Source organism: Actinokineospora terrae, assembly GCF_900111175.1.
Lineage (GTDB): Bacteria > Actinomycetota > Actinomycetes > Mycobacteriales > Pseudonocardiaceae > Actinokineospora > Actinokineospora terrae.
The window spans coordinates 57672-288357 of the sequence record NZ_FOGI01000012.1; the positions used below are offsets into that span (position 1 = coordinate 57672).

Below are 230686 nucleotides of genomic sequence, written 5' to 3' on the forward strand. Positions count from 1 at the left end.
GACGCTGGCGCTCGCGGTGGACCGCAACGTGCACCGGATGGCGACGCTGGTGGAGAAGCTGCTGTTCCTGGCCGGGCTGGAGTCGCACTCGCGGCACCTGGACCTGGCGCCCACGCCGGTGGGTCCGCTGGTGGCCGAGCAGATCGCCACGCTGTCGCGGCCCGCGGCGGACCGGTCGGTGACGGTGGTCAGCGGGCTCGGCGCCGACGCCACGGTGCTCACCGGCGACCGGGACCTGCTGGCCCGCATGGTGCACCACGTGGTGGCCGCCGCGATCGGCAGCTCACCGCCCTCGGCGTCGGTGCACGTGCGCTCCTCGGTCGGCGGTGACGACTGGGTGCTGGAGGTCATCGACGAGAACCCGCTGCCCGGCGACTCGGGGCGGCTGTTCACCACGATGACCCTCGGCGAGAACGACGGCGACCTGATCGTCGGCTCCGGCCTCGGCCTGGTGCTGGCCCGCGCCATCGCCGAGCGCCACGGCGGCGCCATGGTGCTCACCCCGTCGCACGGCGGCAACGGCGGGACGGTGATCCGCCTGGAGCTGCCGCTGGCCGGTCCGGCTTCATAACCGGCGGTCAGCCAACGCACAGCCGACGCACAGCTTCCGCGCCGACAGTGGGTGTCGGCGGAGGAGGACCCCATGGACTGGCACCTGGCAGGATCCCAAGGCAGGCGGCACGTCAACGCGGACGCCGCGGCGTCCGGCACCCCCGGCGGCACCGCGGTGCTGGCCCTGGCCGACGGCATCGGCGACACCCCGGCCGCCGCCCTGGCCGCCCGCGTGGCCACCGCCGCCGCGGTGACCACCGGCATCAACCCCCGCGAGGGCCTGCTGGCCGCCCAACGCGCCGTCTGCGCCCTGGCCGAGGGCGACTGCGTCCTGGTCGTCGCCCACGCCACCCCCACCGGCTACCGCGTCGCCTGGGCGGGCGACACCCGCGCGTACACCTGGGACGGTTCCGTGGTCCGGCAGCTGACCACCGACCACACCATCGCCCAGTACTTCGCGGACCGCGGCGTCGCCGTGGCCCCACACCTGAACAACATCGTCACCACGAGCGTCCGGACCGCGTCGCCGGAGTCCATCGGGGAGGTGGACACCTACCAGCCCACCGCACTCCTGCTGACCACCGACGGCGTCCACAAGGGACTGTCGGCATCCCGGATCGCGGCCCTGCTGGCCCACTCCCCCACCCCCGCCACCGCTGTGGTGAACGCCGCCAAGGGCGACGACAACGCCACCGCCATCCTGGTGGACCGATCCGAGACCCGCACCGCGACTCTGCACCGCCTGGCCGCCGCCTGAGCGGCGGGCGGTCCCCCGACCGCGTGGCACGTCCCGAGATCGGGACGCTCCCGAGCGCGCGCCCGGTGCCACGCCTACCCGTCCGCCCCGCCCGCCGAGTCGCGGACCCCGCACCGACCCGGCGCGCGGGTACCTACTGGCGGTCCTGCGGCCACGGCCCCGGCGGGTCACCGGGGCGTTGGTGGAGGCCGTGGTTGACGTCGCCGACGTGGGTGGCGTGCTTGTCCCGGTCGACGTAGTCACCGCCGTGCACGACCACGGTCTGCTGGTGCTCGGGAGCGGCCTGGTGGGTCTTGTCGAGCACGGCGTCACCGGACCCGGTCGTGACCTGCTTGCCGATGTTCCCGCTGCCGTACTGCTGGATGATGTCCCCGCCGACGGAGTTGCCGAGGTTGTGGATCACGTACCGGTCCTCGCCGCTCATCCCGGTCACCGCCCCGCGCCGACGTTGACCTGCTTGCCGGTGTTGTCGCTCCCGTACTGCTGGATGACGTCACCCGCGACGACGTTGTGGACGTTGAGAATCCGCGGCGCGGTGTCGGGGTTGCCGATCGCCTCGGTGGTGGCCGCGATGAGCTTCATGATCTCGTCCTCCTCGTAGCTCCAGATGGCGTCCTGCTGCACGCCCGCGGTGTTGAGGACCAGGCCGTAGATCGGCCGCAGGCCCAGCGCCACCGACAGCCGCCAGATCAGCAGCGCCAGGCCCCCGAGCGCGACGAGCACCGCGGCGGGCGTGGAGGCGGTGGCGACGACGCCCGCGACGACCAGGCAGATCAGGGTCCGCACGACGAAGTCCTTCACCGCCTTGCGCTTGATCGGCTGCGGGTCGATCCAGCGCGAGCCGACGTGGGAGATGTTGCGCAGCGGGTAGGCCTCGCTGCCGATCCACAGGATCCCGTTCGCGATCCTGATCTCACCAGTTGCCATGAGCACTCCTCGTGGTTTCAGCGGTCCACCGGTATTCGCACGGTCAGCGCGATCCGGGGTCGGTGTAGTGGTTCACATTCCCGATGTGCATTGTGTGTTTCGACTCGTTGACGTAATCGCCGCCGTGAACCTGGATCGACGGGGACGCCTGCTGTTCGGCGCGGCCGAGGGGAATCGCCTTCCTGGCCGCACGCTCGCCGGTCCGGTCCTCCCACACCCGCTTGGCCTCGTGGTAGCGGATCTCCCACTCGGCCGCACCCCACCGCTGGGTCGGCGCACCCTCCTTGAGCGAGCGCAGGCACAGCCGGACGACCTCGAGGAAACCGGTGGTGTTCTTGGGGAAGCGCCCCTCGTCCTTCCAGCCGCGGATGGTCTCCGCGCCGACGCCCGACGCGGTGGCCAGGCCCCGCAGGCTCCTGGTCTGCGCGTCGAACAGCGACCCGAAATCGCTCAGCAACTCCTCCGGCGTCACGCCCGTGCCCGCCACCGGCCACTCCCCTCCCTCGCCGCGCCCGGTGTCCGACCGGCCCGGTGTCCGACCACTCGGACGGTGATCCGCGGCTGCTCACCAGCGTTTACCCGAAAAGCGTCCGCCGGGACAGCCGCGCACTTCCCGGCGGAACAAACCTCTGCGTTGCCCGATTCGTTCGACGTCAGAGACATAAGAGGTGGCACAATGGAATTCAAGACCTCCATCCCTTTCATGGTTCCCGCAGGCGGTGGCGGCATGGACATCTACCTGTTCATCGCCGGTGCGCTGTGGATGCTGGCCTGCGGCACCACCGACGCGATGGTGTTGACGTGGTCGCGGTCGGCGTTCGCCTTCGCGGTCCGGGTGGGCAGGGCCGTCCGCTCGGCGATCGCCCCGCGTGCGGGCCGCCGCGACGCGGCGGGCAAGTCCGGCCGGTAGTGGGCGGGGTGGGTCCGCCCCGGCGGCGGGCCCACCCGGTTCACCGTTCTCGCCCACCACCCCCCGGCGGATCGGCCCAGCTGTACTGGCAGCCGTAGGCCAGGTGCGGGCTGAGCCGGTCGAACTCCAGGCGCATCTCGCCCACCGCGTCGAGGGCGAACTCCCCGTAGGGGGCGCGGGCGCGGTCGGCGAAGGCGTCGAGGGTCCGGATGTCCTCCGCGTCCACCCGCCTGATCCAGGTCGGCAGGTGGTCGGGGTGGAACCGGACGATGAGCAGGTACCTGCGGATGGTGACCTCGCCGGTGATCACGTGGTGGGCGCGGACGAGGTCGGCGGGGAAGGTGAAGACGAGGCTGAAGCGGTGCGACTGCCGCTGGGCCAGCGGGGCGGGCAGGGTGACCAGGAGTTCGAACCCGGTCGGCGAGATCCGCCGCTGCGACCGGATCCGGCCACCGTGGTGCACCTGGACGGAGAACATCGACTCCGGGGTGTCGGGGTGGTCCGGCAGCCCGAAGCGGATCGGCACCTCGGCCAGTCCCGGTTGGACGCAGACGATCTCGCGTTCCTGGTGGACCACCACGGTCGCCGGGTCGGCGTGCGCGCGGGTGTGGTCGACCACGGCCCGGTACTCGCGGACGTAGTAGGACCTGACGAAGCGCTCGACGCCGGGGCCGGCCGAGAGCACGGTGGCGATCTCGGTCGCCAACTCGGTCTCGGCGTCGTTGATCCGGCGGATGGCGGTCCTGGTGCTCACCCGCAGCAGGGTGGCCACCCTGGCGACCCGGTCGGTGAACCTGGTCAGCGCGCTGACCTCGCTGTCGATGGCCAGGCTGATGGCCAGGACGTCCTGGTGCTCACCGGGCAGCGCGCTGGCGCAGGCGAGCAACTGCTGGATCAGCGTCGGCCGCACCTGCGCGGAGTCCGCCGTCGTCCCGCACAGCCGCAGCAGGTGCGGTCCGAGCCGGAGGAACAGGTCCGGCTCGTAGACGCCACGACCCGGTCGGAGCTTGCGGATCTCGGCTCTGACCTGGGTGAATAGCAGGTCCGGTTGCGGCACGGCGCCAGCATGCCGCACTCGGCGACCGCGATGGCCAGCAAGCCAGAAACACGCCACACCTTGGCGGGCGGTTCACCGCAATGGCCGATGCCGAAACGCGAAACCCCTGTGTCCCATGGACTTCGGAGGTCCGCGAGACCGGATGTGCCGCCGCGAGACCGGTTCATCATCGGCCGGCACCGCCGTTGCCGCGACAGCAAGGGAACCGGGACCCAGTGGGCCCCGGTAACCGGTGTCCTGCTCGGCCCGGTGTCCCGGTCAGATCGTGAACCGACCCACGATGCCGCGCATGCGCTCGGCGGTGCCCGCGAGTTCCTCGGCCGCCACCGCGGTGGACACGGCGCCGGTCGTGGTCTGCTGGTTCTCCTCGACGACCTCGCCGATGCCGATGGCCATCTCGCGTGCGCCGGAGGCGACCTGGCCGATGGCGCGGCTTATGTCCCCCGTGGTGGCCGACTGCTCCTCGACCGCCGCGGCGATGGTGGTCTGGAAGTCGTTGATGCGGGCGATGACGCTCGCGATGCCCTCGATGGCGGCGACGGCGGCCTTGGCGTCGGTCTGGATGGCCTCGACCTTGGCGGAGATGTCGCCGGTGGCCTTGGAGGTCTCGTGGGCGAGGTCCTTGACCTCACCGGCGACCACGGCGAAGCCCTTGCCGGACTCGCCCGCACGGGCGGCCTCGATGGTGGCGTTGAGGGCCAGCAGGTTGGTCTGGTCGGCGATGGCGGTGATGACCTTGACGACCTCGCCGATCTGCTTGGAGCTCTCCTCGAGGCGGTTGATGGTGGACTGGGTGGCGATGGCGGCGTCGACCGCCTCGACGGCGACGGCGGCGGCCCGGCTGGCGCCGGAGGAGATCTCGTCGATGGCGGCGGTCATGCCGTCGGCGCCGGTGGACACCGAGTCGACGTGGGCGGAGACCTGGTTGGCGATGGAGCCGACCTCACCGGCCCGCGCCGCGCTGGACTCGGCGGTGCGGCGCAGCTCCCCGGAGACCGCGGACAGCTCGGTGGAGGCGCTGGCCACGCCGTCGGCGTCGCCCTGCAGCTCCTCGATGGCGGACTTGACCCGGCCGAGCGCCTCGTTGAGCGCGGTGCCCATCTGGCCGACCTCGTCGCGGGTGTCGACCGGCACGCGCTGGGTGAGATCGCCCTCGGCCAGGGCGCGCAGGGTGCCCACGGTGCGGCGCAGCGGCACGGTCGCCGAGAGGTAGAAGCCGACCAGCAGGTAGCCGACCACCAGCACCGCGATCAGGGTGGCGAGCTCGACCACGAGGGCCTTCTGCTCGAACCCGTCGATGCGGGTCACCAGCAGCGCGTCCAGCTCGGGGCCCAGCTTGTCCATCAGCTGGACGACCTCGGTGCGCGCGGTGTCGCCGGTCGCGGCGGTGATCGCGGACAGGTTCCCGGTCCCCACCGCGGTGTTGACCTGGGCCAGGATCGCCCCGAGCGCCTTCTGCTCTGCGTCCACATCGGACTTGGCGGCGGCCAGCTCGGCGCGGGAGGTCTTCTCGAACGAGGTCTTCATCCCGGTGTCGACCGCGGCCTGGGTGTTCTCCAGGGCGCCGGAGGCCTTCGACAGGCGCAGCCGGGTCTCCTCCAGGCGGTCGGTGGAGCCGTCGGCGACGGCCAGGGTGGCGTCGTCGACGACCTGACCGGCCAGGTCGAGCAGCGCGGGCAGGCGGAACACCAGCGCGTCCATCAGGTAGTACGAGTCGAGGTCCGGGTCGAGCGTCAGGTTCGAGGTGTCCGAGATGGACACGATGAGCGTCAGCAGCGCCGCGGAGGCCTTGCCGTACGCGTCGTAGGCGGCCTGGCCCTGACCGGCCTTCACCGCGGCGGACAGCGCCGTCTTGGCGGTGCTCCAGGCCGCGGAGACGCCGAGCTCGGCGCCCAGGGTCGCGTCGACGGCGTCGACCGCGGCGATCTCGTCGGTGATCGCGCCGGTGGTGGTGCCCGCCGCGGTGGCCCTGCGGGCGTCCACAGTGGCCGCGGTCAGGGTCAGGACGGGGCGCAGGTACGCGACGCCGTCGCGCTCCTTGGCGCTGAAGTCCACCTGGGCGGTCTGGATGCCGATGTAGCCCCACGACACGAAGGCCAGCGGCAGCAGCAGGACCACGGTGAGCAGAAGGATCTTGTACGCGTACTTGAGCCTGCCGAGCAACGCGCTGGCTGGTGCGAACAGTGCCACGGCCCACTCCTCACCACTGACGTCCTTCGTTTCCCGGACACTCGGCTCGAAGACACCAGATCTGAGGAAAGCCGCACTGTGCACATTCCTCCCGCCACCCACCCCCTCATCCCCGCCCGGCATCGTTCCCGGCTTGGCAGCCCGGCGCGCGGATCAGCGGGGACTTGGTCGCGTGGGGCTGGTGCCACCCGGTCAGCCCACGTGGATACCCGGTCTGCGAGCGGGGTCCGGCTCGGCGGCGCGCAGGATCTCCCTGGTCACCGGGGCGGTGTCGCCCTGGCCGAGCAGCAGGTAGCGGAACAGGTGCGTGAGCGGGTTGCCCTCCGACCACTCGAAGTAGCACCGCGGCTTGACCCCGGTGGCGTCGCGCAGGGCGAGCAGCAGCGCCGCGATCGCGTTGGGCGCGGCCGGGCTGTCGGCGCGCAGCACCCGGTGCCCGTCCACGTCGACCCCGCGCACCCGCAGCACGTCGCTGAAGTCCGACGGGTCGACCACGTCGATCTCCAGGAACAGCACGTCCGCGCCGCCGGGCACCGGGTTGAGGCCGCGCTGCTCGGCCTCCTTGGCCGCGTACTCCTCGGCGTCCCCGGCCTGGCGCTTGTTGGCGATGATGTTGAGCCTGCCGTCGTGCTCGAGCGAGTCGGTGACGAACCGGCGGGCCTGCTCGTCGAACTCGATCCGGTCGGCGCGCAGCTCGGTGGTCCTGGTGACCCGGGAGACCAGCGACACCGCGACGACCCCGGCCACGAACACCGCGCAGATCGCGAGGCCGTCCGGCTTCTCGACCACGTTGGCCACCAGGGCGTAGAGCAGCACGAGGGTGAGCGCGCAGAACCCGACCGTCTTGCCGGTCTCCTTGCGGCGCAGCGCGGAGATGGTGACGGCGAACGCGCCGGAGACCATCATCGCCAGGATGCCGGTGGCGTAGGCGCCTGCCTGGGCGTTGACGTCGGCGTCGAAGGCGATGGTGATGACGACGCACAGCGCGGTGTAGACGAGCACGACCGGGCGGACCGCGCGGCCCCACTCCGGCGCCATGCCGTAGGACGGCAGGTAGCGCGGCACGATGTTGATCAGCCCGGCCATCGCCGACGCCCCGGCGAACCAGAGGATCAGGATGCTGCTGATGTCGTAGGCGGTGCCGAAGACGTCGCCCAGCCTGGAGTGCGCGAGGTAGGCCAGCGCGCGGCCGACCGCGGCCCCGCCCGGCTCGAACTCCTTGGCCGGGATGAGCACGGTGGTGATGAGGCTGGTGGCGATGAGGTAGCCGGACATGATGAGCGCCGCGGTGGTGAGCAGCTTGCGGGTGTTGCGGACCCGGCTCGCCAGCCGCTTCTCGGGCGAGTCCCCCTCGGCGGCGATCAGCGGCATCATGCTGACCCCGGTCTCGAAGCCGGACAGGCCGAGCACCAGCAGCGGGAACGCCAGCACCGCGGTGCCGACGAGGTTGCCGCCGGAGGTCAGCGCGGACCACCAGTCGGCGAACTGGGCGCCGTGGGTGGCCAGGTCGACCACGCCGACGACCACGATCACCGCGTTGAGCGCCAGGAACACCGCCACCAGCGGGATGGCGACCACCACGGCCTCGCTGAAGCCGAGCAGGAACACCCCGCCGAGCACCAGCAGCAGGAGCACGGTCACCAGCACCTCGTGGCCGTGCAGCAGCGACGGGAAGAACGGGTTCTCCACCATGTGCACGGTCGCGTCGGCGGCGGACAGGGTGATGGTGATGATCCACGAGGTGGCCACGAACCCCAGCAGCACCAGCACGAACACCTTGCCCCGCCAGAACGGCAGCAGCTTCTCCAGCATCGCCACCGAGCCCTGGCCGTTGGGGCTCTCCCCCGCCACCCGCCGGTACATCGGCAGCATGCCGAACAGCGTCAGCGCCACGATCAGCACGGTCGCGATCGGGGAGACGGCGCCCGCGGCGACGGCGGCGATGGCCGGGAGGTAGGACAGGGTGGAGAAGTAGTCGACGCCGGTGAGGCACATGACCTTCCACCACGCCTGCGGGGTGCCGTGGTCCTCGTGCCCGGCGCGGCCGACCGGCTGCACGCGGTGGCGCAGCAGCCACCTGGCCAGCGGTCGCCGCGGCGGGCCGCCCTCGGTCGGCGAGTCCACTTCGGCCGGGAGCCGGTAGGCGGGCTCGGTCGTGTCCTGCTCACCCTCAGGGGTCACTCGCTGCACAGCAGCAGCATGCCGCAAGACACCGGCGGGCGCGGGATTTCACCGTGCCGCACGGTGTGCGCCCACCGATTGGCACCACGATGGGTGATTTGCCCGACGTGCGACACCCCGCCCGGCGGGACTCCGGTGCCCGGCGCGTCAGGTCCCCGGCGGGCGGGGGGTCGGGTGCCGCGGGTCGGCGGGGCGGGCGGGCCCGGGAACGGGTGGTGTCGGCACCGGCCCCGGAGTGGGGGCGGTGCCCGCGGTGGGGCGGGGCGGGCCGGGTCCGCGCTTGCGCAGCGCGTCGGTGAGCAGGGCGGCGCCCTCGTCGACCGAGCGGGCCGCCTGCTCGTTGGCCTTGCGCAGTTCCCGGTAGACCTCGTCGCGGTGCACGGTGACGGATCTGGGTGCCTGGATGCCCACGCGGACCACGTCGCCCCTGATGTCGAGCACGGTGACGGTGACCTCGTCCCCGATCCGCACGCTCTCCCCGGTCCGACGAGTCAGCACCAGCACGTGATCTCTCCTCCCCCCACCGCTTCAGGCGGGCAACAACCGGGCTCGGATGGGGAGATCTTCCTCCAGGATCACCTGGACCGCTCGTCGGGTGCTCTGGTCGACGATGACCGGGGCGAGCAGGTTGGCGGTGGCCTCGGCGACCGAACCGGCGGCGGTGACCACCAGCAGGACCAGCAGGTCCTCAGGGTCCGTGGTGCCCAGCTGCTCCAGCACCTGGGCGCTGACCTGCGGGGCGTAGTCCGGGTAGAACGGCGCGGGCGGCACCACCAGGAAGCGCAGCGCCGGGTCGTCGACCGAGCGCAGCGTGAACAGCGGGCCGTCGGGGTCGACGGCGACCAGCACGAACTCGCGGTGCTCCGGGAACCCCGGCATGGGGGTGCGGAACTCGATGGTCGGCAGTGCGTGCCCTGCCTCGGCTGCGGTGGTGCTCACGGCGGACGCGGTGCCTCCTCGGGCAAGCGGCGCGGACAGCGTGGAAGGTCCAGCGGACAGCGTGGAACGTCCAGCGGACGGCGTGGAAAGCGCGGCGGTCATCGCAGGAAGTCCAACAGGGAGGGCTGAACGACCCGGGCGGTCGCGGCGAGCGCCGCCTGGTAGCCCGCGGTCTGGGTCTGCAGGTCGATCACCGCCTTGGCCATGTCGATATCCTCGATCTCGGACAACCGCCCGGTCAGCGCCAGGACCTGGGTGCTCGCGGTGTCCTGGGCCGCGGTGAGCTGACTGTAACGGCTGCCCACCCCCGCGAGTTCGTTCGTGACACGCGATTTGGCGAGATCCAACCGATCGAGGTCACCGGAAAGGGTGGCGGGGTTGGTTTCCAGGCCGGTGGCGATGGAGGCGAGCACGTCGAAGACGTTGCCCGCGCTGGTGCCGAAGACGTCCGCGGAGACGTCCACGCGGACCTGGGTGCTGTCGCCGACGCGGCGCTGCACGCTGCCGGTGTCGCCCTGGTACACGCCGGTGTCGAGGAACGCGCTGGTCTTGTCGGTGGTGCCGCCGAAGACCGGGCGGTCCAGGTAGGTGGTGTTGGCGACCGAGATCATGTTCTCCCGCAGGGAGCGGACCTCGACGGCGATCCCGGCGCGCGCCGACGGGTTGCTCAGCGCGGGCTCGGACATGCCCTGCAGCACCAGGTCGCGGGCGCGGTTGAGCAGGTCGCTGCCGGTGCTCAGCGCGTTCTCCGCGGTGCTCAGCCTGGCGATGCCGTCGGTGGCGCTGCGGTCGTAGCGGTCGCGGGTCGCGATGTCGGAGCGGACCTGCATGGCCGAGACGACGCCGGTCGGGGAGTCCGACGGCTTGGCCACCTGCTTGCCGGTGGTCATCTGCTCGCGCAGCCGGTCGACGTTGTTCTGGCTGGTGCGCAGACCGGCCAGCACCTTGGCCGAGGTGGACTGCTCGGTCACCCGGAAACCCGTCATGGCTAGACCCCCATCCGGTTGATCAGCGTGTCGAGCATCGAGTCCACGGTGGACATGACCTTGGCGGCGGCCTCGTAGGAGCGCTGGTAGGTGATCATCGAGGTGAGCTCCTCGTCCAGGTTGACCCCGGAGGTGGCCGACCGCGCGGAGTCGACCTGGTTGGTGATGGTGCCCTGGGTGGTGGCGGCCTGTTCGGCGGCGCGCACGCGCATGCCGATGTCGGCGACGTTGGTGCGGTAGACCTCGTCGGCCCCGCCGGACTTCGAGCCGAGCCTGGCCATCGCGTCGGCGTTGCCGCCGCCGAGGGCCTGGGTGCTGCTCGCCGACGCGGCGATGTCGGCCGGGTTGGTGGTGGCGACCTTGATGGTGGCCGCGGTGGTGCCCGACATCAGGGCGCCGCCCGCGACGCCCGCCTTGGTGAACCCGGCGGCGTTGGCGGTGTTGATGGTGGTGGTGAGTGCGTTGGCCACCTTGTCGAAGCGGGCCAGCTGGTCGGGCAGCACGGTGTTGAGTCCGTTGAGCAGCGCGCCCGCCTTGCCGCCAGCGCCGGTGGCGACGGTGTCGGTGTCCACCCACTTGAGGGTCACCGGGTCAGCGCCAGCGGAGGCGATGTCGGCGCCGTTGGTCACCTTCAGGTCGCGGGAAGTGCTGCCGCTCACCAGGTTGGACCCACCGAGGGTGATGGTGACGGAGTCGTCGGCACCGCGGGTGAGCTGGCCACCGGTGAGCTCGACGAGCTTGAGGGCGGCGTTGTCGCGCTGGTCGGAGAGCTCGTTGGCGCTGACACCGGCGGCCTTGGCGCGCACGACGGCCTCGTTGAGGCTCGCCAGCTGCTTCGAGGCGGCGTTGATGTCGTTGACGTTGTTGACCAGCTGCGTGCGGCGGTCGGAGTACTGGCCTGCCAGCTCGGCTGACGCGGCGTTGAGCGTGCTCGCCACGGACTGGGCGCGGGTGAGCAGCTGGGTGCGGGACCCGGGGTCGCCGGGGTTGTCGGCCACGTCGGCGAAGCCGGACCACAGGTCGGTGAGCTGGGCCTGCAGGCCGTTGTCGCTCGGCTCGTTGTAGACCCGCTCGACGTCGACGAGGACGTCGTGGTTGGTGTCGGTGGTGGCCTTGCGCTCGTGCTCGGAGCGCACGCGGGCGTCCATGTAGGCGTCCTGCAGCCGGTTCACCGAAGTGACCTGGACGCCCTGGCCGGTGGAGAGCCGGTTCGGCGTCGACCAGAAGGCCGGGACCGGGGAGCCGCCGATCGAGGAGGTTTCCAGGCGCTGCCTGGTGTAGCCCTCGGTGCCCGCGTTCGCGATGTTCTGACCGGCCAGCTCGAGGCCCTGGCGCTGGGTGCGCAGGGCGGTGAGGGCGGTGTTGATCCCGTTGAAGGAGCTCATCTACAGGGCCTCGTCCACGAGTCGGGCACCCACGGCCGCGGGTGCGGTGCTGCCGTCGGCGCGGTACAGGCTGCCGTCACCGCCGCCGCGCACCACGCGCAGCGCCTCGGCGACCGCGCGGCGGCCCGAGGTCAGCAGGTCGCGGTTGGCCTCGACAGCGGCCTCGATCTCGGCCGACAGGGTCGCCAGCGCGGTGCGGTGCTCGGCGAACACCGCCGTCCACGGCTCGTCCAGGGCATCGGTGAGGGTGGCCAGGCTCGGGCCGGGCGGCAGGCCGAGGGTCTCGGCGAGCTCGTCGACCGCGGCGGCGCGCAGCAGCTCGGTGCTCTGGATGCGCTCGAGCATCAGCTCGACCTCGTAGGTCGCCGACCCCAACCACCTGGTGCGGCCCGCGGCCAGCAGCAGGCTCTCCACCTCGAGCTTGAACAGCAGCAGGGACAGCAGCTCGCGCTGCCGCCAGAGGATCGCTGAGGTCTCGACGGGGTTCATCTGCGCTGCCTCCGGGGGCTTCTCCGATGGGTCTTCGTCAAGCCCTATCGACGCGGCCGGGGCGCGCTTGAGGAATCCGCGGAAATCCTCCCGGGACTGTCGCACCCGAGACGCACCCGTAGGGCACTTGGCCAGCACCTCCCGGGCCTCACCTTTGTGACATCGAGGCGGACCGACGAACCGCCTGGACGTCCCAGATGGATTTCAGCGGCGGAGGAACGACATGGCGGAGAACCCGGGCACCACTCGCACCACCGACACCGACGGCCTCATCGCGGCCAACCTGCCGCTCGTCGGCCACGTGGTCCGCGAGATGCTGGCCAGGGTCCCCGCGCACGTCCGCCGCGACGAGCTGTTCTCCGCGGGCTCCGAGGCCCTCGTCGCCGCCGCCAACGCCTACGACCCCTCCCGCGGTGTCCCGTTCCCGGCTTACGCCGCGGTCCGCGTCCGCGGCGCGCTGCTCGACGAGCTGCGCGGCCAGGACTGGGCGAGCCGCTCGGTGCGCGGCAAGGTCCGCAAGCTGGAGGGCGCCCGCGACGCCTTCGTCGCCGAGCACGGCCGGGTCCCCAACGACGCCGAGCTCGCCGCCGCGCTGGAGACCGACGTGCGCACCGTGGTGTCCATCCGCGACGACGTGCAGCGCTCCTTCGTGGTCAGCCTGCAGTCGGTCGTCACCGACGGCCCCGAGGCCTCCGAGATGGTCATCCCGGACGAGCGGGCCACCCCCGAGGACCTCATCGTCGAGCGCGAGCGGGTCGGGTACCTGCGCGACGCGGTCGAGGTGCTGCCGGAGCGGCTGCGCGTGGTCGTCGAGGAGTACTACTTCAACAACCGGCCGATGGCCGAGATCGCCGAGCGGCTCGGGGTCACCGAGTCGCGGGTCTCGCAGCTGCGCGCCGAGGCCACCGCTCTGCTGCGCGAGGGCATCAACTCCCAGCTCGACCCCGAGCGGGTGTCCTCGTCGGACAAGCCGGACGGCTGCGCCGCGCGCCGCCGCGCCTCGTACTACGCCGCCGTCGCGGCGCAGGGCACCCTGCGCACCCGTCTCGCCAAGACGACCGCGCAGGGCGTCCCGATGGACATGTCCGCCTGATCCAGGAAAAAACTTCCGCCGGAACCTCAGATCCCGGCGGGGACCGCCGAACTACTCGGTGCCTGCCCACGGAAGGGCGGGGATTGGGACTCTCTTCAAGGAGGAAACATCATGAGTCTGCGCATCAACTCCAACATCGCTGCCATGAACGCGTACCGCAACCTGTCGGTCAACGACAAGCAGATGCAGGGCTCGCTGGAGAAGCTCTCGTCTGGCCTGCGGATCAACCGCTCCGCGGACGACGCCGCGGGCATGTCGATCGCCCAGGGGCTCCAGTCCCAGATCGGCGGCCTCAAGGTAGCGACCCGCAACGCCCAGGACGGCGTCAACGTCGTTCAGACCGCCGATGGCGCCCTGAACGAGTCGGCCGAGATCCTGCAGCGCATGCGTGACCTGGCTGTCCAGGCCGCCAACGGCGGTTCGCAGGACACCAACGCCCAGGCGGCGGCCCAGACCGAGTTCGGCCAGCTGCAGTCCGAGCTGGACCGGATCGCGAAGACCACCTCCTTCGGCGGCCAGAAGCTGCTGGCCGTTGGCACCGCAGGCGGTACCGCTTACACCGGTTCCTTCCAGGTCGGCGCCAACAACACCACCGACGACCGCATCAACGTGTCCATGGACGCGTCGGTGTTCGGTGCCGCCGGTACCAAGGCCAGCAACACCCTCTCGGGTACCTTCAGCGCGGCTCTCGACACCGAGACCATCACCGCCTCCATCGGCGGCAACGGTGCCACGGTCACGCTGAACAGCCCGTCCAGCCTGGACGACGTTGTCAACCAGCTCAACGGCAACGCCAGCTTCAGCGCCTCGTTCGTCGCCACCAAGGCGGGCGCGGACCTGAAGATCTCGTCCAAGGTCGCCCAGGCCGAGACCATCACCGTCTCCTCGTCGGCTGCTGGTCTGACCGCGGGCACCGCGGTCGCGGGCACCACCGGCTCCACCGCCACCGGCTTCGACAGCGCTGGCCTCGGCGTCGGCAACACGGTGTCGCTCAACAACACCACCAACGCCCGCAACGCGATCGACGCCGTCGACGCCGCGATCAAGAACCTGTCGACCGCCCGCAGCCAGCTGGGTGCGTACCAGAACCGGTTCGAGCACACCATCAACAACATCAACGTCCAGGTGGAGAACCTCTCGGCGTCCAAGTCGGCGATCACCGACACCGACATGGCGCAGGAGATGGTCAAGTTCACCCGGTCGCAGATCCTGTCCCAGGCGGGCACCGCGATGCTCGCCCAGGCGAACCAGGCCCCGCAGAGCGTTCTGCAGCTCCTGCGTGGCTGAGTGAACACGGCCCGGGCACTGATCAGCCAGATCAGTGCCCGGGCTTTTCTCATGCCCGGCCGCCAGCGGCCGAAGTAGTGGTCGACCCCGGACGAAGAAGAAGGCCCCTCCATGACAAGTGTCGACGGACTCGTCACCGGTTTGGACACCACCTCGATCATCTCCCAGCTGATGAGCCTCGAGGCGGCGCCGCAGACCCGCCTCAAGGGCAAGGTGAGCGACCAGCAGAAGCTCACCACCGCCTACCAGGCCATCAACACCCGCATGCTGGCGGTGCAGAACGCGGCCAAGGACCTCGCCGCGTCCACCACCTGGACCGCGGTGAAGGCCACCTCGTCGTCCTCGGCGGTCTCGGTCGCGGCGTCGACCACCGCGCTGGCCGGTACCGCCACCTTCGACGTGACCTCGCTGGCCGCCACGCACGTGCTGACCTCGGCGGTGCCGGGTTCCGGCACGCCCGCCGCGGGCGCCTCGCTGGACCTGGTGTTCAGCGACAAGACGGTCAACGTCCCGATCACCACCAACACCCCCCAGGGAGTCGCGGACGCCATCAACGGCGCCAACGCCGGGGTGCGGGCGACGGTGCTGACCACCACCACCGGCCAGGTGCTGCAGTTCTCCGCCACCGGCACCGGTGCGGCGAAGGCGTTCAGCGTCTCCGGGCTCACCAACCCGACCGCGGTCATGACGCAGGGCGCGGACGGTGTCGTCACCGTCGGCAACCCCCTCGCGGGCGGCTACAAGCTCTCCAGCGCGGACAACACCTTCACCGGCCTCATCCCGGGGGTGACGGTCACCGCGAACAAGGTCGAGTCCGGCATCACCGTGTCCACGACGGCCGACCCTGGCAAGGCGGCCGACGCCACCCAGACCCTGGTCACCGCGGTGAACTCGGCGCTGTCGCTGATCGACGGCTACACCGCCTACAACGCGACCACCAAGACGGGGGGCGTGCTCTCGGGCAACCCGATGGTGCGCAGCCTGCGCGACCAACTGCTCACCTCGGTGAGCAGCGGCGTCCCGAACGGCACCTTCAGCACCTCCGGTGTGTCACTCGACCGCACGGGCGCGCTGAAGTTCGACCGCACCGCGTTCCTGGCCGCGGCGGGCAAGGACCCCGCGGCGGTGAAGGCCCAGATCGGCACCACGCTGACCGGCCGCTACACCGAGGTGGCCGACGGGGTCACCAACAGCACCACCGGCAAGCTCACTCTGGTCATCCAGAACGGCGACGCCTACGTCCGCAAGCTCAACGACCAGATCACCGACTGGGACGGCAAGCTGGCCGCCAAGAAGGTGGCACTGCAGCGGCAGTACACCAACCTGGAAACCGCGCTCGGCAAGCTGAAGGACCAGTCGAGTTGGCTCTCCAGCCAGCTCTCGAGCCTGAGCTAGGAGAACCCCTGATGTCGAGCCCCGCACTGCGCCAGCGCTACCTCGCTGACTCGGTCACGACCGCGACCCCGGGTCGCCTGCTGGTCATGCTCTACGACCGGCTCTGCCTCGACCTGGCCCGCGGCGCGGACGCCGTCGACGCCGGTGACCGCTCGGCGGCGTCGGAGCTGCTGCTGCACGCCCAGGACATCCTGCTGGAGCTGCAGGGTTCCCTGCGCCCGGAGGCCTGGGAGGGCGGCAAGGACCTGGCCGGGATCTACGCCTTCCTGCTCGCGGCGCTGATGCGCGCCAACATCGCCCAGGACGCCGCCGCGGTGCGCGCGGCGCTGGGCATCGTCGAGCCGCTGCGCGACGCGTGGCGGGAGGCTGTCGAGGCCCTCCCCGCGGCGAACGGCAAGTCGTGAGCGGCACGGCGAGCGCGTGGAACCGGGCCTGGGCCCAGGCGCTCGACCGGCTGGAGTCCGATGTGGCCTCCGCGGAGGCGTTGCTGCTCGAGGAGCACATGCTGCGCGAGCTGCCCAAGTTCGACCCGTGGACCCCGCCTGCCGGTCTCGGCCCGCTGCCGCTGGACATGCGCCCGCGCGCGGACGCGGTGCTGCGCAGGCAGTTGGAGGTCGCGACCAAGCTCGCCGCGGCCATGTCCGGCGCGGCGATGCACTCGCTGGTGATCGGCAAGATGGTCGAGGACCGGCGCGACCCGGCCCGACCCAGCTACGTCGACGTCGCGATGTGAACGGCGGCAACGTGATCAGCACCGACGCGAACAGCCGCGCCGCGCTCAGCGGCGCTGTGACCAACTGAAGAGACCCGCGGCGGGGCCTGGCCCCGCCGCGTGATCGACCGCGCCCGCGACCACCTCCTCCCAGGTCGCGGGCGCGGTTGCGCGTGTGCCCCCGGTGTGGACCCCCGGTGATCTCCGCGCGCACCCCTGTGATCGGGGCCACTGCGATGACCATGGGTCTGACCTGGTGGAAGAGCACCCGAGTGGCAACCGAACGACGACCGGTGCACCACCGCTGCCGGCTCATTCTTCTCTCCACGGAGCCGAAGAAGCGCCTGAGCACGGAACGCTCGGAGTTCACCCGCCACGGATCGGCGACCCAACCGGCATGAAGGAGCACCGGTCGTGTTCGACGATCTCACCACGCAGGCCGTGCGGGCCTCGCTCGACGGACTGGCGATGCGCCAGCGGGTGCAGGCCAACAACATCGCCAACATCGAGACCCCCGGCTACAAGGCCAAGAAGGTCGAGTTCGAGACCGCGCTGGCCCAGGCGATCTCGAGCGGCGGCGGCGCGACCGGGGTGCGGGCGTCGGTGTCGACCTCGAACCTGGCCGCGAGGCAGGACGGCAACAACGTCAACCTCGACGAGGAGACGTTGGGCTCCACCGAGACCGGGCTGCGCTACCAGCTGATGCTGCGCGCCATGGACGACCGGTACGGGCTCGTGAGCACCGTGCTGAAGGGTGTGCGCTGACCGTGTTCAACATCATCGACACCGCCGCCAGTGGCGTCTCGGTGCACCGCAAGTGGCTCGACGCGGTCTCGGACAACATGGCCAACATCAACAACGTCGCGCCGACCAGCGGCAACGCGTTCCAGGAGCGGTTCGTGGTCGCCAAGGAGCTGCCGACGCACAACGGAACCGTTGTCTCGCAGGTGCTCTCCGGGGACAAGACCGGCCGGATGGTCTACGAGCCGACCCACCCGCTGGCCGACGCCGGTGGCTACGTCAAGTACCCGGACATCGACCTCAGCGAGCAGATGGGCTACCTGATCATGGCCCAGCGCGGGTACCAGGCCAACATCGCCGCCGTCGAGCGGGCCACCTCGGCCTACCAGGCCGCACTCAACCTCGGGAAGAACGCGTGAGCAGCCCCATCAGCGCGGTGACATCCGCGATCGCCCCGCCCGCCGTCGTCGCCCCGATCTCCCTCGGCGAGACCTCCGCTGCCGAGTCGGCCTCCGGGTCCGGCTTCGGCGCGATCATCGGCAAGGCGTTGGAGAGCAGCCAGCAGGTGCAGGACCGGGCCAGTGAGCTGGCCGTCAAGGCCGCCACCGGCTCGGACATCGACGTGCACAACTACCTCGCCGCGGCCACCGAGGCCAACCTGACCACCCAGCTCACGGTCCAGGTCCGCAACAAGGCCATCGAGGCCTTCCAGGAGATCATGAGGCTGCAGGCGTGAACCAGGACCGGATCATGGTGTTGCTGCGCAGGGTTGTCGACGGGTTCAAGGCCTTCTCGCTGGGCCAGAAGATCGTCGTGGTGGCGGGCGTGCTCGTCGCGGGCATCGGGATCTGGGCCTACTTCACGTTCTTCGCGGCGACGACGAACTACTCGCCGCTGTTCACCAACCTCGCGGCCAAGGACGCCTCGGCGATCGTCGACGAGCTGACCACCGCGGGCACCCCGTACGAGCTCGCCGACAGCGGCACCACCGTGATGGTGCCGACCGACCAGCTCTACGACCTGCGGCTGAAGATGGCCAGCGCGGGCCTGCCGTCCTCCGAGGACACCGGCTACGCGCTGCTCGACCAGCAGGGCGTGACCACCTCGGAGTTCATGCAGCAGGTCACCTACCAGCGGGCGCTCGAGGGCGAGCTGACCAAGACGATCAAGTCGATCGACGGCGTCACCGCGGCCACCGTGCACCTGGCGATCCCCACCAAGGACGTCTTCTCCGACGACTCCAGCAAGCCGACCGCGTCGGTCATGGTGGCCACCTCCGGCGGCAAGAAGCTGTCCTCGGACCAGGTCCAGACCGTCGTGCACCTGGTCGCCTCCGCGGTGGAGGGCATGGACCCCGACAACGTGACCGTCGCCGGGTCCGACGGCACCGTGCTCGCGGCCCCCGGCCAGGGCGACTCCGGCTCGACCAGCACCCGCCAGCAGGAGACCGCCGCCTACGAGCAGCGCCTGTCCAGCTCGCTGCAGTCGCTGCTGACCCAGGTCGTCGGGCCCAACCACGCGGTGGTCAAGGTGACCGCGGACCTGGACTTCGACACCTCGGAGACCAAGTCCCAGACCTACACCAAGTCCGACGCCCCCGCGCTGTCGGAGAGCACCACCGACGAGACCTACACCGGGACCGGCGCGGGCGCCGCGGGCGCCAACGGCGGCGTGCTCGGCCAGACCAACGGCACCACCTCGGGCGCCACCGGCACCGGCACCACCACCGACGGCAACGGCACCTACTCGCAGCAGAAGGCGGTGCGCGACAACGCGGTCAACTCGGTCATCGAGACCCGCAAGAACGCGCCGGGCCAGGTGCGCAAGCTCGGGGTCGCCGTGCTGATCGACGAGAACACCGCCGCGGGCGCCGACCTGGCGCAGATCCGGGAGCTGGCGGCCTCCGCGGTCAGCCTGAACACCACCAGGGGCGACACGCTCGCGGTGAACTCGATGAAGTTCAACACCAGCACCGCCGACGCCGCCCAGCAGGAGCTCGCCACCCAGCAGGCCGACGCGGGCAAGGCCGAGCAGCTGACGCTGATCAAGCAGGGCGCCGCCGCGCTCGCGGTCGTGGTGCTGCTGCTGGTGACCTGGTTCGCCAGCCGCCGCCGCCGCAAGCGCAACCGGGTGCTGCAGGCCGCGGAGATGCAGCGGCTCGACGAGATCAAGGTCGAGCTGGAGCGCACCAGGGCCGTCGCCCTGGAGGCCGCCGAGGAGAAGTCCCGCCTGGAGTCCGCCAGCGAGCTGACCGCCATCGGTGGCGGCCTCAGCGGCGACAGCGACGGCGGCGCGCAGGAACGCAAGCTCAAGGAGATCGAGGCGCTCGTCGACGAGCAGCCCGACGAGGTGGCCAGGCTGCTGCGCGGCTGGCTCGCGACGAAGGGGGCCTGACCACCATGTCGGACACCGCCAACACCCCCGAGGGCCTGCGCAAGGCCGCGGTGCTGCTGCTGAAGATGGGCAAGGACGGCTCGGCGAAGGTGCTCTCGAAGCTGCGCGAGGCCGAGGTGGAGATGCTCTCCGCCGAGGTCGCCCGGCTCGGCGCCGTCGACGCGGGCTTCACCACCACCGTGCTCGACGAGTTCCACGCGATGGCCAAGGCGCGCAAGCACGTGGCGCACGGCGGCATGGACTACGCCCGCGAGCTGCTCATCGAGACCCTGGGCCACGACCGCGCCGACGAGATCGTCGACCGCATCGGCGCGACCATGGTCGACGTGCCGTTCCGCTTCCTGCAGCGGGCCGAGCCCCGCCAGGTGCTCTCGTTCGTGCAGGACGAGCACCCGCAGACGGTGGCGCTGGTGCTGGCGCACATGCCTGCCAACCTGGCCTCCGCGGTGCTCGGCGGGCTCGCCCCCGAGCGGCAGAGCGAGGTGGCGCTGCGGGTGGCGACCATGGGCCGCACCTCCCCGGAGATCGTGCGCAAGCTGGAGAACCAGCTCGAGCGCAAGCTGTCCTCGCTGCTGCAGCCCTCCGACGTGTCCAGCATCGGTGGTGTCGGCCCGCTGGTGGACATCATCAACCGGTCCGACCGGGCCACCGAGCGGTCCATCCTGGACGGTCTGGCCAAGCGCTCGCCCGAGCTGGCCGACGAGATCCGCAGCCAGATGTTCATGTTCGAGGACCTGGTCGGCATCGAGGACAAGTCGCTGCAGCTGGTGCTGCGCAACGTCTCCCCGGCCGACCTGGCCACCGCGCTCAAGGGCGTGCGCGACGACGTGCGCGACAAGGTGCTGCGCAACCTCTCCGAGCGCGCGGCGGAGAGCCTGGTCGAGGAGATCGAGGTGCTCGGCGCGATCCGCCTGCGGGTCGTCGAGGAGGCCCAGGCCAAGATCATCGGCGAGATCCGCACGCTCGAGGAGTCCGGTCAGATCGTGCTGCGGCGAGGAGATGACGATGAGTTTGTCGCCTGAGCGGGTCGGCACCGTGGTGCGCGGCGACGACGCCGCCGTGCCGTTCCAGATCGGGGTCACCTCGGTCAACCAGTCCGGCCGCGCAGGCGCGCACGCCGAGGGCTACGCCACCGGCTGGGCGCAGGGCATGCGCGAGGCGCGCGAGGCCACCACGGCCGCGCGGGCCACCGCCAAGGCCGAGCTGGACCGGCTGCTGGCCGACCGGGCGCACCGCACCGCGCTCGCGGTGTCCGCTGTGGACAACGCGGCCGCCCAGGTGCTGGGCACCACCGTGCGCCGCGCCGAGGACCTGGCCGCCGAGGTGCTCGCCGCCGCGGTCGAGCTGGCCGAGGCGATGCTGGGCACCCAGCTCTCGGTCGCGGTGACCGAGAGCGCGCGGGCCGGGCTGGCGCGGGCCATCGACGGCCTGCCCGCCACCGCGGCGGTCACCGTGCGGGTCAACCCGCTCGACCTGGTCGAGCTGACCGCGGACGGCGACCCCACCCCCGGCAAGCAGGTCATCCTGGTCGGCGACCCCGGCATGGCGCGCGGCGACGCGATCGCCCAGACCGCGGTCTCGACCGTCGACGCGACCCTCGGCGCCGCACTGGCCAGGGTCAGGGCGGAGCTGGCACCGTGACCACGATCCTGCGCGAGAACACAAGCCTGCGCGAGAACACAAGCCTGCGCGAGAGCGCGGCCTTCGGCGAGCGGTTCGCCGCCCTGCTGCCCGCCGCGAAGCCCAGCCGCACCGGCGCGGTCGTCGGGGTCGTCGGCCTCGCGGTGACCGTGGCGGGCATCGTCGCCCGCATCGGCGACCTGGTGAGCATCGGCCCGGCCGAGCAGCCGCTGCTGGCCGAGGTCGTCGCGCTCGACAACGAGCGCGTGGTGTGCCTGCCGCTCGGCCCGCTCGGCGGCGTCGGCGTGGGCAGCCCGGTGGTCAACACCGGTGGCCCGCTGCGCATCGCGGTCGGCGAGGAGCTGCGCGGCCGGGTGCTCGACGGCCTGGGCAACCCGATGGACGGCGGCCCGCCGCTGACCGGTCTGACCCGGGTCTCGGTGGACATGGCGCCGCCCTCGGCGATGGAACGCTCGCTGATCAGCGAGCCGCTGCAGCTGGGCGTGCGCGCGCTGGACACGATGGTCCCCTGTGGACACGGGCAGCGCATCGGCATCTTCGCCGGGTCCGGCGTCGGCAAGTCCAGCCTGCTGTCGATGATCACCCGAGGCACCCAGGCGGAGATCACCGTGATCGCCCTGATCGGCGAGCGCGGCCGCGAGGTGCGCGAGTTCCTGGAGAACGACCTCGGCCCCGAGGGCCTGGCCCGCTCGGTGGTCATCGTCGCCACCTCCGACCAGCCGCCGCTGGTGCGCCTGCGCGCCGGGTTCGTGGCGACCCGCGTCGCCGAGTTCTACCGCGACACCGGCAAGAACGTGCTGCTGATGATGGACAGCCTCACCCGCATCGCCATGGCGCAGCGCGAGGTCGGCCTGTCCGCGGGCGAGCCGCCCGCGACCCGGGGCTTCCCGCCCTCGGTGTTCGCGCTGCTGCCCACCCTGCTCGAGCGCGCCGGACCCGCCCCGGTCGGCGGCATCACCGGGCTCTACACCGTGCTGGTGGAGGGCGACGACCACAACGAGCCGATCGCCGACGCGGCCAGGTCCATCCTGGACGGTCACGTGGTGCTCGACCGCAAGCTGGCCACCGCCGGGCACTTCCCCAGCATCGAGGTGCTGGAGTCGGTGTCGCGGGTGACCGGTGCCATCACCACCCGCGAGCAGCGCGCCGACTCGGCGACGCTGCGCAGGCTGCTCGCCGCCCAGCGCGACGTGCGCGAGCTGGTGGAGATCGGCGCCTACGTGCCGGGCACCAACCCCGACGCCGACCGCGCGCTGGCGCTGCGCGGCCCGATCACTGACTTCCTGCGCCAGAGCATCGACGACCAGGTCCCCGCGACCGCCGCCTGGGAGCAGCTGGCCCGGTTGCTGCACGGCGCACCCGATGGTGGAGGGCACTGATGACGATCCGCACCAAGCTGGCCGCCGTGCTGCGCGCCAGGCGCGCGCAGGAGGACATCGCCAAGAGCGCGGTCACCAGGGCCAACGCCCTGCTGGCCGAGGCGGGCTCGCACGCGGAGTCGCGCGCGGAGTCGATGCGCGCCTGGGGCGGGCCGCGCGACGGCGACGCCGTCAGCTACCTGGCCGCGGTCGCCGCGGGCCGGGCGCTGGCCTCCGCGCTGAGCGAGGCGCGCGCCCACGAGCGGGCCCTGCGCTCGGAGTCCGAGGTGCACGCCGGTCGGCTGCGCGAGGCCGCCCAGCGCCGCCGCGGCGTGGAAAAACTAGTCGAACGGGTGACTGAGGAAGAACGGCTCGCAAATCTTGCCGCCGAGCAGCGCGCTGCCGATGAAGTGGCCGGGCAACGGCGCGGGGACGCGCGGACCGACGGGCGGGGAGACAACCTATGAGCGGTATCCAGGCGATCATGTCGCGGATGGCGGAGATCAACGCGCTGGTCGTCCCGGCGTCCCGCCAGGCGGAGGGCACCTCGGGCTCCGAGTTCGCCGCGTCGCTCACCGACGCGCTCGGCCAGGCCGACACCGCGGGCTCCGCGACCGGCGCCGACGCGGTCACCGCCGCCCAGAAGTACCTCGGCGTGCCCTACGTGTGGGGCGGCACCGACCCCGACAGCGGCCTCGACTGCTCCGGCCTCGTGCAGCGCGTGTACGCCGACCTGGGTGTGGACCTGCCCCGGGTCAGCCGCGACCAGGCCAAGGTCGGCACCGCGGTCGCCTCGCTCGACCAGGCCAAGCCCGGTGACCTGGTGGCCTTCGGCTCCCCGGTGCACCACATCGGCATCTACATCGGCGACGGCAAGATGATCCACGCGCCCGAGGCGGGCCAGGACGTCAAGGTCGGCAAGGTCTACGAGACGCCGACCGCGATCCGCCGGGTGCTGCCCGAGACCAGCACCGCGACCACCTCGTCGCTGACGGGCCTGTCGAGCCTCTCCGGTCTGTCTGGCCTGTCGGGTCTGACCAGCTCGGACTCGCTGACCGCGCTCACCGGCAAGTACGGCGTGTCCTCCGGCGGCTCCTCGGCCTACGCCTCGCTGTTCACCCAGGCGACCCAGAAGTACGGCCTGCCCACCGGCCTGCTGTCCGCGGTCGCCAAGGCCGAGTCGAACTACAACCCCAACGCGGTCAGCGGCGCCGGTGCCCAGGGCCTGATGCAGCTGATGCCCTCGACCGCCAAGGGCCTCGGCGTCGACGCGATGAACCCGAGCCAGGCCGTCGACGGCGCCGCCCGGCTGCTCAAGAGCCACCTGGAGACCTTCGGGACGGTCCCGCTGGCGCTGGCCGCCTACAACGCGGGCCCCGGCGCGGTGCGCAAGTACGACGGCGTCCCGCCCTACACCGAGACGCAGAACTACGTCCGCAAGATCATGGCCAACCTCAACTCCGGAGTCGCGGCGTGACCATCCCCGGTTTCACCCCGGCGCTGACCAGGCCCGCCTCGGCGGTCGACGCGGCGCAGGCGGGCGAGCAGTCCGGTTCGGACACCGCCCCCGCCTTCGCCGACCTGCTGCAGGCGCTCGCCGTCGCGACCACGCCGGTCGCGCCGAACCAGACCCCCGCCCAGCCCGCCACCGGCGCGCCCCCCGCGCAGGACCCGCAGGAGCAGGCCGACGCCTCCGCCGAGCTCATCTCGGCCGTGGTCGTGCCGACCCTCGGGCTACCCCTCGCGGTGGCCCAGCCGGTGACCGCGCGGCAGGCGACCGGGTCGGCGATCACGCCCCCGGCGCCGTCCGAGGACGGGGCCCAGGCTCCCGCCGCCGCGGCGTCCCAGCCCGCCGCGGCGGCGGTGTCCACCGGGACCCCGCTCGGCACCACCCAGCAGATCGCCCCCCAGCGGCTCACCGCTCAGCAGATCACCGCCCAGCCGACCGCGGTCCAGACCGCCGAGGACCAGGCCGCGGCGACTCCCGACCTGGCTCCCGCCGCCGCGGCTCTCCCGGCCGGTGCGCGGTCCAGCGTGGACGCTGCCGCCCTCGCGGCGCTCCCCCGGGCGAGTGCGCCGGAACCGACCGCGCAGGCCGTCAGCGGCGACGCGAGCACCCCGATCCCGGGCACCCCGGGTGCGGAACGGGTGCCGACCGGCAGCGACCAGGGTGTGCCGCTGCAGTCCCCCGCCGCGCCTGCCGACAAGTCATTCGTGGACAACGCGACCACCCTGTCGGCCCAGGCGCCGACCACCCCTCCCGGGACCGTGCGGGCCGAGGCCCAGCAGACGGCCCCGGTCGACGGCGTCGCGGTCGCGACCCCGATCCCGGCGCAGGCGACCGCCGAGCACACCAAGCCGACCACCTCGACGACCGCGTCCGGTTCGGCGGAGACCGCCACCGGGCAGACCGCGCCGAGCGGGGTCACCGCGCGGGCCACCGGCGAGAAGTCCACCGAGGACGACGCCAAGGACAGCTCGTCGGACAACGGTCAGCCGACCCCCGGCGTGGACACCACCGCCCAGGTCGAGCAGATCGAGCAGGTCCAGCTGCCCACCCCCGACACCACACCGGTCCTCCAGTCCACTCAGGACCAGACGACGGTGACCGCTCCGGTCGCCGGACTGGCCACTGTGGACATGGCTCGGGTGCAGGCGGTCGACACCCCGGCCGCGCCACCGGCGCCGCACGCCCCGGTGCACACCCAGAACGCCCACCAGCTCGCCGCCGAGCTGAGCCCGCTGCGCGGCCACAACGGCGAGCACGAGCTCACCGTGCACCTGCACCCGGTCGACCTCGGCCCGGTCAGCCTGACCGCGCGGATCTCCGGCGGCGACATCCACATCGACCTGGGCAGTGCCACCGACGCGGGCCGCGAGGCGCTGCGCGCCGCGCTGCCGGAGCTGCGCCGCGAGCTGGAGAAGGCCGGGTTCGGCTCCTGCCAGCTCGGCGACAGCGGGTTCGCGGGCACCGGCCAGGGCAGCGGCGACCAGTGGTCGCAGCGCGCCCAGTGGGACCAGTGGACCGCCGCGGCCGCCGACCGCGGCCGCGGCACCCGGACCAGCCAGAACAGCCAGGCCGCGACCGGCAGGTCGACCGGCCCAGCCGCACCCGCGCGCACCGCGGGTGTGCTCGACCTGCACGCCTAGGAGCGAGGAGACCCATGACCACCCCCATCTCGGGTACCACCACGACCGGCCAGACCGCCGCGGCGGGCAGCACCAAGGGCAGCCCGCTGACCTCGCTGGACTCGCAGGCCTTCCTCAAGCTCCTGGTCGCCCAGCTGCGCTACCAGGACCCCAGCAGCCCGGCCGACCCCACCGCGTTCATGACCCAGACCGCGACGCTGACCCAGGTGGAGAAGCTGTCGTCGCTGGCGGAGTCGCAGACCAGCATGCTCACCTCCACGTTGAGCGCGCAGGCCGGCGCCCTGGTCGGCAAGTCGGTCAGCTACAAGACCAAGGTCGACGGCGAGACCCTCACCGGGACCGTCACCGCGGCCACCTTCGGCGCCAGCCCCACGGTGCGCATCGGCACCGCGGACGTGCCGCTCGCGCTGGTCACCGGCCAGCGCACCAGCTGATCCACGCCGCGCCACGCGGCCACCAAGCTCACCCCGGGGCACCTCCCCGATTCGAGATCCCCTCCGACAGACCTCAGTCGAACACGAGAAGAAGGCTGGAAACCACATGTTGCGTTCCCTCTTCGCGGGCATCAGCGGCCTGCGCAGCCACCAGACCATGATGGACGTCACCGGCAACAACATCGCCAACGTCAACACCAGTGGGTTCAAGAGCTCGGCGGTGGTTTTCGAGGACGCGCTCAGCCAGAGCATCCGCACGGCCGCCGCGGCGGGCGCCAACACCGCGGCGCAGAACCCCGCGCAGGTCGGCCTCGGCGTCAAGACCGCGGGCACCAGCGTGAACTTCACCCAGGGCAACAGCCAGCTGACCAACCGCACCGGCGACATGCTCATCCAGGGTGACGGCTTCTTCGTCATCGACAACGCGGGCCAGCAGGCCTACACCCGCGCGGGCTCGATGGCCTCCGACGCCCAGGGCCGCCTCACCTCCGCCGACGGCGGCCTGGTGCAGGGCTGGATGGGCACCGCGGGTGTCATCGACCAGACCCAGCCGATCGGCGCGCTGACCATCGACTCCACCACCTACGCCAGCTACTCGCTCTCGCCGGACGGCACCCTGGTCGGCATCCTGGCCTCCAACGGCCAGCAGCAGAACATCGGCCGCATCGCCATCGCCAAGTTCTCCAACGTCACCGGCCTGGAGAAGATCGGCGGCTCGCTCTACCGCGCCACCGCCAACTCCGGCGCCGCGCAGGTCAACGCCCCGGGCAGCAACGGCATGGGCGTGCTGGTCTCCGGCGCGCTGGAGATGTCCAACGTGGACCTCGCCCAGGAGCTGACCAACCTGATCATCGCCCAGCGCGGTTTCCAGGCCAACTCGAAGATCATCAGCACCTCCGACGAGCTGCTCCAGGACCTGATGAACCTCAAGCGCTAGCGGTTAGGGCGGGCGGTTCACCTCAAGCAGGTGAACCGCCCGCCGATGTCTTGACAAGTGGGGTCCACGGAGGGGCCCAACCAGCTCGACGGCACCCCAAGGACGGACGCTGTGATACTCCTCAACCGGCTGAACGGTCAGCCCTTCGCGCTCAACCCGGACCTGCTCGAACGCGCCGAGTCCACCCCGGACACGGTCATCACGCTGGTCAACGGGGCCAAGTACGTGGTCGCCCAGTCGCTCGACGACCTGGCGGCGCTGGTGCGCGAGCACCGGGCGGTCATCCTGGGCCAGGCCCAGGAAGCCGCCGATCACGGCTACCGCACCGGTCCCGCCCTCGTCGAGGACGGCGAGGCCACGTTGCTGCACCTGCCGGAGAGGGGGATCTGATGGACCCGGCAAGCCTGGCGGGCATGGGACTCGCCCTCATCGCCATCGTCGTCTCCATGCTCATGGAGGGCGGCGACCCGATGTCGATCATCCTCCTGCCGCCGATCATCCTGGTCTTCGTCGGCACCTTCGGCGTGGCCATGGCCAGCGGCATGATGAAGGACGCGATCGGCGTGGTCGGCCTGATGAAGCGCGCCATGCTCTCCCCCAAGATCGAGGGCGGCGCCGTCATCGACGTCGTGGTCAAGCTCGCCGACCGCGCCCGCCGCGAGGGCCTGCTGGCCCTGGAGGACGAGGCCAAGAAGGTCGACGACCCGTTCCTGCGCAAGGGCCTGGAACTGGCCATCGACGGCACCGACTCCGAGGAAGTCCGCGACATCCTGGAAGCCGAGATCGACACCAAGCGCAAGCACGACAAGGTCGGCGCCAAGATCTTCACCGACATGGGCGGCTTCGCGCCGACCATCGGCATCATCGGCACCGTGCTCGGCCTGGTGCACGTGCTGGAGAACCTGGCCGACCCCAGCGAGCTGGGCCACCTGATCGCGGGTGCCTTCGTGGCGACCCTGTTCGGCGTCATGACCGCCAACGTGTTCTGGCTGCCGATGGCCAACCGGCTCAAGCGGATCAGCGAGTTGGAGTGCGAGCAGATGATGCTCGCCCTCGAGGGGGTGCTGGCCATCCAGGCCGGGTCCAACCCGCGGCTGGTCGCCCGCAAGCTGCGCAGCCTGGTGCCTGCCAGCGGTGAACAGGACAAGGCAGCCTGATGTCCGGCGGCGGCAAGCGCAAGCGCGGCGGCCACGAGGAGGAGCACGAGAACCACGAGCGGTGGCTGCTCACCTACGCCGACATGATCACCCTGCTGATGGTGCTGTTCATCGTCATGTTCGCTATGTCCACTGTGGACGCGAAGAAGTTCGACCAGCTCAAGGAGAGCCTGGCAGGCGCGTTCGGCGGCAGCCAGTCGCTGGTGGTCGGCGGTGCCTCCGGCAGCCCGGACACCGCGGGCGTCAGCCCCGACAAGATCGACCTGCAGTCGGCGGCCGGTGGCGAGGGCGCCGACGTGACCACGATGAGCAAGAGCGACGCGGAGAAGGCGGTCCAGCAGTCCGACCGGGCCAAGGCCGCCGCCGACCTGGAGAAGGCCCGCGAGGAGGTGGCCAAGCTGCGCGAGGTGCAGAAGCAGATGACCGAGCTGCTGGCCAAGGCGGGGCTCACCGACTCGGTGCAGTTCACCATCGACCAGCGCGGCCTGGTCGTCACGATCGTCACCAGCTCGGTGGTGTTCGCAGGCGACAGCGCCGAGCTGCTGCTGCAGGGCAAGGAGGTCCTCGACGCGGTCGCCCCGGCGCTGACCTCGCTGCCCAACCACCTGGAGATCGGCGGGCACACCAACCAGCTGCCGGTGCCCACGCGCAACTACCCCAGTTCCTGGGAGCTCTCGACCGCGCGGGCCTCCAGCGTCGTGCGCTACCTGCTCGCCCACGGCGTGCCCTCGTCGCGGATGACCGCGGCGGGCTACGCCGACACCAAACCGCTCTACGCCCCGAGCGACCCCCTCTCGGTGACCCGCAACCGCCGGGTCGAGGTGGTCGTGATGTCCGACCAGTCCGCGGAAGTGAAGGCCTTGCTGCCGACCGCGGCAGGCGAGAAGTGATCCGGAGGGAGGAACGACCATGAGCAAGACCGAAGAGAAGAAGACCGCCGATGCGGACGCGCCGGAGAAGAAGGGCAACAAGAAGCTGCTGCTGATCCTGGTGCTCGTGGTGCTGCTCGGTGGAGGTGGTGGGGCGTACTTCCTGTTCTTCCGCTCCTCCGGTGAGCCCGCTCCCCCGGAGCCCGGCACCGTCGTGGTGCTCGACTCGGTGACGATGAACCTCACCGACGGGCACTACCTGAAGCTGAAGCTGGCGCTGCAGGCCACCGCCGACGTGACCGAGAAGCTCGACGGGTCCAAGGCGCTGGACCTGGCCGTGGCCCAGTTCAGCAACAAGACCGTGGCGGAGCTGTCGAGCAACGCCGCGCGCGAGGAGCAGAAGAAGGAGCTCAAGGAGAAGATCTCGGCGGCGTACGAGGAAGAGGTCATGGACATCTACCTCACCGAGTTCGTCATGCAGTGAGGCGCGGCGCCGCGTCCGGTCGGCCACCAGCCCGGCCGACCGGACCGGCACCCCGTCCCGGCGTGCACCGCCCGCGTCCACGAAGGACGCCCCGCTCCGACCGAGGACCCCGCCCGGTCCCGATCGGACCCCCGCTCTACCCCGTTCCGCACAGCCCGGCCCAGCACGACCAGCACAGTCCAGCCCTGCACCGACCAGCACAGCCCGACCAGCAAGGCCCAGCCCGGCACGACCCGCTGTGGACCCGCCCCGCCGGTCCGATCAGGACCCCGCCCGGTCCGATCGGGACCCGCGCGCCGGTCCCACCGGGACAACCGCACCGCCCAACCGGACATCGCCCGTCCTGATCGGACACACCCGGGTTTAGACCTGGCCGTGTCACCCGATAGGTCGATATCGGGTGCCGTGTCACTCAGATCTCCGGCGACCCGACCGATAGAGGCACCGTGCAGACTCCTTCGTCATCACCGGGCCGTCGGGCGGGCGGCGCGAAGACCGGCGGGCTCATCACCGACGGGCGTCCGCTGGCCAGCTACGACTTCCTGCGCCCGGCGAAGCTGCCGCGCGAGCACCTGCGCACGCTGCAACTGGCCTACGACACGTTCGCGCACCGGCTCGCCATCCTGCTGACCTCGCAGCTGCGGGTGGTCTGCCGCGTCGCCGTGGCCTCGGTCGACCAGATCTCGACCGACGAGTACCTCGCGCGCGAGGTGGACCCGGTCGTCGTCGCGCCGCTGCGGTTCGACCCGCTGCCCGGCACCGCCATCCTGGAGCTGCCGCAGGTCGCCGCGCTGACCCTGATCGACCACCTGCTCGGCGGTCCCGGCGGCAAGCAGCACGTGCGGCCGCTGACCGACCTGGAGACCCCGCTCATCCGCGACCTGCTCGGCGACATCCTCACCGAGCTCAAGATCGGGCTGGCCGAGTTCGTCCGGGTGGACCCGATCCTGGGCGCGCTGGAGTACAACCCGCAGCTGGTGCAGGTCGGCGGCCCGGCGGACGTGATGGTCACCGCCACCTTCGAGCTGCACATCGGCGAGGCGGAGAGCGTGCTGACGCTGACCGTGCCGTTGCAGTCCGTGCTGCCCTCCCTGCAGCGCCACAGCGAGAGCGACGAGACCACCGCCGGTGAGCGCGCCGCCCAGGCCGCCGCCCGCGACCTGCTCACCCAGGGCCTGCGCGAGGTCCCGGTCGACGTGTCGGTCCGCTTCGCCCCGGCCAAGCTGCGCTCCAACGACCTGTTCGACCTGCGCCCCGGCGACCTGCTGTCGCTGGGCCACCCGGTGAGCCGCCCGCTCGACATCACCACGGCGGGCCGCGTGTTCGGCCACGCCGTCGCCACGAAGCAGGGCACCCGCCTTGCCTGCCAGGTCGTGTCCGCGAACAAGGAGGACTTCCCCGGATGAGCACCAGCACGCACACCGACTCCGCCGCCGCCGTGCGCGCCGCCGCCGAGGCCGCGTTGACCGTGTTGCCCGCCAGTGAGGCGCTCACCGTGGGATCCCCCGTCTCCGACCCCAGCACCCTCGCGCTGCCCGGCGCGGCCGTCTGCGCGGACCTGAGCGGGCAGACGCAGGGCACCCTGGCGGTGCTGGTCAACCAGGAGCTGGTCGAGGCGCTCAAGTCGAGCCCGCTCGGCGAGCTGGACCTGGGCGCGGCGGTGGCCCCGGCGCTGGAGGCGGCGGCCAAGGTGCTCGGCTCGGTGCCCGGACCGGGCAGGCAGACCACCCCGGAGGCCGCGCTCGCCGCGATGGCCGAGAGCGGCACCCTGGTCGGCGTCCCGCTCACCGCGGGGGCGGCCATGCAGGCGGTGATCGCGCTGTCCACGCTGACCCCGAGCACCCCGGCGCCGCGCGCGTCCGGGACGCCGACGCGCTCGACCGCCTCGGCGATGGACCTGCTCAGCGGCGTCGAGATGGAGGTGACCGTCGAGCTGGGCCGCACCAGGATGACCGTGCGCGAGCTGCTCTCGCTGGGCTCCGGCTCGGTCATCGAGCTCGACCGGGCCGCCGGTGCCCCGGCCGACGTGCTGGTCAACGGCAGGCTCATCGCGCGCGGCGAGATCGTGGTGATCGACGAGAACTTCGGGATCCGGATCACCGAGATCCTGGCGGGCCCCACGGCGGACGCCATCTGATGGCCGAGCTGCTGCGGGTGTTCATCGCCCTGCTGCTGGTGCTCGGCGCGCTCTGGCTGGCCGCGCGGCTGGCCCGCAGGCCGATGCGCAACCGCCGCCGCGGCGGCACCATGGACGTGCTCGCGCGCACCCAGCTCTCCCGGGGCGCCAGCGTCACCGTGGTGCAGGTGGACAAGACCGCGCTGGTGCTCGGGGTGACCGACCACCAGGTGAGCCTGCTGCACGTGGCCGACGCGGAGGTGTTCGCCCTGCCCGAGCCCAGCAAGCCCGCCGACCCTACGAAGCCGGGCGAGCTGTCCCCGGTGGACAAGCCCGCGCAGGGGGCGCTGGCGGGTTCGGTGCTGTCGCCGAGCACGTGGAAGCAGGCGCTGGACGCGCTGCGCGAGCGGTCGGTGCGCAAGTGAGCGCCGCGGTGGTCGAGACTGTCGACGCGGCCGGGACGGTCGACTCGGCCGGGACAGTGGACACGGGTCCGGCGCGGTTGGGCGGGTTCAAGCGCTCCAGCGTGTTGGCGCTGCTGGTGGTGCTGATCGGGCTGCTCGGCGCGACCGGGTCGGCCTCGGCGCAGACCGAGACCCCCGCCGCGCCCACCGCGACGGCGGGCCAGCCCTCGGGGCCGACCGGCCCGACCGAGCCCAACGGCGTCACGGTGACCGTGGGGACCCCGGAGAAGCCGTCGGAGTCCATCGTCATCCTGCTGCTGCTGACGACGCTGTCGGTCGCGCCGTCGCTGCTGCTGCTGTGCACCAGCTTCACCAAGGTCTTCGTTGTGCTCAGCATCACGCGCAATGCCCTTGGATTGACCAACGTCCCGCCGAACCAGGTGTTGGCGGGGCTGGCGCTGTTCTTGAGCTTGTTCATCATGGGACCGGTGGTCAGCGAGGTGAACGCGCAAGGCGTGCAGCCCTACCTCAGCGGTGCGAAGTCGCAGTCCGTCGCCTTCACCGACGGGATGAAGCCGCTACGCGAGTTCATGCTCAAGCAGACCCGCCCCGAGGAGATCGCGCTGTTCACCAAGGTCGCAGGAGACGCGAAGCCCGCCAACGCGGCCGACGTCCCGACGACCACCCTGATCCCGGCCTTCGTGCTCTCCGAGCTGCGGGCGGCCATGCTGATCGGCTTCGTGCTGTTCATCCCCTTCCTGGTCATCGACATGGTCGTCTCGGCGTCGCTGATGTCGCTGGGCATGATGATGCTGCCCCCGGTGACCGTCGCGCTGCCGTTCAAACTCCTGCTCTTCGTGCTCGCCAACGGCTGGGGCCTGCTCATCACCGCCCTCGTCGGCACCTACACGTAAAGGGAACGCCGTGAACGACACCACCATCATCGAGCTGGGCGTGCAGGCCATGCTGGTCACCGGCAAGCTCGCCGCCCCGATCCTGCTCACCGCCCTCGTCGTCGGCTTCGGCATCTCGCTGTTCCAGTCGGTCACCCAGATCCAGGAGGTGACGCTGTCGTTCGTGCCCAAGGCGATCGGCGTCGCCGCCGCGCTGCTGCTCACCGGGAGCTGGATGGTGCACGAGATCGTCAGCTTCACCGGCGGGCTCTACGAGCGGATCCCGTCGCTGGTCGGCTGAGGTGGAGGCCCAGCTCGCCGCAGGCACGCTCCCGGCCCTGCTGCTGGCCGTGATCCGGGCGGTGGCGTGGCTGATCACCTGTCCGCCGTTCAACGGGCGGGCGATCCCGGGCACCATCAAGGCGATGCTGGGGGTGGCGATCGTGCTGCCGGTGGTGCCGAAGCTGGCCCCCAGCGCGCCGAGCGCCGAGACGTGGACGCTGGCCATCAGCGCCGTGGAGCAAGTGGTGGTGGGAGCCGGGCTGGGCTTCCTGACCGCCGTGATCTTCGCCGGGGTGCAGGCCGCGGGGGACCTGCTCGACGTGTTCGGCGGGTTCTCGCTGGCCTTCGCCTACGACCCGCTGTCGTTCTCCGGCAACGCCGGTGTGCTCGGCCGGTTCTACGGCCTGACCGCCACCGCGTTGATGTTCGCCACCGACGCCCACCAGTTGGTGATGCGCGGATTCACGCTTTCGTATGAAGCGGTGCCGCTCAGTGGCGGGTTCTCCCTCGAAGGACTGGCCACTGTGCTCACGACCGGGCTAGGCCGGTTGTTCCTGGCGGCGACCCTGATCGCCGGGCCGATGATCGTGGTGCTGTTCTGCGCCGACATCGGCCTCGGCCTGCTCAACCGAGTCGCACCCGCGCTGAACCCGTTCTCGGTCGGTTTCCCTGCGAAGGTGGGTCTCACGCTGGTGATGGTCGGGCTGGCCATCACCCTGCTCCCGCAGGCGGTGCACGCCATCGCCGAGGAAGCGACCAACGCCGTACTGAAAGCGATCGGGCGATGAGCGCGAACAAGGACGCCACCGAGAAGGCGACACCGAAGAAGCTCAAGGAGGCCAGGTCCCAGGGCCAGACCGCCCGCACCCAGGACCTGGGCGCGTGGGCGGCGGTACTCGCGGCCACCTGGGTCATCCCCGGCGTCTTCGGCGACCTGTTCGACAGCAGCGCGCACCTGTTGCAGCGCATCGGGAAGTTCATCGCCAACCCCGACCAGGCCGACGCCTTCACCATCCTCGGCGACGCCTTCGCCGGTGGCGCCTCGGCGATCGCCCCGCTGCTGGGCGCGACCCTGCTGGCGGTGCTGCTCGGTGCCGGTGTCCAAGGTGGACTGCGGCCGGCGATCAAGCTGCTCAAGCCGAACTTCAAGCGGCTCAACCCGTTGCAGGGCATCAAGCGGATGTTCGGCCCGCAGTCGGCGTGGGAGCTGGTCAAGACGCTGCTCAAGTGCGGCATCCTCGGGGTGGTGCTCTACACCGCGGTGAAGGACCTGGTGCCGACCATCATGGGCTCGGGGTCGCTGCCGCTGCAGGCCCTGGTCGCGACCCTCGGGGACACCGTCCTGTCGCTGATCCGCCTCGCCGCCGTCGCGGGCCTCGCCATGGGCGTCGCCGACTACCTGGTCGCCAAGCGCCGGGTCGGCAAGGAGCTGAAGATGACCAAGCAGCAGGTCAAGGACGAGCACAAGAACACCGACGGCAACCCGGAGATCAAGGGCCAGATCCGGTCCCGCCAGCTCGCCATGAGCCGCAACCGGATGATGTCCGACATCCCCACCGCCGACGTCGTCATGGCCAACCCCACCCACGTCGCCGTGGCCCTGCGCTACGACCCGGACAAGGGCGCCCCCCGCGTCGTCGCCAAGGGCGCCGGTGCCATCGCCGCCAAGATCCGCGAGCTCGCCGCCGAACACCGAGTCCCCATCGTCCGCGACATTCCCCTGGCCCGAGCCCTCTACAGCGCCTGCGAGGTAGGCCAGGAAATCCCCGTCGACCTCTTCGGCCCGGTAGCCCACGTCCTCGCCTTCCTCCACCGCCTCCGCTCCCGCGGCTCCGCCGCAGGCACCCACACCATGCCCGCCGAGGCAGCAGCCGCCGCGTAACCACTCCTCGCTCAGCCGTGTGGCCCCCGGGTCTCCCCGGGGCCACACGGCTATCCGGCATCGAGAGACGACACGGTGGCAACCCCCACGACGGGGAGTGGATCTGCAAAGGTCAGCACGGGCTCGACCACGTCGAGACCCTGGGGCTGTCGGTGCGGCACGCTACGGTCCGCCCAGAATCAGAAGGGCTACCCGGCAAGGAGTTCACTTGGCCGACCGCTACTACACACCTGGTGTCCGAGCTGCTTTGACCGCCTTCAGCTCACGCACCTGCTACAAGCCGGGATGCACCGCTCCGCTCCTGGCGAAGGAAGACGACCGGTGGGTTCTCGCGTTGGAGATCGCCCACATCCGCGCACTCAACGCAGGCGGCGCCCGGTACGACGACGGGCCGTCGATGAGCGACGAGGCGCGCAACGACTTCCCCAACCTGATCTACCTCTGCACTCGACACCACCGTTCGGTCGACGCCAAGTGGAATGCGACCAAGTATCCCACCCGAGTCCTGGCGAAGTGGAAGAGAGACGCCGAATCCGGCGTCGAGCAACTCTCGTCCACCATTCCGGTGACCGCCGACCAACTGGAGGCGGTCATAGCGAGGGCCATGCGCGAGCGAGATCAGGTGCTCGCGGACACGGTCGAGCGGCTGCGTTCGACCGACACCGAGGCGTACGTGCTCATGAACCAACTCCTGGCCGAACTCAAGGACGCGCGCAGGCTCGGCTCGATCGTGGATCCCGACACGGTGTCGTTGCTGTACACGGCGGCCAAGAACCTGTCCCACCTGGAGGACAGCGCGAGCCGTCTCCAGTCGGCGGCGTCGAAATACCTGCGAGCGGCGGAGATGCGCCAGATGTACGAGTAGCGGCTGCGGCGGCGCTGGGTTGGCCAACGCACTCACGCGGCGAGTACCACATCGGGACCAACCGAGCTCAGCAGCCACGCGGATCACGGATCCTGCGCGCACACCGGACTGCGCCTAATCGCGGAGTGCGGTGACGAGGTCACCGATTCCTGTCGTCCGGTCGTCGAGTTCGGAGCGGGGGAGGACGGCGATGACCAGGCCGTCGTGGGTGATCACGACGGCGTCCTGGGTCGGGGTGAGGCGGTCGCGGACGGTCGATACCGGTTCGTGCGCGCCTGCGAGGGGTAGGGCGGGGCCGAGGTGGTCGACGACGAGGTCCTGGGGTGCCGCGTCGCGCAAGTCCTCGGGTGATGCCGAGCCGATGACCTGGGCCAGGGACACCGGTTCGGTCTGCTCGGCGGTGCGCACCACGACCGGTAGCGCGTGGCCGTGCCGCAGTGCCGCCCTGGCCTGGTCGACGGTCGCCGAGTGCGGGATCGTGACGAACGCCGCCGCCGGGACGGGGCCGGTGTCCGGGCCGAAGCCGCGCCTGCTCACCCAGTCGTCGTCGAAGTACTTGCTGAGGTACGACCGGCCCGAGTCGGGCGCGATGGCCACCACCACGTCGTCCGGGCCGAGCGTGTGGGCCAACGCGACCGCGGCCGCCACCGCCAGTCCGCCGGAGGCGCCGAGCAGCAGGCCCTCCTCCCTGGCGAGGGCGCGGGTCATCGCGATGGACTCCCGGTCGGGCACCTGCCGCACGGTCGTGGCGACAGACGGGCCGTAGGACCGGGGCCAGACGTCGGCGCCGGTGTCCGGGTGCACGAAGCGGCCGGTCGCCTCCACCAGGTGCGGACGACCCGAGCCGCCGCCGTACACCGAGCTCTCCGGGTCCGCGCCGACCACCTGGACCCGGTCGCCGGACACCTCCCGCAGGTAGCGGCCCGCGCCGGTCAGGGTTCCGCCGGTGCCGATGCCCGCGACCAGGTGCGTCACCGCGCCCCCGGTCTGCGCCCAGATCTCCGGGCCGGTCGTCGTGTAGTGGGCGTCGATGTTGGCGGGGTTGTCGTACTGGCCCGCGTACCAGCCACCGGGGGTCTGCGCGGCCAGCCGGGCGGCGAGCGCGCGCACCTGGTCGGGGTGCTCGGCGGGCAGCAGCGCCGGGGTGATCACGACCTCCGCGCCGTACGCCCGCAACAGCCCCAGCTTCTCCTGACTGCTGCGGTCCGGCACCACGACGACCACCCGGTATCCGAGCGCCGCGCCGATCATCGCCAGCGCGATGCCGGTGTTGCCCGAGCTCCCCTCGAAGATCACCCCACCCGGCCGCAGCTCCCCGCTGGCCTCCGCCGCCCGCACCATCGACAGCGCCGCCCGGTCCTTCGAACTCCCCGCCGGATTGGCCGCCTCCACCTTCACCAACACCGCCGCCGGAGCCCCCCGCGCGACCCGCCTGAGCCGCACCAACGGTGTCCGCCCTACCAACCCGGTCACATCGTCGACCACCGCGATCAGGTCGGGGAACCCCTCAGGCATCCAGCGCACCCTTCATCGAACCCCCCCACCACGAGGCCTCGAGGTCGGGCCTCCGCCAACATACCCGCGGCCCCACCCCACCAGCCCGCCTTCCGCCTGCTGGGACCTGCGGCTTCGCGCGACAGGACCAGTCCTGGACCGGCTACGCCACCCCTTCTCCGACCCCACCGGCCTCTCCTGCGCCGGATGCAACCTCGAGCGGGCGGCTGCGACCAGAACGACGGAGGCCAGGACCCCATCGGGTCCTGGCCTCTGTCGTGTTCGCGGTGAGGGTCAGCCCGCGCGGTCGGCGCGGGTGGTGGTGGCCTGGAGCATGGTCGGCGCGGCGGGGAGTTCTCGGGCTGGGAGGTTGCGGGCGTAGCGGTCGAAGGCGGCGCGGGGGATGGCGAGGAGGATGGCGGCTACCGGGACCGCGATGAGGAGGCGGACGATGGCGTCAGTGGGGTCCAGGGTGCCCAGGACGAAGGCGGACCACAGGGACGGGGAGGCCATCAGGGCGGCGGCGGCCAGGGTGGAGTAGCGGAACATCAGGTCCTCCGGTGGCCTGCGGTGCTCGGGGGCACGCCGTCGATGGTGAGGATGGGCAGGCCGAGTTCGCGGACGGAGTCCGGGTCGGCGCTGGCGGTGGCGCCGTGCACGGCGAGGGCGTCGACGCCGCCCAGGTCGGCCAAGTGCCTGCGCAGGTCGGCGGTCTTGCGGGTGGCGTCGACGGCGGCGACGATGTGCCGGGCGCCCAGCGCCTTGGCGACCGCACCGGCCCAGCGGCCACCGTCCGGGTCCTCCACCGCGGCGGCGATGGCCACCACGGACGGCACGGGGTTGCGCTTGAGGTCGTAGGCCAACTCGGCGGCGTGCTCGGGGCCCAGCACCCGGCCGCGACCCACCTGGTCCGGCCCGGCGACCTGGACGGCACCGGGACCCAGCCGCATCTTCTGGCAGATCCACTCGGCGGCCGCGGTGGCCTCCTGCAGCGCCCCTGCGACGACGATCACCTTGCCGGGCAACGCGACCAGCAGGTCGGTGGGCACCGGGGTGTCCCACCGGCGCCGCGGCCGGGGCCGGGCGTCGGTGACCAGCCGCGGCTCGTCGGCGGTCGGCCAGGCCGGGTCGTCGGAGGCCTCCTCGATCGAGATCGGCTCGGCGAAGGCGGTGTCGACGTCCTCGTCCGGCAGCGCGTGCCGGGCGGTCGAGGACGGCATCCTCGGCGGCACCAGCATGTCGTGGAAGTCCACAAGGGACTCAACCGGCTCGGCCGAATCCCCGGCCACCGCGTCGGCGGCGGGCTCGTCCGGCTCGTCGTCGATGACCGGCTGCGCCTCGAACACCCGGCGCGCGCCGTCGACCGGCCGCTGCACGGACGGGAACTCGGCAGGCCGGACCCCGTTGGGCCGCGGCGGCGCGGTGGTGGCGCCGAGCAGCACCTCGCGCAGCTGCTCGTCGGTCATCTCGTCCACTTCGGACTTGTCGGCGATCCGCTCGCCGAGCACGGCGGCCCGCAGCCGCGCGTCCGCCTCCCGCTGCGCGGCGGTCATCCCGGCCGGGCGCAGCGCGGCGGGCTCGGCGGGCCGCGACGGCGGCGTCTGCGCGCCCTCGCGTGGGCGCACGGCCTTGGCCCACTCCCCCGGGCTCTGCCCGCGCGGCGCCGGACCCGCTGCCCGCGCCTGCGCGGCGGAGAGCTGCTCGGCACCGTTCGCGCGCGCCACCGGACCCCCGGCCTCGGCGAAGAACCGCGCGAACGGGTCGCCCGCGGTGGTCCCGGCGGGCTCCTGCTCGGCGACACCCAGGCGCTGCTCCGGCACCCGGTCGACGAGCTCGTCGACCGGGGCGCTCTCGCCGACGGCGGCCATGTCCTCCTTGTCGGCCAGCTCCATCAGGTCGGCCACGGACAACACCTGCTCACGGGGTACCTCCGGATCGCCTGGGTCGGGAACCTCGACGCCGATCTCGAACCACTGCTTGGAGAAGAACCCCGCCACGCCGCCCTTGCGCAGGCGGTCGGCGGAGACGATGCGCGCGTCGGCACCGTGCTCGGTGCGCACGCGGTCGAGCAGCGCTTCCAGGTCAGGTCCCTCAAGCAGCAAGCGTGTAGCCACTGTTCACCACCCCGACTGTCTCTATCCGGTGGGTACCACCGGACAGCTCGGAATACGACAGCACGGCCAGCCGCGGCACGGCGGCGTGCACCAGGCGGTAGAGGGGCGTGCGCAGCCGGGGCGCGCAGGCGAGCACAGCGGCCTGGCCCTGGCTCTCCGCCCGGCTCGAGAGCCCGGCGACATCGCCGACGAGCGACTCGAGCGTGCCCGTGTCCACCGCGAGCCGGTCGCCCATCTCGGTGACCCGCAGGCTCTCCAGCAGCGTCTGCTCGACGCGGGGGTCGAGGGTGATGACCGAGAGCACCCCGTCCACGGCGAGCCGGGCGGCGATGGCCGGGCCCAGCGCGGCGCGGGCGGCCTCGACCAGCCGGTCGATGTCGGCCCCGGCCTTGGCCGCCGGCGAGAGCGCCTCGTAGATGCCGACCAGGTCGCGGATCGGGACGCCCTCGTCGAGCAGGCGGTGCAGCACGCGCTGGATCTCGCCCAGGCTCATCAGCGCTGGCGTGAGCTCCTCGACGACGACCGGGTGGGTGCGGCGCACGACGTCGGTGAGCGCGCGGACGTTCTCCCGGCCCAGCAGGCGGCCCGCGTGCGTGCGGGTGACCTCGGCCAGGTGGGTGACCAGGACGGAGGCGCGGTCGACGACGGTGGCGCCCAGGGCCTCGGCCTGGTGGCGCAGCTCGGCCGGGACCCACTTGCCCGCCAGGCCGAACACCGGCTCGGTGCCCGCGCGGCCGGGCAGCGCGTCGAGGTCGTCGCCGATGGCCAGGACGGTGCCCGGTGGGGCGAAGCCGCGGGCCACGTCGGCGCCGTTGATGCGGATGACGTAGGACGACAGCGGGAGGTCGAGGTCGTCGCGGGTGCGCACGGGCGGCATGACCACGCCCAGTTCCAGTGCGATCTTGCGGCGCAGCGCGCGGACCCGGTCGAGCAGGTCGCCGCCCGCGGCGTCGACAAGGTCGACCAAGTCGGTGGCCAGCGCCAGTTCCAGCGGGTCGACCCGCATCTCGGCGATGAGCGCCTCGGTGGCGTCCGGCGCGGTCTCGGCGATCTCGGTGGACTCGCTGGTCTCGACGACCTCCTCGCCGGGCTTGGGGCCGCGGGTGGAGGCGATGATCAGGCCGCCGCCGACGAGCAGGAACGGCAGCATCGGCATGGCGGGCATCAGCGACAGCGCGAGCAGCGAGATGCCGCCGATGCGCATGGCCATCCGGTTGGCGCCGAACTGGCTGGAGACCAGCGAGCCCATGTTCTGGTCGCCCGCGGCGCGGGTCACGATGAGGCCGGTGGCGACCGAGAGCAGCAGGGCGGGGATCTGGGAGACCAGGCCGTCGCCGACGGTCAGCAGGCTGTAGGTGTTGATGGCGTCGGTGGGGGCCATGCCCTTCTGGATCAGGCCGACCGAGAAGCCACCGATGAGGTTGATCAGGGTGATGACGACCGCGGCGATGGCGTCGCCCTTGACGAACTTGGAGGCACCGTCCATCGCGCCGTAGAAGTCGGCCTCGGCGGTGACCTCCTGGCGGCGCCTGCGCGCCTCGGGCTCGTCGATGAGCCCGGCGTTGAGGTCGGCGTCGATGGCCATCTGCTTGCCGGGCATCGCGTCGAGGGTGAACCGGGCGCCGACCTCGGCGACGCGGCCCGCGCCGTTGGTGATGACGGCGAACTGGATGACGATGAGGATGAAGAACACGACCAGGCCGACCACCAGCGAGCCGCCGACCACCGCGTGGCCGAAGGCGCCGATGACCGCGCCCGCGTCGCCGTCGAGCAGCACGAGCCGGGTGGCGCTGATGTTGAGCGCGAGCCGGAAGAGGGTGGCCAGCAGCAGGATCGACGGGAAGACCGAGAACTCCAGCGGCTTGCGGACCTGCATGCTGATCAGCACGATCAGCAGCGCCAGGGCGATGTTGAGCACGATGAACATGTCCAGCAGGAACGTCGGCATCGGCACGACCATCAACACGATGATCATGATGACGCCCGCGGGTACCGCGAACTGGCTCAACCGCCGTGAGTTCATCGTCCATCCCGGATATCCGGTGTGCGGCCGTTCCGTGGCCTCGTCGTGCTGCCTTCCTGGCTCCACGTCGGACCGTTCATCGGCCGCGGTGGAGCGGTACTGAGCATTCCCTCGGTTGAGCATCGCCGAGGGAACGACGAACCGCTAGTGGGTCGTCGCCCCGAGGGGGGCGACGACCGCACTCGCGAGGCGTCGGCACACCGGTTTCGGCTACCCAGCGGGTAGTCCGGTCTGGTGTGGCAGGCCCCGGCCTGGCGGCCTGCCGTCGGGGAGTCCCCGTTGTGCACCCAGCGCACACATTCGCGGCTGGGATTCACCCAACCGAGCGGCGACACGCCGCTACGGGGGTGAACTATCCTGAGTGGACTAATTCAGCGGGACCACGATGGACATCACGCCGCCCTTGTACCCCGCGATGCCCACCGTCAGGTCGAGCCGGTTGCCCAGCGCGGCCAGGTGCGACCGGACGTCGGCGGGCACCTCGGCCGCGGAGGTGTGCAGCGCGTGGAACTTCACGTGCGGCCTGCCGGGGACGTTGAACATCCCGGTGAGGATGTTGCTGACCTCGCCGAGGATGTCGGTGAGCAGCGGCGAGAGCTCACCGTCCTCGACGCACGCCTCGGCGCCCCCAGGGGGGACGAGGCCCATCGCGGCGGCCGTGTTGGCCGCCAGTGGCAGGTCGAAACCGATGACCCCGGCCAGCGACTGGTCGTTGTGCTGGTACACAGCAGCAACGGGCGCGTCACCGGCGGGGTCGGTCACGTTGACGGTGACCTCCCTGCCGAGGAGGCCCTTCAACGTGTCGAGGACCTTCTTGGGTTCCGGCAGAGCTTCGGTCATTCGCTACCCCAAGATGTCGGAGAGCCGCTCGCGGAAGGTCTCCGCGGTGAACGGCTTGCTGATCAGGAACAGGGCACCGCCCGCCTCGGCCTTGGCGATCATCTCGTCCGAGCACTCGGAGGTGACGAAGGCGAAGGGTACCGTGTTCCCGCTGGCGCGCAACGCGTGCAGCAGCTCGATACCCGACATGTTGGGCATGTTCCAGTCCGACAGGACGAGGTCGGGGTTCTCGCTCGCGACGGTGTCCTGCGCCGCGGCGCCGTCGGGCGCCTCGACGATGTCGTGGTCCTCGAACCCGGCTTGGCGCAGGGTCCTGATCACGATCTGGCGCATGACCCTGCTGTCGTCAGCGACCAGGATTTTCATAGCTCACGCCTCCTGTGCGTTGTGGGAACCACCGGGACCACCGCTGAGCAAGGTCACCACGTACGGCTCGTCGCGCCACCGGACGACGGTCCGGCACACCTCGACGGTTCCCGGCCAGCGCTCGTGCGCGGTCGCCGAGACCCTCGGGAGGGAGAGCTGCGACGGGGACGGGAGCACGCTCTTGACGTTACCGCCGAGGACGTTGGCCAGCTCGCCGAGTGCGTCGCCGACGTCGTCGGCGGTGACCTCTTCGGGCTCCATCGCGAACAGCACGGAGGCCACGTCGCGGGAAGCCTTGTGCGAGCAGGACACGACCAGGTGACCCTCGTACGCGCCGACCATGGCGACCGAGGCGGCGAGCTCGACACCGGCACCGGAGTCGGAGTCGGCGTAGACCGTCTCCTCCTCGCCGCCGTTGAGGAACGCCGACCACACCTGCTCGGCGATCATGTCGAGATCGACCTCGACTGCGGTAGACACATCGTTGGTCATGAGGACACCCCCGCCGGGACGAGCCCGAGGAGGGCCAGCTTGTCAATGATGCCGTCACGGGTGAACGGCTTGATCACGTACTCGTGCGCACCGGCGGCCAGCGCGCGGACGATCTGCCCGTGCTCGCTCTCGGTGGTCACCATCATCAGCGTCATCTGACGCATCTCGGTGATCTTGCGGACCTCGATGACGAACTCGAGGCCGTTCATCACCGGCATGTTCCAGTCGACCAGCGCCAGGTCGGGCACCCGGCCAGTGCTCTGGAGCAGATCCAGTGCCTCCCGACCGTTGCCCGCCTCCAGAACCTCGAACCCGAGGTCGGCCAACAGGCCGCGGAGAATCTTGCGCATGGCCCGGGAATCATCGATCACAATCCCTAGCACTGCGTCACCTCTTTCACCAATTGGCGTTCTCGGGCGGGTGCCCGGTAGATGGCGGTCCGTCCAACGGGTACCCGCTCGAACACGGAGTCGATGCCCACAGTGGACTCGGCGGCTCCGAGCAGGAGCCACCCACCGGGGTTGAGCACCTGCCGCACGCGGTCGAGCACCGCGCGCTTGGTCTCCGGTTCGAAGTAGATGAGCACGTTGCGCAGGAACACCACGTCGAACTTCGGCATGGGTGGCAGCGGCGCGCAGAGGTTGACCCGCTGGAACGACAGGTTCTGCCGGATCCTCGGGACAGCCTCCCACTCCGCGCCCGCGCGCTGGAAGTAGGTCACCAGGTCGGTCGCGGGCAGGCCGCGGTTGACCTCCAACTGGTTGAACCTGCCCGCACGCGAGCGGCGCAACATCTCCTCGGACAGGTCGCTGCCCATGATCTGGTAGCCGCGACCGGCCGGGAGGGCCTTCTCCAGGGTGATGGCGATGCTGTAGGGCTCCTGGCCGCTCGAGCACGCCGCCGACCAGATCCGCACCGGGCGGGTGGACTTGGCGAGCACGTCGGGCAGGATCGTGTCGGTCAGCGCGGTGAAGGGCTCGCGGTCGCGGAACCAGGAGGTCTCGTTGATCGTGAGCGCCTCGACGACCTGGGTGCGCAGCGCGGCGTTCGAGGTGCGCAGTGCGTTGGCCAGGGAGCCGACCGTGTCGTGCCCGGTGGCCTTGGCCACCGGCTTGAGCCTGGACTCGACCAGGTATTCCTTACCGGGGCGCAGGACCATGCCGGCTTCTCGGTAGACGAGATCGGCCACGAAGCCGAACAGCGCCGGGGTCATTTCCACCGCGCCACCTCCCTTCCTGTAGCCGCCGCCGATGCGGGCAAGCGGGCGACGATGTTCTCCGCGATGAGGCCGAGCGGCAGTACCGCGTCGGCCAAGCCCGCGCTGACAACGGCCCCAGGCATGCCCCAGACCACCGAGGTGGCCTGGTCCTGGGCCAGTACTCCGGCACCGAGGGCCACGAGCTCCTCGGTACCGCGCTTTCCGTCCTGACCCATGCCGGTGAGCATGACGGCCAGGGAGGCTGAGCCGTAGACGCGCGCGCAAGAGCGGAACAGCACGTCGACGGCGGGTCGGCAGTGGTTCTCCATCGGCCCGTCGTGCAACCGGACCTTGGCGCCACCGGGGGTCTTCGCGGCTTCCATGTGCCGCCCGCCCGGTGCGATGTAGACGGTGCCGGGCAGCAGCGGCTCGCCGTCGCGCGCCTCGACCACGTGCAACGCGGCCTCCTGGTCGATGCGGCGGGCGAGCATGGTGGTGAAGACGGGGGGCATGTGCTGGGCGACGAGCACCGGGACCGGCAGCGTGCCGGGAAGTCTGGTGAGGACGGTGCGCAGCGCCTCGGGGCCGCCGGTGGACGATCCGATGAGGACGGCCTGGACGGGCTTGCGCGGACCGGTGTTCGCGGGCGGGCGCTTGACCGCGGTCGTCGGGCGCAGCGGCTGCGCGACGTAGGCGGGCTTGCCGCACAGCGCGTGGATGCGCGGCAGCAGCTGCTCGCGCACCTCGGTGACCGCCTTGTTGACGCTACCGGCGTTCGCGGGCTTGGTGACGTAGTCGGTCGCGCCCGCGGCCAGCGCGGCCACAGTCGCCTCGGCGCCGTCGCTGGTCATCGTGGAGAACATGATGACCGGCAGGGTGGGGTTGGTCTTGCGCAGCTCGCGGACGGTCTCGACCCCGTTGAGGACGGGCATCTCCACGTCCAGGGTCACCACGTCCGGCTTGAGCTGGGCGATCTTGGCCAGCGCGATCTGCCCGTTCGGCGCGGTCCCCACGACTCGCACCTTCGGGTCCGCGGACAGCACGTCGGTGACGAGTCGGCGAATCACCACCGAGTCGTCCACCACCAGTACTGAGATCACGTGGGCCTCCAGGGTCGGCGGCGGAGGCACCCGGCCTCCGCGACAACCGTGGCATCGGCCGCACCCGCCCGGTCCTGAGCGGTCGCCCCGGCCGAGTTCTCACGCCAATCACAGTAAATCCGCGCTGTTGAGTTGTCGCGCCACCACAGCCGGATGACCCGACCGGCTGATCCTGAGTGGACGGTTCAGCCGATCGGGTCACCTGGAGTTATGTGCTTAGTCGGCCTGCACAAGCCAGTCGGGGCCAAAAGCCGCGAGGCAGGGGACCAGGAGTTCTTGCGCGGAGGCCGAGTCCACGAGGTCGCGCACCATCAGCGCCTGCACGGCGCCGCTGAGCACGTTCCACACGCCGCTGGCCCGGTCGTCGAGGGTGACCCCGGCCAGGTCGACCGCGCGGACCAGCAGCAGTTGCGCCGCCGCGGCTTCACGGATGCGGCCCGCGACGTGCACGGCCCAGGCCGAGGAGTGCATGGCGGCCGACCAGTCCTGCTGCTCGGCGCGCATCCGGTCCGCCGAGACGGCCAGGGCCCTGACCTCGGCGGGGTGCGCGGCGCGGATGCGCGCCAGCAGCCGGTGCACCAGGTCGTGGGTGGGGCCGAGGTGGGGACTGGCCTCCGGCAGGTCGCGGGTGGCCGCGACCCAGGCGGCGCCGAGCACCCTGCGGTCGACGTCGGTGAGGTGCTGGCGCAGGTAGGTCGCGCAGACCGCGTCGGTGACCAGGGCGATCGCGCCGTCGGGGGGCTCGGGCGCGGTGCCGGGCGGGAAGGTGTCGCGGTCGGGCACCAGGACGTCGGTGCGCACGCAGTGCAGCAGCCCGGCCAGCGACCCGATCGGGGCGTGTTGCAGCAGGGTGACCGCGGACGGGCCGGAAAGGTCGCGCACGCTGGGCAGTTCGCTGGCCGCGGCGAGCGCGTGCGAGCGGGCGAGGCTGAGCGCGGGGGACGGGGGCGCGGCGCGCTCGGCGATGGCCTCCACGTCGGCGGTCGTGCGGCTCAGCAGCGTCAGCAGGATCTCCGCCGTCGCTGGGCCGCCAACCATCCGGGTGAGGTCGAAGCCCAACACGGGGGCGCTGACGAGGCTGTACACCCGAGTGAGTATGCACCCTCGATTACGGAAACAGCACCAAATCGGGTGAACCATTACACACAGCGACGGCGCCGTCCCTGGGGGGTGAGGGACGGCGCCGCCTGGTCGAGCGGGGAGGCGAGCACCCGGTGACGCACCGGTGATCGCGACCCGGTCAGGTCGTGAAACGGTTGACCTGGTCCTGCAGCTGGGCGGAGAGCCTGGTCAGGGCCTGCATCGCCTGGTTGGACTCGCTGATGCTGTTGGTCGCGGTGGTGGCGCCGTCGGCGACACCGGCGATGTTGGCGGCGATCTCGGAGACACCCGCGGCGGCCTCGCCGACGTTGCGGTTCATCTCGGTCGTGGTCGCGGTCTGCTCCTCCACCGCCGAGGCGATGGTCAGCTGGAAGTCGTTGATCCGACCGATGATCTCGGAGATCTCGTCGATCGCGTTGACCGCGTTGGACGTGTCGGCCTGGATCATCTCCACCCGGCGCGAGATGTCCTCGGTCGCCTTGGCGGTCTCCTGCGCGAGCTCCTTGACCTCGTTGGCGACCACGGCGAAGCCCTTGCCCGCGTCACCCGCCCGGGCGGCCTCGATGGTGGCGTTGAGGGCGAGCAGGTTGGTCTGCTCCGCGATCGAGGTGATGACCTTGACGACGTTGCCGATCTCCATCGACGACTCGCCCAGCTTGGCGACCGTGCTGTTGGTCGCGGCGGCGACCGACACGGCCTGACCGGCGACACCGGCGGCCTCGTTGGCCGACTGCGCGATCTCCTTGATCGAGGCCGACATCTCGTCCGCGCCGGTGGCCACGGTCTGCACGTTGAGCGCGACCTGCTCGGCGGCGGCGGAGACGACACCGGCCTGGGCCGAGGTCTCGCCGGTGCTGTCGCTGACCCGGCCCGCGATGGTGGCCATGTCCTGGGTGGCGCCCTCGAGGGACTGGATGCCGTCGGTGATGGCGGTGACGGTGTCGTGCATGCTCGCGGTGGCGGTGTTGAGCGCGGCGGCCATGACGCCGACCTCGTCGCTGGAGCGGACGTCGACCTTGCGGGTGAGGTCGCCGTGCGCGACCGACTCCAGCACGCTGGATACCCCGCGCACCGAGCGGGTGATGCCGCGGATGATCAGCCAGCCGACCAGCAGCGCCAGCAGCAGGCCCGCGCCGAGCAGCACCAGCGTGGTGTAGCGGGCGGTGTCGCTCGCGGTGGCGGCGTCGGCGACCTCGGTGCCGACCGCGGCCAGCTCGACCTTCTGCATCTCGACGAGGTCGTTGCCGAGGTCGTCGAGCGCGGGACCGGCCTGGTTGTTGTAGCGGGCCAGGGCGACCTGGGACTGACCGGCGAGGGCGGCCGGGAAGACCTGCTCCTCGACGACCGAGGCGACCCGGTCGAGGTTGTTGATGGCGCGCTTGACCGTCGCCAGCGGCACCGCGCTGTACTCGGGGTCGGCCTCGATGCCCTGCTGGAACTTCTGCAGCGCGCCGTCGAGCACGCCGATGGCCGCGGTGGTGTCGCTGACCTCCTTCTGCACCCGCAGGGCGTCGGTGCTGATGAAGGAGCTCAGCAGGTGCTGGATGGCGGTGATCGCGGCACCGTTGAAGTTGCTGATGGCGCCGACGGCGGCGGCGTTCTTGCCCAACCTGGCCGAGGTGTCGGCGCCGCTGTCGGTGGCGACGATGCCCTGGACCCCGACGCCGATGGCGACCACGGCGGGCAGCGCGATGGCGGCGAAGATCTTGGTGGCGAGCGAGCGGTCGGCGAGGTACCTGCCGACACCGCCGCGGCGAGCGCCGGATTCGGCCGTGGTGGTCGAGTCAGCCATCTGCGTGAGCCCTTCCCTGGTGCCGCGGTCGACCGCGGCTGAGCTGTGGAGTGGGAGGAAGAAGGGGAGGCGGACCTGCCGCCTGAGCGGAGGCTCCGGGGCCCGTGGGCCCCGGAGCCTCCGGGGGGTGTGCCTGTCAGGCGGCCTCGCTGCCGCGGACGGCAGCCCTGGCGTCGAGCGCCAGCATCAGCCGGTCGGCCAGCGGGAACGCCGCGGTGATCAGCTCGCGGGCCGGGCCGGACAGGGTGTCCGGGATCGGCTCGGCCGCGGTGGGCTCCAGCTCGACCACGTCGCCGATGCGGTCGACCAGCAGGCTGACCGACTCCTCGTCGGTGCGGACGATGACGTTCATCGCCGGGCCGGTGCGCTCCTGGGCGGGCTCACCGAGGCGGACCCGCAGGTCCAGCGCCGCGATGACCTGGCCGCGCAGGTTGAACAGACCGCCGACGTGACCGGGGGCGAGCGGTACCGGGGTGTACTCGGAGAACGCGAGCACCTCCTGGACCTCGCTGACCTCCAGGCCGAAGAGCTGGCCTGCCACCTCGAAGGTGGCGTACCGGACGGAACTCACGACGCCTCCACGTAGTCACGGGTCACGAACTCGGGCAGCTGGAAGTCCGGGTCGGCGGCCATGATGGCCCGACGCATGTCCAGCAGCTCGGTGACCTTGTCGTCGATCACGGTGGAGCCGGAGAGGCCGTCACCGTCGGACGGGCCGTGCGGGGCGGTGTCGTCGACGATGTCGAGGATCCCGTCCACCGCGAGGGCCACCGAGTGGCCGCCCGAGGAGTACACGACCGCGGGCACGGTGTCGGAGACGTCCTCCGACCACGAGCCGAGCAGGCCCGAGAGGCGCAGCACCGGCAGGATCTGGCCCCGGTACTGGACGACCTCGCGGCTGCCGACGCGCTCCACGGCCTGCACCGGGAACTCCTCGAGCCGGGTGACCATGCTCAGCGGGATCGCGACGCGGCGGTCGCTGACCCTGGTGACCAGCAGCCGGTCGCGGGTCTCCGGCTTGACCTCGGCCATCGCGGCGGCGGCAGCGGCGGCCCGCTCGGCGTTGCCGAGGTGGGCGTTGCGGGCCAGCGCCAGCACGTCGAGGATCAGCGAGACCCTGCCGTCGCCGAGGATGGTGGCCCCGGCGTAGCAGCCGACGTCCTTGAGGTGGCTGGCCAGCGGCTTGACCACGACCTCCTCGGTGGTGAGCACCCGGTCGACGACCAGGCCGAACTCGTGGCCCTCGCCGTTGAGCACCGCGATGTAGATGGCCTCGCCGTTCTCCTCGGGGCGCGCGGCCTTGCCGCCGAGCGCCTCGGTGAGCCGGACCAGCGGCAGCAGCTTGCCGCGCAGGCGGCAGACCGGGGCTCCGGAGACGTACTCGATGCGCGCGGAGGTCTGGCCCTCGACCGAGACGAGCTCGCGGACCGACATCTGCGGCAGCACGTAGCGCTCGTTGTCGCTCTCCACGATCAGCGCCTGCACGATGGCCAGGGTGAGCGGGATGGTCAGGCGCCAGGTGGTGCCCTTGCCGACCACCGAGCGCAGGTCGACCGCGCCGCCGATGGCCTCCAGGTTGGTGCGCACGACGTCCATGCCGACGCCGCGGCCGGAGACGTTGCTGACCTTGGCGGCGGTGGAGAAGCCCGCCCGGAACACCAGGCGGAGCACCTCGTCGGTGTCCATGGCCGCGACCTGCTCGGCGGTGAGCAGACCGCGCTTGACCGCGGTGGCGCCGATGAGCTTCGGGTCGACGCCCTTGCCGTCGTCGGCGACCTCGACCACGACGTGGCCGTGCTCGTGGTAGGCGCGCAGGGTCAGCGTGCCCTCGGGGCTCTTGCCCGCCTTGACCCGGTCCGCGGGGGACTCCAGGCCGTGGTCGACGGCGTTGCGCACGAGGTGGGTCAGCGGGTCCTTGACGGCCTCCAGGAGGCTGCGGTCCAGCTCGGTCTCGGCGCCCTCGAGCTCCAGGCGCACCTGGCGGCCGACGGAGTTGCTCAGGTCGCGGACGACCCGGGGCAGCTTCGACCACAGGTGGCTGATGGGCTGCATGCGGGTCTTCATGACCCCTTCCTGCAGCTCGCTGGTGATGAGGTTGAGCCGCTGGGCGGCCCGGCTCATCGTGTGGTCACCGGCGTGCTCGGTGGCCCGCACCATCTGGTTGCGGGTCAGCACGAGCTCGCCGACCAGGCGCATCAGCTTGTCGAGCAGGTCGACGTCGACGCGCACGGAGGTGTCGGCGACACCCCTGCGGCTGGCGGCGGCTTCCTCCGCGGGCGCCGGGGTGGCGGCCTCGGGGGTCTCCGGCTGCGCGGGGGCGGCCTCGGCGACCGGGGCCTGCGCAGGCTCGGCGTCGGCCTTGGGCGCGACCTCGGCGTCGGTCTCGGCGACCGGCTCCTGGGTCGGCTTGGCGGCGGCAGCGGGCGCGGGGGCACCGGCGATGCACGCCTCGACCTCCGCGATCACGTCCTCGAGCTCCATGTCGCCCTCTTGGCCGTCGCGCTCGATCTGCGCCAGCAGGGCGCGGACGACGTCGACGACGCGCAGGAGGACGTCGGCCCCCCGGCGGTCGAGGGTCTGCGCGCCATCACGCAGCCGGGCCAGCAGCGACTCACCAGCGTGCGTCACCTGCTCCAGCTTCGCGAACGCGAGGAACCCGCTGGTGCCCTTGATGGTGTGAATGGTGCGGAAAACACTCGCGAGTCGGTCACGGGCCGTTGGGTCGCGCTCGAGCGCGACGAGGTCTTGGTCCAACTGGTCGAGGTTCTCGTAGGACTCGACCAGGAATTCCTGGACCACATCATCGAAGTCTTCCACACTCCACCACGCTTCCAGGTCCGGTGTCGACGGCTTCATCGGCGGCCACCGGTGCCCCCTGAGGCTTTGCGCCGGGGATTTCAGGTCATACCGGGTGACGCCGGATGAGCCCGCGCGAGGTGGCCACGGCCACGGCGGCGGTGCGGGAGTCGACGCCGAGCTTGGCGTAGACGTGCACCAGGTGCGATTTCACCGTGGCCTGGCTCAGGTGCAGCCGTCTGCTGATCGCCAGGTTGGACAGTCCATCGGCGACCAGACCCAGAACTTCAGTCTCCCGCGCGGACAGCGTGGTGCCCGGGTCGCGCACCCGGTCCATCAGCCGGGCCGCGACCGCGGGGGCCAGCGCGGACCGGCCCTGGGCGGCCGCCCGGATGGCGGCGGCGAGGTCCTCGGGCGGGGCGTCCTTGAGCAGGTACCCGGTCGCCCCGGCCTCGATGGCGGCGAGGATGTCGGCGTCGGTGTCGTAGGTGGTGAGCACCAGGACCCTGGGACCAGCGGGCGCGGAGGTGATGGCGGCGGTGGCCTGGGCCCCGGACATGCCGTCGCCGAACCGCAGGTCCATCAGCACCACGTCGACCGACCCCGCCTGCCGCACAGCCTCCTCGGCAGTCGCGACCTCGACGGTGACCACGAGGTCCGGCTCACCGTGCACCACGGCCCGCAGGCCCGAGCGGACGACGGGGTGGTCATCGGCGACGAGGACCCGGATCACGCGGGCACCGGCAGCGTGATGGCGATGGCGGTGCCCTGGCCGGGGTCGGACTCGATGACGAGGTCGCCCGCCAGGGCGCGGGCTCTGGCTCGCATGGTGGCGATGCCGTAGCCGCGGTTGGGGGTCGGGGGTGTGGTGGTGGGGATTCCCCGGCCGTTGTCGACCACGTCGAGGGTCACCTCGGTGTCGAGGTAGCTGAGGGTGACCTGGACCTCGGTGGCGTTGGCGTGGTTGATGACGTTGCCGAGGGCGGATTGGGCTACGCGGAGGATGGCGAGTTGGTGGGTGGCGGGTAGGTCTACCTCGGTGCCGGTGACGTGGCAGTGCACGGCGAGGCCGGACGCCGTGGTGGTCGCGGCGCAGGCTTGGCGTAGTGCGTCGGGGAGGGAGCCGCCGTCGAGTGTGGGCGGGTTCTGATCGCGGACGAACCGCCTCGCCTCGGCCAGTGCGTCCGCCGCGGCGGCCTTGGCGGCGTCGACGTGCCGGGCGGTGTCGCCCCGTTGGGCGGCGCTGAGCAGGAGGTGGATGCTGGACAGGCTCTGCGCCAGCGTGTCGTGCACCTCCCTGGCCAATCGCTCGCGTTCGGCCAAGACCCCAGCGGCACGCTCAGCGGCAGCGAGCTCCACGGTCAACTCGCGGCGCCGTTCGCTCTCGCGATAGACAACGACAACGGCCACCGCGACCGCCCCACCGAGCAGCGGGCCGATGACAGTACCTATAGACAGCACGTGCTGGTGCCACCCGAACCCCGCCACGGCCACAACCCCGGTCACCGCGACGGCCCCCGCGGCGACCCGGATCGGCAGCGCGCGCAGCAGCAGGAAGTAGAAGGGAAAGGCGAACCACACCGCCCCCGGCGTCACGACCAGCAGCGTCACCCACAGGATCCCCACCAACCCCAACACCCACCGCGGCCGCAGAACCAGACACCCGACCAGCCCGGCGGCGAGCACCAGGACGAGCGGACGCGGGTCCCGCGCCGCGGCGAGCCCGGCGAGGGCCACACCCAGCACGTCGGGTCCCGCGGTGAGCAGGCGGGCCGATGCCCGGGAGTCCACTGAGGTCACGATGCCGCCAGCGTAGCCGCGCGGCCGTGCGGCGGCATCAATCAAAAGGTTGAGCCGGGACGGCACCGGACGGCCACCGGGAGGCGATCACCGGACCGATGCCGCGGCACGCCCCCGGCGGCAGGCTGACGACGTCACCACACCGGGCCCGTGGTGGCGAACGCGACCGAGGTGGAGGAGATGGCCGGTGTTCGTGGCGTGGCGGGAGTTGTGGTTCGCGCGGGGGCGGTTCGGGTTGTTGGTGGGGGTGGTGGGGTTGATAACCGTGTTGGTGGGGTTGTTGTCGGGGTTGACGGCGGGGTTGGCCGGGCGGAACACGTCGGCGGTCCTGGGGTTGCCCGGGGACCACGTGGTGTTCGCCGGGCCGGACGCGGGGTTCGGGGGGACCGGGGTGGACGAGGCGAGCGCGCGGGCGTGGGCCGGGACGGCCGGGGTGCGGTGGGTGGAGCCGTTGCGGGTGGAGATGGGGCGAGCGGTGGCGAGTGGGCGGAGTGCGGCGGTCGCGGTGTTCGCCGTGCCGGTCGGGTCGGGGTTGCGGGACGTCGAGCCGGGGAGTGCGGTGGTGGCGGCGGCGGTCGCGCAGGAGTTGGGGGTTCGGGACGGGGAGCGGATCACCTTGGGTGACAGGACGTCCGTGGCGCGGGTGGCGAACGACACCCAGTACTTCAGCCACGCGCCGGTCGTGTGGGTGCCGGTGGAGCCGGGCAGCGGGTTCTCGGTCCTCGTCCTGTCCACATCGGACTGCGACATCGCGGCGGCGGACCAGCGGATCGGGACGGCGACCGAGGGCATCGACGACGCCGTAGGCCGGATCGGGTCGTTCGCGGCGGAGAACGGGTCGCTCGTGTTGATGCGCGGGTTCCTGTTCGCGATCTCGGCGCTGGTGGTGGGCGCGTTCTTCACGGTCTGGACCATCCAGCGCTCACCGGACACCGCGGTGCTCAAGGCACTCGGCGCGTCCACTGCGTACCTGCTGCGCGACGCACTCGGCCAGGCGGCGGTACTCCTCGTCCTGGGAACCGCGATCGGCACGGGCATCGCCGCGGCGGTCGGCGCGCTGCTCGGGGACGCGGTGCCGTTCGTGCTCGACCCCGCCACGCTCGCCGGTCCCGCCGCCGTGCTCGTCGGCCTCGGGCTCGCGGGCGCCGCGCTCGCCATCCGCCGGGTCACCTCGGTGGACCCCCTGACCGCGCTGGGAAGTGCCCGATGAGCCTCACCCTGGACGCCATCACCCTCACCTACCCCGACGGCGACCGGCGGCTCACCGCCCTGGACGCGGTGGACCTGCACGTCCCCGCGGGCACCGTGACCGCCGTGGTCGGCCCGTCCGGTTCGGGCAAGTCGAGCCTGCTCGCCGTCGCCGCCACCCTGGTCCGGCCGGACTCGGGGCGGGTCGTCATCGGCGGCGACCGCGTCGACGGCCGTGGCCGATCGGCGCTCACGGCCCTGCGCAGGCGCTCGATCGGGATCGTGTTCCAGCAACCGAACCTGCTGCCCGCGCTCACCGCCGCCGAGCAACTCCGCGTCATGTCCCACTTGGACGGTCGGCGCGGCGACGCGGCCCTGCTCGCCGAGGTGGGCCTCGAGGACCTGGCCCACCGCCGCCCGCACCAGCTCTCCGGCGGCCAACGCCAACGCGTGAACATCGCCCGCGCCCTGGTCAACCGCCCCCAGGTCCTCCTGGTCGACGAGCCGACCAGCGCGCTGGACCACGCCAGGGGCGCCGCCATCATCGACCTCATCACCGCCAAGACCCGCGAGCACGGCACCGCGACCGTGCTCGTCACCCACGACCGCACCCACCTGGCGGGCGTGGACCAGGTCGTCGAACTGGTCGACGGCCGGGTCAGATCGCGGTGAGGGTGAGCACAGCGGTGTAGTCGCCCGCATAGGTGCTGGTGGGCACCCACAGGTCGAGCCGCGCGGTCAGCTTCGCGGTGCCCGCTCCCCTGGCCGCGACAGCCAGGACGCGCGCGGTCGACAGGTCGGTGACCGCGCCGGGCGTGATCACCTGCCCCGGGGCCTGTTCGAGGACCATCGGCGTCCACGCGGCGTTGGACCGGGCGATGGTGCCCGACGGGCTGGTGAAGTCGGTGAGCTGCCCGGACAGCGACCACCCGGGGTCGCCTGCCCGGGTGTCGGTGATCGTGATGGTGCGCAACCGACCCGAGGTGGTGAGGATCGAACCGTCCGGGGACATCACCGGGGACGGGAGCGCGACGCCGCCCGCCTCGACCGACATCAGCAACTCCCCCGCCTCGACCTCCGTCCCCAGTGTCTGCGTCGGCCGGGCCGGACCGCAGGAGATGCCGAGCGCGGCGGCACTCGCCGACACCCGGGCCTGCGGCAGCGGCGTCATTCCCAGGGCGAGGCCACCAGCCTGCCCCTCGCACAGCGCGTACCTGGCGAACCGCTGGATCTCACTGCCCACAGTGGCGGGAACAACCAGGTAGACGTGCATGACGAGCGGGTAGGCGCCGAAGGTCGGTCCGGTGTGGACCGGCCGGTAGTCGATGGACCCGTCGGCGAGCTGCCGCGCCTGGCCGAGTCCGACCTGGACGGTGTCGGTTGTCGGTGCCACGTAGACGCCCGCGCCGCTCCGCAGGGTCGCCTGCGGCAGGTTCAGGGCCTGGCCGTAGGAACGTTCGAGGTAGCCGATGGACCCGTTGGTCTGGCGCGCGTAGTTCCCGACCCCGATCGCGCCCGGCACGGCGGTGATCCCCGGCAGGCTCGGGTAGGTGCTCGTCGCCCCGCAGCCGGGGCAGGCGGTCTGCCACAGCGCGGGTTGGGTCGAGTCCAGCCAGTCGGTGAACCGCGCGGTCGTCGAGGTGGCCTCGGCCCGGACCACCGGCCGGATGGGCAGCGGCGGCAGCGTGATGTCACTGTTCTCCGCCACGATCGCCGGGTCGTCCCACCTGGTCACCGCGCCGGTGAAGATCTTCGCGGTGGTGGCGGTGGACAGCCGGATGCCCTGGACCCGGACACCGCGGACGCTCACGTTGTAGACGACGCTGATGCCCTGCGCGGCGATCGGGACGTAGCGCAGCGGTCGCGTCGTGGGCACACCCGCCTGGGCTGCGGTGGACTCCGACAGGGCGAAGTCGGCCCGACCCGCGTCGAACTCGGCCAGCCCGGCCGCGGCGCCGATCCCGGAGTACGCGAGCGACGGCACCCCGACCCGCCACTGCTCGACGAGGGTGGTCATCGTCGTCGTGCCCACCCCCACCAGCCGCTCCGCCTGCGCGGTCCCGGTGGGCGCGCCCACCAGCAGCCCCACGAGGACGACGCAGACGACTGAGAACGCTCTCCGCACAGCAACACTCCCCAGGTTCACGTCGACGCGGCAACCTCGCACACGTGCGTGAACGGTGGTGCGCCCGTGGGTGAACGACGAACGGACCAGATGGACGAACGGACTAGATGACGGTCAAGGTCAAGGTGGCCTCGTACCCGGCCGCGGCCGGGAGCAGCAGCCGGTAGCCCGCGGTCAGCCGGGCCGTGCCCCGCCCGGCGGCCGGGTCGGCGGCGGCCAGCAGGCCGCTGCCGCGCATGCCGATGGTCGACTTCCCCAGGGTCAGCACCTGCACCGCGGACTGGTCGACCACCGCGGGCGTCCACGACAGCGGCGTCCCGCCGGACTCGTCGTCGAACTGGCCGGACAGGCTCCACCCCGGGTCGGCCGCCCTGGTGTCGACCACCGTCAACCCGGGCAGCGTCCCCGCGGTGGTGTACCAGGATCCGGCGAAGTGGGGCTCGGGCAGTGCCACCGGGCCGCGCTCGACCGACAGCAGCAGGTCACCGTCCACCACCTGCACCGAGATCGTCTGCGACAGGCCTGCCTGCGACACAGCGCTCTCTGATACGGCGTTCTGTGATACGGCGGTCTGCGGCACAGCGACCTGCGACGAGTCGGCCCACGCGGTGCCCGACGACCCGACCAGCAGCAGCACGGCGAGCGCCACCACACGACCCATCTGCGACTTCTTCCCCACTGGTGCCGCGCCGACACCGATCGACGCACCGTCGCAGACCCGGGTGAACCCGCGTCGACCAGCACCGCAACAACGGACGAAGGCGGGCCCGGGATCTCCCGGGCCCGCCGACGCGAACACCTAGGCGACCACCTCGACCACGTCCCCCGGGGCGAGGTTGTCGTAGAACACCCGGGCTGCCTCCGGCGACAGGTGGATGCAGCCGTGCGAGAGCTGCGACAGGCTGCCCTCGTGGAATGCCACCCCGGTCGTGGTGAAGAAGACCGAGAACGGCATCGGGCCGTCGAAGGAGTGGCTCCAGTGGTCGATGTCCTTGTAGGTGACCTTGAAGCTGCCCTTCGGCGTGCGGTAGCCGGGTTTGCCGCTGGTGATGGGGACCGACCCGTAGGTCACGGCCCCGCCGTTCATCAGCCACGCGGCGTTGGCGCCCAACGCGACGCACGCCCGCGCGGCGGGACCGCACGGGGCGGGTGATGCCGCCGCCTGCGGGGCCATCGCCACCAGACCCGCGGTGCTCATCGCCGCCGCGATCGCGGCGACACCGACGCTCTTGCGCAGAGATCCCATGATCGACCTCCCATCCACCCGCCGTCGGCGGGCTCGTGTTTGGTGTTCCTCGGGGATCAGGGGGCTGCCTGCGAGGTACCCGTTCCGGGGCCGGGTCAACCGTCCACGATTCGAGAAGGGGCGCGCGGAGCCGGGTGCGCGCGCCAGAATCCCGGGATGCCGAGGCTGATCCGGGAATGGCGCGCCACACTGGGCCGCGCGGTCACCACGCTGGGCACGGTCCTGTACCCGCACCCGGACTTCCTGTGCGCGCCGCCGCGACCGCACCCGCCGCTGCCGGGGCACCCGGAGCTGCTCGGGACGGCGCCGAGCAGGGCCGAAAGGGCGGTTCTGCGGGCACTGTCGGGGTGAAAACCGGACCGGGGAGTTATCTTTTCGTCAACCAGCGCGAAACACTCCCCCCGGAGGCGGCCATGGTCGCGACACCCACCCACCGGAGTTCCCCGCACCAGTCCCTGGTGCACTCGTACCTGTTCCTGCGCCGCGCGATCGGGGTGATCGGGCTCGGGCTGCCCGTCGTGCTGATCGTCGGCAACCTCGTCCTCGGCGACGGGATGCGAGTGTCGATCAGCGGCTACTACTACAGCGAGGTGCGCGACCTGATGGTCGGCGCGATGTGCGCGGTCGGCGTGTTCCTGTTCTCCTACCGGGGTTACGAGCCGATCGACAACATCGTGTCGAACGTCGCCGCGGCGGCCGCGGTGGGTATCGCGATCTTCCCGACCGCCCCGGCGCACCCGATGGGCGGCGACGGGTTCGTGAGCCTGCTGCACCTGGTCAGCTCGGTGGTGTTCTTCCTGTCGCTGGCGTACTTCAGCCTGGTGCTGTTCCGCCGCTCCGACGACCCGACGCCCACCCCGGCCAAGCGGGCCCGCAACCGGGTGTACCTGGCCTGCGGGGTGGTCATGCTGGTGTGCCTGGGTTCGCTCGCGGCGAGCATCTGGCTCTTCGACGCGGCCACCGCGAGCACGCGGCCCGCGCTGTGGCTGGAGTCGATCGCGATCGTCGCGTTCGGCGTGTCCTGGCTGACCAAGGGCGAGGCCATCCTCAGCGACCACCCCAGCTGAGGCCGCGGGCGGGCCACCCGCGGGTGGCCCGCCCTGCTCTCAGTCGGTGGCGGCCTGCTTGAGGGCGTCGGCGCGATCCGTGCGCTCCCAGGGCAGGTCCAGCTCCGGGCGGCCGAAGTGGCCGTACGCGGCGGTCTGCGCGTAGATCGGGCGCAGCAGGTCCAGGTCGCGGATGATCGCCGCCGGGCGCAGGTCGAACACCTCGCGCACCGCGGCCTGGATCCGCGCCGGGTCGACCTTCTCCGTGCCGAAGGTCTCCACGAACAGACCAACTGGGGCGGCCTTGCCGATCGCGTAGGCGACCTGCACCTCGATCCGGTCCGCCAACCCCGCCGCCACCGCGTTCTTCGCCACCCACCGCATGGCGTAGGCAGCCGAGCGGTCCACCTTCGACGGGTCCTTGCCCGAGAACGCCCCACCGCCGTGCCGGGCCATGCCGCCGTAGGTGTCCACAATGATCTTGCGGCCGGTCAGCCCCGCGTCACCCATCGGACCGCCGATGACGAACCGGCCGGTCGGGTTCACCAGCAGCCGCACCGAGTCGGTGTCCAGGTCGAGGTCCGCCAGTTCCGGCAGCACGACCCGGTCCCGGACGTCGACCCCGAGCAGCCGCTCCAGGTCGACTCCGTCGGCGTGCTGCGACGACACGACCACCGTGTCCAATCGGACCGCCCGGTCGCCGTCGTACTCGATGGTGACCTGGGTCTTGCCGTCCGGCCGCAGGTACGGCACCGAGCCGTCCGCGCGGACCCGCGTCAACCGCCGGGACAGCCGGTGCGCCAAGGCGATCGGCAGCGGCATCAGCTCCGGCGTGCCGGTGCACGCGTAGCCGAACATCAGGCCCTGGTCACCCGCGCCCTGGCGGTCGATCTCGTCGAGCGCGTTCTCCACCCGCGTCTCGTGCGCGGTGTCCACGCCCTGCGCGATGTCCGGGGACTGCGACCCGATGGCCACGTTCACGCCACACGAGTGCCCGTCGAACCCCTTGGCGGACGAGTCGTACCCGATGCGCAGGATCACCTCCCGGACGATGCTCGGGATGTCGACGTAGGCCTCGGTCGTCACCTCACCGGCGACGTGCACCTGGCCGGTGGTCACCAGGGTCTCCACCGCCACCCGCGACCGCGGGTCCTCGGCCAGCAGCGCGTCGAGCACCGAGTCGCTGATCGCGTCGCAGATCTTGTCCGGGTGGCCCTCGGTGACCGACTCGGACGTGAACAACCGTGTGGACACTGCTCTCCCTCTCGTGGGCGGCGCGCGGCCGGTCAGCGGCGGACGATCTCGAAGACCTTGTAGGTGACCTGCTCACCGGCGAGCACGCGGCTGGAGCTGTCGAGCAGCGCCAGGGCAACGCCCGTGTCCTCGGCCAACCCGGCCACCCGGGAGAAGTCGCCCAGGGTGTTGAAGGTGACCAGCGCGCGGCCGCCGGGCAGCAGCCGGTCGGGCACCTCGGCGAGGTAGCGGCCGAGCGCGGCGTAGCCGGGGTCGAAGATGGCCCACTCGAAGTCCTGGGTGAACTCGAAGTCGCGCGGCGCCTCGAACACGCTGCAGTTCCAGAACACCGTGTCGTACTTGGCATCCGGGTCCAGGTCGGCGAACACGTCGCTCTTGCGCACGTGGGCGCGGTCGGCGATCCCGTGCCGTTCGACGTTGAGCGCGGCGCTGGCGACAGCGGTGTCGGTGATGTCGGTGGCGGTGACGTGTGCGCAGCCGTGCAGGGCGGCCCAGACGGCGGTGACGCCCGCGCCGCAGCCGATCTCCAGGAAGCTGCCGCCGAGCGGGTACGGGATGGCGGTCGTGTAGTACTCGGTCCCGGTGCCGGGGTGCGGGGCGTAGCAGCCGGGCACCACGTCCCACTCCAGGCCGAGCAGCTCGAAGGTGCTCGGCTGGGTGTTGCCCTCCGGGCCGAGCTCGTCGACGAGCTTGCGCCCGACGCGGTAGCGCTCGTCGAAGGTCGCTGACGGCTGGTTCATCGTTCTCCTCCTGGGCGGGTCAGGTGGCTCGCGCTGCTCACGCGGAGAGCAGGCGCTGGAGATCGGCGGCGTACTTGGCGATGTAGTCGCGCGTGAGCCGGGGGATGTCGCCGCCGGGGTCGACGCCCCCGGCCAGCACCGCGGCGCGGAAGCGCTCGGACGGGATGGCCGAGCCGCGCACGACCGGCTCCGGGTCGGCGAAGCGGTGCACGAGCGGCAGCGCCGAGTGCGCCCGCCTGGCCTCGGGCAGGCCGCGCAGCGCGGTCTCGAAGCGGCGGGCCCAGTCGGCGTGGTCGGCGATCCGCTCGATCCGGTGTCCCGCCTCGGTGAGCCAGTCGACGACGGTGTCCAGGGAGACGCCGTCGTCGTGCGGGTTGACCAGGCTGTAGGTGCGGTAGCCGCGTGCATCGGCGGACGGGCCTAGTGCGACGATCGAGGCGGCGGTGAAGTCGACCGGGAGACCGTCGTAGTGCGAGCCGCCGTCGCCATCGTTGCCGTAGAACGACTTCGGGGCGATGCCGGTGGCCAGGACGCTGAACAGCAGCCGGGTGAGCACGTCCGGCACGTTGAGCTGACCGGTGTAGCGGCGGTGGGCGAGGATCATGTTCGACCGGAACACGGTGACCGGCAGCCCGCACAGCTCGTGCGCGTCGCGCAGCAACACCTCACCGGCCCACTTGCTGGTCGAGTACCCGCCCGCATATCCCTCGTGGACCGGTTGCGTCGGCAGCGCGTCGCGCACGTCCGGGTCCTCGCCGAGGGGTTCCCCGGCGCGGGAGGTGGCGACGGCGACGCTGGAGACGTAGGTGAACTGCTTGAGCTTGGTGGTGATGCCCAGCCGCACGAGTTCGGCCGTGCCGACGACGTTGGCCTCGAACAGGTGGTTGTAGGGCAGCACGTGGTTGACGTGGGCGCCAGCGTGCACGATGTGGTCGACCTCGGTGGCGAGCCGGTCCCAGGTCGGCTGGTCCAGATCCAGCCGCGGTTCGGCGATGTCGCCTGCCAGGACCTCCAGGTGCGGTTCCAGAGCGCCGACGGTGGCGACCAACTCGTCGTCGCCGGTGTCGAACGCCGCCAGCAAACGCTTTCGCGCCGCCGCGGAGTCCTTGCCGCGCACCACGCACACGAGCTTGCCGCCGACAGGTGCCAGGCGCCGCAACCACTCCAGCGCGAGGAAGCGCCCGAGGTAGCCGCTCGCACCGGTGAGCAGCACGACCCTCGGGTCCGCCTCGGCCCTGGGCAGCGCGCGGGCCCCGGTGATCAGGTCGGCGTCGAGGAACTTGTCGAGCGCCAGGTCGTTGGCGCGGACCTCGTCGGTGGCGTCGCCGTGCACCGCGGCGAACGTCGGTCGGTCCACTGAGGACTCGCGCTTCGCCTCGATGTAGGCGGCCAGTTGGCGCAGGTCGGTGGCCGGGCTGACCAGGACGTCGATCGGGACCTGGATGGCGTAGATGTCGTTGAGCAGCGTGGCGAACGGCACCGCGGACAGCGAGTCGCCGCCCAGGTCGCGGAAGTGCGAGTCCGGGTCGACCTCGGAGCCGGACAGCAGGGCGCGCGCGGCCCGCTGCACGGTCTCCAGCACCGGCCGCTCGGCACCGGTGCGGCGGATGTCGAGCAGCTCCTCGGACTCGCGGTCGGAGATGCTCCGGTAGAGGTCTTCGAGCCGCTCGCGGTAGTGCTCCAACAGCTGCGGGCGCAGAAGTTTGCGGTGGTCGGAGAGCAGGCCGTTGGCCTGGCTGAACGGCTCGGTCTCGACGAGGAACTCGCGCGGGATCTCGTAGGAGTTGAGGCCCGCTTCCTTGGCCACGGCCTGGAAGGACTCGCTCAGCCGCTCCTTGACCGCGATCGAGGCGGCGCCGTAGCGCTCCAGCGTCTCGGGGGTGGGGACGACGACGGCGAGCAGGTAGGAGCGGGCGCTGTTGCCGTAGACGAAGATCTGGCGCACCAGCGGGCTGGTGCCGAAGGTGGCCTCCAGGCTGGGCAACGCCACGAACTCGCCCTGGGAGAGCTTGAGCACGCTGTTGCGCCGGTCCAGGATCGCGAGCCGGTCGGGCTCGACCTCGGCGACGATGTCCCCGGTCTTGTAGTAGCCGTCCTCGTCGAACAGGGTGGCGGAGACCTCGGGTTGCTTGTAGTAGCCCGGGATCACCGAGTCGGTCTTGATCAGCAGCTCGCCGCGCGGGTGCGGGGTGTCGGTGCGGTAGTAGCCCAGCTCCGGGACGTCGACGATCTTGTAGTCGAGCACCGGCGGGCGCAGCATCCTCCCGTCGACCGAGACACCCGCGATCTCCGTCGCGCCGTAGAGGATGTGCAGCTCCAGGCCGAGCAGGCCCTCGATGAAGACGCGCAGCTCCTCCGACAGCGGCGCCGAACCGCAACTGGCCCAGGCGATCCGGCCGCCGAGCACGCGGTCGCGCATGTCCTTGGTGACCAGCGCCTCGACCTGCTCGCGATCACCGCCGCCGACGACGCGCCGGTCGACCTCGCTGCGGTGGTACTGGTAGAGCATCTCGCACACCCGGGGCACCAGCGACAGCTCGGTCGGCCTGGCCAGCGCGATGTCGTCGAGGAAGGTCGACAGGTCGCCGCTAGCCATGAAGTAGCTGATCCCGCCGCGCGCCAACGTGTTCTTGACCGAGGAGTGCCCGGCGACGTGGCTCATCGGCATGTAGTGGAAGGTGACCGCCTGGATCTCGGAGAACAGCGCGGCCCACCCGCCGCCGCCGAACATGGCGCCGACCAGCTTCTCGGTGTACATGGCGCCCTTGGGGGTGCCGGTGCTGCCGGAGGTGTAGACGAGCATGGTCAGCGGGTCGTCACCGTCCTCGGCGGCGAAGTGCGGTGCCTCCGGCAGGTCCGACCCGCGGGCGACGAGGTCGGCGAAGGGCTCGATGGCCACTCCCCTGCCCGCGTCGGCCAGGCGCGCGCCCGCGGCCTCGACCCGTTCGCGCTGGTCGTCGACCTCGGGCAGGTAGTCGAACACCACGAGCCGTCGCACCGAGGCGCCGCCGAGCACCAGGTCGACGGCGACGTCGATCCGGTCGAGGCTGGCCGCCACCACGGTCGGCTCGGTCTCGGCGACGATCGCCGCCAACTGGCCGAACGGCGCGCTGGTCTGCAACGGGACGGTGACCGCGCCGCGCAGGACGCAAGCGAGGTCCAGGGTCGTGTAGTCGCGGCCGGCGAACCCGAGGAAGGCCACCCGCTCCCCCGGTGCCATCGCGTGCGCGTCCTGGACCCTCAGCTCGGTCGCGACCGCGCGCACCCTGGCCCACAGCTGGGCGAAGGTGGTGGTCTCGTACCGGTCCAGCAGGCGCAGCGAGGTCCGCCCGGTGCCCGGGTCGCGGGTGAGCTCCCTGGCTCGCTCCCCCACCGCGGGCCGGTCGGCGTACCGGTCCATCACCGCTGCCACGGTCTGCGTCAGGCGCATTCTGGGTCTCCACATTCGCCTCACCGGGCGGCCCGGGGCGCGTGGAGGCGCCAGGGGACCCGGTGCTCGGTCGGGATCAGATCGGCATCGCACGGCGACCGCCCTGCCGGACCTCGGCGTCGGCGCGTGTCGCTCACCGTTACGCCAACCGACGCTACCCAGCCCGGTGGCGGCCTCCCAGCAACCGGCGCCGGATCTGTCACATCGGCAGGTTGTGGCCGCGCCCGCCGCCCCGGGGCGCGCGAGAGCCCCGGACCCGCCTCGGGTCCGGGGTTACCGGGAGTGACCTACAGGACCCTGGCGGGCAGGGTGGGCAACGCGGCGAGCGCGTCGACCAGCGGCGCCAACTCCGGCAGCTCCGCGGCCGCCCGCAGCGCCTCGGCCAGCGAGTCGTCGTGGGTGGAGCGGGCCTGCTCGAGCACCGCGCGGCCCTCGGGGGTGACCTCGGTGTAGATGCCCCGCCGGTCGTCGGGGCACAGGTAGCGCTGCAGCATCCCGCGCCGCTCCAGGCGGGTGACCAGCCGCGTGGTGGCCGACTGGCTGAGCACCACCGCGCGGGAGAGCTGGGTCATCCGCAGGTAGCAGCCGGAGAACTCGTCCTGCCTGGACAGCACGTCGAGCAGGCTGTACTCGCTGACCGACAGGTCGTGGGCGCGCTGCAGCGCCCGTTCCAGCGCGTCCTCGATGCGGGCGTGCAGGGCCGCCAGGGTCCGCCAGCCCTGGGCCCTGGTCTCGGCGAGCTCGTCGGCGATCTCCACGAAGACCATCCCTCCTTGCGACCAACTGCTTGCGTACGGCATCATCAGCTGCGTGCAACATAGCGCGTGTGCAACTATCTCGGACGCCGGTAAAGCGCGCAGCTCCAGGTTACCCGGCTAGGGCAAGGCCAGGACAGCAGGCGGGCCGCGCCGAGGCGACTGCCCGCTCCACCCCGACCGGCGACGGCGGGGACGGGAGCGGGCCGGGTCGACCCCGCGCGCCGGTCGGCCGGTGGACCGGGCCACGGCTCGCGGTATGCCGACAAACGTCGGAGTCCAATTCCGGCACCCCAGTGAACTCAACTCGGTCCCGGACCAACAACTGATTCGGGGGCGGTCCTCGCCGTGTCCCGACCGGGGTCTTCGAAGGGTGGTATCAGATGTCGACCAGCTTGACTCCCGACGAACAGAAACGGGATGGCGAGGCGGCCGAGGGCGCCGCGGCAGAGGGCGGACCGGTGCGCTGGAAGGCGCGCCAGTGGATCCTGCTGTTCATATTCAGCGGCGCCATCATGCTCGACGGCCTCGAGAACTCGATGATCGCGGTGGCCATTCCGGAAATCCAGGCCGCGTTCGGCGTGAGCGCCGCGACCGCGCAGTGGGTGCCCGGTGCCTACATCCTGGCCTTCGGCGCGTTCCTGCTGCTGGGCGGCCGCTGCGCCGACCTGTTCGGCCGCAAGCGGGTGTTCGTGATCGGCATGGCCGTGTTCGCGGTCATCTCGCTGCTCGGCGCGTTCGCCGACGACGCGCTGCTGATCATCGTGACCCGGTTCGTCAAGGGCGTCGCGGCGGGCTTCACCGCGCCCGCGGCGATGTCGCTGCTGGCCACGACCTTCCGCGAGGGGCCGGAGCGCAACAAGGCGTTCGGCATCTTCAACGTCTTCGAGGCCTCCGGCTACTCCTCGGGCCTGCTCATCGGCGGCCTGCTCGCGGCGGTGAACTGGCGCAGCACGTTCGTGCTGCCCGCGGTGGTCGCGGTGCTGCTGATGCTGGGCGCGCTGAAGTACCTGCCCAAGGACCCGCCGCGCACCGAGCGGGCCCGGCTGGACATCGGCGGCGCGCTGACGCTGCTGCTCGGCATGCTGCTGCTGGTGTTCACGGTGGTCTCGGCGCCGGAGGTCGGCCTCGGCTCGTGGCGCTCGATCGGCGGTTTCGCGCTGTCGGCGGTGCTGCTGGTCTCCTTCGTGCTCATCGAGCGCAAGGTCGCCGACCCGCTGATCCGGCTGGGCATCTTCCGCGACCGCAACATCGTCGCCGCCAACGTCAGCTCCTTCCTGCTCTACGGCGGCGCGATGGCCTTCCAGTTCGTGCTGGCGCTGTACCTGCAGAACCTCAACGGCTGGGAGCCGTGGCACATGTCGTTCGTGCTGCTGCCCGCCGGTCTGATGGTGGTGGTGATCGGCCCGAAGCTCGGCGACCTGATGGAGCGCTTCGGGGTGAACAAGGTCCTGGTGGTGGGCCTGGTGTCGTTCATCCCGTGCTACCTGCTGCTGCTGCGCATCGGCCCGGAGCCCGCGCTGTGGACGGTGCTGGTGCCGGTGTCGGTCATCTGGGGCTTCGGCTTCGCGCTGAGCCTGGCGGCGCTGATGGTGTCGGGCACCAACGGCGTCTCCGACGAGGAGCAGGGCTTGGCGGCCGGTCTGCTCAACAGCTCGCTGCAGGTCGGTGGCGCGTTCGGCCTCGCGGTGGTGACCGCGGTGATCGTGCCCGCCGTCCAACTGGGCGACCTCTACCCCGGCGTCTGGGTGATCCTGGGCTTCGCGGTGCTCACGCTCGCCGCACAGGGCCTGCGCAAGAAAACCCCGTGATTCGCACAGCGGAACGAAATGTCCGGTGGGTGGGCGGCTCTCGCGCCCCCCGCCCACCGGGTGCGGTCTCCCACACCGGGCGGACGAACGCACAACGGACATTTTCGATAGGCTGAGGATGCGGCGAACAACACCGGTGACAAGCGACGCGGCCATCCGTACGGGTTAATAGTTCAAACGGGTGACCGCCACGAACTCGAACGCGGGCGGTGACCTCATGATGGGCCCTTTTGTGTCCCCGCAGCTGGCCTACAGCGGTGGCATCGACGAGTTATTGGAATTGCTGGCCAGCGGCGCGCCCGCGGATGTGTTCGAGCAGTTGCTCGACGACCGGGGGCATTCGGTGACCGGCACCGCGGCGGTCGACATGAAGGCCGCGGTGTGGCGCGCGATGCGGGTGCACGCCGAGATCCAGCGCGGCCGGGGCCGGGAGGCGGGGCTGTCGGCGCTGGTCGACGCGGCCAGGGAGCTGTCGGTGCCCTACGAGTCGGTCGACGGGCTGCTGCACGCGGTCGCCCGGCGCGCGCGGCACCTGCTGAGCATGGACATGGCCTACATCGCCCTGCTCGACGACGACCACGTCGAGGTGCGGGCCGCGGACGGGCACACCTCCGGGCTCGGCGTCGGGCTGCGGCTGCCCGCCGAGGGCGGCGTCACCTCCGCCGGTCAGCCCGCCACCGCCCCGTTCGCCACGCACGACCTGCTGACCGACGAGCGGATCCGGCTGACCGCGGCGTTCGGCGAGGTCGCCAGGGTCGAGGGGCTGCACGCGATGATCGCGGTCCCGCTGGAGCACGGCTCGACCCGGCAGCCGCCGAGCGGGGTGCTCTACGTCGCCAGCCGCAAGGTGCACCACTTCACCGCCGACGAGCGGTCGCTGATCGGGTCGCTCGGCATGCTCGCGGGCGCCTACCTGGAGACCACCCGGCAGCGGCTGGCCGCGCAGGCGCGGACCGCGGAGCTGCAGGCGAGCCTGCGGCAGGTCAACACGACCGCCGAGGGGGTCAGCGAGTACTGCGACCTGCAGGTGCGGCTGGTGGACATGCTGCTGGCCGACGAGGACCTGGCCGCGATGACCGGGTTCGCCGCGGACGCGCTGGGCGGGCGGGTGAGCGTCTACAACTCCGGCGGCGACCTGCTGGTCTCGGCCGGTGGCGAGCGGGAGGACGACTCGGGGGCGCTGGCGTGCGCGCTGGACATGGTCAGCGGGGAACCGGTGCGCACGGCCGACGGCAGCTGGGTGGCGCCGCTGTGCCGGGGGCGGGACTACGTGGGCGCGCTGGTGCTGCGGGTGCCGGACGAGCTGGGGGCGGCGCGGCGGTCGCGGCTGCGGTTGTTCGCGCGGATGGCGGTGCTGTTCATCCGGCAGGACAAGGTGGGCGCCGGGCTCGACGGGGAGGTGCGCGACCGGCTGCTCGACGACGCGCTGCGCGAGGAGCACCGGCTGCCCCGGCAGCTGGCCGAGCGGGCCAGGCGGATCGGGCTGGACCTGGCCGGGCCGTACCTGATGGTGGTGGCCAAACCGGACCCGGCGCAGCACTGCCGGGCCAACGCGTGGGCGGCGGGCTACACCCGGCGGATGGGCGGGCTGCGCAGCTTCCGCGACAGCCACCTGATCATGCTGCTGCCCGGCAGCGAGGCGGGCGCCCTGGCCAGGGACGTGTCCTCGGCGATGGCGCAGGCGCTGGGCGCCCCGGTGTCGGTCGGCGCGGCCGGTCCGCTCACCGGGCCCGAGTCGGTGTACCCGGGCTACCAGGAGGCGGTGCGCTGCCTGGACGCGGTGGTGGCGTTGGGCGTGACCGGCGGCGCGGCCTCGGTGCGGGAGCTGGGTTTCGTCGGTTCCCTGGTCTCGAGCAACCAGGACGTCGGCGGTTTCATCGACCAGGTCGTCGGCCCGGTCCTGGAGTACGACCGCGACCGCTTCACCGACCTCGTCCCCACCCTCCAGGCCTACTTCGAGGCGGGCGCCAGCCCCACCTACGCCGCCGAACGCCTGCACGTCCACACCAACACCGTCACCCGCCGCCTCGACCGCGTGAAGGACCTCCTCGGCCCGGACTGGCAGAAGCCCGCCCGCGCCCTGGAAATCCAACTCGCCCTCCGCCTCCTGCGCGTCCGAGACCTGCTCGCCGACCAAACCACCCCCGACACCGCGTCCTGACGGGGCTTCACCGGACATGGGTGAGGAACTCCCTGGTCCGCCGCTCCCGCGGCCGCTCCAAGACGTCGGCGGCGGGGCCTTGTTCGATGATGGTGCCGTGGTCGAGGAAGACGGCGCGGTCGGCGACGTCGCGGGCGAAGGTGATCTCGTGGGTGACGACGACCATGGTCATGCCGCCCGCGGCGAGGTGGCGCATGACGTCGAGGACCTCGCCGACGAGTTCGGGGTCGAGGGCGGAGGTCGGTTCGTCGAACAGCAGGACGGCCGGGGACATGGCCAGGGCGCGGGCGATGGCGACGCGTTGTTGTTGGCCGCCGGAGAGGTGGCGGGGGTAGGCGTCGGCGCGGTCGGCCAGGCCGACGGAGGTGAGCAGGTCGACGGCGCGGGTGCGCGCGACGGCCGGGGACTCGCGCCTCACCCGGAGCGGGGCCTCGACCACGTTCTCCAGCACCGTCATGTGCGGGAACAGGTTGAAGCCCTGGAACACCATGCCGAACCGGGCGCGCTGCCTGGCCAGTTCGCGGTCGCCGAGTTCGACCAGGCGGCCGCCGGACTCGCGGTAGCCGATGAGCTCGTCGCGGAGGAACACGGCGCCGCGGTCGAGGGGTTCGAGGTGGTTGATGGTGCGCAGCAGCGTGCTCTTGCCGGACCCGGACGGCCCCAGCAGGCACACCACCTCACCCTCGGCCACGTCGAGGTCGATGCCGCGCAGGACCTCGTGCCTGCCGTAGCTCTTGTGCACGTCGCGCAGCCGCAGCACGGTCTCACCCACGTCCGGTCCCCCGCGAGAATCGGCGTTCCAAGTGGTGTTGCACGACGTAGAGCACGCTGGTGACGATCAGGTACCAGGCGCTGGCGACCACCAGCAGCGGGATCGTCTTGAAGTTGTTGTTGTAGATGACCTGCACCGAGTACAGCAGCTCCGGCGTCGAGGTGACGCTGACCAGCGCGGAGGCCTTGAGCATGCTGATCACCTGGTTGCCGGTGGGCGGGATGACCACCCGCAGCGCCTGCGGCACCACCACCCGGCGCAGCGTCTGCCGGTGCGTCATGCCGAGCGCCTTCGCGGCCTCCGTCTGCCCGGGGTCAACCGACAGCAGCCCGCCGCGCACGACCTCTGCCATGTACGCGGCCTCGTTGAGCCCCAACGCGATCACGGCGGCGAGCAGCGGGGTGATCAGGTCGTTGGTGTCGACCTCGAACAAGGTCGGGCCGAACGGGATCTCCACCGCGATGGCGGGCACGAGCGCGGCCAGGTTGTACCAGAACAGGATGTGCACGAGCAGGGGCGTGCCGCGGAAGAACCACACGTACGACTTGGCCGCCCACGACACCACCGGCACCGGCGAGAGCCGCATGACCGCGAGGATCACCCCGCCGACGATGCCGCACGCCATGGCGATGGCGGTCAGCTCGACCGTGCGCGCGAGGCCGGCCAGCACGTCGGTGGACAGGAAGTACTCCCAGACCACGGACCAGTCCAGGTTCGGGCTGCGCACCACCACGCTGCCGATGTTGAGCAACGTCAACCCGATCACGGCGGCGGCCAGCCACCAGCCCAGGTGCAGCGGCGCCCTGGTTCGTCTACTGGTGTCGACTCTCGGCGGCGCGGCGGGTGGCCGGGTCTCGGTGGTCATCGGTCCCCCATCGGGTCGACGGCGGGGTTGAGCCGGGACTCGGGGATCGCGATGTCGGCCATGCCCCACTTGTCGAGCACGGCCCGGTACCGCCCGTCCGCGATCAGCTTGTTCACCGCGGCGCGCACTTTCTCGGTGTGCGGCGAGCCTTTCGGGAACCCGATCGCCTCGGGCAACCGCGCGAACTGGTACGGCTGCACGGTCAACCGCCCCGATTCCCGCGCCGAGTGCACGACCTCCGAGTACGACCCCATGAACACGTCCGCCCGCCCGGTCCCCGCAGCGAGCACGGCGGCGCTGCTGTCGGGGTAGAGGCTGCTGCGCGCCGGTGGTGCCCCGGTGGCCGCGCACTCCTCGTTGACCGCCTTGAGCTGCGGCTCGTACACCGACCCGGCGAGCGCCGCGACCGCCCGACCGCACAGGTCCGCGCCCGACCGGATCGCCACGCCACTGGCCGCCGCCGACGAGAACCCGGTGCCGACCGCGTCCACGGTGACCATGTCGATGATCCCGACCCGCTCAGCCGACACGGTCAGGTTCGCCGCGGCGATGTCGAACCGCCCGCTCCGCAGCCCGGGGATGATCGTGCTGAAGTTGTTGACCGGCACCACGTCGAACCGCAACCCGCTCTCCCGCGCGATCGGCTCCAACAACTCGATCATCCACCCGGTCAACCGCCCCGCGGCCGTGAACTCCGCGGGCGGGTAGTTGTTGAACACCGCCACCCGCACCGTCCGTCCACTCCCGACAGCCACCCCCTGCCCACCCTCCGCCTCCGGCCCACTAGCCGCCCGAACCGACAGACACCCCGCCGCCAACACCCCCACCAACCCGAACACCACAGCCCGCACCCGCCGCAGTTTCCGCAACCTGTCGGATCCTGTCCACAAGGCCAGACCTGTCCCCAGAAGCCCCACTCGCCGAGCGCGCGCCGCCTGCTGCCCCCGGTAGGCTGTATCTCGGGGGGTGCTCAGCGCCGCCGCCCAGTGCAGCGCCGCATTTCTCGGCTCTGACCTGCGGTTCTCGGTTCCAGGGCCACGCAGCGGGTTGTCCACGGGGTCGTTCGGGGACATCGGACTCCTCAGGGGGAACAGGGCGGCTCCGAGCGGGCTCCAGCAGGGGTGGGCGGCCCCCGCGGGGGATCGGGGGCCGCCCACCCGGGTCACCGGGGGTCGCGTTCCAGTGTCGCGGTCGTCGACCGGTAGGTGTCCGCGCTCACCCGGGGCATCGGGGCGGACGTGGTCAGTCCGGTCAGGAGTTCGCCCAGGATCGCGGGGCCGTCCTGGGTGAGCACCGATTCGGCGTGGAACTGGATGGACGCGAAGTGCGCGCCGCGCAGGGCGTGCACCTGCCCGGTCACCGGGTCGCGGCTGATCTCGATCAGGCCGGTGGCGTGGTCGAGCACGTCGACCGGGCTGGCCGCCGCGAACGTGTTGTAGAAGCCGACTCGCCGCCGGGTGCCGAACAGGTCGATCGGCAGTTGCGTGCCCTGGTTCGGCACGTCCCGCCGCACCAGGTCCAGGCCGAGGCGGGCGCTGAGCAGCTGGTGGCTCAGGCACACCGCGAAGAACGGCAACCGCAGCGCCAGCAACGAGTCCACCGCCGCCCCCAGGTGCGCGATCTTGGGGTGGTCCCGGTCGCGCGGATCCCCCGGCCCCGGCCCGAGCAGCACGAAGTCGTGGCCCGACAGCTCGTACGACTCGTCGAACCGCCGCACCTGCACCTGCAAACCCAACGCCCGCAACTGGTGCGCGAGCATCGAGGTGAACGTGTCCTCGGCGTCCACGATCAACACACGTCGACCCGCCAGCGCCGGGTCCACCGGAGCCCGATCAGCGGAGAGCCAGAAGTCGGCGATCCCGTCATTGCGCCCCGACAACGCCGCCCGCACGTCCGGGTGCTCAGCGAACTCAGGTCGATCCGTAGACCCGAGCGCCGCCAACAAACCGGCCGCCTTCGCCCGGGTCTCGGCCACCTCGGCGACCGGATCCGAGTGTCGGACCAGCGTCGCACCGACACCAATGTCCACTGTGCCCCGCGCGCTGATGTCCGCAGTGCGAATCAGGATCGACGAGTCCAGAACGGACTGACCCGCCGCATCACGCCCGATCAACGCGATCACCCCGCTGTAGTACCCGCGCGGCGCCGGCTCATACCGGCTGATCACCTTGCAAGCGCTCTCCAGTGGACTCCCGGTGACCGTAGGCGCGAACAGCGTCTCGCGCAGGATCTCCCGGGGATCGCGGTCGGTGTGCCCCTCGATGAAGTACTCGGTGTGCGCGAGCCGGGCCATCTCCCGCAGGTACGGCCCGACGACCCGGCCGCCGTCCGCGCAGATCCGGCCCATCATCTTGAGTTCCTCGTCGAGCACCATGTAGAGCTCGTCGGATTCCTTGCGGTCGGCCAGGAACTCCATCACCCCGTCGAGCGCGGGACCACTGGGCGGGTACCGGTAGGTACCGCTGATCGGGTTCATCACCGCCCGGCCGCCTGCAACGCTGATGTGCCGTTCCGGCGTGGCACCAACAAAAGCGCGATCACCGGTGTGCACGACGAACGTCCAATAGGCACCGGTCTCCTCGCGCAGCAGCCGCCGGAACAACGACAGCGCCGAGGACGGCGAGTAGCCCACGATGTCGGCGGTGTACGAGCGGCGGATGACGAAGTTCGCGCCCTCCCCGCTGCCGATCTCGTCGGCGACGACCCGCCGGACGATCTCCGCGTAGGTCTCGTCGTCGGTGTCGAACCGGCCGCGCTCCAACCGGAGCGGCACGACCGGCAACCGGGACAGCACATCGTCGAGCGCGAAGGTCGCCCGCTCGGTGACAGTCAGCGCCAGCAAGGGCTCCTGGTCGTCGCGGTGGGCGAAGCCGCGCTCGCGGATCTGGCGGTAGGGCACCAGGGCGAGCACATCGTGACGAGCACCGGGACCGGACGGCAGCGGGATGTCGGCCAACTGCCGCAGCGAGGTGATCTCGCCGACCAGGACGTCGACCTGGTCGCGGCCCGCCTCGGTGCGGTGCAGCAGCGCGAACGGCATCGACGGCGTGGCCAGGACGCGGTCGAGCAGGTCACCGGTCACAGCGCCACCCGCTCGGCGGCGCGGACCTGGTCGAGGAGCACGTCGGTCGTGGCCACCACGGCGCACCGCTCGGCGGCGTAGTCCACGGCCATCCGGTGGTAGCGCTCGGAGAAGTCGCCGAGCGCGTCGGCGACGAGGAACGTGCGGATGTCGTTGGTGTAGGCCTCGATCGCGGTGGCGAGCACCCCGACGTGGGCGTACACACCACAAAGGACGATCTGGTCACGTCCGTCCGCGCGCATCCTGGCCAGCAGGTCCGAGCGGAAGAACGCGCTGTAGCGCCACTTGGTGAACACCCAGTCGTCCACTTCGGGCGCGAGCTCGTCGACGACCTCGCGGTCACTGGGGTCCACCCGCATCCCCGGACCCCAGAAGTCCCGCAACAGACCGCGATCCTGCTCGGTCATGCCGCCGGGTTGGGCCGTGTAAGCGGTCCGCGCGCCACGTCCGCCCAGGTGCGAGCGCAGCGCCTCGATGTTGCCGACGATCCGATCGCGGGTGGCGGTCGCGAAAGGACGGACGAAGTAGCGCTGCATGTCGTGCACCAACAGCACCGTCCGCGTCGGATCCACTGTCCACGCCGCGGTGTTGGCCGGCAGGTCGGCCGCCGTGGGCAGCGGGTAGGGCTCGATCGGCGGGATGCCTGTCATGGGTGTTCCTCCGTCTTGCCTGGCGGGTGGGTGTGGTCGCCTCAGCCGGTCCACGCGGCGGCGGCGGTGATGGCCTGCCCGGGGTTGAGCCGGGGGTCGCAGAAGCTGGTGTACTTGTCGCCGACGTGCTCGGCGTTGGCCGGATCACTGGCGCACTCGGTGACATCGTCCGGCGTCGTCTCCAGGTGGAGACCACCGACGACACCGCCCCCGACGCGCACGGCGGTCTGGAAGCGCTGGATCTCGGCGACGACGGTCTCGACGTAGCGGGTCTTGAGGCCGTCCGGGGTGCGGGCGGTGTTGCCGTGCATCGGGTCGCACAGCCAGATCACCGGGTGCCCGGCCGCGCGCACGGCGGCGACCAGCGCGGGCAGCCGCTCGGCGACCAGGTCGGCGCCCATCCGGGAGATCAGCGTGAGCCTGCCCGGCTCGCGGTGCGGGTCGAGCCGCTCGGCGAGGGCGACCAGTTCGTCGGTGCTCATCCTCGGGCCGACCTTGCAGCCGACCGGGTTGGCCACGTCGGCGAGCAGGGCGACGTGCGCGCCGTCCACCTGGCGGGTCCGCTCGCCGATCCACGGCAGGTGCGTCGAGGCGAGGTAGGTGTCGCCGAGGCGGTCGCGGCGCAGCATCGGGACCTCGTAGTCGAGCAAGAGCGCCTCGTGACTGGTCCAGACCGGCGGGTCGGCGAGGTGGCGGGTGACGCCGCCGCCCCAGCCGAGCACCCTCGTCGCCATCCTGGCCGCGGCGTAACCGGCGAGCAGGCGGTCCGGGTCCGGCCTGCGGCCACGCGGGTCCGGCTCGGGGCTGTTGACCATGTGCCCGCGGTAGACCGGGAGTTCGACGCCGCCGACCACCTCGACCGGACTGGACCGGGGCTTGCCGAACTGGCCCGCGATCCGTCCTATTCGGACCACGGGCCGGTGGGTGGTCATCTTGAGCGCGCCCGCGAGCAGGTCGAGCAGACCGGCTTTGCGGGCCACGTAACCGGGTTCGCACTCGGCGAAGTCCTCGGCGCAGTCACCCGCCTGCACCACCACCGCCTCACCGGCGGCGACCACGGCCAACTGGGCGCGCAGTTGCCGCACCTCGTCGGCGGTGACCAGGCCGGGTCGGGCGGCGAGCTCGGTCCTGACCTCGCGCAGCCTGACCGGATCGGGCCAGTCCGGCTGCTGCAGGGCCGTCCTGGGCACGGTGTCGTGTCGCACAGCTGACTCCAATCGCGGGGACGACCGCCGTCTCCCCGGCGGCACCGCCGACCGCGCCCCGGCTCGGCACGCGGCCGGGCACCACTCGGTCGACGTCTGTGATCGTGCTGGCGCGCGGCGCACCCGGGCAACGAACCGGGTGGGGATCCGTCAAGTTCGCCGCCCGCCGCGGTGCAGAGCAAGGGGCTGGGCCGAACGGGCGCGTGCGCGGAGCACAACCGGTGCCTGCGACGGGGCGGGCGGGGTGGCGTCCGAGCACCACACAACACCCGATGTTGGTGTTCGACAAACCTAGGCACGCTCACGTTTACCGGCCACGGTGGACAGGGTCCGGTCCAGCGCACACCACGACACCAGGGGGAACCATGTCGTCAGGGAGCCAGGTCGCCGAGCGGGCGGCGGAGGAGTCGGTGCTGGAGCAGCTGTGCGCGACCCTGTTCGCGTCGCTGCCCCGCCACGACCAGCGGCGCAAGGGCGTCGAGTACCTCACCGGGCTGCTGCGCGCGACCGGGCGCAAGTCGATCCGCAACATCGCGCTGGCCATCGGCGACCAGGCGACCGAGCAGTACCTGCACCACTTCATCTGCGACTCGACCTGGGAGGCGGTCCCGGTGCGCCGGGCACTGGCCGAGCACGTGTGGCGGGTGGCGCCACCGCGGGCCTGGGTGGTCCGACCACTGCTCATCCCCAAGGCGGGCAGGCACTCGGTCGGCGTCGGCAAGCGCTTCGCCCCGGACCTGGGGCACACCCTCAACGCCCAGCAGGCCCTCGGCGTGTGGTCGGCGGCCGAGGACCTCACCGCCCCGGTCGACTGGCGGCTGCGGCTCTCGCCCGCGTGGGTCGGCGACGCGGGGCGGCGCAGCCGGGCGGCCATCCCGGACGGGGTGCGCGCCGAGTCGGAACTGGAGTGCGGGGTGGAGGCGTACCTGGGCGTGGCCCGCTTCCGGGACCGCCCCCTGGTGATCGACGGCCGCGGCCACGACGTGGGCACCGCGCTGACCCGATTACGCCGCGCGGGTGCGCCGCTGCTGATGCGGGTGAGCGGAACCCACCGGTTCACCGCCCCGCTACTGGGCCCCGACCCCCTGTCTGCCAGGCAGGTCATGTCCGCCCTGCACGCCGCCCGCAGGCCCGTCGCAGGCCACTGGCCGCTCCTGGCCGCCACCTCCCGCGTCCACACCCCCGACTCGGACGACCTCGTCCTGCTGGGCATCGGCTCCGCGGGCCACACCTGGCCCACCCAACTCTGGCTGTCGAACCAACCAGCGGTCCCCGCCGCCGACCTGGTCCGCACCAGCCTCCTGCTGCCCCGAGTCGACCACGACTTCGCCCGCTACGCCGACCGAGCAGGCACCCGAGACTTCACCGGCCGCTCCTTCGCGGGCTGGCACCGCCACATGACCCTGGCCTCCGCCGCCCACACCATCCTCGCCACCGCCGACGCCCGCACCACCCCGAGGCCGGTAACCCTCCCCCAGCAACGCACTTGGCACCCATAGCCGCACTACCACCGCGCCTCGGACCTGCCTCCACCGCATCGCAAGGCGCCCCAGGCGTTGGCCTCCACACCCCCAACCACGGCGGCCTCTACGCGCCCATCGCAGGCATTGGTCCCAACGGCACCACATCGGCATTGGTCCTCTATGCGCCCCACACAGGCGTTGGCCTCAACGCGCCCCTCTGCGACGTTGGCCGACGAGCGCTCCTCGGATCCGCTGGTGCCAAGCCGGCTCGATGGGGTGGACTTGTTTTGTGTGGGGGAACACCAGTCGTAGCGTCGTTCGCGGACAGGGCCATGCTTTTCGGCCCCTGCTTTGCGGTCCTGCCACGGCTGGTGCCGGGGCCCCGCACAAAACAAGTCCACCGCATCGAGCCTGGCTCGAAACTCGCGCCCAGGCCAATGCCGCAGGCGAGGCGTCCACCGTCGACGCCGCAGGCGAGCACGAGAGCCGGACAACCCCAGCTCAAGATCAAACCCGCCACAGCAGCCCCCGATATACAGCTTACCGGCGACCACCGACAGAACAGGCAGACCGAGCAGCCCCCCTGTGGACAACCCACCCCACACAACGGAAATGACCGGCGCGCGCAGACACCGTCCTGCCTGCGTGCGCCGGTCTACCGGATCACCACCTGTCGCGTGCTTGGCGGCGGCGACCCGGGGTCTCGATCAGATTCCCGTTTGCTGCCTGATCCAGCTCAGGTTGGCGGCGATGCCGGTGTAGAGGGTCGTCGTAGCGCATTCGCCGTTGTTGTCGCCGGGGCCGTGGGTTTCGCCGACGAGGGTCCAGTTGCCGCGGGTGCCGACGACGGCGGGGCCGCCGGAGTCGCCGTGGCAGGCGGAGTGGGTGCGGTCGCCGGAGACGCAGACGTCGGTGGAGGCGCCGCCGCCCGCGTAGCAGCGGCTGCTGGCCAGGATGGTCAGGTCGATCTCCTGCAGGGTGCTCGGGGTCGAGCAGGACGGCCAGCTCAGGCAGCCCCAGCCGAGCAGGCGGACCGCGGAACCGGCGGCCGGGTTCGAGGTGGCGAGCTTGACCGGCGCCTTGGTGGAGGCGGTGCTGGTGTGCATCAGGGTCAGATCGGTGCCGGACTTGGTGATCCGCCGGTCGATGCGCAGCAGTTCACCGCCGGAGTTCTTGTTGGTCGAGCCGACGCGGCCCTGGGAGGCGCTGCCGCAGTGGTTCGCGGTGACGATCCACTGGGGGGCGACGAGGCTGCCACCGCAGCCGTTGCTGAGGGAGACCATCCACGAGTAGGTCTCGGTGGCGCCGTGGCCACCGATGATGGCGGGCTGCTGCTCGGCGGCGTTCGAGGTGCCGGTCATCGCGATGACCGAGAGCAGCACCAGACCGGCGCCTGCCAGTGCGGCGAGGATTCTGCGCATAAGAGCCGTCCAATGCAGGGGTTGTGAGGACATATGGCAGCTGTCTGTGCGAAATCTCGGGACTCGATTTCGCCAACCGAATATGCACCCGTTCGTGATCTTCCCGCAACCCCGACACCACCACCTGGTGGGACGGTTTTTACCAGTTATCCAGACATAAGAGCAGTGCTATCGCCACCTCCTATGGCCGCGAAACCGCCCCGATATCCGATATGTCTACTTACCTACTTCCGCAGGGTTCGACAGGTCAGCGCGGCGGCCGGGGCCAGCGGGAGCAGCGGGAACAGGGTGGCCTGATAGGCGTGATAGGTGTCCGGCTTGCCCGCCCACACCCCGGCGCTGGGCGTTCCGTTCGGCGCGAGTTCGTGGCGCCATCCGCCAATCGGGTCGATGTGGTTTTTGCGTGCGTATTCCCAGAACGTCGCGTACCAGTCCCCGTACGGGTCCTCGCCGGTGCGCCGGTGCAGCGCGGAGGCCGCCATGATCGCCTCGGCCATCACCCAGTGCATCCGCTGGCGCACCACGGGCAGGTCGTCCCAGTCCAGCGTGTAGACGAACCCCAGGTGCCCGTCCACGCCCCAGCCGCGGCGCACCGACGAGTCGAACAGCGCCCTGGCGTCGGCGAGCAGCCAGGCCGGGGCCCGGTCGCCGAGCGCGGCCTCGACGTGCAGCAGCAGCCGCGCCCACTCCAGCCAGTGCCCGACGGTCGCGCCGAAGGGCCGGAACGGGTGCCGCTGGTCGTCGCGGTTGTAGTTGAGGTCGGTCCGCCAGTCCTCGGTGAAGTGCTCCGGAACCCGCCACCCGTGCGCGGCGGCGGTGACGTGCACGATCCGCTCGGATAGCCCCAACGCGCGTTCGTGCCAGATCTTGTCGCCGGTGACATCACCCGCCGCCAGGAATGCCTCGACGAAGTGCATGGTGCTGTTCGCGCCGCGATAGGCCTCTGTGGCCGTCCACGCCTTATCCCAGCTTTCGAACGGCAGCCCTATCTCGGCGTCCCAGAACCGCGTCTCGATAACTTGGAGTACTTCGGTAAGTACTTCCTGCGCGTGCGGCCTTCCCGCGGCATGTGCACTGCATGCTGCCAACAGGACGAACGAGTGCTCATAAGCGGCCTTCGTCGTGTCGCTTACCGACGAGAACCACCCACCGTTCTCGTCGTCGTGCAACACGCCCCGCAGCGCCGCGATGCCGTGGTCGGCCAACGCCGCCGCCCCGGGGTCGCCCAAGCCGTCCTCGAGGGCGAACACGTGCGTCATCCGCGCCGTGATCCAGGTGGCCACCGGCTTGTCCCGGTCGAGGTTGCCCTCCGCGTCGAGCCAGCCGAACCCGCCCGCCGGGTCCGCCGCGTTCTTGGCGAACCCGACCAGGTCGCGTCGTCGAGCCGCGAGCCAATCACCATCAGTCACGGCCACGTCCTCACAGTCGGTGGGTGTCCCCCTCATTCTGTCCCCACCGACCGCGAAGTCACCCCCCTGCTCGGCGAAGCCGCACCCGGATCCCGAGCGCGTCGTCCTGGTAGGCGGCGTACCCCTCGTCGATGGCCTCCCCGGCGAACTCGGTCACCGAGGTCGCCAGGACGGCCTCGGCGATGTCCGCGCTGTGCTCCAGCACGGCCGCGCGCAGGTCCTCCCCCGCCGACCAGCGCAGGTCGATGCGGTCGACGACCTCCAGGCCCGCCTGCTTGCGCGAGTCCTGGACGAACCGGATGACCTCGCGGGCGTCACCGGCGCGCTTGAGCTCGGGGGTGATCTCGGTGTCGAGGGCGATGGTGACGTCCCCGTCGCTGTGCACGACCCACCCCGAGCGCGGGATCTCGCTGATCAGGACGTCCTCGTGGGTCAGCTCGACCGGCCGCCCCTCGAACTCGACCGTCGCGTGCCCGTGCTCCCGCAGGTCGCGCACCAGCGCGCCCGGCTCCGCGGCGTTGACGACGTTGGCGACCTGCTGGGTCTGCTTGCCGAAGCGCTTGCCCAGCGCGCGGAAGTTGGGCTTGACGGTGACGTCGACGACCTCGCCCGCGGCGCCCAGCGGCTCGAACGCGCGGATGTTGAGCTCCTCGGCGACGTCGGCCACCAGGTCGTCGGGCAGCGCGACGCCCTCGGGCAGCCCGATCAGCGCCCGGCCCAGCGGCTGGCGGATGCGGATGTCGCTGGCCTTGCGCGCGGCGCGTCCGGCCTCGGTCAGGGTCCGCGCGACCTTCATCTGATCGATGAGGTCCGTGTCGATGAGCGCCCGGTCCGGCCGCGGCCAGGTCGCCAGGTGCACCGACTCCGGCGCGTCCGCGTGCCCGGGGGCGATCACCTCGCGCCACACCTGCTCGGTGATGAACGGCGTGAACGGCGCCATCAGCCGGGTGACGACGTCGAGGCACTCGTGCAGCGTGGTCAGCGCGTCGATGTCGCCGTTCCAGAAGCGGGCCCGGGAGCGGCGGACGTACCAGTTGGACAGGTCGTCGACGAACGCGGTGATCGCCCGCCCCGCGCCCGCGGTGTCGAAGGCCTCCATGGCGGCGTCGACGGTCTCGGCCAGGCGGTGCACGCTCGCCAGCGCCCACCGGTCGAGCACGTGCCGCTCGGCGACCGGCGCGGCGGCGGCCGGGTCCCAGTCGGCGATGCTGGCGTAGACGGTGAAGAACGAGGTCGTGTTCCAGTAGGTCAGCAGGACCTTGCGGATGATCTCTTCCAGCGGGGTGTCGCCGATGCGGCGCGGCGACCACGGCGAGCCCGAGCACAGCATGAACCAGCGCACCGCGTCGGCGCCGTGCTTGTCCATCAGCGGGATCGGTTCGAGGATGTTGCCCAGGTGCTTGCTCATCTTGCGGCCGTCCTCGGCCATGATGTGCCCGAGGCAGACGACGTTCTCGTAGGACGACCTGTCGAACACCAGCGTGCCGACCGCCATCAGCGTGTAGAACCAGCCGCGGGTCTGGTCGATCGCCTCGGCGATGTACTGGGCCGGGTAGCCGCGGGCGAACTCCTCCTCGCTGCCGGGCACGTGCGGGTAGCCCAGCTGGGCGAAGGGCATCGACCCAGAGTCGAACCAGGCGTCGATGACCTCGGGGACGCGGGTGGCGGTCTCACCGGTCTCCCGGTCGACGAAGGTGATGTCATCGATGAACGGCCGGTGCGGGTCCAGTTCGGACAGATCGCGCCCGCACAGCTCGCCGAGCTCCTCGCGCGACCCGACCGCGATGACCTTGCCGCTCGGGGTGCGCCACAGCGGCAGGGGCGTGCCCCAGTAGCGCGACCGCGACAGCGCCCAGTCGATGTTGTTGGTCAGCCAGTCGCCGTAGCGGCCGTGCTTGATGTGCTCGGGGAACCAGTTGGTGTGCTCGTTCTCGCGCAGCAGGGCGTCGCGGATCTGGGTGGTGCGGACGTACCAGGACAGCTGCGCGTAGTACATGAGCGGCGTGTGGCAGCGCCAGCAGTGCGGGTAGGGGTGCTCGTAGCCGGCGTACTTGAACAGCAGCCCGCGCGTCTTGAGCTCGTCGACGAGGGTCTGGTCCGCGTCCTTGAAGAACACGCCGCCGACGACCGGCACGTGGTCGAGGAAGTGCCCGTTGGGGCCGATCGGGTTGACCACGGGCAGCCCGTTGGCCTTGCACACCGCGAGGTCGTCGGCGCCGAACGCGGGCGCCTGGTGGACCAGGCCGGTGCCGTCGGTGGTGGTGACGTAGTCGCCGAGCACGACGAAGTGCGCGCCGGGGATGTCGACCAGGTCGAACGGGCGCTGGTAGCGCAGCCCGGCGAGGTCCTTGCCCACGACCTCGGCCAGCACCTCGGCGCCCTCGCCGAGGACGGCCTGGCGCAGCGCGGCGGCGATCAAGAACACGCCCTGCTCGGCGCGCACGACCTGGTAGTCGACCTCGGGGTGCACGGCGACGGCGGTGTTGGACACCAGGGTCCACGGGGTGGTGGTCCAGATCAGCAGGTCGACCCCGCTGTGCCCGGCGAGGTCGCCGACGACCGGGAAGCGGACGAACACCGAGGGGTCGGACACCGTCTCATAGCCCTGGGCGACCTCGTGGTCGGACAGCCCGGTGCCGCAGCGCGGGCAGTACGGGGCGACCCGGTAGTCCTCGGACAGCAGGTCCTTGTCGAAGATCGTCTTGAGCGCCCACCAGACGCTGTCGACGTACTCCGGCGACATCGTGCGGTACGGGTGGGACATGTCCACCCAGTAGCCCATCCGCTCGGTCAGCGCCTCGAACTCGCCGACGTGGCGCTGCACCGACTCGCGGCAGCGGGCGTTGAACTCGGCGACCCCGATCTTCTCGATGTCGGACTTGCCGCTGATCCCCAGTTCCTTCTCCACGGCCAGTTCCACCGGCAGGCCGTGGCAGTCCCACCCGGCGCGGCGGGGCACCGAGTAGCCCTTCATGGTCTTGAACCGGGGCAGCACGTCCTTGAACACCCTGGCCTCGATGTGGTGCGTGCCCGGCGTGCCGTTCGCGGTGGGCGGCCCCTCGTAGAACGTCCACCGCGGCCCGTCGGCGGTCCGCGCGAGGCTCTGCCCGAACAGGTCGTTGTCCCGCCACCACTCGATGATCCGCCGCTCCATCGCCGGCAGGTCAACCTTCGCTGGCACGACGTGGAACGGCGTATTCGGGGACAACGTCTTCTCCTGTTCACGGCACTCGGTGATATCGACTGCTGGCTATACGAACCAGCTCATTATCGCGCGTTTCGCCGGAGCCCGGCAAAGGGGGTGCGGCGACCGGCGTCGCCCGATTCCCGATGAACCGACCAGCACCGGCGCGGGCGGGACCACAGGTACCCGGCGTGGCCGTCCCCGGGTGTCGGCGGCGGCCGGTCCTGGCTGCTCAGGCGACCCCGCGCCAGGGGGCAGCACCGGCGGACCCGCCGCTGACCAGCACCCGGCGGCCGGGCGCGGCAGCACGCGCGCGCGAGCGCCCACCCGAGGTCGGGTTCGGCATTGCCACTTTGCTATCTTTCGTGCTAACACCGACCGAATCCACGTCTTGGGCGCGAACTGGTCGATGACGCAACCAGGGAAGCGGGACTAGGGAGACATGACCGAGCCAGGTATCGACGCGCCGGACAAATACGACCCGAACCTGGCGATCGACAAGTGGTTGCGGGTCTGGGAGGACAAGCACCTCTTCGAGGCCGACGGTCTCGTCGACGCCGGGACCGCGGGCCAGGACGACGCGCGGCCGCGGTCCTGCGTGGTGAGCATGTACCCGTACCCCTCCGGCGACCTGCACATGGGCCACGCCGAGGTCTACTCCATCAGCGACGTCATCGCCCGCTACCTGCGGCTGCGCGGGGACAACGTGCTCAACCCGATCGGGTGGGACTCGTTCGGGCTCCCGGCGGAGAACGCGGCGCTCAAGCGCGACCTCGACCCGTCCACGTGGACCTACGCCAACATCGAGGTGCAGGCCGAGTCCTTCCGCAGGCTCGGGGTCTCCTTCGACTGGCGCACCCGGCTGCACACCTCCGACGCCGACTACTACCGGTGGAACCAGTGGCTGTTCCTGCGGCTGCTGGAGAAGGGCATCGCCTACCGCAAGTCGGCGCCGGTCAACTGGTGTCCGGTCGACAAGACGGTGCTGGCCAACGAGCAGGTCGTCCAGGGCAAGTGCGAGCGGTGCGGCAGCACGGTGCAGCAGCGGGACCTGACCCAGTGGTTCTTCCGCACCACCCAGTACGCGCAGCGGCTGCTCGACGACATGGCGCAGCTCGAGGGCAACTGGCCCTCGGAGATCCTGGCCATGCAGCGCAACTGGATCGGCCGCTCCACGGGGGCGTACGTCGACTTCGCGGTCGAGGGCCGCGCCGAGCCGGTCCGGGTGTTCACCACCCGCCCCGACACCATCTTCGGCGCGACGTTCTTCGTGGTGGCCGCCGACGCGCCACTGGCAGCCGAGCTGTGCGCGCCCGAGAACAGGGCCGAGTTCGAGGCGTACCGCGACAAGGTCCGCACCGAGACCGAGATCGACCGCCTCGCCGCCGACCGCCCCAAGACCGGTGTGCCGCTGGGTCGGCACGCGCTGAACCCGGTCACCGGCCAGCAGATCCCGATCTACGCCGCCGACTACGTGCTGGCCACCTACGGCACCGGCGCGGTCATGGCGGTGCCCGCGCACGACCAGCGCGACCTCGACTTCGCCAAGGCCATGGGCCTGCCCGTGGTCGCCGTGCTCGACACCGGCGAGGACGACCCGGCCACCACCGGGGTCGCCACCGCCGGGGACGGCACGCTGGTCAACTCCGGGCGGTTCGACGGGCTGGCCAAGGCCGACGCGATCGAGGCGGTCACCGCCGACCTGCAGGAGCGCGGCGCGGGCGAGCGGGCGGTCATCTACCGGCTGCGGGACTGGCTGGTGTCGCGGCAGCGGTACTGGGGCACGCCGATCCCGATCATCCACTGCCCGTCCTGCGGCGAGGTCCCGGTCCCCGACGACCAGCTGCCGGTGCGGCTGCCGGAGACGGGCTACGAGCTGCGCTCGGCCGATGGCGCGTCGCCGCTGGAGAGCGCGACCGAGTGGGCGGCCGTCGACTGCCCGTCCTGCGGTGGCGCCGCCCGCCGCGACACCGACACGATGGACACCTTCGTCGACTCGTCGTGGTACTTCCTGCGCTACCCGGACCCCACCTACACCGGGGGCCCGTTCAACCCCGAGGGTGTGGCCAGGTGGTTCCCGGTCGCGGAGTACATCGGCGGCAAGGAGCACGCGACCGGGCACCTGATGTACGCGCGGTTCATGACGAAGGTCCTGCACGACCTGGGCATGGTCGGGTTCACCGAGCCGTTCGCGAAGCTGACAAACCAGGGTCAGGTCATCATGAACGGCCGGTCGATGAGCAAGTCGCTCGGCAACCTGGTCAACCTGCAGGAGCAGCTCGGCCTCTACGGGCCGGACGCGGTTCGGGTGACCATGCTGTTCGCCGGTCCCCCGGACGAGGACATCGACTGGGCCGACGTCTCCCCCACCGGCGCGGTGAAGTGGCTGGCCAGGATCTGGCGGCTCGCCGGTGACCTGACCACGCCCGACGCGACCGACGGCGACGGTGAACTGCGCCAGCAGACGCACCGGCTGGTCGACGAGATCACCACGCTGTTCGAGACGCGGCGGCTCAACGTCGCGGTGGCCCGGCTCATGGAGCTGACCTCGTTGCTGCGCAAGGCCTGCGACAGCGGCGCGGGCCCGGCCGACCCGGCGGTGCACGAGGGCATGAGCGCCCTGCTGCGGATGCTGTCCTGCTTCGCGCCGTTCACCGCCGACGAGGCGTGGTCGCGGCTGGGGCTGCCGTCCTCGGTCATCGAGCACGGCTGGCCGGAGGCCGACCCGGCGCTGGTGTTCCAGCAGACCGTGGTGTGCGCGGTCCAGGTGGCGGGCAAGGTCCGCGACCGGCTGACCGTCGCCACCGACATCACCGAGACCGACCTGCGCGATCTCGCGCTGAACTCCGAGAAGATCGTGAAGGACCTCGCGGGGCGGGCCGTGCTCAAGGTGATCGTGCGCGCGCCGAACCTGGTGAACATCGTTCCTGCCAAGGCGTAATCCGCTACCGGACTGCCGGTGGTGACAATGGCTTGCCCTGTCACCACCGGCAGTTGTCGTTCCCGGACCCGGGCCTCCAGGTGACCGTCCACAGAGGACGACAGGGGGAGATCGCGACCATTCGGGCATATCGCCCGTGAGTGGTCCGCCCCGGTCCACCTGACAGATTTCACCAGTGTGGCGGCCGCGTGACGTCGACCCGCACGATCACCTGGTGGTTTAAGGGAAACACACCCCCACGGCGAGTTTGCCTGATGTTGACAAACCGGCGTTCCCACCACGATGGCCGTTGACTGTCCCATGGCCGTCTGTGAAAGCTCGGTTGCGCTCGGTGACAGCCGTTGGTCCCTGGCGGGTGACACCGGGCGCGCAACCCTGCCGATGAGGAGAACTCATGAAGCGCACAGCGATGACGGCCGGTGTGGCCCTCGCCGTCCTGGCCGGTGGTGTGGTGACGTTGACCGCGCCGCAGGCGTTCGCCGGACAAGACCAGCAGAACCAAGTGCAGGACCGACAGGCACGCGCGGTCTCCGCCGCCGACCGGGCCGCGGCCGGTGGTCTGAACGCGTTGGCGAAGGGGCCGGACGAGGTCTACGCGCGGGACATGGTCACCCCGTACCTCAACGACCTCTACACGGTCAGCTACCAGCGCAGTTGGCGCGGCGTCCCGGTCGTGGGCGGTGACGCGACCGTGCTGGTCGACGGGCAGGGCACCGTCCGGGCCACCGTCGCCGGGACCACGGCCGGGGTGGCCGTCTCGTCCACCACCGCGAAGGTCACCAAGTCGGCCGCCGAGCGGACCGCGCGCGGCCTGCAGGCGAGCACAGCCAAGGTCGAGTCCGGCCGCCTGGTCGTGAAGGTCACCGACGACAGGTCCGCGCTGGCGTGGGAACACCTGCTGATCGGCACCAAGAAGGACAGCAGCCCGAGCCACCTGACCGTCTGGGTCGACGCCACCACCGGCGCCGTGCTCGACCAGGTCGAGGACGCCGCCGCCGGATCGCTCAACAGCGAGTGGAACGGCCAGGTCACCATCACCACCAGCGGGTCGAGCGGCAGCTACCGGCTCGCCGACACCACCCGCCCCGGCCTGCAGTGCGCGGACTACAGCACCGGCACCGTGTTCTCGAAGGCCACGGACTCCTGGGGCACCGGCAACGGCACCTCGAAGGAGACCGGCTGCGGTGACGTGCTCTACGCCGCCCAGCAGGAGTGGAACATGCTCAAGGACTGGTTGGGCCGCAACGGTCACACCGGCTCCGGCCGCAGCTGGCCCGCCAAGGTGGGTCTGAACCAGCTCAACGCGTACTGGGACGGCTCGACGGTCACCATCGGCAAGAACTCGGCTGGCAAGTGGATCGCGTCGATGGACGTCGTCGGCCACGAGTACGGCCACGGCCTGGACCAGAACACCCCGGGCGGCACGTCCCGCGAGGCCGGTCTCGGTGAGGCCACCGGCGACATCTTCGGCGCGCTGACCGAGGCCTACGCCAACAACGGCAAGGACCGCCCCGACTACACCGTCGGCGAGACCGTCAACCTGACCGGCAGCGGCCCGATCCGCAACATGTACAACCCGTCGCTGGTCAACAACGACCCCAACTGCTACAGCTCCTCGATCCCCAACACCGAGGTGCACAAGGCAGCGGGCCCGCTCAACCACTGGTTCTACCTGCTCGCCGAGGGCTCGGCCCCCGGCGGCGGCAAGCCGAACAGCCCCACCTGCAACAACACCGCCGTCACCGGCGTCGGCGTGCAGAACGCGGGCAAGATCTTCTACGGCGGCATGCTGCTCAAGACCTCCGGCATGACCTACAAGAAGTACCGGGTCACCACCCTGACCGCCGCCAAGAGCCTCGACAGCACCTGCAACCTCTACAACAAGACCAAGGCCGCCTGGAACGCCATCTCGCTCCCGGCCCAGCCCGGCGAGCCGACCTGCTGATCTCGCCTCGTGAGAGCTGAGTAGGTGGGGTGGGACATCGTCCCGCCCCACCTACTTGTGTGCTGTCACCGGGATCGGGCCTCGGGGTGCAGGTGTTGCCCCGCCCAGGTGGCGAAGCCGGTGAGGGGGATGCCGAGTGCTCGGGCGAACTCCGGGCGGCCTGGTTGACCGGTGGCGTTGAGCCATTCATGGCTGGCACCCATGGGGGGCATGCCCGCGGCGAGTGCTTGCGCCTCGGTCATGTTCGGGGCGGGCAAAGGGATCCCGAGTGTGCGCGAGAGGACCTCGGCGATCTCGGTCATCGAGAGGTAGTCGCTCGCGAGTTCGAGTTCGACCTGGTGGAAGCGGTCCGGAGCGGTGATGGCGGCGGTGGCGGCTTGGCCGATGTCGGCCACGGCGACCAGGGACAGGCGGGTGTCGGGGTCCAGGACGCTCACCAGGCCACCCTCGACGCCGCGGGGGAACAGGAACCTCATGGACGGCAGGAAGTTCTCCATGAAGAAGCCCGGCTTGAGGAGTGTCCACTGAGGAAAGCCCGCATCTCGGACCCGGTCCTGGATCGCGGCCTTCGCGCCCAGCGTGGGTTCCATGGCGGCCCAGCGGCCCTCGGCCCAGCCGGGCGCCGAGACGTGCTGGCCCGCGCCGGTGACGGACGTGTGCACGAACTGCCGCACCCCGGCGGCCCTCGCGCCCTCGACCAGGTTGGCGCCCTGGGTCACCTCGCCCGCGAAGTCGAAGCCGTCGCCGGTGATGGCGGGCATCTGCACGGAGAAGACGGCACGGACCCCCTTCGCCGCCCTCACGATGGAGTCGACGTCGTGCAGGTCGCCGGTGACCAGTTCGGCGCCGAGCGCCTCGATCGCCCTGGCGCGGTCGGGGTCGCGGACCAACGCGCGGACCGGGACGCCCGCGGCTAACAGTGCCCGGGCGGTGGCGCCGCCCTGCCTGCCGGTCGCACCGGTCACCAGCACGGGATCACTGGACATGGCTCTCCTCAACGGTCGGCGCTAAACGGCGGGGCCCGCCACTTATCGTCGGGTACGATACGGCGGGGCCCGCCACTTAGCAAGATCGGAGAGGACGCCGTGCCGGAACGCCAGCGCGCCGACGCCCGGCGCAACTACGCGCAGATCCTGGCCGTGGCCGAGGCGGAGGTCGCCGTCCACGGCGCGAACGCCTCACTGGAGCAGATCGCCAGGACCGCGGCCGTCGGGTCGGCGACCGTGCGCAGGCACTTCCCCACCCGTCGCGCGCTACTGGAAGCCGTTTCCCGCAAGCGGATCGAGGCACTGAGCGTCCGCGCGCGGGAGTTGACCGGCCGGGGCGACAGTCGAGACGCGCTCCTGGACTGGCTTTCCGACGTCGTCGCGTACTCCGTCTCCGCCCGTGGACTGGCGGCAGCGCTGACCTACGACGCCCCGGTGCACGAGAACAGCTGCTCGGCGGCGATGGAACAGGCGGGGGAACCGTTGCTGCGCCGAGCGATCCAGGACGGCGCGGTCGCGGCGGAGGTCACCGTCGCGGACCTGATCACGCTGGTCGTCGGCATCGTCCTGGCCACGGAGCACCACCCGGATCACGCCACTCGCGCCGACCGGTTGTTCCGGCTGGCCGTCGCGGGGCTGAGCCCGCCGGTCACGCCGTGAGCCTGGCGAGCACGACGCCGCCGACGATCAGGGACAGGGCGGCGATCCGGCCGAGGGTGAGCGGGTCCTTGCCGACCAGCACGCCCACGGCGATCGTGCCGACCGCGCCGATGCCGGTGAACACCGCGTACGCCGTGCCCACGGGGATCGTGCTCATCGCGCGCGACAGCAGGTACACCGCCGTCACGCCCAGGACCAGGCACAGCAGGGTCGGCAGCGGGCGGGTGAAGTTCTCCGTGGGCCGGATGCTCGACGCCCAGGCGATCTCCACGAGGCCGGCCGCGACCAGCGTCAGCCAGCCCATAGCGTGGCGACCAACTCGTCCACCGCGGTCTCGGCTCGTGCCGCCGAGTCCCGGTGGTCCGCCGTCAGGTGACCCAGGACCGGGTCGACGCGCGTGTTGCTCAACTCGACGCTGAGGAACCGCGCGTCCTCGACAGCGAAGTGCCCGGCGAAGAAGTCACGCAGGTACCGCTCCTGGTGGTCGAACGGGGCCTTCGGGGCGCCTGGACCGTACGCGCCGCCACGGGCGCTGATGACGACGAAACCCTTGCCCTTGAATGACATCCGGGGGAACGTGATCTGGTCGATCCAGGTCTTGAGCACACCGGGTACGGAGTAGTTGTACATCGGGCTGCCGATCAGGACGATGTCCGCGGCCAGCACCTCGTCCAGCAGCGGTTCGACGATCGCCCAGGCCGCGGCTCGTTCGGGCGTGGTGACCACCTCGGGGTAGCGCGCGGGGTCGGTGATCCCTTGCCGCAGAAGGTCATCGCAGATCTCCGTCCAGGCCTGGCCGATGGGGGGCGGTGGATCGGTCGCGAGATCGCGGTAGGTGTAGCGGCCGTCCTGGTCGGCGGCGCGCCAGGCGTGGGCGAACCGCGCGGTCAGGGCGCGGGATAACGACCGGCTACGGGCGCTGGCGTCGAGGTGGAGCAGGTGCGGCATGAGGGGTCTCCTCGCGGGCTTAAGCGGACACTGTGTCCAGTTATAGCCGCCAACTGGACTCGTTGTCCAGTTGTTCCCTAGGTTGGACGGGTGCCCGCACCCCGAGAACGCGCCGACGCGGCCCGCAACCGGGCCCGCGTGCTGGCCGCGGCCGAGGAGCTGTTCGCCGACCGGGGCGCGCGCAACGTCACCATGGACGACATCGCCAAGGCCGCGGGCGTCGGCCGGGGCACGCTCTACCGCCGCTACCCCGACCGCGCCGCCATCGCGATCGCCCTGCTCGACGAGCACGAGCGCGTCCTGCAGGAGAAGCTGATGCGCGGCGACCCCCCGCTGGGTCCCGGCGCGCCACCGCGGGAGCGGCTCGCCGCGTTCTACGCCGCGATGGTCGACCTCCTCGACCGCCACAGCCACCTGGCCCTCGGCGCCGAGGTCGGCCACTCCCGCTTCGCCACCGGCGCTTACGGCTTCTGGCGCGCCCACGTGCGAGCGCTCCTGGTCGAGGCCGGAGCGGCCGACCCGGACGCCCTCGTCGACGCCGCCCTCGCCCCGCTCGCCCCGGAGGTGTTCCGGCACCAACGCGAGGAACGCGGCCTCTCGACCGAGCGGATCACGGCCGGACTGCGCGCCATCGCTCACGGTCTCACCGCGTAGACGTCTCCGGGAGCCGTGCTGCCCCGGAGTGTCCTGGGGCAGCACGGTTTCGGGTCAGCGCCGCTTGCCCATCATCTGGCACACCATGGTGGTGACGGTGTTGTCGAACAGCGACCCGGGCTCCTGGTCCACATCGGTCGCCACCTCCAGCACCGCGCTGCGGCGGCCGGAGCGGTCCTGGTAGGCGATGGTGTGGTGGCCGGGGAAGTCGCCCGCGTGACCCCAGACCCGGCCGCACCGGGTGTCGATGTAGTAGATGCCCAGGCCGTAACCGCCGTTGCGCTCCTCGACGCGGACGGTGGTCAACATCTCCTGGAGTTGGCGCTGGTCCAGGAGTTCACCGGAGAGCAGCGCCCGGTAGAAGCGCGACACGTCAGCCGGTGTGGAGACCATCGCCCCCGCGGCACCCTGCATCGTCGGGGACCAGGACGTGGTGTCGGTGTACTCGCCCTCGGGGGAGCGCAGGTAGCCGTGGACGTGGTTCGGACCGACCCGCGGATCGGCCGCCAGGAAGGTGTCCCGCAACCGCAGCGGACCGGTGATCCGCTCCGCCACCAACCGCGCCAGCGGCCGCTTCGCCACTGTCTCGGCGATCAACCCGGCCAGGATGTAGTTGGTGTTGTTGTACCGCCACTGCGCACCCGGCGCGGAAAGCGGCGGATGCGCCACCGCCGCCGCGACGAGCTCCCGCGCCCCCCAACTCCGCGCCGGATCAGCCATCGCCGCCGCCAACCACTGCTGGTCGTCGGTGTAGTTGAACAACCCGCTGGTGTGGTTGAGCAACTGCCGCACCGTGATCCCACGGCCACCCGGCACCACACCCGGCAACCACCGCTCGACCGAGTCCGACAGCCGAACCCGCCCCTCCCCCACCAACTGCAACACCACAGTGGACACGAACGACTTGGTAACACTGGCGATCCTGAAACTGTCCGCCCCACCAACCGGCCGCCGCGACTCCAGGGAAGCCACCCCACTGGCCACGGTCCGCACCCGCTGCCCGTCATCCACCCGGACAACCGCCCCGGTCACCCCCGCCCGCACCAACGCGTCCAACGAGTCCCGCAGCTCACCACCGCCCTTGGCCATGGCCGCCCCGGAAGGCACAACCACCACCAACACGGCCGCTGCCGCCACCGTGATCCACTTACGCACCGAACGTCCCCTCTCACCAGCATTTCCGTAGCGCAAGCACACCAGACGACCCCGTGGCACCGCTTCCGGAATCCACCGGAGATCTCCCGTACTCCCGGGGTGGCACAGACCGGCTCACCGGCGAAAGTGGACTGAGGGCCAGTCCGGTTGACGGGAGGCCGCAGATCGGCGGAGTGGTTGCCCCAACGGGCACAGTATCGGCGGTTACCCGTCCGGACCTGTGAGGGGAAGCTCCCCGCGCGTCAGACTGCCGGCAAGGGAGGATCGTCCAGGGGAGGCAGGGCATGAGGGTTGGGGTTGTGGGGTTGGCTGTCGTGGTGGCGTTGGTCGGGGTGCCTGGGAGTGCCGCGGCGGCTGGGCGGCAGGGGGTGGTGTTGGAGGCACCGGGGCGGAGCAGTTGGGCGACTGATGTCAACGAGGCGGATACCGCGGTCGGGGACATCGAGACAGCGGAAGGGTTTCGGGCGCCCGCGCGGTGGGATCGGCGGGGTCGGTTGACCGTTCTTCCCTTCACCACCGGGTACTTGGGCGCACGGGCGTCCGCGATCAACGACGCGGGCGACTCGGTGGGGTACGCCTACGACCGGGACTACAGCACGCGGGCGCTGAGCTGGAACAAGAACGGCGAGGTCACCCCGCTGACGGTGCCGGGCAGTCCGGACGTCGGGGCATCCGACATCAACGAGCGCGGCACGATCCTCGGGCAGGCCTACGTCAACTCGACCCAGTTCTACCGGGCGGTGCGGTGGGACCGGGGGCGTGCGACCCTGTTGCAGCCCCTGGCCGGTGACGCGTACACCTCGGCGACCGCGTTGACCGACAGCGACCTCGTGGTCGGCACGTCGTCGGGTGGTCCGTCCGGTCAGGACGGTGTGCCGGTGGTGTGGGACCGCGCGGGCGCGGCGAAGGCGTTGCGGTTGCTGCCGAACTCCCGACTGTCGCTTGTGTACGGAGCGGCCGGGACCACGGCGTACGGCATCATCATCACCACCGACGAGGTCCTCCACCCGGTCCGCTGGGACCTCGCCCGCGACGGCGCCCTCGCCCCGCTCCCCGCCCAGGACGCCGCCTACCCCCAAGCAGCCAACAACCGCGGCACCGTCGTCGGCTTCACCCGCCACCAAGACGTGAACTCCGCCGCGACGTGGCCCCGCCGAGGCCCGGCCACCACCCTGACACCACTACCAGGCGACCAATCCGCCCACGCCGACGCCGTCAACGACGCCAACGAGGTAGCGGGTATCTCGGGCAGCAACCACGCAGTCCTCTGGAACGCCTCCGGCCACGCCACCGCCCTAACCCCACCAACCGGTTCGGTCAGCCAAATAACCGACATCACCGAACGCGGCTCGGTACTCGGAACCGCCTACCTGCCCAACCAGAACCAACGCGCCATCCTCTGGCCCGCCCGCCGGTAGCACATGGCCTCGCAACCGGGCCGACCAACGATCCGGGCATCAATACATCCCGTAGAGCCCGTGACCACCGAGGTGGTCACGGGCTCCAGGGGTCCCTGCGAGGAGTATTCAGCCCGGGGTTACCGGACGGTGATGGTGTATTCGGCAGTGCCGGTCTTGCCGGTGCTGTCGGTCGCGGTGATGGTCACCTTGTGGGTGCCGCGCTGGTACGGGCCCGCGACCGTCATCCGGGAGGTGCCGCCCGGGTTGTTGATGGTCGAGGGGGAGAACATCGGGCCGGAGAGGCCGCCGGTGCCGGTGAGCTTGACCGCTCCGGTGGCGCCGGTGATGCTGACCGTGGCGTTGGCGTAGCCGCCGGGGCCGACGGTGGCGGCGTTCGGGGAGACCGTCACCTTCAGGCTGCCGGTGGGCGGCTGGCCGCCGTCGCCGACCGTGAGGGTGTACTCGGCGGCCTTGGAGCCGGAGGTGCCCTTGGCGGTGACGGTGACCTTGTAGGTGCCGGACGGGGTGGTCGCGGCGGTCTGCAGGGTCAGCTTGGCCACGTCGCCGGAGTTGACCGACGTGGGCTGGAAGGTGGCGGTGGCGCCGGTGGGCAGGCCGGAGGCGCTGAGGTCGAGCTTCTCCGCGCCCTGGTCGCCCGCCTTGGTGGTGACGCTGGTGGAGACGTACTTGCCCGCGTCCACCTTGCCGGTCGCCGGGGACAGCGCGACCGAGAACGTGCCGTCGCCGGGCGGGGTGGTGCCGCCGATCTCGCCCTTGGCCCAGTCGCCCATCGCGTTGGTCAGCCGACCGAAGATGCTGTAGCGGTCGCACTTGCTGGAGCCCCACGAGGAGACGCCGACGATCACGCCGTCCACGATGAGCGGGCCGCCGCTGTCGCCGGAGCAGTTCGCCGTGCGCCCGTCGTTGTAGCCCGAGCACACCATCAGGTCGCCGTTGACCTTGATGTCGAACACGTTGCAGCCGGACGGGTCGTTGATCGGCAGCGTGGTCTTGCGCAGCTCGCCGGAACCACCGCTCGACGACGTCTTGCCGTAGCCGAGGGACAGGGCCGACTTGCCCGGCGCGGTCAGCGCGGTGTCGCCCGAGCCCGCCACCTTGGCCCACTGGGCCTCCGGCACCGGCAGGTCGTCGGCGGTGGTGACGACCGCGACGTCGTAGCCGGTCTTCCAGCCGCCGTTGCCGCTGTAGTTGGGGTGGGTCTTGAACGAGGCCACCTTGGTGCGGAAGGTCTCGTCGCCAGGGGAGTTCAGGTCGTCGTCACCGTAGATGTAGCTCTTGTCGCCCACCGCGTCGATCATGCAGTGCGCGGCGGTGATGATCTTGCGCTTGCCGACGACGGACGCCGTGCACGACTGCCCCTGCGGGCCACCGCCACCGACGCGCATGCCCGCGATGATGAACGGGTGCTCCTTGACGGTGGTCTTGGTCCCGTTGACGATCTGGGCGCTGGCGTCCGGGCCGGGCAGGTCCGCGGTCGGGTTCGCCGCGATGCTGATGCGCTCGGTCTGCGCGGCTCCGGCGCTGGTGGTGATCGCCACGGTCACGGCGGCCAGGGCCAGCGTGACTGCTGCGGCGAGGTGTCGTTTCCTCATCGTTCTCCTTCAATGGCAGGGTGTTGCCTAGCTGGGGACAGTCAGAACGTGATCGACCAAGCGGTGAGCGTGCCCGCGTCGAACTTGTAGACGTCGCGGACGGAGAGCTTCCAGGTGCCGTTCGCGTCCTCGCGGGAGGCGTCGACGGAGAAGCTCTTGTGGACACCGCCGGACTCGCCGACGTCACCGGACTTCTTGAGCGGGTAGGACGTCCCGCTCGGTCCGACCAGGTCGATGGCGAGGTCACCGGTGTAGCCGTGGTCGATGTCCACGCGCACCGCGAGGGTGGCGGACGCCTTGCCGGGGCAGGCGCTCTGGCTCACGGAGCTGCCGACAGCCGTACCCGCGTCGGGGATGGCCACGTCGTCGTCGTTGGTCTTGACACCGCACTGCGACGGCGGGGTCCCGCCACCGATGTCACCGACGTAGAGCAGCTTGTTGGGCGAGCCGGTGCCGGGGTTGCTGACCAGGTCGGGGGTGGCGCTGCGCACCAGCGCGTCGCTGACCTGCTGCGGGGTCGCGGACGGGTTGGCCGACAGGTACAGCGCAGCGGCGCCCGCGACGTGCGGGGAGGCCATCGACGTACCGCTGGCGTTGCGGAACTGTCCGGTGTGGTCACTGGAGTAGATGTTGCCACCGGGGGCGAACAGGTCCACACAGGTGCCGAAGTTGCCGCCACGGGTGCGGTCCTTGTTGAACCAGCCCACGGTGATCACCTCGGGGACCCGCGCCGGGCTGACGCCACAGGCGTCCTGACCCGCGTTGCCCGCGGACACCGCGACCACGATCCCCTTGGCCACCATGGCCTTGGCCTGCTCGTCACCGACGCCGACGGTGTCCATGCCCAGGCTCAGGTTGACCACCGCGGGCTTCACCGCGTTCTTGGCCACCCACTCCATCGCGCTGACCGTGGCCGAGTCCGGGCCGGAGCCCTTGCAGTCCAGCGACCGGACGGCCACGATCTTGGCCTTCTTCGCCACGCCGACCGTCTTGCCCGCGATCGTGCCTGACACGTGCGTGCCGTGGAAGTAGCAGTCGCTCGCGTCGGTGTCGTTGTCGAGGAAGTCGTAGCCGTAGCTCGCCCGGCCCTCGAACTCCGAGTGCGCGGCATACACTCCCGAGTCGATGACGTAGGCGGTGACGCCCTCACCCGAGTTCGGGTAGGTGTACTTCTTGTCCAGGGTGGCGGTGCGCTGGTCGACCTGGTCCAGACCCCACGACGGCGGGTTGAGCTGGTCGTCGTTCGCCCTGGTCGTGCCGTCCTGGTAGACGGTCTTGACCGACGGGTCGGCCGCCAGGCGCCGCGCCTGCTGCTCGGTGAGACCCCGGGCCGAGAAGCCGTTCAGCGTGACCGAGTAGGTGTCGGTCACCTGGCCGCCGTAGCGCTGGGCGAGCGAGGCGGCCTGACCTTCGGCCGCGGCGCGGGCGCCGCTCTTGAGCACCACGATGTACTGCCCGGAGTAGTGCTGTTTGGCCTGGACCACATCCGCCTCGGCCTGCTGCGCCGCGGCCACGCCCGTGGTCGTCGCTACCGCCGCGGCGGCGATCGCGACAGCGAACAGGCTCGATATCCATCGCGTCCTGCGCTCTTGCATCGATTCCTCCATCGTGCTTTCGAGCGGCCTCGGCAGGGTGTTTTGGGGCATCGGGCCGCTCGGGAATCACCCTTCGGCCTGGGCGGAGGGGGAACAAGCGTGGCCAGGACCCGTATGGGTACGGGATCGTGCGTACCGCGGCGGCCACCGGCGGAGGGGTTACGGTGCCGCGCTCGTAGACCTACCCTGTCGGGCATTCCTCTACGGGTGGACCACCGACGGGAGCGAGCATGGGTGATGGCCGCGGTACGCCCCTCTACCTCCGGTCGAGCTCGGCGCCGATGGTCGGCAGGGACGCGGAGCTGACCGCGCTGCTCGGCGCGGTGCGGCACCCGCCGTCCGCCGCGTTCGTCGAGGGCCAGGCCGGGATGGGCAAGACCAGGCTGGTCACCGAGCTGGCCGCGGCCGCGGCGGACGGGGCAGCGCGGGTCGTGATGGGCACCTGCCAGCCGCTGGCCGACCCGTTCCCGTACGGGGTGCTGCTCGACTGCCTGAGTCAGTGCGGCGACCGGCTGGACGCGCCCGGCCCGGTGACCGGCGCGCTGCGCGACCACCTGCCCGAGCTGGCCGACCGGCTGCCGCCCGCGCCGCGCGCCCTGGGCGATCCCGAGGCCGAGCGGCACCGGGTGTTCCGGGCGGTGCGGGAGCTGCTGCGCTGCCTGGGGCCGACCGTGCTCGTGCTGGAGGACCTGCACTGGGCGGACGAGGAGACCCGCCAGGTGCTGCGGTTCGTGCTGGGCAACCCGCCGCCGGGCCTGTCCGTCGTGGCGACCTACCGGCGGGAGGACCTGACCACCGGGGCACCGCTCGGCCACGCGTTCCACGTCCCGCCCGGGGTCATGGGGGTCAACCTGGTCTTGCGCCCGTTCGACGTGTCGGGTGTGCGGGCGATGGTGGACGGGCTGGTAGGGGCCGCGGCGACGTCGGTGCCGTTCGCCGAGGCTTTGCTGAGTGCGACGGCGGGGATACCGTTCGTGGTCGAGGAGACGGTGCGTGCGCTGCCCGATCCGGTGCGTGACGTGCGCGCTGACGGGGCCGCGCTGGCCGGGATCGACGTGCCGGTCCTGGTGGCGGACGCGGTCCGGGACCGGATGGGGACCCTCCCCGTGGCCGCGCGGTCGATCGCCGAGGCCGCCGCGGTGCTGGACGTGCCGGAGTCCGTCGACATCCTGGCGGCGGTGGCGGGGAAGGCGGAGGCGGAGCACCTGGTCACGCTGGTGGAGTGCGGCGTGCTGGTGGAGAAGGCGCCGAACAGGTACGGCTTCCGGCACGACATCGCCAAACGCGCGGTGCGCGCCGCGCTGCCCGGGCCGCGGCGGTGGGAGCTGCACGAGCGGGCGGTGGCCGTCCTGTCCACTCTGGACGACAAGCCGGTCGCCCGGCTCTCCGCGCACGCCAGGGCGGCGGGCATGACCGGCGAGTGGCTGCGCTACAGCGAACTCGCCGCCGAGGCAGCGGAAGGGGCCAAGGACCCGGCCACCGCGGTGGACCTGCTCTCCGAGGTGCTGGTCGACCCGGGGATCAGCGCCGCGGACGCGAACCGGCTGGCCACCAAGCTGTGCGGCTACGCCCTGACCGGGCTGCCCGGCGGGGCGCTGACCGCGCGGGTCGAGGCCCTGCTCTCGGACCCGCGGCTGGCGCCGGACGTGCGCGGCGAGGTGCACCTGTGGTTCGGGTTGCTGCTGCAGCGCGAGACCGGGGAGGTCGACCGCGGCGCCGAGGAGATCGCCCAGGCCATCGACCTGCTCGGTGACCAGCCGGAGCGCACCGTGCGCGGGATGGCGGCGATGGCCGGGCCGTACCTGGGCACCGCGTCCATCGCCGAGTACCAGGCCTCGCTCGGCCGGGTGGAGCGGATCATCGAGACCCTGCCCACGCTGGCCCTGCGCACCGCCATGCTCGCCACGACCCTCGGCGGGCGGCTCATCGTCGGCGACCCGAGCACGTGGGACCGGGTCGCCGCGCTACCGTCCCCTTCGGACGTCCACGACGCGGAGGAGATCCACCACCTCGCGCGGGCGCACTGCAACCTGGCGGACGCGTGCTCGTGGATCGGGCACTACCGGCGGGCACGGGAGTTCCTGCGCACCGGGATCTCCCTGGCCGAGCAGGTCGCGGCGTCCTACGTGGTCGGGACGGCCGAGGCGACGGCGGTCCGGCTCGACTGGTTGAGCGGGCGGTGGTCGGGCCTGGAGCAGCGGATCGACCGCCTGGTGGGCAATTACGCGAACCTGCTGCTGACCGCCGACCTGAACCTCACGCGGGGTTGGCTGGCGGCGGCGCGCGGCGACTGGGTCCGGGCCGAGGGCGCTTTCCTCGCGGCGGCGGGAACCCAGACCTTCCCGGTGGGCATCTCGGCGGCGGGCGGGATGGCGGGCATGCTGCTGAGCCGCGGTGAGTCCGTCGCGGCTGGGGAACACGTGGAACGCGGCGTCTCGATGTTGCGGCGCAAGGGCGCGTGGGCGTGGTCGGGCGACATCCTGCCCCAGGCCGTGGACTTCTACTTGGCCGGTGGGCGTCTCGATGCCGCGCGGTCACTCGTGGCGGAGACCGCCGCGGGCCTGGAAGGTGTCGACGCCCCGCTCGCTTGGGCGGCGCTGGCCGGGTGCCGCGCGGCGCTGGCCGAGACCTCTGTCGACCGCTCACGCCTGTACCGGGAGGCCATCGACCTGCACCAGGACCTGGGCTTGCCCTACCGCGCAACCCAACTAGCCGAACTCCACGAGGGCGACTCCCCCACCGACACCGCCGTGTTCGACGCCCTGGCCCAGTCCTACGACTCCCTGGGCGCGACCGTCGACGCCGCCCGCTGCCGCCACCGAATCCGAGGCACCGGCACAGCCACCCCCTCCCGCCGCGGCCGCCGCGGCTACGGCACGGAGTTGTCTCCCCGAGAACAAGACGTAGCCCGCCTACTCGCAGGCGGCCACACCAACCGAGAAATAGCCCAAGCCCTCTTCCTCTCCCGCCGCACCGTCGAGGAATACGTCGTCAAGGTCCGCAGAAAACTCAACGCCCCCTCCCGCCACGACGTCCACCTCTGACATTGCGCCCAGGGAACGGGTCGCCTTGTCCCGAGGTCGACCCGAACCCCGTCCTTCGGCACAACGAATGACTGGGCGCTCCTCTGGCAAGTCGAGGCCTTCGACACGACGGGGTGCCGACCGGGTAAGGCGTGCCTGGCCATTCGTGAGCGTCCGTCAGTAGCACGATCGCCGAAGGCTTGTTGGCACTTTCGACTCGATGGGTGAATGGTCTGGTTCCTGGTCCCAGCGGTTGGGTGGCATTAGGCCGCTAGGGGCAATCACAGCCGATTCGCCGAGTGGTGGGGATCGGGGTCGTTGATCATGGCGTGCGTCGGGTTGTCGAGCAGGGGTGGGGTTGCGGGGATGGTCGCGGCGGCGGGGATCGAGGACGTGCGGCGGTTGAAGTGGCGGACGGTGGCGCTTCGGGGCAGGACGACCTGGGCGGGCCGGTGCGCCACACGGTGTCCGACGAGGTGGCGAACGCGGCGGTGGAACGGTTGCGCAAGCGGGGGTTGGTGTCGGCGATCGTCGGGGTCGTGTTGCTGGTGGGCGTGGTGGTGTTCGTGTTCGGGATCTCGGTGCGGGTGTGGGGGTCGTTCCTGGACTCGCCGCCGTTGGTGTCGCCGCTGATGTCGTTCCTGTTCGCCGGGGCGCTGATGCTGGTGGTGACCGGTGTGGTCGGACGGCTGCGGTGGAGTGCCCGCGCGGAGGCGATCGGGCACTTCGGGTGGACGGCCGGGGTCGCGCGGGTGGACCCGGTGGTCGCCGACGCGGTGGTGGTCGAACTCGCGGACAGCCGAACGCTGCGGCTGGTCACGACCAAACCGGTCAACCTGAAGATCCCCGTCGAGATCCGCGAGGGCGACGTCCTGGTCGGCGGCGAGGGCGACGCGTCGACACTGGTCTTCACCAACGGGCCGGTACTCGCGGCGGCCAGGACCATCCACTGAAGCACCCGTGGACGAGCGGCGTCGTGGTCGCGGTGGTGCTCTTGGGACTGGGGTCGCACGTCACCGCGTGCGGCCCCGGCCAGCGCCTGCGGGCGAACCTCGAGGACACCTGCGACCCGGCGGACAGGGCCATGGCCGAGCGGCTGGTGGCCGACGAGGTGCTCGACCTCGTGCCGGAGGGCGTGCGGGCGCAGGACAAGTACACAACCCTGCCCTGCGAGGACGACGACGGCCTCGGCGCCGCGGGCCGGACGTTCATCTCACAGGGCCAGTACCCGGCGATCCGGGCGTTCCACAAGGCCGAGTTCACCAAGCGGCGCTGGGAGTTGCGCTTCGAGGCTCCGCTGGAGAGTCCCGGCCCGGGCGAGTTGGACACGACGGATGTGCACGTGTGCTTCGAACGGGCGGACCTGCCCGGGGTGACCCTGGGGCTGTACTTCCACCACCAGGCACCACTGCACTACTGGGTCCGATTCCGCTTCGGCGAGCGCAACCAACCCTGCCCCACCAGCTGACGCCGTGCCCGTGTCCACACGGGAGCGTGGTCAGCGGCGGCCGGTGGCCAGGATGACGAGGAACTGGCCGCCGCCTGGTTCGATGGTGGCGGTCACCGGTAGGTCGGGTACCAGGCGCGAGAAGCGGTCGACCAGCCACTCCGCTGTCTCCTGGGCGTCCTGCTTGGTCGGGCAGCGGGCCACCATCTCGCGGCCGCCCTTGCGCTCCAGCCGCCCGGCGACGGTGATCAGCGGCGCAGGCTCGACCACGTGCAGGCGGTCCGGCCAGGCGATGACCACCTTGACCGCGCCCTTGCGGGTGTTGCAGCCGCGGTGCGCGAGCCGCTCGGCGACCTTGGCCTTCCGGTCGGCCGTCCGGCTGTCGACACTGGGCCCCCGCGCATCGTTCACCGACATCCCGGCGTCGACCGCCTCATCACACACCCAACACCGCCAGCCATCCCGCTCGGCCACGTCATCAAGAAGACTCACCCGAGCAAACTAGCCTGCCCACCCCCCACCCCGCACACCACGTCCGGATGAGCGGGCGCCGGGCCCGTCACGTCTGGGACCTGGTCCACAGTTTGATGTCGACGACCACGTTGTCCGTTGCGGCGCCGCCCACGGTGTTGGCCTCGTTGACGCGGATCCAGGCGAGGTTCTTCTCCGAGGTGAGGAAGCAGTACTTCTGGCCGGCGAGGGCGATCGCGTATGAGGAGCCCGCGGTTTGGTCCTTGAGGAGTTTGCGGCAGTCGGTGTAGGCGTCCTTGTCGGGGCCGCTGTCGCTGAAGAGGTCGCCGCCGTTGGCGTAGAGGGTGGAGGTGCTGCGGCCGAAGTAGAGGTCGATCGCGCCGCTGGGGCCGGTGGCGTCGGTGACCTTGCGGGGGCCGCTGTCGAGGTTGACGCCCTGTTCGAGGGTGAGCCGGATCTGCCCGCTGTAGAAGGGTTCCGGCGTGCTCGCTGCGTCCGGCGCCGGGGTGTCGACGGTGGTAGACGTGCCGCCCGCGAGGTCGCTGGGAGGGGTGCTGGAGGTCGGGGGCGGCTGTGTGGAGGTCACGGGCGCGGTGACGTTGGCCGCCGCCTGCTCGGGTGCGATGTAGTGGCTGGCGCTCAATGCCAGGGCGCCGCAGCCGACCGCGATGACGGCCACCGGCGCGATGATCGACGTGCCCAGCGGCCTGCCCCGCAGCTGCACCAGGCGGACGACGCCCAGCAGCGTCCCGACCGCCCCGCCGATGATGCCGCCGAGCCAGCCGACGCTGTAGAGCAGGCTGATCCCGGCGAGATCGGCGAACGACCCGACACCCGCCGTCCACCTCCCCAGCGGCTCGGGGGGCGGGGCCTGCTGCTGGACCTGGTTCACGTCCACTTCCTCCGTCGCGCATCGCGTCACGACCCCGACTCGCGCACCAGGGTAGCGACGGGTGATCACCGGCCGCGCACCGGGACCGTACGTCGTATCACCGCGGGGCCCGGGTGACTCGGCCCGGTCGCGGAGATGAACGACGAGGTCCCACTTCCCCGATGCCGCGCGGCGGATCCGTGGATAGTGGGTGCCTGCCGGGAGTCCGTCGCGCGACCTTCTCTGGAGAGAACTTGGACACCATCGAGTTCAGGTTCGAGGCAGGGCAGGGCGCCGACGGACCGCACGACGATCTGCGAACCCTCTCCCTGCACCTGGCCGACGACGACAAGCTCCGCAAGCACGGCAGAACGCTCCTGCAGCACGAACCGGTGCGGCAGGGCGAGTTGGGCACGGCGGAGGTCGTGCTGGCCGCGGTGTCGGCGGTCGTGGGTGTCGGCCAACTGGCCGTCGCCGTGCGGGCCTGGCGCGACGAGCTCAACCGGCCCACGAGCATCCAACCCGTTGTCCCCGACCGCGAGATGACTCGCGCGTCAACCCCCGTCCTAACTCGACGCTTGCCCTTGTGGGCAGCCCAAGTTGCCCGAATGTCCCCAGTGGAGCCAAGCCCAGTACACGCTCCAAGGGCATCGCCGAGCTCGACTTCCTGCTCGACAACGCCACCGCCGCCGGACTGTCCACAGCAGACCTACAAGCCGAGTCCGGGGTCAAGCGTGGCCCGACCGGCGTCCTGGACGGTCACCCACCCGCTGCCGCGTCCACCCTGCTCAACCAACCCCGGCGAGGAAGTGGCCGGAGTTTTGGCGGCGCCGCGCCAGGGCAATCCCGCCGGGTGGGGTCTCCGGTACTACGGTGACACCCAACGGACGAGGAACGGACCACACCATGACGGCGTCACCAGGCCAGCACCCGGAGCCCGGGCAGGCGGAGGAGGACCTGCGGGCGCTGTTCGGGCAGTCCATCGCCGTGTTCGCCTCGCTGGTGGGTCCGGCGCACGTGGTGGAGTCCGCGAGCCCGGCGTTCCTGGCCGCCATCGGTGGGCGCCGCACCGGGGTCCCGCTCGTCGAGTTGGTGCCCGAACTGGCTGGTCAGGGCTTCATCGATTTGCTCGACCAGGCGTACCGCAGCGGCGAGTCGCACACCGGCCGCGACGTGCGGATCGTACTCGAGACCGGCCCGCACGCGCGGGAGGCGTTCTTCGACCTCACCTCCGAGCCGCGCCGCGACGCCGGGGGTGCCGTCACCGGGATCCAGGTGATCGGCGTCGAGACCACCCAGGTCAAGCACGCCCAGCGGCTGATGACCGAGCACCGCGCCCTGCTGGAGCAGATCGCCCGGCAGGCGCCGCTGACCGAGGTGCTCGACGGGATGGCGCGCTGCATCGAGAACCTGACGCCGCAGGAGGTGCTCGTCTCCGTCCTGCTCGCCGACCCGGACGGGCAGCACCTGCGGCACGGGGCCGCGCCCAGCCTGCCGGACTTCTACAACGCGGCCATCGACGGGATCGCCACCGGTGACGGCGTCGGCTCGTGCGGTACGGCCGCGCACCGCCGGGAACCGGTGATCGTCACCGACATCGCCACCGACCCGTTCTGGGCCGACTTCCGGGACCTGGCCGACCGCGCCGGGCTGGCCGCGTGCTGGTCCACGCCGATCCTCGCCCGCGACGGGGGCCTGCTGGGCACCTTCGCCATGTACCACCGCGCCCCGCGCGTCCCGCAGGACTTCGACCTCGCCCTCGCCAGGGTCTTCGCGGGCACCGCCGCCCTGGCCATCGAACGCCACCACGGCGAACAGGCCCGCCGCGACGCCGAGACCCGCGCCGAGGCCGCCCGCGCCGAACTGGCCAAGGCGGTCCACACCGAACGGGAACTGCGCGCCGAGGCCGAGCAGCGCGCCACCGCCGCCGCCGAACTCACCGCCCGCATGCACGCGGCCGCGGCCACCCAGGCCGCCGTCCCCCACCCCGAACACTGCCGCCTCGGCGGCGCCGACGGCTGCACCGCCCCAGCCGAACTCAAGGTAGCCGACCCCTGGGGCGACTCCGCCTGGGGCTGCACCACCCACGCCGAGGAAGCCATCGTCCACGTCCGCTCAGCTTTCATAGCCAGCGAAGACCTCGGCGGCCTAGCCGCCTACATCAACCGCCGCCCCGCCTGATCCCAGACACCGGCCGAGTCCCGGAACCAGCCATGCTCCCAGCGCCACCGACCTCCACCGCGTCCTGCCCGTAACCAGTCGTGGTGGAAGCACCGGGCAGACACACGAGGAGCCGACCAGCATTTCGGTTCCGGTCAGCGGATGTCGTGCTCTGCGCCAGGTAGGTGCTGTCACCCTGGAACCACGGGTGACAACGGGAGGGCGCACATGGTCAACACAGGACCGCAGGCAACTCATCCCAGCCGGGGCACGGCTACCAACACCGTGACCTCGTCCAGCGCGAACGCGGTGGTTCAAGCAAGCGTGATCATCGGAGGGGTGCGGCTGACCCCCACCTCGGGGGCCTGCCGCACGTACGGCACGGCGCGGTCGGTGACCACAGGGCTTCGCGCACTGAACCTGCCGCTCGTGCTGGTCGGTCTCACCGTGGCCGTGTCCACGTTCCTGAGTGGCTTGTGGCAGGCGTGGTGGATCACAGCGGTGGGCATCGCCTTGGTAGCGGCGGTGTTCGCCTCTGCGCGGCGCACCGGGCAGGGGGAGGTGGGCAGGCAGTTCCACACGCCGTCCATCCGCATCCGGGTCGTCGTCGGCGACCTGCTCGAGCAGCCGTGCCAGATCGCGGTGGGGTTCTCCGACACCTTCGACACCGACACGACCGGCAACCAGGTCATCAACGCCACAAGCCTGCAAGGCCAGTTCCTCGACCGCCGCTACGCAGGAAACCGGCACCGGCTGGACGACGACCTCGCCGCGGCCTTGGCGGCCACCGCGGTCGACCGCACCGAACAGAGGTCGGACAAGGTGTTGGGGAAGCTGGCACGCTATCCCCTGGGCACCGTTGCGGTGTTGGGGAGCGGTGGTTCCCGGGTCTACTGCCTGGCCTACACCACCATGAGCAACACCCTGGTCGCGAGGTCGACGCTGGACTCCCTGTGGACGGCCCTGGGCCTGCTGTGGGACGCCGTCGCGGAGTCCGGGCAGCTCGCCCCGCTGGCGGTGCCGTTGATCGGCGCTGATCTGGCCAGGGTGGACGTGCTCGACCGGCAGCACCTGCTCCAGCTGATCGCGATCTCCTTCCTGGCCAGGTCCAGGCGGAGCCGCTTCTGCCGGGAACTGGTGCTCGTGGTGCACCCCAAGGACGCGGCGGAGGTGGACATGGCAGTGATCGCGGCCTTCTTGCACGGGTTGTGAGCTACTGGCCGGGCTCGCGGCCGTAGGCCGCCAACCCGGTGAACCGGTTCGTGCGCCGCCAGTGCGACCCCCGGTCGTCGACGGCGCACCCGGCGAGCTTGAGCCGTTCCACCAGCTTGCCGATGCCGATCTCCGGACTGCTGCCGTCGAACCGGATCACGTTCAGGCCGTCGAGGTCCGCGATGCGGCGCCTGCGGCCGAACTCCACGATGACAGTGCGCTCCCGGTACGCGCTCAGCGCCATGCCCAACTCGATGAGCACGTTCGGGCGCGGTTGCAGGACCAGCCCTGTCTCGTCCACGGTGTCGTACTGGTGGCGCAGGTCCGGATGCAGCGTGACGACGTCATCCGGGGTCAGCAAGACCACCACGGCCTGCGCGCTACCCGGTGACAGCCCCTTGGCCACCACGTCGCCCAGGTACGGGCTGGCGCTACCGGTCGCCGAGACCAGGGGTTCCCACTCCTGGGGCTCCAGGTTCAGGGAGCGGAGGAAGTCGAACATCAGGTCCTCGACCTCCCCGTCCCTGCCGTGCACGACAAAGATCTTGCGCTCCAGGACCACCTGTCCTCCGCTCTCCCCTGCCACCACTTGCTCGACCATGCTGTCCATCAGTGGTCTGTCGAACACCAGCCGCAATCCCCGTCCGCCACCGGCGCGGATGGAGATCCCCTCGGCCGCCCACTCGGCGACCCCCGCCCGGTGCAGCCGTTCGACGATGTCGGACAGCTCGCGCAACCCCAGCTCGGCCCGGATGTCGGCGGGCAGCGCCTGACGCAGCTCGGCGAGCGAACGCGGACCGCGTTCCACTCGGCTCAGATGCGCGTAGACGACAACATCGCCCGCCTCCAGCTCCACCGACCGGACGGCGAAGAGCAGGGCGGCAACCGCGCTCAGCACCGCGGTGGGAATCCCGGCGACGCCCCACATGGCCAGAGCGGCGGTGGAGATGGCACCCGCGACCACTGCCTTGGCCACCGCGGGTGCCAGCTCGACGCGCCAGGTGCCCGTGCGCATCTGGTAGGCGGAGGCAGGCCCCGAGCACCGGTCGACCAGGACCCGCACCACGCGGTTGAGGTCCCGTCGGGGCAGCGGGAACACCTCGGCGAGGCTGTCGACGAATCGCGAGGTGAGGGCGAACGAGCCACTGGTGGGGGCGGCGCGGACCTCGCCGAGGATCGTGCTCAGCTCCGACGTGCTCATTCCACCCCGTCCTGGTCCAGCACGTGCCACGCCCCCAGCACGTGGCTGAGGACGTGGTTGAGCGCGACGCCGTGTCCGCGCACGAGCTCCGGGTCGATGGCCAGGCGGTCCCCGTGCAGCCCGCGCAGGCGGTCGATGAGCAACGTGCTGCCGATCTGCGCACCGACGTGCACGAACCGCATGCCTGGAAACCTGTCGATCCCGATCACCAGCACCTGCAGGTCCAGGTCCTCGATCCCGTCCAGCGGAACGAGGCACATGCTCACCGCGGCCCCTTGCCGCAACCAGTCCTCCACGTGCCAGGCGATCGGCAAGTCCATCAACACGAACACCGGCGCCACCGTGCGCAGCAGCGCGAGGCACTCCGGATCGCGCAGTGTCAGGTGGGTGGTCAGCACCAGCAGGCTCGCCTCGCCCAGCAGCCGCTGGGCTTCTCGCGGCGAGGCACCCGCGGGCAGCGATCCGAAGAGCAGGGTCTCCTCCCCGCCGAACCTGATGGGTGTCATCAACGCGGCCAGGAGCTCGGGCAGTCGGGTTCCCGGTGCGAAGTCGAACTGCTTGTCCGCCACCCGCCTGCTCAGCCACACCCCGCAAACGTGCACCGAGTCGTTCAACCCCTTGTTGTGGAACAGTTTCAGCACGCCCAGCGTCACATCCGGTTCGACGGACGCGGCGGGCAGTCGTTCGCGCAGCCGCAGCCGCTGGCGGTCGTAGTCCAGTGCGTCATCGAGCACCGGCCTGCGCTCGACCACGATGTTCAGCCGCCCGGCCAACTCCTCGTCCACCGCCCCGACGGCGTCGCGCAGTGCCTCGGCGAAGCCGACCTGCTCACCCTTGCCGATCGTCGGCGAACCCGCGGCATCGAGGGTGTTCGTGACGAACGCGTAGCACCGCCACAGCACCTCTTCCTGCACGGCGACAGCGGAATCGGCGGGATCATCCGCGAACTCCTCCCCCAGCGACGTCAGCAGCCCGAGCCAGGCCTCGCGGTCATGGTGCCGCTCGAACGCCGTCAACCTCCAGTCCGGTGTCCAGGACTCGACGATGGAGTCGCAGTCGACCCGGCCGAACCCCTGTTCGACGACCTCGATCACACCGCGAGGTGCCATCACCGCCCGCAACACAGCCGCCCTGGCGGTGGCGCCAACGTGCCGCCGTACCTCCCGACCGCCCTCGCCCGCGGCCACAAGGGCGTGCGCCCGGTCGAGGTGGCCGAGATACTCCGCGTTGCCTGCGAGCAACTCCCGCGCCCGCGCTTCCCCGACGAGCTCGGTGGAAAGCGCCGTGGCGAACGTCTCGTGGACCTGCGTGGACTCCTGCACCAGATCGATGAACAACTCGGAGAGCCCGTTGACTCGAAACCCCCGGCGCGCCAACGAGGCGGCGAGCGCGGTTACCAGCCCGTACGGCGAGGTGACCTGGAGTTCGTGGTGCAACCCCTCGTGGAACTCGACCATCTGCTGCTCATCGGAACCCCGCAGACCGGGCAGCACGACCGACCAGGAACTCGACCCGTCGTACCCGCCGAGCAGGGTCTCGACCAACCCGTCCCGCGAACACCGAAGTACCGGCTCATCGGTCAACCTCGATAACCCCTTGCCCGGTCACGAACCCAAGCCCAGTGCGATCGCTGCCATCATGGCACAAGCTGCCTTCCCCGCGGGCGCGGGCGGGCGGAGCTGCATTGCAGGCATTCGCTTGTCCCGCCGACCTTTCCCGAACCCGGCTCCAGACGTCGCGCGCTCCCGGCAGAGCCAACCGGTGGAGGAGTCAGGGACAACGACGATTCACAGGATCGGCTTCGGTCTTGTTCTGCAGCACGAGGCGAGTGAGCAGCCAGCCGAGGCCCGGTCGGGCCCGCCTCTTTCAACTCGCGGACGTGCGAGCAGTGTTCCGACTGTGGTCACGCAAGTCGCGCAGCAGCGCCCGGGCCTCGGGGCGGCACAGGGGCGTCCACCTCGCCAGGTCTCGGGCGGCGCGGATGCGGATGTGCGTGGGCAGGTCTCCGGTGAAGGCCAGTTCGCGGGCGACCTGGGCGGCGGGAGTGCGGTAGTGGCGGTGCAGCGCGGCCATGGCTTCGGCGCAGTGCAGGCGGATTGTTGGAGACAGCGAGGAGTTCTCGGCCATGAGACGCAACCCGCGCGCGGCTTCACTGGCGGCGAAGCCGCCGATGGCGTTCAGTGCCTTGAAGCAGACCACTGGTTCCGGGTGTTCGGCGAGATCGCGCAGAAGGCGGTGCATCGGGCCGCGCAAGTCAGGACGGTGCAGAGCGAGCGTGTGGGCAGCCGCGACACGGGATAGCACAGGCAGGGTGTGGTCGTCGGTGATCTCCCGCAACGCCGGGGCGGCCCACTCCCGGCCACGTTCGCCGAAGTCCATGAGGTCACGGGCAGCGCGCCAGCGCAGGGCCGCGCGCTGGTCGCGATCGGTGGCGATCGCCTTGAGCACCCTCGCCCCCGCCGCGCGGTCGTCGACGGCGTAGTCGACAAGTTCGGCCGCGGCTTTCCAACGGGCCGCGACGGGGGTTCGCGGGTCATCGCGCAGGATGCGGAGTTGGTCCACGCCGCCGGACCTACAGAGGGTGTTGGCCATCGACAGGCGCGCAATGTGCCCGATCCGAGTGTCCTGAACCAAGGACCACAGGTAGTCGCTGACCTCACTGGGCGGAGAATCGAGCAGGTCGATGACCATCCCGGCGGCTCGAGCGCGCTCCCGCCACGGCTGCTCGGTATTCGCGACAACCTCGTGGGCGTGCGTGGTGATCTCCTTCCACCACTTCTGCCCCAGCCGGGCCTGTTGCACCGGGGCGCCCAATTCGCCGAGGAGTCCAGCGGCTTCCTCGGTGTGCTGCGGGAACCGGCTGGCCAGCGCGACCGCCGCAGCGATCCGGTCCGCCGTGCTCGACTCCGGAGCGCCAAGCACATCTCGGATCACCGCCTCCACCTCAGCAGCCAGCGGCCGATACCGCCAGGCATCACGAGTGGGAAGTCGAATGGCCAACGGAAGTGCGCAGTCTTCGAGCCGCGCGCGTTCGAGGTCAAGGCGAGCGTCTGGGGGTAGGCTAGACATGATCCACCCCAATGCGCGGGCGTCTAATGCAGGATCATTGGCCACGGCCAAGGTTGCGGATCGCACAAACGGGAATTCCCGGCAGCCCAATACGTACAGCTCGTAGATCGCATTGATGCGCTCCGCAGGCCCGTGCGCGACACTCGTCGCGATGCGCTGGAGAAACAACAATGCATCATGACGGCGTTCTGGATCGAGGCGCGCGAGATTCCGGGCGGCCTCGACCCGGTGAGCGCTTGCGTTCGACGCATCGGCCAGCACTGCAAGATGATAAGAGACGCTTTCCGCTATAGTATCCTCGCAGCGGGATGCGAGTTTCAGCATGAGATCCGAGCGGTAGGAAAAGTCGACAAATCGGTCCGCAGCAAGTTCCCGCAATTCCTCTATCGCGTCGTTTGCTTCCGACCCGAACTCGATTACCATCGACGCCGCCTCGCTGCGCACCTCCTGCCGATTCGAGCGATCCAACATCAGCGCGGCGAGACGAGGCCCGCAGTTGACGCCAAGCGTTGCCAACTCCTCAATCCATTGCGTGGTCCAACGGGTCGAGGCCAGTCCGAACGCCACCTCCGCCATGGCAGCAATGCGGTCTGGATCCACCCTGGCCAGCAGGGCAGCCGCCCTCCCGCGGATCATGGCGTCGGCCGACTGGTCGGCCACGAGGTCCAACAAGGCCGTCTTCGGCAACTCCGACGCAGGCAGCAGCGAGCTGAGAGAAGAGAGGATCTGCTGTCGTTCCGAGGTCGTCCGATCAGGCCGCGACGACTCGCCGAGCAACGCCTCGCTGAAGAGTCGGCGGGGTTCTCGACTATCCATGAGGCCTGATCGCCACGCCGATATGTAATCGGCAGGAATCTCGCGGCTACGGAGAAGTGCGATCACGTGCTCCACAGCACGACGCTTGTACTTCGGGACCAGACGGGCCAGATTCGTCAACGCGAACCGGTGGACGTGGGAAAACACGTCTGGCGAGCTCAAGCATGCCTCCAGCATACCTACTGTGGCTTCTGTGAGAAGACCAACGGGAAGCAGGCCGTAAGGCGCATCGGCCGCGCCATGGAGATGGCCGGATAGCCGCAGGTGCGCAGCAACTCCCCGCCCGCAATCGTCGGAATCGGCTCCCAACCGGAACAGAATAATCTGAACTCGGACGCCGACAGAGGCATCACACCGCTCGGCGAGCGTAGACGCGATCCGTCGGACCTCGTCGTGGAACTCAGGGCCCAGCTGGAGCAATGCCTCCGCCGCGTTGCAGCGCATGTCGTCGAGTGCCGACTCGTCCCGCAGGTCCGCTAGTAAACCATCAACGGCCTCCGCCCGATACGGATCACCGAAGGTGCCGAGTTCTGCGAGGGCCTGCTTACGCTCAGACCCCGCTGCCGCCCGACGCAGGTGCTCTGCTGCTTCCGCGCGGAACTCGTGGCTGAGTTCGGCCAGTGACTTGGCCAACCAGTAACGAGGGTTGTCGGTGAGCGCTCGATCAGCCAACGCGGTGCGCAGGAGTTCGGCTGCACGGGTCCTGTGTCGCGGATTCAACTCCGCGAGCAGCTGCACAGTTCTGGCCAGCTCGAACGCTTCCACACCCGGTTCTTGGGCCATGCGCAGCAGGTGAGCGTCGACGGCGGCCCGGGACTGCGGACTCAACCGGGCCAGTGCCTTGGCAGCGTCTCGCCGGTTCGACCAGCTCAGCCTGCGATTGGCGAGCATGGTGTGGAGGACGTCGACCGTTTCGACGGCCTCGGTGTGCCCTAACGACGCAAGGCCTGATGCCGCGTCCTCCAAGGCCGGGTACCCCGGCTCATCGTGCAGGGCCGCTCGGAAGGTCCGGACGCAGCGGTCGCGGTGTTCGCCGATCTCAACCAGGCCGGATGCCAGCTCGACGGTGTCCCAAACGGACATGAGTTCGTCGTCCAGCAGGCTTGCCAGTACCTCGACCGCGTGCGTGCGTCCGGCCGGATTGAGGCTCGCCAAGAGGACAGCCGCCGTGCGCAGGGAGTGGGCTGGGGTACCGCGGTCGGCCAAGACGGTGCGCAAGCCACGTTCGGAGGCAGCCCATTCGGCACTCCCGCACTGGGACAGGGCTTCCGCCGCGGCAAGGCGGTGCAGAACCGGGACCGAAGTGTCGTCGACGTCGGCGCGCAGCCGGGTGAGCGCTTCGGGGGCGTGCTTGCCACGCAACCGGCTGGCAAGAGCCGCCGCCGCTTCGACGCGGGACTGCCAAGGGGCACGCGCGTCGCGCATCAGCTCGGCCAGCCAATCGGCCAGACCCGGGTGGTGCGCGGCGCGACTGGCCCTGGCGAGGATCAGCTGGCCCGGGTACTGGGTGGTCTTGGCCCAGCCGCGCACCTTGTCCAGGAACGCGCTGACCACCACCGCGCCCGCGGGCACGTGCAGGGCCAGCAGGCGGGCCGCGAGCAGGTGCTGGTCCGCGCCGCCCGCGTGCAGGTGGGCGAGCAACTGGTCCGCCTCGGCGGGGCGGAGCCTGGTGTAGTGCAGCAGGACATCGCGAGCACGGCGGCCTCTGTCGAAGTCCTTGGCGCTGTGCAGCAGGGCGGTGAACCCAAGGTGGTCGGGGTCGAACGCGGTGGGCAGCAGGCGTGCCTGAGCGGTGGCGGCGAGATGCTCGGCAAAGCTGTGGTGCAGGAACCGCAGATCGTCGGCGCGACGAGTGAGCGGGCCGGTGGCCATGAGATCAGCGATCACATCCGTCAGCCACTGGTCGGTGTGGTCGGGCACGTGCTCACGCACCCAGGCACGGACGGCGTCGAGCAGTGGTGTGTCGGTTTCCACGCGTGCCAGGCCGAGGTGTTCCAGCAAGGAGGTGCGGTAGGCGTCGAAGCGGCTGGCCTGCTCGCCGCGCAGGTACTTCAGGTAGGTCTCGTACAGCTCGTACCGGTTATCGGGCAGCGGTCGGTCGCCGCGCTGCTCGAAGATGATCGCGGCGATGGTGGCCAGCAGCGGCACCCGGACCGATTCGTCCAGGTGGGCCTGTCGGATCTGGCCGAGGAAGCGGAGTGCGCGGTCGCGGTCGCCGAACCAGTGCTCGGCGAAGCGGGCCAACGCCTCGTCATCGAAGGGCTGCAACTCGTAGCGGGCGGCACGGGCTTGGTGCAGCGGGGCAAGCGCGGTGCCCTCGATCGGGCGGGTGGTGAGCACGACTCGGAGCACCTGGCTGCCCGCGGCCCACCCGGCCAACACCGAGACCAACTGGTCGCGTTCACCGGTGTCGGCGACCTCGTCGAGCCCGTCGACCAAGAGCAGCCAACGACATCCAGCGACACGAGAGGTCAACCGCTCGGGTGACACCGGCCTGCCCAGCAGGGCGCCGTAGTCGGCGTGCGCGCTGTCCGCGAGTGCCTGGGGGAACGGCGTATCCAGCCTGCGGGCCAGTTCACGCGCGGTCAACCGCAGCGGCACCACCGGCTCGGCCAGCGGCGGTTCCGCGCCAGGCTCGCCCAGCCACACGGCTGAGATGTCGGCCGCCAGCCGCAGGGACATGGTCGATTTGCCCTGACCGGGCCCGCCCACCACCAGCAGGTGCGTGTCCGCGTCCAGTGCCACCCGCATCGCCCGGCTCGGTGGCCGTACCACCGCCCGCACCACCGGCTGGACGACCTCGTACCGCGCCGGCTCACCGTCCGGGGACGACACCGGGTGGACCGGCTCGTGCCGCACCTCGTCGAGGCCGGCGCCACCGTCACCAATCCCGAGGTCTTGGCGCACGTACACGGTGGCCAGTGAGGGCTTGCGCGACCCGGGCAATCGGTACGGCAAGTCCTGCGCACCCCGGTACTGCGCCAGCAACAGTGACCGCACCTCAGCCGGGAGCTGAGGCAACTGCTTCCAGTCCTGGGTCACGACTTCCGACTCGACCGCCAGCGGCGCAGCCGCCATGACGAGATTGCCGTGCACGGTCAACGCACCGGTCTGGATCAGCGAGCCGCCGACCGCACTGGCCGCATTCCTTACCCCGCCCCCCGACCGCTCGCCTGACGCAGACACGGCACCCCCGTACTGGTATCCCGGCCGGTCACCCGACTCCGCTGATGGTGGACGCGGCCTGAGCATACTGCGATCGGAGTATGCGGCAGGAGGGGATACGAAGTGGACAAATACTGGACAGAACCAGTCAGAATCCTGTTGTCAAGCCGATAGGTGGTCGCTATCGCCGAAAAGGCCGCCCTGGGTTCCTCGATCGTTCAGCGGTGTCAGCGGATGTTGCTACTGCCCGAACGGGTCGAGGCCGGAAAGGTCAGCGCTGGCGAGTTCGGTGTCGGCCAGGGTGCGGCGGATGGGTTCGGGTCTGGGCTTGACCTTGGGCCGAGCACTTGGAGCTCGACAACTGGCCACCGCGCGCGAGTGGTCCAGGACTGGCCTCGACACGCGGAGCACCGGGCCAAGTCAACGGGGCCGCCCCAGTGCTTGACCACGCCTTGCCTGCTTGACGAGTTCACGACGGAGTAGGAAGGTGCCTGTACGCAGCAGAGTTCGGCTCTTCGAGGACATCAGGTGCGATGAAGTGCTGGCTCGGCGCGGAGTTCTGGGCACCGCTGGCAGAACCGGCTCCCGGTGACGGACATCGCCAGTGCCGCCGCGCTCGCCAACTCGTCGCCAACCGGACCGACTACCATCTCAATTCCCGCGCGACACAAGCGCTGCGCGCAAACGACTTCGCTCAGCGGCGGGTCACCACTCGACGTTGGCGAAGGGGGTGAACCAGCCGACTCGTTTGCCGTCGATGATGGCGAAGCCGCCGTGGAGGCCGTAGCAGGGGGTGCCGTCCTGGAGGGAGGCGAGGACCGGGGCGCCGCTGTCGCCGATTGTGGTGGGGTGGGTGTAGTCGACCACGACGACGTTGCGGGCCAGTTCGCCGGTGGTGCCGTCGCGGACGTCGGCGTTCTTGTGCAGGACCTTGCCGGGGACCGCGCCGCTGGTCGCGCCCTGGAGCACGACGTTCGCGCCGATGTCGGGCAGGCCGGGCTTGTCGAACTTCACCGTGATGGTGGCGTTGTCGTCGACCCACACCCCGCCCACCTTGGCCGGGACCCCGACCGACCCGCTGACCACCGCCAGGTCCGCGCCGTCGGCGAGCAGGTTGGTCTCCACGATGCCCGCGATGAGCGCCAGCTCCGGCTGCCCGACGATGTCGCCCGGGTTGCCGACCGCGTGCCCGGCGGTCACGAACCGGAACAGCGGCCCGTCGGCGCCGATCACCAGCCCCAACGTCGCCCCCGCGAGCCGGTCGGTCCCCCGCCTGCCCTCGACGCGGATCCCGCCGACCAACGGCCGGATCTGCCTGTTCCCCGCTGCGGGCATCTGCTGCCTCCCAAGACCACGACCTCACCGACCCCGGATAGCTACCACCCGCCGCCGCGGCCCACCAGGCACACCGCCAAGACACGCGACAATTCGACTGGTTCGCCCCGGCCCCGTAATGCTCGCCCCGGCCCGCGAGGGGCTACGCAGAATCCAGCCAGGCCAGAATCATCCGGTTGACCTCGTCCGGCTTCTCTTGCTGGATCCAGTGACCGCAATCCAAGCCGGCCACCTCCACATTGGGCACGAACTCCGCCAGGTTCGCAGACCTCGCGATGGTGTCCCGGTCGCCGTAGACCATGAGTGCCTGCTGGTGGATGATGGGGTCAACGTCCGCCAGCAGGTGCCAGTTGCGGTCGAGGTTTCGGTACCAGTTCACACTGCCCGTGAACCCGGTCGACTCGAAGGCGGAGACGAAAACCGCCAGTTCGCTGTCGCTCATCAGGGGATCGCCGAGGGGTGTTCGCGCTCTGGCGAGGTCGATCAACGCCATGCCCGGCTGGGGTTCTCGGGGAGGCTCGTTCTTCCGGAAGAGGTTGCGGAGGAACTGGGGCGTGTTCTCCTCGAACACGGCGTCCGCGACACCGGGCTGCCGGTTGAAGTGGACGAAGTAGAAGTCGTCGCCGAGGACCTCTTCCATGAACTCGATCCAGGGCCTCTCGCCACGCTCGATGTAGGGCAGGCTCAGGTTGACCACCTTGTTCACGCGGTGTGGATGCAGCAAGGTCAGCCCCCACACGACCATCGCGCCCCAATCGTGGCCGACGAAGGTGGCGTCCTCGTATCCGAAATGGTCGAGAAGCGCGACGAGATCGCCCGACAGGTGTGCGATGTCGTAGTCCGTGACCTCGGCCGGACGGGACGAGTTCCCGTAGCCCCGCTGGTTCGGGACGATGACGTGGTAGCCCGCCGCGGCGAGGGCGGGCATTTGGTGGCGCCAGGAAAACGCGTGCTCGGGCCAGCCGTGGCAGAGCACGATGGGCTTTCCCGCGTTGTGTTGGCCTGCTTCGAAGACTTCGAGCTCGACACCGTTGACGGAGATCAGGGTGGGCTCGGGGAAGTCGGTTGGATCGAACTTTGTCATGTCGTCATCCTGACGGGCTAAACCGGTCACCTCATGACCGGTTTGTGTGACAGTGTTGCCACCGTGCGAACCGACCGGCTGGTGGCCATCCTCCTGATGCTGCAACGGCGCGAGCAGACGACGGCGGCCGAGGTCGCCCGGGAGCTGGAGGTCTCCGAGCGCACCGCGCGCCGCGACCTCGACGCCCTGGCGATGGCCGGGGTGCCCGTGTACTCCACGCAGGGCCGGGGCGGCGGCTGGCGGCTCGTGGGCGGCGCCCGCACCGACCTGTCCGGGTTGACCGCGAGCGAGGCGCGCGCCCTGTTCCTGGTCGCCGGCCAGGCCTCGGCCGCGACACCCGCTGTGAAAGCCGCGCTGCGCAAGCTCGTCCAGGCCCTGCCGGAGCCTTTCCGGGTACAGGCCGAGGCGGCGGCATCGTCCCTGGTCACGGACCCGCAACGCTGGGGGTCGAGCCCGGTCGAGCCCCGACCGCCCCGCTTCCTCGACGAACTCCAGGACGCCGTGATCCGCGGCGTCCAAGTGGGACTCGGCTACCTCGACCGCGAAGGCGCCGTCACCGAGCGAACCGTCCACCCGCTGGGCATCGTCGCCAAAGGACCGTCGTGGTACCTCGTCGCCAACACCGACGCGGGCAGACGCACCTTCCGCATCGACCGCGTAACCTCCACCACCCCGACCGAAGACCCGGTAACCCGCCCCGCCGACTTCGACCTTGCCACAAGCTGGCGCGAAATCGCCGACGAGGTCGACCGCAAACGAACCCCCCTGGAAATCCAGGCGGTATGCACGCCCCCCGGAATAAGCATACTCCGAATAGCCTTCGGCAACCGCCTGGAGGTGGGAGGCCCCACAACCGACGGCCGCATCGAGGTCGTCATCCGCGGCCACAACGAATACATACTCGCAGGCGAACTAGCCGGCCTCGTCGAATGGACCGAGGTGACGAGCCCACCAGCCGTGAGAGACCGCCTAGCCTCAATCGGCAACGCCCTCGTCAAGCTATACAACTAAAATCAGCCCACAGCGTAGAAGTGCACAGCCAGCCGTGTTGTGCGCACGTGACCACGAACGTGCTGGCCTCGACCGTGCTGTCACGACCGTCATCGCCTGGCCGCTGCACAGCAGGTCCAAAGCCGTCGCCGACCTCGTCCGCACCGCTAGCTTCCCAGCCTGAGTCGATCAGTTCCCCGGGTGGAACACGCTGAGCTCGCCGTAGATCGACAGGGTGCGTGCCAGGTCGTTGGATTCGTGGCGCAGGACGGAGTCCAGGAACGCGAGCGTAGTGGCGGCGACGACGTGTGGGCTTTCGGTGCGGCCTAGTGAGCCGACGATCGAGGGTACTGGGGGCAGGTACAGGGGGCCGTCCATGAAGGTGAGGTGTGCGGCGCCGGGGATGGTGAGGCGGTAGTTCGTGGCGGTGCCGCGGGTGAGCACGTCGGTGAGCTGGGGCAGGTAGCGGGGGTCGGTGTCCGGGGTGATGGCCTGGGTGAGCGCGAGCGTCGGCTGGCTGAGGGCGGGTGACTGGGGGCCGCGGGGGTAGCCGTCCAGGTCGATGACGGCGTCGAACCGGTGGTCCTGCCTGGCCGCCAGCAGTGCGGCGGCGCCACCCATGGAGTGACCGGTCGCGGCGACCCGGGTGGTGTCGAGGCGCCCGGCCAACGGGTCGGTACCCCGGTCGAGGTCCTCCAGTCGGGTGAGCACGAGGCCGAGGTCGGCGGCCCGGATCGCCGTCCAGTCGTCGGCCAGCCGGTCGTCCCGGTCGCGGTCGCCGGTGGAGACGGTCGCGCTGGTGATCGTCCGGCCGTCGTCGAGGACCACCGCGGCGGAGTCGTACAGGTGGTCGAGCGCGGCGACCAGGTAGCCGTGGCTGGCGAGCTCCTCGGCCAACGCGGTGTTCTGGGTGCGCACCCCGCTGGACCCCGGCGAGAACAGCACGACCGGGAACCGCCCGTCCGCCACCGGGGCGTCGGGAACCGCGTGGGTGCGGGCGCGCGGAACACCGTCGAACAGGAAGCCCGGCAGGCCCACGCCGCCCGCGAGTGCCTCGGCGACGGTGCGCGCCTCGTCCTCGGTGCGTCCGAGGTACTGGGCACGCGGTGCGTCCGCCGAAACGCTGCGCGCCGGGTACCAGAGCTGGACCACGACCGTGCGCCGGTCACCCGGATCGGTGGTGAAGGTCTCGGGGCGGTCCGGGTCGGTCCACTGCAGCACGCGAGTGCCGACCGCGTGGCCGCCCGTGGGCTCCGGGAGGACGGGGACGGGAAAGGCCCACGCCGCCACGGGGCCGGTGATGATCAGGCAGGCGCAGGCCACCGTGCCCGGCAACGCCAGCCACCAGCGCATCCGCCGGGCGCGGCCTCGCACCAGCGGGGATACGGCGAACGGCGCCGCGACGACCGCAGCCGCCAGCACCGGCAGGAGCTGCCAGCGGAGCCCTGTCACGCAGAGTGACAACACGGCCAGCAGGAACACCGCCCCAGCCGCGATGGTGACGCGTGGGCGGGCGGCGGCGGGCAGCCAACGCGCTACCACCAGCGCGAGGGCACTGAGCACCGTCAAGACTTCCAGTGGGGACAGGTTCAGTCCCGTGATGATGTCGGTCACCTGGCCATGTTCGGCGCCGGGCTCGTGCGCCCACATCGCTCCCCCGACGCGACCTCGTGCCGTCTCCAGTGGCAATCGAGCATCCCGGATCAGCGGCCGGATTGCGACCACGGGAGGTATCAGGACTCCTACCGTGGTCGCAGACCGGCCCGCCGTCGTCATACGGCGGGCTCATGTGCGCGGCCGGGCCGTCGACCTACCATCGCGGTGTGATGACCGAGCGGCGCTGGGCGTCCCGGCTGCCGCGGGCGGTGTGGGACTCGCTGCTGCCTGCGCTTCTCCTGCTGCACGTCCTGACAATGTGGACACCGGTGGCCGCCGCGCTCACTGCCGCGCTCGCGCTGCCCCTGGTGTGGCGGCGCCGGGCTCCGCTCACGGTGTTCGGTGCGGTGGCGGCCGCGGCCTTCGTCCAGTGGCTTGTGGACATCCAGCTGCCCGCGAGCGTCGCCCTGCTGGTGGCTCTGTACACAGTGGCCGCCAACTCGGGCAGGCGCGTCACGTTCGTCGCCGTCGCGGTCGTGGAGGTCGGGGCGGTCCTCGCGTGCCTGCGGTGGGCGACGGACGGCGCGTTCCTGACCCCGTTCGCCGCGCTCACCGCGATGGTCGTCGCCGCGGCCGTCCTCGGGGTGAACGACCGGACCACCCGCGCGTACCTGGAAGCCGTGCGGGAGCGGGCCGTTGCCGAGGAACGGGCCAGGATCACCAGGGAGATGCACGACATCGTCACCCACAACCTGTCCGTCATGGTCGCGCTCACCGACGCCGCCGTGTCCGCGCGGCACCGGGCGCCGGACAAGGCCACCACCGCGATGCTCCAGGTCTCCGAGACCGGCAGGCAGGCACTGACGGACATGCGGCGCTCGCTCGGCGTCCTGCGCACCGACGAACCGGACGCGGCGCGCCACCCGCTGCCCGGCATCGCGCAGCTGGAGGCCCTCGCGGGCCAGATGTGCGCCGTAGGGCTCCCGACCGGCCTCGCTGTTGACGGCGATCACGCGCACATACCCGCGTCCGCGCAGCTGACCGTCTACCGCTTGGTGCAGGAAGCGTTGACCAACACCCTCAAGCACACACCCATCGGTACACATGCGACAGTCCGGATCGAGTGCGCGGCCGAGACTGTCACGGTCGACGTCACGGACACCGGCCCTGTTTCCCCTGTCGCCGCTGTCGGCCACGGCATCACCGGCATGCGCGAGCGTTCGGCGGTCTACGGGGGGACGGTGCTGGCCGGACCACTTCCCGGCGGCGGCTGGGGAGTGCACACCCGCCTCGTCTTCGGCGGCTCGGCGGTGTCGCCATGATCCGCGTCCTGATCGCCGACGACGAGGCGTTGCTGCGCATGGCTTTCGGCATGGTCCTGGACGCCGAGCCGGACCTGGCCCCGGTCGGCGAGGCCGAGGACGGCGCCACCGCCATCCGCCTCGCCGCCGACCTGCGCCCCGATGTCGTGCTGATGGACGTCCGCATGCCCGGCACCGACGGGATCGAGGCGACCCGGCAGATCATCCGGGCCTGCCCGCAGACCAGGGTGCTGATCCTCACCACGTTCGACCTGGACGAGTACGCCTTCGCCGGGCTCAAAGCAGGCGCCTCTGGCTTCCTGCTGAAGAACACCCGACCAGAGGAACTGCTCACCGCGATCCGCACCGTGGCCGCGGGCGAGGCTGTGGTGTCCCCGCGCATCACCCGCCGCCTGCTGGAGAAGTTCCGCCCACACATCCCCGACGCCACCACCACGGCCCGCGACGAACGGCTGAGCAGGCTCAGCACCCGCGAGCGCGAGGTACTCGTCCAGGTGGGCGCAGGCCTGTCCAACGCCGAGATCGCCACCACCCTGCACCTCGCCGAGGCGACCGTGAAGTCCCACCTGGGCCGGATCCTGCACAAACTCGAACTCCGCGACCGCGTCCAGGCCGTGATCTTCGCCTACGAAAGCCGCCTCATCCACCCGGCGTGATGTCGGTGCCTGGTGCGCGCCGAACACGACGACGGCCCCCTGCGGCGACTTCCTGCCCTACGGCTTGGCCTGCGACTCCCCCGAACCGGACAGTCCGGTGTAGTCCGGCAGGTCGACGCCGTTGATCGCGCGGTCGATCAGGGCGGTGAACGCGTCCATGTCCGGTTCCTGGGCGGGTGCGGCGTCGGGCTCGGGGACGGCGCGGCTTTGCGCGTGCAGCCTGCCGATCTCCTGGTTGGCCTCGACGAACGAGCGCATGCGGGCCTCGTAGGCGGCGAACCCGGCCGTGGGGTCCCACTGGGCGGTGGCCAGTTCCCCGGCGAGCAGGTAGGCGCCGACCAGGGCCAGCCCGGTGCCCGCCCCGGACATCGGGGACGAACTGAACGCGGCGTCGCCGAGTAGGGCCACCCGGCCGTTCGACCAGCGGTCCATGACCACCTGGGCCACCTGGTCGAGGTAGAAGTCCGGGGTGTCGTCCACGTGCGCGAGGATGCGCGGGGCCAACCAGCCCATGCCGGTCATCTGCTCGCGCAGCAGGCGTTTCTGGCTCTCGACGTCGCGGAAGTCGACGTCGAAGTCGGCCGCGGGGAAGGAGAACATCGCCATCGCCCGGGTGGCGTCCTTGATGGGCCGCAGGCCCGCGGACCGGGCGGACTCGTGGTCCTGGTACTCGAGGAACCAGCGGTCCAGCCCGAACTCGTTGGGCACGCTGTAGAAGGCCAGCACGAGCCCGAGGTGGCGGACGAACCTCTCGCGCGGCCCGAACACCATCGCCCGCAGCGCCGAGTGCAGCCCGTCCGCACCGATCACCAGGTCGAACCGCCGCCGATCACCGCTGGCGAAGGTCACGTCGACCCCGTCCGCATCCTGGACGAGTTCGGCGATCCGGTCACCGAAGACGTACTCGACGCCGTCCCGCGTGTCGTCGTAGAGCACCTGCGACAGGTCCCCGCGCAGGATCTCGATCTCCGCGATGAACCCGTCACCACCGTCGTCGTCAGCGCGGTAGGTCTCCAGCACGTTCCCGTCGACGTCCACGGTGTGCGCGCCCTCGGTCTCCGTACACGCCGCGCGCACCTGCGCGTCCAGCCCCATCCGCCGGATGACCTCCTTGGCCACCCCCCGCGCATCCACCGCCTGCCCACCCGGACGCAACCCAGGAGCCCGCTCCACCACGGTCACCTCGGCCCCCCACCGCCGCAACCAATGAGCCAACGCGGGCCCCGCGATGCTCGCCCCCGCCACCAACACCCTGCTACCGCTCACCGCGGCCCCCCATCGCCCGTCCCGAATGACGGTGCGGAGTGTATGCGCCCCTACTGACAGTCTCGCGGTCATCACGGTCGGAGGGGTTCGAAGAGGACAGCCACCGCGCACGTGATGTCCCGATCGCCGCGGGACCTCCGATGGCGTTGCCCGGCTCGGGTGACGTTCAAGCGTCGCTGCTGGTCAACTTGCTCGGGCAGGCCAACGCGTTCGCCTGGTTCGAGGTGGGAGGTCTTCTCGACCGCTGGTGGTCGGTGGCGGTCTGCGGCTTGGCCGTCGTGGTCGTGCTCGTGCAGCGGTCGGTGCCGGTCGGTCCGGTCGTGGTGGCGGTCGCCGGGTTCGCTGCCGACGTCAGCGCCGCACGCGCCGCAGGCGCGGGTGCCACGGGAACCGGGTGACATCGTCCCAGGTGCACCTCAGTCGGTTGCGGACCTCCCGAACACCGCTCACCTCAGCCACCGCCCGTCCGACCACCGGTGCTTGGCTGTCCCAGTCCAGGCGGCCGACGAGCAGCACGACGCCGTCGTCGACGGCGGCGCGCACCAACCGGGTGTCGACGTCCTCGATGCCCGGCAGCACTCGGTCCTGGACCTCGGCCCGGATGTCCTCATCGGACCGGTGGGCCGCGGTCGCCCGCTCCTGCGACGTGGTGGACATGGTCGCTCCTCTCCTCGCCCACCCACCCTGCGCCGCGCGGACCCGCGCTCACAGAGACCGAGGACACCGCGTGACGGGACCTTGGGCGGCGGACACCCCGCCCGGGCCCGCGGGTCAGTCGAGCGGGACCACCCAGCGCACCACGGTCCCGCCGCCCTCGGCGGGGTTCGTCTCGCACCGGCCGCGGCACTGGGCGGCGCGGCGGGCCATGGTGTCCAGGCCGCCGCGGCGCCCCGGTTCACCCAGACCGATGCCGTCGTCGCGAACCTCGACGACCAACTCCTCGCCCGCCGTCACCGCCACCGCGATCTCCCCGGCCCGGGAGTGGCGGACGGCGTTGCTCAGCGCCTCGCGCAGCACGGCGACGGCGTGCTCGCCGACCTCGGCCGGGACCAGGGTGTCGATCGGGCCGGACATCGCGATCGCCGGGGACACCGGGGCGCCCGCACCGATCTCGGCGACCACGTCGAGCAGGCGGCGGCGCAGGCTGCCCGACCCCTCGGCGGCCTGCAGGTCGAAGATCGAGGTGCGGATCTCGCGCACGGTCTGGTCGAGCTGCCCCACGGCGCGCTGGACCCGGTCGCGGATGTCGCCGTTGTCGATGCGGCGCAGCGTGCCCTGCAGGCTCATCCCGGTGGCGTACAGGCGTTGGATCACGTGGTCGTGCAGGTCCTGGGCGATCCGGTCGCGGTCGGCGAGCACGTCGAGCCGCCGCTGCGCGCGCTGCTTCTCCGCCAGTTCCAGCGCCACGGCGGCCTGGCCCGCGAAGGAGGCGAGCATGGGGGCCTTGTCCGGGCCGAAGGACCGCCCGGCCTTCTCCCGCGCGGCCAGCAGCACACCGCCCGCGGTGCGCAGCGGCACCACCACGGCGGGCCCGAGCGAACCGCAGCCCAGCTCGGCGACCAGGTCCGCGACCTCCCTGGCCTCCCCGGTGGCCAGCACGTCCTCGATGAGCGGCGCGAACGCGGCGACCTCGGCGTCGGAGAGCGACTCGCCGACCGCCCCGGTGGCGGCGCCGACCCGCAGCAGGTCCCTGGTCGTCTTGTCGACCAGCAGGATCAACGCGCAATCCGCCCTGGTCAGCTCCAGCACCCGGCGGGAGATCAGGTCGAGCGTCTGCCCCTGGGAGGCGCCCGCGAGCAACTGGGTGTTGACCTCCGCCGCCGCCGTCAGCCACCGCTCGCGGTCGCGCGACCGCTCGAACAGCCGCGCGTTCTCGATCGCCACACCGGCGGCGGCGGCCAGCGCCTGGACCACCGCCTCGTCCTCGGCGGTGAACGGCCCGCCCCGCTTCTCGGTCAGGTACAGGTTGCCGAAGACCTCACCCCGGATGCGCACCGGCACGCCGAGGAAACTGCCCATCGGCGGGTGGTTCGGCGGGAACCCCACCGACGCGGGGTGCTTGGCCAGGTCGAGCAGCCGGATCGGCTCCGGGTGCTCGATCAGCAGGCCCAGCAACCCCCGGCCCTGCGGCAGGTGCCCCATCCCGGCACGGGTCTGGGCATCGATGCCCTCGTGGAGGAAGCGGGACAACCCGCGGTGGCCCAACACGCCCAACGCACCGTAGCGGGCGTCGACCAGGTCGACCGCCGCCTGCACGATCCGCTGCAACGTCGAGTCCAGCTCCAGCCCGGCAGCGACCGCCATCACCGCGTCGAGCAGGCCCTGCAGGCTGTCGCGCGTGCGCATCAGCTCGCCGATGCGCTCGTGGAGCTCGCGCAACAGCTCGTCCAGCCGCAACCCGGAGATCAACCCGGTCGCCTTGCCGCTCTGCTCCACCGCAGCCCTCCCGCTCCCGCCCGACGACAAGACCCGGCACGGGGCCCGACCCACCTCGCCGCGGCCCGGCAGACCACAGCGGAGCATCGCGATCGGACCGAGGTCCACGCCTGGACCGCGGGCACAGCCGCGCGTCCCACGACCACGCCCGCCCACCGTTGAGCCTAGGACCTGCGCCCGCGACCCGGGTACACCCGATTCGACGACCCCTCACCCGCGCAACCTGGGCGCGCCGCCCGCACCGGGAGGAAGGCCGTGAGAGCGGCGACAGCACGCCTGCCGTTGCTGAGCGAAGGCCGCGGCGACCCGGCAGGTGGGTGAACCGGGCGACCGGGCAGCGCGGTCGCCCGGGCGGTTCGAGCCGGGCACGACGGGCACGCGGTCGACTGCCGGGTGCACCGTCCACTCGGCCGGTCCACAGGTCGCGGTGAGGTCGGTGTCCCCGGTGACCGGGTCGGCGGTGACCATCACCCCCGAGCGCTGCGCGGGGACCATCCGCCGCACGACCGCCGAGATCTCCCGACGACGATCCACCTCCCGCGGTGAGCAGGCAGGTCGACCACGAACTCCCCGGTGGCCGCACCCGTCCCGGCGGGCACGCAGCGGGCATCGGTGGTGGTCAGCGCAGCCACGGGTTGCTCCGCACGAGGCTGACGGCCGACCAGCGGCGGCCAAGGCCCCAGGTGTCGCCCGCGGCCAAGACCGCGAGCAGCACGAGCACCACGGCGTAGACCACGTGGTAGTCCAGCAGGGGATTGGTGGACCGGGTCAGCCCACCGTGGTCGGTGTGCCGCGCGAGCGGCCACTCCGCGACCCACATGAGGCCCATCATCACCGCGCCGCTCACCGCGGCGACCCGCAGGCCGATCCCCAGCAGCAGGGCGAGCCCGATGCCGAGCAGCCCGAGCATGAACAGCCAGTCGGCGATCGGGTTGCCCGCCCACGAGCGCAGCGCGCCCGCGAAGGGGCCGTGGTCGAGTCCGCCGAGGAATCCCCGGGTGGGTGACCCGCCGTCGAACCACCCCTTGCCCGAGGGGGTCGCGTAGCCCCAGCCGAACGCCTTGTCCAGGAACGCCCAGAGAAACACCCCGGCCATGACCAGGCGCGTCGCCGCCGAAGCGGGGCGCGCGGCCGTGCGGCGGGAGTGCCCCGCCCCGGCGTCGATGCCGGTCGGGCTCGGGGTACCGGTGTGCGAGACGGTGCTCATCGTTGCTCCTTCTGCCGTGCCCGGCCCTGCGGCCGGGCGCGTGGTGACTCGGATCTGGGTGGCCGCTCGGTGTTCACCGAGAGAGCACCACCCTCAGCGCCCCGGTGTCGGCGGCGGCGGCGAAGCTCCGGCAGGCCTCCGCCATCTCCCCCCAGCTCGAACCTGTGCGTGATCAGCTGATCGACGTCGAGGCGGCCCGCGGCGACCATGCGCGGCAACCCGGGTGTGGTGACCGTGTCGACCAGCCCGGTCGTGATGGTCACGTCGGCGCCGAGTCCCCCGGTAACCCGGCCCGTGCCGCCGGGGTCGCGGACCCCGGCGCGGGCACGTCAGTCCACTCAGGATTCTTCGGTCCTCTGCAGACCATCGCGTTCATGTTCCCTCCAGACGGGGTTCTCGTTGTCCGATGTGGATGCCGCGCGCACCACGGCGAGCGGCACGGGGCTCACGTGCGCCAAGGAGGCGCTGGTCGACCCGAGGCCGACACCGGGGTGCGCGTGCCGCCCCCGACTGCCGACCACCAGCAGCCGGGCACCGGCCGCGCGGTCGAGCAACGCGCGCACCGGGCGGTCCCGGACGACGACGGTGCGCACGGTCAGCCCGGGGTGCGCTACCCGGTGCGGTTCGACCAACCGCCGCAGGAGGCTCTCCTCCCGCGCGGCGAGGTCGGCGAGGTCGGCGTCCAGCGGCTGGACCGCCCACATGTCCGGGAACGCCACCGGGCTCCAGGTGTGCACCACCTCCAGGTCCACCCCGTGCAGCACCGCCTCTCCCACGGCGAAGGCGAGCGCGGCGGCACCCGCCGCGGAGCCGTCGACCCCGACGACGATCGGTTCGGCGGCGACGGGGAAGCGGTCGTCGCGCACGATGACGACCGGGCACTGGGCGTGGTGCGCCAGTCCGGACGCCACCGACCCCACGGCGAGGCCGTCGAACCCGCCGAGGCCGCGGGCACCGGAGGCCACCAGGACCGCCCGCTCGGCCGCGGCGACGACGACCGCCACCGCGTGGCCCACCCGCAGGTCCTGCCGCACCACGACCCCGGGACAGGTCCGCTCGGCCAGTCCCTGCGCCTCGCGCAGCCAGGTCCGGCCGTGGTCGGGCAGCGCGTGGAAGAGGGCCACCTGCTCTTCGCGGGTGCGGGGGTAGGGCCTCGGCGCGGGCACGCACGCGTGCACCAGCCGCAGCGGCAAGTCCCTGCGGGCCGCTTCGACCGCGGCCCACCGCGTGGCGGCCAGCGACGGGGCCGACCCGTCGACGGCGACCACGATCTCGTCGTCTCCCACCCGCGACCTCCCTCTGGTTCGCCTGGCCACCCCCACGCTGCTCCGGCAGGCGATCACGCGACACGGCCCGGGGACCCGGGCGGGGTGGGACTTTGTCCCCGGCACACCCCTCATCCGGTGTGGACGGTGCGGACCTGCCCGGTCGGACCGGGACCTCCGCCGCTGTTCGCACCGGTGGCGGGAACAGGAGGCTGAGGACAACCGAGCACGGGAGCGGGACGCCACGGACGAACGGGGTGACGCGGTCGCGGTGGGGCGCGGGCGGGCTCATCGGGGTGCTCACCCTGGTGGCGGGGGTTGTGCTGCTCGTGCCGGGGAGGCACCCGCAGCCGCCGCACGACCGGCTCGTCGGCCTCGACCGGTGGGGCCGCGCCGCACCGCGAGGGGTGGACAGCGGGGCGGGTGCTCGCGCTGATCACCGGTTCCGCGGTGGCGATGGCCGCGGTCGGCACGCTCACCGGCGGCGTCGCCGTGGTGGTGGCCGACCAGACCCCGCGCGGCGCCGACGGCTACCTGCGCACGCCGCCGCGGGTCCTGGCCGGCGGCGGCCACGCCGTGACGGTGCCCAGGGTGGACCGCGGCCTGGCGACGGGCACTGGAGCGATGCCCCTCGGGGGCCCTACAGTGGTCGCGGGCGGCGCGGTGGACGAACGGGGATGCGATGAGCCTGCGGGTGTTCCTGGTCGACGACCACGAGATCGTGCGACGTGGCGTGGCCGACCTGCTCGACGAGCCGGACATCGAGATCGTGGGCGAGGCGGCCTCGGTCGCCGAGGCGCTGGTGCGGGTACCCGCCGCGCGGCCGGACGTCGCGGTGCTCGACGTCCGGCTGCCCGACGGCAGCGGGGTCGAACTCTGCCGCGACCTGCGCTCAGCGGTCCCCGGACTGCACTGCCTGATGCTGACCTCGTTCCCCGACGACGAGGCGCTGCTCGACGCCATCCTCGCGGGGGCGTCGGGTTTCGTGCTCAAGCAGGTCCTGGGCACCGACCTCGTCGCCGCGGTGCGGACCGTGGGCGCGGGCGGGTCGTTGCTCGACCCGAGGACGACCTCGGCCCTGCTGGAGCGCATCCGGCGGGACCGCTCGCGCAGCGACCCGCTCGCGGACCTGACCGAGCAGGAGCGCACCGTCTTCGACCTCATCGGGGAGGGGCTGACCAACCGGGCGATCGGCGAGCGGATGTTCCTGGCCGAGAAGACCGTGAAGAACTACGTCTCGCACCTGCTGGCCAAGCTGAACATGCAACGCCGCACCCAGGCCGCGGTGCTGGCCGCCGAACTGCGCCACGAGCAGCGCTGACCCCCGCAGCCGCTGACCAGCGCGGCGGACAGGGCCGGGGCGGGCCCTAGGTCGGTGCCGGACCGGGCGTTGCGGCTCTGGCCCGCCGCCGCGGTCGCGCGCGAAGTTGTTCGCATGCAACGAGTACTGGTGCTGTACGCGAGCAAGATGGGTTCGACGAAGGAGATCGCCGAGGCGGTGTGCGCGGAGCTGGCGGCGCACGGCCTGCGGGCGAAGGTCCACGACGTGCTGGAGGTCCGCGCGCTGGACGGGTACGACGCCGTCGTGCTCGGCAGCGCTGTCTACGCCGCGCGGTGGCGCCGCAGCGCCGCCCGCTTCTTCCGCCGCCACCGGCAGGAGCTGGCCGCGCGCCGGGTGTGGCTCTTCGAGAGCGGCTGGGTGGGCACCCGCCCGCGCACCCCCGCGGCCACCCGGGGCGGCCGCCGCCGCGCCGCCCGCCTGGGTGTGCGGGCGCCTGCCGTGTTCGGTGGCAGGCTCGACCCGGCACTGGCCCGCGGTGCCCTCGACCGCGCCATCGCCCGCAAGTCCACAGGCGACTACCGCGACTGGGACGAGATCCGGGCCTGGGCCGCTGACATCGCCCGCGCGCTGGCGACCGCGGCCGCCACCGGGTAGGCGCTCGGCGGGCCACGTCGAACGCGGCGCCACGCCGGGAACCGGCCGCCCGGCTCGTCCGCGCCCCCGCTCGCCGCACCCGGTCTGTCCACACAGGTCCCGGCAGGCGCGGGGTGAACGCCGTCGGTCACTGCCGGGACGGCCCGTTGGTCCCTGGCCGGGGCCGCGCGCGTGGACGACCGTGGGGGAGGCGACTGGTGAGAGGACAACCGGACATGACGCGAACCCGATTCGACCACGAGACGGTGCTCGACGCGCTCGCACTGGCGTGCCGGGCGCCGTCGGTGCACAACACCCAGCCGTGGCGCTGGCTGGTGGGCGACCGGTCGGTGCACCTGATGGCGGACCCGGCGCGCCGGGTACCCGCCACCGACCCGGACGGTCGCGACCTGCTGATCAGCTGCGGCGGCGCGCTGCACCACCTGGAGGTCGCCCTGGCCGCCTTCGGCCTGCGCGCGCGGACCCACCTGCTGCCCAACCCGGCCGAGCCGGAGCACCTGGCCGCGGTGCGGGTGCACCCGCACCACACCGACGCCGACGACATCGCGATGGTCACGGCGCTGACCAACCGGCGCACGGATCGGCGGGCGTACTCCTCCTGGGCCGTGCCCACCGGGCACCTGGACCTGATGGCGCGGCGCGCCGCGGACCTCGGCGTCATCGCGGTGCCGGTCGCCGACGCCGTGCAGAGGCACCTGTTCGCCCGCGCCGCCGCCGCGGCCGCGCGGGAACAGGAGACGAACCCCGCCTACACCACCGAGTTGGCCTTCTGGGCCGGTCGCGGCCGCAGCACCGTGGAGGGGGTGCCCGTCGGCGCGGTCCCGGCGCGGAGGGTCGATGTCGAGGGGGTGCCGATGCGGGCGTTCCCCGCGGGCTCGTTGGCGCCCTCGCCCACCGGTGAGCACGAGCGGGACTCGTCGGTCCTGCTCGTGCTCGGCACCGCAGACGACGACGGGATCGCGTGGCTGCGCGCCGGGCGGGCCGCGAGCGCGGTCCTGCTGACCGCCACCGACCTCGGCATGGCCACCTGCCCGATGTCCCAGCCGCTGGAGGTGCCGCGGCACCGCGAGCAGATCCGGGACGCCGTCCTCGACGGCGTCGGCCACGCCCAACTGGTGGTGCGGGTGGGCTACGCGCCGACCTCGGCGGCGCCGGTGCCGCAGAGCCCCCGCAGGCCGCTGGCCGAGGTGTTCGCCTACCTGCCCGGCATGGCCCCGACCCGGCACCGGGTGATCGGGGACGCGCCGGGCTAGGCCACCGGCAGGCACGGCGGACCACACCGCGCGGGCCCGAAGCCGACGAACGCGGGACCTTGGTCACTCAGCCCGGCGCGGTGCGCGCGGCAGAGTGGTCGACGAGCACCATCCGAGAAGGAGCCGACCGTGGCGATCACCGCGTCCGGGCTGCGCAAGGCCTTCGGCCGCACGCAGGCCCTCGACGGCCTCGACCTGTTCGTGCGCACCGGCGAGGTGCACGGGTTGCTCGGCCCCAACGGCGCGGGCAAGTCGACCGCGCTGCGGGTGTTGCTGGGACTCGTCCGGGCGGACTCGGGTGCCGTGGACGTCCTGGGCGCCGACCCCTGGCGCGACGCCACCGCTGTGCACCGGAGGCTGGCCTACGTGCCGGGCGAGGTCACCCTGTGGCCGTCGTTGACCGGGGGCGAGGTGATCGACCTGTTGGGCGGGCTCCGCGGCGGGGTCGCCCACGACCGGGTGGCCGCGATGGTGGAGCGCTTCGAGCTGGACCCGACCAAGCGGTGCCGCGCCTACTCCTCCGGCAACCGGCGCAAGGTCGCGCTGGTCGCGGCGCTGGCGTCCGACGCCGAGCTGCTGGTGCTCGACGAGCCGACGGCGGGGCTCGACCCGTTGATGCAGGCGGTGTTCGAGCAGTGCGTGCGCGAGGCGCGGGCGGCGGGCCGGACGGTGCTGCTGGCCAGCCACGTGCTGGCCGAGGTGGAGAGGCTGTGCGACCGGGTGAGCATCGTGCGCTCGGGTCGGGTGGTCGACAGCGGTTCGCTCACCGAGCTGCGCCACCTCACGACGACCTCGGTGCGGGCGAGGCTGGCCGCACCCGCCGACGGGCTCGCCGCGCTGCCCGGCGTGCACGACCTGAGCACCGACGGCGACCAGGTGCGGTTCCGGGTCGACGCCGACGCCCTCGGTCGGGTGCTGCCCGCGTTGGGCGAGCGCGGCGTCCGCGACCTGGTCTGCCAACCCCCGACTCTGGAGGAGCTGTTCCTGAGCCACTACGGGAGCCGGTCGTGACGGGTCTGGCAGGCGTCGGGGCGCTGGTCCGGTTGGCGCTGCGCCGCGACCGCGTGCTGCTGCCCAGCTGGATCGCGGTGCTCGCCCTGGTGGCGATCAGCTCCGCCGCCGCCACCGGTGACCTCTACCCCACCGCCGCGTCGGTCGTGCGAGCGGTCGGTGCCGTCAACGACACCCCGGCGATGGTCGCCCTCTACGGCCGCGTCCCCGACGTGGGCTCGCTGGGCGCGCTGGCGATGCTCAAGCCGCTCGCCACCGGGGCGCTGGCGGTCGCGGTGCTGGCGATCGTGCTGGTGGTGCGGCACACGCGGGCGGAGGAGGACGCGGGCAGGCTCGAACTCGTCCAGGCGGGTGCGGTGGGCCGGTTCGCGCCGCTGACCGCCGCCCTCGTCGTGGTGGTCGGGGCGAACGCGGTGCTGGGCGCGGTGACGGCTGTCGGGCTCGGCGCGGTCGGGCTGCCGGTGGCGGGCTCGGTCGCGGTGGCACTGGCCTGGTTCGCGGTGGCACTGGTGTTCGCGGCCGTCGCCGGGGTGACCGCCCAGCTGGTCACCGGGGCGCGGGCGGCCACCGGCCTCGCCGTCGCGCTGCTCGGCGCGGCGTTCGGGGTGCGCGCGGTGGGTGACACCGCCGCGCCGTGGCTCTCGTGGGCCTCGCCGCTGGCGTGGGCCCAGCAGGTCCGGCCCTACGCGGGTGACCGGTGGTGGGTCGGGGGGCTCGCGGTGCTCACCGCGGCCGTGGTGAGCACCGCCGCGTACGCGCTGGTGGCCCGCCGCGACCTCGGCGGGGGTCTGCTCCCGGATCGAGCAGGTCCTGCCCGCGCCGGGCGGGACCTGCGGTCCACCACCGGGCTGGCCTGGCGGCTGCACCGCGGCCCGCTGCTGGCCTGGGCGGCCGGGTTCGCCGCGTACGGGCTGGTGGTGGGCGGCGTCGCGGCCGATGTCGGCGGGATGCTCACCAGCGACCAGGCGAGGCAGCTGTTCGCCGAGCTGGGCGGTCAGGGGGAGCTGACCGACACCGTGCTGGCGGCCATGCTGGGCATCCTCGGCGTGGTGGCGTCGGTCTACGGGGTGCAAGCGACCCTGCGCGCGGCGGCGGAGGAGAACACGGGCCGGGCGGCGTTGCTGCTGTCGGCTCCGGTGGGCCGGTTGCGGTGGGCCGCCGGTCACCTCGCGGCCGCGTGCGCGGGTGTGGTGGTCGTCCTGGTGTCGGCGGGCCTGGCGGCGGGCGCGGTGCACGCGGTGCGCACCGGCGACGCGGGCCAAGTGGGCCGGGTGGTGCTCGGCGCGGTCGTCCAGGCACCGGCGGGGTGGGTGCTTGCCGGGATCGTCCTGGCGGTCTACGGCGCGGCGCCGCGCCTGGCCGCGGCGGGGTGGGGCGCGGTGGTGGTCTTCGTGCTGCTCGGCGAGCTCGGACCGCTGCTGGGGCTCCCGGGGTGGTTGAGCGACCTCTCGCCGTACGCGCACGTGCCGCACCTGCCCGGTGGGCAGTTCAGCGCCTGGCCGGTCGCCGCCCTGGCCGCGGTGGCCGCGGTCGCGGCGTTCGGCGGCCTGCTGGCGCTGCGCGGGCGGGACCTGGGGTGAGTCGCCGAGCCCCGGTGCCGCTCGCCTGGGTGCGGGAGTACCGCCGGTCCTGGTTGCGCGGGGACGCCGTCGCGGGTGTGACGGTCGCCGCCTACCTGGTCCCCCAGGTGATGGCCTACGCCGCGATCGCCGGTGTCGCGCCGGTCGCCGGTCTGTGGGCGGCGGTGGGCGCGCTCGCCGTGTACGCGGTGCTCGGGACCTCGCGGCAGCTCTCGGTCGGCCCGGAGTCCTCGACGGCGTTGATGACCGCGGCCGCGGTGGCCCCGCTGGCCGGGGGTGACCCGCTGCGCTACGGAGCGCTCGCCTCGGCGCTCGCGCTGCTGGTCGCGGGTCTGTGCCTGGCGGGACGCGTGGCGGGCCTCGGCTTCCTCGCTGACCTGCTGTCGCGGCCGGTGCTGGTCGGTTACCTGGCGGGGATCGCGGTGCTGATGGTGCTCGGGCAGCTCGGGAAGGTCATCGGTGCCGACCTCGACAACACCTCGGCACTGACGCAGTTGCTCTCGTTCGCGCGGGCGCTGCCGCGCGCACACCCGCCGACGGTCGTGCTCGCCGCCGCGGTCCTGGCCTTCCTGGTGCTGGCGGCCCGGCTGTGGCCGCGGCTGCCGGTGCCGCTGCTCGGCGTCCTGCTGGCGAGCGCGGCGACAGCCCTGTTCTCCCTGCCTGACAACGGGGTCCGCGTGGTCGGCGCGATCCCGGCCGGTGTCGTGCTGCCCGGTGTGCCCGCGGTGTCGGCGTCCGACCTCGGCGCCTTGCTGCTGCCCGCGGTCGGTGTCGCCGTGGTCGGGTACGCCGACAACGTCCTGACCGCGCGGTCGTTCGCGTCCCGGGCCGGGCACCGCGTCGACGCCAACGCCGAGCTGCTGGCGCTGGGCGCCGCCAACGCGGCCGCGGGTCTGCTGCACGGCTTCCCGGTCAGCAGCAGCGCGAGCCGGACCTCGCTCGGCGCCGCCGTGGGCAGCCGCACCCAGGCGCACTCGCTGGTCGCCGCGGCGGCGGTGGTGGCGATCCTGGTGGTCGGCCGCCCGCTGCTCGCGTCGTTCCCGGTGGCGGCGCTGGGCGCCCTCGTCATCTACGCCGCCATCCGGTTGGTGGACGTGGCCGGGTTCGCCGCGCTCGCCCGGTTCCGGCGCAGCGAGGCGCTCATCGCGGCCACGACCGTGGTGGCCGTCCTCGTCCTCGGCGTGCTCGAGGGCGTGGTGGCGGCCGTGGCGATGTCCCTGGTGGAGCTGCTGCGGCGGGTCGCCCGCCCGCACGACGGCGTGCTCGGCTACGTCGACGGTGTCGCGGGGATGCACGACGTCGACGACTACCCCGGCGCCGCGCAGGTGCCCGGCCTCGTCGTCTACCGGTACGACGCGCCGCTGTTCTTCGCCAACGCCGAGGACTTCCGCCACCGCGCGCTGGCCGCCGTCGCGGCCGCCCCCACCCGAGCCCGCTGGCTGCTGCTCAACGCGGAGGCCATCGTCGACATCGACTTGACGGCGGTGGACGCGCTGGAGGACCTGCGCGCCGAGCTCGCGGACCGCGGCGTGGTCCTGGCGCTCGCGCGGGTGAAGCAGGAGTTGCGCGTGGACTTGGCCAGGACCGGGTTCCTCGAGCGGGTCGGCGAGGACCACGTGTTCACCACCCTGCCCACCGCCGTCCGCGCTTTCACGAGTTCCCGGTGACACCGGGGAAGGAGACACCATGAGTCGCAAGTGGTCAGACCTCAGCCGCGCTCAGCGCACGGCCGTCGTCACCGCGGGGATCGTCCAGCTCGCACTCGCCGCGTGGGCGTGGACCGATCTGGCCCACCGGCCCGCGGAGCGGGTGCGCGGCCGCAAGTCGTGCTGGGCGGCGGTGATCGCGGTCGACTTCGCCGGGCCGATCGCCTACTGGCGTTGGGGCCGCTCGGCCCGGTGAACGCGCACCGGGCCTAGCCCCCGCCGCGGCGGGGGCTAGAGCGTCGGCAGCCGCCGCAGCGCGCCCTCGTCGGCCATGGCGGCCGGGATGACCGCCACCGGGCAGGAGGCGTTGCGCAGGCAGTAGTCGCTCACCGAGCCCAGCAGCGCGGACAGGAGTCCGCCCGCCCCGTGGCTGCCGACCACCAGGAGGTCGGCGGTCTGCGCGGCGGACACGAGGTCGACCCCGGGGCTCCCGGTGTGCCGCTCACGGCGCACCGGCACCCCGGGGTGCTCGGCGCACCGCTCGGCGACGGCGTCGGTCAGGTCGACGGTGTCCTGCCCCGCCGGGCGGGTGGTGACGACGTGCACCTCGGCACCTCGGCGATCGGCCTCCGCGAGCGCCCAGTCGAGCGCGGCCAGGCTCAGCGGTGAGCCGTCGACCCCGACGACCAGTGGTCCGACCGGTGACGGCACGACCTCGGCCACCACCACCACCGGGCAGGCCGCGTACCGGGCGCAGTGGCCGACCACGGCGCCCGCGGAGTCGGTGTCCCCGGTGTGGCGGCCGAGCACCAGCAGGTCGGCGTGCTCGGCGGCGCGCACCAGGGCGGGACCGGCCGGGCCGGTGCGCTCGGTGTAGCGCACCACCACCGCGGGGTCGACCGCGGCGGCGGCCTCGACCTGGGCCCCGGTGGTGCGGCGCCAGGGCCACGGTGGGCCGCTGCGCCACACCGCCACCGGCTCGACGACGGCGCCGCTGCGGCCGGCCGACGACACCGCCCACGCCAGCGCCGCGGTGGCGTGCGCCGACCCGTCCATCCCGACCACGATCCGCCCGCTGTCAACGCTCCCCACGTCGGTGCTCCCCCTCGTCGCCGTCCCGGCGCAGGGCGAGCCAGAGCACCGCCGCCGCGTACGCCACGCACACCAGTTGCAGCCAGTGGGCGCTGCGGATGACCGCCACCTCCACCACGATCCAGCCGTAGAGCGCCAGCGCAGCGGCTGGGGCGATGAGCCGCGAGGTCGCGGACCCCCGCCACACCGAGAACGCCGCCACCGCCATCGGCACCCCCACGACCACGGCGAGCGCCACGCCCGCCAGCGGCTTGCTGCCCAGCGGAAGCCGCTGGTCGATGACCTCTCCGAAGTCGATCCCGCCGAGCACGAGCCCGGCGGCGCCCCCGAACGCCGCCAACGCCATCACACCCGCCATCGCCGCGAGCGCGACCACCCGCGTGGACCTGGGTCGCCGCGGCGCGGTCCGGTCCGCCGCGCGCCGCGCGGTCGCCGATCCGGCCATCGTCCCTCCTCCCGTTCGCCTGCCCCGAGCCTGCCCGCCGCGCGTCCCCCCGCCCACCGCCCAAGGAACCGACTCGACCGGGTCCATCGGCGCCTCCCCAGGCCACGACCGGCGGACGACGGGGGTCCAGCGCTGCGCCGGGCGGGCGGATCAGCCGAGCGCGCCGCGGGTCTGGGCGGCGATCTCCCTGTCCTCCCGCGCCGCGACCACCCACACGCCGACCGGGGCGCCGTCGGGGCTGACACGGGCGTCGGCGGGGGCCGCGCTGTTGCGGCGCGGGTCGACCGAGACGCCGAGGAAGGCCAGTCCGGCCGCGGTGTCGGCGCGCAGCACGGCGTCGTGCTCGCCGATGCCACCGGTGAAGACGAGCAGGTCGAGGCCCTGCATGGCGGCGGCCATGCCCGCGATGGACTGGCGGAGCCGGTGCAGGTGGACGCGCAGGGCGAGCGCGGACCGCTCGTCGGCCGCGGCGCGGACGTCGCGGAGGTCGGCGTGACCGCTGAGCCCGGCGAGCCCGGAGTGCTGCTCCAGGCCGTCGGCGAGTTCGTCCGGGGAGAGCTCGCGCAGCAACCACAGCAGCAGGCCGGGGTCGACGTCACCGCTGCGGGTGGCCATCACCAGCCCCGCCAGCGGGGTGAACCCCATCGTGGTGTCCACCGACCGACCGCCGAGGACCGCCGCGAGCGACGCCCCGGCCCCGAGGTGGCAGGTCACGACCCTGGCCAGGTCGGGAGCGAGCCCGGCCAGCGCGGTCGCCCGGCGGGCGGCGTAGGCGTGCGACAGGCCGTGGAAGCCGTACCGGCGCAGGCCCCAGCGCTCGCGCCACGCCTCGGGCAGGGCGTAGGTCGACGCCGCGTCGGGCAGGTCCGCGTGGAAGGCGGTGTCGAAGCAGGCGACCTGGGCGACGCCGGGCAGCAGCGCCGACACCGCGTCGATCCCGGCGACGGCCCGGGGTTGGTGCAGCGGCGCCAGGTCGCCGAGCGCCTCGACGCCCGCGCGGACGCCGTCGTCGACCACCACCGGTCCGGTGTAGACCGAGCCGCCGTGCACGACCCGGTGGCCGACCGCGTCGACGGCGGGCGCGGTGCCGAGGAACTCGGTGAGCACACCGGTGCCACCGTCCCACCGCTGCTCGTCGTGCTCGGCGACCACCGTGTCGTCGTCGTCGAGCACGCGCAGCTTCAGGCTGGAGGACCCCGCGTTGACGACCAGGACCCGCATCAGGCCCATGTCCACTCGCGCACCTCGGGCAGGTCCTCACCGGTGGCGCGGATCCAGTCGTGGTGTCGGTGGCGTTGGTCGACCATGGCCTGGCGCACCCGCGCCGCCCGGGACCCGAGACCCGGCACGCGGTCGATGACGTCGATGACCAGCCGGTAGCGGTCGAGGTCGTTGAGCACCAGCATGTCGAACGGCGTCGTCGTGGTGCCGCGCTCCTTGTACCCGCGCACGTGCAGGTTGTGGTGGTTGGCCCGCCGGTAGGTCAGCCGGTGGATCAGCCACGGGTAGCCGTGGTAGGCGAAGACCACTGGCCGGTCCCGGGTGAACAACGAGTCGAACTCGGCGTCGGCCATGCCGTGCGGGTGTTCGGTGTCGGGCAGCAGCCGCATCAGGTCGACCACGTTGACGACCCGGACCCGCAGTTCGGGCAGGTGCTCGCGCAGCAGGGACGCCGCGGCGAGCACCTCCAGGGTCGGGGCGTCCCCGGCGCAGGCGAGTACCACGTCCGGCTCGGCGACCCCGTCCTCGGTGCCCGCCCACTCCCAGATCCCCGCACCCCGCGCGCAGTGCACGACGGCGTCCTCGACGGACAGCCAGTCGGGGCTCTCGTTCTTGCCCGCGACGATCACGTTGACCTTGTCGCGGCCGCGCAAGCACTCGTCGCCCACCACGAGCAGCGTGTTGGCGTCCGGTGGCAGGTAAACCCGCACCACCTCGGGATCCTTGTTCATGACGTGGTCGATGAACCCGGGGTCCTGGTGGGAGAACCCGTTGTGGTCCTGGCGCCACACGTGCGAGCTGAGCAGGTAGGTCAAGGACGCCACCGGCCTGCGCCAGGGCAGCGCGCGGTGGGTCTTGAGCCACTTCACGTGCTGGTTGACCATCGAGTCCACGATGTGGGTGAACGCCTCGTAGCAGGTGAACACACCGTGTCGCCCGGTCAGCAGGTAACCCTCCAGCAGCCCCTGGCAGAGGTGCTCGGACAGGACCTCGATCACGCGCCCATCGGGCACGAGGTGTTCGTCCACCGGCAGCACCTCGGATTGCCACTGCTTCCCGGTGACCTCGTACACCGCGTCCAGCCGGTTCGAGGCGACCTCATCCGGGCCGAACAACCGGAAGTCGCGCGCCGCCTCGTTGAGCGCCATCACCTCGCGCAGCATCCGCCCGAGCACCCGGGTCGGCTCGGTGCTCGACGCCCCGGGGGCGCTCACCCCGACCGCGTGCGCGCGGGCTCCCGGCAGGCGCAGGTCGCGCAGCAGCAGACCGCCGTTGGCGTGCGGGGTGGCGCCCATCCGCAGCGGGCCGTCCGGGACCAGCGCGGTCACCTCGGGGCGCGGTCGCCCGTCGGCGTCGAACAGCTCGTCGGGCCGGTAGGAGCGCAGCCAGGACTCCAACTGCCGCAGGTGCCGCGGGTTCTCCCGCACGCCCGCGAGGGGAACCTGGTGGGCGCGCCAGGTTCCCACGACCGGCGTGCCGTCCACTTCGGACGGACCGGTCCAGCCCTTGGGGCTGCGCAGCACGATCATCGGCCAGCGCGGGCGCCCCGTGGCCGCACCGCGCCTGGCGGTGCGCTGGATCCGGGTGATCTCGTCGAACACCTCGTCGAGCACCTCCGCCATCCTGGCGTGCATCGCGGCCGGGTCGTCGCCCTCGACGTAGTACGGCGCGTGACCGTAGCCGCGCAGCAGGGCGTCGAGCTCGTCGTGCGGGATCCGGGCGAGCAGCGCGGGGTTGGCGATCTTGTAGCCGTTGAGGTGCAGGACCGGCAGCACGGCGCCGTCGTGCACCGGGTCGAGGAACTTGTTGGCGTGCCAACTCGCCGCCAGCGGGCCCGTCTCGCCCTCGCCGTCGCCGATCACGCACGCCACCACCAGGTCCGGGTTGTCGAACGCCGCTCCGTAGGCGTGCGCGAGCGAGTAGCCCAGCTCACCGCCCTCGTGGATGGAACCGGGCACCTGCGGCGCCGCGTGGCTGGGCACGCCGCCGGGGAAGGAGAACTGGCGGAACAACGCGCGCATGCCGTCGAGGTCCTGGGCCACGGCGGGGTCGACCTCGCTGTAGCTGCCCTCCAGCCAGGTGTTGGCCAGCAGCGCCGGACCGCCGTGCCCGGGACCGGTGACGAAGAGCACCGGGGTGGACCGGTCGCGGATCACCCGGTTGAGGTGCGCCTGCAGGAAGTTCAGGCCGGGCGTGGTGCCCCAGTGCCCGAGCAGGCGGGGCTTGACGTGCTCGACGGCGAGCGGCTCGGTCAGCAGGGGGTTGTCGAGCAGGTAGATCTGCCCCGCGGACAGGTAGTTCGCGGCCCGCCAGTAGGCGTCGACAACGGCCAAGTCGGTCACCAGGGTCTCCTTCGCGAATACCAGGACGCGGTCGGGGACAACGCTAGGGCCCCCGCCGGGCGGCCGCCGATGGCCGAGGTCCCGCCAGAGCCGGGACTTTCGCTGTCGACCCGGTGCCCTCCGCCGGTTCCCCGCGCCCCCGGCCCCGGCGTTCACTCGGTGCCCCGAGGACGTGAGGCGGAGGAACCCATACGCACCAGGCAGATCGAGAACGTGATGGTCACCGACCCGGCCGCGGCGACACCCGAGACCGGGTTCGTCGACCTGGTCCGGCTGATGACCGAGCGCGGGGTCGGCGCGCTGCCGGTCGTCGACGCGGACGGCCACGTGCTCGGCGTGGTGTCCGAGAGCGACCTGATCGCCAAGGAGAGCGTGCGGGAACGGCCCCGGGCCGCCCTGGCCCTGCTGCACCGGCACGCCGAGCGGGTCAAGTCCAGGGGCACCACCGCGGGCGAGCTGATGACCTCGCCCGCGGTCACCGTGCCCAGGGACGCGACGGTCCCGCACGCCGCGCGGCTGATGGCCGACCACCGCGTCCGGCGGCTGCCCGTGGTCGACGCCGACGGGGTGCTCGTGGGCGTGGTGGACCAGGGCGACCTGCTGCGGGTGTTCCTGCGGCCCGACGACGCCATCGCCGAGGAGATCGCGGCGGAGGTGTTCCTGCGCGCGATGGGCCTGTCCCCCGCGGCCGTGGCCATCCGGGTCGACGCCGGGCTGGTCCACCTCGAGGGCCAGGTCGAGCGGCGCAGCTGGGTGGCGGTCATCGACTCGCTCACGCGGGCCGTCGACGGTGTGGTGGACCTGCGCAACCAGCTGACCTACCAGTGGGACGACACCGGCGTGACCATCCCCGAGGCCATGGTCGTCGACATCACCCACGAGCCCCGCTGAGCGGCGGCGCGACGGGTCCGGTGTGGATCCACCACACCGGACCCGCCCGCGACCGGGGGATCAGTCCTCGATGTGCACGACCTCGGCCAGGGGCCTGCGGGAGGTGGGCCGGGGCGGGTGCGCCGGGTGGCCGAGCCGGACCAGGACCTGCGGGTAGCCTGCCAGTTCCAACCGCTCGATGAGGCCCGCTCTGGACTCGGGCACGTGCAGCGGCTGGGTCATGATCGAGCACGCGAGGCCTGCGGCGACCGCGGCGAGCCAGAGCCGCTGCGTCAGCATCCCCGCGTGCAGGTGGTCGCTGCGCCCGTCGCCGGTGGTGCCGACCACCAGGTAGGACTCGCGGGCCAGGCGCTCGGCCAGCACGGTGTCGTCCGGGACGGCCGTCGTCCGGTCGACCAGTCCCGCCCAGGGCAGCGACCACGGTGCGTCCGCGGTCGCGATCCCCTCCCCTCCGCGCCACGCGGCGAGTTCGCGCTGGTAGGCGTCGTCCTGGCGCAGGACGAGCGCGCTGTGCGACAGCACCCTGGCCAGGTGGGTGCGGTCCTCGCCGCGCAGCACGTGCGCCACCACGCCGGGCACCTCGACATCGGCGGCGGTGTCGCGCAGGGACCGCAGCAGGGCCGGGTCGACGGGCTCGGCGGCGAACGGGCCGCGGTGGCTGGACCGGCGCGCGATCGCCCCGTACCCGGCGAGCTCGGTCTCGGTGGGCTCCGCGGGCCCACCCGCCTCGACCTCGGCGACGGCGCCGGGCGCGGCCTGATCGGGGAACTGCCGCCACGGCGCCGTCCAGCCGAGCCTGCGCACCGCCAGCCGCAGGTTCGCGACGGCGGCACCGCAGGAGACCAGGCGGTCGCGACCCATCGGGTCGTGCCGGGGAAGGGTGATGTCCACCCGTTCGAACACCGTGGCCGTCCTGTCCCGCAACCGCAGCGACCAGGGCTGGCTGTTGTGCACGGACGGCGCCGCGGTGAGCGCGGCGGCGAGCACGGCCACCTCGTCCTCGGTCCACCGCGGGGGCGCGGTGCGGGCCGCGCCGGTCAGGTCGGTCAGGTGTCGCGTGGTGCGCACGGGCATACCCCCGGTCACCGGTGGACGACGGCGACGGGGCAGTCGCTGTGGTGCAGCACGGCACGGCAGGTCGAGCCCATCCCCAACCCGGTCCACAGCCGCCTGCCCCGGCGGCCGACCACCACCAGCCGGGCACCGGCGCTGCGCTCGACCAGGACCCGCGCGGGCCTGCCGCGCACCACGACCCGGTCGACGGCGACATCCGGGTAGCGCTCGGCGAACCCGGCGGTCACCTCCGCCATGGCCAACCGCGCGTCCTCGGCGATCGCGTCCCAGTCCACCACCATCGGCACCGCCACCCACGCGCCCGCGTACGCGCTGTCGTTCCACGCGTGCACGACCACCAGCCCGGCCCCCCGCCGGGACGCCTCGGCGAAGGCGAACTCCAGCGTGGCGGCGCTGGACTCCGAGCCGTCCACACCGACCACGACCGGTCCGCCCTCGGTCTCGGTCCCCCGGACCACCACCACCGGGCACCCGGCGTGCGCGCTGACCGAGTCCGACACCGAGCCCAGCAGCAGGCCCTCGAACCCGTTGAGCCCGCGGTGGCCGGTCACCACGGCCGCGGCACCGTCGGAGGCCGCCAGCAGCCGTTCCACCGGCCACCCGGGGAGCAGGTCCGCGCGGACCACCAGGTCCGGCCGCAGCCGCTCGGCCTCCTTGGCGGCTTCCGCCAGCCACTGCCTGCCCTGCTCGCGCAGCGCGTCGGCGAGCTCGTCGCTCGCGGCACCGTCCAGCGGGTAGCGGACCGACGGCGGGACGTAGACGTGGACGAGGTGCAGCGGCAGTCCCCGCGCCCCCGCCTCGTCGGCCGCCCAGGCGACGGCGGCTGTGCTCGACGGCGACCCGTCGACAGCGGCGATGACAGGGGGACGGCTGGTGGTGCTCACGGCGCACTCCTTCGACCGGGCGGTGTTGTCCTCCCCACCCTCGCGCCGCGCCGCTGCCCGGGGCAGCACCGGAGGCCACCGGGTTCGAGGACCTTGGTCCCAGGTGGACGGGTGAGCCGGAAGGCCCGGCGAGCACCGCCCTTGGTCCCTGTCGCGTGCGACTCGGAGCACCGACGATGGGGTGGGAGACACCGGAACGGAGGCCGCCAGTGCGCACCCGACTCGACCCGTCGACGCTGCGGCTCGCACTCGCGGTGTCCACCCGCGCGCCCTCGGTGCACAACACCCAGCCGTGGCGGTGGGTGTCGGAGGCGGGTGCCCTGCACCTGCTCGCCGACCGGACCGGGCTGAACCGGGCGGCACCGGAGCACCGCGACGTGGAGATCAGCTGCGGGGCCGCACTGCACCACCTGACCACCGCGTTGGCCGCGCTGGGCGCGCGCGTCGCGATCCGCACGACGCCGTCGTCATCCGATCCCGACCTCCTGGCCACCGTCAACGCCGTCGGACCGCACACGCCGTCGGCGGCGGACCTGGCCATGGCGGGCGCGATCGGCACCCGTCGCACCGAACGGCGCCCGCTGTCGCCCTGCCCCGTGCCCACCGACCTGCTCGACGTGCTGCGCACGCGGGCGGTGAACCACGGCGTCCAGCTCACCCCCATCACCGGGGACGTCGAACGGCACCGGTTCGCCGTGGCGCTCGACCACACGGTCGCCACCTCGCCCTGGCCCGCGGTGGACGAGGGCCCCGCGGGACTGCTGATCATCCTGTCCACCTCGGCGGACGACACCGCGGCCCGGGTGCACACCGGACAGGCGACCAGCGCGATCCTGCTCACCGCCACCGCCATGGGGCTGGCGTCGCGGGCCTTGTCGCAACCACTGGCCGATCCGCACTACCGGGCCGAGATCCGCGACCGACTGCTGCGCGGGTCCCACGCCCCGCACCTCATCCTGCGGATCGGCCACGGGCAGCCGGTGGCGCCGCACCTGCCGAGGACACCGCGGCGGCCGTGGACCGAGTGCTACACGGAGCTGTCCGAGTCCCCCTCGGGCTGACCTGGGTCGCTGCGGCGCAGGCCGCTGCCGGGGGATCAGTCCTCGGCGAACGCGCGCCGGTGCAGTTCGGTGGTGAGCAGGTGGATCTCGCGGGTGAGCTGGGTGTTGGTCTTGAGCTCGAGTTCCTGCTCGGCGAAGTCGTGGTCCGCCTTCGCCTGCTGGAACAGGGCCGCCCGGTTCTGGCCGATCATCACGAAGGTGGACAGGAAGATCGCTTCGAGGGACACCACCAGCGTCAGCGTCGGCCACGGGCTGGTCTCCACGCCGAGCATCCACACCGCGAACACGACGACGTGGATGTAGACGAACACCATCGACCCAGCGAACCTGGTGATGGCGTCGGCGAGCCGCAGCTGCCGGTCGCCACCGCGGTGCTCCCGCATGCGGGCGACGACAGGGTGTTCGGCGCGCGCGGGCCCCGCCGCCGGGACGCCGATCCGCAACCGCAGGCGCCCCGCGTCGGGTCTCGTCGCGGTCGCGGTGCGTGCGCACTGCGCGTGGCCGGGTGACCGCCCGGTCGGGCTCGCCGTGCTCACACCGCGCTCTCTGGTTCACTGTGGACGTTGGCCCGCACGACTCCGGGGACGGCCTCGGCGAGCGCCCGTGCGACGTGGCGGTCGGCCGCCTCGTCGTAGCGGTCGGTGATCTCGGCGGTGCCGAGCGCGACCCGGACGGTCCACCGGCTCGGGCCGCCGAAGACGGCCAACCGCCTGCGCAGGTCGGCGGCGATCTCCTCGTCGGACCGCGCCAGGACCCGCACCAGATCGCGCCGGGTCACCACCCCCACCAGCCGCGAGCCGTCGACGATCGGCACGCAGCGGTGCCGGTCGTCGAGCATGACCCTGGCGAGCACCCCGGCGTCGGCACCCGCGCTCATCGCGACGGCGGGCGTGGTCATCACCTCGGCGACCGAGGCGGGTGGCCCGGGGTCGTCACCGGTGCGCACCCGCGGCTCGGCGCCGAAGCGGCCCCGCAGCAGGTCGGCCTCGGTGACGATCCCGATCAGGCGCTGGTCCTCGTCCACCACCGGAAGCGCCGTGTACCCCTTGTCCACCAACAGCTCCGCGGCCCGGCTGACCGGTGTACCCGGCCCGACCGTCAACACAGGTGCCGACATGACATCGCGCGCTCGCATCGGGTCTCCTCCCACCGGGATCGTCACCACCGAACACTAGGTGCCGATCCCGCCCGCGCACCGCTGTCCGAGGTCCCATCCGAACCGGGACCTTCGCTCCGCGAAACACCGACCGCCCTTCGCCACCGCGGCGGCGTGACACCCGCTCTCGGCCTACCCGCAGCGGGGCGGCACAGGTCGGGCTCAAGGTGGTGACGCGGTGATCGGCGGTGTCGGCGTGCACTAGGACGCGAACCGCGTCAGCCTGCCGTTCGCGCGCTCCCTCAGCCCGTGGTCGCCCCGAAACCGGAACTCACTTCCGGCCAGACCCGCGGACGGCCCTGTTCCCGGCGGCCAACGGTGCTCCTGGTTGGCCACAACAGCGGTTGGGCGTCGATGCTGGACTCGCCCGCGACCCCGATCACGACGCCGCGGTTGTTCGCGCCGTACGCCGGGGTCACCCGACCGCGGTGGAGGCCGAGGTCGTGGATGTGGCCGTCGCGGCTCCAGCACACGGCGTGCACCGCGCGATCGGCGTCCAGCGAGTAGCCGACCACCACACCCCCTGTCGGTCATGGCCATCGCCTCGCTGCGATTGCCGCCCGGCAGCCCGCCCAGGTACTGGGCGCCTCCAGCGGCGTTCCACCGGACCGCGTAGCAGGTGTTGCCCGAGAACGCGCGTCCGATGGCCTGGCCCTCGGCGTTGATCGCGATCCCCGTGCTGCCGGGCAGTGCCTCCAGGTCGAACACCTGCCCGGAGGCGTCCCAGCGCACCGCGTGCGCGCTGTTCGAACCCATCGCGGTGCCGACCACCCGGCCCCGGTCGTTGATTCCCACCGCGTCGGTCGACTCACTGCCCGGCGGGTAGTCCAGCCGCACCAAACGGCCCGCCGGGTTCCACCGCAGCGCGTGGGGGTGCGGGTTGTCGACCATGCCGACCAGGAACCCGAACCGGTTGGTCGCCGGGCATGGGCGTGCTCGCCACGTCCAGCCGATTCCAGCACGGCAATCGCGCCCGTCGGCGACCAGACACGGGGTGGAAGGCCCCGTCGGCGCCGTCCGAGACGCCGATGACCACGTCCCCGTTGACCTGCGTCGCCGTCGCGTCAACCGAACCGGGCGGTCGACACCTCCACCAGACGACACGGGACCAGGCATCCGCGGTGCAGGGCGACCTCACCACGGGCGGCCCGCGCGTTGCGCGGCCAGTGGCACCGGCCGCCGAGCATCGACACGAGGTACCAGCGGCCCAGCCTGTCGACCGTGCCCAGCGGGAACCGGGTGATCCGGCCGGTGCGCCGCCCGGCGACCTCCAGCGTGACCCATCGTCGAGGAGCCAACCCGGCCGCGAACACCGCGGCCCAGGACCGGGTGTAGCGGCGTGCGGTGGCGTTGGCCCGCCCACCCGCGTACCTGGCACGAAGGCGACGGACAGATCGCGTCGACATCGGCACCTCCTACCGCACCGCCGCAGCCGTGTGTGGCTGCCCGCAGCACAACCCCGAGGCACCAGGACCGGCGACACGTGGGGACTTTCGCTCAACGACGGGAGTGCCAGGGTGAGCCAGCGCTGTTCGTCCAGGCGTTGACCCCCGGCTGTCCGGCACCTACGCAGCCTGCCACCGCCACGAACTCGTCGCCGACCTCCCGGTCGAACAGCCCGGTCGCGCCTCCGGAAAGTCCATAATGGACTCAGGAGCGCTGGTGCCCGCCCTGTGGTCGCGGGCAGCAGCCTGACCTGGCTCACCGCAACCACAGGACGCGAGCACACCGCGCTGATCGCCGGCGCCGCCGTACCGGATCGGTCGCCCTGGGTGATCAGCGTGGAGGTGCCAGGTCGATACCCACGTACTCGATGGGACTCAACCGGGACCTTGTCGGCCGAGCCGTGAGCCTTCCCGGATGAAGGTGACCCGCTCGGCGACCGCGTTCCCCGGGGCTCTCGGCGCCTGTGTGATCCACTCCGGCCACGGCGGAGCCGGTGGCGCGCGGGTCGCTTCCACAGTGGATGATTGGACCATGTCGTCGAGCCAGTCCAGCGATCGGATCCGCCGGACCGAGCGGTGGTTCGTCCGCGAGGGTGCGCCCACCATGATCGAGGGGTACGGGTTCGCCACCCACGTCCTGCCCCGGATGCTGCCCGCGCTCGGTCTCGTGACGCTGGCCAGCCTGGCCTGGCTGGTGCCGCTCAAGTCGGCCGGGCCGCAGCGCTGGGTGTTGCTGGCCTGTGTGCTCGGCGTGACGGTCGTGGCGTGGTTCGTGCTGCGCCTGTTCGCCCTTCGCCTGCCCCGGTTCACGAAGGGCGCGCGGGTGGTGATCCTTGTGGTGTACGCGACGATGCCGGTGGCCGTGCCGCTGTTGCAGCTGCTCGTGGACGACACCGTGACCCCGCCGGGCGGGAGCGTGGTCGGGTTGCTGGGGTTCGTGATCTTCTTCGCGGCGGTCTTCGTGGTCACCCTGGTGGCCACCACCTACGGAACGGGCACGCTCGTCCGGCGGGCGATCCGGCACACGCTCTACGACCTGCGCAACAGCGTGCACCTGCTCGGCCGGGCGTTGCCCGCGATGCTGTTCGTGACGCTGTTCCTGTTCTTCACCGGCGAACTGTGGCAGATGATGAACCGGTTGGACTGGTGGCGGTTGCTGATCGTGATCGCGTTGTTCGCCGCGATCACCGTGTTGGCCTCGGCCACCCGGTTGCGCGACGAGATCGGCCGGGTGGAGCAGGACCTGAGCCCGGACCGCCTTTCCGCGGCGTGTCACGGCACGCCGCTGTCGGGTGTGGCGATCGTGCGGCCGTTGCACGCGACGCCTCTGAGCGGTCGCCAGAATCGGAATCTGCTGGTGGTGCTGGCCACTCGGCAGCTCGTGCAGGCCGGTGTGATCGGGCTGGCCCTGTTCGGGTTCTTCCTGGTGTTGGGGTTGGTGATGGTCACGCCGGAGGTCGCCGAGCAGTGGATCGGCGGACCTGTCGCCCAGTCGCGGTTGGTGCCCGGTATCCCGGTGGCGCTGCTGCGCAACGCCACGCTGTTCGCCGCGTTCGGCAGCATGTACTTCGAGATCACCTCCATGAGCGACGTCGAGCACCGGCAGCAGTTCTTCGCGCCGATCATCGATGAGGTCGAGCGCGTCCTCGCCGTTCGGGCGGTGTACTTGGCCGAGCGTTGATCCTGCGGGGTGTCGACGCTGCACGGAGCCGGTGCGCATCGCCGCACCACCCTCGGCCTGCCGGGTCGACGAGTCTTGGTGTCGCGGAAGTGGTCGGGGAAGACTCTGGCGGAGCACAGGGCGGATCGGTCCGCGTTCGTGACAGACACGCTCGCAGCGGTTGGCATCGTCAAATCGGTACGGGATACCTCGGCGCTGGTGTGGCGCAAGCTCGCACCAGGAGACCGCAACGCGCCACCCCGGGATCACCTTGTCATGCGCGCCATCGCGGAGCGGGTGACATGGCGGGCTGAGTATGACCGGGCGCTCCTGGCAGCGCAGGGGCCACCAGGCTCGAAACTTTCAGCAACCGCGGAGGTGGCGGCATGAGCGGCACGGTTCGCCTGGTCGATGGCGACTGGTACACAACGGAGGAACTGGCGACTCTCCTGCATGTGGACGCCTCGACGGTGCGGCGGTGGCGGACCTTGAGGCCGTACTACGGTCCGGCTTTCGTGCGGGTGTCGGAGCGGGTTGTCGTCTACGCGGCTGACGATGTCGAGGCGTGGGTCCGGGCTCGCAGGACCGACCCAGGGCAGGTGGCGGCCTGATGGTGGAGCGCATAGATCTACCCGTTGGGATCGAGCTGTGGTGCGACATCGAGTGCCGCCCCGGGGCCACCGGGGATGGCTACCGGGCGCGGGTGCGGTGGCGTGATCCGCAGACGGGGAAGCGACCGTCCAAGTCGGAGACGTTCAAGACCTTGCCCGAAGCGGAAGCGTGGATTGACAGGCTGAAGGCCAAGGCGGCGATTGGAGTCAGCCCGGTCACGTTGACCAGCACGCTTGAGGTCTACGGCGAGTCCGTCATGGACCTGGCCATGCGCGGGTTGGAGCGGAAGACGCTCGATCCCTACATGTCCGGGTGGCGTAAGCGCGTGGTGCCGACCGTGGGGCACCTGGCGGTTCCGATGATCACCAACGGGGTCGTTGACCGGGCTGTGAACGGGTGGATCGCGGACGAGTGCGGTCGGTCGACGGTGAAGAACACGCTCGCGGTGTGGGCGCGGGTGATGGAACAGGCCAAGCGGGATGAGTTGGTCGATCGGAATCCGGTTGAGGTCAAGGGGTGGCAGAAGCAGTACCAGCTCGTAGAAGACGAATTGGACGACCCGCGGTCGATGGCGCTGGCGGACTACGCGGCATTGAGTCGACTGGCGGACGCGTTGGTCGAGCGGTCGGCGGGGCGATTCGCCGGGTGGGGCAAGGTCGTGAAGTTCATGGGGTGCACGGCGGCTCGGATTGGAGAAGCGTCGGGTTGTCGGGTGCGCGACATCGACACAAAGACGTGGATGTGGCTGGTGCGCAGGCAGACGACCACCACATCCGGCGGCTTGGTGGACAAGAACACCAAAGGCAAGCGGGCACGGTTGGTGCCGTTGATCGAGGAGGTCCGGCCACTCGTCCTGGAACAGATCGACCGCGTCGACCAGGACCCGGACGCGCGTCTGTTCACCGGTCCCAGGGGCGGCAGGATCACCACGGCTGTGCTGCGAGACGCGACGCATTGGGACGACGTAGTGGCTAAGCAAGGGTATGAACACCTTCGGCGGCACGATCTACGGCACACCGGTCTCACGTGGATGGCCAACGCCGGGATCCCGGTGCACGTCCTGCGGCTGATCGCGGGCCACGGCTCCCTGGACACCACCCAGCGATACCTACACCCGAACCACGACCAATTCACCGACGCCGGAAACCTGCTCTCGGCCTACCTCCAGCGCACCGAACAGGTCGGACTCAAGGTGGTGAGCTGATCATGTCCCAAGCGTGTCCCAAACGGGCTCTGAAGTGGATCAACGACAAAGGGTCCCCGAGCGGTGAAACACCAGCTCAGAGACCCTTTAGTCGACCGTCGGGCTGACAGGATTCGAACCTGCGACCCCTTGACCCCCAGTCAAGTGCGCTACCAAACTGCGCCACAGCCCGGCCGCATCCGCTGTTCGCGGGTGCTGGGAAAGAGTAGCGCATGGGGGTGGTGGGGGTTCCAGGGGGGTGCTGGGGATCATTGGGGGGTGCTGAAGATCGTTCGGGTTGGGGTTGTGGGTGCGGTGTTGCCCCTGGGGGTCTTGGGCGCGGGGTGGGGTGGGGCGGCGGTCGGTGTTGGGGCGGGGTGGGTTGTGGTGCCTGCCGTCTTGGTCACCTTGGGGGTGGGGGTGGTGGCGCTTCGGGGGATCTTGACGATGTTCGAGGGTGGGGTGAAGGAGGGGAGCGATGTCGAGGGGCTGGTGTGGGTCTCGGGGTTCCTGATGTTCATCGCCGTGGTGTTCGGGGGGTTGGTGGGGGTGCCGGGGTGGGTGGCGATCAGGGGGGCGCAGGTCACCCGGTGTGAGGTGGTGTCGGTGGACGACGGGTCGGCGGTGGATGCCGGGGATGGGGTTTACACCGTTTACCGACATGTCGTCGCGTGCCCCGGGGGGTATCCGGGGACCTATGAGGTCGATGAGCGGCACACGGATACCGTGGAGTTGCTTGTGGACCCCGAGCGCGAGACACCGCCGGAGTACCTCCGGGGGGATGCGTTCGCTGCGGCGCTCGGGGCGTGGGTAGCGCTACCCGCGGCTGGTCTGCTTCTGCTGATCAGCCTGGGTAGGTCTATCTACTGGTTCAGGACTTCCGGGCCTTCTTCTCGCGAACTCGCACCGAGATCCTGACCGGCGTGCCCGTGAAGCCGAACTGCTCGCGCAGCTTGCGCTCGATGAACCTGCGGTACCCGGCCTCGAGGAAGCCGCTGGTGAACAGCACGAACGTCGGCGGGCGGGTCTGGGCCTGGGTCGCGAACAGGACCTTGGGCTGCTTGCCGCCGCGGACCGGGGGCGGGGTGGCGGCGATGAGGTCGGAGAGCCAGGAGTTGAGCTGGCCGGTGGACACGCGCTGGTCCCACGAGTCGAGCGCGGTGCGCAGGGCCGGGGCGAGCTTGCGCACCGAACGACCCGTGAGCGCGGAGACGTTGATCTTCTCCGCCCACGGCACCCGGACCAGGCCGCGGTCGAGCTCGCGCTCGAGCTGGTGGCGGCGGTCCTCGTCGACCAGGTCCCACTTGTTGAACGCCAGCACGCAGGCCCGGCCGGAGTCGACGACCATCGACAGCACCCGCAGGTCCTGCTCGGCGATGGGCTCGGCCGCGTCGAGCAGCACGATCGCCACCTCGGCCGACTCGATGGCCGCCTTGGTGCGCAGCGAGGCGTAGTACTCGGTGCCGCTGGCGAAGTTGACCCGCTTGCGCAGGCCCGCGGTGTCGACGAAGCGCCAGATCTGCTCGTCCAGCTCCACCAGGGAGTCGACCGGGTCGACGGTGGTGCCCGCGACCGAGTCGACGACCGCGCGGTTCTCGCCGGTCAGGCGGTTGAGCAGGCTGGACTTGCCGACGTTCGGCTTGCCGACCAGGGCGACCCGGCGGGGGCCGCCGCGCATGCCGAAGGTCTCCTTGGGGGTCTCCGGCAGGGCCTTCAGGATCGCGTCGAGCAGGTCACCGGAGTTACGACCGTGCAGGGCGCTTACCGGGAACGGCTCCCCCAGGCCCAACGACCATAGAGCGGCCGTGTCGGCCATCAGGCGGTCATCGTCCACCTTGTTCGCGACCAGGATCACCGGCTGCTTGGACCTACGCAGCACCTTGGCGACGGCCTCGTCGGTGGAGGTAGCGCCAACGGTGGCGTCGACCACGACGACCACCGCGTCCGAGTTCGCCATCGCGTACTCGGCCTGCGCGGCGATGGCCCTGGGCAGGCCGTCCAGGCCGGGCTCCCAGCCACCGGTGTCGAGCACGGTGAACCGGCGCCCGTTCCACAGCGCGTCGTAGGCGACCCGGTCCCTGGTCACGCCGGGGACGTCCTGGACGACGGCCTCGCGGCGGCCCAGGATGCGGTTCACCAGTGTCGACTTGCCCACGTTGGGCCTACCGACCACGGCGAGTACCGGTTGCGCTACCGCGCCGTCGGCGTCGTCCTCGGCGAAGGAGTCGACCTCGGCCCATTCGGACTCGTCGGACCAGGTCCCGTCCAGGGCGTCCTCGTAGGTCCCATCAAGCTCAGTCATGACCCCGTCTTCCGTACGACATCGAGTTCTTGGACCAGACCCGCCAAGCGGGCCCGGATCTCTTCGGTAGCCGAGACCAGCCCGGCACGACCCTTGCCGACGGTGAGCTCGAACGGCTCGCCCACAAGGACGTCCACCGGTGGGCGAAACCGTCGCCCACCGCCCTCCGGCCTGCGGGTACCCCGCGTGGCGACCGGTAGTACTACCGCGCCCGTGGAGCGCACCAGCCACGCTGCGCCCTGCTCGGCCGCGTTGACGTCACCGGCGCCGCGGGTGCCTTCCGGGAAGATCCCGACAAGCCCGCCTTCGCGCAGGACGCCGACCGCGGTGGTCAGCGGTGTCCGGTCCGGCGCGCCGCGACGCACCGGGATCTGCCCGATCGCCTGTAGCCCCCGACCGACCAGGCCGCGGAACAGCTCCCCCTTGACCAGGAACACCGACCGCCTCGGCAGCATTCCGAAGATGAGCTGCGGTTCGAGCATGGAGCTGTGGTTGGCCACAAGAACCACCGGGCCGGTGCGCGGGACGCGGTCACGACCCGTGACGCGTAGTCGCAACGCGGGCCGGAAGACGTAACGGCCGATGAACCTGCACAGGTCGTGCAGCCAGCGGACGGACCCCTCGGGGAGGTGGGTGCTCACCGCGGGGCCGCCGTGCTGAGATCTCGGTCGCGGACCAGGTCGAGCAGGTGGGCCAGGACACCGTCGATGTCCAGGTCGGTGGTGTCGACCTCGACGGCGTCGACCGCGGGGCGCAGCGGGGAGGCCGCCCGGGTGGAGTCGAGCCGGTCCCTGCGCTCGACGTCGGCCAGCGTGGCGTCCACGGTGGAGCCCCGGCCCGCGGCGGCGTCCTGGGCGGTCCTGCGGGCGGCCCTGGCGTCGGCGGAGGCGGTCAGGTACACCTTGAGCGCGGCGTCGGGCACCACGACGGTGCCGATGTCGCGGCCCTCGACCACGATGCCGCCGAGCCTGCCCCTGGCCTCGCTGATGATCCGGCGCTGGGTGGCGACCAGCAGCTCACGGACCTTCGGCACGGCCGAGACGGCCGAAACGGCGCCGGTGACCTCGGGGCCGCGGATCTCGGCGGCGACGTCCTCGTCACCGAGCCGCACGTCGGCGCTGGTCGGGTCGGTGCCGATGCGCAGGTCGGCGGCCTCGGCGCAGCGCAGCACCGCGGCGCCGTCCTCCTGGTCGACCCCGGCGCGCAGCACGGCCAGCGTCACCGCCCGGTACATGGCGCCCGTGTCGAGGTAGGCGGCGCCGAGGGCGACGGCCAGCCTGCGCGCGACGGTGGACTTGCCGGTGCCAGACGGGCCGTCCAACGCGACGACGCCCCGCAGCTCACCCTGTCCCACCACGTGCTCCTCTGCTCGTCCAGCCCGACCGTTGGCGCACCATTCTGCCTGGCCGTCCCCCTGCTACCCGGACGCGGGGTTTCGATCCGGCCGGACGGGGCCGTTCGAGGCGTGACCGGGGACACGGTCGTCCGGTCCGACCCGCGGCGGGCACCGATCTTGCGCAGGGGTGGTGACCGTCCATACGCGAGCACGCGACGACGCGTTCGAGTCCACAGTGGCCAGTCGCGGATTCCCGTTCCCACCGGGGCAATCGGCGCCGGACTCGTCCGGTGACGACTCGATTGTCTGTTCCTCGTTACCACCCGAACGGAGGTGGTGAGTGAATGGCCCAACGCCGACGCTTGCGGTGGCAACCCTGCTACCGAGAGGAACTCCCATGATCAAGCGAGTGGTGGGCGTGCTCACCGCCGCGCTGGCGGGAGCGGTGTTGATCGTCGCCCCCGCCGCCGCGCGGGTGAACGCCGACTTCGCCGCCATCGTGGCGCTCGACAACTGCTCCGGCTCCGTGGTGCGTCCCCCCGCCGCGGCCGACAGCGACCCGGCCCTGGTGATGACCAACGGCCACTGCGTCAAGCTGATGGGCGCCAACGAGGTCATCGTGAACCAGGCGTCGAGCCGCACGTTCACCCTGCTCGGGCCGACCGGGCAGTCGCTGGGCACGCTGCGCGCGACCAAACTGGCCTACGCCACCATGTCGAAGACCGACGCGGCGTTCTACCAGCTCAGCACCACCTACGCGCAGATACAGCAGCAGTACCGCACCCGGGCGCTCGAACTGTCCACCACGCGCCCGGCGCAGGGCACCGGCATCCAGGTCGTGTCCGGCTACTGGAAGCGCATCTACACCTGCGCCGTCGACGGTTTCGCCTACCAGCTCAAGGAAGGCAACTGGACCTGGCGCGACTCGATCCGCTACACCCGCCCGTGCAACGTCATCGGCGGCACGTCCGGCTCGCCGATCATCGACAGCGCGGGCAAGGCCGTCGGCGTCAACAACACGATCAACGAGAGCGGCGGCCGCTGCACCCTCAACAACCCGTGCGAGGTCTCCCAGACCGGCCAGGTGACCGTCCGCTCCGGCATCGGCTACGCCCAGCAGACCTACGACATCCCCACCTGCATCACCACCGGCAACCAGTTCAACCTCACCCTCCCCGGCTGCACCCTGCCCCGCTGACGCGAGTCGGACGGGCCTCCTCCACGGGGCCCGTCCGCCTCGGCCGCTCGGAGCGCTCAGTCAAGGGCGAACGCGTGGAGATAGACGTGCGGTGGTTGGACCGAGCGGTCCACGGCTACCTTTACCTGCTCCCGGTATGAACCGGGGAGGATTCGCAGCCACTCTTCGAGTCGCGTCCGCGGTCCGAACTCCCACTGGGTACCGGTCTCGGGCGGTAGCGAGAACGCCCGGGAGTCGCCAGGCTGTCCGACGTAATCCGGCCGCGCCACATCCGCGCCGAGACCGGTGAGGAACTCGGCGACGCACTCCGGTGTCGCGGTGAAGTCGAGGGCCACATCCTCGGCGTAGACCGGGCCGAGGATGTACCGCACGTTGGGGCGCGCGCATCCAGGCAGCCGGACGCGCGTGAGCCGCTCTATGTCGTCCACCGTGTACGCCGTGCGGCTGCCGGGATAGGCCTGAGGGTCCTCCTTGTCTTCCGGTGTGATCAGGGAATTGCCACCCACCAGCAGGACGACGACCGCGCACACGATTGCCCACCGAGTCGACACGGACATGCTCATCCAACCCCCAGGAAACGTCTTCTCGACCAAGGTACCGCGTCGAGACCCGATCCGGGTGTACCCGAGCGGCCAAGTGGGCCAGGTCGGATGGCGGGGGTGGATTCGGCGATTTCCGTTAACTGGCAACGGTTTCGCGGGTGGTGTCGGCCGTTAGCATGGGCGGATCGACACTTCGGAGGCGGGATGTACCTCAGATGGGTTCGGCGTAAGCGGCCACTGGCTCTGGTTACCGCGTTGGTCTCGGCCGCGGCGCTCAGCGTGGGTAGCACTGAGGCGTTGGCGGCACCTCCCGATGAGGCTACGCAGCCGTGGCAGTACGACCACTGGCCGCAGCAACAGCCGTGGCAGCAGTCGCGGGATGGGGCGCGGGTGGCGGTGCAGGCAGGGTTACCTGGGCCGGTTGACCCTCAGAACTGGGTGAACCCGGACCACATGACCTGGGAGCGGGACTACAAGAAGATCCCCGGTACCAACTGGGCCGACCCGGCGGTGAAGGGGACGACGCGGACGTTCAAGGGTGCGTTGGTCTTGGTTGACTACCCGAACCAGCCGTTTGTCGTGACGCAGCCGCAGAACTCCACGGTGTTCGGTAACCCCAGCGCGCAGGCGCATGACATCCCGCGCGCGCAGGTCGGGCAGTACTACCAGGACTTCCTCAACAAGCCGGGTCAGCTCAACCACGGGCACACCGTGCACGAGTACTGGATGGAGAACTCCGGCGGCCGCTACGGGGTCGACCTGAAGGCGTTCGGTCCTTACACCGTGCCGGGTAAGGACCACGAGTACGCGCTGGAGTTCCAGGCGGGCACCGGTTGTCCTACCGGCGACAGTTGCAACAAGGACCTGCGCACCGACGGTAGGGCTGCCTGGGTCGCTGATGTCGGTGCCGAGGTTCCCGCTGGGTTCGACTTCGTCTACTTCCTCTCCGCCGGGCAGGACGAGACGAGCACCTGGCAGGAGTTCGGGATGATGAAGTTCGCGGCCAAGGAGGACGTGACCGACGCGTTCGGGCCGCCGGACGACGCACTGCCGAACTGGACGCGCACCCGCTACGTGGACTGGACCTCTTGGGCGGCCGGTTCCACCCTGTGGCCCAACGCGGGCGGTGGGTCGTCCACTCAGGCGGAGAGCTCGGGGCAGGGCGTGTACGCGCACGAGTTGAGCCACCTGCTCGGCATCGCGGACAACTACAACAACCCCTACGGCAACCCGCCGCGCCGCGACTACAGCGGGATCTGGGACATGCTCTCCCGGGGCTCGTTCAACGGCCCCGGCGGCCCCCACTCGCGGTGGGTCATCCCGGCGACCGGCGGCGCGTCGATGGGCGCGCAGCACATCCTGCGCAACAAGATCAAGCTCGGCATCGTCGACGAGCGCAACGTGCTGCGGCTCTCGCGCGAGGCGCTGGCCGACTCCGGGGTGGTGGTCGCGCAGGTCACCGCGCGGACGGTGCAGCCGGGGCGCAACGGCCTGACCGGGGTCAACGTCGCGTTCGGCACCGGTGACCACACCCCCGCCTGCGACATCACCACCAACCCGTACTGCGACGGCGGCGGCTACGAGAACTACACCGTCGAGGTCGTGGACCGGATGGGCTCGGACTCGTTCACCCCCGACGCGGGCGTGCTGCTCGCCAAGACCAAGAACGAGGACCGCGCGCCGTTCGCGTGGGTGGTCGACGCCAACCCGCAGGACATCGGCATGACCGACTACGTGCTGCCCGATGGCCGCAAGGTCCCCATCACCATCGGCGACTACCGGCAGCTGGCGGACGCCCTGTTCCACGCGGGCACCAACTCCGGTAGCGAGTACGAGTACGTCGACCAGGCCAACCGGCTGCACTTCTACATCCTCGACGTCAAGCGCGACAACAAGGGCGTGCTGTCTTACACCGTCGCCATCAGGTCCTTGGACGGCGCCGGGCCGCAGAAGCGCGGTGTCCGGTTGCTGCCCACGGCGAGCCGAACGGGACGGGACGGTGTCGCCACCTGCCAGTTCCCGCTGTTCAACACCGGCCGGGGCAAGATCGCGGGACAGCACCCCGAGGACGTCAGCGCCTACCTCGACAGTGACGTCTACCGCGTCACCGCTACCGCCGAGGGCCGCGGCTGGACCGTCCAGGTGCCGAACGCCTTGACCACGGCCAAGTTCGGCCACCAGGTCCAGGTTCCGATCAACGTCAAGCGCGACGGTGGGGCTCCACTGACCAAGGTGACGCTAACGGCCACCTCGGAGAGCAACCCCGCCGCGAAGGCGACCGCCACCTGTGTGGTGCTGGGGCACTGAGCCGAGGGGTGCGGGCACGTCCGCGTGCCCGCACCCCGGTCCGGTGGATGACCCGAGCGGACCTATCCGTTGCGGCGGCAGGGTTCTACGGTCGAGTGATCAGGTTGGCGCGTGAGGGGAGAACGCTGGTGGGACGACGTCGCGTTGGGGTTGTGTTGGCTGTTGCCGCGTTTGGGGCCGTACTGTTCCCCGGGGCCGCTCAGGCCACGACAACCGGGTTCTTCTTCAAGGCCGGGCCGTTCTCGACCAACTCGGAGTGCATGTACCAGCGGGACATCACGATGGGGCAGCCCAACACCGTGGTGACGCCGTCCAGCGGTGACTGCAACCGCGACTACCTCGGCTGGTACTACGAGAGCTTCGAGATCTTCTGAGCCACGGTCGGCCGCGGGGATCTCAGGCGCGGGCGTAGCGGTCGGCGAGGGCGCGCAGCAGTGGGCGCAGTTCGGCCGGGGACTCGACGGTGAAGTCCATGCCGAGCATGCCCGCGAAGACGGCCACCGTTTCCAGTGAGTCGGCTCCGGTGACCAACACGGACGTGACCGCGTCGACCGCCTCCACGACGCCGACGGCGGGGTTGATCCTGGCCAGCACCGCCTCGGCCGGGGCGTCGACGCGCAGTCGGGCGTGGACGTTCCACCCGCTGCTGGCGACCCTGCGCATCGCGAACGCCGTGTAGTCGCCGCCCTCGATCGGGGTCGGCGCGAAGCGGCGGTGGGTGCGCATGCGCGGGGTCACGCGGTCCACGCGGTGCACGTCCCACTCGCCGGTGGCGGGGTCGCGGGCGACGAGGTACCAGCGGCGCTGCCAGGACAGCAGCCGGTAGGGCTCGACCACGCGCGGGTCGCCGTCGTAGTCGAAGCGGAACTGCTCGACGGCGTGGATGGCGGTCGCGACCGCGCGCAGCACGTCCGGGTCGACCTCCGGGTCGGGGGCGTCGGTGGCGGTGTTCTCCGGGGCGTGCTCGACGGCGGAGGACAGCGCCTCGACCGCGGGCCGCAGGCGCGGGGGCAGGACCTGTTCGAGCTTGGCGAGGGCGCGGGCGCTGGCCGCCTCGATGCCTGCGATGCCGCGACCCGCGCGCAGCCCGATGGCCACCGCGACCGTCTCCTCGTCGTCGAGCAGCAGCGGGGGCAGCTTCCCGCCCGCGCCGAGCCGGTAGCCGCCTGCGGCGCCCCTGGTGGCGTGGACGGGGTAGTCCAGGCCGCGCAGCCGTTCGATGTCGGTGCGGACGGTGCGGGTGGTGACGCCGAGGCGCTCGGCCAGCTCGGTGCCGTTCCACACCGGCCGGGATTGCAGCAGCGACAGCAGGGCCAGCAGCCGCGCCGGGGTGTCGCCCACAACCACCTCGCTCAATTAGGAAGTAAACGTTCCTATAAGCACTCTAGCGTTACCGGCATGACGAACACGAGCATCCGCCCCTTCCGCGTCGAGATCGCCCAGGCCGAGCTGGACGACCTGGCCGACCGCCTCGCCCGCACCCGACTCCCCCAGCCGGCTCCCGGCGACGACTGGGCCACCGGCACCCCCAACCACTACCTGCGCGAGGCCGTCGCGGCGTGGCGGGAGTTCGACTGGCGGGCCGCCGAGGAGCGGATCAACGCGCACCCGCACTTCGTCACCGACGTCGACGGGCAGCCGATCCACTTCATCCACGTCGAGTCGCCCCACCCCGGCGCGACCCCGCTGCTGCTCCTGCACACCTACCCCGGCTCGTCCGTGGACTACCTGGGCGTGATCGAGCGGCTCGTCGACCCGGTGGCGCACGGCGGCTCCGCGGACCAGGCGTTCCACCTGGTGATCCCGGACGCGCCCGGCTTCGGCTTCTCCACCCCCGTCACCGAGTCCGGCTGGAACTCGGCCCGGATCGCCCGCGCGTACGACACCCTGATGCGCCGCCTCGGCTACGCCCACTACGGCGCGCACGGCTCCGACCAGGGCGCGGTGATCGCCCGCGAGCTGGGCCTGCTCGCCCCGGAGGGCTTCCTCGGCCTGCACGTGCTGCAGCTGTTCTCCTTCCCCTCGGGCGACCCGGGGGAGTTCGAGCGCCTGGAGCCGCAGGACTACGCGGGCCTTGAGCACATGCAGTGGTTCCAGAAGGTCGGCGGGTACAACACGATGAACGCCAGCCGCCCGCAGACCATCGCCGCCGGTCTCAGCGACTCCCCTCTCGGTCTGCTCGCCTACAGCGAGCTGTTCCACTCCTTCGGCAACGGCACGTCACTGGTCCCGCTGGAGACGGTGCTGCTGGAGGTGTCGGTGGCGTGGTTCACCAATGCCGCGGCGGGCATGACGCGCTCGTACTACGAGAACGCCGAGGCCCCCGACTCGGCGTCGATCAACGCCGCCCCCACCGGGGTCGCCGTGTTCGCCGACGACTTCCAGACCATCAAGGTCTTCGCCGAGCGCGACAACAGCGCCATCGTCCACTGGAGCCGGTTCGACCACGGCGGCCACTTCGCCGCCCTGGAGGTACCGGAGCTCGTGGCGGACGACATCCGCGCCTTCTTCACCGCGCTGCGCTAGGCCGGGAGGGATCAGGGGTTCTCGGGGCCGAACCAGGTCTGGAGCGCGGTTTCCAGCTGGTCGGTCGCGGATAAGTGCGGGGTCTCGGGTAGGGCTAGCCAACAGGTGTAGCCGTCGGGGCGGGCCAGGACGGCGGTGGCGGGGAGCGGGAGATCCGCGACAGCCACGGCGTGCACCCGGTCGGACCAGGGGCCCGCGGTGGCGAGGTGGCGGGGATCGGTGGTGAGCAGGACGCCGTGGCCGGGGTGGAAGAGGGTGCTGGTCCAGTGGGTGGGGAGTTCGAGGTCGGGGAGCCTGGCGCCGAGCAGCGGGTGGTCCTGGCCGTCCACGGGGTAGCGGATGTCCAGACCGGACACCATGCCCGCCAGGTACCTGTTGGCCTCGGGGAGTCTCGCCAGCTCGGTGATGAGCCCGTGCATCGCGCGGGTCTCCGGGTCGGGGTCGGTGGGGAGGGTCTGGGCCCGGGTGTTGTCCACGACTCTCGCGCCGACCGGGTGGCGTTCGGCGTGGTAGGTGTCGAGCAGGCCGGTCGGCGCGTGGCCCCTGACCGTGGCGGCCAGTTTCCAGCCGAGGTTCATGGCGTCCTGGACACCCAGGTTCAGGCCCTGGCCGCCCGCGGGGAAGTGGATGTGCGCGGCATCGCCCGCCAGGAGCACGCGGTCGACCCGGTAGCGGTCGACCTGCCTGGTGGCGTTGGAGAACCGGGACGCCCAGCGGACCTCCGCGATCTCGCCGTCCTCCCCGTAGAGCCCGCGGATCGCGGCCTTGACCTCGTCCTCCGACACCGGTGTCGCCTGATCCCCCGCGCGGGCGTCCGGGTCGTTGAAGACCAGGCGGAAGAGACCCTGCTCCCCCAACGGGATAAGCCCGCCGGTACCGCGTCTGCCGGTCTTCTCCCTGGCAGTCCTCTCTCTGGCAATCGCGTCCTGCACCGACCGCATCCTCGTGGGCACGGCGGCGGGCAAGACGCCGAAGACGACGTCGGCCACGAACGCGAACTGACTGGCGTCGGTGCCCGGGAAGCCCACACCGAGCAGCTTGCGGACCGTGCTGCGGCCGCCATCGCACCCGACCAGGTAGCGCGCGTGGATCTCCGACTCACCGGCGGCGGTCCGCACCGTGGCCGTCACACCCGTGTCGTGCTGGGTGAACCCGACCAGGTCGTGTCCACGCAGGACAGGCACGCCCTGCTCGGCGAGCCGCTCCTCCAGCGCGCGCTCGACCCCGGCCTGCGGGATGGCCACCTGGTACGGATGCCGGGTCTGCCAACCCTCGTAGCTCAACGGCCGCCCGCCGAAGTGCCCACTCCCCCAGTTGCCCAGGGCGTACTTGCGTGTGCGCTCCAGCAATCCGCGCAGGTCGAACACCTCGGCCGTGCGGGGTTGCAGGTTCAGCGCCTTCGACTGCCCGCTGCGCTCGGCCAGCCGTTCCACCACGAGCACGGCCACCCCGCCGAGCGCCAACTCCGAGGCCAGCACCAGCCCGGTCGGGCCACCGCCCACCACGATCACATCGGTCTGCCGGATCCCCACCAGTGTCCCCTCCGCGTGAATGGGGAAAGCCACTCCCCCGAAACCGAGAGTACAGAAATCCGGCGAACCGGCGGCGGGTCGATTGTTACCGATTGGGGGATTTGCGCCATTGCGCGGCGAGGAGCCACATCAGGTATACGCCGCCGATGGCGCCGGTGGTGAGGCCTACCGGGAGTTGGATGTCGGGGATGAGGCGTTGGCCCACGAGGTCGGCGGCGGACAGGAGCGCGGCACCGGTCAGCATGGCGGGAAGGATGCCCGGGCTTGAGGAACGGGTCAGGCGGATGGCCACCTGTGGGGCCGTTAGCGCGATGAAGTTGATGGGCCCCGCGGCGGCCGTGGCGACTGCGGTGAAAGCCACGCCGATGAGGACTAGAGAAAGGCGGGTCCGTTCCGGTGAGATGCCCAGGGAACCGGCGGCAGGGTCACCCATTTCCAGCAACGGCATTCGGCGGCCCACGATAAGGGCCACCGGTAGCAGTACCGCGAGCGATATCCACAACGGCATCACGTGGTCCCAAGTGCGACCGTTGACGCTGCCGAGTTGCCACAGCTGCGCGAGGCGGGCTTCTTGAAGCGACGCGCGGCTCAACAGGTAGGCGTTGATCGACGCCAGGATCGAGCTGACACCGATGCCGATGAGGATCAGGCGGAAGCCCTGGACCCCTCGGCGGAACGCGAGCAGGTACACCACGATCGCGGACACAAGACCGCCGACGATGGCGCCAACGGCCACGCTGACCTGTGCGTCCCGGTAGACCAAGAGGACCAGGATGGCGCCGGTGGCCGAACCGGTGGTGAAGCCGATGACGTCCGGGCTGCCGAGGGGGTTGCGGGACACGCTCTGGAAGATCGCGCCCGCCGCGCCCAACGCGGCCCCTACGCCTATCGAGACGAGGAGCCTGGGTAGGCGGAACCGGTTCATCACCAGTTCCAGCCCCGGAGGTCCTTGCCCGAACAGGGTCCGCAGCACGTCCGACACGGTGGCCGGGTAGTCGCCTGTGGTCAGTGTGAGAGCCGCTAGGGCCAACAGGGCCACGACGAGGATGGCGCCGACGACCAGTGGACGGCGGTGCAACCGGACGGAGAGCGGGCCCACCCGCACGAAGGAGGCGCTCACAGCTGCGTGATCCGGCGTCGGCGGGCCAAGGCGATGAACACGGGTGCCCCCAGGAACGCCGTCACGATGCCGACCTGCAGTTCGCCCGGCGCGCCGAGGATCCGGCCGAGCACGTCGGCGCCGACGAGCAGGATGCCCGCCAGCACCGCGGCGTAGGGCAGCACCCAGCGCTGGTCGGGGCCGATGATCATCCTGGCCACGTGCGGGACGGCGAGGCCGACGAACACGATCGGGCCGACCGCCGCCGTCGCCGCGCCGCACAGCAGGGTGACCGCGAGCGCGCCGACGAGCCGGACGTGGTTGACCCGCAGGCCGAGCGCGCGGCCGGTGTCGTCGCCCAGCGCCAGCGCGTTGAGCGGGCGGCCGAGGCCGAGCGCGACCAGCACCCCGGCGCCGATGAACGGCGAGACCTCCAGGAACACGTCCATGCCGCGGCCCGCGAGCGACCCGATGACCCAGAACCGGAACCGGTCGAAGGTCTGGGCGTCGAGCACCAGGATGATCCCGACGACGGCGTTGAGCGCCGCGGTGAGCGCGGCCCCGGCGACGACCATCCGGTCGGGGGTGGCGGCCCGGCCGCTGGCGCCGAGCGCGTACACCGCGACGGAGGCGGCCGCCGCGCCCAGCATGGAGAACCACACGTACCCGCTGGGCGCGGTGACGCCGAGCAGCGAGATCGCCAGGACCACCGCGGTCGAGGCGCCGATCTCCACGCCGAGCACGCCGGGGTCGGCCAGCGGGTTGCGGGTCAGCGCCTGCATGAGGGCGCCCGCGAGGCCGAGGGCGACGCCGACGAACAGGCCGATCACCGTGCGCGGGAACCGCAGTTCGCGGACGATGTAGGCGATCTCGCTGCCGTCGTCGTGCCACAACAGGCGCCACACGGTCCCCGCGTCGATGTGCTCGGCACCGACGACCATGCTCGACACACACACCGCGGCGAGCACCACAAGAGCGCCGATCAGCCCTAAGAGGCGCACGCTTGTGGTGCGGGGACGCGTTTCCTGCACCAGCGACCCCTCGTCGGTCTGTGCGGTGTCACCGCTCTGGCGACCGGGCAAGGCTAACAACTCCCCTTCACGCGGAGGATTCCGCCATGGCGACGGCGATCTTGCGCGGGCCGGTGAACGGTTCCCTGCCGTGCGCGGCGGACATGTTGTCCACTACCAACAGGTCGTCGCGCTGGTAGTCGAACCGGGTCGACGCGGCCCGGTAGCACTGCCGGAGGTGGGCCACCACATCGTCGGGGATGACGCTGCCGTCGCCGTAGTACGAGTTGTTGGGGAATCCGTCAGGGCCGTAGATCTCGGCGATGCCCTCGCGGACCTCGGCGGGCAGGCTGCTCTCGTGGAAGATGACGATGTGGTTGAACCACACCGGCAGCCCTGTCACCGGATGGTGGTGCACTGCGTCGCGTACCGCGCGAGTGCGTAACCCGTCGGAGCCCACCCATTCCGCGGTAAGACCACCCGCCGCGCACTGCTTGTCGACCTGTGCACGGTCCTCTGTGCCGAACGCGGTCCACCAGCGCAGGCCGACGTCCTCGCCGTAGTTGCGCACGACCATCCACCGGCGCTGCTCGAACTCGGCGCGCACGTCCGGGTCGATGCGCTCGTAGACCTCGCGGATGGAGGCCAGCGGCGTGGCACCCTCGGTGAGGGGCGGCTCGACGCAGTGGAAGAACAGCGTCAGCGGCCACACCGCCTGGTACGACATCTCGGTGTGCAGGGGGATCTCGGCCTGCGCGGGGTAAGAGGTCGAGGTGTAAACGTTCCCCTTGATCACGCTGCGCGGGGAGGACTGCTCGGTGTAAGTGAGCGGTTCCCCCGAGAGCGCGCGCACGGCGTCGGTAAGCCCGTCAGCGCCGCCGATCTCGAAACCGCGCAGAAGCACAGCGCCGTGCTCGACGAGCTTGGTGCGTAGTGCGTCACGGTCACCGGTGATCCTGTCGACCACAGGTCCCTCGCCCTGGATCGTGTAGGCCAGTGTCATCGAGTTTCTCCTCTATGGACAGTCAGCGCCGGTCAGGCCTTGGTCGCGGCGGCGACGACCTTGGGCACGATCTTCTCCAGCGCGAACGGGATGCTCAGGGTGGACGGGAACGCCAGCGACAGCGCCTCGCCGACCTCCAGCGCGACGTAGGCGCCGCGCTTGACCGCGGGCAGGGCCTGGAACAGGCGGTCGCCCTCGACCTGCTTGCGCTCGTCCTCGCTGCGGAAGGAGAACAGCACGACGTCGGCGTCGAGCAGCTTCGTGTTCTCCTTGGCGACCACCGCGCGGCCCGCGGGACCGGCCTGCGGGAGGCTGGTGACCTGGTCGGAGAGCTTGAGGCCGAGCTGGGACAGGAACCGCGCGGAGGCGTCGGTCGGCAGGACGACGGTGGCGAGCTCACCCTCGGCGTTGAGCAGGCTGAAGGTGAAGGTCTTGCCCTCCAGCGCGGCCTTGTTCCTGTCCTTGGCCGCGGCGATCCCGGACTCGACGTCGGCGATGGCCTTCTCGGCGGCGTCGGCCTTGCCCAGCGCGGCGCCGATGCGCTTGGCCCTGGTCTGCCAGGTGTCCTCGGCGACGTCGTCCTGGTAGGACAGGGTGGGGGCGATGGCGGTGAGGTTGGCGAAGTCGTCGGCCAGGGTGTAGCTGTCGGTGGCCAGGATCAGGTCGGGGGCGAGCTCGGTGATCTTCTCGAACGGCAGGTTGTCCTCGACCTCGATCTGCTGCGGCGCCTTGGCCCCGCCCAGCTTGGCCTCGACCCACGGCGCGAGGCCGGAGTCGAAGTTGGTCTGCGGGGTGATGGCGATCGGGACGACGCCGAGCGAGACGGCCTCGTCGACATCGCGCATGAACCCGACGGTGAGCACGCGGCCGGGCTGACTGGGGATGATGGCCTTGCCCTCGGCGCCCTCGATGGTGAGCGGGAAGCCCGCGCCCGCCGCACCGCTGGTGGGGGCCCCGCTCGCGCCGGTGGCCGGGGTCGGGGTGTCGCTGGAACCGCAGGCGGCCATGCCCAGGGTCAGCGCGCCCGCGGCCGAGCCGCTCAGGAAGAGCCTGCGGGAGAACGGCCGGGCGGGGCGCGGGGAGAGGTCGACCATGGACGTGCCTTTCTGCGGTTCTGACTGCTTCATCTGTCCCCACCGGGGGTGGGGGTCCTCAACACGGCCGCGACGAGCGGGCCGACCACGCGCAGCGCGTGGGAAGTCAGGAAAGACTCGTGTTCGACGTCGACCGTGTGTGTGGTGAGCTGCCCCGCGATGTAGGGCTCCCACGAGGTGGGGTCCCCGCCCGGGGTTGCTCGCACTAAGAGGGCGTCGCCGACGTAGAGGTCGGGTTTGACGGTGGTGTCAACGTTCGCGACAGCGCGCATGCTGGTGGCGAGCGCGCTGATGCGGTCGGCGCCGAGGCCGGTAAGGAGTCCGGTGTCGGCGAGTTCGGCGGCACGGTCAGGGGTCATGGTGTCCGGGTCGATGTCGTCGACGAGGTAACCCGCGCGCTGGAGCCATTCGTGCAGGAAGCGGGACTCGCCGCCCGGTTCTCCCGGCTCGTCGCCGCCCGGGTAGCCGTCGAGCAGGACCAGGGCGGTGACCCGGTCGAGCCTGCAGGCGATGGCGTGGGCGAGGACGGCGCCGAGGGACCAGCCGAGCAGGCGGACCGGTCCGGTGGGCGCGGCGGCGGTGATCAGCTCGGCGTAGCGGTCGGCCACCTCGTCCACGGTCACGGGCTCGGTGAAACCGGTGGCCTGGAGGCCGTAGACAGGGATGTCGGGGTCGATGTGGGCGAGGAGCCCGGTGTAAGACCAGCTGAGACCGAGGCCGGGGTGTACGCAGAAGAGCGGCGCGGCAGTGCCTACGGGCCTCAGTGGGAGCAGCGGTTCGTACGCGGTGTCTTGGTCGGTCGCATCCAAGCGGGCAGCGAGCGCGGCCGGGGTGGGGGCGTCGAACACGGCGCGCAGTCCGGGTGTGGCGTCGAGGTCGGCGCGGATCCGGGAGATGAGGCGGGCGGCGAGCAGGGAGTGGCCGCCGTGGGCGAAGAACGAGTCGTCGACACCGACCTCGGGCAGGCCGAGCAGTTCGGCGTAGAGGTCGCACAGGACGCGTTCGGCGCGGGTGCGGGGGGCGCGGGCGGCCGTGGCCGCGTACTGGGGCGCGGGCAGGGCGCGGCGGTCGAGCTTGCCGTTGGGGGTCGCGGGGAAGGTGTCGATGGCGACGATGGCGGCGGGCACGAGGTGGTCGGGCAGGGTCCTGGCGAGGGCCGCGCGGAGGTCGGCCGGGTCGGCGTCGGCGGGGGTCACGTAGCCGACGAGCCGGGTGACGCCCGCGTCGGTCCTGGCGATGACGGCGGCCTGGCGGACGGTGGGGTGGGTCAGCAGGGCGGCCTCGACCTCGCCGGGTTCGACGCGGTGGCCCCGGATCTTGACCTGGTCGTCGGCGCGGCCGAGGAACTCCAGGGTGCCCTCGGCGGTCCGGCGGACCAGGTCGCCGGTGCGGTAGAGGCGGTCGCCGGTGCCGTAGGGGTCCGCGATGAAGCGGGTCGCGGTCTCTCCGGGTCGGTCGTCGTACCCGCGCGCGACACCGGCACCTGCCATGTAGAGCTCACCGGGGACACCGATCGCGACCGGGCGTAGAGCCGAGTCGAGTACAACGGCGTCGGCACCCGTGATGGGCTTACCGATATGTGGTTGTCCGGGAGTGACTACTGCCCAGGTGGCGTCAACTGTGCACTCGGTGGGGCCGTACAGGTTGAGGGCTAGGCCGTCGAACGCGGCTAGGTCGTTCCATAGGCGTGGGCTGACTGCTTCGGCGCCGGTAGCGATGACGGAGATGCCGGCGTCGAGGAGCCCGTCCGCGACTAGAAGCTCAAGCAGGGACGGTGGCGCGTCCACGAAGTCGATGCTGTGGTGCGTGCAGTAGTCGACGATGCCGGGTGAGTCGCCCATGAGGTGGTCGGGCAGGACGTGGACGGTATGGCCCGCGAAGAGCCACAGCAGTGGGTCCACGGAGCCGTCGAACGCGAACGAGAGCAGGTTGAGGGCGCGGAACCGGCGGGGTTGAACGATGAACGCGGCGCGGTGTGCAAGGGCGAGGTTGGCCACTCCCCCGTGGGTAGCGACAACGCCCTTGGGTCGGCCTGTCGAGCCAGAGGTGAAGACGATGTAAGCAGCGGAGTCCGGGCTTACCGGACCAGGCAGCCAACCGCGCGAGTCCGACGCCGGAGGTGTCGTGTTGTCGATGACCACTACCGGGCGCGCGGCGGCAAGGGTCGCGGCGATCCGGTCTGCGGGGTAGGCCGGGTCGACGGGGACAACGACCGCGCCTGCCTTCCAGACGGCGAACATCGACACGATGACGTCAACCGAGCGCGGTAGCACTACCGCGACGCGGTCCTCTTCGTCGACACCTTGGGATACGAGGTACCTCGCGAGGTTGGTCGACTGGGCGTCCAACTCGCGGAAGGTCAGGGACACCTCACCGCACGCGACGGCAGGCTCGTCCGAGTCGGCGTGCTCGGCGAAAAGGTCGAGCAGGGTCGTCGTGCGTGGTTCGACGCGCGGGCGGGGTGGTGCGGGCGGGTGGTTGACCTCGCCTACGTAGTCGACCCGCGTCAGGTCGCGCAGGGCGGAGAGCAGGAGAGCGCCGATGCTGGCGGCGTGGTCGCCATCCAGGCGGTGTTCCAGGCCCAGGGTGAGGTGTGCGCCGGGCTCGGCGGTGAGGGTAAGCGGGTAGTGCGTGGCGTCGTCGGTGTCGACGCCGGTGGCGCGCACGTCCATCGCCTCGCGGACCGTGTCGATAGCGGTGTCGTCCACGGGGTAGGTCTCGACGACGACGAGGGTGTCGAACAGGTCCCCTACCCCTACCGCGGCCTGGATCTCGCCGAGGTTGAGGTGGTGGTGGTCGAGCACGGACGTCTGCGCGCGGTGGAGTTGCCGCAGCAGGTCTGGGATCTCGGTCCAGGGGTTGAGCCTGACTCGCACAGGGATGGTGTTGATGAACAGGCCCACCATGGAGTCGACGCCGGACAGGTCGGCAGGCCTACCGGACACCGTGGCACCGAAGACGACGTCGTCGCGTCCGGTAAGGCTGCCTACCAGGATGCCCCAGGCGGCGTGAAGGACTGTGCTGACGGTGACGCCCGCGCGACGCGCCAACTCGGTGACTGCCGCGCTCAAGTCCTCGGGTTCGACCAGTTCCAGCCTTTGCGGCCTACCTGTCGCAGGCAGCGCTGTCAGGGTCGGTTCGGTGACCCCGTCGAGAAGATCCGCCCATGCCTTGAGTCCGGTTGCCTTGTCTCGTTTGGACAACCAGGCCAGGAAGTCTCGGTAGGGGCGAACGCGCGGTAGTGGGGTCCCGCTATAGAGGGCGAACAGGTCGCGCAGCAGCAGCGGGCCGGACCAGCCATCGAGCAGGATGTGGTGGCTGGTGATGACGAGCCGGTGGGTGGTGTCGCCGGTGCGGGCAAGCAGGAACCGGATCAGTGGCGGCTTGTCGAGCACGAACGGCTCGTCCGGCGGCTCGGTGTTCGTGCGCAGGTCGACCTCGGCCCATGGCACACGCACACGCCGCAGGACGACCTGGACGGCCCCGGTGGCGTTCTGCACGAACGCGGTCCGCAGCACGGCGTGCCGTTGTACTAGGGCCTCAGCGGCTTCTCGCAGCCGGACAGCGTCAACGGCGCCGTCTAGGTCCACCACTGTCCGCACGGTGTAAACGTCGTCGGTGTCGTCCAAGAGGGCGTGGAACAGCAGGCCCTCTTGCAGTGGGGCGAGGGGCAGGACTTCCTCGATGTTGGACCGGCTCACAGATCACCCCACTGTTCTTCGAACGCGTCGAGGCTGGCCTGATCGATGGTGACCAGAGACATGTCCGAGGGGGTGTGCCCGCCCGCGTGGTCCTGGGCGGCCAGTTCCGTGAGCGCCTCGGTCCACCGGGTGGCCAGTGCCATGACCTCGTCCTGGGTGAGGACTCCCTCGGGGTAGGACCAGGTGGCGCGCAGGACGGGACCGGCGGCGGTGTCCTCGGTGAGGGCGGTGATCTCCAGGGTGTTCGCGGCCGGTGCGGTGGGGTCGGAGATACCCGCTACGTCCGCGTACTCGCCCAACTGCGTCCACGGGCCTCCAGCGTCCGCGCCGCCGTAGCGGCCCAGGTAGTTGAAGGTGATCTGCGCAGGGTTAGGCGGTTCGTGGAGCAGTCCGTACCCGATGCCCTTGTCGGGGATCGCGCGCAAGGTCTCCTTGACGTGCTTGAGGGCGTCACCGATGTCGGAGTGGTCGACCGTCAGCCGCACGGGGTAAGTGCTGGTGAACCAGCCAACTGTGCGAGACAGGTCTGCCCCTTCGACCACGCCGTCTTCGCGACCGTGGCCTTCCAGTTCGACCAAGGTCGGGCCGCCGTGGCGTCGCAGTGCCACAGCCAGCGCGGTAAGCAGGACATCGTCCACCCGCGCGAAGTACAGGTCGGGGACATCGGTGAGCACTGCCCGCGACACCTCGACGGACAGCTCTACCCGCACGTCCCGCACTGTCGACAGCACGTCGCGGGCAGGGTCAAGGGTTCGGCTGCCCAACAGGGTGCTCTCGCCTTGGACGACCGAGCGCCAGTAGTCCACTTCGGACTCCCTGTTCGCGGAAGCCAGGCCGGTGGCCCAAGCTCGCAGCGAGGTCCCAACCGGTGCCAGTTCTGTTGGGCGACCTGCGGCCGCGTCCTCGTAGGCGTCGGCCAGGTCGGGCAAGAGGATTCGCCAGGAGACACCGTCAACGGCGAGGTGGTGCACGACGATGCCGATGACGTCCTGGAACCAGACCACCTGGAGCAGGACACCTGTTGCCGGGTCGAGTCGGTCCGCAGCGGCGTCCAGTTCGGCACGGACATCGCCTCGACCGGCTCGGACGACGCCGTCACCGCTACCGGCGGGCGGCACCACATAGCGCCAACTGTCGCCGTCAGGGAAAATGACAGCTCGCAGCGCGTCGTGGTGACGCATGACGGCGGCAACAGCCGTGGTGAGCGCTGAGGGGTCCAGGTTGGCAGGTGCCTCGACCACCGCTGCTTGGGCGTATCGGCGCCTCAGTCCGTCTCGTGCCAAGACGGCGCGCATGACAGGCGTCAGCGGCACTTCCCCCACGGCGTCGACGGTCGATTCCTTGATCGTCTCCGGCGCGCGATCCGCTACGAGCCGGGCGAGGTCCCCCGCCGTGCGGCTGTCGAACACGTCGCGCGGGGAAATCACCAGGCCCGCCGCCCTGGCCTTCGCGACGAGTTGCAGCGACACGATGCTGTCGCCGCCGAGCGCGAAGAACGAGTCGTCGACACCGACCCTGGGCAGGCCCAGTACCTCGGCGAACAGCGAGCAGACGAGTTCCTCGACAGCGGTGACGGGCTTCCGGGTGCTCGCGGTGAAGTCCGGCGCGGGTAGTGCCCTGCGGTCGACCTTGCCCGAGGGGGTTACCGGGATCGCGTCGAGCACCTGGATCGTAGGCGGAACCATGTGCTCGGGTAGCCGTTCGCCCAACCAGCCGCGTAGGACGTCACTGTCGAGGCTGATCCCGGTGCAGTAGGCAGCGAGTTGGGTAGCGCCACTGGGTCCGCGCACGGTGACGACGACGGCTTGCCGCACGGCGTCGTGGGCGGCTAGAGCGGCCTCGATCTCCTGGAGCTCGACCCGCATGCCGCGGATCTTGACCTGGTGGTCGACCCGGCCGAGGAACTCCAGGGTGCCCTCGGCGGTCCAGCGCGCGAGGTCGCCGGTGCGGTAGAGCCGGGCGCCGGGGGTCCACGGGTCGGCCACGAACCGGCTGGCGGTCTGGGCCGGGTCGCCGATGTAACCGCGGCCCAGCGGCAGGCCGCCGGTGTAGAGCTCGCCCTGGACGCCTGCCGGGACCGGGTTGAGCGCGGCGTCGAGGACGTGGATGCGGGTGTTGGGGTTGGGGCGGCCGATGCTGATGCCGCGCCGGACCGCGTCGCCCCGGTAAAACTCGTGGCTGACGCCGATGGTGGCCTCGGCAGGGCCGTAGCCGTGGTACATCGTGGCGTCGAGGGTGCGGCGGAACCGGTCGAACAGCTCCGGGGTCAACGCCTCACCCCCGCACCAGACGTGCTTGAGCGTGTCGGTGACGGCGGTGATGCCCGGTAGCTGCAAGAGCATGTCCAGCATCGACGCGACCAGGTAGGTGAAACTGACCCGGTGGTCGGTGATGAGCCCTAGCAGGTACTCCACGTCCCGTTCGGCGCCTGGCGCGGCCACGACGACAGCGCCACCGGTGACCAGGGGCAGGAAGATCTCGTTGATGGAGATGTCGAATCCGAGGGGCGCCTTGAACAACGCGGCGTCACCGGGGCCGAAGCCCAGCATCTCCCGCTGCCACAGCAAGCGGGCGGCGATGGCCTTGTGCAGGATCATCGCGCCCTTGGGCGTACCGGTGGAGCCCGAGGTGTAGATGACGTAGGCGAGGCCGTCCGGGTGTAGTCGGGCCTGGACCACCTCGGTGTCCGAGTGCAGGTCGGCGACCCGCAGGACAGGCACGTCCAGCTCAGGTAGCCCTATGCCGGACTCGGTGATGACTGCGCGAAGACGAGCACTGCCGTGGATGTCGGTGACGCGTTGCGCGGGCCAAGAGGGTTCCAACGGTACGAACGCGGCCCCGATCCGTTGCACGCCGAGCATGGCCGCGATCAGTTCCGGTGACCGGTCCAGGTGCAGTCCGATGATGTCCTCACCACCGATACCCCTATCGGTGAGGGCAGCGGCTACGGCGTTGGCGGCACTGTCCAGCTCGGAGTAGGTGAGCGTGGTGTCGCCGCTGATGACTGCGGTCGCGTCTGGCGTCCGCGCGACCTGATCCGCGAACAACGCGGGCACGGTGGCGTCGGCGACCGGGGTCGCCGTGTCGTTCCACCCGTGCACGAGAAGTTCGCGCTCGGCGGGATCCAGGACGTCCAGTTTCGACAGCGGGGTCCTTGGCGCTGCCGACGCGGTGGACAGAACGCGGCCCAGCCGCCGGGTCAGGGTCTGCACACTGGATTGCTCGAACAGGCTCGCGTCGTACTCCAGCGAACCGTCCAACGAACCGTCGGGCAGGGGTGCGAAGTTGAACGCGAGGTCGAACTTCGCCCCACCGGTCACGGCAGCTTCGTCGGAGACCGGGCGCGCGCTCACGCCAGGTAGGGCCGCACCGCCGATACCGGCTGTACGGAAGTCCACCATGGTCTGGAACAACGGGTGCCGACCGGTCGCACGGTCGGGGTTTACCGCTTCGACGACGCGGTCGAACGGCGCGTCGGCGTTGGCGAACGCTCCCAGAGCGGTTTCCCTTACCCGCGCGAGTACGTCGCGCAGGGTGGGGTCGCCGGTGAGGTCTGTGCGTAGAACGACGGTGTTGACGAAGAACCCGACGAGGTCGGTGACGGCGTCATCGCCGCGTCCGGCCACGAGCGCGCCGAGCGGGATGTCCGTGCCCGCGCCGAGCTTGTGCAGCAGCGTGGTGACAGCGGCGGTGACCACCATGAAGTCGGTGGCACCCACCTCTCGTCCCAGGGCGCGCAGGCCCGCGACAACGTTTGCGGGCACGGTGAACCGCTCGACGCCGCCCTGGCTGGTCGCCTTCGGCACGCGTGGGTGGTCTGTCGGCAGCGGGATGGCCTCGGGCAGTTCGCCCAGCGTCCGGGTCCAGTAGCCGAGTTGGTCGGCGAGGAGCCCGTCGAGCAGGTCGTTCTGCCAGAGGGTGTAGTCGGCGTACTGAACCGGCAGTGGCGTCCAGTCGGGGACCTCCCCGGCTCGGCGGGCCGCGTAGGCGTCGGCGAGGTCTCGTAGGAGCGGGCCGGTGGACCACTCGTCGCTGGCGATGTGGTGGACCACGAGGACGAACGCGTGGTCGGTAGCGCCAAGGCGAAGCAAAGTCGCGCGGATCGGAACCTCGCGACTGAGGTCGAACGGGTGGTCGGCCTCAGTCTGAACCTGCACCTGTAGATCTGACTCGGTCGTATCGCGAACCGCGAACGGTGCGTCTACCTCGTCGAGGATGTGCTGCCTGGGCACGCCGTCCTCTTCGAGGAAGACGGTACGCAGGCTCTCGTGTCGGGCGATGACGTCACCGATGGCGGCGCGCAGCGCTTCGGCGTCCAACGCTCCGCTGAGTCGGACCGCGAACGGCACGTTGTAGGTGCCGGACGGGCCGTCGAGCTTGTGCAGGAACCACAGCCGCGCCTGGGCGGCCGACAGCGGCACCCGTGATGGCCGTGGCCGCGCCACGAGGGCGGGCCGGTGGGACCGGGCGGCCTGGTCGACGAGCGCGGCGAGTCCGGCGACCGTGGGGGCCTCGAACACGGCCCGCACCGACAGGTCGGCGTCGTGCCCGGACCGGAGCCTGGCCACGAGCCTGGCGGCCAGCAGTGAGTGGCCGCCGAGGTCGAAGAACGAGTCGTCCGCGCCGACCTGGTCACGGTCGAGCAGGTCCGCGTAAACGCGTGCGACAGCCTGCTCGGTGGCAGTAGCCGGTGCACGACCTCCCACTGCGTCCGGGGCAGGGAGGGCCTTGCGGTCCAGCTTCCCGTTCGGCAGCAGCGGGAACTCGTCGAGAACAACGACCCGCGACGGTACAAGATGCTGCGGCAGTACCAACGCCACCGCGTCCCGCACAGCAGCACCATCGTTGCCCGGCAACGCGGTCACATAGCCGACAAGAGCACCGCCGCGCGCGACAACGACCGCTTGGCGCACGTCGCCGATAGCTGCAAGCGCGGCCTCGACCTCGCCTGGCTCGACCCGGTAGCCCCGGATCTTCACCTGGTCGTCGACCCGACCGAGGAACTCGACGGTGCCCGACTCCGTCCACCGCACCAGGTCGCCGGTCCGGTAGAGCCGACCATCGCCGAACGGGCTTGCCACGAACCGGGCAGCGGTCTCCCCCGGCTTGCCGTGGTAGCCGCGCGCGACGCCCGGACCACCGATGTAAAGCTCGCCAGGCACACCCGGCGGAACCGGGGATAGAGCGTTGTCGAGAACGTAGAGCCGGGCATTCGCGATAGGACCGCCGATGTGTGGGGCGACATCAGGTTCGATCCGCGCCCAGGAAGCGTCCACCGTGGCCTCGGTGGGGCCGTAGAAGTTGACGCCCGCCACGTCCGCAGCCGCGATCCGCTCCCACAGGCGCGGGCCAACTGCCTCGGCTCCGGTAGCGACTACCTTCGGCCGGTTGTCCCCATCCAGCAGCCCCTCGTCGAGCAGCAGCTCCAGGAGTGACGGGGGCGCGTCCACGTAGTCGATCCCGGCGGAGTGGACGTACTGCGTGATCGCGCGTGGGTCGCCCATGGCCTCTTGGGCGAGGATGTGCATCTCGTGGCCGGACAGCAGCCACAACACCGGATCGACCGCCGCGTCGAAGGAGAACGACACGGCGTTGAGCACGCGGAGTCGCTCTTGCGGCATGACCGCCCGGCGATGGGACCAGGCGAGGTTGACCAACCCGCGATGGGTAGCGACAACTCCCTTGGGGCGCCCGGTAGAGCCAGAGGTGTGGATCAGATACGCGGCTGAGTCGGCACTAACGACACCAGCAGGGCTTCCCGCACCGGTCCACGTTGCCGGGTCATCCGACACCGCAGTCCTGCCAGGAATGACAGCGCCGATGACAACAATCGGGTCCGCGTCGTCCAGCACCAGTGCGATCCGGTCAGCCGGGTAAGTGGGGTCGACGGGGACGACAACGCCACCGGTCTTCCACACAGCCACCATCGCGGACACGACGCTCACCGAGCGCGGTAGCACTACCGCGACCCGGTCTTCCGGGCCGACCCCCAGCGATGTCAGATGCGCGGCAAGCCGGTCGGACAGGTCGTCAAGCTCCCGGAAGGTCGCCGACCCGCCACCCACCACGGCCACGGCGTCGGGAGTGGCGGACGCCTGCTCGGCGAACAGGTCCAGGGCGGTGTGCTCGGGGACCTCGACGACGTTGTCGTTCCACGCCTCGACCACGAGGTGGCGTTCCCGCTCGTCGAGCACGCTCACCCGCGACAGCGGCAGGTCCGGTTCGGCGGCCATCGCCTCGACGATCCGCCGCAGCCGGACCAGCAGGCCCTCGACGGTGGCGCGGTCGAACAGGTCCTCGGCGAACTCCGCCGACACCAGCAGGGCGCCGTCGGCGCCGGTGGTGACGCCGAACGCCAGGTCGAACTTCGGGGCGGTGGGCGCGCCGGGGTCCACCACGGTGGTGGTGAGCCCGGGCAGGCCGGTGGCGCCGCCATCGGGGTTCCAGTGGTCGACGAGGGTCTGGAACAGCGGGTGGCGGCCCGGCTCACGTCCGGGGTTGACCGCTTCCACGACCCGCTCGAACGGCACGTCGGCGTTCGCGTAGGCGGCCAACGCGACCGCGCGGACCCTGGCCAGCAGTTCACGCGGGGTCGGGTCGCCGGACAGGTCGACGCGCAGGACCACGGTGTTCACGAAGAACCCGACGAGGTCGGCTACTGCCTGCTCACCGCGCCCGGCGACCAGGGCGCCAAGCGGGATGTCGTCGCCACCGCCGAGTTTGTGCAGCAGCGCGGCCACAGCGGCATGGGCGGCCATCAGTTCAGTGGCGCCGGTGTCGGTCAGGACCGCCCGCAACCGGGCCACGGTGTCGGCCGGGATCTCAGCGCGGACTCGACCAGCGCCAGCGACAGGGGTAACCGGGCGAGGCCGGTCTACCGGCAGGGCGATCGCGTCAGGCGCACCGTCGAGAACGGTGCTCCAGTGCGACAACTGCTCTCCGGTGACGCTACCGAGGAGCTTCTCCTGCCAGAGGGTGTAGTCCGCGTACTGCACAGGCAGTGCCGCCCATGCGGGAGCCTTGCCGGTCTTCCTAGCGGAGTAGGCGATAGCGAGATCACGCAGCAGCGGACCGGTCGACCACTCATCGGCGGCGCTGTGGTGGATCGACAGGAGCAACACGTGCTCGTTGTCGGTCACGCGGAACACGTCCACCCGGATCGGGATGTCCGTGTCGAGGCGGAACGGCACTGCGGCGGCGCGCTCTAGGTCCTTCTCGGGATCGGCTGTGTCGGTGACCGTGAAGGGCAAAGCCACAGCGTCGAGCACCCGCTGATAGGGGATGCCGTCGTGTTCCTCTAGGACCGTCCGCAGGATCTCGTGTCGGGCAACGACATCGTCGAATGCGAGGCGTAGTGCGTCGAGATCCAGCGCGCCGATCAGCCGTGACGCGAATGGCATCGTGTACGCCGCCGAGGGACCGTAGAGACTGTCGTGGAACCACAAGCGTGCCTGGGCGGCCGACAGTGGAACGCGGTCCGGGCGCTTCACGGCACGCAGCACGGGGCGGCGCGGACCACCGGCGAGGGTGTCCAAGTGCGCGGCGAGCCCGGCCGCGGTGGGTGTGTCGAACACGGCCCGGATCGACAGGGGTCCGTCGATCTCGGCTCGGAGGCGGGCGACCAACCGGGCCGCGAGCAGCGAATGCCCGCCCAGGGCGAAGAACGAGTCGTCCAAGCCGACCGTGGGCACGTCCAGCAGGTCCGCGAACAGGTCGTGGACCAACCGCTCGGTGTCGGTGACCGGCTGCCTGCTCGACTGGCCGGAGAAGTCGGGAGCGGGCAGTGCCCGGCGGTCCAGCTTGCCGTTGGGTTGCTGCGGTAGCGCTTCCAGCGGCACGATCGCGGCAGGCACCAGGTAGTCGGGTAGCAGTCGGGTCAGCTCGGCGCGTAGTGCCTCTGCGGCTGCGGTACCGGTCACGTAGGCGACAAGCCTGCCGTCGCGCGCGACCACCGCGGCTTGCGTGACGCCGGGTAGACCACTCAGGACGGACTCGACTTCACCCGGCTCAACTCGGTAGCCCCGGATCTTGACCTGGTCGTCGACCCGGCCGAGGAACTCAACCGTGCCGGCCTGGGTCCACTGCACCAGGTCACCGGTTCGGTAGAGCCGTCCTTCGCCGAAGGGGTTGGCGACGAACCGGGTAGCCGTCTCCCCTGCCCGGCCGAGGTAGCCGCGCGCGAGCCCTGGCCCGGCGATGTATAGCTCGCCCGGTACGCCTACCGGAACGAGCCTCAAGGCCGAGTCGAGGACGTAAGCGCGGCTGTTGGCGACCGGCTGCCCAATGTTCGGGACCCCCGGGTCGACCACGGTCCACAGCGCGTCGACCGTGCACTCCGTGGGCCCATAGAGGTTCAGGGCCGTCACATCGGCTTCGGCCAGCTGCTCCCAGAGCCGGTTCCCGACTGCTTCCGCGCCGGTGGCGACGACGCTGAGCGGCCCGTCGAGCAGCCCGGCGGGGATCAGCAGGTCCATCAGGGACGGCGGCGCGTCGATGAAGTCGATGGCGGCGGCCCGGGTGTGGTCGACGATTCCCTGCGGGTCGCCGATCAACTCGTCCGGGAGGATGTGCAGTTCGTGGCCGGAGAACAGCCACAGCAGCGGGTCGACCGAGCCGTCGAAGGCGAACGAGAGCACGTTGAGCGCGCGCACCGGCCGCCCTAGCCGCTCCCCCGCGGGGTCGATGAACGCCCGCCTGTGCGCGGCGGTCAGGTTCACCACGCCCCGGTGAGTCGCCACCACGCCCTTAGGCCTACCGGTTGAACCAGAGGTGAAAACGATGTAGGCAGCGGAATCCGGCCCGGCGGGACCCTGCGGCTGCCCTTGTCCCGTCCACGTCCCGGGTTCGTCAGCGAAGACGGCAGGACTATCGGCAAGCCCGCGATGGGTGATCACCGCGACCGGGGCGGCCTCGGCCAGAACGGAGGCGACGCGGTCCGCTGGGTAGTTCGGGTCCAGCGGGACGGTAACGCCACCTGCCTTCCACACGGCCAGCATCGCCACGACCACGTCGGTCGACCGGGGTAAGAGCAGCGCGACCGGTGTCTCTTGCTTGACTCCCAACGACGCCAGGTGCGCGGCCAGCCGGTCGGACCGCTCGCCCAGCTCGGCGAAGGTCAGCGACGAGTCCCCGCACACGACGGCGACCGCGTCCGGCGCCTGTTCAGCGACGAGGTCGGGCACGGTGATGGCTCGTGCCGGCAGGTCCGTGCCGGACCAGGCCAGCACGCGGTCCCGCTCGGCGGCGCCGAGGACGTCCACTCGGGACAGCTCGGTGCCCGGGTCGTCGGCGAAGGCGGCCAGCACGGCGAGCACCCGGCCGAGGACCTGGGCGACGGCGTCGCGCTCGAAGACGTCGGTGCGGTACTCCAGCTTGATCCGCAGCAGGTCGCCGTCCGGCATCAGCATGAGAGTCATCGGGTAGTGCGTGTAGCCGCGCGACCAGCCGACCTGCGCGGTGAGCCCGCCGGAGCGGGCCGGGTCGAGCAGGTCCGCGGTGTCGAGCGGGAAGGTCTCGAAGACCATCAGCGTGTCGAACAGCCTGCCGGTCACGGGGGTCAGGGCCTGGATGTCGCTGAGTCCGACGTGCTCGTGGTCCAGGACGCTGGTGCGCGCGTCGTGCAGGCGGGTCAGCACGGCCGCCACCGGGTCGCCCGGGGACCACTGGACCCGCACGGGCACGGTGTTGATGAACAGGCCGACCATGGCCTCCACGCCCGTCAGCTCCGGCGGGCGCCCCGATACGGCCAGACCGAACACGACGTCGTCACGACCGGTCAACGCGCCGAGCACTACGCCCCAGGCGGCGGACAGCAGCGTGTTGAGCGTGACTCCCTGCGCTCGTGCTACCTGCGTCAGACGCGCGGTCAGCTCGGGCGAGATGACGTCGACTACCTCAGCCGGTAGTACCGAGGCGTCTCGGAGGTCGGCGCTGACGAGCAAGGTGGGCTCATCGACGCCTTCGAAGACATTCGCCCACGCGGCAAGGGAGGCGTCGTGGTCGCGGCGGGTCAACCAGGCCAGGAAGTCGCGGTACGGGCGCGGCGGGGCTGCCAGTGCGCGATTCTCGTAGAGGGCGAACAGGTCTCGGACCACTAGAGGCGTCGACCAGCCGTCGAGCACTAGGTGGTGATTGGTGACTACGAGCCGGTGGTCACGATCTCCGAGTCGCACCAAGGTCAGCCGGACCAGAGGCGGCCGCGTGAGGTCGAACCGGGCTCGTCGGTCGGCCTCCAGGAACTCCTCGTAGGCCTCAGCGGTCAGGTCGAGCACGGTCAGCGTGGGTGTGACCTCGCCCAGGACAACCTGGGCAGGTGTCGTCGTCTCGTCGCTGAACGCGGTCCGCAGCACGGGATGCCGGGCGACAAGAGCCGCTGCGGCGGCGCGGAGCCGGTCTACGTCAACGGCGCCGTCGAGGTCGACGACCAGTTGCACCGAGTAGAAGTCGACCGCGTCGGCGTCGTAGTTCGCGTGGAACAGCAGACCCTGCTGCAACGGCGACAAGGGCAGCACGTCGCTCAGCCCGGGGAAGCGCTCCTCCCACAGCTCGACATCCGCCTGCGACGCCTGCACCAGAGGCAGGTCGGACGGCGTGCGCCCACCCTGTCCACGGTATGAGGCGAGGGCGGTTAGCTCTGCCGCCCACAGGTTGGCCAGCCGGGCAACCTCGTTCTCGTCGAACAGGCCGGCCGGGTAGCGCAACTGGATCTCTAGGCCCGCGCCATCGGGGATGACCGCGTTGACCACCAGCGCCGCGGCCGCAGGTAGGCCGGGGTCAGCCGCCGGAGCGACTCCGCCGAACCCGATCCGGGCGAACCCGAGCGGGTCGTCGGCGGGCGGCGCGACTCGGCCGATGTAGTTGAAGAGGATCTGCGGCTCGGGGAAGGCGTCCAGGCCGGAGTCGGTGAAGTGCCGCAGCAGGCCGTGGCCGACGCCCCGGTCGGGCAGGTCGGCGAGGTGCTGCTTGACCCGCTTGACGGTCGCGGCGAGGTCGCCGGTGGCGTCGAGGCGGACCGGGTACTGGGTGGTGAACCAGCCGACCGTGCGGGAGAGGTCCGCGCCGTCGACGACGTGCTGTTCGCGGCCGTGCGCCTCGACGGTGATCAACGTCGAGAGCTCCCCGGTCCCGCGCCACGCCGCCACGGCCCGCCCGAAGGCGGCCATCAGGACCTCGCCCGGGCCGGTGTGGAACGCGGCGGGAACGGTGGTGAGCAGGGCATCCGTGGCCGCGACCGGTAGCGACGCGGTGACCTCGCGGACGGTCTCCCTGGTGTCGACCGCCAGGTCGAGCCTGCGGACACCCAGGACCGGGTCCGGGCCGTCCACGATCGCCCGCCACAGCGGCAGCTCGGCGCGCCGCGCGTCGGCGACGGCCGGGAGCCGGTCGGCCCAGGCGCGGAACGAGGTGACCACTGGCGGCAGGTCCTCGCCGCGCAGCGCGGCAGCGAGGTCGTCGGCGAGGATCCGGCAGGAGTAGCCGTCGGTCGCCACGTGGTGGCAGGTCAGCAACGCGAACCCGGGGTCGAACCAGGTCAGCTGGGCCAGCAGGCCGCCCGCGCGGTCGAGGCGGGCGACGGCGGCGGCGTGCTCGCGGCGCAGCAGGTCGGGGTCGTCGGCGCGCTCGACCCGGTGGACCAGCGGCTCGGCGTCCACCGAGCCGACCGGGGCGACGGTCAGCTCGTGGTCGTCCCCGAGGACCGATCGGGCCCGCAGCATGTCGTGGTGGTCCAGCAGCGTCTGGAGCGCGCCGACCACGGTGGACCGGGTGGCGCCCGCCGGGACCGGGACCAGCACGGCCTGGGAGAAGCGCTCGAACGGCCCGCCCCTGGCCAGGAAGGTGCGCATGATCGGGGTCGGGTTGACCGCACCCGCGCCGTCAGCCGCCGCCGGCTGGGGCGGCTCGGTCTGGTCGGCGGCCTGGTCGATGGCGGCGGCCAACTCGGCGACCGTGCGCAGCTCGAAGACCTGGCGGGGTGAGAGCACGACGCCTGCGGCCCGGGCGCGGCCGACGAGCTGGATGGAGATGATGCTGTCGCCGCCCAGTTCGAAGAACGACTGGTCGACGCCAACGGTGTCCCGGCCGAGGACCTGCGCGAACAGGTCGGCCAGCAGGCGCTCGGTGTCGGTGGACGCGGATCGGCCCGTGTCCGTGCCGAAGTCCAGCGGCGGCAGCGCGCGCCGGTCGAGCTTTCCGTTACCGGTCAACGGGAGCGCGTCGAGCACTACGAACCCGGCGGGCAGCATGTGCTCAGGTAGCCGTGCCCGCAGGTGTTCACGGATCGCGTCGATGTGAGAGGTGCCGACGACGTAAGCGGCCAGGTGCGCGCCGGACGGACCGTCAGTGCGGGCGACAACGGCGGCGTGGGTCACGCCGGGCGCGGTAGCGAGAACGGCCTCGGTCTCGCCTACCTCGATGCGGAAGCCGCGGATCTTGACCTGGTCGTCAGCGCGACCCAGGTACTCCAGCTCACCGGACTCGGTCCAGCGAGCCAGGTCGCCGCTGCGGTAGAGCCTGCTTCCCGGTGCGCTGAACGGGTCCGCCACGAACCTGGACGCGGTAAGCGCGGGCTGGCCCAGGTAACCGCGAGCGAGTTGCCCACCACCGACATACATCTCCCCCGGTACACCTACCGGCACTGGCGCAAGCGAACTGTCGAGGACATGCACGGTCAGACCAGGTAGCCCGAGGCCGATAACGCTGCCTGCGGCGGTTGAGTCCAACTCGCGGAAGGTGACGTGCACGGTCGTCTCGGTGATGCCGTACATGTTGACCAGGCGCGTCCCGGGCCAGCCCGCGAGTCGGGTCGGGTCGAGCGCCTCACCGCCGAAGATGACCACGCGCGGCGCGAAGCCCCGGCGCTCGACCGCCGCCAGCTGGTAGAACGCGGACGGGGTCTGGTTGAGGACGGTGACGCCGTGCGCGACGAGCAGGTCGCGGAAGTCCTCCGGGGAGCGGCTGACCTCGTGCGGGACCACGACCAGCGTGCCGCCGGTCACCAGCGGACCCCACAGCTCCCACACCGAGAAGTCGAACGCGAACGAGTGGAACAGCGTCCACACGTCGTCCGGGCCGAAGCCGAACCGCGGCTGGGCGGCGGACAGCAGCGTGACCACGTCCCGGTGGGTGACCACGACGCCCTTCGGCGCACCGGTCGACCCCGAGGTGTAGATGACGTACGCGGTGTTGTCCGGGGTGATGCCGCTCGTCACCGCGGGCGCGTCGGGCTGTGTCGGGTGCAGGACCGGTAGGTCCACGTCGAGGTCGAGGGTGGTGATCACCGCGACCGGGGCGGCATCGGCGAGCGTGGCTCGGATGCGCTCGTCCGGGTAGCCGGGGTCGATCGGCAGGTATCCCGCGCCTGCTTTCACCACGGCGAGCGCGGCGACGGCAAGGTCAGCGGAGCGCGGTAGGAGAACCGCGACGAGGTCTTCAGGTGAGACCGTTAGCCGTGCCGCGAGGGCATTGGCTCGGGCGTCGAGTTCGGCGTAGGTGAGGGTGTCGTCCTGGAACTTGACGGCGGGCGCGTCCGGCGTGCGGGCTACCTGCGCGGCGAAGAGGTCGACGAGCGTGGACTCTGGCGTCTCCACGGCGGGGATCGCGGGAACCGGTTCGACGGCGACCCGGCCCAGAGCGGCGACGCGCGCGGTCGGGCGGGCGACGATCTCGGCGAGCAGGTCGCGCAGTCTGCCGAGCAAGCCCTCGGGGTCGGTCACGAGGTCGGGCCGGTACTTGAGGGTGAACTCGAGCGTGTCGCCGCCGGGCATCACCATCAGCGTGAGCGGGTAGTGCGTGGAGATCGGGCGGCTGGTCGAGGTGACCCGCAGCCCGGTCGAGGCGACGGCGGCGTCGATGGCGCCGGTGTCGAACGGGAACGACTCGAACACCACCAGGCTGTCGAACAGCTCGCCGACCCCGGAGCCGATGGCGCGCTGGACCTCGGCGAGGCCGACGTGCTGGTGGTCGAGCAGCTCGGCCTGCTCGTCCTGGACGCGGGCGAGCAGGGCGGTCACGGTCTCCGCCGGGTTCAGCCGCAGCCGCACGGGGATGGTGTTGATGAACAGGCCCACCATGGACTCGACGCCGGGCAGGTCGGCAGGCCTACCGGCGACGGTGGCACCGAAGATGACGTCGTCGCGGCCGGTCAACCTGCTCGCGAGGATTCCCCACGCTGCCTGGACTACAGTGTTGGTCGTGACCCCTTGCGCTCGTGCGAACGCGGTAAGGCCGGGGATGTCGAGGACCACTTCACTCGGCAGGACGGCGTCAGCGTTGACGGCGGCCGGTACGAGCAAGGTGGACGTGTCGACATCGCCGAGTGCGTTCTTCCACGCGGCGAGTGACTCTGCCTTGTCCCGGTTGGCCAGCCACGCCAGGTGGTCGCGGAACGGACGCGCCTCGGGCAGGGTCTCCCCCGCGTAGAGGGCGAACAGGTCGCGCATCAGCAGCGGTGTGGACCAGCCGTCCATCACCAGGTGGTGGTTGGTCAGCACGAGCCGGTGCCGGTCGGCGGCGAACCGCAGCAGCATCACGCGGATGAGCGGCGGCTGGTCGAGATCGAACCGGGTAGCGCGGTCGGTCGCGAGCAGCTCATCCGCACGATGCTCGCCGTCAGCGCCAGTTAGGTTTACCTCGACCCACGGCACCTCGACCTCGGCTAGGACTACCTGGATCGGGTCGCCGACATCGCGCACGAACGCGCTGCGCAACGCCGAGTGCCTCTTGGTCAGCCCATGCACCGCGGCCCGCATCCGCGCCGCGTCGAGTGGACCGCCGAGGTCCAGCACCAACTGGGCGAGGTAGACGTCCTGCGTCGACTCGTCCACAGTGGAGTGGAAGAGCATCCCCGATTGCAGCGGGGACAGCGGGAGGATGTCCTCGATCGAGCTCACGAACGCTTCCACCTTGCCTCTAGGGCGTCGAGCTGCCCCTGGTTCAACGACACCAAGCCGACATCGGACGGGGTCCGGCCACCGGCGCCCGGTCCCTTCGCGTGTGTGACCAGCGCCTTGAGCGCGGCGATCCAACGCTCGGCCAGAGCGGCCACCTGCTCGGCGGTGAACAACTCGGCCGCGTACATCCAGTGCGCGGTCAGCGTGGGGCCGTCTTCAGTGACGGCGTTGACCACAAGACCAGCCGGTAGCGCCATGTCGTCCGCGTAAGCGGCACCGATGCCGCCTGGGGCAAGAGTCCAATCCTGGTCGGATGACTCAAACCGGCCCAGGTAGTTGAAGCCCAGCTGCGGGTGCACGTCGAGTTCGGGGTGCAGGTGGCGCAAGATGCCGTAGCCGATGCCGTGGTCCGGTAGCGACCGCAGGTGCTCCTTGACCCGCTTCACCGCCGCACCGGCCGCGGCACCCCCGGCGAACGCCTGCGTGACGTCGATACCGGTCAGGTCGAGTCGTGCGGGGTGCTGACTGGTGAACCACCCGAGTGTGCGCGACAGGTCCGCGCCCGGCACCACCTGCTCCTCGCGGCCGTGGCCTTCGCGCAGCACCAGGGTCGAGCGCTGCCCGGACCAGTCGGCGACAGCCAGACCGAACGCGGCCAACAGCACGTCGTCGACCCCGGCGAAGAACGCGGCGGGTACCTCGGTCAGCACGGCCTCGGTCGACGCGGAGTCCAGCGTCACCGTGTGGGTGCGGACCGTGGACCAGGTGTCGATGGCCGCGTCCGGCCGGCGCGCCCCGAGGGCCGCGTTCGGCCCGTCGAGCACCGACCGCCACAGCGGGACCTCACCCGAGCGGGCCTCGGCGGCGTCGACCAGGCCACGCGACCAGGTGCGGAACGAGGTGCGCACCGGCGGGAGCTGCCCGGACCGCCACGCCGCGCCCAGGTCCTCGGCGAACACCCGCAGCGACACGCCGTCGACCACCAGGTGGTGCGCCACGACCAGCACGCGGCGCGGGAACCACACCACGCGCAGCACCACACCGTCCACAAGCGACAGTTCGGCGGCCGCGCGCTCCAGCTCCTCGTCGAGCCCACCCTCGGCCCGCCGCACCACGGCCGCCGCCGAGACCGCGCCGACCGGCCGGAACCGCAGGTCGGGGTCGGTGATGGCGCGCAGCGAGTCGTGCCGGTCCACCAGGACCCGCACGGCCCGTTCGAGCCGCTGCCGGTCCAGGTCGGGACCGTCGAGCACCAGCCACATGCGGTGCCGGTCGCCGATCGGGCCGCGGTCGCGGAAGGTCCGCATGATCGGGGTCGGCTCGACCACGCCGGTGCCGTCGTCGACGACAACCGCCTGCTCCCGGGGCTCGACCTCGGCCGCGGCGGCGAGCTTGGCGACGGTGCGGTGCGCGAACACGTCCCGCGGGGTGATCTTCAGGCCTGCCTGGCGGGCGCGGCGCACCAGCCGGATGGAGACGATGCTGTCGCCGCCGAGCTCGAAGAACGAGTCGTCGACCCCGACCGCGTCGTGGCCGAGCACCTCGGCGAACAGCTCGACCAGCGTGCGCTCGACCTCGTTGGCGGGCAGACGGGACTCGGTCGCGGCCACCTGCGGCGCGGGTAGCGCACGCCGGTCGACCTTGCCTGACGGAGACAGCGGCAACGCGTCCAGGACCGTGATCGTGGCCGGGACCATGTGCTCGGGCAGTTCGGCGGCGATGAACTCGCGCACTGACGCCGGATCAGCGGATCCCACGACATACCCGGCCAGGTTGCGCTCGCGCACGGTCACCACGGCCTGGTTGACCTCCGGGTGCCGCAGCAGCGTTGCCTCTACCTCGCCGAGTTCGACCCGGAAGCCGCGGATCTTGACCTGGTCGTCTACGCGGCCGAGGAACTGCAGTGCCCCGGACGAGAGTCGCCGTACGCGGTCGCCGGTGCGGTAGAGACGAGCCCCGGGCGCGCCCCACGGGTCGGCCACGAACCTGGACGCGGTCAAACCGGGCCTGCCCAGGTAACCGCGCGCGACCTGGATACCGCCGACGTAGAGCTCACCGACGACTCCCACTGGGACCGGCCGCAGCCGTGCGTCGAGCACGACGCAGGTGGCGTTCTCCACCGGCGACCCGATCGGAACGGCCCCCTCGGCGACCGGCGCGACGACGTCGTGCAGCAGGCAGCCGACGGTGGTCTCGGTCGGGCCGTACTCGTTGATCACATCGACGTCGGCGGGCGCGGTCCAGCCCGCCAGTGCCGCCCCGTGCAGCGCCTCTCCGGCGATCACCAGGGTGCCGCGCTCGGCGAGCCGCACCGAGGCCAGCAGCGGCAGGTGGCTCGGGGTGATCTTGAGGAAGGTCGCGGTGCCCACGGCCTCGGCGATGGCGTCCGGCGAGTCCGCGCACAGTTCCACGGCCCCACCGGCCACCAGCGTGCCCAGCAGCGGGGTCACCGTGAAGTCGAAGGAGATCGACGAGTGCAGCAGCGTGTGCCCGGTAAGACCCTTGAACCGGCGCAGCGACCACGCGAGGTGGTTGCTCAACGCGCGGTGGGAGACAACGACCCCCTTGGGCTTACCGGTCGAACCAGAGGTGTAGATGACGTAGGCGGCGTGATCGGGGTCTAACGGCAGGATGCGGTCGGTATCGCTGATGGGCGCCGCGGACTCACCGGACAGGTCGAGGGTGTCGAGCAAGAGGCGACCAGGGCCCGCGGGCAACGCGTCGGTGACGGTCAGCACGAGGCCGGGCGCGGAGTCCTCCAGCATGAGCCGGACACGGTCAGCGGGGTACTCGGGGTCGACCGGCACGTAGGCCGCGCCCGCCTTCGCCACCGCGAGCACGGCGACGACCATGGCCACCGAGCGCGGGATGGACAGCGCGACGGTGCTCTCGGGGCCGATGCCGCGCGCGATCAGGACGCGGGCGAGGCGGTTCGAGCGCTCGTCGAGGTCGCGGTAGGTGATCTGCTCGCCGCCCGCCAGCACCGCGAGGACGCCGGGGGTCAGCGCGGCCCGCGCGGTGAACCAGTCCGGCAGCAGCGTGGTCGTGGCCGGGACGGCGGTGGCGTTCCAGTCCGGCTCGGTGCCGTCGTGCAGGTCGATGTCGCCGACCGGGACGTCCGGTGTGGACAGTGCGCTGTCGAGCAGCCGGTCCAGGTGGGCAAGTAGGCCCGCGACGAGTTCGACGGCACCGGCGGCCGCGGGGTGGTTGGCCTCGATGGTTATGTCGTCGCCGTCAGTCTCAACGGCGAGCGTCAGGTCGAACCGGGCGTCATCGCTGGGTACGTGCCTACGGGCCGCGCGCAGTCCGGCGGCGCGGAACGGCTCTAGAACGGGGGTCCGCAGCGACAGCACGACGTTGAACAGGCTGGCGCCGCCGCGAGTCCGGTCAGGGTCAACGGCGCGGGCAACGTCATCGAGGTCCGCGTCCTGGTGGGCGTACCCGGCGAGGCAGACCCGCCGGGCTTGCGCGACCAGCGAGGTGAAGGTGTCGGCAGCGTCAACGCGCATGCGCAGCGCGATGGTGTTGCCGAGGTATCCGATGACCGCGTCGCCGCCGTCGATGTCGCGGTTGACCACAGGGGCGCCGATCAGCAGATCGTCGGCACCGGTGTAGCGGTGCAGCAACGCCGATGTGGCGGCCAGCAACACCATGAACGTGGACGCGCCCTCGCGGCGAGCCAACTCGCGGACTCGCCCGGCGGCACCGGGGATAAGAGGCCTGGACTGGTCGTGACCGCCCGCGCTGGGGCCCGCGGCGCTGAGGATCGGTAGCTCGACCAGGTCCGGCAGCGGTGACAGCGCCTCGACCCAGTGGTCGACGGCCGCGGCGGGGGCGGTTGGGGCGATCTCGGTGAACTGGCGGGCGGGTGGCAGGGCGCCGCGCCGGTAGGCGGTCATCAGCTCGCCGAAGAACACCGCGGAGGTGCCGTCGTCCCAGGCGATGTGGTGCGCGACGACGACCACGGTGAGCGCGTCCGGCGCGGTCGCGACGGTCCTGACCCGCAGCGGCGAGTCCACCGCGAGGTCGAACGCCTTCGCCGACAGCGACCGGCACAGCTCGTCGACCCGGGCGGGGTCGCTCACGTCGTGGTGGTCGAGCGCGGGCGGCAACTCGGCGTGCACGACCTGGGTGACCTCACCGTCGGCACCCATGCGGTAGGTGGTGCGCAGGATGTCGTGCCGCGCCACCACGTCCCGCACCACCGCGTGCAGCCGCTCGGGGTCGACCGCCCCCACCAGGTCGAGCGCGATGCGGATGTTGTAGCCGACCGAGGCGGGGTCCAACTGCTGCAGCGACCACATCCGGCGCTGACCGGGCGAGAGCGGGTGCTCGCCGCCGGACCCGACCGCGGCCGCGGTGGGCGTCTCGGCGAGGCCCCGTTCGGCCAGCCGCCTGCGCAGCAGGTCACGGCGCAGGGCGGCGCGGTCGGGGCTGGGGGGCTCGGTGCTCACGGACGGGTGCCTCTCGTGGTCGGGTCGGGCTGGTCCGCGCTGGTGGTGGGGGGCACGGGAATCGGGGTCACGGGTCGGGGTCAGCCGCCGAGCCGGGCGACGAGATCGCGCTTGCTGATCTTGCCGACGGCGGTGAGCGGCAACTCGTCGAGCACGACCAGCCGGTCGGGCTGCTTGTACCTGGCCAGGCCCAGGTCGGCGAGGTGCGCCCGCAGCGCCTTGAGCTTGGGCGGGGTCCCGGCGGCGACGATCACCGCGCACACCAGCTCGCCGAGGGTGTCGTCCGGCAGTCCGATGGCGGCGGCCTGCGCGACGGCCGGGTGGGCGAGCAGCAGGTCCTCCAGCTCGCCCGCGGGCACCTTCTCGCCGCCGCGGTTGATCACGTCCTTGATCCGGCCCTCGACCACCAGGTGGCCGCTGGGCAACTGCCGCACCAGGTCCCCGCTGCGGTAGAAGCCGTCCGGAGTGAACGCTGTCGCGTTGTACTGCTCGGCCCGGTAATAGCCCCGCAGGGTGTAAGGGCCTCGGGTCAACAGCTCCCCGATCTCGCCGGGGGCGACGTCTTGGCCCTCGGCATCGACCACGCGGATCTCGTCGTCAGGGCTAAGAGGCCTGCCTTGGGTGTTCTCCACCAGGTCCGCGGAGTCCTCGGCGCGCGTGTAGTTGAGCAGGCCCTCGGCCATGCCGAACACCTGCTGCACCGCGCACCCCAGGGCGGGCGGCACGGCGCGGGCGAGGTCGGGGTCCATCTTGGCGCCACCCACCTGCAAGAGCCGCAGCGTCGACAAGTCCTCTGTGGACCACTCGGTGGCCTCCACCCACATCCGGGCCATCGGCGGGACCAGCGCGGACACGGTCACGCCCTCCTGCTGAACGAGAGAGAAGGCGACATCCGGACTCGGTGCGGGAGCCATCACCGCGGTACCGCCGACTCCGAGGATCCCCAGCACGCCCGGACAGGCGAGCGGGAAGTTGTGCGCGACGGGTAGCGCCACCAGGTAGCGGTCGGCCTTCGTGAGTTCGCAGACCTCTGCGCTAGCGCGGGCGTTGTAGGCGTAGTCGTCGTGCGTTCGTGGGATCAGCTTGGGGCGACCGGTAGTACCACCGGAGATGAGCAGGACGGCGACCGCGGCCGAGTCTACCGGCGGAAGTTCGCGAGGCTCAGCAGTTATCGCGGACAGCGCCACGTGCTCACCTGGGTCGCCGACGACGAGTACGTGCTTGACGTCGAGTTCTGCGGCGAGAGTGCGATGGTCGAACCCCTGGAACACGTCAGGGATGACGTACCCAACGGCCCCGGATAGCTCCACGAGGTGCGATATCTCGGCGCGCCGGTGCGCGGGTAGCGCCATCACCGGGACCACGCCGATCCTGGCCAAGGCGAACAGCAGCACTACGAACTCAGGCACGTTCGGGAGCTGGACCACGATCCGGTCGTCGCGGGCGATACCGAGGTCGAGCAACCCTGCCGCTAAGACATCCGCTCGACGGTCCAGTTCCCGATAGCTGACACGCTCGTCCCCTGAGACAACGGCGATGTCGTCGCCAGAGCGCTCGGCCCATGACCGCAGCAGCTCGCCGAGGGTGTCACCCCGCCAGTACCCGCGTTCCCGGTAGACGGCGGCCAACTCCTCCGGCCAGCCGACCGCCCCGTCGATGAGCACGCTCATTGTGCCTCCGCCCACTCGCCCGCGATCTCGTCGTCGGAGAGCCCCTCGATCTCCCAGAACAGCTCGGCCACCGCCTCCAGCCGCCCCGGCTCGCGCTGCCCCTTGGCCAACTCGGCGGCGAAACCCGCGACGGTCGGCGCGCCGAACAGGGCCCGGACCGAGATCTCCGTGGTGTCCAAGGTGGAGCGCAGGTGCGCGACGACAGCGGTCGCCAGGACCGAGTCGCCGCCGACGCGGAAGAACTCGTCGTGGACACCGACCGAGTCGATCTCCAGGACCTCCCGCCACGCGAGCGCCACAACTCGCTCTAGCGCTGTCCGCGGCGGAGGTCCACCGGCGGCGGCAGGCTGTCCTACCAAGGTTCGAACCGCGCCACGATCGACCTTCCCGTTGGCGGTCAACGGAACGGCGTCGATAGCGACCACGACATCCGGCACCATGTGCGCGGGAAGCAACTCGCGCGCGGCGGCGCGCACAGCATCAGAGTCGATCGGGCCGTCCACGACCACGCCAGCCCCTAGCGCGCCAGCAGCGGTAGTGACCGCGACGGCTGCGGTGATCGCGGGGTTCGCCTGCAACGCGGCCTCTACCTCGCCCAGTTCGACCCGGTAGCCGCGAACCTTCACCTGGTGGTCCCGGCGGCCGAGGAACTCCACGACTCCATCGCCGCGGTACCGGGCAAGATCGCCCGTGCGGTACCAACGCAGGCCGTCACGGGTAACGAACCGATCGGCCGTGCGCTCCGGATCGCCCCGGTAGCCTGCGGCGACACCCGCGCCGCCGATCCACAGCTCACCGGGCACCCAGTCCGGCGCGTCCCGGCCGAGGTGGTCGACCACGCGGAGCCGGACCCCGCCCAGCGGCGTGCCGTAGGGCACCGACCGCCAGTCGTCGGGCACCGGGCCGGACACCTCGCACACCGTGGAGTGGATCGCGGTCTCGGTCGTCCCGCCGAGCGCCACGAACCGGCACCCCGGTGCCGCGTCGGCCAGCCGACCGGGCAGGTCGACGCCCACCCAGTCGCCGCCGAGCAGCACGAGCCGCAGCGACGAGCAGTCGGCGCCGGAGGCCAGCAGCATGTCCAGCAGCGCGGGCACGCAGTTGACGATCGTCACCCCGTGCGCGGCGACCTGCTTGCCCCAGGCGGCGGCGTCGCGGCGGTCGCCGGTCACCGGGACCACCGCGCCACCCACCGACAGCGGGGCGAACAGGTCGAACACGGACAGGTCGAAGTCCAGGGCGGACAAGGCGAGGGTGCGGTCGCCCGTGCCGATGGCGAACCTGGCGACGAGGTCGTCGATGGTGGCCATCGCGGCCTGGTGCGGGACCTCGACCCCCTTGGGCTCACCCGTGGAGCCCGAGGTGAACAGGATGTACGCGGCCCGCGCCGGATCGGTGAAGACTGGCGCGGCGAGCGGTTCCCCGTCCGGCAACTCGGTGATAACAGTGCGCGGCTTGGCCAACGCGACGATCCGGTCCACCCTGGCCTGGGGCTGCTCGACCCCGATGGGCACGTACGTGCCACCGGCGGCGAGTACGCCTAGAACCGCGATGACCTGATCCGGCCCCTTCGGCAGCGAGACCGCGACCGTGTCGCCGGGCGTGATCCCGAGGCGGACCAACTCCCCCGCCACACGCAGCGCGCGCTCGGTGAGCTGCCCGTAGGTGATTACCTGCTCGCCTACGATCGCGGGCGCGTTCGGGCTCTCGGTAGCGCGGGCGAACACACCTTCGTGCAGCAGCCCGCGCTGACGCACCAGAGTCGTGTCGTTGGCTTGGTCGCGGCGCGCCTGTTGGGCCTCGGGCAGCGCGGCCGGGACGGGCGCGTCCCAGGCGGCCGGGTCGGCGGCCAGCAGGTGGACCAGGTCGGCGAACGCGGTGAACATGGCGTCGAGCACGCCGTCGGCGACCTCGTCGTCGCGGCAGTCCCAGTTGACCAGCAGACCGCCGTCGAGCTCGGTCACCTGCGCGTCGAGCAGCACTTGTGGGCCCTGCGAGATGATCCATACCGGCGCACCGAAGCTCTGCCGCACGCGGGCGTCGAACAGCTCGCCCAGGTTAAGCGCACTGGTGAACACGACCGGTGCTAGGACCTGCTCACCGTGCAGGCGAGTCAGGTCGCGCAGCACCTCCACACCGCTGTACCCGGCGTGGGCGGCGTCCTCGTGCGCTCGACCTTGCAGCAAGCGGACCCGCTCGGCGAAGGTCGCGGACGCGGTCAGGTCGACAGCGAGCAGGACGGAGCTGGTGAAGTCGCCGACCAAGTGGGCGACATCGGGGTGCAGGGGCTCACGGTCGAACATCGGCACGTTGAGCAGGAACTGCCCGCGCGCGCTCCAGCGCCCCACGACCTCGGCGAACGCGGTCGCCACTGCCATCGCGACGGTCACCCCGCGCGTCTTGGCCCGCTCGGCGAGCGCGGCGCGTTCCGCGGGCGGGAGCACTACGGCTCGGCGGGTCACTCGCGGCCGTTCGGACTCACGGGCGGCGCGGGGCAGGTCTGGCGCGCCGGGAAGCGTGGCGAGACGGTCGCGCCACCAGCGGGCGGCCTTGTCGTCGTCATGGCTGACACGCCGGTAGCGGCGATAGCTGTAGTCGAGGGGCTTGTCGTCGGTGTCGCCCTGGTAGTAGCGGGCGAGGTCAGCCAGCAGGACGCGGTAACTGACCGCGTCAGCGGCAACCATGTCGACGTCCACGTGCAGGCGGGTGCGGCGTTCGGGTAAGAGGCTCAAGGCGGTCGAGAAGACCTCGCCGTGCTCGATATCGAGCAACTGGTGGGAGTTCGCCTCGCGGATCGCGGCCAGTTCGGCTTCGGGGTCCGGGTGCGCGCGCAGGTCGTGCACGGTCAGGCCGCGCCACCCCGAGTCCTGGGCGATCCGCTGGTCACCGTTGTCGGACAGGACGACCCGGAGCATGTCGTGCCGGGCGATCAACCGCTGAACAGCGGCGGTGAGCCGGTCCGGGTCGACGTCGGTGCCGTCGAACTCGGTGTAGAGGTGCGCCGCGACGCCGCCGAGGCGCTGCCCGGGGGTGCGGCCGATCCAGTAGGCGTGCTGCAGCACGGCCAGCGGGAACGGACCGTCCTCATCGGACTCCGGCGCGCCGGCGGCAGGCACCGGTCCCCCGGTCCGCTCGGCCAGCAACGCCGCCCACGCCCCGAGCGTCGGGTTCGCGGCCAGCTCGGCGAAGTCGACGGCCACCCCGGCCCGGCGCCACCCGCCGACGAGCTTCATCAGCGCGATCGAGTCGAGCCCCAGCTCGAACAGGTTGGTGCCCGCGGTGATGTCCCCGGGCTCCTCCTCGGTCAGCTCGGCGACCGCGACCAGCAGCGCGTCGTAGTCCACGGCGCTCACGAACGGACTCCCTCGGGCTCGGCGGGCACCAGGAACCTGGAGATGCTGCGCAACTTCTCGCACGTCTCCGTCCACTCCCGCTCCGGTGTGGACAGTGCGATGACCCCGGCACCGGCCCGCAGCCAGGTCCGACCGCCCGAGCTGAACACGGTGCGCAGCACCAGGGCGGCGTCGAGCGCGCCAGCGGAGTCGACGGCCAGGACGGCGCCGCTGTAGAGGCCGCGGCGGGGTTCGTGCCTGGCGATGGCCTCGACGGCGGCCGCCTTGGGGATGCCGGAGGCGGTGATGGCGGGGAAGAGGGCGGCGAAGGCGTCCCACGCGGTGCGGCCGGGGGCCAGGTCGCCGCGGACCCGGGAGGCCAGGTGCTGGACGCTGCCGCGTTCGCGCACGGTCATGAACTCCTCGACGCGGACCGACTCCGGCGCGCACACCCCGGACAGCTCGTCCTGGGCGAGTTTCACCGAGATCGCGTGCTCGAAGATCTCCTTCGGGTCCGCCAGCAGCTCGCGGCGGGTCACCAGGTCCCGCGCGGGGTCGCCGACGAGGGCGCGGGTCCCGGCCAGCGGGCGCGTCGAGACCCGGCCTGCGGCGTCGACCTCGACCACGGTCTCCGGGCTGAACCCGGTGGCGCGCAGGTCACCCAGGTCGAGCAGGAACGACCGGGCCGGGGTGTTGCCGCGCCTGCCCGCGACGTAGGTGGCCGGGAAGTCGATCTCGGCGGGCACCGGGACGACCCGGGACAGGATGACCTTGTCCGGGCCGCCCGCCCGGATGTCGCGCACGGTCTCGACGACGGCGGCGAGGTAGGCCTCGTCGGGCGCCTCCGGGTCGACCAGGTCGGCGGTCGGGGCGGGCCACGGCCGGTCGTCGACGGCGCGCAGGCCCTCGGGGGCCGTGCCGTGCTCGCGCAGGCTGTCGGGGCCGAGCTCCAGCTCGTAGGTGGGGATCACCAGGTCGAGCAGGGGTCCCTCGGCGCGGCCGAGGTGCAGCAGGCGGGCCAGCTCGAACGCGGCCCAGCCGTAGGCCCGCCAGGTCGGCAGGCCGGTCCCGGCGAGCAGCTCGGCGACCTGGCCGAGCGGGTCGGCGCCCAGCGGGACCACCAGGCGGCCCGCTGGCGTGGTCCAGGTGATGCCGGTGCCGTCCATCCGCAGCCGGGCGTGCGCGCCCGCGGCGAGCACCCACCGGCCGCCGCGCTCGTAGAGCACGAACGGCGGCTCGGCCCGGCGCGCCACGGCGGCGGCGACCAGCAGCGGGTCGGCCACCGCTTGGGCGATGGCGGTCACTAGGCCTGTCCCGACGCCATGCGCTCGACCAGGCTCGCCGGGCGCAGGTCGGTCCACACCCGCTGCACGAAGTCCACACAGGACGCCCGGGCGGCCGGGCCGTACACGGCCGTCCAGCCTGCGGGGACGTCGGCGAACACCGGCCACAGCGAGTGCTGCTGCTCGGCGTTGACCAGGACGAGGAACGTCCCGTTCTCGTCGTCGAACGGGTTGGTGGACATCGGCGCACTCCTCGGCGGTCCTGGCTGCGGGCAGGCGGCATCGGCCGGGCGCGAACGCGCGCACGGCTGCTACCCGGGGGTGTTCGCACCAACCGGATCGTCCTCAGTGGACAGCGCGATCACGGTGGCACGTCGGGAGGTGGGCGTCGTTCCCCGCGACCCGAACCCGGTCGTCGGGCGACGCGCCATCACCTGAGGTTAGCCTAGCCTATCTTCCACGGAGGTGTAGAAGCAAGGGCCTCAGGGGCCGTCCCACCCGGCCAGGCTGAGCAGCTCGAACAGGTCGTAGACGCACTCGCCGGTCCACACGACGGTGCCGATCGCCAACAGTGGCAAGAGGACTCCGGACCAGCGGCCACCCCGACCGGGCGCGAAGAGCGCGGCGACCCGGCGCGGGACGATGCCGGGGGCGGCACCCAGGGCCATGAGGGAGCCCGCGGGTCGCTCGGCGCGGCTGCCCGCGGCGGCCAGGGCGGCGTGCCCGATCGCGCGGCCGACCTGCTCGCGGTCACCGATCGCGGCCGCGGCTGCCTCATCGGCCGCGCGCTCCACCAGGTACTCGACCTGCTTGGCCACGGGCCTGAGCAGGGGATGTGCGACCGCGGCGAGACGCGCCCACCAGACCAACCGGTGGTGGCCGCCGTCGAGGTGCGCGCGCTCGTGGGCGACAACGGCGCGGAACTGGCGGTCGTCGAGCAGCTCGCTGAGCCCGGTCGTGATGACGATCCTGCCCGGCTTACCGGGGACTGCGAAGGCATCAATCCGGGGGTCTTCGATGACGACTACATCGTCGTCTGTCCAGTCGCCGCTCACGGCGCGCATCTCGTGCCTACGCCGCATCCACAGGCGCGCAGCGAGGACGACCACTACGACGAGCCAGCCAAGTGAGAGCCACGACACCCACGGGACGTGCGCTGTGTCGTCGACCACGCGCTGGTAGGACCAACCGCCCCAATTCGCGACCATGGGGAGTTCGGCCAACGCCTTGAGCGCGAACGCGGTGAGGTTGACCACCGAGGCGGCCGCGGCAGCGATCGCCGACGCCGCGAAGACCCGCGCGGCCAGGTCCGGGCGCAGCCGATCGACCAACAACCACGACACCACCAACACCAACAGCGGCGTGGCAACCACGGACCAGGCGAAGTGGTCGAACACGGCTATCCCCTCGGTGGACGTCAGCCGCAATCCTGCCCTCACAACGATGTGAAAGTCCATTGGCGCAGGTAGGGCTATGTACCATGCGCGTGTGCAAGACGAAGACGGCAAGCCCTCCCCTCGGCGCAGACCCGGCGAACTGGCCGCCCACGTGCTGAACACCCTCGCCGAGGCGGGCAGGCCGCTGTCCCCCGGCGAGCTGCTCGAGCTGCTCGACCCACCCGGCTCCCTGTCCTACAGCGCGGTCGTCACCACACTGACCCGCCTGTACGAGAAGAAGGCGGTCACCCGCGAACGCGCGGGCCGGGCATACCGCTACACCGCCGTCACCGACCCCTCGGCCCTGGTCGCCTGGCGCATGAGCCGCCTCCTCGACGCCGACCCCGACCACACCTCCGTCCTCACCCGCTTCGTCTCGGCCCTGGACGAGGAGGACGAACAAACCCTCCGCCGCCTGCTCGGCGAGGGCTAGCCAGCACGCCGCTACGCTGGATGATCAGCGAAGTCCGGGGGGCGGCGATGGCTGGACAGGCAGGAGACGGTTCCGCGGGCGGCGTCTGGAACACGGTTCGGGACTCGCAGGTGGGGACGGTCATCCAGACAGGCGGCATCTTCATGCCCCGTGCGTGGGCGACGCCGCGCCAGTTGCCCCGCGCCCCGACCGGATTCGTCGGGCGCGAACGCGAACTGGCCGTGCTGACCGACGCGGAAAACCCGATCTTCACGGTGACCGGCCCCGGCGGAGTCGGCAAGACGGCACTGGCGCTGCACTGGGCGCACCGGCACGCGAGCGAGTACCCCGACGGCCAGTTGTACGTCGACCTGCACGGCTTCAGCCCCAGGGGCGAGCGGACCAGCACCTACGCCGCGCTGCGCGGCCTGGTGCAGAGCCTCGGCGTCGACCCCGTCCCCGACCAGCAGGACACCCTGGCCGCGGTGTACCGGAGCGAGATCGCGGACAAGAAGATGCTGGTAATGCTCGACAACGCGGCCCACATTGAGCAGGTTGTCCCGCTCCTGCCCGGTAGCGCCAACTGCACCGTGCTCGTCACCAGCCGGAACAGCCTGCCAGGGCTGACCACCAGGTACGGCGCCTTACCGGTCCGTCTCGACGTCTTGGCCGAGAGTGAGGCGCGCGCCCTACTGGGCACCTGGCGGGCAGAGGCGGCTGTTACCGCGTTGCTGACAGCGTGCGGTGGGCTTCCACTGGCGTTGACCATTGTCGCGGGGCACCTCAGCCTGCATCCCGAGTTGACGGCGTCGGACCTGGTCAGCGAGCTCGATGAGTCCGCGACCCGCCTGGAGGGACTGGACTCCGTCAGCCCTGACGGCTTCCTGCGCGTCGCCCTGTCCTGGTCGTACGACGCGCTCACCCCTCGGCAGCGGGAAGCCTTCGCCCTACTGGGGATCGCGCCGGGACCGGACATCAGCCTGGCCGCGGCGAGCCGACTGCTCGACCTGACCGCGCGTGAGGCCCAGCGGCTGCTGGCCACCCTCGACGGGGCGTCACTGGTGCGGCACGACGGACACGGCCGGTACCGGATGCACGACCTGGTCCGCGAATACGCCGCGGACACGGCTCCGGGCCTGGCGGGGGCGGACGACGCGATGCGGCGGCTGCTCGACTTCTACCTCCACACCGCACTCGAAGCGGATCGACTCCTCCACCCCCAGCGCAGGCTGCCAGGGCTCATGCCCCTGACTCCCACCTCGGGCGATCTGCGCGACGCCACCGCCGCACTGGCGTGGTTCGACGCGCAGCACCCCCACTTGCTCGCGGCCCAGCGCACGGCCGCGGGACTGCTGCTGCACTCCACCACATTCCACCTGGCCTGGGCTCTGTCGACCTACCACCAGCGCGGGGCATACCGAAGCGACCGGCTGACGGTGTGGAACGCGGCCCTTGACGCTGCCGAACAGTGGGACCGCCCGGCAGCCCGGATCCGCGCGCACAGGCACCTCGGCCACGCCTACGCGGACGTCAGGGAGCTCGAGATCTCGTTCAAGCAACTCGAGTTCGCACTGGCTCTTGCCCAAGAACACGGTGACACCGTGCAGGAGGCTCACACCCATCGGGCGCTGTCCTCGTGGTGGGAGTGCTACCTGGACCACTCGCCGGCCCTGCACCACGCTCAGCGGGCGCTCGGCCACTACCGGGACCTCGGTAGGCAAGCGGACGAGGCCACCGCGCTCAACCAGGTGGGCTGGTGCTGGGCATTCCTGGGGAAGTTCGACGCGGCGCGCGAATGGTGCGAGGCCGCGCTCGCCCTGCACCGGCGTTGCCGCAATGTCGAAGGCGAGGCTCTTACCCTCGACAGCCTCGGGTGGATAGCCAGAGCCTCTGGGCACTACGAGCTGGCGGTCTCGTACTACAAGCGCGCCCTTGCCATGCACCGCTCTTTGAGTAGCCCGCGGTCGGTCGCGAACACGCTCGACCGTCTAGGGGTTGCCCACAAGACAGAGCAGCAGTATGGCGAGGCGCGCAAGGTCTGGCAGGAAGCTCGGGGCATCTATGCCGATATCGACGCGCGTCGGGCCGAACAGGTGGGTAGGCAGCTGGCTTGGATCGATTCGCGCGCGTAAGAGGGCACCGAAGTGGGGCTGGGGTCGGGGAAATCCTTGCGCTGGGAGGGCGGGGCTGGGCTATGGTGGGCTTACCGGAACCGGTTCCGGTAAGCGGTCGGGGGTGTTCGGCCGGGCCGCTCGACGAGGTCGCTGGGGGCCGGTGAGCCCGTGCCGAGAGGGGTGCCAGGTGGGAAGTCGATCGACCGGGCGAGTGGTGGCGGCGGTGGTCGCGGTGGCGTTGGGGGTGGTCGCGCCGCCGGTGGCGAGTGCGAGTGGGTTCACGCTCGTGTGGGACGACTTCGACAACGGGTTCAGCAGTGCCAAGTGGACATCGTGGCCCGCGGAGGGCTATCCGCAGGGAGACGCGAAACCGACCACGGCGGACGGCGTGCTGACCGTCGTGCCCACGGGGACCAACCCGCGCACCGGCGAGCCCGCGTTCCGGTTCACCACCGCGCCCGAGAGCCAGGGCGGCGGCGGGGACCTCGACCAGCTCAAGTGGATCGCGACCGTCAACCACACCGCCAGCAGCGGGTTCCCCGGGTTCGACGCCAAACCGGGCCAGCTGCTGACCTGCCGCACCAAGATGGCCGGGCGGACCTTCGGCACCGGCAACCACCCCTTCGGCGCCGCGGTGACCAACCCCGACGGCGACCTGCGCCTGGCCGCGACCTCGACGGCGACGATCGACACCGAGACCCAGGTGGTCACCGACTTCGTGGTCACCAACAACACGATCTTCGCCATCTACGAGCGGCTGCCGGTCGCGGGCAAGGACCACGCCGCGTTCACCTACGCCGTACCGGTCGCCTCTCGCCGCCAGGACCAGGTGCACGTGCTGGAGACGGTCATGGACAACGCCGCGGGGGCCGTCGAGTGGCGGGTGGACCGCAGGACGGTGCTGCGGGTCGACAAGATCGGGTACCGGGTGCTCGACCGCACACACCTGCTGATGGACCTCGGCGGCCGGGAGGAGCGGGTGTTCCCGAGGCAGATGGCCTGCGGCATGGGCATGTTCACCTTCCTGGCCGGATCGGCGCAGGGCAGCCCCGGCCTCGTCCGCATCTCCGACGCCCCGGGCAAGTACTTCGACACCCTCAAGGGACAACCAACCCCGCAGACCTTCGCCGACAACCAAAGCCTCCCGTCGAACCGACTGTGGGGCCAGGGCGCGCGGCTACGGGTGGACAGCGTGACGGTGATCTCCACGCCGAAGCAGCGGGGCGCCTGATACCACCTTCGTACGCGCGGAGGGGACTGCCACCGGCCTGATCCGCCGGTGGCGTCACCTTTCGGCGTTACGGGCGTGTGGGGCGCGCGTGATCGCTACCGTGGGTGGATGAACGGACCGCTGTGGGCTTTTTTGCTCGATCTCGCTCCGTTTCGGCGTCGGGTGGCTTCTGCCGTCGAGGATGCGGTAGCGCAAGAGTCCGCGGTGGCGCAGAAGGTGATCGACGACCTCAGGGAGCGGCACCGCAAGGAGTTGGTGCGGCGGGACGAGCGCGTCGAGGCGGCGCGGTGGCAGACGGCCGAGCTCGGACGTCAGGTGGCAGAGCTGCGCGCGGAGGTCAAGCGGCTGCGTGGGGCGTCGGCTCGGGAGTCCGCGGTTGTGCGGGATCTGCGCCAGAAGGTCCAGGCGGTCGCGGAGGAACGACGTGCGCGGGAGGCCGGGGACGAGCGGACCGTGGTGGACCTGTTCGCCTGCCTGGCTTGTTCGTCGATCATGCAGCTGAACACCAGGCCGGACACCACGTGCGAGGTGATCCGGCCCGCCGGGGACGGGTGCGCCGAATGCCTGGCGTACCCGTTCTGGGAGGTGCGGTCGGCCGCCGACGAACCCCCGGCGGTCGAGCCGATCGATTCCCCGGCCGAGTTGGCGCTGCCGGAGGACCCGGTGGTGCGGCGGGGAATCGCGGCGAAGTTCGTGGCGGACCTGCTCCAGGACTCGGTGGCGACGGCGCTCGCCAAGGGGGTCGTGCGGGAGGCCGGGGAGTACGCGCGGGCCGAACTGTGGGCCGCCGACCGGTGCGCGACGCTCAGCGCGATCGCCAACGGCCTGGCCCCGATCCCGACCGAGGTCAAGACCGGCATCGTCTGGGTGGCGTCGACCCTGGGCGCCCCGACCCTGGTGGCGGAGACGATCGGGGAGCTCGCCACCCGCGCGCTGGTCGAACCGTTCCCGCTGCGGGCACTGGCCCAGGGGCTGCGGGTGCTGGGCGCGCTGGCGTGCGCGGCGGAGAACCGGTTGAGCGACTGCCGGTGCGCGCGTGACCTGGTGACCAAGGACCTGGCCGAACCCGCCCTCGCCCGCCACCTGGAGGACTCCCTCCGTGGTGCTTTCGACCCACCCGCCACCAACCCACCCGCTCTCGACCCACCCGCGATCGACCCACCCACAGCGGCATCCTTCATCTCCCCTTCCGAGCCGGCACTCGACCCAGTCGACGAGGGAGCCCTCAAACCGGTGGTCGACCTCGACGAGCCGGTGACGCCGCCCGAGCCCCCGCCGATCCCGAACCCTCCCGGCCACGAGACATTCGGCCGCTGGTGACGACATCCCGGCCGGCCGCACCCTGATCAGGTCGAGCAACCCGCCGGGTAGTCGGTGGTCGGGGAACACCACACGCCGTCGAGGAAGGCGCCTTCGACGACGAGCTCGGTCTCGGACCGGGTCAGGGTGTACCGGTCGCCGACGCGGACGAGGTCGTGGTCGGCGCGCACGACGTCCGCGGTGGCGGTGGTTCCGACCACGGACAGGATCCGGAGGGTCAGCCCCCGCGTCTTGTCGCCTTCTCGGTCGGACAAGGTCACCGTGCCGTCCGGGGCCACAGCCAACTCCTGGGTCTTGCGGACCCATCGCCCGACCAGGCCCGCGTCGGTGGCGGACGACAGCTTGGTGGCGCACGTGGTGCTGGTCGTCGGATCGACCCACGCCCCCTGGGCGACATCGGGGCACAGGGCGCCGGTGACCGCGGTCGTGCCGGTGGTGTGGAACGGTGCGCCGCCGTCGTCCACCACGGTCTCGCCCTGGCGGCCGTCCGAGGTCCACAGCAGCCGCAGCCGCCACTCGACGTCGTCGGTCGCCACGGACGGGACGAGGCGGATCTCGCCGCGCTCGACCGCGGTGACCTTGTACGGGTACCCGGTTTCCCGGCCGTCGTCGTCGTAGCGGCCGGTCGGGACGGGTGTGTCGTCGTTCAGGTCGACGCCGAACACCCGGCTGGGTCCGTCGTCGTCCGTCTCGCACGGGGTGGGCAGGAGGGCGCCCACCACCGCGGGGCGCCGGGCGACGATGTCGACCTTCATGCCCTCCACGACGACCTGGGCGCGGTCGTGCCCCTGGACGGTCACCACGACCAGGCCCTGGTCGGCCTGCACCGCGCCACCGGGCGGCGTCGCCGGGTCGGTCAGCGGCACCGGCGCCGAGGCGTCGGGCACCACCCAGCCACCCGCGCACCGACCGGACAACACCTTCGCGGCAACTGCGGGCACGTCGGGCTGGGTGGAGGAAGCGGTGGTGGGAGCGCCGACCTGGTCCGCCTGGCAGGCCGTGGACGCGACCGCCACCACAGCGGCGAGGACCACCCACCGGGGCAGTGCCCGGGCGGTGGTGCCACGGCGGGTCTGGTCGTCTGCGCTCACCGGCGGTCTCCTCGATGCGGTGGATGTGATCGTGTCCCATCCTGGCCCGGAGCACCCCGGTCCCGTGGCCCGATGGGAAATGTCCGCGCACTGGACCTCGGGCACGACCTCGCCGCAGGTGTGGCTAGTCGTCGGTGAGGGGGTTGGGGATCTCGACGCGGGAGCTCACCCGGAGCTTCTGGAGCACCGCGGCGACGTGGAGTTCCACCGTGCGGACCGAGAGGCCCAGGGCGGTGGCGATGTCGCGGTTGCTTCGGCCTGAGGCGGCGAGTGCGGCCACCTCGCGTTCGCGGGGCGAGAGCCGGTCTCCGTAGGCCGGGCGGCCGCGTTTGCGGGTGGGCAGGGCCCGGTTGGCGCGCAGGACTTCCTGGCACTGTCGCATTCGGACGGTCGCGCCGAGTTCGGCGAAGACCGACTCGGCCTCGCGGACCAGGGGGACGCCGTCCTGGCCCGCGGCGAGGGCGCACTCGCCGTGGTTGAGGCGGGTTCGGGCCCACCAGAAGCGGCGGGGCATGGCGGCGAAGGCGGTCTCGGCGTCGGCGTACCAGGTCAGGGCGGCGTCGAGGTCGCCCCGGCGGTGGTGCAGCAGGGCGCGGCCCAACTGGAGGGCGGCGTCGGCGGCGGGGCAGTCGAGGTCGCGGATGCCCTCGTCGTGCTGCTTGAGCAGGACCTCGGCGTCGCCGGAGCGGTCGGCGCGGCACAGCAGGTCGACGGCGATGGGGGTGACGTCGGCAGCCCACACCCACATGCCCGTGCGGCGGATGACCTCCAGCGCGGCATCCACGTCCGGTGTCGCGTCGGGGCGGGTCGGGGCGCGGTGGCGGACCTCGGCGATGACGGCGTGCGCGGCGGCGGCGACCGGCGGGGCCGGTGGCGGGCCGGTGACCAGGGCCCGCAGCAGCCGCAACGCCCCCGTGCCGTCCCCCGCCTCCGCGGCCAGCGCGCCCGCGACCAGCCGGTACCCGGCGGTGATCCGCGGCAGTTCAACGTGGTCGGCGGCCGCCGCGCGCTCACGCAGTCCGCGCCAGTCGCCGCGCTGCCAGTCGAGCAGGACGTCGTTGGCGCCGAGGTGTTCCTCGGTGAACGGCGCCGCGAACTCCCTGGCCAGACCGCGACCGCGAGCCATGTCGTCCTCGGCGCGCCGGTAGTGCCCGAGCCAGCAGGCGGCCTCGGCGAAGTTGAAGCAGGCGCGCACGAGGTGCTGGCCGCGTTCGAAGTCCGCGGGCGTGGCGAGGACCTGCCGCGCCAACGGCCAGCCCGCGGGGTTGCCGCACTCCAGCAGCGCGGACGCCTTGTTGACCAGGAACGCGAAGCGGGCCAGCGGGTCGGTCAGGGTGTCGGCGAGCTCGTCGGCCTCGGCCAGCCACCGCATGCCCACGTCCACGTGCTGGTGGCAGGCGTTGGTGCTGGCCAGGCAGGACATCACCCTGGCGGCGAGGTCGGGCCGGGGGCCGCGCAGCTCACCGACCGCGGCCACCAGCTCGCGGTAGCCCGCCGCCGCGGCGCCCGCCTGGTTGAGCAGCAGCAGACCCAGGTCCTTGCGCAACTCACCGCGCACCTCGGCGGGCAGCCCGTCGGTCGCCAGCAGCCCGCGCAGCACCTGCTCGGTCTCGGCGAAGTCCAGGCCGTAGAGGGCGACCCGGCCCAGCTTCACCGCCAGCCCGCGGCGTTCCTCGACGTCGGCGGTGGTGTCGAGCAGCTCCTGCAACGCGGCGAGGGCGGCACCGGTGTCACCCACCTCGATCGCCCGGTCGACCCCGGCCTCGACGCTGCGGCGCCAGGCCTCGTGCTCGCCCGCCGCCTTGAGGTGGTGCCCGACGCGCATGTGCCGCGGGTCGCCCGGCGCGGCCCCGAGCACGGCCGCGGCCCGGCGGTGCAGGGCGCGCAGGCCGCTCGGGGTCAGCGTGCGGATGACGGCGTGCCCGGCGAGGTCGTGGGTGCAGCGGTAGCGGCCGTCCGAGCGCTGGAGCAGCCGGGCGGTGACCAGCCGGTCGAGCGCGTCCTCGCCGTCGTCCAGCCCGACGTCGGCGACCCGGCACAGCTCGGCGGCCGAGGTCGGCGCCCCGAGCACGGCTGCCGCGGTGACCAGTCCCCTGGCGACGGCGTCGAGCGGGGCCAGCCTGCCGCCGATGAGTTCGAGGTAGCCGTCCGGCACGTACTCCCCGGTCAGGCTGTCCCAGGGTTGAGCGCCGGGTGCGGCGCGCTCGATCGCGGCGCGGACCACCTCCTCGATGGCGAACGGCAGACCACCGGTCAACCGCAGCAGGGCGGCGGCGGGAGCCGGACCCGCGGACCTGGCCACGGCGTCGGCCATCGCGGCGGTCTCGTCGATCGTCAGCGGTTCCAGCCGGACCAGGCCGGTGGTCACCCCGGACCGCGGCGGGGTGATCCCCCACGGCCGCTGCCCCGGGCGGTGGCTGAGCACCAGGGCCAGCTCGGGCGGCAGGTGGCCGACGAGGAACCGGAGGAACTCCACGGTCGCCTCGTCGGTCCAGTGGAAGTCGTCGAGGACGAGCACGGCGGGACTGGCCAGCGCCAGCAGGTGCCGCAGCGCCCGGTAGCGGCGGTGGCGCTCCATCCTCGGGTCGTCGAGGGCCTCGGCGGGGTTGGGCAGCCGGGTGCCGAGCTCGGGTAGGAGTTGGGCGACCGCGCCGAGCAGCGGGTCCGGTCGGTCGGTCCACGGGACCGCGGCGTCGGAGAGCAGCGCGTCGACCAGCGGGGCGAGGGGCAGCGGCTCGCGCAGCGACTGGCAGGTGCCGACCAGCGCACGGGTGCCGCGCAGGGCGGGGTGCGCGAGCACCTCCTCTATGAGCCGCGTCTTGCCCACCCCGGCGTCGCCCTCGACCCGCACCACGGCGGGCGTGGCGGTGACCAGGCCCAGCAGCGCCTCGACCTCGCCCGCGCGCCCGATGAGGGGGGTCGCCGCCTGTGCCATGGCCCTCCTCCAGCGCGCTACGTAGGGAAATACTGTCGCTCACGCGGCCGTTCGGGGCAACGCCGCGCCGGGGCGGCCCGCGCCGGGCGACTACCTGGAAAATTGGCCCGACCACCTGGAAAATACCCCGGAACCGAGGGGCAATTCAGTTTTCCGGGACGCCGTTAATTGCACCTCGACATCAGGTGAACCGAACCTTGACGGGCTTTGATTTCACTGGATAACCTTCGTCACGTTCTCGCGGAACCATTCTTCGCCAGGACGTTGACCACCCCGTTTGACCTGGACAGCGGCTACGAGCAGGTGCCGAGTGCCGACCTGGAACCCCACAAGGGACGGGCCGGGTGTCCCCATCGTTCGCGTCGACGGGCCGATTACCGCGGTGTCCCCCGCACGCATCTCGTGCGGTTCCCCTGCGTCCGGGAGTGCCAGCTCCGGGAAAGGTTTCCCATGTCATCGAAACCCTTGCGTTACGCGATCGCGGCCTCGACCGCGGCGGCGTTCTGCGTCGCGCTGAGCCCGTCCATCTCGGCCACCCCGCAGGCCGCGGCGGTGCCGTGCGCGCCTGCCGCCGACTCGATCGCCCAGCGGCTGCCGTCCTGCGTGTCCGCCGCGGTGTCGCTCGACCGGTTGCCCGTGGTCGGTGAGACGGCGAACGTGCGCGTCACGCTCAACGCCAACACCCAGGTCGACGGCGCCAGGTTCAGCGTCCGGTTACCGAAGAGCCTGCGGTTGGAGACGGCGGGCACGGGTCTGTCGGCGCCGCGAGCGGTCGGTCTCGACCAGGTGGCGGTGCAGACCCTCGCGCTCACCACGAAGGGCCGTTCGGTCACCCTGCGTGTCACCGCGCTGTCCGCCGGTCCCGCGCAGATCCAGGCCGATGTGGCGGGTGCCGAGGAGAAGCACGCCGCGCACGCCTCGACCGAGTTCACCGTTGGCGCTACCTCCGGCAGTTCGCGGACCGGCATCGGTAGCCCGGAGGGTCCGGCGGTCAGCAGCGGTCAGACCAAGACGCTCACCAACGGCAAGGCAGCACCGGTCGCCGCAGCACCCGCGTCGATCTCGGCGGCAGCAGCGGGCCAGATCTGCGCGACCGGCTCGTTCGCGATCGCCGACAAGACAGGTACCTGGCTCGCGGGGCGCAACATCCCGGTGACGGTGCAGGGCAAGACCACCTCGACAGCGGCAACGGTGAACTACGCGTCGGGCCTCACCGGTTACGCGGACGGCAAGTACTCGCTGTGCTTCACCGCGCCGGTGGCCAAGATGTACTCGCTGTGGGTCAGCTTCTCCACCGCGGGCTCCCTGTGGCAGGTAACCGACCTGGCGGGCACCTCGGCGTACACCACCTACACCGCGGTCAAGAGCAACGTGGCCTCCGGGACGACCGCCGACTTCGGCTCGATCGCGCCGCCCACCCAGCACATGCGCGGCTGGCACGCCTACGACACGCTCAACCTGCTGTGGTTCAACCGCGCCTCTACGACCGGTTGCTGGACCTCGCGGCAGAGCAGCTCTTGCACCAAGATCTGGCTGCGCTGGCAGCCGGGCAGCACGGAGGGCGCGCGCTTCAACAACTCCGTCGCCAAGACCCAGCGCTACGTCCTGCTCGGCGACGCCGACCCCGACTCCGAGCACCTCGTCCTGCACGAGAGCGGCCACGCCTTCATGGACCAGCTCTACGACGGCTGGTGGCCCACCTCCGACTGCCCCAGCCCGCACTACCTGCACGCCCGCACCGGCCCGTCCTGCGCCTGGACCGAGGGCTTCGCCAACGCCATCGCCGGCTACGTCAAGGGCGACGGCCGCTACTACTGGGCCGACGGCGGCACCATCGACCTGATGACCACCACCTGGTTCAACTCCGCCTACGCGGCCAGCCGCACCAACGTCGAGAACGGTGACCAGGTCGAGTGCCGAGTCGCAGGCGCCCTCATCGACCTGTGGCGCAAGGTCGACAACGGCCCGTCCGCCACCTTCGCCAGCATGACCAGGTACCAGTCCAGCACCTTCGCCAACTGGTTCAAAACCGTCCGCCCCGCCGTCGGCCTGTCCGTCACCACCTCGACCAAGGCCCTCGTCTACACCCACACCATCGACTACCGCTAGGTAGTCGCCCCCAGCGCGGGCCCTAGTCCGCCCCGCGCCCCGAGCGGCCCGCTGCCCCCACAGCGGGCCGCTCGGGCGTTTGACGGCCGTCACCCGTTAGAGGGAAAGCCATGGCGCGCAGGCGCCACCGGAGCCGCGCATCCACAAACGACACAAGCCATTCCCGCCGCACGGCAGCAAGCGTCGACTACTCGTCCGGTAACGACCACGGCAGGCGTCGCGATCCTGTCGAACGTCGATCTTTTCCCGAAGGGGGCGTCGAGATGCTGGTGTGGTGGCGCAATCGCAAGCGCAAGTGGTTGTGGATCACAGGAGCGCTGCTCCTGGCGTTGTTCGTCGTCGCGGGGCTCACCGGTGATCCGAATCGCGCGAAGCAGCAAGCGGCCGCCGCACCACCCGGCCCCTCCGCGCCCGCGCCGACCAGCACGAGCGCGCCGGACTCCATCGCGGTGCCCGCCGATCTCGTGGGCAAGAACGCCGCTGAGGCCAAGACAATCCTGACCGACCTCGGGTTCACCACGCTCGTGTACGAGTCGGTGGACGGGCGGAACGTGCTGGTTCCGGAGAACTGGACCGTTGTCGCCGTCGAGGGCGCCACGACAGCGGTGGCGCGTACCACCAAGCTCGTCCTGCGAGTCGACAAGCCGCGGGAGATCACCACCGTGCCGAGCCCGACCACGGAGGTCGCCGTGCCCACGGTCGCGGTCGCGCCGCCGGTAACCGAGCCGGAGGTCGCGGCGCCCGCTGACGCGTACTACAAGAACTGCGACGAGGCGAGAGCAGCGGGCGCGGCGCCGATCCACCGGGGTGAGCCGGGCTACCGCACTGCCCTCGACCGCAACAAGGACGGAGTCGCCTGCGAGTGATCGACTTGGTGCGGCGCAGGGGTTTTCCCTCCGTCTCCAGCCGTCGAGTTGCACGCTAGGCAGTCAAACAAGGGAGGCCTTGTCAAGGACGATCACCCGGGGCTCTGTCACTCGATCAGGTTGGATGCGGTCGATGTTGGGCGTGTCGTGAAACCTCATTCAGGTCCGATCAGGTAGCGGAGCCATTGGAGGAACATCATGAGTCGCCTGGCGCACGTCCTCACGATCGCGGCGATGCTCACGACAGCGACGGCGGGGCTCACGGGTGTGGCGGCCGCCGAGGACGACCCGAGGTCCGGGGTGGTCACCAACACCCGGCCCGCGCCCGGGGCCGACGCGGCCTGTGGGTGGGAAGGGTCGATCCGCAACGAGAGAAAGCTCGGCAGGGTCACCGAGAGCACCGGCTGCGACGACCGGGTCGCACCGCCGACGTTCCGGTACACGACCAGCTCGGGCACGTACGCGGTCGGCGCGGTGCCGGACCGCCAGTGCGTGACCACCCGCGACGGCGTACCCGCGGTCGCGGCGGTGAACGACACGGACCGCATCGCGCTGCTGTACCCGAACGGCGTGTGCCGCGGCATCGCGAAGGTCGCGTTCCCGGGCGCCACGTACCAGGGCCCGGCGTTCTGGTCGCTGCTGTTCCTGAGCGTGTCCCGCTGAACCACCGGCGGCCGCGCCGGGCACCCGCCTGGCGCGGCCGCTGCCGGGCATGGTGGATCGCGGTGGCCAGCAGTTGTCCACAATGGCCGGAACTGTCCACAGGCGACGCACGAGGGTATTGACAGGCGGGCAAGTTCGATAGATTCGGCACAGCACGGGACGTCCGTGCGGGCCAGGTGTGGCGGCGGGGCCTTGGACTCCGTCAGGCGAGTGGGTCGCCCATGGTGAGGCGGATGGTGAAGGTGGTGGGGGTTTGGGTCAGGGCCACGTGGTGGCAGAGTTGGTGGGCGATCCAGAGGCCGTAGCCGCCGCCGGTGGGCGTGGGGGTGGGGATGAGGCCTGCGAAGGGGTTGTTGGGGCCGGGGCCGTTGTCCTGGACCGTGACGACCACCGCGGCGGGGGTGGTCCAGAGGGTGAGGGTGATGGGGGCGGTGCCGTGGGTGAGGGCGTTGGAGACGACCTCGCTGACGGAGACCACCAGGTCGTCCAGGTCGTCCGGGCGCAGCACCGCCTGTGCGCGCGAGGTCACCGCGGTGCGGGCGGCGCTGGGGGTCGGGTTGGTCAGCGCCACCGCGGGGGGTTGGTGCTGGACGGGGTAGGGCGGGGCGGGGAGTCTGGCGGCCAGGAAGGTCAGGGGGTGGATGTAGGCCGCGTTGGGCTGGGTGGTGCCGGGCCTGGCCAGCAGCGTGTGGGTCTTGGTGACGTCGGCGAGCACGGCGGCCGGGGTGGTGCGGGTGTCGTAGGCGCACATGCTGATCAGGGGGAACTGGTCGTAGGCGCGGTTGACGGTGGCCTCGTAGCGCGACCACACGTCCCAGGCGGGGGTGGGGTCGGGGATCTCGCCGAGCAGGCGGATGGCGCCCGCGCCGCCGTCGACGAGGCGGGCGAAGAGCTCGCGGTAGGACTTGATGGCGATCGCGGGCCGCACGTACTGCAGGTCCGTCGAGATCACCGTGACCTTCTCCGGGCGGTCGACGGCGGCGAGGACCAGTTCGGCGCGCGGCGGGTCGATGGCCAGCAGCACGGCGTCGCCGCGGTCGAGGCCGTCGGTGAGGAACGGGACGCCGACGCCGAGCAGTTCGGTGTCGTCGGCGTAGCAAAGGGCGACGTGGTCGGGCGCGTTCATGCCGCCTGCTCCACGCGGACCCCGTCGATGCCCAGGATGTCGACCAGTCTCGCGGCGCCGAAGCGGCGGGTGCGCAGGACGATGGTGATCCCCCGGCGCGCGGCCTGCTCGGCCAGGCCCAGCAGCCCGTGGTGGTCGATGAAGGTCAGCTCGCGCGCGTCCACGACCACCTCGCCGGGACCCCAGTGCGCGGCGGCGCGCTCGAGCGCCCAGCCGAACAGCTCGTGCGAGCGCAGGTCCAGCTCGCCCTCCAGCGCCACCGCGCCGCACGCGCCCCACCCGTGCAGGCGGAACGGGACGTGCTCGACGTTGCCGCGCGGGTGGATGCCGGCGAGCTTGTCGACCACCTCGGTGCCCAGGGTCGGCACGCTGTAGGCGCAGAGCGCCTCGAACGGGTACGCGGCCATGTAGCGGTCCACCGTGTGCTCGTAGCTCGCGAACGCCGCCAGCTGGGCCGGGGTCCGCACCAGCCGGGTCGCCTCGACCGCCACCCGGAACCCGGTGAACCCGGCCGCCAGCGCCGCCCCGGTCTCGGCGGCGTAGGTGCGGACCTGCTCGTCGGCGTCGACGGCCACGTCGGTCTCGTAGAGCCGGTCGAGCGACCTCAGCTGCACCGCGCCGCGGTCGAGCAGGTCGTCGAACCCGGGTACGTCGGCGAAGCGCCGCCCGAGCTCGGCCACGTCCCCGGGGGCCGCGACGCACACCCGCTTGCCCTGGGCCAGGCCCTCGACCAGGAACGCCCGCGCCCCGGCGACGAACTCCCCCACGTCGGCGAACGCCCAGCAGAGGTGGCCGCGGCCACCCGTGGTGGTCTCGCGGTCGGCTCCCGGCGCCTGGCTCACGGGACGGACTTTACGGCACCGCCCGCACCCGGGGAATCGCCGAGCACGGGCCTTCGCATTCCGGATACCGCGTCAGCGCGTGGTGTTGAGGTACCCGATCACCACCGCACCCCACCAGCACAGCTGCGAGAGCGCGGAGGTCGCGGCGCCCCACAGCAGCAGCGGGACCGGCGGCGGGCCGTCCAGGGTGGACATGCGGCGGCCCAGCGCGGTGGCCTGGATGCCGTTGAGGGTCAGGGTTGTGACGAGGACCAGCTTCAGCGCGGTGGCGCCGGAGGACAGGTCCGGGCGCAGCAGGGTGCCGCTGGCGACCAGGCCCAGCAGCCCGGACCAGATGAGCGGGTGCAGCCGGGCGGTGTGCGCGACGGCCTCGGCGAACGTGGCGCGACCCAGGACCCAGAGCACGAAGAAGTAGTCGGCGACGAGGACGGCGCCGAAGCCCAGCACCAGGAAACCCAGGTGGGCGAACAGCGCGACGTCGTGCAGCGGCGGACTCGGACGCACCACAGTGGACAAACAGACCGCGGTGACGAGCAGGGCGATCGCGGCGACCCCGGCTGCGGTGTCCCGAGAAGTCCACAGTGGTCTGTCAGCGAAGGTCGTTCCATCGGAGGGAGGCGACTCGACAGGCTCCAGCATGTCCCCAGTACACCCGATGCCCGACTTGGTCGACATCCTTGTCCCCCAAGGACAATCAACCGGGCAGCGCCTGTCCCGCTCGGCGGGGAACGTGCGGGACAGGCGATCCGCGACCTAGTACCCCGCGCGCGGCGACCCGGCGCCGACGGGCACGTCGCGGGCGAACGAGCAGGCCATGTCGCGGACGAACGCGCGCACCAGCGGTGAGAGCCGCAGCCCGGCGAAGTCGTGGCCCGCCTGGCTCAGGATGCCCGCGTCGATGAGCTCGTCGGCGAGTTCGTCCTCTTCGGACGGCAGCGGGCCGACCCGGTCGGCGGTCCTGGCCAGCCAGTGCAGCAGCATCCTGGCCGGGTGGCTCAGCGTCAGGTACGCCGAGCGCAGCGCCTCGCGCATGGACAGGTCGCCGATGGACAGCCAGTTGAGCGCGTTGCCGTTGCGGTGCCAGCCGTCGAGCATCTGGCCGAGGATCACGTGCGGGCGCAGCGCGATCCGGCGCAGCGCGATGTCGAGGGCCAGCGGCAGGTCGCCGCAGAACTCGGCGAGCCGGTCGAGGTCGTCCGGGCCCGCGGTGACCGTCGGCGGCAGCCCGGCGACGATCATCTCGACCGAGTCGGCGCGGGAGAGCGGGGTGACCGGCAGCCTGCGGACCTCGCGCAGCCCGAGCAGCCGCTTGCGGCTCACCAGGACGGTGGTGCTGGTGTCGGTCTCCACCAACAGCGGCCGCACCTGCCTCTCGTCCAGGACGTTGTCCAGCAGCACCAGCAGCCTGCGCTCGACGAGCAGCGTGCGGTACAGGCCGACCCGGTGGTCGGGGGTGCCCGCGAGCTGGTCGCCTGGCACGCCGAGGGCGCGCAGGAACCCGTCGAGGACGTCGTACGGGCTGGGTCCGGCGCCGAGGTCGGCGTAGAGCTGGCCGTTGGTCATGTCGGCCGCCCTGGTGTAGGCGTAGTACAGCGCCAGCCCGGTCTTGCCGACACCGGCGGGGCCGCTGATCACGATCGGCGTGTCGCCCGCGGCGCGCAGCCACGCGAGTTCGGCCACCCGGCCGATGAACCCGCGCGGCCGTTGCGGTAACTGCGCCGGGTACGGGAGCTTGCCGGTCACCCGCTCGCGCGTCGGGAAGCGCATGTGGCCGCCGGTGACGGCCAGCCAGCGCTGCCGCCAGCCGTCCTGGTCGCCACCGCAGGCGGCGACGAAGGCGAGGGTCACCGACAGCGACGGCATCCGGTTGCCGCTGGCGGCGCTGGAGAGCACGGACGAGGAGAACATCGCGGACCGGGCCATCTCGCGGTAGGTCGGGTTGCCCGCCCGCGCCCGCAGCGCCCGCAACTCCCCGGCGAACTGTGCGACGAGACCCCCGGCGTTGTTCACAGGTTTCTCTGGTCTGCCCATGATGGATCCTTCCCCACAGTCGGTCAACGTGGCTGGACTCGCGTGCCCGGTGCGGACACCGCCCGCGCCGGTCACGGCCGGTCGGGGTGCGCGGGCGGGGCGGTCCGCCGGGGACGGTGCGCGCGCGACGAGGTCGGCGACCTCACGCGAGCACCGGGTGGAGAGGTCCGTCGGGTAACGGGTTCGGCCGGGCTTGCACGGGCACCCGGGTGGTCGCCGTCCGGCGGTGCCGGGCGAACACCCGCGCGCTCGCCCGGCGGGTGGGCGCGCGCCGCGCCGGGTCCCGGTTGGCGGCACCGCGGTCGGCGCTGTGGTCGGTGTGGCGGTCGACGCGGTACTCGGCACCGCGGTCGACGCGGTGATCGGTCCAGCGGTCGGCGCCGTTCTCGGAATGGCGGTCGGCGCGGTAGTCGATGTGGCGGTCGATGCGATAGCAGGAACCGTGGTCGACGCTGTAGTCGACGCGGTGGCAGGCACCCTGATCGACGCGGTAGTCGGCGCGGTGGTCGGGGTGGCGATCGGCGCGGTGGTCGGGGCGCGGGCGGGTCGGGCTCGGTGATCTCATGCTCGACGAATACATGATCGGGGTGGATCAGCACAGCGGTGCCGTGGTGGTCCCGGTCGCGCCCGGGGTCGGGAAGGGACCGGCCGGGACGGGGCCGCGCGGCGGGAAACCCGCGGCCCCACGACGATCCCGGCCGGTCCGCGTGGCCGGGGCCCGGCGCCGTTGGTGGAGACTTCCCCGGGGCTGCCCGGGGAGTTCGACCGGTGGCTACCCGACCTCCCCCCACTGGCCGGGAGTGGAGAAGTCGACGCCGATCGAGCCGGGGTCGTCGACGGCGTGGTAGCGGCCGTGCAGGAAGACCAGGGTCGGGGGTCTGCCGTCCGGGCCGGTGGCGAGGACGTCGCCGACGACGAGGGTGTGGTCGCCGAGGTCGAAGCGGTCGCGCAGCGCGCACTCCAGCCAGCCCGCCCCGGCGAGGACGAGCGCGCCGGTCCGGTCGCCGGGGTGGGCGGGCAGGTCGGCGACGTGCGGTGCGCGGGTCTCGCGCGGTCCGGCCAGCCTGCGGGCGGTCTCCCGCGCCGACGCGGGCAGGATCGACACCGCCCACCGGCCGGTGGCCAGCAGGTCGTCGAGGAACGCCGACCCCTGCCGGAACGACAGCGACACCAGCGGCGGGTCGAGGGAGATCGATCCGAGGGAGTTGACGGTGACCGCGTCGTGGCGTCGGCCGTCTGGCGTGTCGCGGTAGGTGCTGGCGACGCACACGCCGGTGGCGAAGGCGCGCATGGTGCCGCGCAGGTCAGGTCCCATGGCCGGTCACACCGCTTGCGGGGAGGTGAAGAACCGGTCGGGGTCGTAGCGCCGCTTGACCTCGGCGAGCCTGCCCGCGTTGGGCCCGTAGTAGGCCCACCGCCAGTCGTCGAGGTCTGGATCGGTGAAGTTCACGTAGGACGCGTCGGTGGCGAACTCGGCGGACTCCGCGTGCAGGCCGTGCAGCCAGTCCAGGTTGGCGCGCACGACCTCGGGGCCGTCCGTGCGCGCCCACGAGGTGTCGAGGCTGAGCAGGAACCGGGTGTCGCGGTGCGGGAACGCGGTGTCGGTGACCGGGACGTCGTTGATCGCCCCGCCCCACGCGAACAGCGCGGCGCCCGCCCCGTCCGGGTTGCCGCTGCCCGGCCACCGGTCCACGGCGCGGACCAGGGCGGCCAACCCGGCGTCGTCGACCGCGTGCGGCGTGCACCGGCTCCGCGCGGCGAACGCCCCGCCGACGCTGTCGTGGTGCAGGTACGTCGCCGCGGCCCAGAAGTCGCGGTCCTCGATGTCGGATCGGTACGGCCGGGCGACGGCGTGTGCGGGCGCCAGCAGTTCCCGCAGTTGCGCGGCCGGTCCGAGGTGGTGGCCGACGACGGACACGACGCCGTCCTCGCCGGAGGAGCGGGCGATACCGATGCGGGCGGAGAACCCGTTCGGCGCCGTCCGCATGACCTCTTGCATCACCGCGAGCACCTCGACCGCGTGCGGCCACGACCACAGCACCAGGCAGGTCGACCCGGCGGGCGCTGGGCGCGTCTGGAAGGTGAAGCTCGTGTTGACGCCGAAGTTGCCGCCCCCGCCGCCGCGGCACGCCCAGAACAGGTCGGGGTGCTCACGCTCGGATGCCGTGACCGTGGTCCCGTCCGCGAGCACGACCTCCGTGGAGAGCAACGCGTCGCAAGTGAGCCCGTGCGCGCGGGAGATCGAGGTGACGCCACCGCCGAGGGTCAGGCCGCCGATGCTGACGGTGTCGGAGTTGCCTAGAGGGAAGGTGACGTCGTAGGGCTTCAGGGCCGCGTAGAGGGCCTTCATCGGTGTGCCGCCGCCAACGGTCACCTGCCCGGTGTCCTCGTCGTAGTGGACCGTCGAGAGTCCACGCAGGTCCAGAACCAGGCCGGGCGCGGAGGAGAAGCCCGCGTAGCTGTGACCGCCGCCGCGCGCCACAAGAGGCACTGACTCGGCGCGCGCCCACTCGACGGCCTTGGTGACGTCACCGGCGCGCGCGACCGACAGGACGGCCGCGGGCTGGACGTCGGCGTACCGCTGGTTCAGGGCGACACCCGCGTCGGCGAAGCCGGGGTCGCCGGGGAATCGGAGGTGGCCGGCCACGAGGGCCTGGAGCTTGTGCCAGTCGGTCATCGCGCCACTTCCCCGGGCTCGGCGGGGACCTCTTCGAGGTAGGACACACCGCGGGCGGCGTGCTCGCCGTAGCGCTCCCAGACCTCGTGCAGCACCAGCGTGCCGCCGACCCGCCGCGGCGTGTTCGTGCTGTGCCCGGAGATCACCTCGCCGGTCTCCAGCACCATCGTGTAGGCCAGCCGCAGGACACCGCGGTCATCGCAGGTGCCGGTGACGGTGCCGCGGCGGATGTGGCCGCCCTCGAACACCGCCCACACCAGGTCGTCGCGCTGGCTGTACTCCGCGCAGGTGCCGCCGTGCACGCCGAGGGCGCGGAACCGGCGGCCGTTGTAGTCGATGCTCATCGCTGCCCGTCCAGGTCGTCGACGTCCAGCAGGCCCGCGGGCATGGTCAGCGGGGTGCTCGCGGGCGGCGGGTCGACCGGGTCGGCGTCCAATTCGACCAGGGCGGCCGCGGCGTCGAGGCGGCGGGCGCAGGTGCGGGGATCCGGTCCGGCGCAGACGACGAACGAGTGGCGGGCGATGTAGCCGCCGGGCGGCAGCCGCAGCGTGGTGCCCGGCTCGACCATGCGGGAGGCCAGGACCAGCCCGGCGGACTGCTCGGGGACGGTCACCGAGCGCACGACGCAGTCGTGGTCGGGGTAGCCGAAGCGGATGCCCGCGACGCCCGCCCTGGTCTGGGTGAGGTCGGGGCGCAGGCCGGTGGCGACGTCGAAGAGCACGCTGCCCGGCTCGACCCCGGTGGCGACCTGGCCGAGGAACGGGATCAGGTCACCGCCGAGGCGGCCGTTGACCTCGATGATCACCGGGCCGCGGGCGGTCAGCCGGACCTCGGTGTGGGTGATGCCGTCCTCGATGCCCAGCACCTGGTGCGCGGTGGCCAGCGCGCCCATGAGCGCCTCGTCGGCCAGCAGCGGGTCGGCCGAGTCGACGACGTGCCCGGTCTCCTCGAAGAACGGCGGCATCCCGGTGCTCTTGCGGGCCAGGAACATCGGCAGGTACTCGCCCTTGTGCACGGCGGCGTCGACGCTGATCTCGGGCCCGTCGGCGAAGCCCTCGATGATCGCCCCGCCGCGGTAGGGCTCGTCGCCGATCAGGCTGGCCTCGTGCGCGACCCGGTAGGCGAACTCGAGTTCGCGCTCGTCGGCGGCGAGCGAGACGCCCATGCTGGCGCCGAGTGCCCGCGGCTTGACGACCACCGGGTAGCCGATGCGGGCGGCGGCGACGCGGGCGTGGTCGAGGTCGGGGACCAGCTCGAAGCCGGGTTGCGGCAGACCGGCCTCGGTCAGGCGGCTGCGGGAGCTGTGCTTGTCGCGGCAGCCGTGCACGCCGGGGATGCTCAGACCGGGCACGCCGAACTCGGCCGCCAGCTCGGCGGCGGGCATGACCAGCGGCTCGTCCCAGCACACCAGGCCGTTGACGGTGTAGCGGCCTGCCAGCTGCCGGGCGGTCTCGGCGAGCAGCTGGTGGTCGAAGACGTTGACCACGGTGATGTCGTCGAAGTAGTCGTGCTGCCAGGTGGGCCGCAGGTTGTTGATGAGCACCAGCCGCAGCCCGGCCGCGTGGACCCGGTCGGCGAAGGCGCGGACGATGTACTCGCGGTAGAGCTTGAGGCCGCTGCCGATCACGAGCAGCGCGCCGGGGGCGTTCCTGGTCATGGGGTGTCCCGGGGTGTGGAGGGGAGGAGCGGGCCGAGGACGGCGTCCACGGCCTGGGGTGCGGTGCGGAATCCGGCGCCGCCGCTGCCGGGGCGCGCCCAGACGGCGGCGCCGACCTGGACGAAGCCGGTCCCGCCGTCCGCGGTGGTCGCGTAGTGGCAGTGCCGCGCGCGCAGGACCCGATATCTGTCCACTTCGGACACGATGCCCGCCGCGAGCACGCGGTCGGTCCACGGCTCGTCGGCGCCGGGGTCGGTCAGCGCGGCGACCTCCCGGCGGACGGCGTCGGTGCTGATCTTGAGCAGTGTGCCCGCCACCGACGGCAGGAGCCAGGACGTGCCGTCGGTGCCGATGCCGCCCGCGACGGGGCTGCCCGCCCAGGTGCGCACCAGCTCGGGCGGCGGGCGCAGGTAGACCATCGTCTGGCAGTGGAGGGTGACGGGGAGGTCGACCAGGGCGGCCGACCACGGCCCCGCCGTGAGGAGCACGAGGTCGCCGGACTCGGTGGTGCCGTCCGCGAGCCGCACCCGGCCGTCCGGTCGCACGCCGACGACCTCGGTGCCGGGCCGCAGGTCCGCCAGCGGGTGGCGCTGGAGCCGGCGGGTCGCCGCGTGCAGGACGCGGTCGGCCAGCAGGACACCGGCGTGGGGTTCGAGGAGGACCGTCGTGTCGGCGGGGAAGCCGACGTGCGGGTAGTCGGCCGGGTCGACGAAGCGGATGGGCAGGCCGGTGGCCTCGGCGGTGGCGACGGCCTGGGCCACGGCGTCGGGGGGTAGCGCGGTCAGGACGCCGACGCGGCGGTAGAGGCGGGCACCCGACAGGTGGTCGCGCAGCAGCTCGTCCAGCTCGCGCCAGCGGCTGTGCAGCAGCGCCGACCGGCTCGTGCCGGCCGGGTCGCCCGCGGCGAGGGCGCGCAGGGCGCGGTGCTGGTCGAACGAGGTCGACCCGGGGTGCGGGATCGGTCCGCGGTCGAGCAGCACCACCCGGTGCCCGGCGAGCACGCACCGGACCGCGGCGAGCAGCCCGGTGACCCCGGCGCCGACCACCACGACCCGCGCCGCGTCCTCCTGTCGGGTGCCCTGGATCATCGGCCGACCCCCGTCGTCAGCCGCGGCAACGCGACCGGGGTGATGGTGGTGACCTCGCCCGGACCCGGGTCGAGGACGTCGGCCGCCAGGTCGATCAGGATCGGGGCCGCCGACCGCAGGAGGTGGACGACCTCGAAGCAGAAGTCACCGGCCTGCGATTCGGTCGGCTGCCAGCGGTCGAGCCTGGCGAGGTGGTCGCTGATCGCCTCCGCCGCGCGGTTGAGGCTGAACCCCGCCAGTTCGTAGGACTCGGCGAACCGCGCCGACACGCGGGCCGCCGCGCGGCGGGACCTGGCGGACACCGGGAACGTGCGGCCGACGTGGGTGTCCACCCGTTCGGCGATCCGGTTCCACGGGCCCACCAGGCGGGTCTCGGTGATCCTGGTCAACGCGTCCCGGGTGAAGCTGGTCCGCTGGTGCTCCGGGCTGGTCGCGGCCAGCGCGAACCGGATCAGGTCCCTGGGCACCTCGGCGGCCAGCTCCCGACCGGACACCACGTGGCCGCGGCTGGTGGAGAACTTCCGGTGGTCCAGCTCGTAGAACTCGTTGGTGAGGTAGCGGGTCGGCAGGTCGTAGTGCCCGTCGAAGGCCAGCAGCATCGCCGGGCCCGCGACCGCGAACGGGTAGATGTTGTCGAACCCGAGGAAGTACACGACCTCCGACCCGCTGCCCGCCAGCCACAGCTCGTCCTCGCCGGTGAGCGCGCCGCCCCGCTGCTGTGCGGCCAGCGTCGAGCAGTGCATGCTCCACGCCATCGCCTCGGCGTTGGGGTTGACGACCTGCCCGGCGACCTCCGCGAACGGCACCGGGATGCCCCACTGGATCGGGTACGTCACCGGGAAGTCCGGCAACGGCTGGGACAACATCCGCGCCATGGCCTGCGCCATGTGCGGCCGCATACCGTCCACATGAGCCTCGAAGTGCTCCCGGAGCTGTTCGCGGTAGCGCTCGACCGGGAACACGAGCACGTCGACCTCGCGCAACGTCACCGGGTCGTCGGGGTCCAGTGTGGACTTGACGTCGATGAGGTCGCCCGCGGCCACCAGGTGCCCGCAGCTCTCGCACAACCCGGCGCAGCCATCGGCCAGGCACTCCGGGCAGCCGCCGGAGGCGAAACCGTCCACGAGGAACCGGCCGGTCCGCTCGGAGTACGGGAACCGCACGGACCGCGGTTCCAGGCGGCCCGCGGCGTGCAGCCTGCCGAGGAAGTCGACGACCCACTTGGTGAACCGGTCGTCGTCGCCGGTGTAGCCGTCGACGCCGATCCCCATGGTTCGCAGGGTCGACTCGATCTGCGCGGCCGAGTTGGCCACCAACTCCTCGGGTCGGACACCGCGGCGCAGCGCGGTGGTGAGCACGAACGTCGAGGTGTCCTGGAAACCGGTGCCCAGGGCCACCTCCCGGCCCTGCGACCGGGCGTACCTGGTGTGCACGTCGGCGGCGAGAAACGGGCCCGCGATGTGCCCGAGGTGCAGGTCTCCGTTCGCGGTGGGGGCGGGCGAGATCACCACCGTCCTGCTCGGGCGGGCGGGTTCGGCGGGTGGTCGGGTCATACCGGCACCACCACCGCCTGGTCGCCGGGCAGGACACCGAGGTCGGCGGCGCGGCGGTCCAGGATGTCGCCCGCGATGTCGGCCGAGCGCTGCGCCAGCACGCTGATCAGCGAGTCGGAGATGCCGTGCGTCGCCTCGTTGACGCCCTGCAGGTACAGGCTCGCCCTGGCACCCGCGCCGAGGTCGACCCGGTAGCGGCGGTCCACGGTGATCTCGGCAAGGTCGATGGACTCGGCCAGGTCGCGCACCATCGCGGGCATCCGGGAGTCGAAACCGGTGCCGAGGAACACCGCGTCGCACCGGACCTGCTCCACCCGCCCGCTCTTGAGGTCGCGCACGTCGAGCACGACCTCCTCGCCACCGTCCGGTGTGGACTCGACGCGGGCGTCGACGACGTCGGTGAGACCGCGGATGGTGGAGACGGGCTGGCCGAGCATCTTCTGCCGGTAGACCATGGTGTAGAGCTCGTCGAGGAAGGGCGGGGCGAGGCCCGCGTAGTTGGTCAGGTGCATCTCGGCGAGCACCTTGGCCCTGGCGGGCTCGGGCATGGCGAAGAACTCGTCGACGAAGGACGGGAAGAACAGCTCGTTGACGAACTTGCTGGTCTGGTAGTCCTTCAGCGCGATCGAGCGCAGCAGCATCACCGGCGAGGACCCCGGCGCGTCCTGGTGCAGCGCCATGAACACCTCGGCCGCGCTCTGCGCCCCACCGACGACCACCGGCCGCATCGGCCTGCCCGGCCTGGCCAGGGCCGCCGCGGCGGCGACCCGACCGCCGTACTGGGTGCTGTGCACGACGCGCTCGGCGGGCAGGCCGCGGAACACCTCGGGCACGAACGGGTCCCGGCCCGCGCCGAGCACCAGGTCGCGGCAGAGCACGGTGTCGCCAGTGGACAGTGTGACGGCGAACCCGATCAGCGCGCTGTCCTCGGCGTGGATCGGCAGGATCCGCTCGGCGCGGGCCTGGTAGCGCACCTGCACGTTCTCCAGCGTGTCGGCCACCCACTGCTGGTAGGTCGAGAGCTGCCAGCGGAACGGGTTGAACGTGCCGAGGTTGACGAACTCGTCGAGCTCACCGCGCTCGTGCAGGAAGTTGAGGAAGGAGAAGCGGCTGCGCGGGTTGCGCAGGGTCACCAGGTCCTTCACGTACGACACCTGACTGCGGGTCCACGGCAGCAGCAGGTTGCGGTGCCACTTCACGTCCTCGTGCTGCTCGAGGATCATCGAGCCCGCCGCCAGCTCCGGCGACCCGCACTCCTCCAGGGCGACGGCCAAGGCGAGGTTCGACGGACCCGCGCCGATCATCAGGACATCCACGTCGTGCACAGACACAGGGGTACCTTTCTCGACGGGCGCGGCGCCTGGGCCGCGCCCGCTGGGGCGCGGGGTCTACTTGGTGACGGTGACGGAGAAGAAGTCGAGCTCGCGGAACAGCGTCGGCTTGACCTCGCGCAGCCGCGAGGACCACGCGGCGGTGGCCGACTGGTACCAGATGGGGATGGTCTGCATGTCCTGCAGGGCGATCCGCTCGGCCTCCTGGTAGAGCGCGTCGGCCTGCTGCGTCGACGGGGCGGCGTCGGCCCTGGTCAGCAGGTCGTCGACCTTCGGGTTGGCGTACTGGCCGACGTTGGAGGCGCCGTTGGTGCGGAACAGCGGGTTGAGGAAGTTCTCGATGGACGGGAAGCCCGCGACCCAGGCGGTGCGGTACACCGAGGTGATGGTGCGGTTGTTGAGCGCGGCGCGGAACTCGCCGAGGGTCTTCTGCGGCTGGAACTCGCACGGGTGCCCCAGCGTCCGCTGGATGGACTCGCAGACGACCTCCACCCACTCCTGGTTGCCGGAGTCCACATTGGAGGCCAGGGTGATCGGGCCCTGGAAGCCGACGGAGTCGAACAGCTTCTTGGCCTTCTCCGGCTGGTAGGTGCACAGCTCGCCGCACTGGTTGGGGATGTAGCCGCGCACGTTGGGCGGCACCAGGCCGTCGGCGGGGGTGCGGCCGCCGTTGAAGATGCGCTTGATCAGGGCGGGCCGGTCGATGGCCATGGAGATCGCCTGGCGCAGCGCCGGGCTGGCGTAGCGCTTGTCGAACATCGGGAACGCGATCGCCTGGTAGCCCAGGTACTTGTAGGTGACCCGGCGGGTCTGCGGCAGGTCCTTCTCGATCTTGTTGCCCTGGGTGGCGCTCCACGGGGTGAAGGACAGGAAGTCGAGCTTGTCGGCCAGGACGTCGGCGTAGGCCTTGTCCAGGTCGGTGTAGAAGCGGTAGTCGATGCCGCCGATGTTGGCCTTGCGGGCGCCGCCGTAGCCGTCGAACCGCTTGACCAGCAGGTTGCTGCCCTTGGTGTAGGAGACGAACCGGAACGGCCCGTTGCCGACCGGGTGCGCCTCGAAGGCCTTGCGGTCGCTGAAGAAGACCGCGGGCATCGGGTAGAACGCGGCGTAGCCCAGGCGCAGGTCGAACCCGGAGAACGGCGCGTCGAGCGTCACGGTGAAGGTCTGGTCGTCGACCACCCGCAGACCGGACATCTGCTTGGCAGGCGGCAGGTCCGCTGGCTGCTTGCCGTCCGGGGTCGCGTTGTTGACCTGCTTGAAGCCCTCGATGTTGGCCATGTAGCTGGCGCTCTTCATCAGGTTCGGCGAGTACGCGGTGTAGTTCCAGGCGTCGACGAAGCTGCGCGAGGTCACCTTGCTGCCGTCCTGGAACACCCAGTTCGGCTTGAGCTTGATGGACCACACCTTGGAGTCGGTGGTGGTGATGGACTCCGCGACCGCGGGCCGCGGCTGGGCGGTGGTGGGGTCGTACTCGACGAGGCCGCGGAACAGCGCACCCAGCACGCTGATGCCGCCGACCTCGGTGGTGTTGCCCGGTACCAACGCGTTCGCCGGTTCGGTCTCGCTGTAGCTGATGACCACGTCGTTGTCGACGGGGGTGGCGGCTGCCTGTCTCGGTGACGCGGTGGTGGGTGCCGCGCTGGACGGCGCCGCGGTGTCACCACCGCTGGTGCACGCGCCGAGCAACAGGCTCAGCACCGTGGCCGCGCACACGGCGGCCGGGAACTTGCGCATCTGTTCCTACTTTCGACATGGGGGTAATCAGGGAAAGGGGTACTCAGGGAAGGGGTTTCATCGGGATGGGTCTACGAGCGGAGACGCCGAGCTGACGGGCTCAGCGCTGGGGCGGGGTGATGCCCAGGGCCAGCGGGAACGACGGCCGGGCGCCGAGCAGGTGGGCACCGGCGGTCTGCAGGATCCGGTCCTGGGCCACGATGTGCTGGCACATGGTGGTGGTGTCGCGCAGCCAGCGGTCCAGCGGTGACGGCCGGTAGATCGCCGAGGTCTGCGTGAGGTCGTAGAGGCGGGTGACGATCGACCGCGCGGTGCGGAACGCGTGCCGCCGCGACAGCGGGAGTGCGGCGCGCTCCAGCGCGGTCAGGTCGTCGAGTGTTCCGCCGGTGGCCAGGACCTCGTGCTGGCGGCGCAGCGCCCCGTACACGCCCTGGCGGGTGGCGGCGAAGTCGGCCTCGCAGTCGGCGAGGGTGATCTGGGTGCGGTAGTCCTCCGCGCGACCGGCGGCGACGGCGGCGTCCCTGGTGTGGTCGAGCGCGGCGCGGGCCACGCCGAGCGCGACGCCCGGCATGTTGCGCATGTGCACCTCGGGGTGGGCCAGCACGCCGGTCGCGCCGCGCACGTCGGCGAAGGTGAAGGTGTGCTCGGTGGGGACGAACACGTCGGTGATGGTGTAGTCGCAGCTGCCGCTGCCCGCCAACCCGGTGGTGTGCCAGGTGTCGAGCACCTCGACCTGCGCGCGCGGCACCATGACCAGCACCGACCCGTGCGCGCTGCCGTCGGGGCCGGGCTCGGGGACGCCGTCGCGGTAGCGGAACGCGCCGGAGATGACCCAGTCGGCGTGGGTGACGCCGCTGCCGAACTGCCAGCGGCCGGTGACCCGCAGCCCGCCGGGCACGGCCTCGGCGCGGCCGTTGGGGAACAGCAGCCCGGCGGTGACCATGTCCAGGCTGGGGAACATCCGCTCGGCGACCGGGCGGTCGAGGAACCCGGCGTACAGACCGGTGTCCGAGCCGATCATGGCGCACCAGCCCGCCGCGGCGTCACCGTGGGCGAGCGCCTCGATCACCTCGGTCTGCTGGACCGAGTCCAGCTCGGGACCGCCCCGGTCGCGGGCGAACCCCATCCGGAAGACGCCGGTGGCGCGCAAGGACTCCACCACGTCCGGCGGGAGTCTGCGCTCCCGTTCGATCTCCTCGGCCCGCTCCCGCAGGACCGGCGCGAGCGCCCGCGCCCTGTCCAGGATCTCGGCAGCACCTCCCGGTGCCACCACCTCGCCGATGCCCTCGGCCAACCCAGCCGCTGCCATGACGCACCACTTCCTCACCGACCTCGCACCGTGCCGACGTTCCGGCCTGGGAAGTGAGTCAAGCCGGCCGCAAAATTGACAGCAACCATTGGCCGCCGGAGAAAATCAACCGCGCTGGCATACACAGAATCCGCGCGGGCGGGTGCGGTGAATCCATTGTAGACAGAAACGCGAAGGGCCGCGACCAGGACTGATCGTCCCGGCGCGGCCCTCGGTGGCGGTGGCGTCAGCGCGTCACGGCGTTGTTGAGCACCCCGAAGTCCAAGCCGCCTGCCAGCGACTCGTAGGTCCCCTGCTCCAGCAGTTCCACCGCGGCCCGGTGCGCGACCGCGTAGGCGGCCTGCGCGGTCGCGGTGCCGACGCTGACCCGGCGCACGCCCACCGCCACCAGCTCGGCGACCGTCGGCGCGCCCGGCCACACCATCACGTTCACCGGCAGCGGGCTCTCCTTGACCAGCTCCGCGAGCGTGTCCAGGTCGACCAGACCCGGCACGAACAGGCTGTCGGCGCCCGCGGCCGCATACGCCTCGGCTCTGGCGAGCACGTCGGCCAGGCGCCCTTCCGGCTCACCGATGCCGAACAGGTAGACGTCGGTCCGGATGTTGATCCACAGCTCCGGCAGCCCGGCCTCGGTGGCGGCGGCGCGGGCCGCGGCGACCCGCTCGGCCTGGGCCTGGGCGTCGAACAGCGGGCCGCCGGGGGCCTGCGAGTCCTCCAGGTTGATGCCGACCGCGCCCGCGGCGATGACGGCGGTGACGGTCTCGGCGACGTCGCGCGGCGCCGGGCCGTAGCCGCCCTCGATGTCGGCGGTGACCGGGACGTCGACGGCACCGGCGATCCTGCCGACCAGCTCGGCCATCTCGGCCCTGGTCAGGCCGTGCCCGTCCGGCCTGCCCGCGGACCAGGCGACGCCACCGCTGGTGGTGGCGATCGCGGCGGCCCCGGCCAGCGCGATCACCGCGGCGCTGGCGGCGTCCCAGGCGTTGGGCAGCACCAGGGTGCCGTCGTGCAGGGCGCGCAGGGTCTCCGCGCGACCCCGCTGGATGTCGTCCATGTGTGGTGTTCTCCTCAGGTTCCGACTCGGTGCGGCGTCCAGGTTCCCAGGGCGGTGTCGGCGGGCGCGGCGCGGCCCGGCTCCGCCGCCGTGATCAGGTGGATCGCCGCGAGCGCCCGCCAGGGGCGCCAGCGTTCGGGATCGGTTGTCGTGCCCGCGGCGAGGGTGCCCGGGAACGCGTCCGGATGCCCGAGGCGCAGGGCGATGTGGTGGGCGGTGTCCGCGGTGATGCCCGGTCGGTCGCGGAGCCGCCCGGTGAGCTCGGCGAGCGTCGCCCCGGCGTCCAGCAGGGTCTCGTCGGCGGCGACGGCGGTCGCGAAGGCGCTCAGGGTCTTGGCGGTGGTTTCCGGGAGCCCCAGGGTGAGCAGGTCCGTGTCGGCGAGTGTGGTGGCCGAGGGGAACAGGTGCGTCAGGCCGCCGTCGAGGCCGTGGACCGGGCTGCCCGCGGCCGCCACCAGGGCGGCGAGCTGGGCGCGGACCTCGGCCCGGGGGCTGTGCTGGCTCAGGACCGCCTCGACGGCGACCTCGAACACGCCCCACGCACCGGGAACGCGCAGCCCGGGGCGTGCCGCGATCAACGGGCCGATCACCGGGTCGTCCGCGAGCGCCGCCTCGGCAGGCGCCAGGTCAGCGTCGACACCGAAAACCCGCGCGACGCGTTCGACGACGTGGATCAGGCCCTCCCAGAACGGCAGGTGCGCCCACAGCATCAGGTGGTCCGGCCCGCCCCGGCGGACCTCCAGGACACCTGCCTCGCCGTCGAGGCTGATCGTGCGGCGGTAGACGCCGTCGCGCACCGACTCCACACCGGGCACGGCGCGGGCGGACAGGAACTCCAGCAACGCGTCCCAGTGCAGCGGCGGGGTGAACGGCAGCCGCATCACCAGTCCCCCGTCGGCGACCAGCCGGTCCGCGCGGCGGCGCCGGTCGCGCAGCTCGACCGGCGAGGCGCGGAACACCAGGCGCATCTCCCGGTTGAACTGGCGGACGCTGCCGAACCCGGCGGCGAAGGCCACGTCGGCCACGGTCAGGTCGGAGTCGTCGAGCAGCCTGCGCGCGAAGTGCGCCCGCCGCGACCTGGCCAGCTGGTTCGGCGTCACCCCGAGGTGCTCGTGGAACAGCCTGCGCAGGTGCCGCGGCGACAACGCGAGCCTGGCCCCGAGTGCCGCCTCGGTGCCGCTGTCGAGCGCGCCCGCGATGATCAGCTGCACCGCCCGGCAGACCAGCTCCGGGGCGTCCGCGGCGACCGGCCCGGCCACCCGGTACGGGCGGCAGCGCAGGCACGCGCGGAACCCGGCGGCCTCGGCGTGCGCCGCGAGCTCGAAGGTCCGCACGTTCTCCGCCAGCGGCTTGGCCCCGCACCCCGGTCTGCAGTAGATCCCCGTGGTCACCACCGCCGAGAACGTCGTCATACCCCCAGGTTTAGGCGATCCGGGGCGGGAACGCCAGCCACATCCGGACAGATCACCGGCGGCGGCGTCCGCCTGCGGTGATCATGTCCGGATCCGGCCAGACGGGGCGCGGCGCGGTGGGCACAGTGGGCGCTGACCAGCGCCGCCCCGGGTGTGCGCGTCGGAGCAGAAGAGAGGGTTCCCCATGCTGGCCAAGGTGTTTCCCATCCCCCTCCAGCCGGGCAGGCAGGCCGAGGCGGAGGCGGTCGTGCGGCGGTTCGCGCCGTCCGGACCCGGGGTGGAGGACGGCACGCTGTCGTTCCGGGTCTACCGGGACCCGGCGAGACCGGACTTCCTGCTGTTCGTCGAGCACTTCGCCGACCAGGCCGCCTACGACGCGCACACCGGGTCGGCCGCCTACCAGGAGCTGATCGCGGGCGAGTTCGCGGACCTGATCCTCGAGTTCGTGGAGATCGACCACGAGCTGGTGCTGGAGCACTGAGCCCACGCGGTTCGGCCGGACGCGAGCGGTACCCGCGTCCGGCCGAACCGCGTTGGGCCCAACACCGCAACTTTGATTCTCCGGCGGGGCCAACCCTCCCGGTCAACTCGCCGACCCGATGCGATGGGGACCGCGCATCCCGCACCACTCCCATCGCCCCGGTCCCCGGATGCCACCGACCCCAGCTGGAGGAACCGCCGTGACCGCGACCACCACCACACCCCAGGGTGTCCTGGCCGCACTGCGCCGCACCCCGACACCCGTGCGGTACCTGCTCGGCGGCGTGCTGGTCAACCAGTTCGGCGCGTTCGTCCAGACGTTCATGGTGCTGTACCTGGTCTTCCGCGGCTTCTCCGCCGGGCAGGCCGGTGCCGCGATCGCCGCCTACAGCGTCGGGTCCATCGTGGGCGGGCTCATCGGCGGGGAGCTGGTGCACCGGATCGGTCCACGCAACACCATCACGGCCGCGATGCTCGGCTCCGCGGCGATCCTGACCGCGGTGCCCTTCTTCGCCACCCCCGCGCTGTTCGCCGTTCTCCTGGCCGCGCTGCTGCCGGCGGGAATGGCCACGCAGAGCTACCGGCCCGCGGCCGCGGTGCTGCTGAGCGACCTGATGCCCGACGACGTCCGGGTCCTCGGCTTCTCGATGATGCGCATCGCGCTCAACCTCGGCGCCGCGTTGAGCCCGCTGATCGCCGCCGGGCTGGTGCTGCTCGACTGGGACCTGCTGCTGTGGTTCGACGCCGCGACCGCGCTGGCCTACGCGTGCCTGGCCCGCTGGCTGCTGCCCGACGTCCGCGTCGAGCGGCAGGAGAAGACCGGGACCCGCGTGGCGTACGGGATCGTGTTGCGGGACGGGCGGTTCTGGTTCTTCCTCGCCTCGGTGGTACTCGGCACCATCATCTACGTCCAGTACACGGTGTCCCTGCCGCTGAAGATCAGCTCGGAGGGCCACTCCACCGGCCTCTACAGCGCGGTGCTGGTGACGGCGTCCGCGGTGCTGATCCTGTGTGAGCTGAAGATCACCACCTACGTCACGCGCCGGCCGGGCCACGTCGCGGCCACGGCAGGCACCATCCTCATGGGACTCGGCGTGGCCGGGTTCGGGATCAGCGGCGGGTCGGCGGCCGCGCTCATCGCCTGCACCGTGGTGTTCGTGTTCGGCATCATGATCAACGGCCCGACGATGTTCGCCTACCCCTCGTCGTTCCCCGCCGCGGTGAAGGCCCGCTACATCAGCGCGCACCAGACCATGTTCGGCCTGGGTATGGCGCTCGGACCGCTGTTCGGCGTGGCCGCGTGGATCGGGCTGGGCAACGGCGTCTGGTGGCTGTGCGGCGGGCTCGCCATGGTCGCGGCCCTGTGCGCGTTCCTCGGCATGCGGGTCCCCCGAACCGCCTGAGTCAGAACACGAACCGGCAGTAGCTGTCTTCAGCCTGCCCAAAAACCCCGATAGGCGGCCACAACGGCTGCCGTGGAGGTGTGCACGACATGGTCGAGAACCACACGATCGAGATCCGCAACCTGGACCGGGACAACCTCACGAGGGCGTACGGCCTGGACTCCCAGCGCCTGCTGCCCTGGGCCGCGCTCAACGCGCCGTTCGAGGGCGCCTGGTGCGTCCTGCGCTCGGGCGACGAGTCCACCCCGCACGCGCACCACGAGTACGAGATCTTCATCGCCCTGACCGGGACCGCCGAGCTGGACGTGGACGGCACGCGGCACGACTTCGTCGCCGGTGACGTCGTGCGGCTGCCCCCGGGCTGCACGCACAAGGTCGTCAACGACACCCCCGGTGACTTCGAGTACTACGGGATCTGGTGGGACGCCGAGATGTCCGAGGGTTTCCTGGCCAGACACGGCCAGGCCCCCGACACCCCCCGGTAGCCCGCGCCCGCGAAGCGCACTCCGCCCACGAAAGGTACTCAGCACATGAGCACCATCCGTCAGGTCTCGGGCGACGAGCGGCTGGACACCGCCTTCACCCTCTACCCGTACGCCTTCGACGAGACGCCCTCGGCCGGTTCGGCCGAGGGGTTGCGCGCCACCTTGCCCTACCACGAGGGGAACCACACGCTGGTCGTCGAGGACGGCGGTCGGACGGTGGCCACCGCGACCGCGATCCCGACGCACCAGAACCTGCGCGGCACGGTCCACCCGATGGCGGGCATCGCCTGGGTCGCCACCCACCCCGGCGCGCGCAGGCAGGGCCACAGCCGCGGGTTGATGCACCGCCTGCACGGCGACATGCTCGAAAAAGGACACCTGCTGGCCGCGCTCTACCCGTTCCACCCGTCGTACTACGAGAAGTTCGGCTACATCGGGTTGCCGCTCAACCGCACGGTGACGTTCCCACCCGAGGGCCTGGCGCCGCTGCTGGCGGTCGACCTGCCCGGCGAGGTGAGCTGGCAGTCCATCAAGGACGGTTTCGAGGACTACCGGGCGTTCCAACGGCTCCTGCTCGCCGAACGGCACGGGTTCATGTACACACCGGACTACCGCGCGGTCCGGGTGCTGGACCCGGCGACGAGCTGGCTGGCGACCGCCAGGGCGCACGGGGAGGTCG

The 230686-nt window shown here is 71.5% G+C and carries 193 protein-coding genes, 1 tRNA gene and 2 pseudogenes (2 of these 196 only partly in view); 84 read left to right on the plus strand and 112 right to left on the minus strand.

Annotated features, from left to right (window positions below; genetic code table 11):
- Positions 1–571, plus strand: the final stretch of a protein-coding gene (locus BMY07_RS25700) for a sensor histidine kinase (RefSeq protein ID WP_092783962.1). It extends 1193 nt beyond the left edge of the window; 571 of the gene's 1764 nt are visible here — the last part of the coding sequence; the start codon falls outside the window, past its left edge; its stop codon occupies positions 569–571.
- 72 nt (positions 572–643) lie between these two features.
- Positions 644–1309, plus strand: coding sequence for a PP2C family protein-serine/threonine phosphatase (locus tag BMY07_RS25705; protein WP_092783965.1), 666 nt, complete (start codon positions 644–646; stop codon positions 1307–1309).
- Between the two features lie 133 nt (positions 1310–1442).
- Here BMY07_RS25705 and BMY07_RS25710 read toward each other — a convergent pair whose 3' ends face one another.
- The 3 genes from BMY07_RS25710 to BMY07_RS25720 are packed head-to-tail and all read right to left on the minus strand — an operon-like array spanning position 1443 to position 2723.
- Entirely contained in the window at positions 1443–1733 is a 291-nt protein-coding gene (locus BMY07_RS25710; protein ID WP_092783968.1) for a hypothetical protein, read from the minus strand.
- Between the two features lie 5 nt (positions 1734–1738).
- Positions 1739–2236, minus strand: a complete 498-nt coding sequence (locus tag BMY07_RS25715) for a DUF6232 family protein (RefSeq protein WP_092783971.1) — start codon at positions 2234–2236, stop codon at positions 1739–1741.
- A gap of 43 nt (positions 2237–2279) precedes the next feature.
- Complete coding sequence (locus tag BMY07_RS25720; protein WP_092783973.1) at positions 2280–2723, minus strand: hypothetical protein; 444 nt, start codon at positions 2721–2723, stop codon at positions 2280–2282.
- Positions 2724–2912: 189 nt separating this feature from the next.
- Between BMY07_RS25720 and BMY07_RS25725 the strand changes: the two genes are divergently transcribed.
- Positions 2913–3146, plus strand: coding sequence for a hypothetical protein (locus BMY07_RS25725; protein WP_092783976.1), 234 nt, complete (start codon positions 2913–2915; stop codon positions 3144–3146).
- A gap of 40 nt (positions 3147–3186) precedes the next feature.
- Here BMY07_RS25725 and BMY07_RS25730 read toward each other — a convergent pair whose 3' ends face one another.
- The 8 genes from BMY07_RS25730 to flgN form a co-directional block, all read right to left on the minus strand.
- Complete coding sequence (locus tag BMY07_RS25730; RefSeq protein ID WP_092783979.1) at positions 3187–4203, minus strand: hypothetical protein; 1017 nt, start codon at positions 4201–4203, stop codon at positions 3187–3189.
- Positions 4204–4461: 258 nt separating this feature from the next.
- Positions 4462–6393 carry a methyl-accepting chemotaxis protein gene (locus BMY07_RS25735; protein ID WP_092783982.1) on the minus strand — a complete coding sequence of 644 codons (1932 nt, stop codon included), beginning with the start codon at positions 6391–6393 and terminating at the stop codon, positions 4462–4464.
- Positions 6394–6585: 192 nt separating this feature from the next.
- The gene (locus BMY07_RS25740) at positions 6586–8388 is read right to left on the minus strand and encodes an amino acid transporter (protein ID WP_218150781.1); all 1803 of its coding nucleotides are present in this window, start codon (positions 8386–8388) and stop codon (positions 6586–6588) included.
- Between the two features lie 333 nt (positions 8389–8721).
- The gene (gene csrA, locus BMY07_RS36260; protein ID WP_092783988.1) at positions 8722–9078 is read right to left on the minus strand and encodes a carbon storage regulator CsrA; all 357 of its coding nucleotides are present in this window, start codon (positions 9076–9078) and stop codon (positions 8722–8724) included.
- Positions 9079–9102: 24 nt separating this feature from the next.
- Complete coding sequence (gene fliW / locus BMY07_RS25750; protein ID WP_245782661.1) at positions 9103–9513, minus strand: flagellar assembly protein FliW; 411 nt, start codon at positions 9511–9513, stop codon at positions 9103–9105.
- 98 nt (positions 9514–9611) lie between these two features.
- Positions 9612–10499, minus strand: coding sequence for a flagellin N-terminal helical domain-containing protein (locus BMY07_RS25755; RefSeq protein WP_092783991.1), 888 nt, complete (start codon positions 10497–10499; stop codon positions 9612–9614).
- Positions 10500–10501: 2 nt separating this feature from the next.
- Positions 10502–11884, minus strand: a complete 1383-nt coding sequence (flgK, locus tag BMY07_RS25760) for a flagellar hook-associated protein FlgK (RefSeq protein ID WP_092783993.1) — start codon at positions 11882–11884, stop codon at positions 10502–10504.
- Entirely contained in the window at positions 11885–12373 is a 489-nt protein-coding gene (gene flgN / locus BMY07_RS25765) for a flagellar export chaperone FlgN (RefSeq protein WP_092783996.1), read from the minus strand.
- 223 nt (positions 12374–12596) lie between these two features.
- Here flgN and BMY07_RS25770 point away from each other — a divergent pair, with 223 nt between their 5' ends.
- The 29 genes from BMY07_RS25770 (at position 12597) to BMY07_RS25910 (ending at position 36467) form a co-directional block, all read left to right on the plus strand.
- A complete protein-coding gene (locus tag BMY07_RS25770; protein WP_092783999.1) occupies positions 12597–13466 on the plus strand; it encodes a sigma-70 family RNA polymerase sigma factor in 870 nt (289 codons plus the stop codon).
- A 111-nt stretch (positions 13467–13577) separates the two neighbouring features.
- Positions 13578–14753, plus strand: a complete 1176-nt coding sequence (locus BMY07_RS25775; RefSeq protein WP_092784002.1) for a flagellin N-terminal helical domain-containing protein — start codon at positions 13578–13580, stop codon at positions 14751–14753.
- 111 nt (positions 14754–14864) lie between these two features.
- Positions 14865–16148, plus strand: coding sequence for a flagellar filament capping protein FliD (gene fliD, locus BMY07_RS25780; protein ID WP_092784005.1), 1284 nt, complete (start codon positions 14865–14867; stop codon positions 16146–16148).
- Positions 16149–16159: 11 nt separating this feature from the next.
- Positions 16160–16552 (plus strand): flagellar export chaperone FliS, encoded by a 393-nt coding sequence (fliS, locus tag BMY07_RS25785; protein WP_092784008.1) that lies wholly within the window; start codon positions 16160–16162, stop codon positions 16550–16552.
- The gene (locus BMY07_RS25790) at positions 16549–16881 is read left to right on the plus strand and encodes a hypothetical protein (RefSeq protein WP_092784011.1); all 333 of its coding nucleotides are present in this window, start codon (positions 16549–16551) and stop codon (positions 16879–16881) included. The genes fliS and BMY07_RS25790 overlap by 4 nt, the downstream gene beginning before the upstream one ends.
- Positions 16882–17274: 393 nt before the next feature.
- Positions 17275–17625: a flagellar basal body rod protein FlgB gene (locus BMY07_RS25795; protein WP_092784014.1), complete on the plus strand. Its 351-nt coding sequence runs from the start codon at positions 17275–17277 to the stop codon at positions 17623–17625.
- A gap of 2 nt (positions 17626–17627) precedes the next feature.
- Entirely contained in the window at positions 17628–18020 is a 393-nt protein-coding gene (locus BMY07_RS25800) for a flagellar basal body rod protein FlgC (RefSeq protein WP_092784017.1), read from the plus strand.
- Positions 18017–18337, plus strand: a complete 321-nt coding sequence (gene fliE, locus BMY07_RS25805) for a flagellar hook-basal body complex protein FliE (protein ID WP_092784020.1) — start codon at positions 18017–18019, stop codon at positions 18335–18337. The genes BMY07_RS25800 and fliE overlap by 4 nt, the downstream gene beginning before the upstream one ends.
- Positions 18334–19995: a flagellar basal-body MS-ring/collar protein FliF gene (fliF, locus tag BMY07_RS25810; RefSeq protein WP_092784023.1), complete on the plus strand. Its 1662-nt coding sequence runs from the start codon at positions 18334–18336 to the stop codon at positions 19993–19995. The genes fliE and fliF overlap by 4 nt, the downstream gene beginning before the upstream one ends.
- Positions 19996–20000: 5 nt before the next feature.
- Positions 20001–21017, plus strand: a complete 1017-nt coding sequence (gene fliG / locus BMY07_RS25815) for a flagellar motor switch protein FliG (RefSeq protein WP_092784026.1) — start codon at positions 20001–20003, stop codon at positions 21015–21017.
- On the plus strand, positions 21001–21636 hold the full coding sequence (locus tag BMY07_RS25820) for a FliH/SctL family protein (RefSeq protein WP_177215771.1): 636 nt from the start codon (positions 21001–21003) through the stop codon (positions 21634–21636). Before fliG ends, BMY07_RS25820 begins: the two co-directional genes overlap by 17 nt.
- Positions 21633–23015: a FliI/YscN family ATPase gene (locus BMY07_RS25825; protein WP_245782662.1), complete on the plus strand. Its 1383-nt coding sequence runs from the start codon at positions 21633–21635 to the stop codon at positions 23013–23015. The genes BMY07_RS25820 and BMY07_RS25825 overlap by 4 nt, the downstream gene beginning before the upstream one ends.
- Positions 23015–23461, plus strand: a complete 447-nt coding sequence (locus tag BMY07_RS25830; protein ID WP_092784032.1) for a flagellar export protein FliJ — start codon at positions 23015–23017, stop codon at positions 23459–23461. Before BMY07_RS25825 ends, BMY07_RS25830 begins: the two co-directional genes overlap by 1 nt.
- Positions 23458–24471 (plus strand): transglycosylase SLT domain-containing protein, encoded by a 1014-nt coding sequence (locus tag BMY07_RS25835; protein WP_092784035.1) that lies wholly within the window; start codon positions 23458–23460, stop codon positions 24469–24471. The genes BMY07_RS25830 and BMY07_RS25835 overlap by 4 nt, the downstream gene beginning before the upstream one ends.
- Positions 24468–26144 carry a flagellar hook-length control protein FliK gene (locus BMY07_RS25840; protein ID WP_092784038.1) on the plus strand — a complete coding sequence of 559 codons (1677 nt, stop codon included), beginning with the start codon at positions 24468–24470 and terminating at the stop codon, positions 26142–26144. Before BMY07_RS25835 ends, BMY07_RS25840 begins: the two co-directional genes overlap by 4 nt.
- A 14-nt stretch (positions 26145–26158) precedes the next feature.
- Positions 26159–26578: a flagellar hook assembly protein FlgD gene (locus BMY07_RS25845; protein ID WP_092784041.1), complete on the plus strand. Its 420-nt coding sequence runs from the start codon at positions 26159–26161 to the stop codon at positions 26576–26578.
- 106 nt (positions 26579–26684) lie between these two features.
- Positions 26685–27515, plus strand: a complete 831-nt coding sequence (locus BMY07_RS25850; RefSeq protein ID WP_092784044.1) for a flagellar hook-basal body complex protein — start codon at positions 26685–26687, stop codon at positions 27513–27515.
- A gap of 111 nt (positions 27516–27626) precedes the next feature.
- Positions 27627–27905 carry a flagellar FlbD family protein gene (locus BMY07_RS25855; protein ID WP_092784047.1) on the plus strand — a complete coding sequence of 93 codons (279 nt, stop codon included), beginning with the start codon at positions 27627–27629 and terminating at the stop codon, positions 27903–27905.
- Positions 27905–28672, plus strand: coding sequence for a flagellar motor protein (locus tag BMY07_RS25860; RefSeq protein ID WP_143073639.1), 768 nt, complete (start codon positions 27905–27907; stop codon positions 28670–28672). Before BMY07_RS25855 ends, BMY07_RS25860 begins: the two co-directional genes overlap by 1 nt.
- Positions 28672–29562, plus strand: a complete 891-nt coding sequence (locus tag BMY07_RS25865) for a flagellar motor protein MotB (RefSeq protein ID WP_092784050.1) — start codon at positions 28672–28674, stop codon at positions 29560–29562. Before BMY07_RS25860 ends, BMY07_RS25865 begins: the two co-directional genes overlap by 1 nt.
- A gap of 19 nt (positions 29563–29581) precedes the next feature.
- Positions 29582–30025, plus strand: a complete 444-nt coding sequence (locus BMY07_RS25870) for a flagellar basal body-associated FliL family protein (protein ID WP_092784053.1) — start codon at positions 29582–29584, stop codon at positions 30023–30025.
- A gap of 446 nt (positions 30026–30471) precedes the next feature.
- The gene (locus BMY07_RS25875) at positions 30472–31431 is read left to right on the plus strand and encodes a flagellar motor switch protein FliM (RefSeq protein WP_092784055.1); all 960 of its coding nucleotides are present in this window, start codon (positions 30472–30474) and stop codon (positions 31429–31431) included.
- Positions 31428–32162: a flagellar motor switch protein FliN gene (gene fliN / locus BMY07_RS25880; RefSeq protein ID WP_092784058.1), complete on the plus strand. Its 735-nt coding sequence runs from the start codon at positions 31428–31430 to the stop codon at positions 32160–32162. The genes BMY07_RS25875 and fliN overlap by 4 nt, the downstream gene beginning before the upstream one ends.
- On the plus strand, positions 32162–32566 hold the full coding sequence (gene fliO / locus BMY07_RS25885; protein ID WP_092784060.1) for a flagellar biosynthetic protein FliO: 405 nt from the start codon (positions 32162–32164) through the stop codon (positions 32564–32566). Before fliN ends, fliO begins: the two co-directional genes overlap by 1 nt.
- The gene (fliP, locus tag BMY07_RS25890; protein ID WP_245782663.1) at positions 32563–33459 is read left to right on the plus strand and encodes a flagellar type III secretion system pore protein FliP; all 897 of its coding nucleotides are present in this window, start codon (positions 32563–32565) and stop codon (positions 33457–33459) included. The genes fliO and fliP overlap by 4 nt, the downstream gene beginning before the upstream one ends.
- Before the next feature lie 10 nt (positions 33460–33469).
- The gene (fliQ, locus tag BMY07_RS25895) at positions 33470–33739 is read left to right on the plus strand and encodes a flagellar biosynthesis protein FliQ (protein WP_092784065.1); all 270 of its coding nucleotides are present in this window, start codon (positions 33470–33472) and stop codon (positions 33737–33739) included.
- Between the two features lies 1 nt (position 33740).
- Positions 33741–34508: a flagellar biosynthetic protein FliR gene (locus tag BMY07_RS25900; protein ID WP_092784068.1), complete on the plus strand. Its 768-nt coding sequence runs from the start codon at positions 33741–33743 to the stop codon at positions 34506–34508.
- Complete coding sequence (locus BMY07_RS25905) at positions 34505–35602, plus strand: EscU/YscU/HrcU family type III secretion system export apparatus switch protein (RefSeq protein WP_092784071.1); 1098 nt, start codon at positions 34505–34507, stop codon at positions 35600–35602. The genes BMY07_RS25900 and BMY07_RS25905 overlap by 4 nt, the downstream gene beginning before the upstream one ends.
- 208 nt (positions 35603–35810) lie before the next feature.
- On the plus strand, positions 35811–36467 hold the full coding sequence (locus BMY07_RS25910; RefSeq protein WP_143073640.1) for a hypothetical protein: 657 nt from the start codon (positions 35811–35813) through the stop codon (positions 36465–36467).
- A gap of 114 nt (positions 36468–36581) precedes the next feature.
- On the opposite strand, the gene BMY07_RS25915 is transcribed toward BMY07_RS25910, so the two are convergent.
- The 16 genes from BMY07_RS25915 to BMY07_RS25990 all read right to left on the minus strand — a co-directional run bounded on the left by BMY07_RS25915 (position 36582) and on the right by BMY07_RS25990 (position 53583).
- Positions 36582–37982 carry a PLP-dependent cysteine synthase family protein gene (locus BMY07_RS25915; protein ID WP_092784077.1) on the minus strand — a complete coding sequence of 467 codons (1401 nt, stop codon included), beginning with the start codon at positions 37980–37982 and terminating at the stop codon, positions 36582–36584.
- Between the two features lie 273 nt (positions 37983–38255).
- Positions 38256–38510 carry a hypothetical protein gene (locus tag BMY07_RS25920; RefSeq protein ID WP_092784080.1) on the minus strand — a complete coding sequence of 85 codons (255 nt, stop codon included), beginning with the start codon at positions 38508–38510 and terminating at the stop codon, positions 38256–38258.
- Complete coding sequence (locus BMY07_RS34545) at positions 38510–40075, minus strand: hypothetical protein (protein WP_177215772.1); 1566 nt, start codon at positions 40073–40075, stop codon at positions 38510–38512. The genes BMY07_RS25920 and BMY07_RS34545 overlap by 1 nt, the downstream gene beginning before the upstream one ends.
- Positions 40053–42098, minus strand: coding sequence for a flagellar biosynthesis protein FlhA (locus tag BMY07_RS25930; protein ID WP_092784086.1), 2046 nt, complete (start codon positions 42096–42098; stop codon positions 40053–40055). Before BMY07_RS25930 ends, BMY07_RS34545 begins: the two co-directional genes overlap by 23 nt.
- 366 nt (positions 42099–42464) lie before the next feature.
- The gene (locus BMY07_RS25935) at positions 42465–42938 is read right to left on the minus strand and encodes a hypothetical protein (RefSeq protein WP_092784089.1); all 474 of its coding nucleotides are present in this window, start codon (positions 42936–42938) and stop codon (positions 42465–42467) included.
- A 3-nt stretch (positions 42939–42941) separates the two neighbouring features.
- Positions 42942–43304 (minus strand): response regulator, encoded by a 363-nt coding sequence (locus BMY07_RS25940; protein ID WP_092784092.1) that lies wholly within the window; start codon positions 43302–43304, stop codon positions 42942–42944.
- Positions 43305–43307: 3 nt separating this feature from the next.
- Complete coding sequence (locus tag BMY07_RS25945) at positions 43308–43796, minus strand: chemotaxis protein CheX (protein ID WP_245782664.1); 489 nt, start codon at positions 43794–43796, stop codon at positions 43308–43310.
- Positions 43793–44179, minus strand: a complete 387-nt coding sequence (locus BMY07_RS25950) for a response regulator (protein WP_092784094.1) — start codon at positions 44177–44179, stop codon at positions 43793–43795. The genes BMY07_RS25945 and BMY07_RS25950 overlap by 4 nt, the downstream gene beginning before the upstream one ends.
- Positions 44173–45009, minus strand: coding sequence for a CheR family methyltransferase (locus tag BMY07_RS25955; RefSeq protein ID WP_092784097.1), 837 nt, complete (start codon positions 45007–45009; stop codon positions 44173–44175). Before BMY07_RS25955 ends, BMY07_RS25950 begins: the two co-directional genes overlap by 7 nt.
- Positions 45006–46094 carry a protein-glutamate methylesterase/protein-glutamine glutaminase gene (locus BMY07_RS25960; protein ID WP_092784513.1) on the minus strand — a complete coding sequence of 363 codons (1089 nt, stop codon included), beginning with the start codon at positions 46092–46094 and terminating at the stop codon, positions 45006–45008. Before BMY07_RS25960 ends, BMY07_RS25955 begins: the two co-directional genes overlap by 4 nt.
- Before the next feature lie 216 nt (positions 46095–46310).
- Positions 46311–47180 carry a hypothetical protein gene (locus tag BMY07_RS25965; protein ID WP_092784101.1) on the minus strand — a complete coding sequence of 290 codons (870 nt, stop codon included), beginning with the start codon at positions 47178–47180 and terminating at the stop codon, positions 46311–46313.
- A gap of 154 nt (positions 47181–47334) precedes the next feature.
- A complete protein-coding gene (locus BMY07_RS25970) occupies positions 47335–48987 on the minus strand; it encodes a methyl-accepting chemotaxis protein (RefSeq protein ID WP_092784104.1) in 1653 nt (550 codons plus the stop codon).
- Between the two features lie 136 nt (positions 48988–49123).
- Positions 49124–49558, minus strand: a complete 435-nt coding sequence (locus BMY07_RS25975) for a chemotaxis protein CheW (protein ID WP_092784107.1) — start codon at positions 49556–49558, stop codon at positions 49124–49126.
- A complete protein-coding gene (locus BMY07_RS25980; RefSeq protein ID WP_245782666.1) occupies positions 49555–51843 on the minus strand; it encodes a chemotaxis protein CheW in 2289 nt (762 codons plus the stop codon). Before BMY07_RS25980 ends, BMY07_RS25975 begins: the two co-directional genes overlap by 4 nt.
- A gap of 46 nt (positions 51844–51889) precedes the next feature.
- Entirely contained in the window at positions 51890–52516 is a 627-nt protein-coding gene (locus BMY07_RS25985) for a response regulator (RefSeq protein WP_092784110.1), read from the minus strand.
- Positions 52513–53583 (minus strand): sensor histidine kinase, encoded by a 1071-nt coding sequence (locus BMY07_RS25990; protein WP_245782667.1) that lies wholly within the window; start codon positions 53581–53583, stop codon positions 52513–52515. The genes BMY07_RS25985 and BMY07_RS25990 overlap by 4 nt, the downstream gene beginning before the upstream one ends.
- Positions 53584–53770: 187 nt before the next feature.
- Here BMY07_RS25990 and BMY07_RS25995 point away from each other — a divergent pair, with 187 nt between their 5' ends.
- Positions 53771–54793: an FtsX-like permease family protein gene (locus BMY07_RS25995; RefSeq protein ID WP_092784116.1), complete on the plus strand. Its 1023-nt coding sequence runs from the start codon at positions 53771–53773 to the stop codon at positions 54791–54793.
- Positions 54790–55443, plus strand: coding sequence for an ABC transporter ATP-binding protein (locus BMY07_RS26000; RefSeq protein ID WP_092784119.1), 654 nt, complete (start codon positions 54790–54792; stop codon positions 55441–55443). Before BMY07_RS25995 ends, BMY07_RS26000 begins: the two co-directional genes overlap by 4 nt.
- Here BMY07_RS26000 and BMY07_RS26005 read toward each other — a convergent pair.
- The 3 genes from BMY07_RS26005 to BMY07_RS26015 form a co-directional block, all read right to left on the minus strand.
- Entirely contained in the window at positions 55430–56896 is a 1467-nt protein-coding gene (locus BMY07_RS26005) for a substrate-binding domain-containing protein (RefSeq protein WP_177215773.1), read from the minus strand. The two genes, BMY07_RS26000 and BMY07_RS26005, sit on opposite strands and share 14 nt — an antisense overlap.
- Positions 56897–56999: 103 nt before the next feature.
- Positions 57000–57557 (minus strand): hypothetical protein, encoded by a 558-nt coding sequence (locus BMY07_RS26010; RefSeq protein WP_092784125.1) that lies wholly within the window; start codon positions 57555–57557, stop codon positions 57000–57002.
- Positions 57558–57695: 138 nt separating this feature from the next.
- Positions 57696–58142, minus strand: a complete 447-nt coding sequence (locus tag BMY07_RS26015; protein ID WP_092784128.1) for a L,D-transpeptidase — start codon at positions 58140–58142, stop codon at positions 57696–57698.
- A gap of 156 nt (positions 58143–58298) precedes the next feature.
- Here BMY07_RS26015 and BMY07_RS26020 point away from each other — a divergent pair, with 156 nt between their 5' ends.
- Together BMY07_RS26020 and BMY07_RS26025 are read left to right on the plus strand one after the other, a co-directional pair.
- Positions 58299–58493: a hypothetical protein gene (locus BMY07_RS26020; protein WP_092784131.1), complete on the plus strand. Its 195-nt coding sequence runs from the start codon at positions 58299–58301 to the stop codon at positions 58491–58493.
- 62 nt (positions 58494–58555) lie between these two features.
- On the plus strand, positions 58556–59209 hold the full coding sequence (locus BMY07_RS26025) for a DUF998 domain-containing protein (RefSeq protein ID WP_092784134.1): 654 nt from the start codon (positions 58556–58558) through the stop codon (positions 59207–59209).
- A 39-nt stretch (positions 59210–59248) separates the two neighbouring features.
- Here the strand turns inward: BMY07_RS26025 and metK are convergent, their stop codons facing one another.
- The 4 genes from metK to BMY07_RS26045 form a co-directional block, all read right to left on the minus strand.
- Positions 59249–60430, minus strand: coding sequence for a methionine adenosyltransferase (gene metK, locus BMY07_RS26030; protein WP_143073658.1), 1182 nt, complete (start codon positions 60428–60430; stop codon positions 59249–59251).
- A gap of 44 nt (positions 60431–60474) precedes the next feature.
- Positions 60475–61182 carry a methyltransferase gene (locus BMY07_RS26035; RefSeq protein ID WP_092784140.1) on the minus strand — a complete coding sequence of 236 codons (708 nt, stop codon included), beginning with the start codon at positions 61180–61182 and terminating at the stop codon, positions 60475–60477.
- A 37-nt stretch (positions 61183–61219) separates the two neighbouring features.
- Positions 61220–64627, minus strand: a complete 3408-nt coding sequence (gene car / locus BMY07_RS26040) for a carboxylic acid reductase (RefSeq protein ID WP_281245092.1) — start codon at positions 64625–64627, stop codon at positions 61220–61222.
- Between the two features lie 272 nt (positions 64628–64899).
- Positions 64900–65379, minus strand: coding sequence for a MarR family winged helix-turn-helix transcriptional regulator (locus tag BMY07_RS26045; RefSeq protein ID WP_425426354.1), 480 nt, complete (start codon positions 65377–65379; stop codon positions 64900–64902).
- Positions 65380–65750: 371 nt separating this feature from the next.
- Between BMY07_RS26045 and BMY07_RS26050 the strand changes: the two genes are divergently transcribed.
- Positions 65751–67178, plus strand: coding sequence for an MFS transporter (locus BMY07_RS26050; RefSeq protein ID WP_092784143.1), 1428 nt, complete (start codon positions 65751–65753; stop codon positions 67176–67178).
- 181 nt (positions 67179–67359) lie between these two features.
- Positions 67360–69339: a helix-turn-helix domain-containing protein gene (locus tag BMY07_RS26055; protein WP_092784146.1), complete on the plus strand. Its 1980-nt coding sequence runs from the start codon at positions 67360–67362 to the stop codon at positions 69337–69339.
- A 7-nt stretch (positions 69340–69346) separates the two neighbouring features.
- Here BMY07_RS26055 and BMY07_RS26060 read toward each other — a convergent pair whose 3' ends face one another.
- The 6 genes from BMY07_RS26060 to BMY07_RS26085 all read right to left on the minus strand — a co-directional run bounded on the left by BMY07_RS26060 (position 69347) and on the right by BMY07_RS26085 (position 75913).
- Entirely contained in the window at positions 69347–70111 is a 765-nt protein-coding gene (locus BMY07_RS26060; RefSeq protein WP_092784149.1) for an amino acid ABC transporter ATP-binding protein, read from the minus strand.
- The gene (locus BMY07_RS26065) at positions 70104–70976 is read right to left on the minus strand and encodes an amino acid ABC transporter permease (protein WP_092784152.1); all 873 of its coding nucleotides are present in this window, start codon (positions 70974–70976) and stop codon (positions 70104–70106) included. Before BMY07_RS26065 ends, BMY07_RS26060 begins: the two co-directional genes overlap by 8 nt.
- Positions 70973–71731, minus strand: a complete 759-nt coding sequence (locus BMY07_RS26070) for a transporter substrate-binding domain-containing protein (RefSeq protein WP_177215774.1) — start codon at positions 71729–71731, stop codon at positions 70973–70975. The genes BMY07_RS26065 and BMY07_RS26070 overlap by 4 nt, the downstream gene beginning before the upstream one ends.
- A gap of 407 nt (positions 71732–72138) precedes the next feature.
- Complete coding sequence (locus tag BMY07_RS26075; RefSeq protein ID WP_281245093.1) at positions 72139–74058, minus strand: anthranilate synthase family protein; 1920 nt, start codon at positions 74056–74058, stop codon at positions 72139–72141.
- A complete protein-coding gene (locus tag BMY07_RS26080) occupies positions 74055–74708 on the minus strand; it encodes an isochorismatase family protein (protein WP_092784158.1) in 654 nt (217 codons plus the stop codon). The genes BMY07_RS26075 and BMY07_RS26080 overlap by 4 nt, the downstream gene beginning before the upstream one ends.
- Positions 74709–74749: 41 nt before the next feature.
- Positions 74750–75913: a 3-deoxy-7-phosphoheptulonate synthase gene (locus tag BMY07_RS26085; RefSeq protein WP_177215775.1), complete on the minus strand. Its 1164-nt coding sequence runs from the start codon at positions 75911–75913 to the stop codon at positions 74750–74752.
- 365 nt (positions 75914–76278) lie between these two features.
- Here BMY07_RS26085 and BMY07_RS26090 point away from each other — a divergent pair, with 365 nt between their 5' ends.
- Complete coding sequence (locus BMY07_RS26090) at positions 76279–77412, plus strand: IS701 family transposase (RefSeq protein ID WP_245782668.1); 1134 nt, start codon at positions 76279–76281, stop codon at positions 77410–77412.
- A gap of 671 nt (positions 77413–78083) precedes the next feature.
- Here the strand turns inward: BMY07_RS26090 and BMY07_RS26095 are convergent.
- The 3 genes from BMY07_RS26095 to ileS all read right to left on the minus strand — a co-directional run bounded on the left by BMY07_RS26095 (position 78084) and on the right by ileS (position 83387).
- Positions 78084–78797: a S1 family peptidase gene (locus BMY07_RS26095; RefSeq protein ID WP_092784164.1), complete on the minus strand. Its 714-nt coding sequence runs from the start codon at positions 78795–78797 to the stop codon at positions 78084–78086.
- A gap of 224 nt (positions 78798–79021) precedes the next feature.
- Positions 79022–80206, minus strand: a complete 1185-nt coding sequence (locus BMY07_RS26100; RefSeq protein ID WP_245782669.1) for an AGE family epimerase/isomerase — start codon at positions 80204–80206, stop codon at positions 79022–79024.
- Positions 80207–80264: 58 nt separating this feature from the next.
- A complete protein-coding gene (gene ileS / locus BMY07_RS26105; RefSeq protein ID WP_281245094.1) occupies positions 80265–83387 on the minus strand; it encodes an isoleucine--tRNA ligase in 3123 nt (1040 codons plus the stop codon).
- A gap of 445 nt (positions 83388–83832) precedes the next feature.
- Between ileS and leuS the strand changes: the two genes are divergently transcribed.
- Together leuS and BMY07_RS26115 are read left to right on the plus strand one after the other, a co-directional pair.
- A complete protein-coding gene (leuS, locus tag BMY07_RS26110; protein WP_092784170.1) occupies positions 83833–86331 on the plus strand; it encodes a leucine--tRNA ligase in 2499 nt (832 codons plus the stop codon).
- A gap of 394 nt (positions 86332–86725) precedes the next feature.
- Positions 86726–88276 (plus strand): M4 family metallopeptidase, encoded by a 1551-nt coding sequence (locus BMY07_RS26115; RefSeq protein WP_092784173.1) that lies wholly within the window; start codon positions 86726–86728, stop codon positions 88274–88276.
- 65 nt (positions 88277–88341) lie between these two features.
- Here the strand turns inward: BMY07_RS26115 and BMY07_RS26120 are convergent, their stop codons facing one another.
- Positions 88342–89262 (minus strand): NmrA/HSCARG family protein, encoded by a 921-nt coding sequence (locus BMY07_RS26120; RefSeq protein WP_092784176.1) that lies wholly within the window; start codon positions 89260–89262, stop codon positions 88342–88344.
- A gap of 99 nt (positions 89263–89361) precedes the next feature.
- On the opposite strand from BMY07_RS26120, the gene BMY07_RS26125 reads away from it, so the two are divergent.
- On the plus strand, positions 89362–89922 hold the full coding sequence (locus BMY07_RS26125) for a TetR/AcrR family transcriptional regulator (protein ID WP_092784179.1): 561 nt from the start codon (positions 89362–89364) through the stop codon (positions 89920–89922).
- Here the strand turns inward: BMY07_RS26125 and BMY07_RS26130 are convergent.
- Positions 89912–90226, minus strand: a complete 315-nt coding sequence (locus BMY07_RS26130; protein ID WP_092784183.1) for a DMT family transporter — start codon at positions 90224–90226, stop codon at positions 89912–89914. The two genes, BMY07_RS26125 and BMY07_RS26130, sit on opposite strands and share 11 nt — an antisense overlap.
- A complete protein-coding gene (locus BMY07_RS26135) occupies positions 90214–90870 on the minus strand; it encodes an FMN-dependent NADH-azoreductase (protein ID WP_092784186.1) in 657 nt (218 codons plus the stop codon). Before BMY07_RS26135 ends, BMY07_RS26130 begins: the two co-directional genes overlap by 13 nt.
- A 90-nt stretch (positions 90871–90960) precedes the next feature.
- Here BMY07_RS26135 and BMY07_RS26140 point away from each other — a divergent pair, with 90 nt between their 5' ends.
- Positions 90961–91524, plus strand: a complete 564-nt coding sequence (locus BMY07_RS26140; protein WP_092784189.1) for a TetR/AcrR family transcriptional regulator — start codon at positions 90961–90963, stop codon at positions 91522–91524.
- A gap of 54 nt (positions 91525–91578) precedes the next feature.
- On the opposite strand, the gene BMY07_RS26145 is transcribed toward BMY07_RS26140, so the two are convergent.
- The gene (locus BMY07_RS26145; RefSeq protein ID WP_143073641.1) at positions 91579–92679 is read right to left on the minus strand and encodes a serine hydrolase domain-containing protein; all 1101 of its coding nucleotides are present in this window, start codon (positions 92677–92679) and stop codon (positions 91579–91581) included.
- A gap of 494 nt (positions 92680–93173) precedes the next feature.
- Between BMY07_RS26145 and BMY07_RS26150 the strand changes: the two genes are divergently transcribed.
- The gene (locus tag BMY07_RS26150) at positions 93174–94097 is read left to right on the plus strand and encodes a hypothetical protein (protein WP_092784194.1); all 924 of its coding nucleotides are present in this window, start codon (positions 93174–93176) and stop codon (positions 94095–94097) included.
- Positions 94098–94216: 119 nt separating this feature from the next.
- On the opposite strand, the gene BMY07_RS26155 is transcribed toward BMY07_RS26150, so the two are convergent.
- Both BMY07_RS26155 and BMY07_RS26160 read right to left on the minus strand, forming a co-directional pair.
- Positions 94217–95692: a trypsin-like serine protease gene (locus BMY07_RS26155; RefSeq protein WP_092784197.1), complete on the minus strand. Its 1476-nt coding sequence runs from the start codon at positions 95690–95692 to the stop codon at positions 94217–94219.
- Positions 95693–95733: 41 nt separating this feature from the next.
- On the minus strand, positions 95734–97287 hold the full coding sequence (locus BMY07_RS26160; RefSeq protein ID WP_092784200.1) for a S8 family peptidase: 1554 nt from the start codon (positions 97285–97287) through the stop codon (positions 95734–95736).
- 230 nt (positions 97288–97517) lie between these two features.
- Here BMY07_RS26160 and BMY07_RS26165 point away from each other — a divergent pair, with 230 nt between their 5' ends.
- A complete protein-coding gene (locus BMY07_RS26165) occupies positions 97518–100331 on the plus strand; it encodes an ATP-binding protein (protein ID WP_245782670.1) in 2814 nt (937 codons plus the stop codon).
- 260 nt (positions 100332–100591) lie between these two features.
- Here the strand turns inward: BMY07_RS26165 and BMY07_RS26170 are convergent, their stop codons facing one another.
- Entirely contained in the window at positions 100592–100771 is a 180-nt protein-coding gene (locus tag BMY07_RS26170; RefSeq protein WP_092784206.1) for a hypothetical protein, read from the minus strand.
- 3 nt (positions 100772–100774) lie between these two features.
- Here BMY07_RS26170 and BMY07_RS26175 point away from each other — a divergent pair, with 3 nt between their 5' ends.
- Positions 100775–101263 carry a hypothetical protein gene (locus BMY07_RS26175; protein WP_092784209.1) on the plus strand — a complete coding sequence of 163 codons (489 nt, stop codon included), beginning with the start codon at positions 100775–100777 and terminating at the stop codon, positions 101261–101263.
- A 23-nt stretch (positions 101264–101286) separates the two neighbouring features.
- Positions 101287–101778: a hypothetical protein gene (locus BMY07_RS26180; RefSeq protein ID WP_092784212.1), complete on the plus strand. Its 492-nt coding sequence runs from the start codon at positions 101287–101289 to the stop codon at positions 101776–101778.
- Between the two features lie 30 nt (positions 101779–101808).
- Here BMY07_RS26180 and BMY07_RS26185 read toward each other — a convergent pair whose 3' ends face one another.
- On the minus strand, positions 101809–102249 hold the full coding sequence (locus tag BMY07_RS26185) for a hypothetical protein (protein WP_092784215.1): 441 nt from the start codon (positions 102247–102249) through the stop codon (positions 101809–101811).
- A gap of 67 nt (positions 102250–102316) precedes the next feature.
- Positions 102317–103120, minus strand: a complete 804-nt coding sequence (locus tag BMY07_RS26190; protein ID WP_092784218.1) for a hypothetical protein — start codon at positions 103118–103120, stop codon at positions 102317–102319.
- Between the two features lie 161 nt (positions 103121–103281).
- On the opposite strand from BMY07_RS26190, the pseudogene BMY07_RS36265 reads away from it, so the two are divergent.
- The 3 genes and pseudogenes from BMY07_RS36265 to BMY07_RS26200 all read left to right on the plus strand — a co-directional run.
- A pseudogene (locus tag BMY07_RS36265) lies at positions 103282–103602 on the plus strand (effector-associated constant component EACC1); the annotation flags it as partial.
- A 403-nt stretch (positions 103603–104005) separates the two neighbouring features.
- On the plus strand, positions 104006–105280 hold the full coding sequence (locus BMY07_RS35960; RefSeq protein ID WP_092784221.1) for a GAF domain-containing protein: 1275 nt from the start codon (positions 104006–104008) through the stop codon (positions 105278–105280).
- Between the two features lie 318 nt (positions 105281–105598).
- Positions 105599–106471, plus strand: coding sequence for a macro domain-containing protein (locus BMY07_RS26200; RefSeq protein WP_143073642.1), 873 nt, complete (start codon positions 105599–105601; stop codon positions 106469–106471).
- 1 nt (position 106472) lies between these two features.
- Here the strand turns inward: BMY07_RS26200 and BMY07_RS35015 are convergent, their stop codons facing one another.
- The 6 genes from BMY07_RS35015 to BMY07_RS26230 all read right to left on the minus strand — a co-directional run bounded on the left by BMY07_RS35015 (position 106473) and on the right by BMY07_RS26230 (position 117141).
- Complete coding sequence (locus BMY07_RS35015) at positions 106473–107672, minus strand: TIR domain-containing protein (protein WP_218150771.1); 1200 nt, start codon at positions 107670–107672, stop codon at positions 106473–106475.
- Complete coding sequence (locus tag BMY07_RS26210; protein ID WP_143073643.1) at positions 107669–109255, minus strand: hypothetical protein; 1587 nt, start codon at positions 109253–109255, stop codon at positions 107669–107671. The genes BMY07_RS35015 and BMY07_RS26210 overlap by 4 nt, the downstream gene beginning before the upstream one ends.
- A 283-nt stretch (positions 109256–109538) precedes the next feature.
- Positions 109539–114659: an NACHT domain-containing protein gene (locus tag BMY07_RS26215; RefSeq protein ID WP_143073644.1), complete on the minus strand. Its 5121-nt coding sequence runs from the start codon at positions 114657–114659 to the stop codon at positions 109539–109541.
- A gap of 303 nt (positions 114660–114962) precedes the next feature.
- Complete coding sequence (locus BMY07_RS34550; RefSeq protein WP_177215776.1) at positions 114963–115124, minus strand: hypothetical protein; 162 nt, start codon at positions 115122–115124, stop codon at positions 114963–114965.
- Between the two features lie 303 nt (positions 115125–115427).
- On the minus strand, positions 115428–116057 hold the full coding sequence (locus tag BMY07_RS26225; protein ID WP_092784236.1) for a chymotrypsin family serine protease: 630 nt from the start codon (positions 116055–116057) through the stop codon (positions 115428–115430).
- A gap of 142 nt (positions 116058–116199) precedes the next feature.
- Positions 116200–117141, minus strand: a complete 942-nt coding sequence (locus BMY07_RS26230) for an alpha/beta fold hydrolase (RefSeq protein ID WP_092784239.1) — start codon at positions 117139–117141, stop codon at positions 116200–116202.
- Between the two features lie 63 nt (positions 117142–117204).
- On the opposite strand from BMY07_RS26230, the gene BMY07_RS26235 reads away from it, so the two are divergent.
- A complete protein-coding gene (locus BMY07_RS26235) occupies positions 117205–118152 on the plus strand; it encodes a helix-turn-helix transcriptional regulator (protein ID WP_092784534.1) in 948 nt (315 codons plus the stop codon).
- 168 nt (positions 118153–118320) lie between these two features.
- Here the strand turns inward: BMY07_RS26235 and BMY07_RS26240 are convergent, their stop codons facing one another.
- Complete coding sequence (locus BMY07_RS26240) at positions 118321–119745, minus strand: alpha/beta hydrolase family protein (RefSeq protein WP_245782671.1); 1425 nt, start codon at positions 119743–119745, stop codon at positions 118321–118323.
- A gap of 212 nt (positions 119746–119957) precedes the next feature.
- Between BMY07_RS26240 and BMY07_RS26245 the strand changes: the two genes are divergently transcribed.
- Together BMY07_RS26245 and BMY07_RS26250 are read left to right on the plus strand one after the other, a co-directional pair.
- Positions 119958–121049: a sensor histidine kinase gene (locus tag BMY07_RS26245; protein WP_092784536.1), complete on the plus strand. Its 1092-nt coding sequence runs from the start codon at positions 119958–119960 to the stop codon at positions 121047–121049.
- Entirely contained in the window at positions 121046–121705 is a 660-nt protein-coding gene (locus BMY07_RS26250; RefSeq protein ID WP_092784245.1) for a response regulator, read from the plus strand. The genes BMY07_RS26245 and BMY07_RS26250 overlap by 4 nt, the downstream gene beginning before the upstream one ends.
- Positions 121706–121762: 57 nt before the next feature.
- Here the strand turns inward: BMY07_RS26250 and BMY07_RS26255 are convergent, their stop codons facing one another.
- Entirely contained in the window at positions 121763–123043 is a 1281-nt protein-coding gene (locus BMY07_RS26255; protein WP_092784248.1) for an FAD-dependent monooxygenase, read from the minus strand.
- Positions 123044–123111: 68 nt separating this feature from the next.
- On the opposite strand from BMY07_RS26255, the gene BMY07_RS26260 reads away from it, so the two are divergent.
- Complete coding sequence (locus BMY07_RS26260) at positions 123112–123369, plus strand: hypothetical protein (protein WP_092784251.1); 258 nt, start codon at positions 123112–123114, stop codon at positions 123367–123369.
- Here the strand turns inward: BMY07_RS26260 and BMY07_RS26265 are convergent.
- The 5 genes from BMY07_RS26265 to BMY07_RS26285 all read right to left on the minus strand — a co-directional run bounded on the left by BMY07_RS26265 (position 123323) and on the right by BMY07_RS26285 (position 127900).
- Positions 123323–123628, minus strand: a complete 306-nt coding sequence (locus BMY07_RS26265) for a BON domain-containing protein (RefSeq protein WP_092784254.1) — start codon at positions 123626–123628, stop codon at positions 123323–123325. The two genes, BMY07_RS26260 and BMY07_RS26265, sit on opposite strands and share 47 nt — an antisense overlap.
- Positions 123629–123742: 114 nt before the next feature.
- Positions 123743–125494 carry a sensor histidine kinase gene (locus BMY07_RS26270; RefSeq protein ID WP_092784538.1) on the minus strand — a complete coding sequence of 584 codons (1752 nt, stop codon included), beginning with the start codon at positions 125492–125494 and terminating at the stop codon, positions 123743–123745.
- A 123-nt stretch (positions 125495–125617) separates the two neighbouring features.
- Entirely contained in the window at positions 125618–125941 is a 324-nt protein-coding gene (locus tag BMY07_RS26275; RefSeq protein WP_143073645.1) for a hypothetical protein, read from the minus strand.
- Between the two features lie 85 nt (positions 125942–126026).
- On the minus strand, positions 126027–126614 hold the full coding sequence (locus tag BMY07_RS26280; protein WP_425426355.1) for a hypothetical protein: 588 nt from the start codon (positions 126612–126614) through the stop codon (positions 126027–126029).
- A 338-nt stretch (positions 126615–126952) separates the two neighbouring features.
- Complete coding sequence (locus BMY07_RS26285) at positions 126953–127900, minus strand: universal stress protein (protein WP_177215777.1); 948 nt, start codon at positions 127898–127900, stop codon at positions 126953–126955.
- Positions 127901–128561: 661 nt separating this feature from the next.
- Here BMY07_RS26285 and BMY07_RS26290 point away from each other — a divergent pair.
- From BMY07_RS26290 to BMY07_RS26320, 7 genes are all read left to right on the plus strand, one after another.
- Positions 128562–129200, plus strand: a complete 639-nt coding sequence (locus tag BMY07_RS26290) for a response regulator transcription factor (RefSeq protein WP_092784263.1) — start codon at positions 128562–128564, stop codon at positions 129198–129200.
- A 114-nt stretch (positions 129201–129314) separates the two neighbouring features.
- Positions 129315–129815 carry a flavodoxin domain-containing protein gene (locus BMY07_RS26295; RefSeq protein ID WP_092784542.1) on the plus strand — a complete coding sequence of 167 codons (501 nt, stop codon included), beginning with the start codon at positions 129315–129317 and terminating at the stop codon, positions 129813–129815.
- A 215-nt stretch (positions 129816–130030) separates the two neighbouring features.
- The gene (locus tag BMY07_RS26300) at positions 130031–131068 is read left to right on the plus strand and encodes an Acg family FMN-binding oxidoreductase (RefSeq protein WP_092784266.1); all 1038 of its coding nucleotides are present in this window, start codon (positions 130031–130033) and stop codon (positions 131066–131068) included.
- A 129-nt stretch (positions 131069–131197) separates the two neighbouring features.
- Positions 131198–132079, plus strand: a complete 882-nt coding sequence (locus BMY07_RS26305; protein ID WP_092784269.1) for an ABC transporter ATP-binding protein — start codon at positions 131198–131200, stop codon at positions 132077–132079.
- On the plus strand, positions 132076–133659 hold the full coding sequence (locus BMY07_RS34555; RefSeq protein WP_092784272.1) for an ABC transporter permease: 1584 nt from the start codon (positions 132076–132078) through the stop codon (positions 133657–133659). Before BMY07_RS26305 ends, BMY07_RS34555 begins: the two co-directional genes overlap by 4 nt.
- A complete protein-coding gene (gene sulP, locus BMY07_RS26315; RefSeq protein WP_092784276.1) occupies positions 133656–135326 on the plus strand; it encodes a sulfate permease in 1671 nt (556 codons plus the stop codon). Before BMY07_RS34555 ends, sulP begins: the two co-directional genes overlap by 4 nt.
- Positions 135327–135345: 19 nt before the next feature.
- Entirely contained in the window at positions 135346–135561 is a 216-nt protein-coding gene (locus tag BMY07_RS26320) for a PLDc N-terminal domain-containing protein (protein WP_092784279.1), read from the plus strand.
- Between the two features lie 35 nt (positions 135562–135596).
- On the opposite strand, the gene BMY07_RS26325 is transcribed toward BMY07_RS26320, so the two are convergent.
- The 4 genes from BMY07_RS26325 to BMY07_RS26340 form a co-directional block, all read right to left on the minus strand.
- Complete coding sequence (locus tag BMY07_RS26325) at positions 135597–136397, minus strand: universal stress protein (RefSeq protein ID WP_092784282.1); 801 nt, start codon at positions 136395–136397, stop codon at positions 135597–135599.
- Positions 136384–136842, minus strand: a complete 459-nt coding sequence (locus BMY07_RS26330) for a hypothetical protein (protein WP_092784285.1) — start codon at positions 136840–136842, stop codon at positions 136384–136386. Before BMY07_RS26330 ends, BMY07_RS26325 begins: the two co-directional genes overlap by 14 nt.
- Before the next feature lie 150 nt (positions 136843–136992).
- The gene (locus tag BMY07_RS26335; protein ID WP_342741560.1) at positions 136993–138072 is read right to left on the minus strand and encodes an acetate/propionate family kinase; all 1080 of its coding nucleotides are present in this window, start codon (positions 138070–138072) and stop codon (positions 136993–136995) included.
- The gene (locus BMY07_RS26340; protein WP_245782673.1) at positions 138063–140405 is read right to left on the minus strand and encodes a phosphoketolase family protein; all 2343 of its coding nucleotides are present in this window, start codon (positions 140403–140405) and stop codon (positions 138063–138065) included. Before BMY07_RS26340 ends, BMY07_RS26335 begins: the two co-directional genes overlap by 10 nt.
- Positions 140406–140564: 159 nt before the next feature.
- Between BMY07_RS26340 and BMY07_RS26345 the strand changes: the two genes are divergently transcribed.
- Entirely contained in the window at positions 140565–141296 is a 732-nt protein-coding gene (locus BMY07_RS26345; protein WP_218150774.1) for a CBS domain-containing protein, read from the plus strand.
- A 60-nt stretch (positions 141297–141356) separates the two neighbouring features.
- Here BMY07_RS26345 and BMY07_RS26350 read toward each other — a convergent pair whose 3' ends face one another.
- A complete protein-coding gene (locus BMY07_RS26350; protein WP_245782674.1) occupies positions 141357–142364 on the minus strand; it encodes an Acg family FMN-binding oxidoreductase in 1008 nt (335 codons plus the stop codon).
- A gap of 14 nt (positions 142365–142378) precedes the next feature.
- The gene (locus BMY07_RS26355) at positions 142379–143254 is read right to left on the minus strand and encodes a universal stress protein (RefSeq protein ID WP_177215778.1); all 876 of its coding nucleotides are present in this window, start codon (positions 143252–143254) and stop codon (positions 142379–142381) included.
- Between the two features lie 209 nt (positions 143255–143463).
- Between BMY07_RS26355 and BMY07_RS26360 the strand changes: the two genes are divergently transcribed.
- On the plus strand, positions 143464–144315 hold the full coding sequence (locus tag BMY07_RS26360) for a nitroreductase family protein (RefSeq protein ID WP_177215780.1): 852 nt from the start codon (positions 143464–143466) through the stop codon (positions 144313–144315).
- Between the two features lie 35 nt (positions 144316–144350).
- On the opposite strand, the gene BMY07_RS26365 is transcribed toward BMY07_RS26360, so the two are convergent.
- The 3 genes from BMY07_RS26365 to BMY07_RS26375 all read right to left on the minus strand — a co-directional run bounded on the left by BMY07_RS26365 (position 144351) and on the right by BMY07_RS26375 (position 145986).
- Positions 144351–144851, minus strand: a complete 501-nt coding sequence (locus tag BMY07_RS26365) for a DUF1003 domain-containing protein (protein ID WP_245782675.1) — start codon at positions 144849–144851, stop codon at positions 144351–144353.
- Positions 144848–145450 (minus strand): CBS domain-containing protein, encoded by a 603-nt coding sequence (locus tag BMY07_RS26370; protein WP_092784300.1) that lies wholly within the window; start codon positions 145448–145450, stop codon positions 144848–144850. Before BMY07_RS26370 ends, BMY07_RS26365 begins: the two co-directional genes overlap by 4 nt.
- A gap of 263 nt (positions 145451–145713) precedes the next feature.
- Positions 145714–145986 (minus strand): hypothetical protein, encoded by a 273-nt coding sequence (locus BMY07_RS26375; RefSeq protein WP_143073647.1) that lies wholly within the window; start codon positions 145984–145986, stop codon positions 145714–145716.
- Between the two features lie 128 nt (positions 145987–146114).
- Here BMY07_RS26375 and BMY07_RS26380 point away from each other — a divergent pair, with 128 nt between their 5' ends.
- Entirely contained in the window at positions 146115–146297 is a 183-nt protein-coding gene (locus BMY07_RS26380; protein WP_092784306.1) for a hypothetical protein, read from the plus strand.
- 238 nt (positions 146298–146535) lie between these two features.
- Here the strand turns inward: BMY07_RS26380 and BMY07_RS26385 are convergent, their stop codons facing one another.
- On the minus strand, positions 146536–146877 hold the full coding sequence (locus tag BMY07_RS26385; protein ID WP_143073648.1) for a hypothetical protein: 342 nt from the start codon (positions 146875–146877) through the stop codon (positions 146536–146538).
- A 454-nt stretch (positions 146878–147331) separates the two neighbouring features.
- On the opposite strand from BMY07_RS26385, the gene BMY07_RS26390 reads away from it, so the two are divergent.
- The 4 genes and pseudogenes from BMY07_RS26390 to BMY07_RS26405 all read left to right on the plus strand — a co-directional run bounded on the left by BMY07_RS26390 (position 147332) and on the right by BMY07_RS26405 (position 150392).
- Positions 147332–148597 (plus strand): ABC transporter ATP-binding protein, encoded by a 1266-nt coding sequence (locus BMY07_RS26390; RefSeq protein WP_092784311.1) that lies wholly within the window; start codon positions 147332–147334, stop codon positions 148595–148597.
- 33 nt (positions 148598–148630) lie between these two features.
- A pseudogene (locus tag BMY07_RS35625) lies at positions 148631–148966 on the plus strand (replication initiator); the annotation flags it as partial.
- On the plus strand, positions 148963–149187 hold the full coding sequence (locus BMY07_RS26400; protein WP_092784314.1) for a helix-turn-helix transcriptional regulator: 225 nt from the start codon (positions 148963–148965) through the stop codon (positions 149185–149187). The pseudogene BMY07_RS35625 and the gene BMY07_RS26400, both read left to right, overlap by 4 nt.
- The gene (locus BMY07_RS26405; RefSeq protein ID WP_092784317.1) at positions 149187–150392 is read left to right on the plus strand and encodes a site-specific integrase; all 1206 of its coding nucleotides are present in this window, start codon (positions 149187–149189) and stop codon (positions 150390–150392) included. The genes BMY07_RS26400 and BMY07_RS26405 overlap by 1 nt, the downstream gene beginning before the upstream one ends.
- Positions 150393–150490: 98 nt before the next feature.
- Here the strand turns inward: BMY07_RS26405 and BMY07_RS26410 are convergent.
- Positions 150491–150564, minus strand: a tRNA-Pro gene (locus BMY07_RS26410).
- 86 nt (positions 150565–150650) lie between these two features.
- Here BMY07_RS26410 and BMY07_RS35965 point away from each other — a divergent pair.
- The gene (locus tag BMY07_RS35965) at positions 150651–151289 is read left to right on the plus strand and encodes a hypothetical protein (RefSeq protein WP_092784320.1); all 639 of its coding nucleotides are present in this window, start codon (positions 150651–150653) and stop codon (positions 151287–151289) included.
- Here the strand turns inward: BMY07_RS35965 and der are convergent.
- The 3 genes from der to cmk are packed head-to-tail and all read right to left on the minus strand — an operon-like array spanning position 151243 to position 154027.
- Complete coding sequence (der, locus tag BMY07_RS26420; RefSeq protein ID WP_092784323.1) at positions 151243–152673, minus strand: ribosome biogenesis GTPase Der; 1431 nt, start codon at positions 152671–152673, stop codon at positions 151243–151245. The two genes, BMY07_RS35965 and der, sit on opposite strands and share 47 nt — an antisense overlap.
- Positions 152670–153314 (minus strand): lysophospholipid acyltransferase family protein, encoded by a 645-nt coding sequence (locus BMY07_RS26425; protein ID WP_092784326.1) that lies wholly within the window; start codon positions 153312–153314, stop codon positions 152670–152672. The genes der and BMY07_RS26425 overlap by 4 nt, the downstream gene beginning before the upstream one ends.
- Positions 153311–154027 (minus strand): (d)CMP kinase, encoded by a 717-nt coding sequence (gene cmk / locus BMY07_RS26430; RefSeq protein ID WP_092784329.1) that lies wholly within the window; start codon positions 154025–154027, stop codon positions 153311–153313. The genes BMY07_RS26425 and cmk overlap by 4 nt, the downstream gene beginning before the upstream one ends.
- A 379-nt stretch (positions 154028–154406) precedes the next feature.
- On the opposite strand from cmk, the gene BMY07_RS26435 reads away from it, so the two are divergent.
- On the plus strand, positions 154407–155207 hold the full coding sequence (locus BMY07_RS26435; RefSeq protein WP_092784333.1) for a S1 family peptidase: 801 nt from the start codon (positions 154407–154409) through the stop codon (positions 155205–155207).
- Positions 155208–155263: 56 nt separating this feature from the next.
- Here the strand turns inward: BMY07_RS26435 and BMY07_RS26440 are convergent, their stop codons facing one another.
- Positions 155264–155764, minus strand: coding sequence for a hypothetical protein (locus tag BMY07_RS26440; protein WP_143073649.1), 501 nt, complete (start codon positions 155762–155764; stop codon positions 155264–155266).
- Positions 155765–156202: 438 nt separating this feature from the next.
- On the opposite strand from BMY07_RS26440, the gene BMY07_RS26445 reads away from it, so the two are divergent.
- A complete protein-coding gene (locus tag BMY07_RS26445; RefSeq protein ID WP_218150775.1) occupies positions 156203–158056 on the plus strand; it encodes a M6 family metalloprotease domain-containing protein in 1854 nt (617 codons plus the stop codon).
- Positions 158057–158184: 128 nt separating this feature from the next.
- Positions 158185–158430 carry a hypothetical protein gene (locus tag BMY07_RS26450; RefSeq protein ID WP_143073650.1) on the plus strand — a complete coding sequence of 82 codons (246 nt, stop codon included), beginning with the start codon at positions 158185–158187 and terminating at the stop codon, positions 158428–158430.
- A gap of 22 nt (positions 158431–158452) precedes the next feature.
- Here the strand turns inward: BMY07_RS26450 and BMY07_RS26455 are convergent, their stop codons facing one another.
- Entirely contained in the window at positions 158453–159397 is a 945-nt protein-coding gene (locus BMY07_RS26455; protein ID WP_092784345.1) for a helix-turn-helix transcriptional regulator, read from the minus strand.
- 57 nt (positions 159398–159454) lie between these two features.
- Between BMY07_RS26455 and BMY07_RS26460 the strand changes: the two genes are divergently transcribed.
- A complete protein-coding gene (locus BMY07_RS26460; protein WP_092784348.1) occupies positions 159455–160582 on the plus strand; it encodes an epoxide hydrolase family protein in 1128 nt (375 codons plus the stop codon).
- Positions 160583–160593: 11 nt separating this feature from the next.
- Here the strand turns inward: BMY07_RS26460 and BMY07_RS26465 are convergent, their stop codons facing one another.
- The 13 genes from BMY07_RS26465 to BMY07_RS26525 all read right to left on the minus strand — a co-directional run bounded on the left by BMY07_RS26465 (position 160594) and on the right by BMY07_RS26525 (position 197087).
- A complete protein-coding gene (locus BMY07_RS26465) occupies positions 160594–162114 on the minus strand; it encodes an FAD-dependent monooxygenase (RefSeq protein ID WP_245782677.1) in 1521 nt (506 codons plus the stop codon).
- A gap of 85 nt (positions 162115–162199) precedes the next feature.
- On the minus strand, positions 162200–163234 hold the full coding sequence (locus tag BMY07_RS26470; protein ID WP_177215782.1) for a FecCD family ABC transporter permease: 1035 nt from the start codon (positions 163232–163234) through the stop codon (positions 162200–162202).
- Positions 163231–164244: a FecCD family ABC transporter permease gene (locus tag BMY07_RS26475; protein WP_245782678.1), complete on the minus strand. Its 1014-nt coding sequence runs from the start codon at positions 164242–164244 to the stop codon at positions 163231–163233. Before BMY07_RS26475 ends, BMY07_RS26470 begins: the two co-directional genes overlap by 4 nt.
- Positions 164245–164311: 67 nt before the next feature.
- Positions 164312–165226, minus strand: coding sequence for a TauD/TfdA family dioxygenase (locus BMY07_RS26480; protein WP_092784354.1), 915 nt, complete (start codon positions 165224–165226; stop codon positions 164312–164314).
- A 32-nt stretch (positions 165227–165258) separates the two neighbouring features.
- Positions 165259–166353, minus strand: a complete 1095-nt coding sequence (locus BMY07_RS26485; RefSeq protein ID WP_092784357.1) for an ABC transporter substrate-binding protein — start codon at positions 166351–166353, stop codon at positions 165259–165261.
- On the minus strand, positions 166350–170021 hold the full coding sequence (locus BMY07_RS26490) for a non-ribosomal peptide synthetase (protein ID WP_092784360.1): 3672 nt from the start codon (positions 170019–170021) through the stop codon (positions 166350–166352). The genes BMY07_RS26485 and BMY07_RS26490 overlap by 4 nt, the downstream gene beginning before the upstream one ends.
- Positions 170018–184909 carry a non-ribosomal peptide synthetase gene (locus tag BMY07_RS26495; protein ID WP_092784363.1) on the minus strand — a complete coding sequence of 4964 codons (14892 nt, stop codon included), beginning with the start codon at positions 184907–184909 and terminating at the stop codon, positions 170018–170020. Before BMY07_RS26495 ends, BMY07_RS26490 begins: the two co-directional genes overlap by 4 nt.
- The gene (locus tag BMY07_RS26500; RefSeq protein ID WP_092784366.1) at positions 184906–189363 is read right to left on the minus strand and encodes a non-ribosomal peptide synthetase; all 4458 of its coding nucleotides are present in this window, start codon (positions 189361–189363) and stop codon (positions 184906–184908) included. The genes BMY07_RS26495 and BMY07_RS26500 overlap by 4 nt, the downstream gene beginning before the upstream one ends.
- 80 nt (positions 189364–189443) lie before the next feature.
- Positions 189444–191033, minus strand: coding sequence for a (2,3-dihydroxybenzoyl)adenylate synthase (locus BMY07_RS26505; protein ID WP_092784369.1), 1590 nt, complete (start codon positions 191031–191033; stop codon positions 189444–189446).
- On the minus strand, positions 191030–194386 hold the full coding sequence (locus BMY07_RS26510) for a non-ribosomal peptide synthetase (RefSeq protein ID WP_245782679.1): 3357 nt from the start codon (positions 194384–194386) through the stop codon (positions 191030–191032). Before BMY07_RS26510 ends, BMY07_RS26505 begins: the two co-directional genes overlap by 4 nt.
- A complete protein-coding gene (locus tag BMY07_RS35020) occupies positions 194383–195669 on the minus strand; it encodes a salicylate synthase (RefSeq protein WP_245782680.1) in 1287 nt (428 codons plus the stop codon). The genes BMY07_RS26510 and BMY07_RS35020 overlap by 4 nt, the downstream gene beginning before the upstream one ends.
- Positions 195669–195890: an MbtH family protein gene (locus tag BMY07_RS26520; RefSeq protein WP_092784372.1), complete on the minus strand. Its 222-nt coding sequence runs from the start codon at positions 195888–195890 to the stop codon at positions 195669–195671. Before BMY07_RS26520 ends, BMY07_RS35020 begins: the two co-directional genes overlap by 1 nt.
- 240 nt (positions 195891–196130) lie before the next feature.
- Complete coding sequence (locus BMY07_RS26525) at positions 196131–197087, minus strand: M56 family metallopeptidase (protein WP_218150776.1); 957 nt, start codon at positions 197085–197087, stop codon at positions 196131–196133.
- A 49-nt stretch (positions 197088–197136) separates the two neighbouring features.
- On the opposite strand from BMY07_RS26525, the gene BMY07_RS26530 reads away from it, so the two are divergent.
- The 4 genes from BMY07_RS26530 to BMY07_RS26545 all read left to right on the plus strand — a co-directional run bounded on the left by BMY07_RS26530 (position 197137) and on the right by BMY07_RS26545 (position 202161).
- Positions 197137–197517: a BlaI/MecI/CopY family transcriptional regulator gene (locus BMY07_RS26530; protein ID WP_245782681.1), complete on the plus strand. Its 381-nt coding sequence runs from the start codon at positions 197137–197139 to the stop codon at positions 197515–197517.
- Between the two features lie 47 nt (positions 197518–197564).
- Positions 197565–199628: an ATP-binding protein gene (locus BMY07_RS26535; protein WP_177215783.1), complete on the plus strand. Its 2064-nt coding sequence runs from the start codon at positions 197565–197567 to the stop codon at positions 199626–199628.
- Between the two features lie 169 nt (positions 199629–199797).
- Entirely contained in the window at positions 199798–200841 is a 1044-nt protein-coding gene (locus tag BMY07_RS26540) for a DUF6081 family protein (protein WP_143073651.1), read from the plus strand.
- A 108-nt stretch (positions 200842–200949) separates the two neighbouring features.
- A complete protein-coding gene (locus tag BMY07_RS26545) occupies positions 200950–202161 on the plus strand; it encodes a hypothetical protein (RefSeq protein WP_143073652.1) in 1212 nt (403 codons plus the stop codon).
- Positions 202162–202187: 26 nt separating this feature from the next.
- Here the strand turns inward: BMY07_RS26545 and BMY07_RS26550 are convergent, their stop codons facing one another.
- Together BMY07_RS26550 and BMY07_RS26555 are read right to left on the minus strand one after the other, a co-directional pair.
- Positions 202188–203252: a hypothetical protein gene (locus BMY07_RS26550; protein ID WP_092784390.1), complete on the minus strand. Its 1065-nt coding sequence runs from the start codon at positions 203250–203252 to the stop codon at positions 202188–202190.
- A 124-nt stretch (positions 203253–203376) separates the two neighbouring features.
- Positions 203377–206187 carry an ATP-binding protein gene (locus tag BMY07_RS26555; RefSeq protein WP_092784394.1) on the minus strand — a complete coding sequence of 937 codons (2811 nt, stop codon included), beginning with the start codon at positions 206185–206187 and terminating at the stop codon, positions 203377–203379.
- 450 nt (positions 206188–206637) lie between these two features.
- Here BMY07_RS26555 and BMY07_RS26565 point away from each other — a divergent pair, with 450 nt between their 5' ends.
- The 3 genes from BMY07_RS26565 (at position 206638) to BMY07_RS26575 (ending at position 209825) form a co-directional block, all read left to right on the plus strand.
- A complete protein-coding gene (locus tag BMY07_RS26565) occupies positions 206638–208296 on the plus strand; it encodes a hypothetical protein (protein ID WP_143073653.1) in 1659 nt (552 codons plus the stop codon).
- Between the two features lie 263 nt (positions 208297–208559).
- Positions 208560–209162, plus strand: a complete 603-nt coding sequence (locus BMY07_RS36270) for an excalibur calcium-binding domain-containing protein (protein WP_092784404.1) — start codon at positions 208560–208562, stop codon at positions 209160–209162.
- Between the two features lie 198 nt (positions 209163–209360).
- Positions 209361–209825, plus strand: a complete 465-nt coding sequence (locus BMY07_RS26575; RefSeq protein ID WP_092784407.1) for a hypothetical protein — start codon at positions 209361–209363, stop codon at positions 209823–209825.
- A 202-nt stretch (positions 209826–210027) separates the two neighbouring features.
- On the opposite strand, the gene BMY07_RS35970 is transcribed toward BMY07_RS26575, so the two are convergent.
- The 16 genes from BMY07_RS35970 to BMY07_RS26655 all read right to left on the minus strand — a co-directional run bounded on the left by BMY07_RS35970 (position 210028) and on the right by BMY07_RS26655 (position 227639).
- Positions 210028–210951: an anti-sigma factor RsbA family regulatory protein gene (locus BMY07_RS35970; RefSeq protein WP_092784410.1), complete on the minus strand. Its 924-nt coding sequence runs from the start codon at positions 210949–210951 to the stop codon at positions 210028–210030.
- Positions 210948–211793: an MEDS domain-containing protein gene (locus BMY07_RS26585; protein WP_092784413.1), complete on the minus strand. Its 846-nt coding sequence runs from the start codon at positions 211791–211793 to the stop codon at positions 210948–210950. Before BMY07_RS26585 ends, BMY07_RS35970 begins: the two co-directional genes overlap by 4 nt.
- 72 nt (positions 211794–211865) lie before the next feature.
- Positions 211866–212432: a hypothetical protein gene (locus BMY07_RS26590; protein ID WP_218150777.1), complete on the minus strand. Its 567-nt coding sequence runs from the start codon at positions 212430–212432 to the stop codon at positions 211866–211868.
- Positions 212433–212546: 114 nt separating this feature from the next.
- Complete coding sequence (locus BMY07_RS26595) at positions 212547–213824, minus strand: helix-turn-helix domain-containing protein (RefSeq protein WP_143073655.1); 1278 nt, start codon at positions 213822–213824, stop codon at positions 212547–212549.
- 142 nt (positions 213825–213966) lie between these two features.
- A complete protein-coding gene (locus BMY07_RS33890) occupies positions 213967–214389 on the minus strand; it encodes a hypothetical protein (RefSeq protein WP_143073656.1) in 423 nt (140 codons plus the stop codon).
- A 207-nt stretch (positions 214390–214596) separates the two neighbouring features.
- Positions 214597–215139 (minus strand): flavin reductase family protein, encoded by a 543-nt coding sequence (locus BMY07_RS26605; RefSeq protein ID WP_092784419.1) that lies wholly within the window; start codon positions 215137–215139, stop codon positions 214597–214599.
- Positions 215140–215145: 6 nt separating this feature from the next.
- Entirely contained in the window at positions 215146–216501 is a 1356-nt protein-coding gene (locus tag BMY07_RS26610; protein WP_092784422.1) for an FAD-binding oxidoreductase, read from the minus strand.
- A complete protein-coding gene (locus BMY07_RS26615) occupies positions 216498–216845 on the minus strand; it encodes an avidin-fold protein (protein WP_092784425.1) in 348 nt (115 codons plus the stop codon). The genes BMY07_RS26610 and BMY07_RS26615 overlap by 4 nt, the downstream gene beginning before the upstream one ends.
- Positions 216842–218158 (minus strand): ATP-grasp domain-containing protein, encoded by a 1317-nt coding sequence (locus tag BMY07_RS26620; protein ID WP_092784428.1) that lies wholly within the window; start codon positions 218156–218158, stop codon positions 216842–216844. Before BMY07_RS26620 ends, BMY07_RS26615 begins: the two co-directional genes overlap by 4 nt.
- Positions 218155–219246 (minus strand): FAD-dependent oxidoreductase, encoded by a 1092-nt coding sequence (locus BMY07_RS26625; protein WP_177215785.1) that lies wholly within the window; start codon positions 219244–219246, stop codon positions 218155–218157. The genes BMY07_RS26620 and BMY07_RS26625 overlap by 4 nt, the downstream gene beginning before the upstream one ends.
- Positions 219243–220799, minus strand: a complete 1557-nt coding sequence (locus tag BMY07_RS26630; protein WP_092784431.1) for a class I tRNA ligase family protein — start codon at positions 220797–220799, stop codon at positions 219243–219245. The genes BMY07_RS26625 and BMY07_RS26630 overlap by 4 nt, the downstream gene beginning before the upstream one ends.
- A complete protein-coding gene (locus BMY07_RS26635) occupies positions 220796–222130 on the minus strand; it encodes a SidA/IucD/PvdA family monooxygenase (RefSeq protein WP_092784434.1) in 1335 nt (444 codons plus the stop codon). The genes BMY07_RS26630 and BMY07_RS26635 overlap by 4 nt, the downstream gene beginning before the upstream one ends.
- 57 nt (positions 222131–222187) lie before the next feature.
- Positions 222188–223864, minus strand: coding sequence for a peptide ABC transporter substrate-binding protein (locus BMY07_RS26640; RefSeq protein WP_092784437.1), 1677 nt, complete (start codon positions 223862–223864; stop codon positions 222188–222190).
- Between the two features lie 100 nt (positions 223865–223964).
- The gene (locus BMY07_RS26645) at positions 223965–225173 is read right to left on the minus strand and encodes an acyl-CoA dehydrogenase family protein (protein WP_092784440.1); all 1209 of its coding nucleotides are present in this window, start codon (positions 225171–225173) and stop codon (positions 223965–223967) included.
- A 226-nt stretch (positions 225174–225399) separates the two neighbouring features.
- Positions 225400–226227, minus strand: coding sequence for an isocitrate lyase/PEP mutase family protein (locus tag BMY07_RS26650; protein ID WP_092784443.1), 828 nt, complete (start codon positions 226225–226227; stop codon positions 225400–225402).
- Between the two features lie 14 nt (positions 226228–226241).
- Positions 226242–227639 (minus strand): DNA-3-methyladenine glycosylase 2 family protein, encoded by a 1398-nt coding sequence (locus BMY07_RS26655; protein WP_092784446.1) that lies wholly within the window; start codon positions 227637–227639, stop codon positions 226242–226244.
- A gap of 184 nt (positions 227640–227823) precedes the next feature.
- Here BMY07_RS26655 and BMY07_RS26660 point away from each other — a divergent pair, with 184 nt between their 5' ends.
- The 4 genes from BMY07_RS26660 to BMY07_RS26675 all read left to right on the plus strand — a co-directional run.
- A complete protein-coding gene (locus tag BMY07_RS26660) occupies positions 227824–228120 on the plus strand; it encodes a putative quinol monooxygenase (protein ID WP_092784449.1) in 297 nt (98 codons plus the stop codon).
- A gap of 199 nt (positions 228121–228319) precedes the next feature.
- Positions 228320–229522 carry an MFS transporter gene (locus tag BMY07_RS26665; protein WP_218150778.1) on the plus strand — a complete coding sequence of 401 codons (1203 nt, stop codon included), beginning with the start codon at positions 228320–228322 and terminating at the stop codon, positions 229520–229522.
- Between the two features lie 89 nt (positions 229523–229611).
- Positions 229612–230007, plus strand: a complete 396-nt coding sequence (locus BMY07_RS26670) for a cupin domain-containing protein (RefSeq protein WP_218150779.1) — start codon at positions 229612–229614, stop codon at positions 230005–230007.
- A 45-nt stretch (positions 230008–230052) separates the two neighbouring features.
- On the plus strand, positions 230053–230686 hold the 5' portion of the coding sequence (locus tag BMY07_RS26675; protein ID WP_092784455.1) for a GNAT family N-acetyltransferase. The gene runs 548 nt beyond the window's last position; 634 of the gene's 1182 nt are visible here — the first part of the coding sequence; the start codon lies at positions 230053–230055; its stop codon lies beyond the right edge, outside the window.

What these genes read in the sequence shown, in the direction of transcription:
- BMY07_RS26385 (WP_143073648.1), bottom strand. Translation starts at nt 146,877, where the DNA reads ATGTCGACGCGATCTGTCCGTCGCCTTCGTGCCAGGTACGCGGGTGGG.
- BMY07_RS26655 (WP_092784446.1), bottom strand. Translation starts at nt 227,639, where the DNA reads ATGACGACGTTCTCGGCGGTGGTGACCACGGGGATCTACTGCAGACCG.
- BMY07_RS26260 (WP_092784251.1), top strand. Translation starts at nt 123,112, where the DNA reads ATGGCGTTGCCCGGCTCGGGTGACGTTCAAGCGTCGCTGCTGGTCAAC.
- BMY07_RS25725 (WP_092783976.1), top strand. Translation starts at nt 2,913, where the DNA reads ATGGAATTCAAGACCTCCATCCCTTTCATGGTTCCCGCAGGCGGTGGC.
- der (WP_092784323.1), bottom strand. Translation starts at nt 152,673, where the DNA reads ATGACTGAGCTTGATGGGACCTACGAGGACGCCCTGGACGGGACCTGG.
- BMY07_RS26485 (WP_092784357.1), bottom strand. Translation starts at nt 166,353, where the DNA reads ATGAAGCAGTCAGAACCGCAGAAAGGCACGTCCATGGTCGACCTCTCC.
- BMY07_RS25755 (WP_092783991.1), bottom strand. Translation starts at nt 10,499, where the DNA reads ATGACGGGTTTCCGGGTGACCGAGCAGTCCACCTCGGCCAAGGTGCTG.
- BMY07_RS26335 (WP_342741560.1), bottom strand. Translation starts at nt 138,072, where the DNA reads ATGGGCCTGATGCGGGTCCTGGTCGTCAACGCGGGGTCCTCCAGCCTG.
- BMY07_RS36270 (WP_092784404.1), top strand. Translation starts at nt 208,560, where the DNA reads ATGCTGGTGTGGTGGCGCAATCGCAAGCGCAAGTGGTTGTGGATCACA.
- BMY07_RS25865 (WP_092784050.1), top strand. Translation starts at nt 28,672, where the DNA reads ATGTCCGGCGGCGGCAAGCGCAAGCGCGGCGGCCACGAGGAGGAGCAC.
- BMY07_RS26050 (WP_092784143.1), top strand. Translation starts at nt 65,751, where the DNA reads ATGTCGACCAGCTTGACTCCCGACGAACAGAAACGGGATGGCGAGGCG.
- BMY07_RS26160 (WP_092784200.1), bottom strand. Translation starts at nt 97,287, where the DNA reads ATGCAAGAGCGCAGGACGCGATGGATATCGAGCCTGTTCGCTGTCGCG.
- BMY07_RS26400 (WP_092784314.1), top strand. Translation starts at nt 148,963, where the DNA reads ATGAGCGGCACGGTTCGCCTGGTCGATGGCGACTGGTACACAACGGAG.
- BMY07_RS26290 (WP_092784263.1), top strand. Translation starts at nt 128,562, where the DNA reads ATGAGCCTGCGGGTGTTCCTGGTCGACGACCACGAGATCGTGCGACGT.
- BMY07_RS35960 (WP_092784221.1), top strand. Translation starts at nt 104,006, where the DNA reads ATGACGGCGTCACCAGGCCAGCACCCGGAGCCCGGGCAGGCGGAGGAG.
- BMY07_RS35015 (WP_218150771.1), bottom strand. Translation starts at nt 107,672, where the DNA reads ATGAGCACGTCGGAGCTGAGCACGATCCTCGGCGAGGTCCGCGCCGCC.
- BMY07_RS35970 (WP_092784410.1), bottom strand. Translation starts at nt 210,951, where the DNA reads ATGAACGCGCCCGACCACGTCGCCCTTTGCTACGCCGACGACACCGAA.
- BMY07_RS26330 (WP_092784285.1), bottom strand. Translation starts at nt 136,842, where the DNA reads ATGGCCGGATCGGCGACCGCGCGGCGCGCGGCGGACCGGACCGCGCCG.
- BMY07_RS26120 (WP_092784176.1), bottom strand. Translation starts at nt 89,262, where the DNA reads ATGTCCAGTGATCCCGTGCTGGTGACCGGTGCGACCGGCAGGCAGGGC.
- BMY07_RS26300 (WP_092784266.1), top strand. Translation starts at nt 130,031, where the DNA reads ATGACGCGAACCCGATTCGACCACGAGACGGTGCTCGACGCGCTCGCA.
- BMY07_RS26610 (WP_092784422.1), bottom strand. Translation starts at nt 216,501, where the DNA reads ATGACCGACTGGCACAAGCTCCAGGCCCTCGTGGCCGGCCACCTCCGA.
- BMY07_RS25740 (WP_218150781.1), bottom strand. Translation starts at nt 8,388, where the DNA reads ATGTGCCTCACCGGCGTCGACTACTTCTCCACCCTGTCCTACCTCCCG.
- BMY07_RS26225 (WP_092784236.1), bottom strand. Translation starts at nt 116,057, where the DNA reads ATGCCCGCAGCGGGGAACAGGCAGATCCGGCCGTTGGTCGGCGGGATC.
- BMY07_RS26520 (WP_092784372.1), bottom strand. Translation starts at nt 195,890, where the DNA reads ATGTCCACCAACCCGTTCGACGACGAGAACGGGACGTTCCTCGTCCTG.
- fliG (WP_092784026.1), top strand. Translation starts at nt 20,001, where the DNA reads ATGTCGGACACCGCCAACACCCCCGAGGGCCTGCGCAAGGCCGCGGTG.
- BMY07_RS25860 (WP_143073639.1), top strand. Translation starts at nt 27,905, where the DNA reads ATGGACCCGGCAAGCCTGGCGGGCATGGGACTCGCCCTCATCGCCATC.
- BMY07_RS26565 (WP_143073653.1), top strand. Translation starts at nt 206,638, where the DNA reads ATGTCATCGAAACCCTTGCGTTACGCGATCGCGGCCTCGACCGCGGCG.
- BMY07_RS26265 (WP_092784254.1), bottom strand. Translation starts at nt 123,628, where the DNA reads ATGTCCACCACGTCGCAGGAGCGGGCGACCGCGGCCCACCGGTCCGAT.
- BMY07_RS26035 (WP_092784140.1), bottom strand. Translation starts at nt 61,182, where the DNA reads ATGAACCAGCCGTCAGCGACCTTCGACGAGCGCTACCGCGTCGGGCGC.
- BMY07_RS25850 (WP_092784044.1), top strand. Translation starts at nt 26,685, where the DNA reads ATGTTGCGTTCCCTCTTCGCGGGCATCAGCGGCCTGCGCAGCCACCAG.
- flgK (WP_092783993.1), bottom strand. Translation starts at nt 11,884, where the DNA reads ATGAGCTCCTTCAACGGGATCAACACCGCCCTCACCGCCCTGCGCACC.
- BMY07_RS26595 (WP_143073655.1), bottom strand. Translation starts at nt 213,824, where the DNA reads ATGGGCAGACCAGAGAAACCTGTGAACAACGCCGGGGGTCTCGTCGCA.
- BMY07_RS26130 (WP_092784183.1), bottom strand. Translation starts at nt 90,226, where the DNA reads ATGGGCTGGCTGACGCTGGTCGCGGCCGGCCTCGTGGAGATCGCCTGG.
- BMY07_RS26320 (WP_092784279.1), top strand. Translation starts at nt 135,346, where the DNA reads ATGAGTCGCAAGTGGTCAGACCTCAGCCGCGCTCAGCGCACGGCCGTC.
- BMY07_RS26535 (WP_177215783.1), top strand. Translation starts at nt 197,565, where the DNA reads ATGGCTGGACAGGCAGGAGACGGTTCCGCGGGCGGCGTCTGGAACACG.
- fliN (WP_092784058.1), top strand. Translation starts at nt 31,428, where the DNA reads ATGAGCACCAGCACGCACACCGACTCCGCCGCCGCCGTGCGCGCCGCC.
- BMY07_RS25820 (WP_177215771.1), top strand. Translation starts at nt 21,001, where the DNA reads ATGAGTTTGTCGCCTGAGCGGGTCGGCACCGTGGTGCGCGGCGACGAC.
- BMY07_RS25845 (WP_092784041.1), top strand. Translation starts at nt 26,159, where the DNA reads ATGACCACCCCCATCTCGGGTACCACCACGACCGGCCAGACCGCCGCG.
- BMY07_RS26135 (WP_092784186.1), bottom strand. Translation starts at nt 90,870, where the DNA reads ATGCCGCACCTGCTCCACCTCGACGCCAGCGCCCGTAGCCGGTCGTTA.
- BMY07_RS26625 (WP_177215785.1), bottom strand. Translation starts at nt 219,246, where the DNA reads ATGATCCAGGGCACCCGACAGGAGGACGCGGCGCGGGTCGTGGTGGTC.
- BMY07_RS26080 (WP_092784158.1), bottom strand. Translation starts at nt 74,708, where the DNA reads ATGACAGGCATCCCGCCGATCGAGCCCTACCCGCTGCCCACGGCGGCC.
- BMY07_RS26670 (WP_218150779.1), top strand. Translation starts at nt 229,612, where the DNA reads ATGGTCGAGAACCACACGATCGAGATCCGCAACCTGGACCGGGACAAC.
- car (WP_281245092.1), bottom strand. Translation starts at nt 64,627, where the DNA reads ATGTGGAGACCCAGAATGCGCCTGACGCAGACCGTGGCAGCGGTGATG.
- BMY07_RS26230 (WP_092784239.1), bottom strand. Translation starts at nt 117,141, where the DNA reads ATGACAAAGTTCGATCCAACCGACTTCCCCGAGCCCACCCTGATCTCC.
- BMY07_RS26650 (WP_092784443.1), bottom strand. Translation starts at nt 226,227, where the DNA reads ATGGACGACATCCAGCGGGGTCGCGCGGAGACCCTGCGCGCCCTGCAC.
- BMY07_RS26640 (WP_092784437.1), bottom strand. Translation starts at nt 223,864, where the DNA reads ATGCGCAAGTTCCCGGCCGCCGTGTGCGCGGCCACGGTGCTGAGCCTG.
- BMY07_RS26250 (WP_092784245.1), top strand. Translation starts at nt 121,046, where the DNA reads ATGATCCGCGTCCTGATCGCCGACGACGAGGCGTTGCTGCGCATGGCT.
- BMY07_RS25770 (WP_092783999.1), top strand. Translation starts at nt 12,597, where the DNA reads ATGGCGGAGAACCCGGGCACCACTCGCACCACCGACACCGACGGCCTC.
- leuS (WP_092784170.1), top strand. Translation starts at nt 83,833, where the DNA reads ATGACCGAGCCAGGTATCGACGCGCCGGACAAATACGACCCGAACCTG.
- BMY07_RS26445 (WP_218150775.1), top strand. Translation starts at nt 156,203, where the DNA reads ATGACCTGGGAGCGGGACTACAAGAAGATCCCCGGTACCAACTGGGCC.
- BMY07_RS26480 (WP_092784354.1), bottom strand. Translation starts at nt 165,226, where the DNA reads ATGACACTGGCCTACACGATCCAGGGCGAGGGACCTGTGGTCGACAGG.
- BMY07_RS26605 (WP_092784419.1), bottom strand. Translation starts at nt 215,139, where the DNA reads ATGGGACCTGACCTGCGCGGCACCATGCGCGCCTTCGCCACCGGCGTG.
- BMY07_RS26505 (WP_092784369.1), bottom strand. Translation starts at nt 191,033, where the DNA reads ATGAGCGTGCTCATCGACGGGGCGGTCGGCTGGCCGGAGGAGTTGGCC.
- BMY07_RS26255 (WP_092784248.1), bottom strand. Translation starts at nt 123,043, where the DNA reads ATGACCGCGAGACTGTCAGTAGGGGCGCATACACTCCGCACCGTCATT.
- fliO (WP_092784060.1), top strand. Translation starts at nt 32,162, where the DNA reads ATGGCCGAGCTGCTGCGGGTGTTCATCGCCCTGCTGCTGGTGCTCGGC.
- BMY07_RS26545 (WP_143073652.1), top strand. Translation starts at nt 200,950, where the DNA reads ATGAACGGACCGCTGTGGGCTTTTTTGCTCGATCTCGCTCCGTTTCGG.
- BMY07_RS26660 (WP_092784449.1), top strand. Translation starts at nt 227,824, where the DNA reads ATGCTGGCCAAGGTGTTTCCCATCCCCCTCCAGCCGGGCAGGCAGGCC.
- BMY07_RS26020 (WP_092784131.1), top strand. Translation starts at nt 58,299, where the DNA reads ATGCCGAGGCTGATCCGGGAATGGCGCGCCACACTGGGCCGCGCGGTC.
- fliD (WP_092784005.1), top strand. Translation starts at nt 14,865, where the DNA reads ATGACAAGTGTCGACGGACTCGTCACCGGTTTGGACACCACCTCGATC.
- BMY07_RS25955 (WP_092784097.1), bottom strand. Translation starts at nt 45,009, where the DNA reads ATGACCCCGGCGCTGTTCGGCTTCGTGGCCGATCTCGTCTACCGAGAA.
- flgN (WP_092783996.1), bottom strand. Translation starts at nt 12,373, where the DNA reads ATGAACCCCGTCGAGACCTCAGCGATCCTCTGGCGGCAGCGCGAGCTG.
- BMY07_RS26590 (WP_218150777.1), bottom strand. Translation starts at nt 212,432, where the DNA reads ATGCTGGAGCCTGTCGAGTCGCCTCCCTCCGATGGAACGACCTTCGCT.
- BMY07_RS26620 (WP_092784428.1), bottom strand. Translation starts at nt 218,158, where the DNA reads ATGACCAGGAACGCCCCCGGCGCGCTGCTCGTGATCGGCAGCGGCCTC.
- BMY07_RS25830 (WP_092784032.1), top strand. Translation starts at nt 23,015, where the DNA reads ATGACGATCCGCACCAAGCTGGCCGCCGTGCTGCGCGCCAGGCGCGCG.
- BMY07_RS26000 (WP_092784119.1), top strand. Translation starts at nt 54,790, where the DNA reads ATGAGCCTCACCCTGGACGCCATCACCCTCACCTACCCCGACGGCGAC.
- BMY07_RS26390 (WP_092784311.1), top strand. Translation starts at nt 147,332, where the DNA reads ATGAAGGTGACCCGCTCGGCGACCGCGTTCCCCGGGGCTCTCGGCGCC.
- BMY07_RS25915 (WP_092784077.1), bottom strand. Translation starts at nt 37,982, where the DNA reads ATGCCTGAGGGGTTCCCCGACCTGATCGCGGTGGTCGACGATGTGACC.
- BMY07_RS26165 (WP_245782670.1), top strand. Translation starts at nt 97,518, where the DNA reads ATGGGTGATGGCCGCGGTACGCCCCTCTACCTCCGGTCGAGCTCGGCG.
- BMY07_RS25980 (WP_245782666.1), bottom strand. Translation starts at nt 51,843, where the DNA reads ATGAAGCCGTCGACACCGGACCTGGAAGCGTGGTGGAGTGTGGAAGAC.
- BMY07_RS26295 (WP_092784542.1), top strand. Translation starts at nt 129,315, where the DNA reads ATGCAACGAGTACTGGTGCTGTACGCGAGCAAGATGGGTTCGACGAAG.
- BMY07_RS25870 (WP_092784053.1), top strand. Translation starts at nt 29,582, where the DNA reads ATGAGCAAGACCGAAGAGAAGAAGACCGCCGATGCGGACGCGCCGGAG.
- BMY07_RS25835 (WP_092784035.1), top strand. Translation starts at nt 23,458, where the DNA reads ATGAGCGGTATCCAGGCGATCATGTCGCGGATGGCGGAGATCAACGCG.
- BMY07_RS26245 (WP_092784536.1), top strand. Translation starts at nt 119,958, where the DNA reads ATGACCGAGCGGCGCTGGGCGTCCCGGCTGCCGCGGGCGGTGTGGGAC.
- BMY07_RS26460 (WP_092784348.1), top strand. Translation starts at nt 159,455, where the DNA reads ATGACGAACACGAGCATCCGCCCCTTCCGCGTCGAGATCGCCCAGGCC.
- BMY07_RS25940 (WP_092784092.1), bottom strand. Translation starts at nt 43,304, where the DNA reads ATGAAAATCCTGGTCGCTGACGACAGCAGGGTCATGCGCCAGATCGTG.
- BMY07_RS25930 (WP_092784086.1), bottom strand. Translation starts at nt 42,098, where the DNA reads ATGAACTCACGGCGGTTGAGCCAGTTCGCGGTACCCGCGGGCGTCATC.
- BMY07_RS25935 (WP_092784089.1), bottom strand. Translation starts at nt 42,938, where the DNA reads ATGACCGAAGCTCTGCCGGAACCCAAGAAGGTCCTCGACACGTTGAAG.
- BMY07_RS25905 (WP_092784071.1), top strand. Translation starts at nt 34,505, where the DNA reads ATGAGCGCGAACAAGGACGCCACCGAGAAGGCGACACCGAAGAAGCTC.
- BMY07_RS26010 (WP_092784125.1), bottom strand. Translation starts at nt 57,557, where the DNA reads ATGGGTCGTGTGGTGGCGCTCGCCGTGCTGCTGCTGGTCGGGTCGTCG.
- BMY07_RS25705 (WP_092783965.1), top strand. Translation starts at nt 644, where the DNA reads ATGGACTGGCACCTGGCAGGATCCCAAGGCAGGCGGCACGTCAACGCG.
- BMY07_RS26370 (WP_092784300.1), bottom strand. Translation starts at nt 145,450, where the DNA reads ATGCGAGCGCGCGATGTCATGTCGGCACCTGTGTTGACGGTCGGGCCG.
- BMY07_RS25920 (WP_092784080.1), bottom strand. Translation starts at nt 38,510, where the DNA reads ATGTTCCGCTACTCCACCCTGGCCGCCGCCGCCCTGATGGCCTCCCCG.
- BMY07_RS25775 (WP_092784002.1), top strand. Translation starts at nt 13,578, where the DNA reads ATGAGTCTGCGCATCAACTCCAACATCGCTGCCATGAACGCGTACCGC.
- BMY07_RS26090 (WP_245782668.1), top strand. Translation starts at nt 76,279, where the DNA reads ATGTCGTCAGGGAGCCAGGTCGCCGAGCGGGCGGCGGAGGAGTCGGTG.
- BMY07_RS26555 (WP_092784394.1), bottom strand. Translation starts at nt 206,187, where the DNA reads ATGGCACAGGCGGCGACCCCCCTCATCGGGCGCGCGGGCGAGGTCGAG.
- BMY07_RS26065 (WP_092784152.1), bottom strand. Translation starts at nt 70,976, where the DNA reads ATGACCACCGAGACCCGGCCACCCGCCGCGCCGCCGAGAGTCGACACC.
- BMY07_RS25710 (WP_092783968.1), bottom strand. Translation starts at nt 1,733, where the DNA reads ATGAGCGGCGAGGACCGGTACGTGATCCACAACCTCGGCAACTCCGTC.
- BMY07_RS26630 (WP_092784431.1), bottom strand. Translation starts at nt 220,799, where the DNA reads ATGACCCGACCACCCGCCGAACCCGCCCGCCCGAGCAGGACGGTGGTG.
- BMY07_RS26440 (WP_143073649.1), bottom strand. Translation starts at nt 155,764, where the DNA reads ATGTCCGTGTCGACTCGGTGGGCAATCGTGTGCGCGGTCGTCGTCCTG.
- BMY07_RS26270 (WP_092784538.1), bottom strand. Translation starts at nt 125,494, where the DNA reads ATGCTCCGCTGTGGTCTGCCGGGCCGCGGCGAGGTGGGTCGGGCCCCG.
- BMY07_RS33890 (WP_143073656.1), bottom strand. Translation starts at nt 214,389, where the DNA reads ATGAGATCACCGAGCCCGACCCGCCCGCGCCCCGACCACCGCGCCGAT.
- BMY07_RS26025 (WP_092784134.1), top strand. Translation starts at nt 58,556, where the DNA reads ATGGTCGCGACACCCACCCACCGGAGTTCCCCGCACCAGTCCCTGGTG.
- fliS (WP_092784008.1), top strand. Translation starts at nt 16,160, where the DNA reads ATGTCGAGCCCCGCACTGCGCCAGCGCTACCTCGCTGACTCGGTCACG.
- BMY07_RS26095 (WP_092784164.1), bottom strand. Translation starts at nt 78,797, where the DNA reads ATGCGCAGAATCCTCGCCGCACTGGCAGGCGCCGGTCTGGTGCTGCTC.
- BMY07_RS26155 (WP_092784197.1), bottom strand. Translation starts at nt 95,692, where the DNA reads ATGAGGAAACGACACCTCGCCGCAGCAGTCACGCTGGCCCTGGCCGCC.
- BMY07_RS26645 (WP_092784440.1), bottom strand. Translation starts at nt 225,173, where the DNA reads ATGGCAGCGGCTGGGTTGGCCGAGGGCATCGGCGAGGTGGTGGCACCG.
- BMY07_RS26115 (WP_092784173.1), top strand. Translation starts at nt 86,726, where the DNA reads ATGAAGCGCACAGCGATGACGGCCGGTGTGGCCCTCGCCGTCCTGGCC.
- BMY07_RS26575 (WP_092784407.1), top strand. Translation starts at nt 209,361, where the DNA reads ATGAGTCGCCTGGCGCACGTCCTCACGATCGCGGCGATGCTCACGACA.
- BMY07_RS26405 (WP_092784317.1), top strand. Translation starts at nt 149,187, where the DNA reads ATGGTGGAGCGCATAGATCTACCCGTTGGGATCGAGCTGTGGTGCGAC.
- BMY07_RS26015 (WP_092784128.1), bottom strand. Translation starts at nt 58,142, where the DNA reads ATGGGATCTCTGCGCAAGAGCGTCGGTGTCGCCGCGATCGCGGCGGCG.
- BMY07_RS25715 (WP_092783971.1), bottom strand. Translation starts at nt 2,236, where the DNA reads ATGGCAACTGGTGAGATCAGGATCGCGAACGGGATCCTGTGGATCGGC.
- BMY07_RS26280 (WP_425426355.1), bottom strand. Translation starts at nt 126,614, where the DNA reads ATGAGCACCGTCTCGCACACCGGTACCCCGAGCCCGACCGGCATCGAC.
- BMY07_RS26615 (WP_092784425.1), bottom strand. Translation starts at nt 216,845, where the DNA reads ATGAGCATCGACTACAACGGCCGCCGGTTCCGCGCCCTCGGCGTGCAC.
- BMY07_RS26380 (WP_092784306.1), top strand. Translation starts at nt 146,115, where the DNA reads ATGGCCTGGCCCTCGGCGTTGATCGCGATCCCCGTGCTGCCGGGCAGT.
- BMY07_RS26045 (WP_425426354.1), bottom strand. Translation starts at nt 65,379, where the DNA reads ATGGTCTTCGTGGAGATCGCCGACGAGCTCGCCGAGACCAGGGCCCAG.
- BMY07_RS25945 (WP_245782664.1), bottom strand. Translation starts at nt 43,796, where the DNA reads ATGACCAACGATGTGTCTACCGCAGTCGAGGTCGATCTCGACATGATC.
- BMY07_RS26435 (WP_092784333.1), top strand. Translation starts at nt 154,407, where the DNA reads ATGATCAAGCGAGTGGTGGGCGTGCTCACCGCCGCGCTGGCGGGAGCG.
- BMY07_RS25970 (WP_092784104.1), bottom strand. Translation starts at nt 48,987, where the DNA reads ATGGCTGACTCGACCACCACGGCCGAATCCGGCGCTCGCCGCGGCGGT.